Raw genomic sequence first — 230,686 nt, forward strand, 5'->3', positions numbered from 1 at the left:
AGGTTTACACTGAGCGTGAGCTGCTTGTCGGGCGACTGAAGCTGTTCGGCGGCGCGGGCAACGGAAGTAGTCCAGAGAAGCGTGAGCAGCAGCAGCAGGCCGCGGCCGGAGGATTGCCACGCAACGGAGGGATAAAGCATAGAGGCAGAGTGAAATGGCAGGAAGCAGCAAAGTAGCCCTTTGCCACCGCAAGTTCGGGCCCGGCCGCCGCCCCGGCTACCAGTGCGTTGCCCGGTCCTCGCGCCCTGTTGACTATTTGAGGGGTTTAGGAACGGGGTGAGGAGGTCGTCATTCTGGGCATGCTGCGCTTAGAGCAGGGACGAAGAAGCTCGCGTGCCACAGTAATTCCTGATAATAGGGTTTACTATGGCACGCGAGATTCTTCGACTGCGGCTCCGGCTTCGCTCAGAATGACAACCTTTTTACCCCATCAGCTCCCCTATTCCTGCTGATGGGCTTTGCGCTGCACATGGTGCTCGGCGGCGGCGCGGTGTTCTTCCTTCATTTCGCGGGAAAGGAAGTAGTTGAGGGCCGTGCGGATGACGGCAATGGCGCCGAGCTTGCCAATCTGCTCCCAGCTGGGCGCGATGGTGGTGGACAGGATATCGGCGCCGAGCTGGAATTCGAGGGCCAGCGCCAGGTAGCGGGCCAGCGTGAGGCGGATGGCGTTGAAATCGGCCGTGCGGCGGGCCAGCAGGGCCTTGGCGAACAGGTAGCCGCCCAGCAGAATACCCAGCACAATAATGCTCGCCCCCACGGCCTCGGCCCCCAGCTTCAGCCACAGCACCGCATGCACCACGGCCTCCTCCACCTGAGTGTAGGCATGGGAGACGTTCGGAAGTATGGTATCAGGCATCGGTGACGGGCAAAGTGCAGAAAAGTAGTTGTACGGCGGCCATAGCACCAAGGTCAAACCAGCGGGCGCCGCCCTACTACCCGCTCTTCTTTGCCTTGTAGCCCTTCTCCAGCAACAAGGCCAGCACTTTGTCGCGGAAGTCGCCCTGGATGAGGATTTCGCCCTCCTTGGCGCTGCCGCCCACGCCACAACGGCTTTTGAGCAGCTTGCCCAGCTCCTGCAAATCGGTTTCCTGACCCACGAAGCCGGTTATGAGCGTTACCTGCTTGCCGCCGCGGGCTTTCTTATCGAGTTGCACGCGCAACTGCTGCTGCTGGGGCGGCAGCGTGGCGGCGGTTTCGTTGGCGGGTTCGTTGTAGCTGAAATCGGGATTTGTGGAGTACACCACCCCCTGGCGGTTGATTTTCATGGGTAAGAAGTTAGGGATTAGGGATTAGGGATTAGGGATTAGGGATTAGGGATTAGGGATTAGGGATTAGGGATTAGGGATTAGGGAAAATACGACAGTCATACTGAGCGCAGCGGAGCGGAGTCGAAGTATCTCTACTGCCATGCTAATTCTGTTGAATGTAATGAAGCGGCAGAGATGCTTCGGCTGCGCTCAGCATGACCGTTACTTGTAACCGTTTTTCTCCCTACTCACCGCCACCGCTACACCGCCACTTCCAGCGCCAGCGGCTCCAGCAGCACTTCGAAATCGGTGGCGTCGGCCACGTAGTCGCCATCGACGTGGAAGCCCAGGGGAGCGGCGGCCTGCACCCGGATGCGGCGGCCGCGGTGAAACTGAGCCCCGCCCGAGGTAGGCAGCGTGCCCAGCCCCAGCCCCACTCCTACCCGGATGGCCCGCCAGAACGGCAGCCGGTCAATCAGGCATAAATCCAGCAGGCCGTCCTGGATGTTGGCGTGGGGCGCGATGTAGGCGTTATTGCCGTACTGGGCGGCGTTGGCGAAGGCCAGCACGTAGCAGCTGGTGTCGCGGATGGCTTCGTTTTCCAGCTGCAACTGCACGGCCGTGGGGCGGTAGTGGCGGTACTCGCGCAGGGCGACTTTCACGTAGGTAGCCAGCCCGCGGGTGCCAGCCTGGGCAAACAGGCGGCTCACGTGCGCATCAAACCCCAGCCCGGCCGTGCAGAAAAACCAGTGCCCATTGATGCGGCCCGCGTCGATGCGCTGGAAACCGGGCTGGCAAACCCGGCGCACGGCTCCGGGCAAATCCAGCGGCACGTGCAGGTGGCGGGCCAGGCCGTTGCCCGAGCCGCGGGGCACAATGCCCAGCGCCGCGCCAGTGCCCAGCAGGCCCCGCGCTACCTCATTCACGGTTCCGTCGCCGCCCACCGCCACCACCACCCGGCAGCCGGCCGCGGCGGCCTCGCGGGCCAGTAGCTCGGCGTGGCCGGCGTACTCGGTGGGCTTTATCCCGAACTCGGCCCCGGCCGCCGTGGCGTGCTCGGTTAGCAGCGCCGCCACGTTCTGGCTCCGGTTGGTGCCCGAGGTCGGATTGAGGATGAAGCAGAGACGCATTTTGAGGAGCCAGGAGTTAGAAGCCAGGAGTTAGAATCGGGCATAATGGGATAAGTACGCAACAAAGAACGTCATCCCGAACGAATTGAGACGCTTCTCACGACAGCACACAGTAGCTGTGCGCTGGTGGTAAGGTCCTTCCTTCGTCAGGATGACGTTCTGTTATTCCAGCTAGTGGCTTCTAACGCCTGGCTTCCCGGAAATTAGCCGTTCATCTTGTCGCCCAGCTTCTTGATGAGGTCGGCGGTGCGGGCGCTATAGCCGGCTTCGTTGTCGTACCAGCCTACTACTTTCACCAGCGTACCGTTGGCCGAAGTCAGCTCCGAGTCGAAGATGCAGCTGTGGGGGTTGCCCACAATGTCGGCGCTTACCAACGGGTCGGTGCTGTACTCCAGGATGCCCTTCATGTCGCCTTCGGCGGCCTTCTTGATGGCGGCGTTGATTTCCTCGGCCGTGGCCTCGCGCTTCAACAGCACGGTCAGGTCGGTGGTCGAGCCATCCGGAACGGGCACGCGCATGGCGATGCCGTCGAGCTTACCCTTCAGTTCGGGCAGCACCAGGCCCACGGCCTTGGCAGCACCGGTGCTGGTCGGGATGATGCTCAGGGCGGCGGCGCGGGCGCGGCGCAGGTCCGAGTGGGGCGAATCCTGCAGGCTCTGGTCGGAGGTGTAGGCGTGTACCGTGGTGATGAAGCCCTTCTCGATGCCGAACGTGTCGTTGAGCACCTTGGCCATCGGAGCCAGGCAGTTGGTGGTGCAGCTGGCGTTCGAAATAATGGTTTCGTCGCCCGTCAGGATGTCCTCGTTCACGCCGAGCACTACCGTGGGGATGTTGCCCTTGGCGGGAGCCGAAATAACGACCTTCTTGGCACCAGCCGTGATGTGCTGGCCGGCACCGGCTTCATCAACGAAGCGGCCCGTCGATTCGAGCACCACATCAACCCCCATCTTGCCCCAGGGCAGCAGCTTGGGGTCGCGCTCCGACAGAGCGGCAATGTGCTGGCCATTTACGGTCAGGCTGTCGTTGTCGAACTCAACCGTACCCGGGAAACGGCCGTGTACGGAGTCGTACTTGAGCAGGTGGGCCAGGGTTTTGTTGTCGGTCAGGTCGTTGATTGCCACGACTTCCACGTTGTCGCGCTGGAGCAGCGCCTTGAACGTGAGGCGGCCGATGCGCCCGAAGCCGTTGATGGCAACTTTAATTTTAGCCATAGTAGTAGGGGGAAGTGGGAAGTTTGTCGACCGCGAAGGTCGGGGTGAAAACGCGCAACGAAGGTAATGGGCTGGGCGCGGATACCCAAATCGGGGGGCAATTGCGCTGGGGTTGCCGGGCTCCGGGCTCCGGCCATGCGGCCCGGCAGGCACCCGCCCACAAAATTTTTCAGGTTGAAAATCAACCTATTTAAGTCATTGAGCCGCTTTTTTCCGGCCCGTCGCTTGCCCGACCCGGGCGGCTACCTATCTTTGCAGCACCAAAACGCAACCGGGTCGCCTTTATATGGTCCGTTCGTCTAGGGGTTAGGACAGTAGATTTTCATTCTACCAACAGGGGTTCGATTCCCCTACGGACTACTCCCGGCCCCGCGCTTTGGCTCTCACCGAAAACCCCGTTCCGAACTATTCGGAGCGGGGTTTTTCGCTTTCCGGCCCGGCCCGATGCGGATTTTTGCCGTAAGCCTAAGCAGTCGTTCACTTTCTTGTCCCGTATGTCCCGCACCATTATCGTTTCCAACCGCCTGCCCACCAAAGTTCTCCGCACCGCCGACGACGAGTTGTCGTTTCAGGCCAGTGAGGGCGGGCTGGCGACGGGTCTGGGCTCGATTTACCGGCAGGAAGGCAACGTGTGGGTGGGCTGGCCGGGCCTGTTTGTGGCCGACGCTGCCGAAGAGGATTACGTGCGCGAGCAGCTGCGCCACGACAGCATGGAGCCCGTGTTTCTGACCGAGGACGAAATCAGCGACTATTATGAGGGCTTCAGCAACTCCACGCTCTGGCCCACTTTCCACTACTTCCCGCAGTACGCCACCTACGAGCCCGCCCATTGGGCCGCCTACGTAGCCGTGAACGAGAAATTCTGCCAGGCCGTGCTGGCCCTGGCCGGCCCCGACGACACCATCTGGGTGCACGACTACCAGCTACTGCTGCTGCCGGCCATGCTGCGGGCGGCCCGGCCCCGGGCCACCATCGGCTTCTTTCTGCACATCCCGTTTCCGTCGTACGAGCTGGTGCGGGTGCTGCCCTGGGCCCGCGAACTGGTGGCCGGCATGCTCGGTGCCGACCTGATTGGCTTCCACACGTTCGGGTTTATGCGCCATTTTTTAAGCTCGGTGTCGCACCTGCTGGGCTTTGCGGCCCACAACGGCCGCCTCGAAGCCGGGCCGCGCACGGTGCTGGTCGATACCTTTCCGATGGGCATCGACTACGAACGGTACGCACAGGCGGCCGTGTCGGAGGCGGCCCGGCAGCACGAGGCCAGCTACCGCCAGGCGCTGGGCGACATCCGGGTGGTGCTGTCCATCGACCGGCTCGACTACTCGAAGGGTATTGCCGAGCGGCTGCGGGCCTTCGAGCAGCTGCTGCTGCGCCACCCCGAGTGGCGTGGGCAGGTGAGCCTGATTATGGTGGTGGTGCCCTCGCGCGACCAGGTGGCCCAGTACGCGGCCCTTAAGGAGGAAATCGACGAGCTGGTGGGCCGCATCAACGCGGCTTACCGCACCATGAGCTGGACGCCCATCCACTACTTCTACCGCTCGTTTCCGCCCGACGAGCTGGCCTCGCTCTACCGCCTGGCCGAAGTGGGCCTCGTAACGCCCATGCGCGACGGCATGAACCTGGTAGCCAAGGAATTCGTGGCCAGCAAAACCGACGAAAACGGCGTACTGATCCTGAGCGAGCGGGCCGGTGCCGCCCGCGAGCTGTCTGATGCCCTCATCATCAACCCCACCGATATAGACCAGCTGACCGCCGCCCTGCACGAGGCCCTGGTGATGCCCCAGGCCGAGCAGGCGCGCCGCATGCGGGCCATGCGCAGCCTGGTGCAGCAGTACGACGTGTTTGCCTGGACCGACCTGTTTATGGACCGGCTGGCCTTCGCCAAACAGCAACAACTCTCTCTCCACACCGATATGCTTACGCCCGACCTTACGGCCCAACTGCTGCGCGATTACCACGCTGCCCCTCGCCGCCTGCTGCTGCTCGACTACGACGGCACGCTCAGCCACTTCCACAACGACCCCCAGCAGGCCGGGCCCGACCAGGAGCTGCGCCTGCTGCTGCGCGCCCTCACCGAAGTGCCACAGAACCGCGTGGTCATCATCAGCGGCCGCGACCGGGCCACGCTGGAGGACTGGCTGGGGCATCTGCCGGTCGATTTTATCTGCGAGCATGGCGTGTGGCTGCGGCCGGCGGGCGAGGAGTGGCAGCTGTTTCAGGCCCTCAACAACGACTGGAAAGACGAAATCCGCACCATCCTCGACCTGTACGTGGCGCGCACGGCCGGCTCGTTTATCGAGGAAAAGGATTTTTCGCTGGTCTGGCACTTCCGCCGGGCCGATGCCGAGCTGGGCGACATGCGGGCCCGCGAGCTGATGAACCACCTCACCTTCATCACGGCCAACGCCGATTTGCAGGTGATGGAAGGCAACAAGGTGATTGAAATCAAGACGGCCGGCATCAACAAAGGCACGGCCGCTGCCCGCTGGATGGCCACCTACCCCGCCGATTTCGTGCTGGCCATCGGCGACGACCGCACCGACGAGGACACGTTCCGCGTGATGCCGCCCGAGGCCTACACCATCAAAGTAGGCCCTGCCCCCCGCTCCCTGGCCCGCTACCACGTCGACTCCCCCACCGACGTGCGCCAGCTGCTGCGGGAAATGCTGATGTAGCATAACTGAACTTATCTGTCATCCTGACGAAGGAAGGACCTTACCACATAAGAGCGGCCGTAACAACGACTCGTTCCAGCGTGATAAGGTCCTTCCTTCGTCAGGATCACAGACGGTTCATTCACTCGCCCAAGTGCCTACAAAAAACTCGGGCTGTCGAGCTTTTTGGCAATGCGGAAGGCAGCGTTGACGAGGCCCACGTGGCTGTAGGCCTGGGGGAAATTGCCCCACTGCGAGCCGGTTTTAGCATCCACGTCTTCCGAAAGCAGGCCCAGGTGGTTGGTGTAGCCCAGCAGGTGCTCGAACTCGGTAATGGCCTCCTGCACCCGGCCCACGCAGGCCAGCGCCTCCACGTACCAGAAGGAGCAGATAAGGAAGGTGGTTTCGGGCGTGCCGAAATCGTCGGGGTGGCGGTAGCGGTAGAACAGGCCTTCGGGGGTTTTCAGGGCCCGCTCCAGGGCTTCGAGGTGGCGGGCGGCGCGCTCGGAGGCCGGGTCGAGGTAGCCCATCATAATCAGCTGGATGGTGCTGGCATCGAGGTGGGGCGAGCCGATGGCGTTGGTGTAAGCCTGCTGCTCCTGGCTGTAGCACTGTTCGATGCGGTCGGCGGCGGCCTGCATGAGGCGGGAAGCCAGCGCCTCCATATCGGCGTCGCCCAGGGCGCGGGCTACGTGGCAGGCGGCGTGGCTGCCGGCCCAGTGGAACAGGTAGGTGTAGCAGTGGCGCTGGGCCAGGTTGCGGAACTCCCAGAGGCCGGCGTCGGGCTGATCCATGGTGGCTTCAATCTGCCGCAGGGCCTCGTACACCAGCTTTTCGGGGTTGCGCTGCTCGGGGTTCACGAAGCGCGCATCCACGTAGAGCGGCAGCAGCGCCACCAGCACCTGCCCGTACACGTCGTTCTGGATGTGGGTGTAGGCATCGTTGCCGATGCGCACGGGCTGGTTGCCCAGGTAGCCGGCCAGCGGCAGCTCCTGCTCGGTGAGCTGCGAGGCCCCGCTGATGCCGTACAGCGGCTGGTAGCGGCCGGTAATGCTGCTCGAAATGTTGGCGATGTAGTGGAAATAACGCTCCAGCTCCTCGAAGTGGCCGATGTTGTTGAAGGCCGTGAGCGTGTAGAACGTGTCGCGCATCCAGCAGTAGCGGTAGTCCCAGTTGCGGGTGCTGCCGGGCGCCTCGGGCAGGCTGGTGGTGCTGGCCGCAATAATGGCTCCGGTGTCTTCGTACTGGTGCATTTTGAGGGCCAGCGCCGAGCGGATAACGGCCGGCTGGTGGAAGTTGCTGATGCTGGTGCTCTTCACCCACTGCCGCCAGTAGCCGAGCGTACTTTGCAGAAACCGCTCACAGGTGCTTTCCAGCGGCGCTTCGAGCGGCGCGCCGTAGGTGAGCACCAGATATTTGGTTTCGTTGAGGCCGAAAGCTTCCTCGTCGAGCACGTAGGTCAGGGGCAGATTGGTGGTGAGGCGGATTTCCTCTTCCATGCCCAGAAACGCAATGTGGTTGGAGCTGCGGCGGCGGCTGAGCTGCTGCTCGCCGTACTCGGCCACCGGCCGGCAGGCCACCCGCACCCGGGGCATGCCCTCCAGCGGCTCTACTTTCCGGATAAACATGAGCGGCTTGTAGTAACGCTCGTACTGCGAAAAGCGCGGCGCAAAGTCGGTGACGCGGTAGCGGCCCTCGGCGGTGCTGATTTCGGTGACCAGCACGTTGGTGTTGGCCGCGTAGTACTGCCGGCTCTCGAAGCCGCCCTCGGTTACGGGCCGGATGCTGAACTCGCCGCCCTTTTGCTCGTCGAGCAGTGAGCCGAACACGAAGCTGCTGTCGAAGCGGGGCCAGCAGAGCCAGCGCACGGCCGTGTCGGTGCCAATCAGGCCCAGAAAGGCGCAGTTGCCAATCAGGCCCATATCATAGGTGTGTTTCATCATAAGTCGGGGCAAAAAAGGTTGGGGTGAAGGGGCGTTGCCCCGCCGGCCGGGTGGCCAGCCCCCCTACGTGTACCGCTTCGGGCCGGTGCGAGTTACCGCCGGCCCGGCCCAGCGGCCCCTGCCAGGGCCGGTTCGGGCAAAATAATCCAACTGATTCTGTATCACTTATCGGCTTTTGCCGGTTTTTTTACGGCTGGCTCTTGCCCCGCATTATTTGGTCTGTATCTTTGCACCACCAAAACGGAAAAATACTTTCGTTTTCTAACCGGTCCGTTCGTCTAGGGGTTAGGACAGTAGATTTTCATTCTACCAACAGGGGTTCGATTCCCCTACGGACTACACAAAAGGCTTTCCGCACTGCGCGGGAAGCCTTTTTGCTTTTCCGGGCTATCCGGCCGGAATTTGCGGCAAAAACGGCCGCCGTGGTGCAACCCCTTGCCGCGGACGCCTACCTTTGCGGGGGCTGCCGGTGGGTCGGGAGCCGCTTTTTAGATGTTGCCGTGTTTTATTTGTCCGGATTCCGGGCGGGACGACTGCTGCCCGCCCTGCTGTTGCTGCTGAGCCTGGCCCTGAGCGCCCGTGCCCAGCAGCCCCCTGCCGCCACCGCCCCGCTGCTGCGCGAGCTGAGTTTGCGCCTCGACACCACCACGTTTTACCTGAGCCGCCACACGGCGCAGGTGCAGGACGAGCCCCACCTCTACTTCAGCTACCGCCCCGGCGATGAGGCGGCCGAGCTGCGGGTGGCGCCCCTCGACCCCGCCGCCGGCCCGCTGCACCTGCAACGCTCCGCCGATTTCACGCTGCTCGACTCGCTTACGCCCATGGACGGCGGGCAGTACTACCGGGCCAAGCTGCGCTTCCGCAACCTCGCCGACGCTCGCTTTCTGAGTCTCACGTTTCAGCAGGCGGCCGTGGCGGGCGGGTTTGCGCCCCGCACCCAGGTGGTGAAGCTGCTGCCCGTTACGCGCACCACGCTGGAGCTGCGGCCCGCCGATACCGAGCTGTTTGTGGGCGAGGAAAAGGTGTTCGAGCTGAGCAGCAACAACCCCAAAAACATCCGCCTGAGCCCCGAATGGACCCGCGGCCAGGACATCGACTACCGCCTCGACCGCGAAAAGGGCACCCTGCGCCTGCACGTGCTGCCCAACGCGCCCGGCAGCCGGATGCTCACGCTGCAACCCCAAACCGAGCAGCCCTTCCTCACCGACCGCAACCGCCGTGTAACCTACGCCCTGCCCCCGTTGCGCCAGGAGTTCACCGTGAAGGCCTCGCGGCTGCGGTTTCTGAGCGTCGATAAAAAGGAAATAACGCTCGATGAGGAGTCGCGCCGCAAGGGGGTGGAGCTGATTCTCGACAACGGCCGCACCTTCAACCTCAAGCGCACCTACCGCATCGAGGAGCAGGAGGAAGCCGGCGGGGCACTGGTGGCCGAGCTGTTTACGCGCCAGTACCTGACCAACGACCGGGTGCTGTGCTGGCTGCGCGTGTACAATACCCACCGCCAGGCCGACAGCTACCTCTACATCAAGGAAAACGACCAGGCCAAGTACATCACCAACTTCAACATCTCGCCGCCTACGGCCCTTACCGGCATCAGCGTGCGCCACCGCGGCGGCGACTGGACCAGCAGCAACGCCGTGAACCCCGGCGAAACCGTGGACGTGCGGCTCGAAGGCGTGGCCCTGCTGCGCGGCCGCTTCCATTTCGAAGACGTGCGCGTGGTGCCCTCCGATTCGAGCGTGCGCTCCGATGCGGCCGTGGTGTACCGGGTACAGGTGCCCATCGGCATCGATAAAAAGCGCATTGCCATTGACAACGCCGGCCAGAGCACCGGCTTCGCGCTGGCCGTGCGCGAGTTCCAGAAGCCCCACCCGCTCGATTTCGTGGGCGTGACGTTTGGCGAGGCCGTGCGGCCCATCACCCGCCTCAACGGCCCCATCCTCTACGACCGCACCATCCGCGACGTGGTGTTCAGCTTCAACACCGGCGCCATCGACTCGCCCGAGGAGCTGTACGGCAAGCAGTACCTGACCTTCGAAATACGGACCCAGAACGCCAAGGGCGACCTGATTGAGATGCGCACCATCGACAATGTAGTCATCTGCCCCGACGGCAAATCGGTGCGCGCGCCCTTCTACCAGGACAAGCAGTGCCAGGTGGGCAACATCAGCCTCAATAACCTGCTTTCGGCCCGCAAAAGCTACGACCTCGACGACTGGAGCAAGATTATCATCACCGTGAAGCACACCCAGGCCCAGTACCAGGAGCCCGGCTTCACCCAGCGGCTGGAACTGGTGCTGCAACGCCGCGTGAAGTTCGATATCGACATCAGCTTCCCGGCCGGCTTGCTCACCAAGCAGCTTTCGGGCACCGTGAGCAAGAACAACTACGGCGCTTTCAGCGGTATCAGTCTGGCCACGCTGGCTCAGCTCAGTTTTTATAATCCCAACAAAATCAACAAGCTGCGGCCTTATAAGGTGGGCGCGGGGTTCGTAGCCCTCAATGCTTTCAACCTGAACAACGAAAACCAGAACCGAGACCTGGGCCTCGTAATTCTGGGCTCGGTTTACCCCACCCGCTCCGACGCCAAACTTACCTTCCCGCTGTACCTGGGCGGCGGCTACCTGATGAACAACGGCAACTTCTTTTTCCTGTTCGGGCCGGGAATTGGGGTGCGGCTGTAAGGCGAAGTGGTGAAATAGCCTTCAGCGGGCGCAAAGGGGCCGGTTATGGCAGGGGCAAAAGCCGCTGTGATGACCGGCTGTTTCGTAAAAAGATGGGCGGGCAGCTTGTTCGAAAGCGGCTGGCCATCGTATGTTGATGAGGTTTGGGTGCAGCCGGGCCGGCTGCGCAGACTACCGGCCGGCCGGCGGCACCCGAACGCAAACGCACTCTTTCACTACCTCACCAGCTTACCGCTTGGCTCCCGCTTCCTCGTCGCCATTCACCCCGCTGAAGATTCCGATTTTTCGGATGCTGTGGATTGCTTCGTTCGTCTCGAACGTGGGCACCTGGATGCAGAACGTGGGGGCCGTGGGGCTGATGACCGAGCTGACGGCCTCGCCCGTGCTGGTAGCCCTGCTCCAGACGGCCTCGGCGCTGCCCGTGTTTCTGCTGAGTTTGCCCGCCGGCGCCCTGGCCGATTTGCTCGACCGGCGCAAGCTGCTCATCCTCACCCAAACCTGGATGGCCGCCGTGGCCCTGCTGCTGGCGGGCATGGCCTTCGGGGGCTTTTCGTCGCCGTGGCTGCTGCTGGGCCTCACGTTTCTGCTGGGGCTGGGCGGGGCACTCAACAACCCGGTGTGGCAGTCGGTGACGCCCGAGGTGGTGCCGCCGGCCGAGTTGCCCCAGGCCATTGCCCTCAACAGCGTCAGCTTCAACCTGGCCCGGGCGCTGGGGCCGGCGCTGGGCGGGCTGGTTATCGGCTACTTCTCGGCCGGAGCGGCATTTTTGCTCAATGGCGTGTCGTTTTTGGGCACCATTTATATGGTGTACCGCTGGCAGCGCGAGCCCCAGCCCACCAGCACGCTGGCCACTGAGCGCGTTGTAATGGCCATTCGGGGCGGGGTGCGCTACGCCCGTTTCGCGCCCCCGGTCCAGCGGATTTTGCTGCGTGGGGCCGCTTTCACGTTTGGGGGCAGCGCCTTGTTTGCCCTGATGCCGGCTGTGGTGGCCCAACGCCTGCTGCGGCCTACCTCGTTCTACTCGCTGCTACTCACCTGCATGGGGCTGGGCGCCGTGCTGGCGGCCGTGCTGCTGCCGCGCCTTAACCGCCGACTGAGCATTGATAACCGGGTGGCGCTGGCCACCACCGGGTTTGCCGTTGGCCTGCTGGGGCTCGGTTACGTGGATGCGCCCTGGCTGCTGTACGGGCTGCTGGTGCTGGTGGGCATGGCCTGGATGCTGGTGCTCAACTCGTTTAGTGTGGGCGTGCAGACGGTGGTGCCGCGCTGGGTGCAGGCGCGCACCATCAGCCTGTACCTGCTCACCATTCAGGGCGGCATGGCGCTGGGCAGCGTGGTGTGGGGCGCGGTGGCCGAGCGGGCGGGCCTGCCGCTGGCTCTGGCCGGGGCGGCCGGCTGGCTGCTGCTGAGTTTGCTGCTGGCCCGCCGCTACTCGCTCCTGACCACTCCCGAATCTCTCGACCACACCCCCACCCGCCAGCGCCCCGAGCCCGTACTGGCCGAGCAGCCCGCCCCCGCCGAGGGCCCGGTTATCACCACCACTACCTACCGCGTAGCCCCCGAAAACCGCGAAGCCTTCACCTACTACATGGAGCAACTGGGCCGCATCCGCCGCCGCGAGGGCGCCATCGGCTGGGGCCTGTACGCCGATTTGGCCGACCCCAACCGGCTGATGGAATACTTTCTTTCGGAGTCGTGGGAGGAGTATTTACGCCAGCACAAACGTGGGGTAGGCCGCGAGGAGGCCGAGCTGAAGGTGAGTCTGCGCCAGCTGCACGAGGGGCCCGGCATGCCGCACGTTACGCACCTGCTGGCCCAGCACTACCATCCGGCCGCCGGCCACCCGCCCATGCCGCCCGGCAGCACCCGCCTGGTAGCCAGCACCGCCGGCGAGGCGACGTGATGAGGTGATGGGGGGTATGAGGTGAGGGGGTGAGAGGAGGCAAGGAACTGTCATGCTGACAAAGGAAGCATCTCGCGTGCTGACGTTGCCACACTAACCCTATGTCGGCCAGCGTCAGCACGCGAGATGCTTCCTTCGTCAGCATGACAGGGGCGGTTTGCCCTCTTCTGCTCCCCCAAACGCCAGCATACGATTCGGGGCGGAACGGGCGTTATCCGGCCGGCGGCCCGGCTGGCATTTCTGGCTTTGGGCGGAATAAATTCGGACTCGGCAGCGTTACCAGGCTACCTCACCCGTGCTGCTTCGGCAAGGTAGTTGCCTGCTTCCTGACGCACTTCACGCTACTTATCCATGACTATCCATCTCCGCTTTTTCCGCCGGGTTGCCGGCCTTTTGGCCGGGGGCCTGCTGCTGGCCGGCACCGTTTCGGCCCAGAGTACCAACAGTGGCCAGCGCGACGTACTGCGCGAAATCACCGACGTAGTGGGCCTCAAGCCCCGCTTCCAGCTGCGGGCTACCAGCGAGGTGCAGAACGCGGCCGCCGTGGTGTACGGTGGGCAGCGCTACCTGCTCTACAACCCCCAGTTCGTGGCCGCCGTGAACCGGGCGGGCCGCACCGACTGGGCCGGCATCAGCATTCTGGCCCACGAAATGGGCCACCACCTCAACGGCCACACCCTGCGCGCCGGCGGCTCGAACCCCACCGACGAGCTGGAAGCCGACGAGTTTTCGGGCTTCGTGCTGCGCAAAATGGGCGCCAGCCTCGCGCAGGCCCAGGCCGGCATGGCCGTGGTGTCGGATGAGCAGGCCTCTCCCACTCACCCCGGCCGCCAGACCCGCCTGACGGCCATTGGCCAGGGCTGGCAGCGCGCCAGCCAGCAGATTACGGCCAGCACCCGCACGGCGGCCCCTTCGGCCGAGCCCGCCCTCATGGCCAGCCAGCCAGCGCCCGTGCGGCAGGTGGCGGCCCGCACCGTTGCACCAACAAGCGTGGTGGGTAAAATCACGTTCCGCGCTAAGCCCGAGGTCGATTTCTACGTAACCAGCCGCCTGAGCGTGGTGCGCCTCGACCGCGACGGTCAGTCGGCCGAAGTAGTGGGCCGCCTCGCCCGCTCCGAAAGCCTCTCCTACCCCTACGTGCTCATCGATGGCCAGCAGCGCCGCCTCTACATCAGCCGGATGGGCGAAATCTACGACCCCAACGGCCGCCAGGTAGCAGTCCTGACGGACCCTGTTTAGAAGTGAGTAGTGAATGAACGCTACGGGGGCCGCTGAAGAATGTGGCACGGACTTCAGTCCGTAGCCCGACCGTTAAACAGTTCACTTCAGCGGGCTACGGACTGAAGTCCGTGCCACATTTTCTACCCAAAGATAAACGGCCGGTTTTCCGCTTGGGAAGCCGGCCGTTTATCTTTGGGGCTCACTCAACGCTCTATTTGATGCCGGTTCACCCGTTTTTGCTGGTTGATGCTTTTACCGATAGGGCCCTGGGGGGCAACCCCTGTGCCGTGGTGCTCGATGCCGACGACCTGACCGACGAGCAGATGCAGCGGCTGGCGCGCGAGTTCAACCAGTCGGAAACGGCGTTTGTGCGCCACTCGGCGGTGGCCGAGTTCGGGGTGCGCTACTTCACGCCGGGCGAGGAAATTCCGCTGGCTGGCCACCCGACTATTGCCACCCTCACGGCCCTGCTGCACACCGGCCGCCTGCCCCGCCCCACCGGCAGCCAGCCCCACGATTTGCGGCTGGAGCTGCTGCACGGCCCCATCGCCATCCGCGTTTCGCCCGCCGAGGCCGGCCAGCCCCACCTCATCCGCATGACCCAGCGCCGCCCCGAGTTCGGGCCGCTGCACGAGCCGGCCGAGGTGCTGCCCCTGTTCGGCCTCACGCCCGCCGACCTGCGGCCCGGTTCCGTAGTGCAGACCGTAAGCTCCGGCACGCCCCAGCTGATGGTGCTGCTGCGCGACGCGGCCGCCCTGCGCCGGGCCCACCTGCCCGACCCGGCGGCGCTGGAGGCCTACCGCCGGGCCCACGGCTTTTTCAGCTCCCACCTGTTTTGCCTCGAAGGCGCCACGCCCGCCGGCACCACCTTCGCCCGCCACTTTTGCACGCCCCCCGACTTGCCCGAGGACCCCGTAACCGGCTCAGCCACCGGCGGCATGGCCGCCTACCTCTGGCACTACGGCCTGCTTGCCAACCCCGAATTCATAGCCGAGCAAGGCCACTGGATGGGCCGCCCCGGCACGGTGCAGGTGGCGGTGCAGGGCCCGCCCGAAGCCATCGAAGCCGTCCATATCAGCGGCCAGGGCGTGGTAGTTGTGCAGGGCGAGTTGCGGCTGTGAGTTGGGAAGTTAAGGGCTCTGGCCGGTTGTAAAGACGCAAGATTGTGCGTCTTGTCGTTGAACGATGTTGGTGTATCGCTATCCAACCTCAACAACGACGAGACGCAAAATCTTGCGTCTCTACAACTAATACTTGATGTCTTCGGCTCAGAAGGAAAGGCCACACAATTGGCCCGGTTTCCTGTTCAAGCGTAAGCAAGTGGTTAGAGTACACTTTCTAACTCCCAAACTTCCCCGCTTTTTAACGCAACAGATGCCCGAATTACCCGAGGTTGAAACCTACCGCCGTTTCCTGGACGAGCTGGTAGTGGGCCAGACAATAACTGCTTTCGAAGTGCTCGACGCCCACGTGCTGGGCATGCCCGAAGACGTGCTACGGCCGGCCCTGGTGGGCCGCACCATTACGGGCACCAGCCGGCTAGGCAAAAACTGCTTTCTGCAACTCGACGACGGCCGGGTGCTGGTGCTGCACTTCGGCATGAGTGGCGACGTGGGTGCCTACCGCGACGCGCCCGACGCGCCCCGCTTCACCCGCGTGGCCCTGCACCTGGAGTCGGGCCTGCGCGCCGCCTTCATCGACCCCCGTAAATTTGGCCGCATCCGGCTGGCCGAAAGCGTGGCCGCCTACCAGCAGGCCAAGAAGCTGGGCCCCGATGCGCTGGAGCTGACCGTAGCCGAGTTGACCGAAAAGCTGGCGAAGCGTAAAACGTTGCTCAAGCCCCTGCTGCTCGACCAGCGTCTGACGGCCGGCCTCGGCAACTGGATTGTCGATGAAGTGCTGTTTCAGGCCAAAATTCACCCCGAGCGGATAGCCAGTAGTGTTACGGCCGCCGAGGTCAGGCACCTGCACGGGGCCATTCAGCTGGTGCTCACGACGGCCATTGCCGCCGAGGCCAACTACCGGAACTTCCCGGCCAGTTTCCTCATCCACGCCCGCGAGTGGGACGAGTCGGCCACGCCCGGCACCGATGCCCACGAGTGCTGCCCCCGCCACCCGCGCACCCGCATCGAAAAGAAATACGTGGGCGGCCGGGCTACTTACTACTGCCCCAAGTGCCAGCCGGAGCCAGAGTTGTAATCCTCACCGCTGAGCATTGAGTTAAAAAAGAGAAAGTTGCGACGGACCAATCGGCAAGTCTTTCGAATTTCTCTTAACGCGGCCCATAGCTGAGCGGGCCGAATTACGCTCTTTACGGACTACACGTAAAGTAGCTTTACCACGATGGTATAACACAAATTTTTGCATTAGCTCTAAATCTTTAAATATAATTAGATTGCTTTTAGTTGTCTGATATTCTATAGCCTCTAAATTAATGTTGTTAACTTCTTTGAAACGGTCTATGATAACAGAAAGTGTATTAGGCTGCCTATGGTCAACAGCAAGTTCTTCCCACGTAGAAGGAACTCCTGTTTCCTGGCATTTAACACTCCCATTCACAAAGTTATCCTTAAAATACTGTTGCTTGACAGCTACCAAGTCGCTTTGGATACAATTTCTACAGGCAGTAGCGAAGATAGAATCTGGGCTGTAGCCCTTTCTATTAACCAACATTATATATGATGTATAATAACTAGACTTATCGCTTAGGAATATTTCGAAGCACTTTGTTCTAAATTGCACCTTAGAAACTTTAATATTCTCTACAAATAAAGATTCTCGCTTCTCTTCATTCTCAACAACATCACCTGCAATAGATTCTACCTGCAATTCCTCCTTAAAACTCATCTGATAGTCATAGTTCAATAATGCCAACAAATCGTTGAAGTCACTATCATTTAGAGATTGACCAAACTCATAAGAGTTAAGCATCATCTTGTAATATGCAAGTGCTTCCTTTTGTGAGGAGAAAATTCGCTCACCTATCTGAATCTGTTTTTTCATAATTTAGACTACCATAAGAGCAATTTAATATACAATAACTTATCCATTCTCAAGTCCTGCCCCTCTACTCAAACTCCTCGTTGTTCTTCTTCTCGGCCCGGCGGTTCAAAGTAGTAAGCCAGGAGCGGGTGATGGGCGATTCGCTTTCGTAGCCGAAGCGGCGGGCGTCGCCGCGGTTGCTTTCGGGGGCGGGCAGGGCCTGGTTGACCCAGGCGAGCAGGTCGGCGGTGGTGCCGGGCAGCAGGCCGTGCAGGCCCGAGAGCAGCTTGGCGGGCAGGCTAAGGATGATTTCGGCGTCGCCGCGGCGACAGGCGTTCCAGATGCGGCGGGCGGCGTTGTCGGCGTCCATGGAAAGAGCGGGCAGCGAATCGGCCACCGTAAACCAGGCGTATTCCTTGCGGTGCTGGCCCTTCACCACGGCGTGGCGGGCGCTGCCGGTGCGCAGCAGGCCGGGGCACACGGTGGTTACGCGCACGCCGTACTGGAGCAGCTCGGCCCGGAAACTTTCGGAGAGGCCGACCAGCGCGAATTTGCTGGCGCAGTAGGGCGCCAGGTGCGGCACGGCCACTTTGCCGCCCACCGAGGCAATGTTGATAATGCGCCCTTCGCCCCGGTCGCGCATACTAGGCAGCACCGCCTGCATGGCGTGCAGCGGGGCCCAGAAGTGGGTGTCCATCGATTCCTCGAACTCGCGCACGTCCATGTTGTCGAGCGGGCCGGCCGTGATGATGCCGGCGTTGTTCACCAGCACCTCAATGGGCCCCAGCTGCTGCTCGACATCGGCCACCAGCTGGCGCACTTCGTCGGGCTGGGTGAGGTCGCAGACGAAGGCGCGCACCGGCTCGGAGCCGCTGGCGGCCAGCTCGCGGCGGGCATTTTCCAACTCGTCGGCGTCGCGGGCGCAGATGGCCACGCGGGCGCCTTCGGCTACGGCCTGCCGGGCCAGAATGAGGCCCAGGCCGCGCGAGCCGCCGGTAATGAGCACGGTGCGGCCGGCCAGCTCGAAGTTGCCGCGGCGGTTGGCGTAGAGCGTGGCGGCCAGCAGGCCGGCGGCCCCCACGGCGGCCGCGAGTAGCGAGTTACGGGTATCGGATTTCATAGAAGCGCCTGATTGGAAAGGAGACTATGTACCTGTAAGGATTCGGAACCGAAAGGTTACGCGCCGGCCGTCCGGACCGGTATTTTTGACCGCCGCCGGGAATATAACGGCGCCGCCGCGCGTTGCAGGCGGGGGCTCACCAAAACTGGCACCATCTTTACTGCCCCCGCCTGGCCCGACCCCGGTGGCGGGCCGCAACCCGGTGGTACATTGCCGGCTTTGCTTTTTCTGTCCGACTTCTTCGATTTGATTTTTACGCCTATGAAAGCGCCCCTGCTCATCGCCCTGCTCACCCTAACGGCCACTCCCACCCTGCTGGCCCAGTCGGCCGCCCGCCCCAAACCGGCGTCGGCCAAGCCCGCCCCGGCGGCCCCGGCGCCCGCTCCCAAGCTCGATGAAGCCAAGATTGCCGAGCGCGCCACCGCCCTCACGGCCAACATGCAAAAGGCCCTGGGCCTCAACCCGCAGCAGATGGCCAAGGTGGGCCAGATTAACCTTATTAGCGTGCGCGGCGTGGAAACTGCCCGCCAAACCTACCGCCAGGATATCCGCAAGATGGGCGGCGTTATCGAGGATATCGGTCAGGCGCGGCTGGCGCAACTTAAAGAAGTGCTCAGCCCCGGCCAGTTCGACAAGTACCAGCGCAAGCGCGAAGAGAAGATGGGCGTCCCCAGCTCCCAGGGCATCCAGGGCAACCCCGCACCCGGCCTGCCGGGGCAGGAGTAGGTTGTGGGTTAGCGTATTAGTAGTTAGCGGATAAAAGAACAGTCATTCTGAGCGAAGCCGGAGGCGAAGTCGAAGAATGACAAACGGTTTCAACTGCTAACCGCCAAAGAACACCTGCCAGCTCAGTTTCAGAATGAACGCGCTGACCATCAGCAGGAACAGCACCCGCACGAAGCCGGTACCGTGGCGCAGGGCCAGGTGGGCGCCCAGCGTCGAGCCCACGATGTTGCTGGCGGCCATGGGCAGGGCGGCGGCCCACAGAATCTGGCCTGAGGCGGCGAAATAAATGAGGGCCGTTAGGTTGGTGACGGCGTTGACGAGCTTGGCCGAGGCGGAGGCCGTGACGAAATCGTAGCCGAATAATCCCACAAAAGCGAAGAGCAGAAACGAACCCATGCCGGGGCCGAAAAACCCGTCGTAGAAGCCCAGCACCAGGCCCAGCGCGGCCCCGTAGTACGGCTCGCGGCTGGCGGGCAGCCGGGGCGCGTGGATGCTGCCGAAATCCTTGCGCCAGAAGGTGTAGGCCGCAATAAGCACCAGCAAACCCAGCACCAGCGGCGGCAGCAGCTCCTGGGGCAGCCGGCTCACAACCCGCGCCCCCAGAAACGAGAATACGCCTGCCACGGCCGCCGCCGTACCCACCGCCCGCCACCGCAACGGCACCTGCCCCGCGTAGCGCCGCAAGGCCGCCACCGTGCCCAAGAGCGACGATACCTTGCCCGTGCCCAACAGCGTGGGCACGGGCACGCCCGGCAGCAGCACCAGCAGCGCCGGCAGCTGAATCAGCCCGCCCCCGCCCACCACGGCATCAATCAAACCCGCCAAAAAGGCAAACAAACACAGCAGGGCAAGCGTCGTGGCAGTCAGCATAGGGCCGCGAAGGTACTTATGAGTTGCCAGTGTTCAGTTGCCAGTTGCCAGGGGTGAGTTGCCAATTGAAAGAACGGTCATTCTGAGCGCAGCGCAGCCGCAGTCGAAGAATCTCGCGTGCTGACGTTGCCACAGTAATCCTGACGACAGGGTTAGCATGGCACGCGAGATTCTTCGACTCCGCTCCGCTGCGCTCAGAATGACCGTTCTTTCAACTCACCCCTGACAACTGGCAACTGGCAACTGAACACTGGCAACTCACCCCTGACAACTGGCAACTGATAAGCCCGTACAGGTGGGCTTATGACCGAACAACTTACCCAACGGCAGAAAATGCTCACGTTTGGCGCCGTGCTGCTGGCCATGTTTCTGGGCGCCCTCGACCAAACCATCGTCAGCACGGCCCTGCCGCGCATTGTAGAAGACTTGCACGGCCTCGACCGGTTTACCTGGGTCGCCACCTCGTACCTGGTGGCCAGCACGGCGCTGGTGCCTATTTATGGCAAGCTGGCCGATACCTACTCGCGACGCACCATCGAAATCGTGGCCGTGAGCGTGTTTTTGCTGGGTTCGGCGCTGTGCGGACTGGCCGGCGAGTTCGGGACGCTGCCGCTGCTCGGCGACGGGATGACCCAGCTTATCATTTTCCGGGCCATTCAGGGTCTGGGCGGGGCGGGGCTGTTTGCTATGGCCTTCATTGTTATTGCCGACCTGTTTCCGCCGGCCGAGCGCGGGCGTTACCAGGGCTTTGTGGGGGCGGTATTCGGCACCTCGTCAGTGCTGGGGCCGTTTCTGGGCGGCTTCCTGACCGATAACGGCACCGGCTGGATTCCGGGCGTGGCGGGCTGGCGGCTGGTGTTCTACGTGAACCTGCCGCTGGGGGCCCTGGCCCTGTGGTTCATCCTTACCCAAATGCCGCCCTTGCGCCCCCGGGCCCAACCCAAGCCGCTCGACTACTTCTCCATGCTGCTGCTGATCATCGGCCTGGGCTCGTTGGTGATTGGCTTGCAGCTCAACAAGAACGAATACGGCTGGACCGCCCCCCTGACGCTGGGCCTGCTGGCCACCGCCGCCCTGATGCTGCTGCTGTTCGTGCGCCGCAGCCTGCGCCACCCCAACCCCATCCTGGCCTTCAGCCTGTTCAAAAACCCGGTGTTCCGGACCGCCAACGCGGCGCTGTTCCTGCTGGGCGGGGCCTTTCTGGGCCTCATTATTTTCGAGCCCCTGTTCATGGTAAACGTGCTGGGCGAAACCGCCACCAGCGCCGGCGTCAGCCTGATTCCGCTGTCGATGGGCGTGGTGACGGGCTCGTTGCTGGCCGGGCAGATGGTGTCGCGCTACGGCCACTACAAGCGCTGGATGCTGGCCGGCCTGGTGGTGCTCATGGGCGGGCTGGCGCTGCTGGCCACCATGCCGCCCACCGTCGAGTACAGGCAGGTGCTGGTGTACCTGCTGATTTGCGGCGTGGGTCTGGGGCCCAGCATGCCGCTCTATACGCTGGCCATCCAGAACGCCGTGGAGCCCCAGTTCATCGGGCAGGCCACCTCGGCGAGTCAGTTTTTCCGGCAGATTGGCGGGGCCATTGCCGCCTCGGTGCTGGGCGTCATCCTGTCGCTGGGCCTGAGCAGCGTGCTGCCGGCCGCTGGTCCGGCCGGGGGCGTGGCCCCCTCGGCGGCGGCGGCCCAGGCGGCCCCGGTGGGCGAAGGCCCAGTGGTGGTGCCGGCCGGCACACCCGCCTCCCCGGAGCTGAAAGCCGCCTTCTCGAAAGCCATTTCGCAGGTGTATCTGGTGACGCTGCTGCTGGTGGCCGCCGGCTTCGTGATGACGCTGTTCGTGCCCGAGCTGCCGCTGCGCAAAACCAACGAAGCCGGGCCGCCGCCAGTGGAATGAGAGAGTCCAACAAATAGAGCTAACCATCTGTCATCCTGAGCCGGCTCAGGATGACAGGCGTTACTGTATACCAGCATAGCAAACTACTTCCCTCCCGTTGCTGTTCTAGCTGCTTCACCCTGGTTTTACCACCGGGGCTCACCTCTTGATTTAGACCAGATGACTACTGCTAATAAACTCCAGCTCAGCGTGCTCGACCAGTCGCCGGTGCCGGCCGGGCGCACGCCCCGCGAGGCCCTGCTGCACACCGTGGAACTGGCCAAGCTGACTGACCGGCTGGGCTTTACCCGTTTCTGGGTGAGCGAGCACCATAACTCCCGCTCGCTGGCCGGCTCCGCGCCCGAAGTGCTGCTGGGCCGGCTGGGGGCCGAAACCAGTCGCATCCGGCTCGGCTCGGGCGGCGTGATGCTACCCCACTACTCGTCCCTGAAGGTGGCCGAGAACTTCCGCCTGCTCGAAACCCTGTACCCCGGCCGCATCGACCTGGGCATCGGGCGCGCCCCCGGCACCGACCGCATCACGGCCCACGCCCTCAACCCCCATAACACCTTCTCCGATCAGGATTTTGCCGAGCAGCTCATGGACCTGCGCGCCTACCTGCGCGACGACGTGGTGGCCGATACCATCCATGCCAAAGTGAAGGCTGCGCCCTTTACCGATACGGTGCCCGAAATGTGGCTGCTCAGCTCCAGCGGCCAGAGCGGACTGTTTGCAGCCCACGTGGGCGCAGCCTTCAGCTTCGCCCACTTCATCAACCCCAACGGCGGCCCCAAAATGGTGGAGATGTACCGGGAGCGGTTCCGGCCCTCGCCCGAGCTGGCCGCGCCCCAGGCCAACGTAGCCATCTTCGTGGTGTGCGCCGATACGGCCGGCCGCGCCCAGCTGCTGGCCGACAATCTGGCGTTGCAGATGCTCAAGCTGGAAACAGGTCAGTTTACCCCTATTGAGGCCGCCGAAACGGTGAACGTGGCCGCCCTTTCGCCCGACCTCCAGGCCCGTTTGGCCTACCACCACCAGCGCATCATCAGCGGCACGCCCGACAAGGTAAAGGCCGAACTGGAGGCGCTGGCGGCCAGCTACGGCGTGAATGAAGTGGTGGCCGTCACCATCACCCACGACTACGACGACCGGCTCCGCTCCTACGAGCTACTCGCCGACGCCTTCGCGCTGCCCGCTGCGGCGGCCTCACTGAAACCGGAGCTGGCCACGGCGTAAGCGGCTGGTCGCACTCTGGAGGGAAAGCCCGGCTTGGCCGGGCTTTTCTGTTTTTGGGCCCGGCCAGCTGCGGGGCAAGCGCCAGAACTAAGTTGATAGGGGCGGTTGATAGCCACTGGAAAAGCAATTAAAAACGCTTTCTATCAGGCAGCTAAGCCACAAACTGGATCTTTTCTAAACATCTGTTTTGAATTCATCTAAATAGACCGGAGCTTTGCGTTGTTTTTAATCAGTCCAAACAAGCGAACTGCTTTATATGCCCCGCCCTCTACCCCTGTTGCTCCTGCTCAGCCTGCCGGCTTTCGTTCCGGCAGCCAAAGCGACTCCCGTTGCTACTACGTCCCTGTCGGCCCACCACGGCCCCGACGATGATACGGCGCAGAAGGGCCGGGTGAGCGGACTGGTGCGCGACGACAAGGGCCGGCCGGTGGAGGGCGTGTCGGTGGCGCTGAAGGGCACCTACCACGGCACGAGCACCGATGCCAGCGGCGGGTTCCGGCTGACGGCGCCGGAGGGCGACTACCAGCTCGTCGTTAGCAGCCTGGGCTACACGTCGCAGGAGCTGGCCGTACGCCTGGTAGCCGGCCAGACCATCGAGCTGCCCACCCTGACGCTGGCCACCAGCAGCCAGGCTTTGCAGGAAGTAACCATTGAGGGCAGCCGCAGCCTGAACGAGCGGCCGGTAGCCGTGGGCAAGATGCCCATTGCCCCGCTCGATTTGCCCCAGAGCGCCGCTACTGTGGAGCGCCGGGTGCTGGAGCAGCAGCAGGTAGTGCGCCTGAGCGACGCGCTGGCCAACGTGAACGGCGTGTACGTGTCGGGCAATACGGGCGGCTACCAACAAGAAATTTCGGGCCGTGGCTTTGCTTACGGCAACAGCAACACCTTTAAGAACGGAGTGCGCTACAACAACAGCATCCTGCCCGAAACCAGCTCGCTGGAGCGGCTGGAGGTGCTCAAGGGCAGCGCGGCCATCCTCTACGGCAACGTGGCGGCTGGCGGCGTGCTCAACCTGGTTACCAAAAAGCCCCGCTTCGAGCCGGGCGGCTCGGTGGCCCTGCGCGCCGGCAGCTACGATTTCTACAAGCCCATGCTCGATGTGTACGGAGCCGTGAACGGCAGCGAGCACGTGGCTTTCCGGGTGAATACGACCTACGAAAACAGCCGCAGTTTCCGCAACGGCGTGAAGGGCGAGCGGTTTTATGTGAACCCCTCGCTGCTGTTCAAGGTGGGCGCCAAAACCGATTTCCTGCTCGAAGGCGACTACCTCAACGATAACCGCACGCCCGATTTCGGCCTCGGCGCCATCAACTACCGCATTGCCGACGTGGCCCGGAGCCGCACGCTGAACACCGACTGGGCCAACATTGCCACCCAGCAGAAATCGGCCACGGCCACCCTCACGCACCGCCTCAGCGAGAACTGGCAGCTGCGCGGCGTGGCCGCCTACCAGGGCTTCAGCAGCAACCTGCGCTCGGCCGCCCGGCCCACCACCATCCGCGACACCGCGGATATTTTTGCCGGGGTAGATAAGGAGGGCAACCCCAAGAAAATCCTGACCGGCAGCCCCGCCCTCTACGGCAACCTGGTACGCAGCCTGCAAGCCACCGACATCAGCGAGGACTACTTTATGGGCCAGCTGGATCTGACGGGCCAGTTCCGCACCGGCTTTCTGCGCCACACGCTGCTGGTAGGCGTAGATGCCGACAAGTACAACACGGTGAACGTGGCCTACAACCGCGTGGAGAAGTACGATTCCATCAACGTGTTTGAGCCCGGCCGCTTCAATACCCGCACCAGCCAGCCCGAGTTCAGCCGCAATACCCGCACCTTCTCGCCCATCCGCCGGGTAGGCGTGTACGTGCAGGATCTGATTGGCATCACCGACCACCTGAAGCTGCTGGCCGGCGTGCGTTACAGCTACCAGGAAACCGGCAGCCAGCAGCTGAGCTACGAGAAGGGTCAGCCCAAGCAGCTCGGCAACCTCAGCAAGAGCTACGACGACGCCTTCTCGCCCCGCGTGGGCCTGGTGTACCAGCCGCTGAAAACCATGGCCCTGTTCGCTTCCTACTCCAACTCGTTCAACCTGAACAGCGGCACCGACAATACCAACCGGCCGTTGCCGCCCACGCTGGTCGACCAGTACGAGCTGGGCGTGAAGAAGGAGCTGCTCGACGGCCGCCTGTCGGCTAACGTAACGGCCTACCGAATCGTGAACGGCAACCTGGCCCAGACCATTCTGAGCGACGCTGCCAACTACAACAAAGCTTACCCTAATGCCAAGGAGCTGGCCGGCGAGGTAACCAGCCGCGGCGTGGAGCTGGACGTGCAAAGCAAGCCCCTGCACGGCTGGACGGTGCTGGCCGGCTACAGCTACAACCGCACCACCTACACCAAGAGCAACATTTACACCGTGGGCAGCCTGCTGCGCTACAACCCCGCCCACACGGCCAACGCCACCGCCTTCTACACCTTCGGGCAGGGTCCGTTGAAAGGCCTGACCGGGGGCCTGACTGCCCTTTACATCGGCGAGCGGCAGGCCGGCCGCAGCGCCCGCGGCAACGTAATCAACGAGCAGTACCGGCTGATTAAGCTGCCTTCCTACGCCCAGCTCGACGCCTCGGTGGGCTACACCCTCGACCGCCTCTCGCTACAGGTTAAGCTCTCGAACCTGCTGGGCCAGCTCAGCTACAACGTGCACGACGACAACAGCGTGAACCCCATCGCCCCCCGCCAGTTCATGACCACGCTGGGTTACCGGCTGTAGGCGAACGAGTGAGTGAATGAGTGAATGAGTGCGGATTACGAAACCCGAAAGGCGCTGGCTGCAACCGGTGGCCTTTCGGGTTTTCGGGTCCGTTGCCGCAACTGCTTTGGTACCGAATACTTTTCTTTTCTGATTCTGATGAAGGTTTTTTTTCGCAACATTCACCTGTACCTCAGTCTGGTTTCGGGGCTGATTATTGCCGTGGTGTGCTTTACGGGTGGCGTGCTGGTGTTTGAGAAAGAGCTGGAGCAGGCCTGGCATTCTGAGCGCTACTTCGTGGCGCCGCCGGCCTCCAGCGCTCCGGCCCGCCTGCCGCTAAGCCAGCTGACGGCCGCCGTGCAGGCGGCCCGGCCCGGCGCCCGCATCACGGGCCTGAAAGTGTACGCCGACCCCACGCGCACCGTGGAATTCAGCCTGGCCGGCGAGCCGGAAGGCGGCCAGAAAGCGCAGGGTGGCCGCCGCCAAACGGCCGCCGCCGCCGCTCCGGCCAAACCAAACGAAGCCGGCCCCGGCAAAGGTAAAACCGGCAGGGAAGGGGGCAAGAAGGGTGAGAAAGGCGGCAAAGGGGGCGGCCGCGGCCCCACGGTGTTCGTGAACCCCTACACGGCGGCCGTAACCGGCGAGCTGAACTACCGCGACACGTTCTTTTACACCATGATGGCGATTCACCGCGGCATGGTAGGCGGCGAGGTGGGCAAGCTGGTGGTGGGCGTGAGCACCGTGCTGTTCCTGTTCATCATCGGCACCGGGCTGGTGCTGTGGTGGCCGGCTTCGCGCAAAGCCGTTAAGCAGCGCCTGAATGTGAAGTGGGACGGCAGCTTCAAGCGCCTCAACCACGATTTGCACGTGGTGCTGGGCTTCTACGCCGCGCTGCTGCTGTTCGTGTTTGCCTTCACGGGGCTGGCCTGGTCGTTTGAGTGGTTCAACAAGGGCATTTACGCCGTCACCAACTCCAGCCTGGAGCGCCCCGAGCCGCCCGTGTCGGCCTTGCCCACAGCGCCGGCCGGCTTCTCGCCCGATGAGGCCCTGGCCCGCGCCCGCACCCTGGCCCCCACCGCCGTGTACTACGCCCTGCAACTACCCAAAGACTCAACGGCCAGCTTCAAGCTAGCCACCCTCCGGCCCAACGCCGCCACCGACAACATGACCGACGAGGTGTACCTCGACCAGTACAGCGGCCGAACGGTAGGCGCCCAGACCTACGAGCAGCGCAACCTGGGCCAGCGCGTGCGGGGCCTGTTCAAGCCGGTGCACACGGGCGCCATCTGGGGCTGGCCGGGCAAAATCGTGAGCCTCGTGGCCTGCCTGCTGGGTTTTACTTTCCCCATCACCGGCACCATCATGTGGCTCAACCGCCTGAAAAAAGCCCGCAAGAAGCAGGCGAAGCAGCTGATAGCGTAAGTTACAGTTGCTACTACAGGTGTTCTTTCGCACTACCGGGCAATCCTGTTTGCCTATAAAAGCATCGGTCCGCCAGGGTCGGTGCTTTTGGTTTGTGGGTGGCAAAGCCTGAATTTATTCGGCAAGTGTGCGCTGATTCAACCGCCAGGCCGCATATTGCCCGCTAATTATTGTTGCGCGTATCTATGTTCTCTTTTCTCAGACAGACGGCGGTTGCTCTGGTAGCCTTATTGGCGGCCGGGCCGTTGGTGGCTCAAACTACTAGCCTACCTCAACTTGCCGCCGAAAAACTGTGCGCCTGCGTCGGAGAAGCCCCCCAACCCGATTCAGCCACAGCCCGCCTGCAACGGTGCTTGCCCCAGGCCCTGACCGATGCTGCCATCCAGCAGGGAAGCCTACAGGCTATTGGTACCGTTGAGGGCATGCAGAGTGCTTTGCTCAAAACCCGGGAACTGGCAACAGCATCCTGCCCGCCCCTGCGCAATGCTTATGTGGCGCAACGCACCGGGCAGTTTTATGCGCCTTCAAACGTTGCGGCAGCCCAACAGGCCTACGACACCGGAACCGGGCTACTGGAGCAGCAGAAATACAAAGAGGCACTACCCCTTTTCCTACAGGCCATCAAGCTCGACCGCCAGTTTGTGAAAGCCCACGACCACGCCGCCATCTGCTACCGCAAGCTCCAGGATTTCAAGAAGGCTGCTACTTATTACGAGAAGTCGCTGGTTATTTTCCCCGAAGGTGACCTGGCCTTGTTGAACATGGCCGTTGTGCAGAACCTGCTGGAAAAGCCGAATGCCGCGCGCACCTACTTTGAGAAGCTGCGCTTTTTTCATCCTTACAACCCCGAGGGGTATTTTGGGATTGGGAAAATGGCCTTGGTCGCCGGTGAGTTTCCGGCAGCCCTCGACAATCTATTTCGGGCTCATCGCCTGTACACGGAGCAGGAGTCGCCTTACGTGGCCGACAGCAATAAACTCATTGGCCTGCTCTATAATAGCATGAAGGAGAAGGACCAGCTCGCGCTGTTCCGCAGCAAAGCCCAGGAATACCATTTCGACATTCAGGAATAGCCTTTGCTCATGCCGCAACCCGTTGTTCCAACTACCTCTCCCGCCCTGCCCGAAAACCGCCTGATAGCCCTGCTGCGCCGCGCCGGGCTGCTCGATTGGTTTCTGCCCGCGCTGGCGGCCGTTGTGGGGCTCGCCTACCTGGCGCCCGGCCTGGGCGGCCCGGCCAGCCCCCTGCCCTGGGACGCGCTCAATACGGTGGGGGTGGCGCTGGTTTTCTTTCTCTACGGCCTGAAGCTGAGCATCGGCAGCCTGCGCGACGGCAACCGCAACTGGCGGTTGCACCTGGTAGTGCAGGCCACCACGTTTTTGCTGTTTCCGCTGCTGGCGCTGGTGGCCCGGCCGCTGTTTGGCGCCGGGCAGGGGCCGCTGCTGTGGCAGAGCATCTTCTTTCTGTGCGTGCTGCCGAGCACGGTTTCCACGTCGGTGGTAATGGTGAGCATGGGCCGCGGCAACGTGCCGGCCGCTATTTTCAACGCCAGCCTGAGTGCGCTGCTGGGCATTGCGCTTACGCCGCTGTGGGTGCGGGCCGTGCTGCAACCCACCGGCAGCGGCACCGAGGGGCTGGGCGCGCTGGCCCTAAGCCTGGCCTGGCAGGTGGTGCTGCCCGTGGGCGCCGGCCTGCTGCTCAACCCGCGCTTCGGGGAGTGGGCGGGGCGCCAAAAAGCCCGGCTGCGGGTACTCGACCAAGTGGTTATTTTGAGCATCGTGTATACCTCCTTCTGCGAGTCGTTTGCCGGGGGCGTGTTCCGCAGCTACGCGCCGGCCACGGTGGCGCTGCTGGGCCTGGGTATGGTGGGGCTGTATTTCGCGGTGTTTGGGCTGGTGGCCGGGGCCAGCCGGCTGCTGGGTTTCCCGGCTGCCGACCGCACCACGGCCATTTTCTGCGGCTCCAAGAAAAGCCTGGTGCACGGCAGCGTGTTTGCCAGCCTGCTGTTCCCCGATTCGGGCGCCACCGGGGCGCTGCTGCTGCCCCTGATGCTCTACCACGCCCTGCAAATCGTGCTGGCCAGCATCATGGCCCAGCAGTTCGGCCAGGCCGCCCTTCGGGCCGAGGCACTGGCCGAAACGCGGGCCGGGTCCCCGGCCGCTCTTTAGCGGTAGTTGGCTTTTAGACGGATGGCTGCCGGGCCCGGAGCCGGCCCGCACGTTTTCGGAAAACTGATTTTTCCGCCAAAATCGTATCTTCCGGCTGGTTTTCTTCTCCCTCACTCCTTTTTGCCGGAATGAAAAAACTTCTTCTTGTTTTTGCGCTATTGCTGACCGGCGCTACCCTGGCCGGGGCCCAGACGACGCCCACGCAGAAAGTATACGCGGCCGTAGCAAAAAACCAGCCCGCCGAAGTGCAGGCCCTGCTGGTGGCCGGCGCCGATGCCAACGCCCCGGTGGAAATGATGCCCGGCTTCCCCACCACCTTCCTGGTAATTGCCGCCGGCAACGGCCACCTCGACGTGGTGAAGGCCCTAGTTAAAAACAAGGCCCAGGTCGATAAAACCGATTCTTTCCAGATGACCCCACTAATGGCCGCCGCCGCCAACGGCAGCCTCGACGTGGTAGAGTTCCTGCTCGCCAACGGCGCCAACCCTAAGGCTAAGGACAAGGACGGCAAGGACGTGTTGGCCGCCGCCAAGGAAGGCGAAAACGCCGATGTCATTAAGCTGATTAAAAGTAAGCAGTAAGGTCAAAGTCAAAGGGAAAAAGTCAAAAGGAAAAGCCGTTGAACCTTGGCGCTTGGCCCGTTCAACGGCTTTTCCTTTTGGCTTTTTCTCTCTGACTTCAACCTTACTCGTAGCCCTGGTAGCGTAGCAGGCGCACTACCAGGCCGGTCCAGCCGGTTTGGTGGCTGGCGCCCAGGCCCCGGCCGGTGTCGCCGTGGAAGTACTCGTGGAAGAGCAGGTGGTCTTGGAAGTGCGGGTCGGTCTGCATCAGCTCGTCGCCGTTGAAAGCGGGGCGCAGGCCGTGGGCGTCTTTCAGAAACAGCTTGGTCAGGCGTTCTGCAAGGGCCTCGGCAATCTGCTTGAGCGTGTGCATGTTGCCCGAGTTGGTGGGATACTCGACCTGGAAGGCGTCGCCGTAGTAGGCGTAGAAGCGCTGCAACGACTCGATGATGAGGTAGTTGATGGGAAACCAGATGGGGCCGCGCCAGTTGCTGTTGCCCCCGAACATGCTGCTCTCGGCCTCGCCCGGCACGTACTGCACCGTGAAGTCGGTTTCCTTGGTGTGGTACACGTAGGGGTTGGCCAAGTGGTCGCGCGACAGGGAGCGGATGCCGTAATCGGACAGAAACTCGGTTTCGTCGAGCATGCGGTGCAGCAGGGCCCGCAGGCGCGAGCGGCGCAGCAAGCTCAGCAGGTGGCGGGCGCCTTTGCCGTCGCCGGGGCCCTTTTCGCGCCAGCGCGACACGAGCTGGGCCAGGTGAGGACGGTTTTCGAGCAGCCAGCGGGCCCGCTCCGTGAAATCGGGCAGGTTGTTGAGCAGCTGCTCGTCAATCACCTCCACGGCAAACAGCGGAATCAACCCCACGATGGAGCGCACTTTGAGCATGGTGCGGGCGCCATCGGGCGTGTGCAGCACGTCGTAGTAGAACTGGTCTTCCTCGTCCCAGAGGTTGAATTGCCCGTCGCCGCCGCGGGTCATGGCGTCGGCGATGTAGAGGAAGTGCTCGAAGAACTTGCCGGCCATTTCCTGGTACACCGAGTTGGTGCGGGCCAGCTCCATGGCGATGCGCATGAGGTTGAGCGCGAACATGGCCATCCAGCTCGTGCCATCCGACTGCTCGATGTGGCCGCCGGTGGGCAGCGGGGCGCTTCTATCAAACACGCCGATGTTGTCGAGGCCCAGGAAACCGCCCTCAAACACATTCCGCTCGCTTTTGTCCTTGCGGTTCACCCACCACGTAAAGTTGAGCACCAGCTTATGGAACACGGCTTCGAGAAAGGCCGGGTCGCCGTAGCCGTTGCGCTTCTTGTCCATCTGGTACACCCGCCAGGTGGCCCAGGCGTGCACGGGCGGGTTCACGTCGGACAGGTGCCACTCGTAAGCCGGCAGCTGGCCGTTGGGGTGCATGTACCAGTCGCGGCACAGCAGCCGGAGCTGGTTTTTGGCGAATTCGGCGTCCACCATCGCCAGCGGGATGCAGTGGAACGCCAGGTCCCAGGCCGCGTACCAGGGGTATTCCCAGGTATCGGGCATCGAAATGATGTCGTGGTTGCGCAGGTGGCGCCAGTTGTGGTTGCGGCCCTTGTTGCGGCGGGTGGCCGGCGGCCGCGGCAGGGCCGGGTCGCCGTCGAGCCACTGGGCCACGTCGTAGTAGTAGAACTGCTTGCTCCAGAGCATGCCCGCGAAGGCCTGGCGCTGCACGTTGCGGGCATCGGCGTTGTCGGGCAAATCCGCCTGGATTTCGGCGTAAAACGCGTCGGCCTCCTGCTGGCGGGCCGCGAAAATGGCGCTGAATTCCGCAAACGGGGCCTCCAGGGCCGCCGGGGTCAGGCGCACCTGCACCGTAACCGACTCGCCGGCCGGCACTTCGAATTGGTAATGGGCGGCCATTTTGGTACCCCGGCGGGCCGGGTTCACGGCCGTGGGGTCGCCCTCGACTACGTAGTCGTTGATGCCGTCCTTGAAGTAGCGGCTGGGGTTCTGGTAATCGGCCTGGCTACCGGTGCGGTAGGCGTTGGTTTCGTTGTCGCAGAACAGCAGCTCGGCCTCGGGCTGGTCGCAGTAGCAGTAGTACTGGCCCAGCGTGGGGTGGGCGGCCAGGGCCGTGCCAGGGGCGTGCGCGGCTATTACGGGCCGGGCCTCCTGGTCGGCGTAGCCCCAGCTCCAGGTGTTGCGAAACCACAGCTGGGGCAGCACGTGCAGCGGCGCGGCCGCGGGGCCGCGGTTGTGGGCCGTAATGCGCAGCAGCACGTCGTCGGGCCCGGCTTTGGCGTACTCAATGAACACGTCGAAGTAGCGCTGCTGGTCGAACACGCCGGTATCGAGCAGCTCGAATTCGGGTTCCAGGCGGGTGCGGGCGGCACTTTCGCGCCGCAGCTGCTCATAGGGGAATTCGGCCTGCGGATACTTGTAGAGCATCCGCATATAGGAGTGCGTGGGGGTGCTGTCGAGGTAGTAGTACAGCTCCTTCACGTCTTCGCCGTGGTTGCCCTCGGGATTGGTCAGGCCAAACAGGCGCTCCTTGAGGCACTCATCCTGCCCGTTCCAGAGGCCCACGGCCAGGCACAGGCGCTGCTCATCGTCGGAGAGGCCGCCCAGGCCGTCCTCGCCCCAGCGGTAGGCGGTGCTCCGGGCCTCATCGTGGGGCAAAAAGCTCCAGGCCTGCCCGTCGGGGCTGTAGTCCTCGCGGACCGTTCCCCACTGCCGCTCAGTCAGGTAAGGGCCAAATTTCTTCCAGGGGGCAGTAAGGGCGTTGGCATCAGCCAGCCGCAGTTGTTCGTGCGTCATTGTACAGAATCGGGCCGGCCAGAAGCCGCCGGTTCAGGAAACCAAAAATCGGGCCCCGTTAAGCGGGCAAAGGTACCGGGTTGCTCGTTATTCGTTGATTGTTTTTCGGCGAACGTCATTCAGAGCGAAGCGAAGAATCTCGCATGGTATCGTCAAACGATAATCAGGTCAACGATTAGCACGCGAGATTCTTCGCTTCGCTCTGAATGACGTTCGCCGAAAAACAATCAACGAATAACGAATCTACTCCGCCAGCGCCGTAACGGGCCCGGCGTAGGCGGGGTGCCCGGGCACCGAGCCGTCGGGGCGGGCCCAGGCATCGAGGGGTTCCAGGGGCAGGGTCAGCAGGCGGGCTACCGTCTGGCCGGCCGGGTCGGGGAAGGCGGGCACGCCGATGGTGAGGTCCTGCTGGGGCACGTTGAGGCGCAGCGTGCGGTGCAGCCGGTCCCAGAGCGTGAGCACGACGCCAAAGTTGCTCTGCGTTTCGCGGTCGACTATGGAGTGGTGGATGCCGTGGGCGCGGGGCGTGACCATCAGCGGGGCCAGGCGGCGCTCGACTTCGTAGGGTAGCTGCCAGTTGCTGTGGTGAAAGGCGGTGCAGGCCTCAAACACCACCTCGAAGCCCAGAGCCGTGGAGCCGCGCACGCCCAGCAGGGCCGCCAGGCCGGCGCGGTACGGGATGCTGGCCAGCATCTCACCGAAATGGAAGCGCCAGCCCGTGGTCAGGTCCATGTCCAGGTCGGAGTGGTGGACGCGGTGCAGGCGCCAGAGCAGCGGCGAGTGCAGCAGCCGGTGCCAGGAGTAGCCCAGGTAGTCGAGCAGCAGCACTTCGGCCAGTAGCCGGGCCGGCTCCGGCAGGCGCGAAAGGGGCGTGCGGTAGGGCGCCATCAGCTGGCCCAGGCCCACCATAGCGGGCAGCAGCGTCAGGCGCATGGCTGGCATGGAAGGAGCCGCCAGCACCACGTTGCGTACCCACCGCTCGGTACGGGGCCTTGTGCGCTTGCGCAGCGGCTTGCGGGTTTCGAGCAGCAGCAACCCCAGGCCCAGCACGGCCAGTACGGGCGTGGCGTATTTATCGAAACGCTTGAGCAGCGGATGGGAAGCGGGCAGCAAAGACATTGTTGGGGATAATGAGGTGATGGGGTGATGAGGTAAAGATACTGTCGTCCTTCATCTGGCGTCCGCAGAGCGAAGGATGACAGGTCTTCAACCATTGAATAGGTACCTTTGTCCCGGCGGGCTTTCCGCTGAACTCTCTACTCCGCCGGGCTACTCCTTTTCCGCGCCGCACGACCTTATTTGGGCGAGCGGCTTTTTTGGCCCCGCTCCGCTCCTGCTTTCTGCCGCTTATGCAACAGGTTCTGCACTACTTCACGCAGTACAAAGTCAACTACAAAAACGAAATCCTCTCGGGCCTGACGGTGGCCCTGGCCCTGATTCCGGAGGCCGTGGCCTTTTCCATTATTGCCGGGGTGCCGCCGCTGGTGGGTTTGTACGCGGCCTTCGTGATGGGCCTGGTAACGGCGGTGCTGGGTGGCCGGCCGGGCATGATTTCGGGTGCGACCGGCGCTGTAGCCGTGGTGCTGGTGGCGCTGGCCAAAACCCACGGCGTCGAATACATCTTCGCTACCGTTATGCTGGCGGGCGCTATGCAGATTCTGGCAGGCGTGCTGCGGCTGGGCAAGTTCATCCGGCTGGTGCCCCAATCGGTCATGTTCGGCTTCGTCAACGGACTGGCCATCATCATCTTCCTCTCGCAGCTGGTGCAGTTCCAGGCCATCGGGGCCGATGGCGTACTGCATTGGCTGACGGGGCCGGCACTTTATACGATGGTGGGGCTGGTGAGCCTCACCATTGCCATCATCGTGGGGTTGCCGCGCCTTACCAAGGTGGTGCCGGCCTCGCTCACGGCCATTCTGGTGGTATCGGCGCTGGTTATCGGGCTGGGCATTAACACCAAAACCGTGGGCGACATTGCCTCCATTCAGGGCGGCTTCCCGCCGTTCCATATCCCGGCCGTGCCCTTCACCTTCGCCACGCTGGGCCTCATCTTCCCCTACGCCGCCATCGTGGCCGGCGTGGGCCTGATTGAGAGTTTGCTGACGCTGAACCTCATTGACGAAATCACCGAAACCCGGGGCCGCGGCAATAAGGAGTGCGTAGCCCAGGGCGCGGCCAACATGCTCTCGGGCCTGTTTTCGGGTATGGGCGGTTGCGCCATGATCGGGCAAAGCCTCATCAACATCTCGTCGGGGGCCCGGGCGCGCCTCTCGGGCGTGGTGGCGGCGCTTATGCTGCTGGTGTTCATCATGTTCGGCGCGTCGCTGATTGAGCGCATGCCGATGGCCGCCCTCACCGGCCTGATGATTATGGTATCGGTGGGCACTTTCGAATGGGCCTCGCTTAAGACCTTCGGTAAAATGCCCGTGTCCGACCTCGTGGTGATGCTGACCGTGACGATTGTAACGGTGGTGCTGCACAACCTGGCCCTGGCCGTGCTCATCGGTGTCATTATTGCGGCGCTGGTATTTGCCTGGGAAAATGCCCGCCGCATTCGTGCCCGCAAGCACCTCGACGAGGCCGGCGTGAAGCACTACGAAATCTTCGGCCCGCTGTTCTTCGGCTCGGTGCAGGCGTTCGGCGAGAAGTTCGATGTGGCCGACGACCCGACCGAAGTTATCATCGATTTTGCCGAAAGCCGGGTGGCCGATATGTCGGCCATCGAAGCCCTCAACAAGCTCACCGAACGTTACCACCGCCTGGGCAAAACCGTGCACCTCCGCCACCTCAGCCCCGACTGCCGCCACCTGCTCCGGCGCGCCGACTCGCTCATCGACGTGAATATTTTAGAAGACCCCATCTACCACGTTTCGGGGGCCGATTTGCGTTATTAGGCCGTAGCGCGAAGCTTCGCGCTATTCGCGCTATGGCCTACGCCAGTACCTTCGGCTCCTCCGAGGCTATCAGCGGGCCGTCGAAGTGCTGCTCAAAGAACTCGTCGCACCAGCGGCACACGTTCTGCAGGTCCTCGGTGCGGGCCAGGGCGTGGGCTTCTGGAACGCCGATGGACTCGCCCATTTTCCAGGGCTCGCCGGCGTTGAGGCGCTGCATGATTTCCGATTTAGAGGCGCGCAGCAGTACGTCGGCCACCTTTTCGCGGCGGGCGTCGCCGAGCGGGAACCTGGTACCGGGGCAGCAGGGGTTGATTTTCCAGAGCTGGATGCTGATTTCCTGGGGCAGTTCGGTGCCACCCAGAAAGCCTTTGGCGCCCGACAGGATGGCGCAGAAGTTATGGCTGGGGTCCTTGAGCCAGATGTCTTTTTCGAGGGCGCGGCCGCGGGCCCAGTTGCCGCCCAGCCACATATCCTCGCTGGCGCCCCAGTAGCCCCAGCTTAAGGGGTGTTCCGTCACCAGCAGGTTTTCCTTCTCGATGAGCGGGTCGTGGTCGTCGCCGTTTACGCCGCGGCTCTCGAACAGGTCGGCCAGCGTCATCAGCCGGGCCCCGGCGGCCTTGTGGTAACGGTCGATGCTGGCAATATCGAAGCGCGTAACGCCTTTGGCAATGAGCAAATCGAGGATTTTCTCGGTCAGCAGGTCGCCATTGGTTTGCAGCATAATCTGGGTGCGGCCCTGGTACTTGCGCTGCAGGGCTTCCAGAATCGAGTAGAGCTTTACCTTATCGGCCAGCGGCTCGCCCCCCGACAGAATCAGCCGGTCGACCTTTTCCGGCAGGTTGTCGATGATGCGGAAACAATCCTGCACGCTGATGCGCGTGCCCTGGGGCCCGGAGCTGTTGTAGCAATGGTCGCACTTGTCGTTGCAGAGCTGGGTGAACACCCAATAAACGGATTCGCAGTGGTTGAAATCGGTCTTCATGCGGGGGTTGAAGTGGGATTGGCCGTCTGCCGGATATTCTCCCAGAAAGACAGTTCGGCGGCAATATTGGTGCGCGGGTCGGCCACGAAATCGGCCACCGAAGCGAAGCTGGTGAGGCTGCCGCGCTCCAGGTAGCCCAGGCGCGAGCCCACCGTAAGGGCCTCCCGGCTGTCGTGGGTGACGAAAATGGACGTGATGTGGTGCTGCCGGCTGACGCGGCCAAACAGCTCCTGCATGGCAGCGCGGGTCTGGGCGTCGAGGTTGCCGAAGGGCTCGTCGAGCAGCAGCAGGCGCGGCCGGATGATGAGCGCCCGCCCGAACGACACCCGCTGCCGCTGCCCGCCCGACAGCTGGTGCGGGCTTTTGCGGGCGTGCTCGCTCAGCTCCAGCTCGGCCAGCAGTTCGGTTACCTGCTGCTTGATCTCCGCTTCTTTCACCTTCCGAATGCGCAGCCCAAAGGCCACGTTCTCGAAAACCGACAGGTGCGGAAACAGCAGCGGCTCCTGGTAGAGGTACACCATCTGCCGCTCGTTGGGCGGCGCGGGCAGCAAGTCCTGGCCATGCAACTCCAGGGTGCCGGCATCAGCCGTTTCGATGCCCGCCAGGATTTTGAGCAGCGTGGTTTTGCCGCAGCCCGAGCGGCCCAGCACCGCCAGCACCTCGCCCTGGGCCAGCGTCAGCGAAATATCGCGCAGCACGGGCTGGCCATTGAATTGCTTGGAAAGGTGCGAAACGGTGAGCATTCGGGGTTTTGATGAATCAGAAATTTATATGAGGCACTAACAACTAACAACTAACAACTAACAACTAACAACTAACAACTAACAACTGAATTACGGCTTTCGTAGCAGGGCAGATTTGTTGGCCAGCAGCAACAGCAACGGCGGCAGCACCAGCAGCAGCGAGGCCACGGCCGCCAGCGGGGCGTTGGCCTCGCCCACGTAAGTGAACACCTGCACCGTGAGCGTGCGCACCTTGCCCACGCTCAGCACGTTGGTCAGACCGAAATCGAACCAGGCCAGCAGGAAGGTTTGCACCAGCGTGGTGCGCAGCAGTGGGGCAGCCAGCGGCAGCAGCACCCGGCGCAGCGCCTGCCCGGGCGTGCACCCCAACGTGCGGGCCAGCTGCTCGTACTCGGTGGCCTGCTGACTCCAGAACGAGCCCAGCAGCAGCGTGGCAAACGGCAGCGCCAGCAGCAGCAGCCCCAGCAGCACCCCGCCCACCGAACCCGAGAGGTGCATCCGGATGATAAACGGCTGAATGAGCACGGCCAGCAGCACCGGCGGCAGCGCGTAGGGCAGGTAGCTCAGGGCCGTCCAGCGGCCCGGCCTGCGCGCCCCGACCACCGCCCGCGCCACCACAAAGCCGCCCACTGTAGCCAGCACCGCCACCGCACTGGCCAGCAGCAGGCTTTTGCCCAGGCCGGCCAGCAGGCCGTTGCCCCCGGCCACCAGCCCGCGCAGGGGCTCCAGCGAGTAGGCCGGCGGCAATGCCGCCGGAAAGCGCCACCCCTCGCCCACCGCCAGCAGCCCCAGCAGCGCAAACGGCAGCGCGAAAAGCAGGATCAGGAAGGCAGTTAGAAGCTTGGAACGCATTGGGAGGTGAGTAGTGGTACGGGAGTTAGTGAAAGAGCATGACACGCTCTTTCACCTCAGCATTTCACCCAGTCTCTACCCTACTCCGGTTTACCAGCCGCAGCAGCACCAGAATCAGCACCAGCAGCCCCGAGGCCACCAGAAAACCGGCCAGGTAGGCGGCAGGCAACTCGCGCAGGTCGAAGCGCTGGAGTTTGGTGGCAATGAACACGCTCAGCATTTGCGGGTACGGGCGGCCCAGCAGCAGCGGGATATCGTAGGCGCCGAGCGTGGCAATGAAGCTGAGCAGCACCGTGGGCGCGGCCCGGCGCAGCAGCAACGGCGCCGCCACCCGCCGCCGGAATTGCCCCGCGCTGGCCCCGAGGGTGCTCGTGAGCTGGTCCAGCTCCGCCAGCCGGCTTTCCTGGTAAATGGCCTGGAACAGCAGCGTCAGGAACGGAAAGATGAGCAGCACGTGGGCCAGAATAATACCCAGCCCGGCGCCGTCCTGCACCAACTCCGGAAAAGCCTCCAGGCTGCTCGTCAGGCCCAGCTGAAAGCTGATGCGCGACAGCCAGCCGGTACGGCTCAGCAGCTGAAACAGGTAGAAAGCCACCACCAGCGCGGGCAGAACCAGCGGCACGTAGAGCAGCCCCGGCAACGGCGCCCGCCGCAGCGTGGGTTGCGCCCGCAGCACCAGCCCCAGCGCCAGCACTACCGACAAGCCTACCGAGGCTACCGCAATCCAGAGGCTATAAAGCGCCGCGTACCCGAGGCCCGGTTCGTGGCCCAGCGCCCGCCAGTAGCGGCCCGTAAAGCCTTCGGCCAGCGGCCCCACCACCACCACGCTACCCAGCAGCGCGTAGCCCAGCCCTGCCAGCGGCAGACCCAGAACGAGCAATGCATAAAGCGGCAGAATGGGTTTGAGTGGTTTCATAGCTTCATAGTATTTACTTGCCTATGGCTTGTCCTTCAATCACGTAAGTGCGAAAGTCCTTGAACAGCCGGGTCATGTACTCGGGGTCGGGCTCCTGCAGGGCCAGGCCGGTCAGGTTTTCACGGCGCGGGGCGTAGCGGCGCGACGGGAGTTGCCGGAACTGCCGGCGCTGGGCGGGCGTGAGGGCGGCCAGGTCGAGCACCGTGTGGTCGCCCCACACGTTGGGGTCCATCTTTTTCAGCTGGGCCTCGGGCGAAAGCAGGAAGTTGATGACCAGCATAGCGGCCTCGGGGTGCCGGGCGCCGCGCACGATGCCCAGGTAGTGCGAGTTGCGGATGGTGCCGGGGGCCGGCACGTAGGCGCGGGCCGTGGCCGGAAACACCTTCTGGTTCACCTTATTGTCTACTTCGGCGTCGTTGTTGGAGAAAGTGAAGGCCACTTCGCCGTTGGCAAACAGCTGGTGCAGCGGCGCCAGTTGCTCGGGAAACGTGCGGCCTTCCTTCCAGAAGTAGCGCCTGTTTTGGTTGATGACCTGCCACAGCTCGCCCGACCACTGATCGTACACCGCCTCATCGAACTTGCCCTGAAACAGCTTCGGCTGGCCCGACAGGGCAATCATCCACGATTTGAGCAGCGTCATGCCCGTAAATTCGTTCGGGATGGTGAACTGGCCGGGGTGGGCCCGCACGAAGGCCGGCAGCTCGGCAAACGAATTCGGCGGGTTGGCCACCCGCGCCGAATCGTAGATGAAGTTTAACTGCACGTTGCCCCAGGGGGCTTCCATGCCGGCAATGGGCTGCTGAAAATCGGTGCTGATAAAGGGGTTGTCGAGGTCGAGCAGCGCGGCGTTGGGCAGTTTTTTGACGAAGGGCCCGAGCAGCGCGTCTACCTGCCGGAGCTGGTAAAATGTCTCGCCGTTTATCCAGACCAGATCGGCCTCGCTGGGCTGGCCGGCCTGCAGCTCGGCGGCCAGCGTCTGCACTATTTGACTTCCCTGCCCGGCCGCAATCTGCAGGTCGATGCCGTAGCGGCGCTGCACCTCGGGCTTCACGTAAGCGCTCATGTACTTATTGATGAGCGGGTCGCCCATCCACATTAGCATGCTTACCGGCTGGCCCTTGCCCGCCGCCTCAATTTGCGGCCAGCTCTGGGCCAGCGTCTGGTCGGGCGACTTGGCCTGGTCGCCGGAGTTGCAGGCCGCCAGCAGCGTCAGGAGCGGGAGTAGTAAAGTTGTTTTTTTCATGCTAGTCAAGCTCAGATTAGATACTAAAAACCAGCTCCCCTCCTCAGCCGAGGAGGGGTTGGGGGTGGTTGACAACCGTTGAGCGGATGCTAAAAATCAGTCCTGGCCATCGTTCTGCCAGCGTCAACCACCCCCAACCCCTCCTTATCCAAGGAGGGGAGCTAGGTTCTAAAACGCGTACCGCGCTCCGAACTGGAACTGGCAGGGGGCGCTGGCGTTCTTGCGCACGATGCCCGAGCCGGCGGGGCCCACCTGAATCTGGTTGCTCTGGGTGGCGTTGTTGGCGTAGCCGCTCAGGTTCTGGGTGTTGAAGACGTTAAACACATCGGCCCGGATTTCGAGGCGGCTGAGCTTCTCGCCCAGGAACAGGTTGTACTGCAGGCCCGCGTCGATGGTCTTCGACCAGGGCAGGCGGTCGGAGTTGCGGCTTTCGCCGGGCTGGCGGTCGGCGTTGCCCACGTAGGCCGTGCTGAACGAGCTGCCGTCGCCGTTGAGGTCGTTGGTGAGGACGGGCGTGCCATCGGGATTGAAGGCGCCCGGCACCCGGTAGGCGCCGGCCACCCGGTTGATGGGCTGGCCGCTCTGCACCAGCGCCGCCACGTTGAAATTCAGGTTGCGCACGGGCTGGTAGAAGCCCAGCACGTTGAACACGTGGGTCCGGTCGTTGATGGAGTTGCCCCACTCCTGGCCGTACTGGTTGGCGTTCTGGGCCCGGAAGTTGATGTCCTCGGTGTTGTTTTTGAGGTTGGACAGCGTGTAGGTGAAGCGGTAGCCGTACTTGTCGTCGGCCAGCAAATCGCGCTTCAGGTTCACGTTCAGGGCCAGGTAGCGCGAGCGGCCGGCGGTTTCACTCACGATAACGTCGCGGGCCACGCCGCGCACCTTCTGGCCGTTGATGTTGGCGTAAGGGCCATTCGCGTCGGCCAGAATCGGTACCGGGCGGCTGGCATCGGCCTGGGCCACGGTGCGCACCACCACATTGTCAGGGTCGACGGCGTAGTTGGCGGCCCCGTTCAGGCTGGCCAGCCGCAGCAGGTTAAACGAGCGGTTGAAAACGGCATCGGCGTAGAACAGCGTGCGGCCGCCGAGTTGGTACTGGTAGCCTAGGGTGCTCTGTTGGGTGTAGGGGTTCTGGTAGCCGTTAGGGTTGAGAATGCGCCGCTCGTTGCTGAACGCCGCCTCCCGCTGCCCCTGCAAGCTGGCCGCCGAAGGGCCGTTGAGGTAGGTGGCATTGTTGAACGAGGCCCCGGCATTGCCGGCAAACGTCACCCGGTCGAGGTCGGTGCCAGCGGGCAGCGCGCCCACCCGTACCAGCTCCGCCAGCTGGGCCCGGTAATCGGCCGAAGTCGTGTTCTGCTGGAGCGCGTCGCTGTAGATGGAGTACTGGATTTTATCGTAGAACAGCCCGAAACCGCCGCGTACGCTGCTCCGCTCGGTCAGCTGGTAGTTGAAGCTGGCGCGGGGCGCGATGTTGTTGAAGTCGCCTTTGGTGCCACCGCCCTTCGAGAGGTTGTCGTAGTCGTAGCGCAGGCCCAGCGTCAGGTTCAGGCGGTCGGTTACGGCCACCAGATCTTCGAGGTAGATATTGTACAGGTTCTGGGTGGTCCCGAACGAGGCGGGGCGCAGCTCCACGCCGTAGTTAACTACCTGCACGTCGGCCGGAATATCACCCGGGGCCAGACCGCCGCCCAGGTTGCGGGCCCGAAGCGCGGCCAGTTGGGCCGGGCTTAGCTGCACGGTGTAGCTGCCGTTGGGGTTGCCGCCGCCGAACAACGAGTGCCGGGAGCTAATCAGCCCAAAACCCGCCTTAAAGGTGTTGCGGCCGGCCAGGTAGGTGAACTTCTGCTGGCCCTGCCAGGTGTTTTCGAGCGCATCGAACAGGTAGCCCGGGTGGCCGAGCACGGCAATGGTCTGGCCATTGGGGTCGCGCACGGCCACGTCGGGGCTGTTGGGGTTGTTGGCCTTGGCGTAGTTCCAGCGGAAGCGGGCGTACTGCAGGCTGGTTTCCGAGGTGATTCGCTCGCCCACGTACACGTTCTGCGAGGCGATGCTCACCGAGTTGCGGTCCTGGCGGTTGCCGGCCGAGTTGAAGGTTACGCCCCCGTCGAGGCCACCACCCTGCCGCTCGATGTTCACGAGGCCCACGTTGGCCCGCAGCGACGAAGTGAACCGGTCGTTCCAGCGCTGGTCGAGCTTGCCGCTCAGGTAAGTGAAGCGGTTCTGGCCGCGCACGGTTTCGTTCACGCCCAACGCGGGCGAATTCAGCAGGTTATCCTTGAAATCGTAGGTCTGCTCGGCGTTCAGGAAGAAGAACGTTTTGTCCTTCACCAGCGCGCCGCCCACGCCAAAGCCGAACTGCTGGCGCTGAAAGCCGCTTTTCACCTGGTTGCCGGAAAGGTCGCGCTGGGCAAAGTCCGATTTGCCATCGATGCCCGGACCCGGCCGGGTCAGGTAAAAGGCCTCGCCGCTCAGCTCGTTCGAGCCCGATTTGGTGGTGATGTTGACGATGCCGTTGGCCGAGTTGCCGTACTCCGTCGAGAAGTTGTTGGTCAGCACGTTCAGGTTCTGCACGAAGCCCGTCGGAATGGCGAAGCGCTGCCCGCCCAGAAAGTTCTCGTTATTGTCGAGCCCGTCGATGAGGTAGTTGGTGTACAGGCCGTTGGCGCCGTTGATGCTCACGTTGGGCGCCTCGGTGAAGAAGCCGGTGGCCTGCGTGACGTTGGGCAGGCGGTAGAGGGCGCGGGTGATGTCGCGGGCCTCAATGGGCACCTGCCGCAGCTCGCGGGCCGACAGCTGGGAGGCCACCTCGGCGTTCTGGGTGTTGATGGTGGTGGCATTGGGAGCCCGCACCGTTACCTCGCCCAGGCTCTGGGAAGTGGCGCGGGGCAGCACCAGCGTCACGCTCGGGCTGGAGTTGGCCCGCAGCAGGATGTTGGCCTCGCGCACCGGCTGAAACTTGTCCGACACCTCCGTGCTCACGGCGTAGGAGCCGGCCGTACTCAGGCCCCGGAAGCGGGTTTTGCCCTGGGCATCGGTGGTGAGCTGGGTGCTGTAGCCGATGGCGGCATTATCGAGGTGCACCACCTGGCCCACCACGGGCTGGCGGGTGCTCACATCCACCACCGATACCACTAAATCGACGGATTGCGCCAGCGCCGCCGACACAGGCAGCGCCAGCAGGCCCAGCGTAAACGCCGCGCGGGAGGAAAATCTATTCATCTGAAAAAAGCCAAAAACCTGAAAACTAAAACCCAACGGCCCCGCCAGCCGGCCCGGCTGCCACGCGGCAACCCAACCGCCCGCCAATGGGCCATGCACGAAGGTTTTCAGGAAACCGGCGGCCCGCGCAGGGGCAGCGGCGCGGCCACGGCCGCCACCCGCGGACGAAGCCGCAATGCCCTGCCAGCCACCCGGACGGGCCGCCGCAGCTGTTCCAGTCGGCGGCGCAGGGCCGTGGCCGGCAGCTGGCGCAGCACCCGCGCCAGGTGGCGGGCATTGTTGATGCCGGCCAGGGGCCGCAGCCGCCGCACGCTGGCTCCGGCGCGGTGCAGGCAGCGGGCCAGGGCCGCGCCCAGCCGGGCCGTCTGCCAGGGCAGCGCGGCCCACACGTCGGCCGCAAAAAAAGCCCGGCTCACGCCCAGCAGGTACACGCCCCCGTCGAGGTCGGGCCCCAGCACAGCATCGGTGGTTTCGAGGGCGGCCACGGCCTGGCGCAGCCGGGCGGGCGTTAGCTGGGGGCAGTCGTTGCCGATAACCACCAGCCGCTCGTAGCCCCGCCCGAAGCCGTAGGCCAGGGCCGAACTTAGCCGCTGGCCAAAGGTGCCGCCGGCTTGCTGGTCGGAGCCGAAGTACAGAAAATCGACGCCCGCCTGCCGGGCCGTGGCCGTGGCCTGGGCAATGAGCTGGGCCGCCACCGCCGCATCGGCCCCGCGTCCGCCCGCCCCAAACGACTTGTGCGCGGCTTCCTCGCCCGCCGAGCGGGTGAAGAGCAGAACGGCAGTGCGGGTAAGGCTGGGACTCAAAATGGAAGTAAGGCTGTGGCACGGATTTAAGTCCGTAGCGCGATGTGACGATAGATAATCCGGCAGTTAATCCAACAGCGGACTAAAAGTTTTGCCCGTAGAATGCGGCGGATTAGCAAGAGGTTTGGCTACGCACTGCCGTTCATGCCACATGCAATCAGCGGCCATTTTGAAAGGCGGCAAACATACGGTGCAAACGGCCTGCAAGGTTTGCGCCGCCGCTCACTCGTAAAATCTGCGCAGCCGCCGCATACTCGTCAGCACCACCCAGTCGCCGAGGCGGGGCAGGTTGGTGTGCACGATGGCAATGAGCCAGCCCAGGGCCGAAATAACGGTGCGCTGCCGCCGCCGCCGGATGTGGCGCACGATGATGGCGGCCACTTCGGCCTGGGTTTTCTGCCAGCGGGGCTTGCGGTAGGCAATGGGCACGGGCTGGCCGGCCGCGTCGAGCACGCGCTTGTCGTCGTCGTTTTCGGTGAAGCCGATGTGCACCACCCCGAAATGCACCCCGGTGCCATCCAGCTCCAGGCGCAGGGTGTGGGCCAGGTTGGTGAGGGCCGCCTTGCCGGCGCAGTAGGCCGAGCCGCTGGGCATGCCATTGAGGGCCGAAATGGAGGAGATGAACGTGATGCTGCCCCGGCTGGCGAGCAGGTGCGGCAGCGCGGCCTTGAGCGGAAACACGGCCCCGTATACGTTGCTGTCGAGCACCTGCCGGAACACTTCGGGGGCCATGTCGAGGAAGTAGGCCCGTTGCGAGATGCTGGCGTTGGCCACCAGGATATCGAGGCGGCCAAACTGCGCCAGCGCCGTGGCTACCAGCGTTTCACAGGCGGCGTAGTCGGTTACGTCGGCCAGGCAGGTGGCCACGGTGGCGCCGGCGGCTTCGAGCTGCTGGCGGGTGGCCTCCAGGCGCTCGGGGCGGCGGCCATTAAGCACCACGGCGGCGCCGGCCGCACTCAGGGCCCGCGCCGTTTCGCGCCCAATCCCCGATTCGGAACCCGTAACGATGGCCACCTTACCGGCCAGCGGCCCGGCCGTAGGCAGGGCCCGGCAACCCGCCGCCGCAACCGTCGCCCCGGCTGCTGCCGGGACCGACGAGACGGGTTGCGGCGCAGCATTGGCGGGCTCGAAAACGGCCGGGGCCGGACTGTCTTTCAACATAGCTCAAATATACTGTTCGGCTTTAAACCAGGCGAAAGCCTCGGTTATGGCCTCAGCGACGGGTGTTTGGGGAAGCTGTAGCTCACGGCGGGCCTTATCTACCCGGAAGTAGTGCCCGTCGTTGGCTACGGCCGTCATGGCGGCGTTCAGGCGGCCCGGCCGGCCCGTCAGGCGGGTTTGCAGACTGCACAGCTGGCCGTAGAACTGGGCCAGCCCGGCCGGCAGGGGCCAGCGCGGGGGCGGTACGCGCATTAAGTCGGCCATCAACGTAAAGGCTTCGTGGTAGCTTAGGTTTTCGTTGCCCAGGATGTACGACTCTCCTACCCTACCCAGATTCAGCGCATTTACGGTAGCCTGGGCCACGTCGCGCACGTGCACGTAGTTTTTGCCGCCGGGCGGGTAGCCAGGCACTTTACCGCGGTAAATTTCCAGCAGCAGCGCGCCCGACGTGGGTTTGGCATCCTCCGCCCCGAGCATGAAGGTGGGATGCACCAGCACGGCCGGCAGCTGCTGCTCGTCCACGGCCCGTAGCACTAGGTCGGTGGCAGCGCGCTTGCTGTCCATGTAGTCGAGGCCGTAGCGGGCGCCGGCGTAGGGGCGGGTTTCGTCGCCGGGATCAGCCGGGGTTCCGAAGCCGAAGACGTTGGCCGTGCCCACGTACACGAGCCGCGCCACCCCGGCTCGCCCGGTTTCGGCCAGCACGGCGCGGGTGCCCTCCACGTTCACCGTCCACAGGGCGGGGTCGCGGGCCGGATTCACGCTGGCCAGCGCGGCGGCGTGGATGATGGCCCCGCAGCCCTCAGCCGCCCCGACCAGCGTAGCCGGCCGCAGCAAGTCGGCCTCCCGGTACTCCACGTTCCAATCAAGCGGGAAAGGCGGCGCGGTGCCGGGCCGCACCAACGCCCGCACTGGCTGGCCCCTGCCGTGCAGCTCGGCCACCAGGTGGCGCCCCAGGAAGCCATTGGCCCCGGTAACGAGCACGGGCTTTGAGGTAGATGGATTTGGAATAAAGGGCGTCATGCTGAGCGTGGTCGAAGCATCTCTACCGCTTCATTGTAATAGGGTTGATTAGCCAGAGGTAGAGATGCTTCGACTACGCGTTACTTCGCTCAGCATGACGCTTTTTTTTCACCTTCCAAAAGCCCCTGCTTACCGGTGGTTGATGAGCGTTTTGTAGGTGCGGGCAATGCGGGCGGGCTCTACTTTCAGAAAGTAGAGCGCGAAGGCCGTAAGGTTGGCCAGCTGCACCCGCAGCCAGCTGTTCTGCTCGTACTTGCGGGCCGATACCAGCACGCTTTGGGGTACGATGTAGAACGAGGCCACCCGGCGGATGCGCTGGATAATCTCGAAGTCCTCCATCACCACAAACCGCTCGTTGAAGCCGCCCAGCTGCCCAAACAATTCGCGGGTGATGAACAGGGTCTGGTCGCCGCCGCGGCTCATGAGGCCCTTAAAGCGGGTGCCGTAGCTGTTGATGCGCAGCAGTGGGTGGGGCGAATTGAAGCGGAAGCGGTAGCAGCCCGCCGCGTGGCCCGCCGCAACGGCCCGCGCGATGGTGCCCGCGTACTCGGGATGAATACCGACATCGGCGTGCACGAAATAAAGCAGCTCGTGGCGGGCGTGGGCCGCGCCATAATTCATTTGGGCGGCCCGGCCGGGGCTTGGGGCCTGCAGTACGGTGGCCCCGGCGGCCTCGGCCAGCGCGGCGGTGCCATCGGTGCTCAGGGCATCTACCACCAGAATTTCTACCTGCCCGGGAGCGGCGTAGCGGCGCAGCTCCTGCACCAGCCGGCCGATGTTGGCGGCCTCGTTGTAGGTAGGAATGATGACGCTTAGAAGCATAGGACAGCTGAACAGGAGCACAAGGTGCGTAATTTCCGGCGGCCGCGGGAGCGCCCCCGGCCCGCCATATACGTGGCGCCCGGCCCGGCCAGTTTGCGCGGCCAGGCAATCCGGCGGGCCGGGCGGCGCGTTTATTGCAACGGGCCGCACCACGGCCGGGCATTTGCCCGTATGGCTTAACCACTTGGCAACGCCGCTGCCCCCGCTGGGCCGGTCCTCTTTTTTACTTTCCGACGCATGATTTTCTACCGCACCCTCCTGCTGACCGCCCTTAGCGTCTCTACGTTTTCGGCAACGGCCTGCAACGGCCCCGCCGAAACCGCGGCCACCCCGGCGGCCCTCACGGCCGCGCCAACCGCGGCGGCCTCCGCTTTCGACCACAGCGCCTTCGACCGGCTGCTGAAAAAGTACGTGAACGGCCAGGGCCGCGTGAACTACAAGGGCTTCAAGAGCGAGGAAAAAGCGTTCAACGCCTACCTCGCCCAGCTCAGCCAGAACCCGCCCAGAGCCACCGACCCGCAGGCCGAGCAGATGGCCTTCTGGATCAATGCTTACAACGCCTACACCATCCGCCTGATTCTGGATAACTACCCGCTCAAGAGCATCAAGGATATCGGGGAGCCCTGGAAGAAACTGTTCATTCCCATCGGAGGCACCAAAATGAGCCTCGACGACATCGAGCACGGCATTCTGCGCAAGAAATTCGACGATCCGCGCATTCACTTCGCGCTGGTGTGCGCTTCCATCTCGTGCCCGGCGCTGCGCCCCGAAGCGTACACGGCCGCCCGCCTCAACGCCCAGCTCGACGCCCAGGGCCGCGCCTTTCTCAACGACCCCGGCAAAAACAAGCTCTCCGCCCAAAGCGCCCAGCTTTCCAACTATTTCAACTGGTACAAAGACGACTGGAACAAGAACGGCCAGTCGGTGGTGAAGTGGGTGAACAAGTACGCCAAAACCAAAATCAGCGACAACACTAAAATTGGGTACCTGGACTACAACTGGAACCTGAACGAGCAGTAAGCCTGAATGGGGTTTTCTCGCAGAGGAGCGCAGAGGTTAAAAGGAGGGTCATCTCCTTACCTCTGCGCATGCCTCTGCGCTCCTCTGCGAGAAAACCGATTCCACCCCATGAAAGTCCTGCTGTTTCTCTTCTTCCTGCTCCCCGCCCTCACCCAGGCCCAAACGCCGGCGCCCGAAACGCGACGTTATGCCATTGAGGTAGCCGGCCTGCGGGTGGGCACCATGACGGCCACCCGCCAGCTGCCCACGCCCGCCAACCCCGAAACCATCAGCACCCTCACCAGCGACGTGCAGGTGGATATTCTCTTCTACCACCTCGTCATCTACTACAAGGTAACCAACTACGTGCGCGCCGACGGCCAGCTGCGGCTTTCCACCGTAAATGCGCGCACCAACCAGGGCAATTTCAGCTCGCGCACCGAATGGAAAGAGGACCACTACGACATCGTGGCCGACCAGTACAAACACCGCTACCGGGCCACCGAAACCCGGCCCATCCGCTACACCGTTACCGACATGTTTTTCGGGGAGCCAGCGAACCAGCCGCGCGCCTTCGCCGAGTATTTCGGGGATTTTTTCGTGGTGAAGCCCGGCAAAGCCGGCCGCTACCAGGCCACCCGTGCCGGCCGCGAGGATGAGTACCAATATAAGGACGGCCAATTGATGACCTTAATCAAGAAAAACCCACTGAAGAACTTCATCATCAGGGTTTTGTAAAACGGGACTACCGCACGACGTAGGGTGGGGTTTGCCCCCGCCCCTACGTCATTCTTACTGCAGCTTGTAGGCCACATCGAGGCCCAGCTGCATGAGCGGCGTTATTTCCTGGTGGTCGACGATGAGCTTTTGGTTGATGCGGGCGCCCACCGGGTAAGGGTACACCTTGTTGAAGATTTCGCTGATGCCCAGCCCGCTGCTGTTGGCCAGAATCAGCTCCTGCACCAGCTCGCCCGCGCCCGGGGCCACCATGGCGCCGCCCAATATGCGGCGGGTCTGGCCGGGGATGGGTAGGCGGTTCTTTTCGATGAACAGCAGCAGCCGGCCGTACTGGTAGTCGTCCACCACGGCCCGGTCGTCGTCGGCGAAGTCGGTTTCCCACCGTTCGTAACGGAGGCCGCGCTTTTGCAGCTCCGGCTCATCGAGGCCGAAATGGGCCACTTCGGGGTCGGTGAAGGTGACCCAGGAAAAGTGGTCGTAGTTGAGTTTCTTTTTGATAGGCGAGAAGAAATTGAACACCAGCAGGCGCATGTGCAGCTCGGCCCCGTGGCTGAACTTGAGCGAGTTGGCCGCATCGCCGGCTACGAAGATATCGGGGTTGCTGGTGCCCAGGTGCTCGTCGAGCCGGATGTGGCCGTCGTCGTCCACTTCCACGCCGGCCCGCTCCAGCTCCAGGCCCTCGAAGCTCACCTGCCGCCCGATGGCCACGTAGCCGATATCAAAATCAAGCCCGAACTCCGCGCCCTGGGTAGGCTTGATGCGGGCGTGGGTGGGGCTGCTGAAACTGGTTACTTCGGCATTCAGGTGCAGCGTCAGGCCCTCGGCGAGCAGCCGCTCCTCCAGCACCCGGCTGATGCTGGCGTCTTCGTGGGGCAGCAGGCGCGGGCCGTGCTGCACGATGGTTACCTGCGAGCCCAGCCGCTGCATGGCCTGGCCCAGCTCCGCGCCGTTGGGGCCGCCGCCCACCACCAGCAGCCGGGCGGGCAGCTCGCGTAGGTCCCAGACGTGCTGGTTGTCATAAAGCCGCACCTGCTCTGCGCCCGGCACCGCCAGCTGCCGGGGGCGCGAGCCGGTGGCCACCACCAGCTTGCGCCCCTGGTAGGTTTGCCCATTGATTTCGACCTCGTGCCGACCCACGAATTTGGGCTGCCCGATTTCGACCGTAACACCCTGCCGGCGCAGGTAGTCGGGGTTTTCGTGGGGTCGGATGATGGCCTGGCGGCTGGCCACGTAGTCCATCACCTTGGCCATATCGGCCTTGCCACTCACTTCCAGACCGAACTGCGCCGCCTGCCGGGCCTGGTGCACCTGCCGCGAGGCGTGGATAAGCGCCTTGCTGGGCACGCAGCCGTGGTTGAGGCAGTCGCCGCCCACATCCTCAGCGGTGCGGTCAATCAGCAGCACCCGCATATCGGCCCTGGTCATAAACAGGGCCAGCCCCAGTCCGGCCGAGCCGGCTCCAAGCACAATCAGGTCAAATTCAGGGATTGAGTCAGCCATAGAAACAGCGGTAGAAGCAAGCATAAAGTTGTCGTCGGGCATTCACCCGGTTTAGCAGCATACGGGCTCCGGCGGGGTTTCGGTATAGCGCGGCAATGGTCTTATCTGACCTAAGCCGGTTGCTGCCCCAGTTGTAAGCTGCCCCATATTGCGCCGCCCGGTTCAGTTGGCGCTGCTTACTTTGGATTGCCAATGAACGTTTGCTGCAGCCATGCCTCTCTCCTATACCAACCGCCGCCAGGAAACCTACTACATCCGGGCAGCCCGCACCAATAAGGGCGGCGTGCGCTAGTACGTTATCAAGGATTTCACCAAGTACCCGGCAGAAGAAATCCGGGACCAACTGCCCGACGGGTTCGAGTGGTACGAGTACCCGGAAGACGGCAGAACGACGCTTCGCAAAGTCGTGCCCACCCGCGTACCCGCCGCCATGCTGGCCACGGTGCGCGAGCTGACCACCCGCTACTCGCCCTGCGAAGTGCTGCACTTCGATGTGGAGCCCGAGGCCGTAACGGTGTACGAGTATCCCTACGGCCCCGACGAGTTGGGCATGCCGCTGGCCGATATTCTCAAATTCGTGTACTTCTCGCCCGTTCTGCGGTTCGTGCTGCTGCCCGGGGGCGGCAGCTATCAGGTGCAGCGCATCTGCCAGTACCCCGGCCTCGAAGGCTGGATACCTCTCGAAACCAGCCCCGACTTAGTGGCCCTCGTCACCAGGTTTGCCCCGCACATCGGCCAGGAAAGTCTGGTTGACTTCTGGATTGAAGGCGAAGCAGATTTCTAGGGGCCGGAGCGCGTGGCGTAGAGACGCCTATTTGCGTCTGGTGGTTGAACGACCCCGTTCGCGTCGTTGGCTATCGGCTGCCAGTTGGCGCGAACAGCATCGTTGCATCGTCATCGTTCAACGACGAGATGCAAATAGGCGTCTCTACACCGTTCATTGGCCCCGCTACCGGCCCGAAACAACTACTTTGCGGGCTCCTACCCTATCTGCTTCCCGGCCCCAATGTCCCGAATTCTTCCCACCATCGTGCTGGCGCAGTTCTGCTGCACCTCGCTGTGGTTTGCCGGCAACGCCGTAGCGCCCGAGCTGGCGGCCCGCGTGGGCCAGCCGGCCAGCTTTGGGGCCGCCCTTACCAGCGCCGTGCAGCTGGGCTTCATTGGCGGCACGCTGGTATTTGCGCTGCTGGCCGTGGCCGACCGGTTTTCGCCTTCGCGGGTATTTTTTGTGAGTGCGCTGCTGGCGGCGGGCTGCAACCTGGCCCTTAACCTGCCGGGCCTGGGGGCCCCGGGGCTGCTGGCGGCCCGGGTGCTCACCGGATTTTTCCTGGCCGGCATCTACCCGGTGGGCATGAAGCTGGCCGCCGACTACTACGAGGCCGGGCTGGGCCGCTCGCTGGGGTTTCTAGTGGGGGCGCTGGTGCTGGGCACGGCCTTCCCACACCTGCTGCGCGGCCTGGGCGAGCTGGGCGGCTCCGGCGGCGGCGCGGGCGGCCCGCTGCCCTGGCAGCTGGTAACTGTTGGCACCTCGGCGCTGGCGGCGCTGGGCGGCACGGTCCTGGTGCTGCTGGTGCCCGATGGGCCCTTCCGCCGGGCGGGGCAACGCCTGAAGCCCGGCGCGTTGTTGGCGGGGTTCCGGGAGCCGGAGTTTCGGGCGGCGGCGCTGGGCTACTTCGGGCACATGTGGGAGCTGTACACGTTCTGGGCCTTCGTGCCGGTGGTGCTGGCGGCCTGGCAGGCGGCCCACCCGGCGGCGGCCAGCTTCAGTGGGCCACTGGCGGCGTTTGGCATTATCGGGGTGGGCAGCCTGGGGTGCGTGGGCGCGGGGCTGCTGGCCCAGCGGCGCGGAGCCCGGCCGGTGGCGGCCGGGGCCCTGGCGCTGTCGGGCTTGTGCTGCCTAGCCTCGCCGCTGGTGCTGGGCGGCGGCTCGGCGGGGGGGCTGCTGGCGTTTCTGGGGTTCTGGGGACTGGTAGTGGTGGCCGACTCGCCCCTGCTCTCGACGCTGGTAGCCAGCAGCGCCCCGGCCCCCACCCGCGCCACGGCCCTCACGCTGGTTACTTGCCTGGGTTTCGCCCTCACCATCGCCAGCCTCCAACTCACCAGCCGGCTAGTTCCGCTACTCGACCCGCGCTACCTGCTGGCCCCGCTGGCCCTGGGGCCGCTGCTGGGGCTGTGGGGATTGTTGGGGCGGGTAGTGGTGGGCAACACAACTATTTATAAGACACCAGTAGCGTAGTCCCGGTACCATTGGAAAGCATGCTGTTGGTGAATTGCTTTAACTAGCTATCTTGCAGGAGTGACATCAATATGTATATTAGTTGATGTTCTTTCAAAACCACAGTTAAAACAATCAAAATACCCAATGAAATTCAACATAGATTTACAAAAGCTACTTCCTTTCGGATACCTTTTTCTGGTTGTTATTGGAGTGCTTAAAGAAAGCATATTCTATTATCATATTGGAATAAATATTTTAAAATATTCGAACATAATGGATATTTTAATAAGCCCTATTGCTGATATCACTTCAACTCCTATGATTCTTGTTTCACTTATTGTTATTACATTCATATTTTATCTTATCATTTTATATCTATCTAAGAATTATCACAACCTAAAGGTTAATAAATTTATTGGGTCTAAAACAAATTCAGAGGAATTGACTGAATTATAAATTAAAAATAAATTTGGACAAACATTTATTGCTATGCTTGCCATCGGAATGATATCCTTTTTTCTTGGAGTAGGCCAAGGAAAGGGGAAAGCAGTGGCTACTAAAAATGAAAATGGAACTCTCGAATATAATAGTATTTTAACATTTAACTCAAATGGCCCATCAGAAAAAATATATTTAATTGGCACAAATAGTGCTAATGCATTTTATTTTGTGAGAGGAAATAAAAATGTTAAAATATCGCCAATGCTCTCTATAAAGACAATAGAATTGGAGAACAAAAACTCTAAATAGAGTAACAGGAGTTGAGGAACCAGAATCACCGTTTCTCTCATCTATGGCGGTCTTCGCGCTGGTTACCTGCCTGAGTTTCGCCCTCACCATCGCCAGCCTCCAACTCACGAGCCGGCTGGTTCCGCTGCTCGACCCGCGCCACTTGTTGGCCGCGCTGGCCCTGGGGCCGCTGCTGGGGCTGTGGGGGTTGTTGGGGCGGGGGGTGGAATATTATTCTTGGGACCGAAGAACAATAGTAGAGTTTAGGCCAATGGCAATATTTAAGCGATTTACTGTTGGCGGGTTAGTCCTACTATCTATATTGCGACAGGACCAACAATACAAAGCCTAAACGAAATATGAAACGACTCTTATTTTTATTTTTTACAATGCTTCTCTCTGCACCTGCCTATTCTCAGGCACTTGTTGACTTTAGCAAGTTTCCGAACACTACCGACGACACGACCGCTCTATCCACATCGGTGCTACTTGACAAACTTGATTGGGAGTCTGTTAAGAGGCATAGTATCTATACTGATACTCACCGTGCTTCTGAAACTAGTGATAATTTATTTATAATATATGAATATTCAGACCGAACAAAAGGCGCCTCATTTAGAATCACAAGCTATAAAGGAGTAATACTAAAATACTACGTTGATTCCAGCAGTGTATATCCTATGAATAAAATTTTATATTTTAATAAAAAGATATGGCTTAATTACATAAATAATATTTTACCATCTCTGCCAGATGAATTTAAACTTAGCATAAATGAACCCAACAATATTTTAAGAGCTTATTACAAGCTTGTAGGTGTGGACTCAGGCGACGAATATGGATTCATTTGTGAGTATTCAGCAGTAGGCATGCCACCAATTAGAAGAGGGGCTGTCATTACACTTTTACAACACCAACGTATAGACTTAATTAGAAATCTTATGAAGTATCCAAATATCCAAACAAGAATGTATGCAATCGATGCGATGATATACAATAGCAATAAATCAAATCATATAATTAGTCAATTAAATAAAAAGATACGCAAAAGTAAAAATACATTATTCAGTCATAAAAACAAAGACCCACAATTAATTAATCATATTAAGACACTCTCGGATTCTATATCTATTCTGAATTACAATATTTTATCAAAAGATGAATGGATTGGTATTCACAATTTACGCGACAGCAAATTAAAAGTCAAAACCTGTGGCAATGCTGGGTCTTATAAGGTCTATGAAACTCCTATTTCTGAACTACTTTCAAATAAGGGCATCAATGAGATGCTTAAATGGTATAAAAACTTTGAGAGAATGGATTACTTCTTAATGTATGCAAATTAGGACAGCGAAGTGTTAGCATGACACTCTTTTACGTCATTCAAACCCCACGAAAACGCCCCGCAAATTTCCAGCTGCGGGGCGTTTTGCGTTACTCCAGCGGCTAGAGTTACAGCAGCTTGTCAAGCATGATGGGCAGGTCGCGGACGCGCTTGCCGGTGGCGTGGAAGATGGCGTTGGCAATGGCGGCCGTCACGCCGAGCATGCCCACTTCGCCGATGCCCTTCACGCCCAACGGGTTCACGATGTCGTCGTCTTCGTGGACGAAGAGCACGTCGATGTGGGGCATGTCGGCGTTCACGGGGATGTGGTACTCGGCGTAGTTGTGGTTGACGTAGCGGCCGAACTTGTGGTCCATGATGGTTTCCTCCATCAGGGCCATGCTCAGGCCCCACACCACCCCGCCCAGCACTTGCGAGCGGGCCGTTTTGCGGTTGAGGATGCGGCCGGCGGCCACGGCATTCACCACCCGCGTGACGCGCACCGTGCCCAGGTCCTCATCGACCTGCACCTCGGCAAACACGGCGTTGTGCGAGTGCAGCGAGTAGCCGTTCTGCTTGAGCATGTTGGGCAACGCCGTGCTTTCAGCCTCCACTTGGGTTACGCCACTGGCTTGCAGCAGGTCGCGCAGTACCACGGCCCGGTCGGGGTCGCGGCGCAGGCGCAGCTGGCCGTTTACGAATTCCACCTCGTCGTAGTCGGCGTCTTTGAGGGGCGAATCCTTCTGCTTTTGGGCCAGCTTGAGCAGCTTTTCGCCCAGCGCGTCGCAGGCGTTTTTCACGGCCGTGCCCACTGAGGCGGCGGTCCAGGAGCCGCCTTGCAGCGGGGCCTGGGGCTGGTCGGTGTCGCCCAGCTCGAAGGTCACGGCTTCCAGAGGCAGGCCCAGGGTTTCGGCCGCAATCTGGGTCATGATGGTGTAGGTGCCGGCCCCGTTTTCGCCCGCGCCGCTGAGCACCAGCAGGCGGCCGTCGGCCGTGATGCGGGCACTGGCGCGCGAGGGCATCTGCATGGCATCCCAGACGCCGCCGGCCATGCCCCAGCCCGTGAGCAGGTGCCCCTCGCGCATGGAACGGGGCTCCAGCGGGCGCTTGTCCCAGCCAAATTTGGCAGCGCCCTCGCGGTAGCATTCGCGCAGCTTCTTGCTGGAGAAGGGCTTATCCACGTTCTGGTCGCGCTCGGCGTAGTTGCGGAATCGGAATTCGAGCGGGTCGAGGCCGGCGGCATAGGCCATTTCGTCCATGGCTATTTCGATGCCGGGGTTGCCGGTGGCCGCACCAGGCGCGCGCATGTCCTGGGGCGAGTACACGTCGAGCTGGGCCAATTGGTAGCCCAGCTTCACGTTGTCGCACTGGTACTGCATGCCCGACCAGTTCACCACATTTTCGGTGTAGTCTTCGAACAGCGAAGTTTCGTGCAGGGCGTGGTGCTGCAATGAAGCCAGCGAGCCGTCGGGGTTGGTGGCGAGCTTGACGAATTGCAGGGTGTTGGGCCGGTGGCCGATGCTGAACATCTGCTGGCGCGTGAGCGTGACGCGCACCGAGCGCTTAAGCTCCAATGCGGCCAGCGTGGCCATAAATACCGAATACTGGGGCCGCAGTCCCGAGCCAAAGCCGCCGCCCATAAACTGGCTCACCACCCGGCAGTTGTCCTTGCTGAGCCCGAACACCCCCGTGAGGTAGCGCTGCACGTTGAAAACGCCCTGGGTTTTGTCGTAGACCGTGATTTTATCCTTGCCAAGCCACTCCACGGTGCTGGTAAACAGCTCCATGGGGTTGTGGTGCTGAGCGCCATGGGTGTACTCGGCCTCGATTTTCTGGTCGGCATTTTTCCAGGCTTTTTCGGGGTTGCCGCGGGGGGGCGGGGGTGGCGCGTAGCCCAGCTTGCCGCCGCCAGGCAGGTAGCCCTCGGTGCGCTTGGTTTCGAGGTTGGTTTCGTGCTTTTCTTGCTCGTAATCGACCCGCAGCAGAGCCGCGGCGTAGCGGGCCAGCTCGAAAGTTTCGGCCATTACCAGGGCCACCGGCTGCTGGTTGAAGGTGATGTCGGGCGAGTGCAGGGGCCGGAAGGGCGAGCCGCCGGGGGCGAGCAGGTCCTTGTAGCTTCGGTCGAACCAGGCCAGGTGGGGCACGTTTTCGTGCGAGTACACGGCCAGCACGCCCGGCAGGGCCAGCACTTCATCGGCGTGCACCTGTACTACCTTGCCCTTGGCGATGGGGCTGTTCACCACGTAGCCGTAGGCCAGGTTGGGCACATTGAATTCGCCCGCGTAGTGCGCCGTGCCCGATACTTTCAGCGGCCCATCCACGCGGTTGGGGCCTTTGCCGATATGGTCTGTCTGGCTCATGGGTATGTTTTTAAGCTGTGAGCTTTTAGCTGATGGCTGTTAGCTTTTCGGCTGATTGATAGTATAATAACACGGCGGCGAGAGGGGCCGTGTGCATGTAGCGCGAAGCTTGCGCTTCGCGTATCGTTGAACGTCATCGTTTGAAATTCAGCAACGACACGCGAAGCGGAAGCTTCGCGCTACAGTCGTTCAGTTAGCCCCTCCCCTACGGGTTGGAATTCAGAAACGCATCCGTAGCCCGCTGCCTGCCTTCGGTGGCCTGCTGCAGGGCCCGCACGATGGCGCGACGGGCCAGCTCAATTTTGAAGTCGTTGGAGCCCTGGCCCACGGCGTTGGCTACCACGTGGGCGGCCACGCGGCCGAAGGTTTCGGCGGTGGCGGGCTGGCCCTTCAGCAGTTGCTCGGCCGATTTGTCGCGCCAGGGCTTGTGGGCCACGCCGCCCAGGGCCAGGCGGGCATCCGTGATGGTGTTGCCTTCCAGCTCCAGACCTACCGCCACGCTCACCAGAGCGAAGGCGTAGGAGTGCCGGTCGCGGAGCTTGAGGTAGGTGAAGTTCTTGGCGAAGCCTTTCTCGGGCAAATCCAGCGAGGTAATCAGCTCGCCTTCGGCCAGGATGTTATCGTACTGGGGCTGGTCGCCGGGCAGGCGGTGGAAGTCTTCGAAGGCAATGCTTCGCTCGCCATTAGGGCCGCTCACGCGCACGGTGGGCGCGAGGGCCGCCAGGGCCACGCACATATCCGAGGGGTGGGTGGCAATGCAGGCCTCGCTGGCCCCCAGAATGGCGTGGATGCGGTTGTAACCCCCGATGGCCGAGCAGCCCGAGCCCGGCTCGCGCTTGTTGCAGGGCGTCTCGATGTCGTAGAAATAGTAGCAGCGGGTGCGCTGCATCAGGTTGCCGGCGTTGGTGGCCGCGTTGCGCAGCTGGGGCGAGGCCCCCGCCAGAATCGCCTGGTTCAGCATCGGATAGCGCGCTTTTACCTGCTCGTTCCAGGCCGTATCGGCGTTGGTGGCCGTGGCCCCGAGGCGCAGGCCACCGTCGGGCAGGTCTTCAATCTTGTCAAGCGGCAGCTTAGCCACATTAACCAGGTGGGCGGGCTGCTCGACGTTGTACTTCATCAAGTCGATGAGGTTGGTGCCGCCGCCCAGGTAGGCCGAGGCCCCGTGGCCGGCCTTGTCGCGCACCGCATCGGCCACATCGGTAGCGCGGGAGTAAGTGAAAGGATACATAAAGTGAGGTGGTGAGATGGTGAAATAGTGAGTTTGATGGGCAGGTGGTTTGGAAGTTGACGTTGGCGTAGCCGCGCGAATCGCGCCGCCGGAACGTCATCTCACCAGCTCACTATTTCACCATCTCACCTTGCGCAGCCACAACCTCCTGCACCGCGTTCAGAATGCCCGTGTAGGCGCCGCAGCGGCAGAGGTTGCCGCTCATCAGCTCCTTGATTTCGGCTTCGGAGTGGGCGCGGCCTTCGTTGAGCAGGCCCTGAGCCGAGCAGATTTGGCCGGGAGTGCAGTAGCCGCACTGAAAGGCGTCGTGGTCGACGAAGGCCTGTTGCAGGGGGCTGAGGTTGTCGGGGGTGCCCAGGCCTTCGATAGTCGTGATGTCGTCGTCTTCGTGCATCACGGCCAGCGTGAGGCAACTGTTGATGCGGCGGCCGTTCACGAGCACCGTGCAGGCGCCGCACTGGCCATGGTCGCAGCCTTTTTTGGTGCCCGTGAGGTGGGCGTACTCGCGCAACGCGTCGAGCAGGCTGGTCCAGGGCGCGAGTTGCAGGGTGCGGGTTTCGCCGTTGATGTGCAGGCGCACCGGGCCGGTGGGCACCGGGGCCGGCAGACCGCCCCGGTGCGGGGCGCTGGTAAGTAGTTGCGACATAAAGAAGAGCAGAAGTGGTGAAGGAAGCGGCGGCGCAAGGCCGGCACGTGATTTTGCTGTACGCCCACAACGGCCCGTGCGTTATACTCGGGGCCGCATTTTACCGCTTTTACCAAGGCCGGCGCCCTGGCTGGTCCTCTGAACCACCATCAGCCCCCGCAGCTCCCCGGTACCGCACCAAAAAAGCCGCCTTCCGGGCCGCCCGCCCCTGAGGGCAGCAGCACCGGAAGGCGGCGGCAGGTTCGGCCGTTGCAGGGGCGTTTAGGCGCCTTTCGAAGCCAGGATATCAAGCATTTCCACGGCTGGCGCGGAGGCGAACAGCTCGGGGGCCTGGGCGAACAGGGCTTCGGCAACCTTGCCACCCAAATGCGCTTTACGGCCGGCTTCATCGGCAAACGTGTCGAAAATCCCGAACGTCGTGGGGCCCATCTGCACCCCGTACCAGGTAGCAGTTTCCGGCTCCTGCTCCACCAGGGCCAGGCCCCCACGCAGGAAATCAGCTACTTCCTGCTCCTTGCCGGGCTTGGCTTCCAGACGTACAAACAATCCTACTTTTATCATGAGAATGGGAGTTAAATGGGTAGGCCCGTAAAACCGGCTCGACGAAAAAATGTTTGGCGTATGCATCTTTACCCCTGCTTATAATTCTCGGCTAATCCATACTAACTGCTCCGCCCCATTCCGTGAAACGCCTCCTGCTATTCCTGCTACTAACGACTCTTTCGGCCTCCTCCCCTGCCCTGGCCACGCCCAGCGTGCGGGTTACCCTCCAGGTTGAGCCGGAAGCGCACACCTTCACCTGCCGCTACCGCTTCACTTTGCCGGCTTCCGACACGACCTCCGTAGTGCTGCTGAACCTGAACCGCCGGTATAAGCTGCAACAGGTGCAGGCTCCACGGGCGGTGCAGCAAAGCGTTACGCGGGTGGCATATTCAATCGACACGCTCCAGCAGATTCAGGTGCGCTACGGCCCGAACCCGCGCCGCAGCCGCTATATCGAACTGGTGTACACGGGCAACATTGACGAGGGCAACTACACCGACCACGTAAACTTCCTCAGCGCCCACAGCTTATGGCTGCCCTTCCGGCCCTATCAGGAGTACGAAATAGTGCCCTACCAGCTAACGGTGCGGGTGCCGCCCGGCTATCAGGTCCGCAGCACCCGCCCACCCAGCCGGCAGCAGGCCGGCCGCTACACGTTTGCGGGCACTACCAGCGCCATCGAACTCACGGCCCTGGTTGCCCGACAGTTCTATCAGGCCGCATCCACCACTGGCCCGCCTATCACGTTCATTAAAACCGGTGCCCCGCTGACCGCTACCGATTCGGTCATGTTGCGGCGGGCGGCGGCTATTGTGGCGTACTACAACCGCACCATTGGGCGGCAGGATACGATTAGCCACTTCACCGCTTTCCTGCCCGGCACCAACAGCGGCGGGGCCTACGGGCTGCTGGATAACGCCACTATTATTCCTTACTCCAATTTCAACGTAGCGGAAACAGAGGACCTGCTGATTCTGGCCCACGAAATCAGCCATAAATGGTGGGGCTACGGCTCGTTTCACGACGAAACCGACTGGCTCAACGAAGCCTTCGCCACCTACTCCAGCCTGCTCTACCTGCAAGCCAGCGGCGACGAAGCCGGCTACCAGCAGGAGCTGGCCCGCCTGGCGCAAAGCACCGCCGGCACGCCGCCGCTCTGGGGCTTCGACCGCTACAAATACGAATACCCCATGCACCGCCGCGTGATGTACAACAAGGGCACCGGCATCCTGCACGCGCTGCGCACCCGCATCGGCACCGAGCAATTCCTGAACATCCTGGCCACGTCTGCCGCCCAAAAAACCAGTACCAACCCAGGGTTTGTGCGGCTCGTGGAGCAAGTAGCCGGACCGGAAACCGGCGCCTGGCTGCTGGCCGAGTTGAAGCGGTAATAACCTCGCTTCGCTTTGGCCGCGGCAAATACCTGCGCTACCGGATAGTTACCAGGTGGCAAAGAGCAACAGGGCGCCTGGCGGGCCGGTACTCAGCCCTACGGCCGGCCGTAGGTGCTCAGGCCGTCACGCTTTCCTCAATGGCGGCCGAAATATCCACTTCCTCCAGCGGCGGCACCAGAGAGAAGCGCGACTCGTGGAAGTTGGCCTCCGGAAAACCGGGCGCCACGGCGGCATTGTTGATCTGGTGCAGTGTAATGCCGAAGCCGTTGTGCGTGTCGTACACGTCGCGCACGGTGTAGATGGGGCCGCGTTTGGGCGTCTGGATGTTGGGGTTCTGCACCAGCAGCATGGTAAAGTCGTCGTTGGTGCAGATAACTTCCTGGCCGGGATGGAAAAGGGGCGCTTTCATGGGCGCAAAGGTACGGTGCTTCGGGCAGGACCACAGGGCCTGGCGCTCCGGCAAGCCCTGCACGGCAAAATCCGCCCACAAAAAAGCCGCTCAGCCTACAGGCTAAACGGCTCATTTTATTATCAGCGTGGCCCCGATGTGATTCGAACACATGACCGGCTGCTTAGAAGGCAGCTGCTCTATCCAGCTGAGCTACGGGGTCAGAAAAACAAATAGCCGCCTGCCCCCAAAGGCGGGCTGACGGCTACATGCTGGTCGGGGTGGCAGGATTCGAACCTGCGGCCTCCTGCTCCCAAAGCAGGCGCGATACCGGGCTACGCTACACCCCGAAAAGAATAATTAAAAATTGAGAGTTAAAAATCAAAAATTACGGCTGCTTGCGCATGCGGCAGTTCTCAATTCTTAATTCTCAATTTCTAATCCAAAGAAACGCGGAGAGAGGGGGATTCGAACCCCCGGTAGCCTTTAGAGCTACGGCAGTTTAGCAAACTACTGGTTTCAGCCACTCACCCATCTCTCCTGAAGGGTTGTCCTTTCCGGTTGAAAGGTGTTGCAAATATACGAGCCGGATGGAGATTCAAACCCTGTTCCGAAAAATATCTTCCATCTTGCTGATGCATTTGGGGCTTGCAGGCCGCAAATTGGCGCTTTTTGCCTGCGGGGCAACCCCTGCTTTTTGGCTGGTTGTATTGTGAACATGAACCCGTTACCGTGGCGTTGAACTGGGCCTATCTGCCAGGCTGGCCGGAGGCGGCAGCGGCACTTATTTTTTTTATTTTTTACCTCGGCTACGCCCTCCGCACCCGGCGGCTGGCTGCCCCGCTGGGCCAGCACGGCGGCCGGCTGGGCTGGAAACTGGCCCTGCGCCTGCTCTATGGCGGCCTGCTGGGCGCCGCTTTGCTGGGCCCGGCCTACGGCCTCACCCAGCACCCGGTGCGCACGGCCGGCAAAGACGTGTGGCTGCTCGTGGATTTGTCGCGCTCGATGAACGCGCCCGATGTGGCCCCGTCGCGCCTGCAGAAGCTGAAGGCCGAGCTGGCCAACCTGGTGCGCCGCTTTCCGGCCGACCGGCTGGGGCTGATTGTGTTTGCCGGCGAAGCCTACGTGCAGTGCCCGCTGACCTACGACCAGGACGCGCTGCAGCTCTTTCTGAGCACCTTGCAAACCAGCCTGGTGCCGGCCGGCACCACCGACCTGGTACCGCCGCTCAAGCTGGTGCTGGCGCGCCTCACCCCGGCCGCCGCGCCGGCCGGACCCGCGCCGGCCGGCGTGCCGCCCCGCGCCACGGCCGTAGTGCTGGCCACCGATGGCGAGGATTTCGGCGAGAACCTGGAGCCCACCGTACGCATACTGGCCCGCTCCGGTGCCCGCGTGTTTACCATGGGCGTGGGCACCACCGAAGGCAGCCGCATTCCGCTGGCCGACGGCCGGCCGGGCTACGTGCGCGACGCCCGGGGCCGCGACGCCGTGACGCGGCTGGTGCCGGCCCCGCTGCGCCGCCTGGCCGAGCAAACCGGTGGCCAGTACTTCGAGCTGACCGACCAGCGCAATGAGTTTCCGCTGCTGCTCACGGCCCTCAATCAGGTCGAGGGCCAGGCCCAGCAGGTACGCACCGTAGCCGTAGCCGACAACCGCTACCGCTACCCGCTGGCCCTTGCGCTGCTGCTCATCGGGCTCGATATTCTGCTGACCGTAAAAGTTATCCGGCCATGAAAACGCTGCTGATAACGCTGTTGCTGCTGCTGTTTGGCTGGTGGGGCAGTCTGACGCGCATTCATGACCGCAACGTGGCCGTGCAGCGCGGGGCCGCCGCTTATACCAGCCGGCAGTATGCCGAGGCCGCCCTGGCCTACCGCGAGGCCGCTCTGGAACTGGGCGGCACCGACGATGCGCTATGGCTGAACCTGGCCCACGCCACCCTGCAGGCCGGCCGGCCCAACGAAGCCCGCACTTATTACAGCCATCTGCTGACCAGCTCCAACGGGCCAATGCGGAGCGTGGCGCTGCAGCAGCTGGCCACGCTGGCCGTCGGCCGGGGCGAGTACGCGCCGGCGGTGGCCCTGCTGCGCCAGTCGTTGCTGGCCGATGCCGGCAACGCAGGGGCCCGCTACAACTACGAGGTGCTGCGCCGCTTCATGACCGGCCGCACCAACGCCCCCTCCCCGCCCCCACCCAGTCCCGATGGCAGCCCCAAGCAGCAGCCTGAAGGGCCGCGCGAGCAACAGCCGCGCCCCAAAGCCGGCCCCGATACCCCCGGCCAGCGCCCCGACCCCAGCCAGCCCAACGACCCCAACAGCGCCCCGCAAACCCGCCCGGATGCCAGCGGCCAGCCCAATCCGGCTCAACCATCGGCCACGCCCGGCGGTGCGGCCAGCGGCGGTTTCCGGCCCGGCGCCGGGCCGGAGCGCAACGTGGCCCGCGGCAACGAGCCGGGCACGGTGCGCGGCCTTAGCAACGACGAAAACGGCCCGGCAGCGCCAGCGGGCACCAGCGGCCGCGGGGGCACCGAGGCGGCCGCGCCCGACGAAGCCAACCTGCAAACCCAGCGCGCCCGCCTGCAGCAAATGAACCTCAGCTCCGGCCAGGCCCGCCAGCTCCTCGAAGCCCTCCGCACCGCCGAGCAGCAGTACCTGCAGCAACTCCCGCGCAAAGCCACCGCACCCAGGGATAAAACCAAGCCGGCGTGGTAGTGATGGGGCGGTGAGGTGAGGTGGTAATGGGGTGATGGGGTGAGGAAATTGTCATTCTGAGTATGTGGCGCATAGAGCCAGTTACTCAGAATGACAAAAAGCCTCCTCACCCCCTCACCCCCTCACCCCCTCACCCCATCACCCCCTCACCCCATCACCCCATCACCCCATCACCCCATCACCCCATCACCCAAATTCGTACCTTTAGGCTCTAATCTCACCCCACCTAATTCAACATATGCAAATCAAGGAAGTAGTAATCGTAGCCGCTGTGCGGACCCCTATCGGCTCGTTTGGCGGTAGCCTGGCCTCGTTGACGGCCGTGGAGCTGGGCGCTATTGCCATTAAGGGCGCGCTGGAAAAGGCCGGCGTTGACGGCAAAGAGGTGCAGCAGGTAATTATGGGCAACGTGATTTCGGCCAACCTAGGCCAGGCCCCGGCCCGGCAGGCGGCCAAGAAGGCCGGTTTGCCCGACACCGTGGAGTGCACGACCGTAAACAAAGTGTGCGCCTCGGGCTCGAAGGCTATTATGTACGGCGCCCAGGCTATTATGCTGGGCCAGGCCGATGTGGTGATGGCCGGCGGCATGGAGAGCATGAGCAACGTGCCCTACTACCTCGACAAAGCCCGTTTCGGCGCCAAATACGGCAACGGCCAGATGATTGACGGCCTGATGAAGGACGGCCTCTGGGACCCCTACCACGACTACGCCATGGGCAACGCCGCCGATGCCACGGCCGCCCACTATGGCATCACCCGCGAAGACCAGGACGCCTTCGCCCAGCAAAGCTACGAGCGTAGTGCCGCCGCCGCCAAGGCCGGCAAGAAGAAGGACGAAATCGTGCCCGTGACCATTACGGTGCGCGGCAAGGAAACCGTTATTTCTGATGACGAGGAGTACCTGAAGGCCGATTTCAGCAAGTTTGCCGGGCTGCGGGCCGCCTTCACCAAGGAGGGCACCGTAACGGCCGCCAACGCCTCTACGCTCAACGACGGCGCCGCCGCCGTGCTGCTGATGAGCCGCGAGAAGGCCGACGAGCTGGGCATCAAGCCCCTGGCCATCATCCGCGGCTTTGCCGATGCCGAGCAGGCGCCCGAGTGGTTTACCACCACGCCCGCCCTGGCCATTCCGAAGGCGCTGAAAAATGCCGGAGTAGCTGCTTCGGAGGTCGATTTCTACGAAATCAACGAGGCTTTCTCGGTGGTTTCGCTGGCCAACAACCAGCTGCTGAACCTGGAAGGCACCAAGGTGAACGTGTACGGCGGCGCCGTTTCGTTGGGCCACCCGCTGGGCGCTTCCGGGGCCCGCATCGTAACCACGCTGCTGAGCGTGCTGGAGAACGAGGGCGGCAAAATCGGCGTCACCGGCATCTGCAACGGCGGTGGCGGCGCGAGCAGCATCGTGCTGGAGCGCGTTTAGGGAGCTGTTAGCTTTTAGCTGCTAGTTGTCAGCTTCGTTCTGATTTTAAAAGCCCTGCCGCATGTTTTGCGGCAGGGCTTTTGTTTGCCGGGCTGCACGCGAGGCACTACTTCGCCGTTTCCCCCGTTCTTGCACCTATGAGAATTCTGCCTGTTGCCCTTTTCCTGCTCACTGCCAGCACCGCCGCCCAGGCCCAGAAGCTGCGGCGGCTCACAACCTACTTCGACTCGACGCGGGTGCACCCGCGGGAGAAGTTTGCGGCGCTGGTGGGGGCCGATACCGTGATGCAGGGGCCGTATAAGCGGTTTTACTACACCGGTAAGCTGGAAGCGCAAACGCGCTACACGGCCGGCAAGCGCGACTCGGCCTACGTGGAGTTTCATCCCAACGGCGGGCGGCGGCTGGAGGTCACTTACCAAAACGGTGTGCGCCAGGGCCCCTTCAAAACGTATTACGACACCGGCAAGCTGGCCCAGGAGGGCGCCTTCGCCGACGATGAGCCCAGCGGCGAGTTGCGCTATTTCTTCCCCGACGGCCGCATCAAGCTCGAAACCACCCTCGACAAGGGCCAGCCCAGCGGCCTGGTGCGCGAGTTGTACGCGTCGGGTAAGCCCCGGGCCGAAATCACGTTCACCGAGGGCCAGGCCAACGGTCCGGTGCGCACCTACTACGAAAACGGCCAGCTCCAGAGCGAGGGCAGCTACCGCCGCGGGCTGCTGGCCGGCCCCTACAAAACGTACTTCGACAACGGCCAGCTCGAAACCGAAGTGCTGGCCGACCAGACCGGCCGCGGCCGCTACCGCAGCTACTACCGCTCGGGCCAGCTCCAGACCGAGGGCACCTACGTGGCCGTGCCGCTGGTGGGCCGGGCCGTGAAAAACCCGCTCGGCGACGACCTCACCAAGCAGGCCCGCGCCCTGGCCGGCGGCACCAACAACCTCGACGGCCCCGCCAAATCGTACTACGAAAACGGCGCCGTCAAGAGCACCATGACCTACCGCCAGGGCACGCTGGTGGGCACCCAGCAGGATTTTTACGACTCGGGCAAGCCCCGGCAGAAAACCGAGTACAGCAGCCAGGCCCGCGACCGGAAGATTACCGGCTACTTCGAAGACGGCACCCTGCAGCGCGAGCAGCAGTACAAGAACAACCTGCCCGTGGGCCAGTGGCGCAGCTACTTTCCTGGCGGCAAGCAGCTTGAGAAGGTGGAAACCTACCAGAACGGCCGCCTCGGCGGCGAGCAGCTGACGTACTACCCCAACGGTACCATCAAAAGCAAGCTGCTGAACGAGAACGGCAAGCCCGCCGGCCTGGGCCAGGAGTTCTACCCCTCGGGCAAGCTACAGGCCGAAGCCACTTACGTGCGGGGCCTCAAAACCGGCCCCTACCGCCTGCTTCGCGAAGACGGCACGCCCGAAATGACCGGCGCCTTCCGCAACGGCAAGGAAACCGGCGTGTGGCTCTACTACGGGCCGGATGGCACGACGGTAAAGGAGCGCAAGACCTTTAGGAACGGCCAGGTGGTGCCCCCGGGCAGCAGCGCGCCGGTGAAGAAGAAATAAGATTAGGCCGCCCCCACGTTGCGCCTTACGGGTGCGCCTCACCCCAATCCCCCTCTCCGAAAAGGAGAGGGGGATTGGGGTGAGGCTTCTAAAGCTAAAGCAGTTGGCGTGAGCTAAAGTTAGCGCTAGCGCTAGCGCTAGCTCCCCTCCTTGGAAAGGAGGGGCTGGGGGTGGTTGACGCTACCTGAACATTTACTAAACCTAACCTCTAGCTTCTGTTCAACGGCTTCAACCACCCCCAACCCCTCCTTTCCAAGGAGGGGAGCTAGCGCTAGCCTTGGTTAAACTAGAAAGCTAGAAGCCAGTCTCCCCTCTCCTTTTTCGGAGAGGGGGATTAGGGTGAGGCGCACCATGAGGGCGCCACGTAACAGCGGCTACTTCTTCTCCTTCGCCAGCATCATCTCCCGAATATACTTCACCGGGGCGCTGCCGTAGCTGAGGAACTGCTCGTGGAAGGCTTTCAGGTTGAACTCCTTGCCTTGCTTCTGCTTGAGCTCCTCGCGGAGGTCATAGATTTCGGTGTAGCCGGTGAAGTAGGAGCTGAGTTGCACCTGGCTGAGCGTGGCGCGCAGCCACTTGTTGCGGGCCTCGGCATCTTCCTGAAATCCGTCGCGGCGCAGCATTTCCACGGCCTGGGTTTCGGTGAGGCTGCCGGCCTGCACCTCGTGGTCGAGGATGGCGTTCAGGGTCACGCGCATATTCCACTTGTCCCACATCAGCCAGAACTCATCGGTGTTGCCGCCGTAGCCGCTTTCCAGCATCATGCGCTCGGCGTACACAGCCCAGCCCTCAATCATGGCCCCGTTGCCCAATATCGACTTGATAAGCGAGGGGCTGCGGTTGGCGTACACCAGCTGGGTGTAGTGGCCCGGAATGGCCTCGTGGATGTTAAGAATCTGGAGCGTGTAGGTGTTGTACTCGCGCAGGTAGCTCTCGGCCTGGGGTGCCGGCAAGCCCACAATAGGATCGACGTTGTAGTAGGTATCGGCGCCCTTATCATAAGGGCCGGGGGCCGAGACGCTGGCGCCGGCGCCGCTGCCGCGCATGTAGAGCGGGGTTTCGCGCACAACCAGCGGCTGGGTGGGGTCCTGGGTCAGCAGATCGTGCTCGTTCACCCAGCGCACCAGCTCGGGCATCTGCTCGCGCACGGCATCCACGAAGCGCTGGGGCGTGGCGTGCTCGCGCGAGAGGGCCGCCACTACGTCGCGCACAATGGCCAGCGTGTCCTGGGGCACGGCCTGGTACTGCACGTATTTGGGGTAGATGCGCAGGGCCCGGGCCTTCATGTCGGTGAGCAGCTCCTGGCGGTGCGTGAGGGCCTTCTGGTACACCTCGTCGGCCGAGTAGCGGCTCTGGATATCGAGGGCAAACTTGCGGGCAAACAACTCGGGGCCGATGCGGAAGGGCCGGAAGTTGCCCGCCGGCAACACCTGGGTTTGCAGGAAGCGGATGTAGCCTTCCATGGCCAGCCGGGTAGTAGCCACCCGCTCGCGCAGGGTCTTCTTCTCGGCGTCGCTCAGGCCCGATTTGGCCACCGAGTCGAGCAGGGCGGGACCGAACACGCTTAAGCCTCCCTGGTTCTGGCGAATGGCCAGGTTGGTATGCTCGCGGGTGGGCCGCTTCACGCTCTGCTCGGCAGCCTCGTAGTAGTCGGCGCTCTGGATGAGTTTGGAGCTGATGGCGCGCAGGCGGCGGTCGAGGGGGGCGTAGCGGCCATTGAGCACCTCGGCCACCGCCCCGCCCACGTTGTAGTTGGAGGGGTTCCACTCCCAGCTGCGCAACGTGTCGGCATAAAAGCGGGCCGAAGCCAGGTAGTTCTGCATCAGCCGGTAATCGGTCTGGTTGTTCACCGACAGCTTGCCCACCTCGAAGGCCTGCAGCTCTTTGCCGCGGCGCGCTATGGCCGCCGCCTCCACCTGCCGGCGGCCGGCCGAGGGCACCACCAGCAGCGAGTCGTAGCGATGGTAGCCGGCGCTGCTGGCCCACTCGGGGTTGTAGTACCAGAGCGAGTCGATAAAGCGGGCCTTGTAGTCGTCGAAGGTGGCATCGGCGGTTTCGGCCGTGCCGGTGGCGGGCTTGGTGCCCGGGTCGCAGGCGGCCAGCAGGCCGGCGCCGGCCAGCAGCACGGCGGCCGAGAGAGAGTAGCGGTGTTTCATGGGCAGGGCGTGAGCGGGCAAGGTACAGGGCAAGGACGAGAACCGCGGGCCCGGCGTTGCGCGGCGCCCCTCCCCTGCCTGCCCGGCCCCACTATCAGCGCGCCGCCGAATTGTAGTAGCCCGGTGTGCCACCCAGTTCGCGGGCCGCAGCTTCCAACTCGGCCCACCTGCTACCGGAGCCGCTCAGAAACCCGCCCATGCTTATGGCATACCCGTTGCCCGTCACGTCATCGTCTGACAGCCAACGCCCACGCAGCAGCAGCCGGTTGCCTTCCACCCGCACAAATAACCCAATAGTGTCGTACGATTCCAGGCGGACATAGTCGGTACTAATGGTGAGCAGGTCGGCGTCGGAATAGCGGAAGGTGTAGCCCCGAGCGGCCAGCACCCCGGCCGCCCGCTGCCAAACGGCGCGGCCCTCATCGGGCAGCGTGAGCACAATGGTATCGTCGTTTTTCTCGGGCCGGGCGTGCAGGGCAGGCAATTGGGCAAAGGCCGGAGCACCGGCCAGCAGCAGTGGCAGCAACAGTTTTTTCATCAGCCTAGCCGTTACAAAACGAGAAGCCTGGCCCCGCAGCAGGGCCGGGGGCTAGTGGGTGGGGGTGCGGGCGTAGCGCACGGTACCGCCCAGCAGCCGGGCTATTTCCTCCAGTTCCTGCCAGCGGCGGCCACTCAGGCCCCTGCCCGTGCTGTATTCGATTATCTGCAGCCAGTTGATAACATTATCCCCGGCCGGAATATAGCCCTGCAAATGCAGCTCGGGGCCTTCCACTACCAGATACACTCCCATCAGGCGCGCCGTAAAATTGCTGACGGGCTCGGTGCTCAGGGTAAGCAGCTCGGGGCTGGCGAAGCGTATGAGGTAGCCACGTTGGGCGAGCAGGCGGCCGGCCCGTTGCCAGGCCGCCTGGCCCTCGTCGGGTAGGGTTACAACCAGGGTATTGTCGAAATCGATGGGCTGGGTACGCAGGCCGGCCGTTTGGGAGAAGGCCGGGGCACTGCTCAGCAGCAGCCCGGCAGCTAATAAGTAGATAAAGCGAAGCATAAACAGGTAATAAGGTGGGAGGATGATCGACTGCGGTGGCGCAGCGCAAAAAACCCGCCAAATTCCCTTGTTTGTCCCCTTCCCACTGGACTGGCCGCCGGCCGCGCTACTCGGCCAGCATTACCTCAAACAGCATCGGGAAGTGGTCGGAGCCGATGGCCGGCAGCCGCGTCAGGCCCAGCACCCGAAACCCGCGGGTGGCAAACAGGTGGTCGAGGGGCCAGCGCAGCACGCCGCTGTTGGCATCAAAGGTGCTGTACATGCCCCGGCCCCGGCGCACGTTGTGCAGCTCGCCGCTGGCCTCGAACAGGCGCGTCGCCCTCGACCACGACACGTCGTTGAAGTCGCCCAGCACCAGGGCCGGGCCGCGGTGCTGCTGCACGCGCCGGCCCACCTGCAGCAAGGCACGGTTGGGCTGGCTGAGGCTGGTGGGGTGGCGGCTGGGCACCGGCGGCGTGGGGTGCACGGCGTACAGGCGCACCAGCCGGCCGTTGGGCAGCCGCACATCGGTGATGAGGGTGGGCACGTCGGGCTCCTGGAAGTTGTACACCCGCGCCTCCAGCAGCGGCAGGCGCGAGTACAGCACCATGCCGTAGGTGTTGGTCTGGGGCAGCTCGATAACGTACGGATACTGCCGGCGCAGCGGGCGCAGGGCGTTTACCCAGCGCTGGTCGGTTTCGAGAGCCAGTACCAGGTCGGGACTCTGCTCGCGTACGCGGGCCAGCAGCAGATCAGGGCGCTGGTTTTTTTGCAGCACGTTGGCCTCCAGTATCCGCAGGCGGGCAGTGGTATCGGTGGCCTGGGCCGCAGTGGCGTCGGGCAGGGGCCGGGGCATGAAGGGGGCGTAGGGCAGCAGGAAATAAAGCTGCCCGGCGGCCCCAAACAGGCTCAGGCCCAGCACCCAGCGCCGGGCGGGCTGCCGCTGCCGCCGCCCCAGCACCAGCAGCCCGGCAAGCCCCAGCAGCACCCCCAGATGCAGCACCAGCAGCTGGAAGCGGGGGAAATCGAGCAGCTTCAGCCACCATACCTGGGCCGTAAGCAGCGAGAGCAGCGTAACCAGCGCCGCCGGAACCGTGAGCACCAGCAGCAAAGTGAGCAGGAAGCGTTGAAGTCGGGGCATGGGGGCGAAGGTAGCTACAAGCGGCAAGCTACAAGCCTCAAGCTTTGGGCCACAAGCGGCAAGCCACAAGCCCTCGCTTCATCGCCCTTGTATGCGTCTTACCCCCGCCTGCCCTCTTCGAAAAAGGCGAGAGGAAGCCACGGCAGCACGGGCAGGCGGGGCGGCAGGTTTCGTTGAACCCACCCTCTCATTTTTCAAAGAGAGGGTTGAGGCACAACGTGAAGGCTTGCCGCTTGAGGCTTGAGGCTTGTAGCTTGAGGCTTGTAGCTTGAGGCTTGTAGCTACCTTCGCCCCCATGATTCGCCTTGCCCCCGCCCTGCTTTCGCTGCTGCTGAGCGCCTGCTCGCCGCAGCCCGCCGAAACCCTGCGGCAGCCCGCCCCGGCTGGTCCGCCCGCCATTGCCGTGCAAAGCGCCCCGGCCCAGGCCGCCGGCCGCTTCCCCGAAACCTTCGAAGCCGGCAGCAAAGGCGGCTACGCCTCCGCCGACGAACCGCTGGGCACGGGCACCTGGCGGTTCACCGAAGCCCTTATCGGCGCTTCCGAGCAGGACCACAAGCAGGGTGCCCGCGCCGCCCGCCTGCGCACCGGCGGCCGCCTCACCATGAACTTCGACGCCCCGGCCGGCGTGCACCTGATTCGCATCAGCTCGGCCGCCTACGGCCAGGACGCGCCCAGCACCTGGGAGCTGTGGGGCAGCCAGGACGGCGGCCGCAGCTACCGCCGCATAGGCTCACCCGTGCGTACCCAGGGCCCGCGCCTGCTAACAACGACCTTCGAAGGCGGCAGTGCCCAGGCTTTCCGCCTCGAAATCCGCAAGACGGATACCGGCTCCGGCCGGCTCAACATTGATGACATTACGCTGGAAACCGGCAGCGGCGCGGCCGTAACCGGCGGTCCGGCCAGCCAGCCGGGCGCAGCGCCGCGCCAGCCTACTCCAACGCCCGCGCCCACCCCCCCCACCCCCGGCACGCCGGCCCCGGCAGCCACCGAAACCACTTCGGCCGACAACCTGGCCCTGGGCAACCCCAGCGGCGCCACGGCCTCGCTCAGCACGCCCAACAACTACCTGCTTACGCGCCCGCAGTACGCGGTGGGCTACAGCGCCCGCCGGGGCACACCCACCTGGGTGAGCTGGCACCTGGGCGCCGCCGACCTGGGCCGGGCCCCGCGCCAGGACGATTTCCGGCCCGACCCGGCTCTGCCCCGGCAGTTCTACGCCGTGAGTCCGCGCTCCTACAGCGGCTCGGGCTTCGACCGGGGCCACAACTGCCCCAGCGCCGACCGCAGCCGCACGCTCGACGACAACTCGGCTACCTTTTTGATGACCAACATGATTCCGCAGGCCGCCAACAACAACCAGCGCACCTGGGGCAACCTGGAGGAATGGACCCGCGCCCAGGTGCAGCGCGGGCAGGAGGTGTACATCATCATGGGCAGCTACGGGCAGGGCGGCACTGGTGTGCAAGGCTTTAAAACGACGATCGATGAGGGTCGCGTAACTGTGCCGGCCCGCGTCTGGAAGGTGCTGGTGCTGCTACCCGAAGGCGCCAACGACCTGCAGCGCATCGCGGCCGGCCAGGCCCGCATCCTGGCCATCGACACGCCTAACGACCAGCAGGTAAGCCCCGACTGGAGCCGCTACCGCACCAGCATCGACGCCCTGGAAGCCGCCACCGGCCTCGACCTGCTCTCGGCCCTGCCCGTAGCCGCGCAGGAGCGGCTGGAGGCGCAGGTAGACAGCGGCCCGGTACGGTAGGGGGAGTTGTTGGCTGGCAGTTACGAAAAGACCGTCATGCTGAGCGCAGCGTAGCGGAGTCGAAGCATAGCTACCGCGGTGGCAATTTCAATATCCGGATTATTACTGCGGTAGAGATGCTTCGGCAAGCTCAGCATGACGGTCTTTTGTACTCCCTGTTCAGCTCAACCAGCCCCGCCTAACTCCCTCCCATGACCCCTACTCCGCAACAACACCGCTGGGCTGTGGCGGCGGCCTTTGCCGTGCAGGGGCTGTGCTTTGCCACCTGGGCCTCCCGGATTCCGGCCGTGCAGCACCAGTTGGGCCTGAGTGCGGCGGCGCTGGGCGGGGTGCTGCTGGCGCTGCCGGTAGGCTCGGTGGGCACGCTGCCGCTGGCGGGCTGGCTCGTGAGCCGCTTCGGAAGTCGGCGGGTGGTGGTGCTGGGCATGGGGCTGTACGCGCTGGTACTGCCGCTGCTGGGCCTGGCCGCCACCGTGCCCCAGCTGCTGGCGGCGCTGGTGCTGTTTGGCATGGCCGGCGAGCTGAGCAACATTGGCATAAACACCCAGGCCGTGGGCGTGGAGGCCCTGTACGGCCGCTCCATCATGGCCACCTTCCACGGCCTCTGGAGCCTGGCCGGCTTCGCGGGGGCCGGGCTGGGTGTGCTCCTGGTCGGGCAGCACGTAGGGCCCCTTTACCACTTTCTGGGGGTGGGCGCGCTGCTTCTGCCGGCACTGCTGCTGCTGGCCCCGCGCCTGCTGCCCACCGATGCGCCCCGCCCCGCCGGCACGCCCCTGCTGGCCCTGCCCGACCGCTCGCTGCTGCTGCTGGGGGTGCTGGCCTTCTGCTCGCTGCTCTGCGAGGGCACCATGTTCGACTGGAGCGGGGTGTACTTCCGGCAGGTAGTGCGGGCCCCCGAGGCCTGGGTGGGCCTGGGCTTCGCTGCCTTCATGGCCCTGATGGCCACCGGCCGCTTCGTGGCCGACTGGTTTACCGACCGCTACGGCCGCCGCCGCACGCTGGTGCTGAGCGGGCTGCTGGAGGCGGGCGGGCTGCTGCTGGCCGTGGCCTTCCCAACGCTGTGGGCGGCTACGCTGGGCTTTATGCTGGTGGGCCTGGGCACGGCGGCAGTGGTACCGCTGGTGTATGGGGCGGCCGGCCGCTCCACTACCATGCCGGCGGGCATGGCCCTGGCGGCCGTTACCACCGTGGGCTTCGTGGGGTTTCTGCTGGGCCCGCCGCTCATCGGCTTCGTGGCCGCCGTCAGCAGCCTGCGCGTGTCCTTCGCCCTGATTGCCGCCATGGGCCTGGCTGTGGCTGCGCTGGGCCGCCGGGTAGTTTAGTGGGAAGTCAAAACTGGGAAGTCAGGGCACAGGGCCTTGGCACCTCGCATTTCGGTAAGTTCGGCAGTGGCTGCGGCGAAATGAATGGCAGCCTTTTACTTTTGACTCTCCATTTCTGATTTCAGCTCCTATGCCTTCCGAAACCATCTATACGCCCCGCCAGCAGTACGTGCTGCTGATTGTGTGCCTTGTGGGCCTGGCGGGGCTGATTCTGCTGGGGCTGGGCTCCTACATTACGGCCTTTCTGGGGGCGGCGGTTCTGTACGTGGTGTTGCGACCCTGGTTTGCGGCCCTGGTGCACCACCGCGCCTGGAACCGGCAGCTGGTAACGGCCGGGCTGCTGCTGTTTTCCGTGGTAGTCATCATTATGCCCTTCACCGGCCTGGTGCTGATGCTCGTCAACCGCATCCGCCTTTATGCCCAGGACACGCGGCCCATTATGCGCGTGCTGCACCTAGTGGAGCAGAAAACCGGCTACCAGTTCACTACTGAAAACAACGTGCGCGACCTGGCCCAGCAGGTGGTGGCCTGGCTGAGCACCCGCATTCCGTCGCTGGCCAGCGGGCTGCTGCACTTCACGGTCATTATCGGCCTGATGCTGTTTACGCTCTACTTCATGTTTTTGCAGGAAGAAGCCTTCCTGCGGGGCCTGCGCCGCTATCTGCCCTTCCGCGACAGCACGCTGCAGGAGCTGAGCGACTCGCTGCGCAACACAGTAAACGCCAACGTGCTCGGCCAAGCCATCATCGCCCTGGTGCAGGCCCTGCTGACTACCCTCACCCTGCAGCTGTTCGGGGTCGAGGACGCGCTGTTCTGGGGGACGCTGGCCTTTTTCACGGCCTTTATTCCGGTGCTGGGCACGCCGCTGGTGTGGGGCCCGGCGGCCATCTTTAAGCTGGCCCAGGGCCATGTGGGCCAGGGCGTGGGCATTCTGCTGGTAGGCGTTATCGTCATCATCAACATCGATAACCTGCTGCGCATCGTGCTGGCCAAGCGCATGGGCGACATTCACCCGCTCATCACGCTGGCCGGGGTAGTGCTGGGCGTCGAGCTGTTCGGCATTCTGGGCCTGGTGATGGGGCCGCTGCTGCTCTCCTACCTGATTGTGCTGGTGGGCGTGTTCGAGCGCGAAAACCGCATCCGCAAGCGCATCCGGCCCCAGGCGGCCCGCCCGCTACCGGAGCCGCCGCCCAGGCAGCCCGAGTAGCGGCGGGCCGCCTGGGGCAGTTGCCCGAAGCCCCCATGCCGGTGGCGTATCAGGTTTCGGTGAGCACCGTTTTGAAGCCCAGCAGCCGGCCGCCTTCGCCCTCCCCGAGCACCAGCACGGGCACCTGCGGGCCCTGGCCGAAACGGTACACCTGGCTGCCGCTCAACTCCTGCTTCATATACATCTGCAATTGCTTGAAGCGGTTGGCCGTTTCGGCGCTGCCGGTCACGCCGTCGTCGGCGGTGTGGTTGCGCAGGAAGTATGTTAGCTCCTGCCGCTCCACGGGCGTACCGGCCGCAACGCCCGCCAGCTTGGCCAGGGCTTCATCGGTGAGGCCGCCAGCTGGAGCCGCGAAGCTCACCGGCTCCAGCGGCGCATCGGCTTCGCTCACGTAGCTGAGGCCTTTGGTCAGCTCGCGCAGGGGCGCCAGGGCCGCGTCGTTTTCGGGGCCGGGAGCGGCTTTGTCGGTGTGGGCGGCGTGCACTTCGGGCTCGGAGGCTTCAACGGTTTCGCGGCCGCCCTTGGTGTCGCGCGGGTCGGTGGGCATTGCAGGGGTGCCGGCCACCACGGTGGGCACCTGGGCCCCGATGGCGGCAGCCAGCTCATTCATGCGCCGCTCGTCTACCTTTATTTTGGGGTTGGCGAAGTTCATGTCGGCTACCTTATTCATCGGAATCAGGTGGATGTGGGCGTGGGGCACTTCGAGCCCGATAACGGCCACGCCCACGCGCTTGCAGGGCACGGCCGCCCGCACCCCGGCCGCCACGCGCTGGGCAAACAGGTGCAGCGCCGCCAGCTCGGCCGGGGGCAAGTCGAAAATATAATCGACCTCCCGCTTCGGAATAACCAGCGTGTGCCCCTCCACCAGCGGCGTGATGTCGAGAAAGGCTAAATGGTGCTCGTCTTCGGCTACCTTGTAAGCGGGCAGCTCGCCCGCCACGATGCGCGAGAAAATAGAAGGCATAAGGTGAGATGGTGAGGTGGTGAGGTGGTGAGTTTGACGTTCAATCGGCCTTAGTGGCGCGGCCGATCAGCAGTAATGATGCGCTGCTTTTGTTGGCCGGTGGCCCAAAATACGGGGTTGAACGCAAAAAGGGCGAAGCCGTGGCTTCGCCCTTTCCGAAAAAGTCGGGGTGCGGGAACGGCTAACTCACCATTTCACCTTTACCGGCTGATTTCAAGTACCTGGAATTGCAGCTTGCCGGCCGGCACGGTGATTTCGGCCGTTTCGCCCACCGATTTGCCCAGCAGGCCGCGGCCGATGGGCGACTTGACGGAGATTTTACCGGCGGCCAGGTTGGCTTCTTCCTCGGCGACGAGCGTGTAGTCGAGCACCATGTTGTTCTTGAGGTTTTTGAGCTTCACCTTGCTCATGATGAGCACTTTGCTCAGGTCGAGGTTGGTTTCGTCGAGCAGGCGGGCGTTGCCGAGCACCTCCTCCAGCTTCGCGATTTTCAGCTCCAGCAGGCCCTGGGCATCCTTGGCGGCGTCGTACTCGGCGTTTTCGCTCAGGTCGCCCTTGTCGCGGGCCTCGCGCAGGTCGTCGGCGGCCTTGGCCCGGCCCCGGATTTTAAGGTCCTGAAGTTCTGCTTTGAGCTTCTGGAGGCCTTCGGGCGTATAGTAGTTGATGGTTGACATGACATGGGTGGGATTAGCTCAAAAAAATAAGGAGAACGGCCAGCGTGGCTGGCCGTTCTCCCCTTGGTAGGTTTAGGCAAATATACGAAATTTAGGGAATGAGCGGTGATGGAGTAAGGAAGTGATGGGGCAGGTAAAGGAACTGTCATTCTGAGCAGCGCGAAGAATCTCGCGTGCCAGAGTAATCCTGTCGTCAGGAATTACCATTGCACGCGAGATTCTTCGCGCTGCTCAGAATGACAGTTCCCTCTTACCCTACTCCCTGCTCTCCTGCCTCACCTACTCCCAGAAACGCCGCCAGCTTGCGGGCCAGCACGGCGTTGATGCGCTCATAGCTCTGGAACGTCCAGCCGCCGATGTGGGGTGACAGGACGACGTTGGCAGCCGTGCGCAGGTAATCGAACCGGGCTTGCTGCTCGGGCGTAAGCCCGGTCAGCTTCTCGTTTTCGAGCACGTCGAGGGCCGCGCCGCGGATTTGGCCGGTACGCAGCCCGCTCACCAGCGCGGCGTGGTCGAGCACTTCGCCGCGGGCCGTGTTCAGCAGCCAGATGGCATTGGGGAAGCCGGCCAGGAAGTCCTCGTTTACGAAGTGGTGGTTGGCCTTCGCGTACGGGATGTGCAGGCTCAGCACCTCGGCGCGGGCCCGGAGTTCGGCCAGCGGCACCAGCGTGGCGTAGTCGTCGGGCGGGCAGGCGGGGTCGTGGTCGTGGGCCAGCACGGTGCAGCCGAAGGCGCTCAGGCGGCGGGCAAACGCCCGGCCCATGTGCCCGTAGCCGAGCAGCCCGATGGTTTTGCCCCCGATTTCCTCGCCCCGGTTGGCTTCGCGCCGCCAATGTCCGGCCCGCACCTCGGCGTCGGCCCGCGGCAGGTGCCGAAACAGCGCCAGCAGCAGACCTACCGCGTACTCGCCCACCGCGTCGCGGTTGCCCTCGGGGGCATTGAGCAGCGTTACGCCCGCCTCGGCCAGGGCGGCTTCGTCAATATTATCGACCCCGGCGCCGGCCCGGCACACATAGCGCAGGTGCGGCCCGTATGCCAGCAGCTCGCGCGTGATGCGCAGCTTCGAGCGCACCACTAAGCCCTCGTAGGGGTGGGCCGCCAGGGCCGCGGGCACTTCGGCGGCCGTCAGGTCGGGGCGGTAGTGCAGCGTCAGGCCCAGCGGCTCCAGGTACTCGGGCAGGCTGGGGTGCATTTCGTCGATGACGAGGCAGAGAGACATTGTTTACGTATGAATTAGCAAGTATGAACTAATGATTGGGGCATCGTCCGGGCATCCTTGTGCGGGAGGTACCGCGAAGGTATTGGTATCCGGCCCAACTACCGGCCACTGCTTCGTTGCCAAGCCGGGGCGGGAGAAGCGCATTCTTGTTCAGCCTATTGCCTTTTAATACCTTTAGGCCGCCACTATTGGCCCGCCACGTATCCCCTGCTCCGCATGAAACACCCTGCTACCCTGCTGCTGCTGCTGGTTCTCTCGGCTTGGCGCCCCCTGGGCGCAGCGGCGCAAACTGAACCGGTTACGGCTACTGCGACTACCGTTGCCGCCGTAGTGCCCGATTCGCTCTGGAAAAAGAGCTTTACTACCGCGCTTAACTTTCAGGAAACCACGCTATCGTCGAACTGGCGCGGCGGGGGCGTCAATTCGCTGGGCCTGAACGCCTCACTCAATGCCAAGGCTGATTACCAGCAGGGCATTCACAGCTGGGACAACCAGGCCGATTTGCTCTACGCCTTCGTTTCGAACAAGGGCCAGGGGTACCGCAAAAGCCTCGACCGCATCTACCTGGACACCAAGTACGGCCGCGCCCTCAACCCCAAGTGGGACATGTTCGTGTCGCTGAACCTGCTCACCCAGTTCGCCCCCGGCTACAAGTATTCCGACGATGGCAACGGCCAGCAACGGGCCCAACTGGTGTCGTCCACCTTCGCGCCGGCCTTCCTCACGGCCGCCTACGGCTTCGAGTACCACCCCACCAGCTACTTCAAGCTGCGCCTCTCGCCCTTCGCCCCGCGCCTGACGGTCGTCAACCGCCCCGAGCGGTTTGTGGCCGCGCTGGGCGCCACGCCCTACGGCGTCAGGCCAGGCCACTCCACCCGCTTCGAGGTGCTGGCCGCGCAGGCGCTGGCCGAGTTCGACAAGGACATTGCCACCAACATGAACCTCAAGGCGCGCTACCTGCTGTTCGCCAACTACGGCTCCGATTTCGCCCTACGCCGCATCGACCACCGCCTCGACGCCGGCCTCACGGCTAAAGTCAATCGTTACATCAACGTGGCCCTCACCGGCATCCTGCTCTACGATTACGACCAGGACAAGGCCGTACAGTACAGCCAGGGCCTCACGCTGGGCCTCGTGTACTCGGTGCAGAATTTCAAGGAGAGAAAGTAAGCACGGATGTAGAGACGCCTCCTTGCGTCTCGGCGTTGCCGATGTTGCGGTCGTTGCCCGCCTGAGTGGCACAGATGCTGTCGTTCAACGCGGAGACGCAAGGAGGCGTCTCTGCATGGTTATGGCCTCCCGCTACTCGCTCTTATTCTCCGCCACCCGGTTGGTCAAATCCACGAAATCGGCCACAGTGAGCTGCTCGGCGCGCAGGTCGAAGACGGGGTCGGTGGTGGTTTCGGGGGGCATGCCGAAGGGCTTGAGGGCGTTGCGCAGGGTTTTGCGACGGGTCTGGAAGGCCTGTTTCACGACGCGGAAAAACAGCTTTTCGTCGCAGGCCAGTTGCTCGGTGGCGTTGCGGGTGAGGCGGATGACGGCCGACTGGACCTTGGGCGGCGGGCTGAACACGTGCGGGGGCACCGTGAACAGGTACTCGATGTCGTAGAAGGCCTGGAGCAGCACGCTCAGGATGCCGTAGGTTTTGGAACCCGGGCCGGTGGCCAGGCGGTCGGCTACTTCCTTTTGCAGCATGCCCACGCTCTCGCGCACCTGCTGGCGGTGGGCCAGAATCTGGAAATAAATCTGGGTGCTGATGTTGTACGGGAAGTTGCCGATAATGCTCAGCGGCTGCTGACCGTAAAGCGCCGTCAGATCCATTTTCAGGAAGTCCTGGGAGTAAATCCGGTCTTCGAGCTCGGGGTAGTGCTTCTGCAGGTAGGCCACCGAGTCGCGGTCGATTTCCACTACGGCCGTTTCGTACTCCGGGTGCCGCAGCAGCGTCTGGGTCAGCACGCCCATGCCGGGCCCGATTTCGAGCACGTGCTGCACCCCATCGGGCAGGCGCAGGGCCTCCACAATGTTGCGGGCGATGTTGGGGTCGTTGAGAAAGTGCTGACCGAGGTGCTTTTTGGCTTTAACGGAATCCATTTGGCAGAAGTGAGATATTAGAGGCGAGAAGTGAGATGGAAATAAAAGAGCAAGCCGCGGTAACAGAACGAGTAACGAATGTCATTCAGAGCGCAGCGAAGAATGACGTTCTTTTTGCTGTTGCGTCTCACCGCTCACTTCTTGGTACTCACTTCTACTAACTACCTTCACGGCCAAAGATACGCCGCGGCCGGTCGTTTCGGCCGGCGCTTCATTCCTGTTCCTGCCCGCCCATGTCCCTGACCCTCGCCTACGCCGCCGATTTTCCCGCCATTGCCAGCACGGCCTTCATCCTGCCCGCCGGCACCACCGAGCTGCCCGTAACGGCCGCCGCCGATTTGCCCGAGGCCGCCCGCAACTACGTGGCCGCCCAGCTGGCCGCCGACGAGAAGCTGGTCGTTGTCAACCAGTACTCGCACCACCACTACTACGTGGTGGCCGAGGACAAGAAAACGCCCGCCCTGGGCCTGGAGGCCCTGCGCCAGGCGGGCCACAAGCTGCACGCCCAGCTCAAGGCCGATAAGGTCGAAGAGCTGTTCATCTGCAACCTTACGCCCGCCGGCGCCTCGCTGGCCCTGGCCGAAGGCCTGGCCCTGACGGCCTACCAGTTCGCCGGCTACAAAACCGACGAGAAGTCCCAAAAAGCCTCCACCCTGCAACGCCTCACGCTGGTCGGCCCCGATTTATCGGCCGAGAAAGTGGCTGATTTGCAAGGTATTTTGCAGGGCGTATACCTGGCGCGCGACCTGGTGAACATGCCCTACAGCCACCTCAACGCCACCCAGCTGGCCCGGCAGTTCGAGCAGGCCGGCGAGCAGGCCGGTTTCGCGGTCGAAGTGCTGGATTTGGTGCGCATTGAGGCCCTGCGCATGGGTGGTTTGCTGGCCGTGAACCAGGGCAGCCCCGAGCCGCCCACCTTCACCATCATGGAGTACAAGCCCGACGGCGCCACCAACCAGCAGCCCATCGTGCTCGTGGGCAAAGGTGTAGTGTTCGATACCGGCGGCCTCAGCCTCAAGCCCACGCCCAACAGCATGGATATGATGAAGTGCGACATGGGCGGCGCGGCCGTAGTCGTGGGCGTGCTTACGGCCCTGGCCACCAATAAGGTGCCGCTGCACGTTATTGGGCTGGTGCCGGCCACCGACAACCGCCCCGGCGGCCCCGCCCTGGCCCCCGGCGACGTAATTACGATGTACAGCGGCCTGACCGTGGAAGTGCTCAACACCGACGCCGAGGGCCGCCTGATTCTGGCCGACGCGCTGGCCTTCGCCAAAAAGTACGACCCCGCCCTGGTCATGGATTACGCCACGCTCACCGGCTCGGCGGCCCGCGCCATCGGTATCGAGGGCATCGTGTACATGGGCACCGCCGACGAGGACGTGATGCACGACCTGAAGAAGGCTGGCAACGCCACCCACGAGCGGCTGGTGGAATTCCCGCTCTGGGATGAGTACGCCGACCACATCAAGAGCCCCATTGCCGACATGACCAACCTGGGCAAGGCCGAGGCCGGCGCCATTTCGGCCGGCAAGTTCCTGGAGCGCTACACCGAGGGTTACGATTGGGTCCACTTCGACATTGCCGGCCCCGCCTTCCTCACCGCCCCCGACTCCTACCGCGGCAAAGGCGGCACCGGCACGGCCGTACGCCTCACGTATGAATTTCTGAAGAACAAGGCGTAAGAACGGATTGCTCAAACCGGCCTAAGCCCTAACTGAATTGACAAGGTAAATTGGTATGCGGAACGTCATTCAGAGCGCAGCGAAGAATCTCGCCTGAATTCGTCCAACGTCTGTTCGAGCGAGATTCTTCGCTCCGCTCTGAATGACGTTCTGTACACCAAATTAGCCTGTCAGTTCACCTAACACCTAAGACCTAAAAAAAGAATGCTCCCACGAATTGGTATTTCCGTCGGTGATCTGGCCGGCATCGGGCCCGAGGTCATTTATAAAACCTTCCTCGACCCGCGCCTGCTCAAGTTCTGCACGCCGGTAGTGTACGGCACGGCCGCCGTACTTTTCGACGATTTTCCCGCCGACCCCAACCACGAGCCGCTACGGTTCCGGCAGGTGCGCGAGGCGGCCGATATTGCCCCCGGCAAGCACAACGCCGTGAGCTGCTGGGACGATGACGACGTGCAGCTCACGCCCGGCCAGCCCAGCGCGGCCAGCGGTGCGGCGGCCCGCCAGAGCCTGCTCGCCGCCGCCCGCGACCTGAAAGCCGGCCTGCTCGACGGCCTCGTCACGGCCCCCATCAGCAAGGAAAACACCCAGGCCGACGACTTCCGCTTCCCCGGCCACACCGAGTTCCTGACCAGCTTTTTCGGGGCCAAGGAGAGCCTGATGCTGCTCGTGGCCGACGACTTGCGCGTGGCCACCGTTACGGGCCACATTCCGCTCAAAGACGTGGCCAGCCGCCTCACCAAGGAGCTGCTGACGGCCAAGCTGCGCATCCTGCTGGCCTCGCTGAAGAACGATTTTGGCATCGAGAAGCCCCGGGTGGCCGTGTTGGGCCTCAACCCCCACGCCGGCGAAAACGGCCTGCTCGGCACCGAAGAGGCCGCCGTGGTGACGCCCGTCATCCAGCAGTTGCTCCAGAGCGGCCACCTGGTGTTCGGCCCCTACCCTGCCGACGGCTACTTCGGCACCGGCCAGTACAAGCAGTTCGACGCTACCCTCTCGCTCTACCACGACCAGGGCCTGATTCCGTTTAAAACCCTGGCCTTCGAGCGCGGCGTCAACTACACGGCCGGCCTGCCGGTGGTGCGCACTTCCCCCGACCACGGCACCGCCTACGGCCTGGCCGGCCAGTTCAAGGCCGACGAAACCTCCTTCCGCGAGGCCCTGTACCTGGCCTGCGAGCTGGTAAAATACCGCAAAGCCGAGGCTGAAATCGTGCCCCTGGTGCCCGGCCCCGCCCCGCGCGGCGGCCGCCGGGAGTAGGGTTGGTTTGGGTGAGGGAGTGAGGAGGTAAAAGAACGGTCATTCTGAGCATGCTGCGCTTAGAGCAGGGACGAATAATCTCGCGTGCAATGGTAACCCTGACGTAAGGAGCTACTTTGGCACGCGAGATTCTTCGTCCCTGCTCTAAGCGCAGCATGCTCAGAATGACCGTTCTTTTTCACTCCATCTGCTCCTCACCCCATCGCCCCATTACCATATCACCCCGCTCCTCGAACCAAACCGAAACTTTCTTTTCAAAAATGAAAGATTGTTTGCGGTTTCGGAATTGCGTTTTACCTTTGCAGCAGAAACGCCGGAACCACCAGGCTCCGGCGTTTTGCTTGCCCCTCGCTCTATGCTGCTTCAAACGCCCATCGACTACCGTACCGCCCTGCGCCGCCTCGATGCGCTGGCCGCGGCCGGCGTGGAGGGCAACGAGGCGCTGGAAACCGAGTTCCGAACGCTGATTGCGGCGCTCGACCTGTACGAAGGCAAGCTGGGGCTGCTACCCATTCCGAACCTGCCCACTTCGCTGGCCGAGATGATTGAGCTCAAGCGCCAGCAAATGCGCCTCAAGCAGAAGGAGCTGGCGGAGTTGCTCGAAGTACCGGCCGGCCGCCTTTCGCAGATATTAAGCGGCAAGCGGCGGGTAACGCTCGATTTGGCTAAGCGCTTGTACGAGCGGCTGGGCATTCCCTCAGACTTCATTCTGAAAAACGCCTGACCCTACTCCCAGCCCCATTATCCGCTAACATACCGGGCAAAAGTCCCTACTTTTGCCCCCTTGCTACTACCTCCCGTGAAGAAGGACTCTCCTTATAACATCAACCTGGCCCGGCTGGCCGACAAAACGCACCACTTTGCGTTCGACCTCGACCAGGCCTTTTTTGAGCAGTTCGACCAGGACCTGATTCCGGATGGCAACGTGCACGTCGACGTCACGCTGCACAAAACTGAGCGCCTCATCACGGTGGATTTCGACCTGAAGGGCACCGTGCGCCAGGTGTGCGACCGGAGCCTCGACGACTACGACCAGGACGTGGCGGCCCACGAGCAGTTGCTGGTGCGCTTCGGCGACGAGGAAAAGGAGCTCGACGACAACGTGCTGCAAATCACGCCCGAAACCCAGACCCTGCCGCTGGCCCAGCACCTATTCGACTTCGTGGGACTGGCCCTGCCCATGAAAAAGCTGCACCCGCGCTTCCAGAACGAGCCCGACGACGAGCCCGACGCCAAAACCAAGCTCATCTTCACGACCCGCGGCGAGGATGCCGACGACGACGAGGATGAGTCGGACCCGCGCTGGAACGCGCTCCGGAACCTGAACTAGCCGTTACTGATCGGCCCCCTGAATTTTACTTTTTTCTCTTTTTCTTTTTTTGCAAAATGGCTCATCCTAAACGCCGGACCTCCTCCGCCACCCGCGACAAGCGTCGCAGCCACTACAAGCTCACCCCTAAGGCCGTAACCCTGTGCCAGAACACGGGCGAGCTGCACCTGCGCCACAAGGCCTATGTAGTCGACGGCGACCTGTACCTGAACGGCAAAGTAGCCATCAAGGACTACGCCCCCGTTTCGGCCGCCGCGCCGCTCGATACCGACGACGAATAGCCTTCTTTTGTAGCTGATAGCCGTTTTTAAGCTATTAGCCAATAGCTGTTAGCTGTTAGCCACCTTCGGGCCGATGCTTATTTATAGGCATCGGCCATGGAAAGGCTATCAGCTAACAGCTATTGGCTGCTAGCTCAAAAAATAACCCTCTTGACTTTTCTTTCATGAAGATAGCTCTGGACGCAATGGGGGGCGATTTTGCTCCCCAGGCCGCCGTCGATGGGGCCGTGCTGGCCGCTCAGCAGCTGGCGGGCAAGGCCCAGATTGTGCTTATTGGTCAGGAGGAAGCCGTGCGGCCGTTGCTGGCCGCGTACGGTGCCGCCGCCGACGGCCTTACGCTGGTGCCCGCCTCGCAAATCATTGAGATGGGTGAGCATCCGGCCAAAGCCTACCAGCACAAGCAGGATTCGAGTATCGCCGTGGGCTACCGCATGCTGGCCGCCCGCGAGGTGGAAGCGTTCTGCTCGGCCGGCAACACCGGGGCCATGCTCGTGGGAGCTATGTTCAGCGTGAAGGCCGTGCCCGGCGTGCTACGGCCGGCTATTGCCAACTTCGTTCCCAAGCTGCACGGCGGCACCGGCATCATGCTCGATGTGGGCGCCAATGCCGACTGCAAGCCCGAAATGCTGGAGCAGTTCGGCGAGCTGGGCTCGTTGTATGCCCGCTACGTGCTGGGTATTGCGGAACCCAAAGTAGGGCTGATGAACCTGGGCGAGGAAGAGGGCAAGGGTACGGTTGTTACCCAGGCCGCGCACCAACTGCTCAAAGTCAACCCGCACCTCAAGTTTATTGGCAATATCGAGGGCCGCGACCTGTTCAACGAGAAAGCCGACGTGATTATCTGCGACGGTTTCACGGGCAACGTGCTGCTAAAAATGGCCGAATCGGTGTACGACGCGGTGGCCGACCGGCACATCCAGGACCCATTCTTCGACCAGTTCAACTACGAGGCCGTGGGCGGCTCGCCCATCCTCGGCGTCAATGGCAATGCCATCATCGGCCACGGTGTAAGCACACCCAAAGCCATCTGCAATATGCTGCTACAGGGCTACCAAATGGCTACTGCCGGCATTGCCGACCAAATTAAAGCTACTTTCAAGTCCTGATTTCGGCTTTCGTCCGGTTTCCTTGTTGGGGGCCGGACTTTTTGCGGCCGCTTTTATTGCTGCTTTACCTGCCTCATGAAGATTACCGCCGCCATTTCCGGGGTGGGCGCCTACGTGCCCGACTACGTGCTCACCAACCAGGAACTCGAAGGCCTGGTCGACACGACCGACGAATGGATTTTGAGCCGCACCGGCATCAAAGAGCGGCACATCCTGAAGGGAGAAGGCCAGGGCACGTCGGTTATGGGAGTGAAGGCCGTGGAAAACCTGCTGGCCAAAACCGGCGTGGCCGCCGCCGACATCGACCTGCTGATCTGCGCCACTACCACGCCCGATCTGGTGTTTCCGGCTACGGCCAACATCATTTCGGCGGCCGTGGGTGCCACCAAAGCGTTTAGCTTCGATATGCAGGCCGCCTGCTCGGGCTTCATGTACGCGCTGGCCACCGGGGCTCAGTTTATTGCCACCGGCACCTACAAAAAGGTGGTGGTGGTGGGGGCCGATAAAATGTCGAGCATCATCGACTACACCGACCGCTCGACCTGCATCATCTTCGGCGACGGCGCCGGCGCGGTGCTGCTCGAACCCAACCACGAGGGCCTGGGCCTGCTCGACCAGGAGCTGCACTCCGACGGTAACGGCGAGCAGTACCTGCACCAGAAAGCCGGCGGCTCGCGCCGTCCGCCCTCGGCCGAAACCGTTGCCAACCGGGAGCATTACGTGCACCAGGAAGGCGCGGCCGTATTCAAGTTTGCCGTAAAAAACATGGCCGACGTGGCCGCGCAGGTGTCGGAGCGCAACGGCCTCACGCCCGAAAGCATCGACTGGCTGGTGCCCCACCAGGCCAACAAGCGCATCATCGACGCCACGGCCCACCGCGTGGGCATCGGCCCCGAAAAGGTGATGCTCAACATCCACCGCTACGGCAACACCACCAACGGCACCATCCCGCTCTGCCTCGCCGACTACGAGCAGCAGCTCCGCAAAGGTGACAACCTCATCATTGCCGCCTTCGGGGGCGGTTTTACCTGGGGCGCGCTTTACCTCAAATGGGCGTACGATGGCGCTTCGCGCAATTAAGAATTTTGAATTACGAATGATAAATCAACTGTTCAAAGCCGCATCCTCTACCAGCAACAGTTGATTTTTATATTTCTGATTCCACAGTTCTTAATTCAAAATTCCTAATTCAAAATTCATACTTAAAAAAGGAATGGCCACCACCGCAGATTTCCGCAACGGGCTCGTAATCAACTACAACAACGAGCTGCACGTCATCACCGAATTTCAGCACGTGAAGCCTGGTAAGGGCCCGGCGTTTGTGCGTACCAAGATGCGCAACATCAAAACCGGCCGCACCCTCGACAACACCTTTAATGCGGGCGTGAAAATAGAAACGGCCCGCGTGGAGCAGCGTCCCCACCAGTACCTGTTTAAGGACGATTACGGCTTCACGTTCATGGACAACGCCACCTTCGAGCAGGTAGTGCTGCCCGAAGCCATGGTGCCCTTCGCCGATTTGATGAAGGAAGGCCAGGAGGTCGGCATCCTGTTCCACGCCGAAACCGAGCAGCCCCTTACGGCCGAGCTGCCGACTACCGTGGAGCTGGTAGTGACCTACACCGAGCCCGGCCTGAAGGGCGACACGGCCACCAACACGCTCAAGCCCGCCACCGTCGAGACGGGCGCGCGCATTCAGGTGCCACTCTTCGTGGATACCGACACCAAGATTCGGATTAAAACCGCCGACTACAGCTACGTCGAGCGAGTTAAGTAACGCACGTCAACCATCCACCGGCCACGCCTTTTCTTCTGCCATGAAAGCCCAAGAACTCCAGGACCTGATTGATTTCATCGCCAAATCGGGCCTCAACAAGGTCAACATCGAAACCGAAGAGTTTAAGATATCGGTGCAGCGCGACCCGAGCACCAAAACCGTGACCATGGCCGCTCCGGCTGCGGCGCATGCCCCGGCTCCGGCGCCGGCCGCTCCTCAGGCCGCTCCGGCTTCGGCCCCCGCCCCGGTGGCCGCCGAAGCCCCCGCTGCCCCGGCTGCCAGCAACGCCACGCCGCTTAAGTCGCCGATGATTGGCACGTTCTACCGCAGCAGCAGCCCCGAAACGCCGGCTTTCGTGCAGGTGGGCGACATGGTGGAGAAAGGCCAGGTTATCTGCATCATCGAGGCCATGAAGCTCTTCAACGAAATCGAAGCCGAGCAATCGGGCCGCATCGTGAAGGCGCTGGTGGAAAACGCCTCCCCCGTCGAGTACGATCAGCCGCTGTTTTTGATTGAGGCCGTTTAGAATTATGAATTTTAAATTATGAATTATGAATTGGCCGTTTTTAGTAACTGGACCGACTCGTAATTCCTAATTCCTAATTCCTAATTCCTAATTCCAAAGAAGCTGTGTTCAAGAAAATACTGATTGCTAACCGGGGCGAAATTGCGCTGCGCGTGATTCGGACCTGCAAGGAAATGGGCATCAAGACGGTGGCCGTGTACTCGACGGCCGACAAGGAGAGCCTGCACGTGCGCTTCGCCGACGAGGCCGTGTGCATCGGTCCGCCCCCCTCGGCCCAGAGCTACCTGAGCATCCCGACTATCATCGCGGCCGCCGAAATCACCAACGCCGACGCCATTCATCCGGGCTACGGGTTTCTGAGCGAAAACGCCGAATTCTCGCGCGTGTGCCACGAAAACGGCATCAAGTTCATCGGTGCCTCGCCCGACATGATCAACCGCATGGGCGACAAGGCCTCGGCCAAAGCCACCATGATTGCCGCCGGCGTACCGGTGGTACCCGGTTCGGTGGGCTTGCTCGAATCGGTGGAGCAGGGCAAGCAGATTGCCGCCGAAATCAAGTACCCGGTCATCATCAAGGCCACGGCCGGTGGTGGCGGCCGCGGTATGCGCATTATCAACTCCGAAGACGAGTTCGAGAAGGCCTGGAACGACGCCCGCACCGAGTCGAAGGCTGCCTTTGGCAACGACGGCATGTACCTGGAGAAGTTCGTGGTGGAGCCCCGCCACATCGAAATCCAGATTTGCGGCGACCAGTTCGGCCACGTCTGCCACCTTTCGGAGCGCGACTGCTCGATTCAGCGCCGCCACCAGAAGCTGGTGGAGGAGGCCCCTTCGCCCTTCATGACCGATGATTTGCGCGAGCGGATGGGTGCGGCGGCCATTGCCGGCGCCTCGGCCATCGGCTACGAGGGTGTGGGCACCATCGAATTCCTGGTGGACAAAAACCGTGACTTCTACTTCATGGAGATGAACACCCGCATTCAGGTGGAGCATCCCGTGACGGAGGAAGTGGTGAACTATGACCTCATCAAGGAGCAGATCAAGGTGGCGGCCGGCATCCCGATTTCGGGTGCCAACTACTTCCCCCAGCTGCACGCCATGGAGTGCCGCATCAACGCCGAAGACCCGGCCAATGGCTTCCGCCCCTCGCCGGGCAAAATCACGACCCTGCACATCCCCGGCGGCCACGGCGTGCGGGTGGATACGCACGTGTACGCGGGCTACCAGATTCCACCCAACTACGACTCGATGATTGCCAAGCTCATCACCGTGGCCCAGACCCGCGAGGAGGCCATCGTGAAGATGAAGCGTGCCTTGAGCGAGTTTGTGGTGGAAGGCGTGAAAACGACCATCCCCTTCCACCTCGCGCTCATGGACAACGAGCAGTTCCTGGCCGGCGACTTCACGACCAAGTTCCTGGAAGACTCGTTCGACTTCTCGCAGCTGCAGTAGCCAGCATTCCGCCACCTGCTAAACGGGCGCCTTCCAGTGGAGGGCGCCCGTTTTTATGCCGGCCTGTTGCAGGAGCCAGCTCCTGTAAAGAAGCCAGAGGCGGGTTGACCAAGGGCTGCTGTAGTGGGCTAGCCGACCGTAGTGGTGGGCAGCGGCTGGTACACGCCGAACAGCAGGTTGCTGGGCTCCTGATCCAGCAGCGCATCTTCCAGGGAAAACAACTCTGCCAGCAGCGCTTGGTTTGCGGCGTTTTCGGCCAGGAAATGGTGCGCAATATCCTTGAGCACCAGCGTAAGCAGGTTACCACCCAGCGCGGCTTCTTCCAGGGCCCGAAAGTGCTGCCGCAACGCCGGTACAATCCGGTCCGACTCGGCCGCTTCGGAAGGATCGGCCAGGTACATGCGCAGGCGGCCGGGGCCACTGATGCGGTGTTTGAGCTGCCGCGACAGAAAACGTTGGCGGTGGCTGGCGGGCACTACGTCGCGTAGCACACGGTTGGCTTCGCGCAACTGCGTAGCGGTCCATTGCAGGCGGGCGGGCCCCACGTAGTCGTTGAGAATGAGCAAGCCCCCGGGGGCCAGCGCGGCCCGCACCCGGGCCACGATGCCCTCCACGTCGCGAAAGTGGTGCAGGGCCGAGTGGAACAGGATAACATCGTAGGAACCCGGCGCCAGCACCCGTTGATTTACGTCGGCTACCTCGGTTTGGAAATTGGTCAGCCCCTCCGCGCGGGCCGTTTCGGCGGCCTGTTGCAGCAGGCGGCCGGCAATATCCACGCACCGAACCTCGGCGAAATGGGGCTGCCGGGCGAAAGTCAGCTCGTGGGAGCAGGCCCCGCTCCCGAGGGAGAGCAGCCGCAAACCCGTGCGGCCGGCCAGGTAGCGGCTGGCCACGTGCGCTTCGTAGGGAACGGCCGGACTACCGCTGATTTTCTCGCTCCAGCGCCGGCGCACGGCCGGCACCTGCCACCAGTTGGCCGCCTGCAGCTGCGGATCGTCGAAGGCGCTGCGGGTGCGGGCCAGGTTGCTCGGCACCAGCTTGGATAGCAAAAAAGGCAGTCCGCGCTGCCGGAGCTTGGCCAGGGTTTCCAGAAAATCGTCGGAGGTGAGCCAGGGCATAAGGCGTCAGATTGGCGAGGCGAAGGGCACAACAAGAGTGGTGAACGGCCTACGGCTCAGTCTGCCGCTGGGCCGCCGCCCCCCTGCTCAATCTCCGCCACCAGCTCGCCGTACCATCCCTCGCCATACTTACGAATCAGGGGTTCCCTGAGGAACTGGTAGATGCGCACGCCCAGGTTGGCGCCGAATGAGCAGGCGGGCGAGCAGATGGTCCACCGGTCGTAGTTGAGGGCCTCAAAGCCGTCGTACTTGGTGATGCGGATGGGGTACAGGTGGCAGCTGATGGGTTTTTTGAAGCTGGTGGCCCCAGCCAGGTAGGCCTGCTCGATGCCGCACTTGAGGATGCCCCGCTCGTCGTAGAGGGCGTAGGCGCACTCCCGGTCGTTGATGGTAGTGGTGCTGAAGTCGCCCTCCCAGTCTTTGATGTAGCGGCCCTGCTGCTCGATGGCGGCCCGGCCGGCATCGGTGAGGAAGGGTTTGATATTCTCGTATTCCTGGTTGAGGATGTCGAGCTCCTCGGGCTCCAGGGGCGCGCCCAAGTCGCCCTCGACGCAGCACGCGCCCTTGCAGGCTTCGAGGTTGCAGACGAAGAAGTTGTCCCGAACGTCGTCGGAAATAAGCGTGTGCTGGATTTGAATCATCGGGTCGTTTTCTCGCCGCAAAGATACCCCCAATTACGCCACCGCCCAGAGAATCTGTTCCGTCAGCTCGCATTGCCGGTGGTGCGAATATGTAGTGAAGGCTTCCTGCTGGCCTGCCCGGCCCAGGCGCTCCATCAGGCCCGGCTCCTGCAGCAGCCGGGCCACAACCGCCGCGAAGGACGCCTGGTTGTGGAGTTCAAACAGCAGGCCGGTGCGGCTGTCATCGAGCAACTCGCGGGTGCCGCCGGCCGCCGCGCCCAGCACGGGCTTGCCGGCCGCCAGCGCCTCAATGGTGACCATGCCGTAGGTTTCACTTACGGAGGCCGTGATGGAAATATCGAGGGCGCGGTAAGCTACTTCGGGCTGAGGCGTGAAGCCGCGCAGGTGCACCACTTCACTCAGGCCCAACTCCTGAATGCGGGTTCGCAGCGCGTCGGCGTAGGCATTGCCTTCGTTGCGGGTGGGCTCGCCAACCAGCAACAAATGCAGCTGCGGAAACTGTTGGCGCAGCCCGGCCATGGTCTCCACCACAAAATCCTGGCCCTTGCCGTCGTCGAGGCGGCCGACGAGGCCCAGCAGCACGGTACCGGGGGGTAACTCCAGCTGCAGGCGGCGGCGGGCTTCGGCGGTGGTCAGCTGGGCATCGGCGAATTTCTCCAGCTCCACGCCCAGCGGTACTACGTGCAGCTTTTCGGGGCTGAGGCGCGTTTTTTCGAGCACCTGCCGGGCCAGGCCGGGCAGCGGGGCCAGCCAGGCCGCCAGCGCCCGGTAGCGCAGCGTGTGCACAAGGCCACGCTTGGCCAGTCCCAGCTGCATGTGCTGCTGGTACACCAGCGGCAGCTCGGGCAGGTACAGCCGCTGGCAGAGCACGGCCAGGCCCAGGTCGCCGTTGCGGCTGATGAGCAGCGCCCGGCTTTCAAACGTGCGCAGCGCCGAGGCCAGGCGGCCGGCCGCCGGCAGGTCGAGGGCTTTCCAGGGGTTTTCGAGCGTTACTACGGTGGCGCCCAGCTCGGCGGCGCGGGCGGCCAGCGGCGAGCCAGCCCGGGTGATGACTTGCACGGGCCAGCCCCGCTCCCGCATCCAGCCCGCAAACCGGGCCGTGTTCAGTTCCAGCCCGCCCCAGCTGTCGGAGAGGCACAGGATGGAGAGGGGAAACGGCGCGCGTGAATTCATTCCGCGAAGATACGCGGGCAGGTTTTCTCGCGGAGGTCCGCGGAGGGATGCGCAGAGGTTAAAGGAGGCCCTGTCTTTAACCTCTGCGCATCCCTCCGCGGACCTCCGCGAGAAAACCCGATACTGACATTACGCATTTCCATCCCCCGCCCGAAAGCCCTACCTTTGCTAACCAGCCAACCGGCTTAGTTTTCCGCTGCTGACTACCGTTTATGGGACTCGATTATAACGCGCTACTCAACCCCTCGCAGGCCGCTGCCGTGATGCAGATTGAAGGCCCCTGCATGATTATTGCCGGCGCCGGCTCGGGCAAAACCCGGGTGCTCACCTACCGCATCGCCAACCTGCTGGAGCAGGGCATCAACCCGTTCAATATCCTGGCCCTCACCTTTACCAATAAGGCCGCCAAGGAGATGCGCGCCCGCATCGAGAAAGTGGTGGGCCCCGAGGCCAAGAACCTGTGGATGGGCACCTTCCACAGCGTGTTTGCCCGCATTCTGCGCTCCGAGGCCGATAAAATCGGCTATCCCCGCTCGTTCACCATCTACGACACCCAGGATTCCAAAACCCTGATTGGCCAGATTCTGAAAGAGCTGGAGCTGGACGACAAGATGTACAAGCCCAACATGGTGCTGAGCCGGATTTCGGGGGCCAAAAACAAGCTGATTTCGGTGCAGCAGTACCTGCACGACCCGGTAATCAAGCAGGACGACGAGGCGGCTATGCGGCCCAAGCTGGGCGTCATTTACCAGCAGTACGCCAACCGCTGCTTCAAGGCCGGGGCCATGGACTTCGACGACCTGCTGTACCAGACCAACGTGCTGTTCAAGGACCACCCCGACGTGCTGAACAAGTACCAGAATATGTTTCGGTACGTGATGGTGGACGAGTACCAGGACACCAACTACTCGCAGTACCTGATTGCCCGCAAGCTGGCCGCCAAGGAGCGCAACATTTGCGTAGTGGGCGACGATGCCCAGAGCATCTACGCCTTCCGGGGCGCTGATATTCAGAACATTCTCAACTTCGAAAAGGACTACCCGGAGTTGCAGGTGTTCAAGTTGGAGCAGAACTACCGCTCGACCCAGAACATCGTGAAGGCGGCCAACTCGGTTATCAAAAACAACCAAGCTCAGCTGCGCAAAGACGTGTTTTCCGACAACGAGGAAGGCCCGCTGATTGAGGTGTTCAAGGCCTCGTCGGACAACGAGGAGGGCAAGCTCGTAGCCCAAAGCATCTACGAGGACAAGATGAACCAGCATCTTTCCTACGACAACTTCGCCATCCTCTACCGCACCAACGCCCAGAGCCGGGCCATGGAGGAGTCGTTGCGCAAGCTGGGCATCAAGTACAAAATAGTGGGCGGGTTGAGCTTCTACCAGCGCAAGGAAATCAAGGATTTGGTGGCCTACCTGCGCCTGACGGTGAACCCCAACGACGAGCAGGCCCTGCGCCGGGTTATCAATTACCCCAAGCGCGGCATCGGCGACACGACGCTGGCCAAGCTCATCAACGCGGCCGAGGAGGCCAACCATACCATCTGGGAGGTCGTCAGCAATGCCGATAAGTTTCTGCCCACCCGCACGGCCAACCCGATTGTCGATTTCGCGGAGAAAATAAAGGCCTACACTGCCGTGGCGGCCAAGGAGGATGCGTTTGAGGCCGCCAAGTTCATTGCCAAGAACTCGGGCATGATTGAGGAGCTGTACGCCGATAAGAGCATCGAGGGCCTGTCGCGCTACGAGAACATCCAGGAATTGCTCAACGGCATCAAGGCCTTCGTGGAAGACCCCGAGCGCGAGGATAAAACCCTCGGCTCTTTCCTGCAGGACATTGCGCTGGTGACGGATTCGGACCTCAAGGACGCCCAGGCCGAGGGCGAGCAGGTGACGATGATGACCATCCACTCGGCCAAGGGCCTGGAGTTTCGCAACGTATACATCGTGGGCCTGGAGGAGAACCTGTTTCCGAGCCAGATGATGATTACCTCGCGGGCCGATTTGGAGGAGGAGCGCCGCCTGTTTTACGTGGCCATCACGCGGGCCGAAAAGAAGCTGACGCTCAGCTACGCCACCTCGCGCTACCAGTGGGGCAACCTGCGCAGCTGCGAGAAAAGCCGCTTCCTGGACGAAATCGACCCCAAATACGTCGACTTCAAGTTCTCGGCCGGCCCCGGTCCTGACCGCGCCGGACCGGGCGAGTCGCCCTTCGGCCACGTGTTTGAGCGCCGCTCCAACCTGGTGCCGCCCCCGCCCCGCAAGAACGCCGCCACCAAGTACGTGGCCCCCGCCGACTTCGCGCCCTCCGACACCAGCAACCTGCAAGCCGGCCAGCGCGTGGAGCACCCCAAGTTCGGCTTCGGCAAAGTCACCAGCCTCGAAACCGTGCAGGGTTCTACTAAGGCCATTATCCAGTTTGAGGAAGTAGGCGAGAAAACGCTGCTGCTGAGCTTCGCCAAGCTGCGGGTGCATTAGGGCCCGGTTCAGCTGGTTTCGGCTGCTATGCGTTACTTTTAGAAGAACGTAGCGTGGCCGCTTTGGCCAGCCCAGCCTTTACCTAACTCCGCCCCGCTGGATTTTGTGCAACAGGCACTGCCAGTCAGGCGGGCGTTGGCGTATATTTGACCTTTCGAATACCATTTTCATGACCCTCCCCCCCTCTCTTCATAAACACGAGCTGCTCCAGCGCGAATACGGCCAGAGCACTTTCCAGCTCGTGCAGCAGCTGGCCGGCATCGAAGACCGCGCCGAGCGGACCCGCCGGGCCCAGCAGATTGTGCAGCTCATCTTCCGCCTCCAGCCCGCGTTGCGCGACCAGCCCGACAGCCAGGCCACCGTTTGGAATCACATTTTTGAAATGGCCGACGGCGAGCTGGACGTGGACGCGCCCTTCCCGCTGGCCGCCCAGGTGAATCTGGGGCCGCCCAAGCGCCTGGCCTACCCCGCCAAAGGCCCTAAGTTCCGGGCCTACGGGCAGGCCGTGGAGCAGCTCGTGACCCAGGCCCTGACGCTGGAAGACGCCACCGAGCGCGAGCAGGCTGCCATCATCATCGGCCGCACCATGAAGTTCCTGTACCGCTCGCACAACAAGGAAAACGCCAAGGACCTGACCATCATCAAGCACCTGCGCGAGCTGTCGAACAACCAGCTCAGCCTCGACCCCGACCGGGTGCAATCTGAGAACCTGTTCGAGTTCGTGAGCACCGGCGGCCGGCCCACGCCCTTCATCGTGCCCCAGCCCCGGCAGGAGCGCGACGGCGGCAACAACCGCCGCGGCAACAGTGGCGGCGGCAACCGCCGCGACAAACAGCGCCGCGGCGGCCGCAAAAATCGCAACGAGCCCCAGCAGCCCCCGCAGTAGGTCTTGCTTCAAGCTATTAGCTGACAGCTGTTAGCTGATAGCTTCGTGCCAGTCTACAGCCACGCTTTTAACTATCGAACATAGAGCTAACAGCTAATAGCTGTCAGCTAACAGCTCAACCGAATGGCCTCCTTTGAAGTAATTGGCGGTAAGCCGCTGCATGGCGAAATAGTGCCTCAGGGCGCCAAAAACGAAGCCCTCCAGATTCTGTGCGCCGTGCTGCTGACCAGCGAGCCGGTGACCATCAGCAATATTCCCGATATCCGCGACGTAAATAAGCTCATTGAGCTGCTGCGCGATTTGGGCGTGAAAGTGGGCAAGCTCTCCTCCGATACCTACCGCTTCCAGGCCGACAGCGTGAACCTGGCCTACCTCGATACAACCGAGTTCATCGCTCAGGCCGGGGCTTTGCGCGGGTCGGTGATGATTTTAGGCCCCATGCTGACGCGCTTCGGCCGCTGCCAGCTACCAAAGCCGGGCGGCGACAAAATCGGCCGCCGGCCGATGGACACCCACTTTCTGGGCTTGGAGAAGCTGGGCGGCAAGCTCACACTCGAAGGCAAGGACTTCTACCGCATCAAGGCCGAAAATGGCCTGACCGGTGCTTATATGATGCTGGACGAAGCTTCGGTAACGGGCACGGCCAACATTGTGATGGCCGCCGTGCTGGCCTCGGGCACTACCACCATCTACAACGCCGCCTGCGAGCCCTACCTGCAGCAGCTCTGCAAAATGCTGGTGCGCATGGGCGCAAAAATCAACGGCATCGGCTCCAACCTGCTCACCATCGAGGGCGTGGAGCAGCTCGGCGGCACCGAGCACCGCATGCTGCCCGACATGATTGAAATCGGCTCCTTCATTGGCCTGGCAGCCATGACGGGCTCCGAAATCACCATCAAGGATTGCCAGATTGCCGAACTGGGCCTTATTCCCGACACGTTCCGCAAGCTGGGCATCCAGCTGGAATTCCGGGGTGACGACATTCACATTCCGGCCCAGACGCACTACGAGATTGATACCTACCTCGACGGCTCCATCCTCACGATTTCCGACCACACCTGGCCCGGCTTCACGCCCGACTTGCTGAGCGTGGTGCTGGTGGTGGCCACCCAGGCCAAGGGCACGGTGCTCATTCATCAGAAGATGTTCGAGTCGCGGCTGTTTTTTGTCGATAAGCTGATTGACATGGGCGCGCAGGTGATTTTGTGCGACCCGCACCGCGCCACCGTCATCGGCCTCAACCACCAGAAGCGCCTGCACGGCATCACCATGACCTCGCCCGACATCCGGGCGGGCGTGGCCCTGCTCATCGCCGCCCTCTCGGCCGAGGGCCGCAGCGTGATTGAAAACGTGGAGCAGATTGACCGCGGCTATCAGCACATCGACCAGCGCCTTATCGCCTTAGGCGCCCAGATCCGGCGCCTGTAACCTGGTAGGAAGGCGCTAGAATAGTTCGCACAACCCAGCCGCCCGGCTCCCACTTGTGGGGGCCGGGCGGTTGTGTTTAAAAGCCCGGCAGCAGGTTACCTTCCGGCCGGGCCTGTATGAACGGCACGTGCTAACCGCGTTGTCCTGTTGTAAACCGTAAAAATCCTGCCGTATGCGTATCCCGATTTTGTTGTGGCTGAGTTTGACGCTGAGCCTGCTGAGCTGCGGCAACAACCAGGCGTCGATGGGCGAGCCGGCCGCCGAAGTTGCGGCCGATACCGACGGCAGTGCGGATATGGAAATGGCCCCGGCGTCGGAGGAGGCCTCGGTTGATAAGTCGATAGTATCCGCAGCGGTAGCGGCGCCCGGCCAGAACAACGAACCCATTTCCGCCACGCCGGCTGCCAACCGCAAGCTGATATACCACGCCACCGTGCGCATGAAAGTGGCCGACCTGGCCCGCGCCAACCAGCGCATGGATAGCCTGACCCGCGCCGTCGGGGCCTTTGTGGAAGGAGCGTCGGAGGAGCGCGAGGATGGCGAGTGGCGGCACGAGATGAAAATCCGGGTTGCGCCGGCCCGCTTCCAGACGCTGCTGGCCGGGCTGGGCCGGCTGGGCACTGTCGAGTCCAAGCAGCTGACGACGGCCGACGTAACGGCCCAGCACGCCGACATTACGGCCCGGCTGGTGGCCAAGCGGGCCCTGGAGCAACGGTACCGGGCGCTGCTGGCCAAGGCCAATAAGGTGGCCGACATGCTCGAAATAGAGCAGAAAATGGGCGAGATACGCGAAGATATTGAGGCCACAGAAAGTCGCCTGCGCACGCTCAACGATGAGGTAAGCTACTCCACCATCACGCTCACTTACTACCAGGAGCTCAGCCAGCGCCGGCCCGACGCACCCGTGCTTTCCTTCGGGAGCCGGCTGCTCCAATCGTTTTATAACGGCTGGGAACTGCTCACCGACCTAGTATTGGGCCTCATGGAAGCTTGGCCCCTGGTGCTGCTGGTGGCCGCAGTCGTGGCAGCCGTGCGTGCCTGGCGCCGGCGCCGGGCCAGTCGCGCCAAGTAGTTAATCTCTCTTTTTTCATCCTTCAATCCCTTCTCGATGAAAAATTGCGCGCTTTTATTGCTGCTGCCCGCACTGCTGCTAACGTCCTGCTCACAAAGTCCCGACCGCTCTGCCTCGGCTGCCGAAGAAGCTATGGTGGCTCCTACGCCGCCCATCTCCCCCACCAGCGGCGAAGCTACTGCCGGGTCCGATGTGCCACTAGCCCGGCTGTGGCGGGCTACGGGACACCCGGTTATCTATCAGGGGAGCATGGAGCTGGAGGTGGATAACTTCGACGCGGCCTCCGCCCGGCTCGACACGCTGCTGAGCCAATACGGGGCCTACCTGACCAACGCCAACGAAACCACCGACAACGGCCGCCATCAGCAGGTGCTCACTATTCGGGTGCCCTCCGCGCGGTTTCTGGCCCTCACTGCCCGTTTGGGCAAACTGGGCCACGTGCAAAGCAAGCAGATAAGCTCGCGCGACGTAGCCGTTGAATTGGCGGCCCAGCAGAAACGGGCTGCCACGGCCACCGATACGGCCATTGCCAACCATGCGGCCGCCGTGAGCAAGCTGCTGGCCGAGCAGGCCGCTATGGGTACGCTCCAGCTGACGTATTTCCAGTTCCGCTCCGCCACCGACACCACGCCCGCCGCTGCCATCGGGCCCCGGCTCGTGGCCGGTCTGTTATTCGGGTGGCGGCTGGTTGGCATGCTGTTCGTGGGGTTGTCCTACGGCTGGCCGCTGCTGCTGATTCTGGCCGGTTGGGGCTACTGGCGCTGGCGGCAGGGGGCCTTCAGCAGCCAGTAGCCCCGGCGTCCACCCGTCATTCCTACGCAAAATGCCCCGCCAACCAATGTTGACGGGGCATTTTAAATAAATTGGCCTGGGTGCACCAGTTAGTCGACCACCAGATCTACCACCGACGTGGCCAGGGAAAGCACGATGCTGAACAACAGCGCCGAGAAGAAACCGTCAATCTGGAAACCGGCCATCAGGTAGCTGGCCAGCATGATAATCAGCGCGTTAATCACGAACAGAAACAGGCCCAGCGTGAGAATCGTGATGGGCAGGCCAATGATTTGCAGGATGGGCTTTACAATGGCGTTGAGAATGGCCAGCACCACCACCAGAATCATGGCGTCGGTGAAGCCGCGAATGTAGGCGCCGGGCAGGAAAGTGGCCAGCAGGTACGTAACGACGGCCGAGAGGATGAATTTGAGAATGAAGCTCATAAGGCAGAAAAGGATGTTTGGGTGAGAGAAGTACAGTATTCGGGGAGTTGAATACCATACGAGCCCCATCCTTTTCAGTTGCCAGTTGCCGGTTGCCAGTGAGCATACATCATTCTGCTTACTGACCACTGGCAACTGACTTACTCCGTGGCGCGGGCTTTGAGGCGGCCCTGCGAAACGGCCATCCAGTTGGCCATGTGGTAGAGCAGCCGGGCGCCGACAATGGCGTTCCACTCGGTGTCGCCGGGCGCTACCTCGTTCAGGTCGCAGCCGATAATGGTGCGGCCCGAGCGCACTACCATGCGCAGCAGGTACACGGCCTGCTCGAATTCGAGGCCGCCGGGCACGGGCGTGCCGGTGCCGGGGCACAGCTTGGGGTCGAGGCCATCAATATCAAAGCTCAGATACACTTTCTGGGGTAGCTGGGCGATGATTTTCTTGCACTCCTTCTTCCACGACTTGCCGCCCAGCATCTCCGACTGCAGGAAACGGTCGGCGAACAGGGCCACGCGGCCGTTGCTTTGGTCGATATAATCGGCCTCCTGCTGGCAGTAGTCACGAATGCCGACCTGCACCAGCTTCTTCACCTGGGGCAGCTTCAGCGCATTGTACATAATGGAGGCGTGCGAGAACTCGAAGCTCTCGTAGGCGGGGCGCAGGTCGCAATGGGCATCAATCTGCAGAATGCCGAACTCCTCGTGGCGCTCGGCCAGCGCGTGCAGGTAACCCAGGGGCGTGCTGTGGTCGCCGCCCAGTACCACTACGCCCTTGCCGGCATCGAGCAGGGCGCCGGTTTTGGCCTTGAGCCACTCCCGCAACGCTATGCCGCGCTCGTTGATGCGCGCGGCGTTGGCCATGTGCTCGGCGTGACCGGACTTGGGCTGCCCGTCTTCGAGCCAGCCGATGTAGCCTTCGGCCAATGGGCGCAATTCGTCGCTTTCGGCCGCAATAGCGGCGTCGGGCTCCTCCATGGCCAGGCCCAGGCGCCAGACCTCGGGCAGGTCAGGGTCGTACAGGTCCACCTGCAACGAGGCGGTGTACATGGCCTCGGGCCCCTGGGCGGTACCGGCGCGGTACGATACGGTTACTTCCCAGGGCACGGGCACCACCACCACCTGGGCTTCTTCGGGCGTGAAGGGCAGTCCGAACAGGCCCCCGGCGGCGTCGCCGAGTGCGTTGGGGTCGAAACTGGCCAGCTTTTGTTCGAGTGCGGAGTTGGAATCAGCCATGCGGATTTACTGGTTGAAGCTTGAAAGTAAAAGGTAGTGAGCCGGAGCTAAAAGGCTGTACCGCAAAAATCCGTTTCGCGGCGGACGAAGCGAGTGTTCCGCGGAGGAACTCGCCCGGCCCGTCGCGAAACGGATTTTCGCGGTGCGGTAGTACGGTACGGCAAAGGTACGCCTTACGAGCCGAGCTGCTGGCCGCCCATAAAGTCGTAGGCGCGGATGATGGCAATAATTTTCTCGAACGTTTCGCGGTCGAAGAAAATCATCAGCGGCAGCTCCACCGAATTTTCCTTGTCCGAAAACTGGGTTATCACCGAGAAAATAAGCGGCTGCACCATCGGGTGGTCGTGCAGCAGGCTGCGCAGGGCGGCATCCATATCTCCCTGGGGGTGCGCGGGCGGCGCGCCGTAAATGCGGGCCTTGAGGATGTTGGCCAGCTGCGTGACCAGCGCACCGGTGATGATGTTGCTGATTTCCAGCAGCAGCGACTCCTGCATGGAGTCGATATCGATGGAGTCGGGGGTTTGCATGCGCAGGCACACCCGGGAGAGGCGCTGCACGTGCTGGCCCGAGAAAAACATGAGCGTGGTGCCGTTGAAGTCGCCCCGGATATCGGACTGAATTACCACGTGGCCCGCCTGCAGGTCGCTTACTTTTTCCAGAATGCTGCGCCCCGACACAATGTCGAGGTTGGGCACTTCGAGCAGCACCTTCTCCTGGGCTACCACCGCGAACGAGTCGGCGGCACGGGCCAAACCGATGTTCAGGATTTCGCGGATGATATCGCGCTCCAGTTCCGTCATGTGCAATTCCATAGGGTTCAGGTGAAAGGGCCGGCCACCAGGGCAACCGGCCAGACTGCAATACGAGAGTTACGGCCGTTTGGCTAAAAAGAGTCGGGTTAAGGCGGGCACGTCGAGTACCAGGCATACCTGCCCGCTACCGAGCAGCGTCACGCCGCCAAACAGGTCGATGGTGTCCAGCGGCTTGCTCATGGCTTTCACCACGATGTCCTGCTGGCGTAAAAACCGGTCGACGATAAGGCCGAGCCGGCGGTTGTTGTAGTTGACGATGATGATATCCTGGCGGCCCTGCAGCGTTGATTTGCGGGCCGGCGCCAGCGGCTGGTCGCCGTCGAGGTGCAGCAGCTCGCGCAACGACACCACGGGTACGTTTTCGTCCTGCAGGCGCGTGAGCAGCACCCCGCCCACTACGCTGAAGCTGCCGGGCATCAGCGACACCACTGAGTCGGTGTGCATCAGGGGCAGGGCGTAGCTACGCTCATCGAGCTCGAACAGCAACGCGCCCTTTACGGCAATGGAAGTAGGCAGCACCAGCGTGAAGGTGGTGCCCTCGCCCATAACCGAATCGACGCGCAGCTGGCCGCCGAGCGAGTCGATTGCCAGCTTTACCACGTCGAGACCCACCCCGCGGCCCGAAATTTCGGTTACCTCCTTGGCCATCGAGAAGCCGGGCTCAAACAGGAAAGCCCGCACGGCCGCATCGGACAGCTGGGCGGCGGCGGGCCGCGTTACCAGGCCGCGCTCCACGGCTTTGCGCCGCACGCTTTCGACGTTGATGCCCCGGCCGTCGTCCTTCACCTGCACCAGCACATCGTCGCGCTCGGCCTGGGCCGAGAGGATGAGCTGGCCCTGGGCGGGCTTACCGGCGGCCTCGCGCTCGGCCACCGTTTCGAGGCCGTGGGCAATGGCGTTGCGCACCAGGTGCAGCAGCGCGTCGGTGATAATCTGCAGAATGTTGCGGTCAATCTGGATATCCTCGCCCTGCAGGGTGAGTTCCACGTCCTTACCCTCGGCGGTGGCTACGTCGCGTACTACCCGCGGAAACTTGCTGAACAACGAGCCGACGCCCACCAGACGGGCGTCCATCACGCTGTACTGCAGCTCGTCGGCAATGCGAGAGAAGTGGGCGGCGGCCGTGGTCAGGGCCGGGCTGTCGATTTCGCGGCTCAGCGTCAGAATCCGGTCCCGGTCGATAATCAGCTCGCCCATCAGGTTCATCAGGTGGTCGAGCTTGCGCACCTGAATATAAACGAGGTCGGAAAGCTCCAGCTTGCGGCTGACGTCTTCCTCATCATCGGCCTGCTCGTCGTCGAGGTTGGGCTCCTCGCCGCGCGTCAGCCGGTCGAGGTTGTCGAGCAGGCGCTGCACGTCGGGCAGCTCCTGCCCCTCGCCCACGGCCCGGATCAGCTCGCCCAGCGTATCGATGCCGCCGAACAGCACCGGCACCATACTGCCCGCGAAGGTGGCCTGCCCGTCGCGGAGCTGACCGAACACGGTTTCCATCTGGTGGGCCACCTCGCCGATGCTGGTGTAGCCCATGGCCCGGGCGTTCGACTTGAGGTTGTGCATGAGCCGGAACAGCTCGCGCAGGGCTTCCTCGTCGGCCGGGTTGCGCTCCAGCTCGCTGATGTGGCGGCTCATGGCGTCGTAGTATTCCAACGCCTCGGCCATGAATAGCTCGCGGTATTCCTGCTCCCGGTTACTCATCGCGCCACGAAAGGTTGGAACTCACCCCGCCAACCCACCTGCACCCCACAAACGGGGCAGACGGGCCTTCGGCAAACGCAGGAAGCAGGGTTAAGAAAAACGACACGAACGGTAGTCAGTTGCCAGTCTCCGGTTATTCAGTTGCCAATCAGCAGGCCTTCGAACGGACCTGTCAACTCGCAACTCACACCAATTGATTATTGCAGGGCGGCACCTACGATTTCGAGCACCTTCTCTTCCGAGAAAGGCTTCACGATGTAAGCCGAGGCGCCGCTTTCGAGGGCTTCGTTGACGATGACCTCCTGGCCTACGGCCGAGCACATCACCACCTTCACGTCGGGCTGCTCCTGGCGGATGCCGCGCAGCACGTCGAGGCCGGTGTTGTCGGGCAGAATCACGTCGAGCGTAATCAGGTCGGGCTTGGTTTCGATGGCCATTTCCAAGGCCTGCTGGCCGTTGGCGGCTTCGCCTACCACCTCGTAGCCGGCGTCGGTGAGCATGTTCTTGAGCATCGTCCGCATATAGAACGAGTCGTCGACGATGAGAATGCGGTTTTTCATGGAAAAAAGAAAAGCGAAGTGAGAGTACGAATCCGGCCCGGCGGCCGGGTTGGCCCGTTGTACGGCGCGGAAGTGGCTAAGATGCCGCCGGCGCCGGCAACTGCATAATTTCGGCGGGCGTGAGCAGCTTCAGCATGTCGAGCACCACAATAATCCGGTCGCCGATGCGGGCAATGCCCTCGATGTATTTGTCGTGAATGTTGGCTTCCTGAATGAAATCCGGCGTCTGCTCGATGGCCGACTGGGGCACCGACAGCGGCTGGGGCACCTCGCGCACCACTACGCCAATGGTGTAGTCTTTGGCCTCAATGGCCATCGTATAGGTGTGGGCCGCCAGCTCTTCGGTGGCCTCGCGCAGCTGAAACCGCTCTTCCAGGTCGACCACGGCAATGATGTCGCCCCGCAGGTTGGCAATTCCCTTCACAAACGCCGGCGTTTTGGGCATGCGCGCAATCTCGGGTGTCAGGGTTACCTCCTTTACCTGCTCAATACGGATGGCATACTCCTCCTGCCCCAATCGAAAAACGATGAGCTGAATGATTGGGTCGGGCGCGGCGGCTTTCTCGGAGGTGGGCATTACGGGTACGAAGTGGTTGAAATGGCGTAATCAGACTGGCAGAAGGCACATTGCTACTTTGCCTTGGTCGCCTTGCTTTTAGAAGCCTTCGCAGCCGGTTTGGCCTTGGCTGCCGGAGCCACCGGGTCGGCCGCTTTGCGGCGGGCGGCCGCAGCCGGCTTGGCGGTTGGCGCCTCGGCAGTGGCGGCGGGTTTGGCAGCGGGCCGGCGGATGGGCCGGCGCTCGGGCGCAGGCGCAGGCGCGGGTGCGGGTTCCGGCGGGGCCATGGCCCGGCGGGGCCGGCGCGGCGCGGCGGCCGCCGCTACCGGGGCAGCGGGAGCAGCGGCCGGGGCCGGCCGGCGCAGCAGGCGCCGACGGATGGGTTCGGGTTCCGGCTCGGGCTCGGGTTCGAGGTATTCCATCAGCTGGAAGGCCGAGAGGCCCAGCTGCAGGTCGTCGGCAATGTCGGTCAGGTTCTGGCTGCTGGTGGTGAGCTCCTGCATGCTGGTAGACAGCTGCTTGGCCGTTCCCGCCACCTGCTGGGTGCCCGAGGCGGTCTGCTCGGCAATGGCTACCACTTCCTCCACGTACTTCACCACGTCGCCGATACTCGTTTTCTGAATCTCGGTGGCCGTGAGGATGTCGCGGCTGGTGCGCAGGGTTTCGCCGCTGCTGGTGGCAATGTTTTTAAAGGCCGAGCTGGCCTCGAAGGTGGCGTTTTTGCCCTTGAGTACCCGGCCCTCCATGGTGCTGATGGCGGTAGCGGCCGAAGTCGTGTCCTTACGCACATCCTCTACCAGCGTGGCAATTTCGGAGGCCGATTTGCGCGAGCCCTCCGCCAGCTTGCGGATTTCTTCGGCTACCACGGCAAAGCCGCGGCCGGCCTCGCCAGCCCGGGCAGCCTCGATGGCGGCGTTCAGGGCCAGCAGGTTGGTCTGGGAGGCAATGTCGGTAATCACGCCCAGCGACTTGCTGATTTCGCCCGAGCGGGTGCTGAGGACTTCGATGGTGCGGGAAGTCTGGGCGGCAGCCGAGCTGATTTCCTCCATGTTCTTCACCACTTCGGCCACCGTTTTGAGACCCAGCTGAGAAGTCTGCTCTCCCAGGATGGCCGCCTTGATACCCACATCGGCCTTGCCGGCGGTTTCTTTGGTGGCCTGCATGATTTCCTCGATCAGCTTGAAGGCCTGGTCGGTTTTGAGAGCCTGGTTCTGAGCGCCTTCGGCCATTTGCTGCATGGCGCGGGCCACATCGGCCGTTACCTGGCTCATGGCCTGGCCTTTCTCCACCATCTCCTCCGACGACTCGCCCACGATCTGCGACGACTCGTTGATTTCGCCCAGCAGCTCGTTGAGGTTGTCCACGGCCAGGTTCAGCGCGTCGGCCATGGCCCGAATGTCACCGGTGGTTTCGATTTCGGCCCGCTGCTGCAAATCGCCCTCCGAAATGGCCCGCACCACGCGGCTCACTTCGAGCACCGGCGAGGCAATGGATTCGATGAGGGCGTTGAGCGTATCCACCAGTTCTTTCCAGGAGCCCGACACGTCGGTTACGGTGGCCCGCTCGGTGAGCTTGCCCTCCACGCCGGCCACCTTGGCTACCCGGCTTACTTCCACGGCCAGACGGTTGAGGTCGTCCACCATGCGGTTGATGGTGTCGGCCAGGTCGGCCACTTCGCCCTGCGCGCCGAGCGTCAGCTTCTGGGTCAGGTCACCCTGCGAAACGGCGGTTACTACTTTCACGAGGCCCCGTACCTGGGTGGTGAGGTTGGCGGCCATGGTGTTTACGTTGTCGGTCAGCTGCTTCCACACGCCATCGACGTTGGGCACGTTGGCCTGGCCGCCGAGGCGGCCCTCGGTGCCCACTTCCTGGGCCACGCGGGTTACCTCGCCGGCAAACACGTTCAGCGAGTCCACCATCTGGTTGATGTTGTCCTTGAGGTCGAGCAGCTCGCCCTTCACATCCACCGATACCTTCTGGCTCAGATCACCGCGGGCAACGGCCGAGGTTACGTTGGCAATGTCGCGCACCTGGCTCGTGAGCGAGGCGGCCATGAAGTTTACGTTGTCGGTCAGGTCTTTCCAGGTGCCGCGCACGTTGGGCACGTTGGCCTGGCCGCCGAGGCGGCCTTCGGTGCCCACCTCGCGGGCCACCCGGGTTACTTCGTCGCCGAACGTATTCAGCGAGTCCACCATCTGGTTGAGGTTTTCCTTGAGCTGGAACAGCTCGCCCTTCACGTCCACCGATACTTTCTGGCTGAGGTCGCCGCGGGCTACGGCCGTGGCTACGTTGGCAATGTCGCGCACCTGGCTCGTCAGGTTGCTGGCCATCGTGTTCACGTTGTCGGTCAGGTCTTTCCAGGTACCCGAAACGCTCGGCACGTTGGCCTGGCCGCCCAGAATACCCTCGGTGCCTACCTCGCGGGCCACGCGGGTTACCTCGCCGGCAAATACGTTCAGCGAGTCCACCATCTGGTTGAGGATGTCCTTGAGCTCGAGGATTTCGCCCTTCACGTCCACGGTCATCTTCTGCGTCAGGTCGCCCTTGGCCACGGCCGTAGCCACGTTGGCAATGTCGCGCACCTGGCTCGTCAGGTTGCTGGCCATCGTGTTCACGTTGTCGGTCAGCTCCTTCCAGGTGCCGCCCACGTTGGGCACGCTGGCCTGGCCGCCGAGCTTGCCCTCGGTGCCTACTTCGCGGGCCACGCGGGTTACTTCGTCGCCGAAGATGTTGAGCGAGTCCACCATCTGGTTGAGGATGTCCTTAAGCTCGAGGATTTCGCCCTTCACGTCCACGGTCATCTTCTGCGTCAGGTCGCCCTTGGCCACGGCCGTGGCCACATTGGCAATGTCGCGCACCTGACTGGTCAGGTTGCTGGCCATCGTGTTTACGTTGTCGGTCAGCTCCTTCCAGGTGCCAGCCACATTAGGTACCGAAGCCTGGCCACCCAGCTTACCCTCGGTGCCTACTTCCTGGGCCACGCGGGTTACTTCGCCGGCAAACAGGTTGAGCGAGTCCACCATCTGGTTGAGGTTCTGCTTCAGATCAAGCAGCTCGCCTTTTACATCGACAGTGATTTTCTGGCTCAGGTCGCCGCGCGCTACGGCCGTGGCTACGTTGGCAATGTCGCGCACCTGACTCGTCAGGTTGCTGGCCATCGTGTTCACGTTGTCGGTCAGGTCTTTCCACACGCCGCCCACGTTGGGCACCGAGGCCTGGCCGCCCAATTTGCCTTCGGTGCCTACTTCCTGGGCCACGCGGGTTACCTCGCCGGCAAACAGGTTGAGGTTGTCGATGGTCTTGTTGATGGTTTCGGCCATCACCTTGAAGTCGCCCGACACCGGAATCTGGAACGTCTCGTCGAGGTTGCCGCGGCTGATGTTCTTGAGCACCTTGCCCACTTCGAGCACCGGCACGGCAATGCTGTCCACGAGGCCGTTGATGTTGTTGATCATGTCGCGCCAGAAACCGGCAGCGTTATCAACCGAGGCGCGGGCCTTGAGGTTGCCCTCCACGCCGGCCACCTTAGAAATGCGCGACACCTCGCCGCCCACCCCGGCAATCATGTCCACCATCGAGTTGTAGGCCTCGGCAATTTCGGCGAAAATGTCGTCGTTCTGCTTGGTCAGCCGCACGCTCACGTCGCCCTTTTTAAAGGCATCGAGGGCGTAAAGCACCCGGTTGAGCTGGTCGTTGATATAGTCGGAATCGGAGCTGCGGATTGACTTCTGGCGGGAGTCCTCCTCCCCCTTCTTGCGGGTGTGGTTGCTGCGGCCCGGCTGCGAAGCGGCTGCGGGCGCTGTTGCCGTAGCGGAGTCCGGAGCTGCGGCGGCCGGACGGGTGGATGGGGACGTCTTTGCTGAAGCCATAGGGAGGAAGAGTAACCAAAGCGGCGCAACCTGGGCAGCGCGCAAACAAAACTACCGGGAAGGGAATTCTTAGCCAACAAAGGTAGCAGAACTGCCGATTCGCCCGCACCTTGCGCCACTATCTGCCATAAAAATCCCGGGTTTTTCTGCCGGGGCCGCGCCGGGCCAAGCTTAGCCGTTAGCCACCAACCTGCTAGCCTGGCCCGGGGCCCGGGCGGCGCCACGGCTACTCCTATATATAAGGAGCATTGCCGGCCCGCTGCCTGGCCCGCTTATTTGAGCGGGGTTAGGAAGCGGGCGGATTATTGCCGCATCTTTGCGGCCGATTTTAACTTTTGCGCGGCTTGGGCCGTTCCTACCCTACACACGTCCCACGCGCCCCTCCCCCACCTATGGTCAAAAATCTAGTCATCGTCGAATCGCCCGCCAAAGCTAAAACCATCGAGGGCTACCTCGGCAAAGACTTCGTTGTGCGCTCGTCCTTCGGCCACGTCCGCGACTTGCCCAAGGACAATAACGCCATTGATGTTGCCAACGGCTTCAAGCCCACCTACGTAGTATCTGCCGATAAACGCGAGATTATCAGCCAGTTGAAAAAGCTGTCCAAGGAAGCTGAAATCGTATGGCTGGCCAGTGACGATGACCGCGAGGGCGAGGCCATCAGCTGGCACCTGGCCGAAACGCTGAACCTGAACGCCGACAAAACGCGGCGCATCGTGTTCCGCGAAATTACCAAAACGGCCATCCTCAAGGCCATCGACAACCCGCGCGAAATCGACCTGAACCTAGTGAATGCCCAGCAGGCCCGCCGGGTGCTCGACCGGCTGGTAGGCTTCGAGCTGAGCCCGGTGCTCTGGAAAAAAGTAAAGGCCGGCCTCTCGGCCGGGCGGGTGCAGAGCGTGGCCGTGCGGCTGGTCGTGGAGCGCGAGCGGGAAATCAGCGGCTTCACCGTCACGTCGGCCTACCGGGTGGTGGCCCGCTTCGATGCCGGCCGGGGGGCGGTGCTCGAAGCCGAGCTGCCCACCCGCTTTAAAACCCGCGCCGAAGCCGAGGCCTTTCTGGCCCGCTGCGTGGGTGCCGATTATGCCATTCAGAACCTGGAGCAGAAGCCCGGCAAACGCACGCCCGCGCCGCCCTTTACCACGTCTACGCTCCAGCAGGAGGCCTCGCGCAAGCTCGGCTTCTCGGTGGCCCAGACCATGAGCGTGGCCCAGAAGCTCTACGAAGCCGGCCGCATCAGCTACATGCGAACCGACTCGCTGAACCTGTCGGAGGACGCCATTGCGGCCGCTAAAACGGCCATTACCGACGCTTACGGCGCCGAGTATGCGCATACGCGCCACTTCAAAACCAAGTCGGCCTCGGCCCAGGAAGCGCACGAAGCCATCCGCCCCACCGACTTCACGCTGCTCAAAGCCGGCGCCGACTCGCAGGAGCAGCGCCTCTACGACCTCATCCGCAAGCGGGCCATGGCCTCGCAGATGGCCGATGCCGTGATTGAGCGCACCGTAGCCACCATCGGCATCAGCACCCAGCCGGGCGTTACGCTCACGGCCAGCGGCGAGGTTATCACGTTTGAAGGCTTTTTGAAAGCCTACACCGAGAGCAAGGACGACGACGAGCAGGACAGCGACGAGCCTGCCGAATCGTCGTTTTCGCGGGGGCTGCCGCCCCTGAGCGTGGGCCAGCAGCTGCCCTTGCTGCAGTTTACGGCCACCGAGCGGTTTGCCTCGCCGGCGGCCCGCTTTACGGAAGCCTCGCTGGTGAAAAAGCTGGAGGAAATGGGCATCGGCCGGCCTTCCACCTACGCGCCCACCATCAGCACCATCCAGAAGCGCGGCTACGTGGAAAAGGACTCGCGCGAGGGCAAGGAGCGCAAGTTCCACGTGCTCACGCTGGACGGCGAGCAGGTGAAAACCGAAATCAAGACCGAAACTTACGGCGCCGATAAGGCCAAGCTGTTCCCCACCGATGTGGCGATGGTAGTAACGGACTTTCTGGTGGAGCACTTCCCGGCCATCGTGGATTTCCAGTTCACGGCCAAGGTAGAAGACGAGTTCGACCGCATTGCCGACGGCCTCGACAACTGGACCGACATGCTAAGCGGCTTCTACACACCCTTCCATAAAACTGTGGAGCTGGGCGAGGAGATTGAGCGCAGCACGCTGGGCAGCACCCGCGAAATCGGCCTGCACCCCGAAACGGGCCAGAAACTGACGGCGCGCCTCGGCCGCTACGGCCCCTACGTGCAGATTGAGCCGCTCGAAGGTGCCCCCGAAGACGAGAAGCCGGTGTACGCCAGCCTGCGCAAAGGGCAGTTCATCGAGAGCCTCACGCTGGAGGAAGCCCTCGACCTGTTCAAGCTACCGCGGGTAGTAGGCGAGTTTGAGGACAAGAGCATGACGGCTGCCCTTGGCCGCTTCGGCCCCTACATCCGCCACGACAGCAAGTTTTACTCGCTGCGCAAGGACCAGGACCCGCACACCATCACGGGCGACGAGGGCGTGGAGCTGATTGAGGCCAAGCGCAAGGCCGATGCCGAGCGGCTCATCAAGGCTTTCCCCGAAAACCCCGACATCCAGATACTCAACGGCCGCTTCGGGCCCTACATCGTGGCGGGCAAGAAGAACGTGAAGATTCCGAAGGGCGAAGAACCCACCGAGCTGACCCTGGAGCGCTGCCTGGAGCTGGCCGAGGCCACCCCCGACAAGCCCGCCAAAGGCGGCCGCTTCGCCAAGAAAGCCGCGCCCGCCACAGCAGACAAAACAGATACGCCGGCCAAGAAAACGGCCGCTAAGAAGCCGGCCGCCAAGAAAAAGGCGCCAGCCAAGAAAGCGGCCGGCACTACTGCGGCCAAGAAACCGGCCGCCAAGAAGCCAACGAAGAAGGCGGAATAGGCCGGCGGTTGAACCTGGTTTGCTGACGGTGACATCTGCCACCAAAGTATGCTTTCTGAAAAGCTCCGGCCGCCCTGGCCGGAGCTTTTTTTGTGGGTGCGCCAGCAAATAACTAATCTGCAGCCGCGTTCCTGCACTTTACTCTTAAAGCTCTGCCACGTGCCTAAAGCCCATCTTCTGCTGCTGCCTTTCCTGCTGAACTGCACCGGGCCCAACCCCGAATCGGCGGCCACGGGGCTGCCGGCAACGGCTGACACGGCAATTGCCGCCGCGGCCGAAGCACCGGCTCCACCCCTGCCCGACCCGCCCGCGCCCGAACTGTACGCCTGGCTGCCGGCCGGCCGGTACCGGGCCGCCCAGACGGTGGCCGCCCGGTTCGCGCCCCCCAAGGGCTACCAGCGGGTGGCAGTGGCCGCCGGCTCGTTCGGGCACTGGCTGCGCTACCTGCCGCTGCTGCCGGCCGGCGCACCCGTGAAGCTCTACAACGGCCAGCTCAAGGACCGCCAGGATGTGCACGCGGCCGTGCTCGATATGGATGTGGGCTCGCGCGACCTGCAGCAGTGCGCCGACGCCGTTATCCGGCTGCGTGCCGAATATTTGTTCAGCCAGAACCCCGACCAGGTGCATTTCCACCTCACCAGCGGCGACGACATTGGATTCAGGGACTGGTACTCGGGGCGGGGTTTCCGGGTGAAGGGCAACGACGTGCTGCCCGCCGCCCGGCCTGCCGAAGCGCCCAGCCACCCCAACTTCCGCCGCTACCTCGACCAGATCTTCACCTACGCCGGCACCCTTTCGCTGAGCAAGGAACTGCAACCCACGCCCCTGGCCCAGGTGCAGGCCGGCGACGTGCTCATCCGGGGCGGCTCGCCGGGCCACGCCGTGCTGGTGCTCGATGTGGCCGTGCAGCCCGCCACCGGCCGCCGCGTGGTGCTGCTGGCCCAGAGCTATATGCCCGCCCAGCAGATGCACGTACTCACCAACCTGTACGACGATACCGGCCTGGGGGCCTGGTTCTACCTCGACCCCGCTCAGTCGCGCGTTGGTACGCCCGAATGGACGTTCCGGAGCACCGAACTGGGCCGGTTTGTGCAGCTCCAGGAAGACCTATAAGGCTGTCATTCCGACGTAGGAGGAATGACACTTCTGCTACCTTCAATTTCACCAACCACCACCATGAAAAAGATTGTTGCCTTAACCGGGGCCGGCATTTCGGCGGAAAGCGGGCTGGCCACCTTCCGGGGCTCCGATGGGCTCTGGGAGGGCCACCGCATCGAAGATGTAGCCACACCCGAGGGCTGGGCCAGGAACCCGACGCTGGTGCTGGAGTTTTACAACCAGCGCCGCGCCGCTGCCCGGGCGGCCCAACCCAATGCCGGCCACCTCGCCCTGGCCGGGCTGGAAGACGAGTTTGAGGTCGTCGTCATCACCCAGAACGTCGACGACCTGCACGAGCGGGCGGGCTCCTCGCGGGTGCTGCACCTGCACGGCAAGCTGTTCGAGAGCCGCAGCTCGCGCCACGAGGAGCTGGTGTACCCGATGAGCGGTGACCGGATTGAGCTGGGCGAAAAATGCGCGCAAGGCCACCAGCTGCGGCCCAACATTGTGTGGTTCGGCGAGGCGGTGCCCATGATGGATGTGGCCCTCGAAGAAGTAGCCACTACCGATGTGCTGCTGGTGGTAGGCACTTCGCTGCAGGTCTACCCCGCAGCCGGTCTGGTCGATTACGTGCCCCGCACCGCGCCCATCTATATCATTGACCCCGGCCGGCCCCCGGTGTCGGCCCGCCCGCGCCTGCACTTCATCACCGAGCCCGCCACCACCGGCCTGCCCCGCGTGGCGGCGGAGTTGCGGGAACAGCTGGCGGGAAGGTAAGAGTGGCACGGAGTTCAGGCCGTAGCTCCCGGTTACGCCGGATTTAGCCCTACTTGCGTCCCGCTTACATTCTTTACCTGATCGAATTAGCGGTTACTATTCGGGCTACGGACTGCAGTCTGTGCCCCATTTCCCTGCTCATGGCTTCTATAGTCGGACACTGCGTATTAGGCGCCACGCTGGGTAAGCTGCTGCTGCCCGAGCGGCGCTACTGGCCCTACTGGCTGCTGGCCGCCGCCTGCGCCTTCCTGCCCGATGCCGACGTGGTCGGCTTCAAGTTGCACGTGGCCTACGGCAGTATGTGGGGCCACCGCGGGCTGAGTCATTCGCTGCTGGCGGCCGTGGTGGTCGCTACTGCGGCAGTGTTGCTGGTGGGTGGCCGGACCAGCGCGCCACCGCGTGGGCGGTTGTGGCTGCTGCTGTTTCTGGCTACGGCCTCGCACGGCATACTCGACGCCCTGACAACCGGCGGCCTGGGCGTGGCTTTTTTCAGCCCGTTTGATGCGGAACGGCACTTCTTTGGGTTCCGGCCCATTGCCGTTTCACCGATTGGGGTAAAAAACTTTTTGGGTGAATGGGGCGCGCGGGTACTAAGGAGCGAATTGAAGTGGGTCGTCCTGCCGTGTGCATTGGTACTACTGGGGCAGGCGGCCGTGCGGCGCGGGGTGCGCGCTGCTTGGCCGAGCAGTTAATCAGAAAATTTAAGGCTGGATTAAATCGGAAATCGGGCCGGTCCGTACAAGAAAACCCTACACGTTTTCTTCTATGGTATTTAGCTACGCCCGCACGCTGCTGACGGGGTTGGGCCTCACGGCCTCCTTGTCGGTTTTCGCTCAGAATTCTCCCGGCCCGGCTCACACGGTATACCTGCTCGGCAACACCGCCGGCGCCGAGCTGCCGGCCCGCCATCTGCAAGCCCTGCGCCGCACCCTGGAAGGGCAAACCGGCCCGTTTACGGTGGTGCATTTGGGCGACGTGGTGGCTGCCGAGGGCCTGGGCGGCAAGCAGGATTCCAGCCGCACCGGCCAGACCGAGCGCATTGACGCCCTGATTGCGCTGGTAAAAGGCCTCCCGAACGGTAAGCTGTTCTTCGTGCCCGGCGACAAGGACTGGGACAACTCCGGCCCCGACGGCCTCAAGCGGGTGCGACGGCTCGAAAAGTACATCAGCAAGCACAACGGCGCGCACACCTTCATTCCCGAAAACGGCTGCCCCGGCCCCTACATCATTGATGTGGCGCCCCAGGTGCGGCTGGTGGCCCTCAACTCGCCCTGGTTTACCCACCCCTACAACAAGCCCGAGGCCCCCGATACCGACTGCAAAACCCTGACCCAGGAGGAATTTCGCGAGCAGCTCCAGGACGTACTCGACGACACCAAGGACCGCAACGTGCTGCTGGTGGGCCACCAGCCCGTCGTCAGCAATGGCGAATATGGCGGCAACATGCCGCTGGGCCGCTACCTGTGGCCGCCGGTGGCCGGGGCCATCAGCGCAGCCTACCGTCAGAACGTGGGCACGCCCCGCGACCTGGCCAACCCGCGCTACCAGGAGTTTCAGAAAGAAGTGCTCAATACGCTGCGCGACCACCCGGGCGCGGTGTATGCTTCGGCCCACGATTACAGCTTGCAGCTTACGCCGTTGCAGGGCAGCTACCACCTGGTAGCCGGCTCGTTTACCAGAGCCCGGTACGTAGCCAACAACCGCGACTCGCAATTCAACGAGGCTCAGCAGGGCTTTTCGGCGCTGGAATACTACGCCGACGGCACCGTAAAAACCACTTTTTTCACGTTTAGCAAAACGGGCGACGCCGTGCAGTCGGCCTATGCGGGCACGCTGTTTCAGAGCGCCTGCCAGGAGCCGCGCCTGCCCAATGTGCCGGTGAACAGCTTTATTCCCGAGTGTCCCTCGGCCCCCAAAGGCGTGGCCGAGCCCAAACCCGATGTGCCTTTTGTAGCCGTGCAGACCTTGCCGGCCGGCGCCCAGTACGGCGGTACCAAATCGTCGCGGTTCTGGCTGGGGCCGGCCTACCGCACGTCGTGGACCCAGCCGGTACAGGTGCGCACCCTCGATTTGGGCAACGAGCTGGGCGGGCTGCGGCCCTTCGGGCGCGGCGGCGGACGCCAGACAACCTCGCTTAAACTGATTGCCGCCGACTCGTCGGAGTACGTGTTCCGGTCGGTGGACAAGGACGTGACCAAGATTCTGCCGCCCGAGCTGCGCCGCTCGTTCGCGGCCGACGTGCTGCGCGACATCACGCCCACGGCCCACCCCTACTCGGCGTTGGTTATCAGCTCGCTGCTCGACAAAACCGATATTCTGCACGCCCGGCCCCGGCTGTTCGTGCTGCCCGACAACCAGCAGCTCGGCCCCTACCGCGACGATTACGCCGGCCTGCTCGGTACGCTCGAAGAGCGCCCCAAGGACCCCAAGCCCAACCTGCCGGGCTTTGCGGGCGCCGATAACATCCGCCGCTCGTTCAGCTTTTTCCGCCAGCTCTACAAAGACAACGACAACCGCGTAGACGCCGTGGCCCTGGGTCGCTCCCGGGCCTTCGATATGCTGGTGGCCGACTTCGGCAAGCACGAGGACAACTTCAAGTGGGCCGCCTACGAGGACGGCAAAAAGGCGCTCTACAAGCCCATTCCGCGCGACCGGGACCAGGCCTTTACCCTCTGGAACGGCACACTGACCTACCTGGCCAACCGCGAATGGGCCCTGCCCAGCATCGAGGATTTTCAGGGCGAGTTTGGCGACATGAAGAGCCTGAACTGGCCCGCCCGCCACCTCGACCGGTTCCTGCTGCAAAGCCTCAACCGCCAGCAGTGGCAGGACATTGCCCGGTACCTGCAAGCCAACATCACCCCGGCCGCCATCGACGAGGCCACGGCCACCCTGCCACCCGAGCTTCAGCACCTGTCGACCGACGACATCAACCGCAAACTTAAATCGCGCATTCAGGCGCTGCCCGCGGCCCTGGACCGCTACTACCTGCTGCTGGCCCAGCGCGTGGATGTGGTGGGTTCCAACAAGGGCGAGGTGTTCTTGGTAAACCGGCTGGCCGATGGTACGGTGCGGGTGCAGCTATTCGACCGGGCCAGTGAAGGCAACGAGCCCAACGGCCCGGCCCTGTTCGACCGCACCTTTCAGCCCAAGGAAACCGAGGAAATCAGCCTCTATGGCCTGGCGGGCCGCGACATCTTTACGGTAACCGGCGAGGCCAGCAACAGCATTCTGGTGCGCATCATCGGGGGCGACGGCAAAGACCAGATCATCGATAACTCGCGGGTGCGGGGGCTGCGCACGCTCACTAAAGTGTACGACGTGCCCGACACCGAAATGCAACTCGGTTCCGAGGCCGACAACCGTACTTCGACCAAGCCCGGCGTGAATGCCTACGACCGCGAGCAGTTCGAATTCAACTCCTACCGGCCCACTATTGGGCTGGGCTACAACCGCAACGACGGCTTCGCGGCCAGCGCGGGCGTGTCGTTCCTGCGCCAGGGTTTCCGCAAGCCGGGCTATAAGAACCGCTACGATTTCCTGCTGGAGGGCAGTACCGGCGGCCAGCGCCAGTTCACGGCCAGCACCCGCCACCGTTACGCCATCGGCAAGGTCGATGCGGGCGCAACCTTCAGTTATGGCAGCTACTTCCCGTTCTACAACTTCTTCGGCCTGGGCAACAACACCGAAATCAGCCAGGACCGCTACGACGACAAGTTCTACCGGGCCCGCTACAAGGGCATTCAGGTGAGCGGCTTCCTGGAGCGCACGTTCTTCCAGCGCAGCGTGCTGCGCCTGGGCCCCAGCTACGAGTATTACAACAACGATTTTGCGGCCGACAGCTATCTGGGCACGCTGCCCAACACGCCCGGCACGCCCAACGACCAGCAGCCCAACACCAGCTTTCAGCGCCTGGTGGGCCTGAACGCGCTGTTCGACCTCGACCTGCGCGACCGGCCCAGCTTTGCCCAGCGCGGCATCCGCCTGCTGGTCCAGCACGATTCCTACCATCAGCTGAATGGCACCAAGGGCAACTTTGGCCTTACCCAGGGCTTTGCCCAATACTACGGCACGGCCCGGATCCTGATTCCGATGACGCTGGTAGTGAAGGGCGGCGGCGCCAAAAACTACGGCAACAACGACGACATTCCGTTCTACAAGTTCACCAGCCTGGGCCTGCGCGAAGGCCTGCGCGGCTACTACCGCAACCGCTTCAGCGGCGACGCCAGCCTCTACCTTAACACGGAGCTGCGCCTCGCTTTGGGCCGCTCCAAGAACGGCTTCCTGCCCTTCTCCTACGGCGCCTTCGGCTTCTACGACCGGGGCCGGGTGTACCTGAACGGCTCCTCGCCCGGCGGCTGGCACCAGGGCTACGGCGCGGGCCTCTACATCGCGCCCGTCTCCGACCAGTTCGCCCTGTCGGTTTCCTACCAGAAATCCGTGGAAAACAACCTGCTCCAGTTCGGCCTGGGCTTCCGGATTGACAAATAAATGAGTGTTCAGTTGCCAGTGGTGAGTTGCCAGTTGTCAGTTGCCAGTTAGAAGCACGGTCATTCTGAGCGCAGCGGAGCGGAGTCGAAGAATCTCGCGTGCTATGCTAACCCTGTCGTCAGGATTACTTTGGCAAAGTCAGCACGCGAGATTCTTCGACTTCGCTCCGCTTCGCTCAGAATGACCGTGCTTCTAACTGGCAACTGACAACTGGCAACTCACCCCTGGCAACCGGCTATTGAACCCCTATATTTGCTCATGCAGTTTCCTCTCCTCAAGCTTGCCGCCATTGATATTGGGTCGAACGCGGTGCGCTGCCAGATTTCGGCCGTATTGCACCACGAAGACCGGTACCGGCTCAAGCGGGTCGAGTATATCCGGTACCCGCTGCGGCTGGGCGAAGACGTGTTTGCTACGGGTCGGATTTCGGAGCCCAAGCAGGCCAAGTTTATCAAGTTGCTGCACGCGCTCCGGCTGCTGATGGAGGTGCACGATGTGGCGCCCAACCACTACCTCATCTGTGCTACCTCGGCCATGCGCACCGCCGTAAATGGGCCCGAAGTGGCCGCTCTTATTCAGCACGAGCTGGGTATGCGCGTGAACGTGATTGACGGTCAGGCCGAAGCGCTGTACATCAACCGCGTAATTGAGCACCTGCTTGAAGACAACAAGCACTACCTGCACATCGATGTGGGCGGGGGCAGCACCGAGTTCAATATTTACCACAACCGCCGCAAGGTGGCTTCCCAGTCGTTTGAGGTGGGCAGCATCCGGCGAATGCAGCAGGAAGAGGCCGGCCTGAGCACCGACGCCATGCGGGCCACCTGGCAGCGCATGGAAGACTGGGTGCGCGAGAATGGCCGCCGTTACCAGGTGTCGCGGGCCATTGGCACGGGCGGCAACATCAACAAGCTCTACAGCATGGCCCAGGCCGGCACCGCCCTCGACCGGCCCGTAAGCCGCCAGCGCATTGCCGATGTGCTGAAAAGCATCACCGAAATGAGCATGGATGAGCGCGTGAACGTGGCCCTGCTCAACCCCGACCGCGCCGACGTTATCGTACCCGCCGGCCACATTTACGTCTCGGCCATGGAGTGGGCCGATGTGCAGCACATGTTCGTGCCCGATATCGGCCTCAAGGATGGTATGCTGCAAACCCTGTTTGAGGAGCACTTCGAAGAATTCCGCGCCCGCGACGACCACCGCCCCGGCGGCCCCACCACCACCATCAAAAGCCGCCCTACCGAGATAGAGTAACGGCGAAATAGTGAGATGGTGAAATGGTGAGTTGCTGTTCAAAGGGCCCGATTGCGCTACTTGCGCCAACAGGTCTCCCGAACGGCAATTCACCATTTCACTATCTCACTATTTCACCTCATGCCAAATCGGCTTCTTCCTGGGCGTCGTAATCTAGGCCGGCGCTCATCGGGACTTCCTTCTGGCGGCGGACGGGCTCGGGCTCGACTTCGCCGGGCGCGGGGGGCAGCATTTCCGACGTAATGACGACCACGGCTTCCTTGGGCTGGTCGTTGGCATTCTTGGAAGAAGCCTGAATGTTGGCCACCGACAGCCAATCATCATAGAGTGCCTCCTCGGGCATAACGGTGAAGTTGCGGCTGTAGAACTCCTTGTGCAGGTTGGACACCGGCTCGCCCTCCACCGGCGTGCGGCGCACGTAGGCGCCATCCTCGCGCATCACGTAGGTGTTCTGGTTGTCGAGCAGGTTGTAGTAGAGGATGTTGGTGGCTTCGCGCTTAATCTGGGGGTTGGCCAGCAGAAACAGCGCCTCCAGCCGCCGCTCGAAGGAGCGCACCATCATATCGGCCGAGCCGGCGTACACTTTCGGGGTGCCGGCCTGGTGGAAGTAGAACAGCCGGGCGTGCTCCAGGTAGTCGCCCACGATGCTGCGCACCTCGATGTTCTCGCTCAGGCCTGCCCGGCCCGGCCGCAGGCAGCAGATGCCGCGCACGATAAACCGGATGGGCACGCCGGCCTTGCTGGCCTTGTAGAACTCGTCAATCATCTCCTTGTCTTCCAGCGAGTTCATCTTCATCACGATGCCGCTGGGCAGGCCCTTCTTGGCGTTCTTTATTTCTTCCCGAATCAGGCAGACCAGTTGCTGGCGCATGTCTTTGGGGGCCGTAATCAGGTATTCGTACTCGTCGGGCTGGCTGTGGCCGGTGATTACGTTGAAGAATTCCGACACGTCGTGGCCGTACACTTCGTCGGTGGTCAGCAAACTCACGTCGGTGTAGATGCGCGAGGTCTGCTCGTTGTAGTTGCCGGTGCCCAGGTGCACGTAGCGCGTCACTTTCTCGCCTTCGCGGCGGATAATCATGAGCATTTTGGTGTGGGTCTTGAACTTGCTGACCCCGTAAATCACGAAGCAGCCGGCCTTTTCGAGCCGCGCCCCTTCCCGGATGTTGCGCTCCTCATCAAAGCGCGCCTTCACCTCGAACAGCACCGATACATGCTTGCCGTTTTCGGCCGCCTTCAGCAGCGCGGCCGTTACCCGCGAGTCGTCGGCGAGGCGGTAAATGGTTTGCTTGATGCCCAGCACGTGCGGGTCTTCGGCAGCCTGCTCCAGCAGCCGCACCACCGGGTCGATGCTGTTGTAGGGGTGGTGCAGCAGCACATCCTGGTGCTTGAGGTAATCGAACAGGTTCTCCTCCACCGTGTCGGGCAGCGTGAGGGGCGGCACTGGCGCGGGCTGCTTGAAGCCTTTACTGCGGAAGTTGGGGTGCTTGAGAATCTGGAGCAGGCCCTTCATGTCGAGCAGCGAGTTGATAACGAACACGTTGCCGTTGTCGATATTCCACCGCTCGCGCAGCACCTGCATCAGGAAAGCGGCCGCGTTAGGCTCCACTTCCAGGCGCACCACCCGGCCCTTCTTGCGGGTTTTCAGGCCCGATTGAATCTCCTTGATGAAATTGGCGTCGATGTCGTCCGATTCTTCCAGCGTGAAGTCGCCGTTGCGGGTAATGCGAAACAAATCGGCCGACAGGATTTCGACGTTACGGAACAGCTTGGGCAGGTTGGCCCGCACAATTTCCTCGATGGGCACGAACAGCACCTTGTCGCGCCGCGTGAGCTCGAAAAAGCGCGACAGGTTCTGCGGAATCTGCACGAACGTGAGCCGCTCCTGCCCTTTTTCCATCTCGATGTCGCCCGAGCCCGTGCGCGTCACTACCCCGAAGATGAGCATCTGGTTCATCATCATTGGGAAGCCGTGGTACGAGTCGTAGACCATGGGCGTGAGCAGCGGAAACACCGTGTTCTTGAAGTAGCCGTCGGCCTTTTTCAGCTCCACCTCCGTCAGCTCGCTCAGGGCCAGCACATTGAAGCCGTTCTTCTCGAACTGCGGCTTCAAATCGTTCAAATACGTCATCGACTGGTCGTTGACGAAGCGGTGGGCAAAGTCGAGCAGCTTGCGCCGGAAGGGCATTTCGCGTAGCCCCGAGTAATCGACGCGCTCCTTGCCGTAGTCGATATAGTTATAGAGCGAGCCCACCCGAATCATAAAAAACTCGTCGAGGTTGGAGCTGGTAATGGCCATAAAGCGCAGCCTATCGAACAGCGAGCGGCTGGTGTCGCGGGCCTGGTCGAGTACCCGGTAGTTGAAGCGCAGCCAGCTCAGGTCGCGGCTGATGTACTTGCTTTTACGAATCAGGTCGGCGGATTTGAAGACTTTCATAGGATCACGGATGGGCACGGATTTTAACGGATTACACGGATTTCGTGGGCGTTTTTTCCCGAAACTCTCGCCGTTTGGCAAGTTACAGGCTTCGGCTGGTTTAGCATCCCTTAGTCGACAAAAGAAAATCTAGCCTGAATCCGAAACCGACACAGTTTGGCGGCTTCAGTTGTTACGTTTGGGCTTTCGTTCACCACTTGCTCCTGCAAATTGATGACTGCCCCGCCCGAAATGCCGGCCGAAACCCTGCTCGCCGAGTGGGAAGCCCACGCCCAGCCTGCCCAAACGCCCGACTACCCCGCCAACCGGGCGCGGGTGGCCGCCCAATTCGCCACGCTGTGCGCGGTGCTCATCGATAACGACGCGGATATCAACGTCGATGTGGACGATGCGCGCGCCGTGCTGCGCCACGCCACCAGCCTGCGGGTGGGCAGCGCCGGCAGCAGCGGCCCCGGCCGGGCCCTGCGGGCGGCCCGGCAGGCGGCGGCCGAGGCCCAGGCCTACCACCTCGGCCCCGCCCCTGAGGCCCCCACCGCCACGGCTTTGCTCAGCATCCTCTCCCACCCTACCGCCGAGTTGGAAATGGACGAGCTAACCACCATCACGGAGTATTTGCAGCAAACGCTGGGCAACCACCAAACAGAAGTCATCTTCGGCCACGGCCTACAAGCCGGTTTGCCCACCGAACTATGGGTGGGTGTACTGTTCGGCTACGGCCCGCCCCTGCCGCCGCAACCGCCGCGCCTGCTCCAGCCCGCGCCGCCGCCCACCAACGCCCGCACCGGCCGCGACTTTTACTTCGAGGCTGCCGCTTACCTTTTCATGCAACGCCGCCGGGCCAGCAGCTCCCTGCTGCAACGGCAGTTTTTAATCGGCTACAACTACGCCACCCGCCTGCTAAACGAGCTGGCCGCCGCCCACATCATCGCCCCCGACCCCGAAGGCCGCGGCTGGCGGCTGTTGGTAGCGGATGAAGCGGCGCTGAACGAGTTGTTGGCGGGGTTGGACGAAAAATTAGGAGATTGAGATTTTAGTGGCTTTATTAGCGAACCTATTGCCCGACTTTGAACATCCATTACAAACTATTTGAAGAGATATTTTAACACCATCTTTCCATGTTACTACTGAAATCCGAGATGCAAATGCTCAAATTAACATATAGTTTATTTTCATAATATATGAATTATTTTTTAATTTTTTTGATTTATTTCAAACCAAATTGTTTTTTTAATATGGAAAGTTTCAACAAATATTTAGAATCTTTATACGCTTCTAAGTGGCAAGATTTATTCGACTCAATCTATCCTCTTTTAACAGATGATAATGTTGAAGATACTCCTGCTTGCCCGTTACTACTCAAAGTTGAAGATGAAGAATTTTATAGTAATGCCGATATAAGGATAATGATTTTTGGCCAAGAAACGAATAGCTGGTATGAGCCTTTTCATAAGGACATGAATTCAATTATCGGTTACTACGATAAATTTTTCAATTCTGGTGAATGCTGGCACTATTCTGGTCAATTTTGGAATGGAGTGAGCAGATTCGTAAAGCTTATAAAGGAGCGTCATCCTGATAAATCCATTGCTTTGCTTTGGAATAATATAACTAAAATAGGCAGACATGAAGGAATTGGATTTCCATCAGCTCCTATTCATCAAGTGGAAAGAGAACATTTTTCAATTATTCCTCAAGAAATTGAAATTCTAAAACCTAATATTATATTATTCTTAACAGGACCTAACTATGATTCTGTTATCAGTGAAGTATTCGGCGACTTAAACATGAATGCTGTTTCAGATGATTTCACGACACGTCAGTTAGCTCGCCTTGAACTACCAAATGTGGGATTTGCGGTCCGTACTTATCATCCCGGATATTTATGGCGCAATGATATTGACAAATATTTTGATGTTATTCTAAACGAGTTCGATAGAAGTATAGGAGTTAATTAAAGCGTCCAAATGTCCCCCTACACCACCCTGCGGCAGCTGCACCTGATAACCCGGCTGCAACGGTTTCCGGGGCAGCCGGTGCCGTTTGCGGAGCTGCGGCGCTACCTGCTGGAGCAAACCAGCGTCGGTGACCGGCAGGGCAGCTACGGGGAGCGCACCTTCGGGCGCGACCGGGACCAGATTGCCGAGCTGTTCGGCGTCAGCATCCGCAGCCGCCGCCACCAGGGCTACTACATCGCCGAAACCGAGCTGCTGCCGCCCGGCCACGCGGCCCTGCTGGAGGCCCTGGAGTTGCGCGAGTTTTTGCGTCTACCGGCTGCGCTGGCCCCCTTCGTGCAAGCCGAGGCCCGGCGGCCGCTGGGGCTGGAGTATCTGCGGCCGCTGCTGCGGGCGGCCCAGGCGGGGCACATCGTGGAGCTGCGCTACCAGAAGCACTGGGAGCCGGCCGCCGCGCCCCGGAGCCTGGGGCCGTTGCTGCTGCGCGAGTCGCGGGGGCGCTGGTACGTGCTGGGCATGATGGAAGGCAGCGGCCACCTCGCCTGCTTCGGCCTCGACCGCATCCGGCAGCTCACGCCCACCACCCGTCCCTTCCGGCCACCCGCCGGCTTCGAGGCGGCCAGCTACTTTGCCCACTGCTTCGGCATCACCCGCCCCACCGATGGCCAGGAGCCCGCGCGTATCCGCCTGCGCTTCGCGCCCGTGCAGGGCCGCTACGCCCTCAGCTACCCGCTGCACGCCTCCCAACAGCTCGAATCAGAAACCGAAGACGCTATTTGCCTTAGCCTGAATGTATACGACACCCACGAGCTGCGAATGGAGCTGCTCAGCTACGGGGGGGAGGTGGAAGTGCTGGAACCGCCTGACCTGCGTACATGGCTGCGGGAGGCGCACGGGGCGGCAGCATAGCAAGGTGTACAGGCGGTTTCCGCTTCTTAATGCAAAAGGGTCCGGGCGTCGATGCCCGGACCCTTTTGCATTAAGAAGTTTTGCACGCTCCCACCAGTTCCTCGTCCGGCTCATCGGCGGGCTTGGGCGGCGGGGGTGGCGTGGGGCGGCGGCGGCGCTGGTCGGTGGTTACCAGCAGGGCCAGAGCCGTGAGCGAGAGGCGCAGGAGCCATTTGTGGCTAAGCATAATCAGCGGGCGAAGAAGGCATCAGCGGGCGAAGAAGGCGTTGTTGTTTTCCACCGTCAGGTCGCAGCGGCTGCCACCGGTATTTTCCTCGCACGAGGTGCCCACGATTTCGTTGCGCTCGAAGTTGAAGTAGCAGAACGTGCAGCCCACGCTGTTGAGGATGTAGCGCGGGGCGTTGGAACTCAGGTACAGGCTGTTATCGGACGAGCTTTGCAGCGGAATGGCCATGGCCCGGAAGCGGCCGTCGAGCAGGCCCATGCCCACGAGGTAGTACACCGCCTTATCCTTGGGCGTTTCCTGCACCTTGCGGATGATGGTTTTATTGACCGACGTACCGTCGCCAAACTGCCGGGTGAACCGAGTGGCCAGCTCCTGCTTGTTGGTCAGGTATTCCACTTTGCTGTTCACTACCTGGGCAATCTGCTTGCTGGTGGCTTCCAGCTGCCGCCGTCCCAGCTCGTCGGGGTTGTTGTTGGGGGAGCTGACTTCCGGGAAGCCCCGCTTGGTGGTTTCGCAGGCACTCAGCCCGCCCAGCAGCAGGGCGGCGCTCAGGCAGGCAGCGGCGCTGTTACGCAGAAAACGATTCATCATTAAAGTTACAGATTATTGCGGTGTTACCCGCCAAGCAACGGGGGCAGGCTGCGGGTGTGTACAGCCTGCCCCCGTGGTCCAGGTTTCGATGGTGGCCGGGTTTAGCGGGCCTTGTAGTATTTGCGGGCTTCGGGCAGTTCCTGCTGAATGCTGGCGATGCGCGTGCCGTTGGAGGGGTGAGTGGAGAGGAATTCGGGTGGGGAAGCCTGGTTTTCGCGCGAATCCATGCGCTGCCAGAACTGCACGGCTCCATCGGGGTTGTAGCCGGCCATAGCCATGAAAATCAGGCCCAACCGGTCGGCTTCCGACTCCTGGTTGCGGCCGTAGCGTAGCAGGCCCAGTTGCGAACCCACGCCCACGGCCTGCAGAAACACGTTTTGAGTAGCCGTTGGGTTCTGGCCCACGGCCGCCGAAACCACCCCACCCAGGCCCTGGGCGGCCATTTGCTGGCTCATACGCTCGGAGCTGTGCTTGGCCACGGCGTGGGCAATTTCGTGGCCCATTACCACGGCCAGGCCGTTTTCGTCCTGCGTGATGGGCAGAATGCCGGTGTACACGGCCACCTTACCACCGGGCATGCACCAGGCATTTTCCTGTTTGTCCTGGATCAGGTTGAACTGCCAGGCGTAGCCTTCGAGCTGCTGCGACTGGTTTTGCTGGCTGAAGTACTGTTGCACGGCCTGCTCGATGCGCTGGCCCACGCGCTTTACCATGGCCGCCTGCGCCCCGCTGCTTACTACCTGGCTGCTGGCCAGCACCTTCTGGTATTCCTGGGCGGCCATCTGGTTCATTTCGGCATCCGAAACCAGGCTGAGCTGGCGGCGGCCGGTGATGGGAACGGTGGAACAGGCGGCGGCCATAAACAGGCAGCTGGCCAGAGCGAATTTCTTTAACATGGGAAGAGCGGATTTTGAAAGCGGGAAAAGCGGCCCCTGAGCCCGGCCCCAAGGCCCGGCGCAAACGCAACCGTTACTGAGGGCCTATACGTCAGCAACCCGCCAAAATGTTTGCATTTGGCCTAGCCCAACCAAAAACCTCCCCGTTTTGGTATCCGAGCCCCACGAATAACCCTTACTTTTGGGGTTGGTGGGGGCTGCGCGGCGCAACATATTCCGCACGGCGGTGCCTCTTCCTCTTTCAGCCTCCCAAGACAGCCTCCAACCCATGAAAATCCTGTGCATCGGCCGCAACTACGCGGAGCATATTGCCGAACTCCAGAACGAGACGCCCGCCGCGCCCGTCATTTTTGCCAAGCCCGATACGGCCCTGCTCCAGCGCAACCAGCCGTTTTTCATGCCCGACTTCTCCCAGGATATTCATCACGAGATTGAGCTGGTGCTGCGCGTGTGCAAAAACGGCAAGAACATCGAGGAGCAATTCGCGCCTACCTACTTCGATGCCATCGGGCTGGGCATCGACTTCACGGCCCGCGACCTGCAAAGCCAGCTCAAAAGCAAGGGCCTGCCCTGGGAGCTGGCCAAGGGCTTCGACGGCTCGGCCCCCATCTCCCAAACCTTTAAGCCGGTAGCCGATTTCGCCGACCTGGCCAACATCGACTTCCGGCTCGAAGTGAACGGCGAAACCCGCCAGCAGGGCAACTCGGGCCTCATGCTGCACGATTTCAACAAAATAATCAGCTACATCTCGCGTTTCATCACCCTGAAAATGGGCGACCTGATTTTCACCGGCACCCCCAGCGGCGTGGGCCCCGTGCACATCGGCGACCAGCTCACGGGTTTCATCGGCGACGAGAAAATGCTTGATCTGGCCGTTAAATAGGCTGCTTTTTCGAGCGGTTTGCTGACAGCCATTCGCTTTTAGCGTGCGTTCCGTCAGGCTTCGTGCTGCTCTCTCCCCTTCCTTTGCCAAGTTTTCGCTCTGTCTTGAAAAAGCTATCCGCTAAAAGCTATCAACTAAAAGCTCATTTTAGTCTCGCCCTGCCTTTCTTACTGTTAATGGGTGTGCAGCCCTCGGCCTGCCAGAGTCAGCAGTCGGCGCCTGCGCTGGAGCAGCCGGCGGCCGACGCTGCTGGCGGCAGCGCCACCGAAACGCCCGCCGCGCCGGGTCGGCGGGCGGGTATTCCGGCGGTGGCTCAGGGCTACTTTCTGTTTCCCATTAAGCCGGGCCAGGAGAACTTTTTGGCCGGCAGCATGGGCGAGCTGCGGCCCAACCACTTCCACGGCGGCCTCGACATCAAGACTGATGGCCGGGTGGATTTGCCGGTCTATGCCTCGGCCGACGGCTACGTGTCGCGGCTCAAGCAGAGCAGTTTCGGCTACGGCAACGTGCTCTACATCACCCACCCAAATGGCCTGACGACGGTGTACGGCCACCTCAACAGCTTTAAAGGCCCCGCGGCCGAGGAGCTGCGCCGCCAGCAGTACACCAAGCAGACCTACGAGTTGGAGCTGTTCTTCGAGCCCGGCCAGTTTGCCGTGAAGCGCGGCGAGGTGGTGGCGCTGAGCGGCAATACCGGCGGCTCGGTAGGGCCGCACGTGCATTGGGAAGTGCGCACGGCCACCGGCCACCAGCTCAACCCGTTGCAGTGGGGTGGCTTCGCCGAAATCCAGGACCACGTAGCCCCGGTGGTGCAGGCGTTTGCGGTGGAGGCGCTGGGCATTGCGGCGCGGGTGGAAGGCCGGTTTGGCAAGCGCGTGTTCGTGCCCAAGGCCCCCCTGGCCGACGGCAGCTACGCCTGGCCCGATACCATTGCCGCCAGCGGCTCGGTGGGCCTGCTGGTGCAGGGCTTCGACAGGTTTGACAAGGTGTGGAACAAGAATGGTATTCAGCAGGCCACCGTGCTCGTGAACGGGCAGCAGGTGTACCAGCACACCATTGACGACGTGCCGTTTCCCGACGGCTCGCGCCAGATAAACCGGCACGTTGACTACGAGTGGCGGGCCACCCAGGGCCGGCAGTTCGAGAAGCTGTTCGTAGACGACGGCAACGACCTGAGCATGTACACCACCGGCCCCGGCAAGGGCCGCCTGACCGTGGAGCCGGGCCAGGTGTACAACGTAGAAATCCGCCTGGCCGACTCGTACGGCAACACCACGCCGCTGCGGCTGGTGCTGCGGGGTGAGGAGCCAGCGTACTTCCACACCCGCTCGGCGGCCGTGAAAACGCCCGCCCTGAGCTACGACATCAGCCGCAACCTGCTGGTGGTAAAAACCTCGGACCCCGACACGGCCGCCGTGGCCGGGCCCGTGACGCTGCTGCGCGGCGGCCGGCGCCTCACGCTGCGCCCCAGCTACACCGACCAGAGCCAGAGCACCTACCTCTACGACCTGCGCGCCGGCCGCCCCGATTCCATCCGGTTCGGCAACCTCACCCGGCGCTTCACCCGCGAGGCCCTGATTCCGGCCGGCCGCGAGTTCGGCTTTGCCACCGCCAACCTAAGCCTGGGCTTCGGACCAAAAACGCTGTTCGACACGCTGTACTTGCAAACCAGCTACCAGCAGGGCCTCTGGACGGTGCATTTGCCCCGCACGCCGCTCTACGAGAACCTGGCCCTCACCCTGCGGCCCGACACGCCCCCCGCCGACCTGCGCCGCTCGGCCATTTACAGCGTTACGGCCAAGGGCGGCAAGGGCTACGTGGGCGGCAAGTGGAGCCCCGACGGCAGCAGCATCACGGCCTCCGTCCGGGGGTTCGGGCAATTCCGCATCCTTACTGACACCACGCCGCCCTCGGGCCGGCTGCTGAGCAAGGGCGCGAATGGAGTGGTGTTCAAGGTGGGCGACGACCTCTCGGGCCTGGCCAGCTACCAGCTGGAAGTGAACGGGCAGTTCCGGCTGCTGCGCTACGAGCACAAGAACGCCACCCTGTTCACCGAGCGCTCCGACACGCTGGGCCCGGCCCTGCGCGGCCCCGCCACCCTGCGCCTCACCGACCAGGCCGGCAACGAGAAGGTTATCAACGTAGTGCTGTAGGTCTTCTTAGCCCATAGCCAATAGCTATTAGCTGTTAGCTTTTTCCGTTGAACGAAGCCAATGGCTAACAGCTATCAGCTAATAGCTCCCACCAAGGCTCCCCCTCTTCGTTGAGGAGAGGGGGTCAGGGGGGGGTGAGGCGCACGCGGAGAACGGCCTAAACCGCGACGCTCGCGTACAACCGGATTCACCCAACCACTGAATCCCGATGTCTAAAAAGAACCTGCTCAAACGCCGCCAGCCGGTACTGCTCGGAGCCGCCGCGGCCGTGGTAACCGCCGGCGTGGCCGCCTACGCCTACTCGCGCCGCAAAAACCACCTCGACCTGCCCACCGTGGCCCACGTCGACCTGCACCGCTACGCCGGGCTGTGGTACGAAATTGCCCGCCTGCCCGTGCGCTTCGAGAAGGGCTGCCAGCACGTAACGGCCGAGTACAAAGTGCGCGCTGATGGCAAAGTGGGCGTGCGCAACACCTGCCACCAGGGCAGCATCGGCGGCCCCGCCACCACGGCTACCGCCACCGCCTGGGCCACCGACGGCACCAACGCCAAGCTCAAAGTCCAGTTCTTCTGGCCATTCACCGGCGACTACTGGATTCTGGCCCTCGACGAAGCCGACTACCAATACGCCCTGGTTGGCTCGCCCGACCGCGAAACCCTCTGGATTCTCAGCCGCATGCCGCACCTGGAGCTTTCCATCCGCGGGCGGTTGCTGGGCCGGGGCCGGGAGCTGGGCTTTCCGGTCGATGACATGCTGTTCACCCCTCAGCCGGTGGCCAGCAAGCCGTAGCGCGGGGCACTCTTCGGCCGCTACTGATTTCCCTATCTCCCGTCAACCCTCTATCTTCGCGGCATGGCAGTACCTCAAGCAGGCGAACCGGCTCCGGCCTTCGAAGCGCCCGACCAGCACGGCACCATGCATCGGCTGGCCGATTACCGGGGCCGTAAAGTGGCCCTCTACTTCTACCCCAAAGACGACACCAGCGGCTGCACTACCCAGGCCTGCAACCTGCGCGACAACTACCAGCAGCTGCTGGCGGCCGGCGTGCAGGTGCTCGGCGTGAGCATCGATTCGGCCAAGTCGCACCAGAAATTCAGTGCCAAGCACGAGCTGCCTTTTCCGCTGCTCGTGGATGAGGACAAAAAGCTGGTGGAGGCCTACGGCGTGTGGCAGGAGAAATCGATGTACGGCCGCAAGTACATGGGCACCATGCGCTACACTTTTCTGATTGATGCGGAAGGCACTATCGAGAAGGTGATAACCAAAGTCGACACCAAGAACCACGCGGCTCAGCTGCTATAAAGGCTCCGGAAGCCCCGCCACCTCGGCGGGGCTTTTTTTTAAGCAGCAGGTTTCTTCGCCAAGTGTAGGCTCCGCCCCTACATCGCTCTTGCATTTCATAATGGACAAAAAAGCCAACAGCTCCACCTAAGGGTGCTTACCTTTGCTTACCTCCTACTCCTCATAACACCTATGGCCCAGCCCACCACTTCCGAAACCCACGCCCCCGAAGCCACCAAATCGGTAGCCGAGCTGAAGCAGATTGCCGCCCAGGTGCGGCGCGACATCGTGCGCATGGTGCACGCCGTGAATTCGGGCCACCCCGGCGGCTCGCTGGGCTGCACCGAGCTGCTGGTGTCGCTCTACTTCAAAGTGATGAAGCACACGCCCGAGCCATTTGACATGGACGGCATCAACCAGGACTTGTTCTTCCTCTCGAACGGCCACATTTCGCCGGTGTTTTACTCGGTGCTGGCCCGCTCGGGCTATTTCCCGGTGAGCGAGTTGGCTACGTTCCGCAAGCTGAACTCGCGCTTGCAGGGCCACCCTGCCACCCACGAGCACCTGCCCGGCATCCGCATTGCCTCCGGCTCGCTGGGCCAGGGCCTGAGCGTGGCTACCGGCGCGGCCCAGGCTAAAAAGCTCAACGGCGACGACCGCACGGTGTTCGTGCTCATGGGCGACGGCGAGCTGGAAGAAGGCCAGATTTGGGAAGCTGCCCTCTACGCCCCCCACCACAAAGTGGATAACCTGATTGCCTTCGTTGACCGCAACGGCCAGCAGATCGACGGTCCCACGGCCGAAATTGGCGGCCTCGGCGACCTGCGACCCAAGTTCGAGTCCTTCGGCTGGCGCGTGCTCGAAACCGACGGCAACCAGTTCGAAACCCTGCTGCCTACCATCGAAGAAGCCCAAAGCCTGCTCGGCCAGGGCCAGCCGATTATGGTGATTATGGACACCCAGATGGGCTTCGGCGTCGACTTCATGATGGGCTCGCACAAGTGGCACGGCGTAGCTCCCAACGACGAGCAGCTAGCCACAGCGCTGAAGCAGCTGGAAGTGGAAAAGGCGTCGGACTATTAATCGCTGATTTTCGCTGATTAATCGTGATTTCACTGATTAGGCAGGGCTTCCTGGCCGCTGATTACGCCTCTTTCCTGCCCGAATAGCACTCTATAAAAGCCGTCTGGCTCCCCCTCTCCTTTTTCGGAGAGGGGGCCGGGGGGGTGAGGCGCGACGTTGAACGATACCTATTCCAACCCAACATGAAGCAGTGGCTGGCGTTTCTGGGGTTGTTGCTGGTGGTGGCGCTGCTGCCCGGCGCCGGCCGGGCCCAGAACGCCGCCCCGGCCCCGCCGCCGCGTACCACCCGCATCCTGTTCCTGCTCGATGCCTCGGGCTCGATGCGGGCACCCTGGGAGGGCGAGCAGCGCTGGGACGTGGCCAAGCGGCTGCTCTCCAAGATGGTGGACTCGCTCAACACCTACCCCCACCTGGAGCTGGCCCTGCGCGCCTACGGCCACCAGCATGACAACAAGGAAAACAACTGCGAGGACTCGCGGCTCGAAGTGCCGTTCGCGCCCAAAAACGCCGCCGCCATCAAAGCCCGCCTCACGTCCATTCAGCCCCGCGGCAACACGCCCATCACCTACTCGCTCTTGCAGTCGGCCCAGGATTTTCCGGCCGATAAGCAGAGCCGCAACGTGCTGATTCTGATAACCGACGGCCTCGAATCGTGCAAGGGCGACCCCTGCGCGACTTCGCTGGCCTTGCAGCGCAAGCGGGTATTTCTGAAGCCCTTCGTGATTGGCATCGGGGCCGAGCGCGAGTTTGGCCAGCAGCTGGCGTGCCTGGGCACCTACTACAACGCGGCCGACGTGAGCACCTTCCGCACCATCCTCAACGACGTGGTGGCCCAGACGCTGGCCAAAACCACCGTGGCCGTAAACCTGACCGACGAGCGGGGCCGCCCGGTGGAATCGGACGTGAACCTGACGTTTATCAACAACGTCACGGGCCAGCCCGAGTACAACTACGTGCACTACCGCAACGCCCAGGGCCAGCCCGATGCCCTCGACATCGACGCCCTTCAGAGCTACGATTTGACCATCAACACGGTGCCGCCGGTGCGGGTGGCTAACCTGGCCATCAAGCCGGGCCGGGCCAACGTGCTCACCTACAAAACGCCCCAGGGCACGCTGCGGCTCCAAAACCCCGGCCTCTCGCCCAACCCCTACGGCCGGGTGCAGGCCGTAGTACGCGCCCGCGGCAACCCCGAAACCGTGCTGGCCCTGCCCTTCGGCAGCCGCCAAAAGCTGCTGGCCGGCGACTACGAAGTGGAGCTGCTGACTTTGCCGCGGCAGCTGCGCCGCCTCTCGGTAAAGCAGGGCCAGGAAACAACTGTTACTTACGAGGCCCCCGGCATCCTCAACAGCATCTCCGACTATCAGGGCTACGGCAGCATCTACCAGCTCGGCCCCGATGGCGAGCAGACCTGGGTGTACGACCTGCCCCCCGGCGGCAGCTCCAAACTCAACCTACCCATGCAGCCGGGCGCTTACCGCCTCGTTTTCCGCACCGCCACCGCCATCGGCAGCCGCTTCACCGACGTGCGCAATTTCACCATCCGCTCGGGCCAGACCAGCTCGGTTAGCCTGTTCGGAAGGTAACCTGGCAATCCACCACTCCATGTACAACGCGTTTCGACTGCTTGAAAAGGGCTTTTTCGTACTGGCGCTGCTGGGGCTGGTTTTGCGGTCGGCTTTTGTTGGCGGGGGCCTGCCGGTTATGCTGGTTGGGATTTTGGCTTTAGCTCTGCTGTACTTCGCCGGTGGCTACTTTCAGGCCCGCCCGCCAGAGCCAGCCGGACCAGCCGGGTTGGCCCCCCTAAAACTGCCCGGCCTTCGCGTAGTCAGCGGTATTGCCTTATCATTCCTTCTGATTGGGGTGCTATTCCGGCTGCTGGCCTGGCAAGGCAGCACCGTGGAAATCGTGGCGGGCCTGGTGCTCGGGGCCGGGGTGCAGCTTTGGGCCTTTGTGGCGGGCCGCGGCTCCGGGCAGCCCGTGGCAACCAGCGTGTTCCGCCGCACGGCTTTGCTGATGGCCATCGGCGGCATCGTGCTGCTTACCCCCGTCTCGTCCATCATCCGTTGGTTTCACCGGGATGATACGGCCCTGGCGGAGAAAATGGTTTATCAGCACGAGCACCCCGACGACCCGGCCGCCGCCCAGGCAGTCCGGCAGCATTTGCAAGCCAAACCTGAGCAGCTATGAGCAACCGCGTTGCCAATCGTCCGGCGAAGTTTCCGGCGGCGACCACCCAGTTAGCCGCCGAGGGCTACGCCGTGCTGCCCGACATTTTCAACCCCGAAGAACTAGCGGCCCTGCTCCGCACCATAGCCACGGCCCCGGCCGATTCGCCCAATTTTCGCCGCAGCCGCGACGTATTCGCCATTCGCAACCTGCTGGGCGAGCTGCCGCAGCTATGGCCGCAACTCCTGGCGCCCCGCCTGCGAACTTTACTGGCGGAGCTGTTTCCGGGCCAGCCGCCGCACCTGGTAAAGGCTGTTTTCTTCGATAAGCCGGCCGGCTCCAACTGGCTGGTAGCCTGGCACCAGGATGTGATGGTGGCTGTGGACCAGCGGCGGGAGCTGCCTGGCTACGGTCCCTGGAGCAGCAAGGGCGGCGAAACCACCGTGTTGCCCCCACCCGAAATTCTGGAGAGCATCGTCACCCTACGCCTGCACCTCGACGCCTGCGACGCCACTAACGGGGCCCTGCGCGTGGTACCCGGCTCCCACCGCCGCGGCGTAATTGCCAACGATGAGTACCCGGCCCTCACGCCCCCGGCCGTAACGTGCGCCGTATCGGCCGGCGGCCTGCTGCTCATGCAGCCCCTTACCCTGCACGCCTCCCAGCGCAGCACCAGCCCCCGGCCCCGCCGCGTCATCCATCTGGAGTTCAGTGCCGCCGAGCTGCCGCCCGGTTTGCAGTGGCGCGAGCGGCTGGATTTGCTTCCCGAAGTTAAAAAGCCGGAACTTGCCCCCTGAACAGCAGGAACGTCATGCTGCGCGGAGTCGAAGCATCTCTACCGCAATGCTAATCCTGACGTTGGGTTTACCACTGCGGTAGACATGCTTCGACTACGCCTCCGGCTTCGCTCAGCATGACCGTTCTTTGTTACAACAACAACTCAAGACCTAATTCCTAAGTCCCTAAGCCCTAAAACATGAAAGACTTTCCTTACACCGAATCGAAGGACACGCGTAGCGGCTTTGGTGCCGGCCTGCACGAGCTGGGCAAAACCAACCCCAACGTGGTAGCCCTGTGCGCCGATTTGATTGGCTCACTTAAAATGGATGCCTTCGTGAAGGATTTCCCCGAGCGGTTTTTCCAGGTGGGCATTGCCGAGGCCAACATGATGGGCCTGGCCGCCGGCCTCACCATTGGCGGCAAAATTCCCTTTACCGGCACGTTCGCCAACTTCAGCACCGGCCGCGTTTACGACCAGATTCGGCAGAGCATTGCCTACTCGGGCAAAAACGTGAAAATCTGCGCCTCCCACGCCGGCCTCACGCTGGGCGAAGACGGGGCCACCCACCAGATTCTCGAAGACATCGGGCTGATGAAAATGCTGCCCCACATGACCGTCATCAACCCCTGCGACTACAACCAGACCAAGGCTGCCACGCTGGCCATTGCCGACTACGAGGGCCCCGTGTACCTGCGCTTCGGCCGCCCCGTAGTGCCCAACTTCACCCCCGCCGACCAGCCCTTTGAAATCGGCAAAGGCATCACGCTCAACGAGGGCACCGATGTGAGCATCTTCGCCACCGGCCACCTGGTTTGGAAGGCCATCCTGGCCGGCAAGCTGCTGGCCGACAAGGGCATCAACGCCGAAATTATTAACATCCACACTATCAAGCCCCTCGATGCCCGCCTGATTCTGGAATCGGCCCGCAAAACGCGTTGCGTGGTAACGGCCGAGGAGCACCAGATGAACGGTGGCCTCGGCGACTCCATTGCCCAGCTGCTGGCCCGCGAGGAGCCGTTGCCGCTGGAAATGGTAGCCGTCAACGACTCGTTCGGCGAGTCGGGCACGCCCGACCAGCTGATGGAAAAGTACGGCCTCAACGAAGCCGCCATCGTGGCCGCCGTGGAGAAGGTGATGGCCCGCAAGGCCAAGTAGTTTTTACCTGAACCTGATTACGGAACTGCCCCGGTCGCACTTGTTGCGGCCGGGGCAGTTAGGCATGTAAGGTTGTCTATTTAGTCGATTTCCAGCCTGATAACTTCTACTTTCCGCAACAGTAAGTTCTCTCCCGCTTGGCGCGGGCCGGCACTCCTAAACTAGATGGTTGGGAAAACTAAACTCGTAAACCAATTCTCCCCATCATCCGACGACTCTTGCACTTTGGGTGTTGTATTGTCCTTGTTATCAAAGTCAATTGGTCCGTAACGCGCTAGTACGTCGGCAAATGTGTGCTGGCCGGGCTGGATGCCTTTGGCTGACCGAATAGCGGAATTATTATCAAAGTCTATTCCTTCCACTACATCGTTCCTTTCGGAACGTCGCTCATTTTTAGCAACGTACACCGTAATACCTTTCTTGGCATATTTCATAGCCACCGCCGCCACATAGTTGCTACTGACACAACCACCATCCCTGAGTTTTGCGGTTCTAGTACCCATTATTTCCTTAACCCGATAATTGCTACTCAATCGGGCTCGAACCTTCCGTTCACTGGACTTTCCGGGCTGCATACCTAAGAATATACTATCTCCTTGAATCACGGACTGCCCTGCTGCGGCACTCCAGCAACCCATGATGGCTAGAACAATTAGTAAAGTCCTCATAGTGGCGTGCTTTAAGTTGACTGATTGCTGGACGTTTCACCTTCTTCCTGCTTTTCCCGCACTGGCGGCCGCTGGGCTTCGGTGCGATGGATTTCGAGAATGTACAGGCTCTTGAGCTGGTCGTAGAAGCCGTGGCGGTTGACGAGGTTGGATATCAGGTTGGCCAGCAGCGCCGTCATCATCAAATAGAAGATGATGTTGTGGCTGTTGGTCATCTCAATCACCAGGATGGACGAGGTGAAGGGGCTGCGCGTAATGCCCGTGAGGAAGCCCACCATGCCGCAGAGCACCAGCAGGTTGGTAGCCGTGTCGGAGAGGTACATCCAGCCGGCCACCACGGCCCCGATGCTGGCGCCGGCGCTGAGCGCGGGCGCGAAAATGCCGCCCGCCACGCCCGTCGAAAACGTGAGAATGGAGCCCAGCACCCGCAGCACCGGCACGTACCAAGAAAGGCGCTTGTTTTCGGTGAACAGCGTGTCGAGCATGATTTCCCGGCCCGAGCCCAGGATACGCTCATCTACCAGAATGGCCAGCAGGGCAATCAGCAGCCCGCAAACCAGCGGGAACACCATTTTCTCGACGTTGGAGGTGAGCCGCTCCTTGCGCCGCATAATGAACAGAATAGCCTCGCCCATGCCGCTGGCCGCCAGCCCACCGATAATGGCCACCAGCATCACCACGAACACCATCCAGATGGGGATGTTGTCGAGGCGCGGGTAGCCCAGGTACAGGTAGGGCCCGAGCAGGTTGAGGGCCGTGAGGCCGGCAATGATAACGCCCGTGAGCAGCGCCGACTTGAAGAAGTTGAGGTGGGTGCGCGTCAGCTCCTCAATGGCAAACACGATACCGCCCAGGGGCGTGTTGAAGGCCGAGGCCAGCCCGGCAGCGGCGCCGGTAATAATCATGTTGCGCTTGGATATTTTGGGGTACCAGCCCGGCAGCCAGCGGTTTATCTGCCGGAAAATGGCCGCCGAAATCTGGATGGTGGGCCCCTCGCGGCCAATAATGCCGCCGCCCAGAATCACGAACAGCGAGCTGAGAATTTTGATGCCCAGCACCCGCATGCTCAGCAGGCGGTTGACTTTGTAGTTGTGGCGGGGGTTGGAGAGGTCGATGGCGGCCGTAACCTGCGGGATGCCGCTGCCCCGCGCAAACGGCGCGTAGCGGTTTACCAGCCACCAGCCAATGAAAAAGCACAGCGGCGTGAGCAGCACAAACCACCATTTCGATTCGGGCGAGTGGTGGTACACGTAGCGGGTGCCCGCCTCGGCCCAGGCAAACAGCTTGGCATAGAGCACGGCCACCAGGCCCGTAATAAAGGCACCCACCCAAAACGGCAGGGCGTTGAGCAGGTCGCGTTTGAGGTGGATATTATCAATGGCGTCGAAGCGGTGCTTGAGCTGCTTCCTGATTCTATCCAGCGTATTGTTCATGCAAAATCGGGTTCAGCCGCAAAGGTGCACGATTTTGGGTGAAGGGGTCGTGAACATGTAGGGGCGCAGCTAAGCCCCGCTCCTACGGTGTGCTACTTGTCCTCCGAATTCTCCACCCGAAACTTCGGCGCCTCGTAGTCTTTGGGCAGGTAGCTGGCGGGAATGGTGGTCTGGCTGCCGTCGCGCACGGCGCGGTAGTGGGGCGACATAATTTCGACGCCGGCCTCGTTGAAGCGGTCCTGGATATTTTGGTGGATGCGCGAGTAGATGCCGGCCTGCTTGCCAGCGGCGCGGGTGTAAAAGTTGAGCTCGTAGGCCACGTACCAGTCGTCGAGGCTGGTTTGGAGCACGAACGGGGCGGGGTCAGTCAGCACGTCGTCCGTTACGGCGGCGGCCAGCAGCAGCTGGTGCACCTGGGGCCAGGGCACATCGTAGCCAATGGTGACGCCGGTGTGCATAATCAGGCCCAGGGTGGGACAGGCCGTGGAGTAATTGGTGGTGTAGGAGCTCATCACCAAGGAATTGGGAATCGTGATTTCCTCGTTTTTAGGCGTGCGGATGCGGGTCACGAGCAGGGTTTTCTCCACGATGTCACCCGTCACGTCGCCGATTTTCACCCGGTCGCCAATCTTGTAGGCCCGCATGTAGGTGAGCACCAGCCCGGCCACGATGTTGGAGAGCGAGCCACCCGAGCCGAACGTGAACAGAAAGCCCAGAAACACCGATACGCCCTGGAATACCGGCGAATCGGAGCCCGGCAGGTAGGGGAAAATCACGACCAGCGCGAAGGCCCACACCAGCACCCGCACAATCTGATAGGTGGGGTTGGCCCAGTCGGGGTAGAAACCCTCGATGGTGAGGTTGCCCTCGCGGATTTCCTCCTTGATCGAATAAATGGCCTTGAGCACGTAACGGAACACGGCCACAATCACGATGATGGTGAACAGGTTGGGCAGGTAGTTCCAGAAGGCCAGCGCAATGCGCCGCAGCGGGTTGAAGATGTAGCCCAGCAGCGTGTCGGCAATGTCCTGGGTGCCGGGGAAGATGCTGAACACGATGGGCAGCACCAGGTAGATGGCCAGCAGCACCACCACCCATTTCAGCACCGTCAGCAGCAGCAGCACGGAGCTTAGCTGGCGCTGCTCGTTGAAGAACTCGTAGTTGCCCAGCTTGATGCCCTTAAACCAGGTGCCTTCCTTGGCGGCCAGTTTGGTGCCAATCCAGCGGAAAAGCACGAAAATGTACTTCACCGTAAAATACAGCACAACGAGCACAAGCAGCGTCAGGCCGATTTCCCTGGCCTTATTCAGCAGGCTGTTGTGCTCCTTGTACTGCGCCACGGCCTCCACAATGCGGGCCCGGTGCCGGCGGGCCAGCGAGTCGCGGCTCACGTTGTGCCAGAGCGCGTCGTTTTCGCTGATGCTTTGCAGCACCTGCTCGCCGTACATCAGGTCGGTGCTCTGCTCCGAGGGGTAGATGCGCAGCGAATCGGGGCTGAAAAAGGCCGATTTTTCGAGGCGCTTGATTTTTTCTTCCGTGAGCTGGGCGCGCTCCTGGGGCGAAAAGGGCCCGAGCCTGGTGTACACGTAAAAGAGCGTATCGTCGTAGGGGGCCACCGGGAAGCCCTGGGCGTTCACCTTCAGCGAGTCGATGTAGCGGCGCGAGCGGGCCTTGCGCAACGAGTCGACCCGGCGCAGGGCCCCGAGCTCGGTGACCAGCTCCCGCTCCCGGCGCTTGTCGGCCGTACCGCTTTTGAGCGTCAGCAGCTCGGCCTGGATTTGTTCGAGCCGGCTGGTGTTGGCCCGCCTGAGCGAGTCGATGCGGCGCAGCACCTTGGTATCGGACACCAGGTTTTCGGAGCGGGCCGAGTCCTGGGCCTTGGTGGGGGCGGGCGGGGCCACGGCGGCCTTTGGGGCGGCCGGCGCCTGTTTCATGGGGGGCGGAATCACCTGGGCACTAGCCGCCGGCAGCAGCCCATTCATCCACAGCAGCAGCGCACAAAGCGCGAAACGAAAATTCATACAGGACAGCTTGCAAACGCGGCGGGCAGGAGCCGCCGCGCGTTTCGGTTTAGCGGTAATGATAAGGAAAAGCCGCCTGCTTTGGCGCGCCGCCCAGCCCGATTTAGACCTGCGGCCCGTTTTCATCGACCAACGGCCGCGCCGGGCCCGCTTACCTTTGCGCTGGGAAGGCGCTTAACCAAGCCTCACTCCCGCTTCTGCGCCCGGCCGCCGGCGCTGCCAGCCGGCCACCGGCCCTACTGCTCACCCCTGCTGCATGCCCAAGCTTTACCTGCTCGTTGCCCTGTTATTAGTACTGCTGACTGCTTCCGCCCGCGCCCAAAGCAAGCCCCCGGCCGACACCACGCTCATCGTGTACGCGGGCCAGCTGACGGGCGCCTACAGCAGCGGCGGCGTCAACCGCACGCTGCTCTCCACCACCCAGGATATCACCATCAGCCGCGGCCCGCACTTTGGTCTGCCGCTGAACGGGCGCTTCGCCTACGGCAAGCAGAACGGGCTGCTACAGGAGCGCGAATTGCTGCTCAACACCACGCCCTACTACTGGCGCGGGCGGTTCCGGGCCTACGCGCTGGGTGGGTTCGAGCGCAGCAACCTGCGCGGCATCACGCGGCGGGTGCAGCTGGGCGCCGGGCCGGGCTGGGCCCTCTACTCCGATTCGCTGGGCCGCGAGGTGGCCGTTAGCAACCTCCTCATCCGCGAGCAAACCAACTTTTTCGACGGCCGCACGGTGGTCACGGCCCGCAACTCGACCCGCCTGAAAATCGTGTACTCCTACAAAACGCTCACCTTCAATTCCAGTACGCTCTTTCAACCTTCGCTGGAAAAGCTCAGCAACTACCGCTTCAGCAGCGTGGCGGCGGCCAGCCTCAAACTCATCAACAACCTGGCCGTCACGCTGGCCTACAATTACACCTTCGACTCGCAGTACAGCGAAGGCAAAGTGCCCGAAAACACCAACATTACCATAGGTTTTTCTTACTCGACGAAGCGCTAGAGACCTTTACAAAGCCGGCGGCGGCTATTTCCACCACGCGGCCAGCTCCTGCTGCCGGGCCTCTTTATCGTTGTTGAAACAGGCCCGCTGGTAAACGGCCCAGCCATTGGCCAGGTACTTTTCGGCCGGCGAAAACTCCCCGGCACCGATGTCGAGGTCGCCGCTGTTGGCAATGCGGTAGTCGCCCCAGTTGCAGCGCTTCACAGCGCCGGTTTTGTACGATTGCCAGGTGCCCACAAACTGGTTGTTGGCAAAGCCGTCGGCGTAGCTGGTCAGGTCGTCGTAGCGCAGCCGGCCGGCCTGGTCCTGGTACCAGCGCGAGTGCAGCACCCCGCGGAATACGCCCGCGCCGGGCTGGCCGGCCGGTTCTCGCAGCTCATACTCGGCCAGCACGAGCCCGGCTTTTACGGCCGGGCTGGGCGCGTCGTCGAGCAGGCGCGGCAGCTGCTGGCTTTCGCGCACGTGCAGCACCCGGAAAGTGCCAGTGAAAGCCATAATAGTAGTGCGCACCTTCGATTTACCCGTGACGAGGTAGCGGCCGGGCTGCTGCGGGTCGGGGCGCACCGTCAGCAGCTTCAGGTGCAGGCGCTGGTAGTTGTCGCCGATAAACCCCACCACCGGCACCGGCTCGGTGGCCACCCACAGCGGCCCGAACGAGCGGGCCGCGTACTGCGCGCGCAGCTCGGTGGTCTTCAGCGCTTCGTCGGCCAGCAGCTGTTGCCGGTACCGCTCGCTCTCGGCGGGCAGCGCGGCGGCCCCCAGCAGCCCGATGGCCAGGGCAGTTTTTACAGGACAAAGCAATACAGTTGGCATACAGACTATTACAAAATTCAAGCAGCCGAATCAGCCTAAACATAGGTAATTTCGACCGGCCGCGTTAAACCTGGTTGCCGCCGCGGCCTCTAATGCCCGAACCCGCCCCTACCCCACCCGCCCCGCCTGCGCCCTTTGGAAGACCAGGAAATCCTTGCCAAGTTCCGCGACCCGACCACCCGTAACGTGGCCTTCAACCAGCTCGTGCGCAAATACCAGCGCCCGGTGTACTGGCACGTGCGCAAAATGGTGGTGAGCCACGATGATGCCGACGACCTGACCCAGGACGTGTTCGTGAAGGTCTGGAACCACCTCGACGGCTTCCGGCAGGACGCCTCGCTCTACACCTGGATTTACCGCATTGCCACCAACGAGTGCCTGAGCTGGCTGAAAAGCAAGCGCCGCAAGTTCCTGCTGCCCCTCACCGACGTCACGGCCGAGCTCAGCGCCCAGCTCGAAGCCGACGAAAGCCTGGCCGGCGACGAAATCGAGCTGAAGCTGCAAAAAGCCATCCTCACGCTGCCCGACAAGCAGCGGCTGGTCTTCAACCTGCGCTACTACGACGAGATGCCCTACGAGCAGATGGCCGAAGTAACCGGCACCAGCGTGGGGGCCCTTAAAGCTTCCTACCACCACGCCGTGAAGAAAGTCGAGGCATTTGTCACTGCCAGCTAGCTTCCCGTTAAACCTCTGCTCCGTATTTTCTTCCAACTGCCATGAATACGCCTTTCAACCTGGATGAGCACCGCCGCAACCGGCCCCGGCCCACGCTGGCCCCGCCGCCCGAGCGCTACTTCGAGCAGCTGCCGATGCGCGTGATGCAGCGGGTGCAGCCCACGCCTGCCGCCGCTTCTGGCTGGGGCTGGCTGGCCGCCCTTACGGCCCCGATGCGCACGGCCCTGGCTTCGGCCGTGGTGCTGGGCAGCTTCGCGGCCGCATTCTGGCTGACTCCGGCCACTCCGCTGACTGCGCTGGGCTCCGATGCCCTGGCCCGGGTGCCGCAGGAGCAGCTGCTCAGCTACCTGCTTACCACCGACCAGCGCATCACGCTCACCGATTTGGCCGAGGTGCCCGGCACGGCCCACGCCACGCCCGCCAGCACCTACTGGCAGGCCTCGCCTGATGAGCTGCGCGACCTGCTCGACGAGCAGCCCACCGACGAAGGCTATCTGTAAATTTTGCATCCCCTTTTCGCTTTCTTTTTATTCCGATGAACTACCTGTTTCGTACCCTGCTACTGTTGAGCTTGCTAACGGCCGGCCTGCTGCCCGAGGCCGTTGCCCAGCGCGGCGGCGGCAACCGTCAGGAGCGGCTGAGCCAGCTCGAAAATGCCCGCGTGGCCTACATCACCCAGCGCGTTGCGCTTACCCCCGAGCAGGCCCAGAAGTTCTGGCCCCTCTACAACGAGTTCACGGCCAAGCGCCGCGACCTGAACCAGCGCCTGCGCCAGCTGCGCCCCAGCCAGACCGATGCCCTGAGCGAGCAGCAGCTGCGCGACAATTTCAGTCAGTCGTTCAAGCTCCGCCAGCAGGACATCGAACTCGAAAAAGACTACTTCGACAAGTTCCAGCGCGTCATCAGTGTGCGGCAGGTGGCGGCCCTGTTCCTGGCCGAGCGCCAGTTCACCCGCGAAGTGCTCAAGCGCGTGGCCGACCGTCAGGGCCGCGGCCCGGCTGGCGGCACCGACGACTAGCGGGCCCGGATATACCACGCAAAAGCCAGCCGTTGCGCACGAACATGCGTAGCGGCTGGCTTTTGCGTGGGTAACCGGGCGTACCTTTGCGGCATGCTTACTCCCCGCCAGCTTTTCCTGCGCCACCAGGCCCAGACCTCCGATTTTCCGTTGCTGCTGGAAATTGAGCGGGCCGAGGGCGTGTATATGTACGCCTCCGACGGCACCCGCTACCTCGACCTGATTTCCGGCATCGGCGTCAGCAACGTGGGCCACCGCCACCCGCGGGTGCTGGCCGCCATTCACGAGCAGCTCGATAAGTATCTGCACCTGATGGTGTACGGCGAAGTGGTGCAGGCGCCGCCGGCCCGGCTGGCCCAGGCCCTCACCGCCACCCTGCCCGCGCGCCTCGACAACGTGTACTTCACCAACTCGGGCACCGAGGCCGTGGAAGGGGCCCTGAAGCTGGCCAAGCGCCACACCGATCGCACCGGGCTCATCAGCTGCCACAACGCCTACCACGGCTCCACCCACGGCGCCCTCAGCATCACGGGTTCCGAAGGTTTCAAGAACGCCTTCCGGCCCCTGCTGCCCGATGTGCGCCACATCCGCCACAATAGGTTCGAGGACTTACTGCTTATTGATGAGCACACGGCGGCCGTGGTCATCGAAACGGTGCAGGGCGAGGCGGGCGTGCGCGTGCCGGCTCCCGGCTACCTGCCGGCCCTGCGCCAGCGCTGCACCGAGGTGGGCGCGCTGCTCATTCTGGACGAGATTCAGTGCGGCTTTGGGCGCACGGGCACGCTCTGGGCTTTCGAGCAGTTCGGCATCGAGCCCGACATCCTGCTCACGGCCAAGGGCATGGGCGGCGGCATGCCCATCGGCGCCTTCATTGCCCCCCAGCACATCATGGCCGGCTTCAAAACCGATCCTATTCTGGGCCATTGCACTACGTTTGGCGGCCACCCGGTGTCGTGCGCCGCTTCGCTGGCCACACTACGGGTTATTCAGGAAGAAAACCTGCTGGCCGGCGTAGCGGCCAAAGCGGCGCGCTTCCGCGAAAAGCTCGTGCACCCCGGCATCCGAGAGGTACGCAACTGCGGGCTGCTAATGGCCGTCGAGTTCGACTCGTTCGACGTACTTAAGCCGCTCATCGACCGCGCCCTCTGGGAGCAGCATCTGCTCACCGACTGGTTCCTGTTCTGCGACAACTCGCTACGCATTGCCCCACCCCTTACCATCACGATGGAGCAGATTGACGAAGCCTGCGCAGGGCTACTTTCAGCAATTAGAAATTAAAGGTGAAAAATTAAAAATGCCGCTGAAAAAGCTCGACATGGGATTTTCAGCGGCATTTTTAATTTTTCACCTTTAATTTCTAACTCATTTCAACAGCGCCATGGCTTCCGACTTGACCCGTTCGCGGGGCAGACCGTCGCGCACGCCCTGCGAAATGCTGCGTACCAGGCCGGCGACGATGTTGGGGGCGAAACCCAGCCGCTGGGCCATATCGATGCAGAAGCGCATTTCGGTGTCGTCGACTACGCCGTCGGCCAGCATCATGTCCACGAGGTCGAAAATCTGGTCGAAGCGTTCCGAATCGTTGTCGGGCAGCAGCATGTCGTGGGCACTGGCGTTGCCCACCAGGGCGCGCACTTCGCCGGCGCGCATGCCGCTTTTACGGCCCACGGCTACAATGAAATTCATTTCCCGCTCGTCGATGTGCCCGTCGGCCTTGGCCAGTGCGGCCAGGTTAACGAGGTGGCTTTTAACCTTTCTGGTCTGCTCACTTTCAAAAAAACCGAACATGGGGCGGGTATTTGGCAGGGAAGAACGAGGATAAACGAGGGCCTCCGGATGGCTCCGGAGTGGAGCCGCCCGGCTGCAACGAAAGTTAAGTTAGAGCTTTAACAGCCAATACGCAACAGGCCCGATATGCCGCCCCTCCAAAAGCTGTACGTTCAACTAGTGTTGGGTTTGCATTTATAGGCGCAGGTAGCGTAGATTCGGCGCAAATTGCGCACCTTTGGCAGCTGCGGCTCAGCTGGCCGCTTTGCTTACGGAAGAAACAGTAAATATGATGAAACGCATTGCAGTTTTCACTAGCGGAGGCGATGCGCCCGGCATGAACGCCTGCATCCGGGCCGTGGTCCGCACCGCCGTTTACCACGGCATCGAAGTGTACGGCATCATGCGCGGCTACAGCGGCATGGTGAAGGGCGAGTTTGTAAAGCTCGACTCGGCCTCCGTTTCCAACACCATTCAAAAGGGCGGCACCATCCTCAAATCGGCCCGCAGCCAGTCGTTCCAGACCCGCGAGGGCCGGCAGCTGGCCTTCGACCAGCTCGTCAACCACGGCATCGACGGGCTGGTGGCCATCGGCGGCAATGGCACCTTTACCGGCGCTACGCTTTTCGAGCAGGAGTTCGGTATTCCGATTGTGGGCGCGCCCGGCACCATCGACAACGACCTATACGGTACCGATTACACCATTGGCTACGACACGGCCGTGAACACGGCCCTGGAGGCCATTGACAAGATCCGCGACACGGCCGACTCGCACGACCGGTGCTTTTTTGTGGAGGTAATGGGCCGCGACTCGGGCTACATTGCCATTCCATGCGCCATCGGGGGCGGGGCCGAAATCGTGCTGATTCCCGAAACCCAGCTCTCGACCGAGGCAGTAATCGAAACCCTTAAAAACGGGCATAACCGCTCCAAGACTTCGTTTCTGGTCGTTATTGCCGAGGGCGATGAGGAGGGCTATGCCCACGAAGTGGCCCGGCAGGTGAAGGCTGCCATTCCGCAGCTCGACACCCGCGTAACGGTTATCGGCCACATTCAGCGCGGCGGCGCCCCCTCGGCCGCCGACCGGATGCTGGCCTCGCAAATCGGCATTGCCGCCGTGGAAGGCCTCATGAACGGCATGCACAACGTTATGGCCGGTATCGTCGACCGCAAGCTGGTGTACACGCCCTTCGCCGACACCATTCACAAGCGCAAGCTCATCAACCAGAGCTTTATGCGGATGGTGGAAATCCTGAACGCGTAAAAGCTGCCTGGCTGATTGCGAACAGCTTACCGACGAACAAACCCATTATTTCCCTGCCCGAGCACTATGCTTTGGCAGGGATTTTGTTTTTAATTGAAAAGTTCCCCTTCCAACCTTTTTATCTTTTGTGTATGAAATTCGTTTACCTGACTCTGGCTTTAGCCGGCGTATTTGGCCTTGCCACCCAGGCGCAGGCCCAGCAAACCGCGTCCACCGTAAACCCGCTTTGGCGAGTAGCTATCGGCAGCTCCCTAAACGGCTCCGGCGACTATCAGGTGCTGAAAACCCACGTGGAGTATGCGCCGCTATTAGGCGCGCATTTGCGGTCGGTGTCACGGCTGGCTTATGTCGGCAGTTCGCACCCCATCACGATTGGGGGCGTATACCACATCCCGCAGTCGTACCACGCGGCCAACCTGGAGCAGGAGCTGCACTGGCTGCCATTCGGGGCCAACCGAACGGTAGAATTCGGCGTGGGTGGCGGGGGTTTTGTGGGGTACAGCAAAAGCAGGAGCTATACATCCTATGGTTACAGCGAGTATGCCGGCTACTTTTCTGTTCCCGATAATTACAAGGGCCTGCATGTTGGCTATATCGCCTCGCTTTACCTTGATTTTGCCCTTAACCAGGAGCGCACCTGGCGGCTTGGGGGCCGGCTGGCTTTCCAGAATGATAACCACGGCACCACTTTGCCGGGCTCGCAGGTACAGCTCAGCCGGGCCTGGTAAACGCCCTCGGCTCACGCGAGGCAGCAAAATGCAGCGGCCATGGATTTCCGCTGTTTTCTGCACCGCTAGCCAGTCTATTGCCGGTAAGCTGCTGGTTCTCGCGCCTCAGATGGTGCTTTTTGTCTGAAGCCACATTGAAGCGCAGCTTTCCGACGACCGGATTTCCGGCTACCGCTAGTCTGAAGCAACTGGCACCTGCTTTGGCTAGACACTTTACCAAGTGCTCCCTGCTGGTGCCCGCGGGCATCAGCAGGGCTTTTTTATTGCGCTCATGTCTTCGGGAGGGTGGCATATAGCGGTTTCGTGAACGGTTTACCCTGTTGTAGAGACGCTGTTCGCGGAACTGCTATAGCATGAGCCTTTATCAATCAGAATATACCTGCGTCACTCCTATCCATGCGTTAGACAGTTGACAGGAATGGAGGCGCAATCAGTTAATAAAATTTGATAATTAATCTTATATATTTTATAAATATATTCTTATAAAGATGTATATTTACTGAGAAAGCCTGCCACTTCGGGGAGGCGCTGATTTCTCAGTAATATGCTGAAACACTACTTTACGCTGCTGCTGCGGCCGCTAACCTATGTGGCCTTACCGCTGTTATTGCTAAGCGGCTGCCAGTCGGAGCCGGAAGTTGCTCCCACAGTTCCCCCGGCCAGCAGCTACGACGCGGCAGTGGCCACCAAGTGGAGCGCCCTTGCCCTGCAGCTTGTGCGCCAGAGCCCCGGCTTCACGCCGCCGGTGGCGGCCCGGGCGCTGGGCTACGCCGGCCTTACGCTCTACGAGTCGGTGGTGGCGGGCATGCCGGGGCACCGCTCGTTGGGCGGGCAGCTGCAGCAGCTCGGCAGCCTGCCCCAGCCCGAGGCCGGCCCGGCCTACCGCTGGCCCCTGAGCGCCAACGCAGCCCAGGCCTTCATTCTCAAAAACCTGTTTGCCAACGCCCCGGCCGCCAGCCAGGCCCGCATCGACTCGCTGGAGACGGCGCTGGCCCGCGAGTATGCCGGCCCCGATGCGGCCACGGCTGAACGCTCGGCTGCCTACGGCCGGGCCGTAGCCGAGGCCATTTTTACGTGGTCGAAAACCGACGGTGGCCACGAGGGCTACCTGCGCAACTTCCCCAGCAGCTACGTGCCCGCTACCGGCCCCGGCGACTGGCAGCCCACCGAGAACGGGCTCCGGCCAATGCAGCCTTATTGGGGCAGCAACCGCACTTTTCTGGCGCTCGATGCGGCTATGCCCATGCCCTCGCCCCTGCCTTACTCCACCCAGCCTACCTCGCAGTACTATGCGCAGTACCTGGAGGTGTACGCCAAAAACATCAGCCTGACGCAGGAGGAAAAGGAAATATCGGTGTGGTGGGCCGACGACCCGAGCGACACGTTTACCCCGCCCGGCCATTCCTACAACCTGGCCCGCATTATAGTCAATACCACGCAGGCCGATTTAGGGAAGGCCGCCGAAACCTTCGCCCGTACGGGCATTGCCGTGGCCGATGCCTTTGTTATCTGCTGGAAGTGCAAGTACACCTTCAACAACGAGCGGCCCTACACCTTTGTGCGCCGCTTTATCGACCCTCGCTGGGTACCGTTCTGGCCGGCGCCGCCGTTCCCGGGCTACTCTTCGGGCCACGCGACGCAGTCGGCAGCCACGGCGGTGGTGCTGGAGGGCCTTTATGGCAACCTTACGTTCACCGACGATTCGCACGTAGGCCGCGGCCGCGACGTGGCGCGGGCCACCGACTTCCGGGCCCGCACCTTCCACTCGTTCTGGGAAACGGCCGAAGAATCGGCCCTCTCCCGCTTCCTGGGCGGCATCCACTCCCGCCAGGACAATGAAGTGGGCCTGCGCGAAGGCCGCAAAATCGGCCAGCACATCAACAGCCTGCAATGGAAGTGAACTGGTGAACTGGTGAGGTGCTGTTCGAAAGCCCTGCCGGCACCACTTGCGCCGATAGCCTCCCTGAGCAACAACTCACCATCTCACCAGTTCACCTCGTCGGGGTGCAGCCAGTGGTACTGTGGGTCGCGGCGGAGCCAGCTGAGCTGGCGCTTGGCATAGCGGCGCGAGTTGCGCTTGAGCAGGCGCACGGCTTCGGCGTAGTTGTAGTGGCCCTCGAAGTAACCGAACAGCTCCTGGTAGCCCACCGTCTGGAGGGCGTTGTGGTGACGGTGCGGGTAGAGGGCACGAGCCTCGGCCTCCAGTCCGGCGGCCAGCATCTGGTCCATGCGCTGGTCAATGCGCCGGTACAGCTCGTCCCGTTCGCGGGTGAGGGCTATTTTGATGATACGGAAGGGCCGCTCGGCCGCTTTATGGCCGTGGAAGGAGCTGAACGGCTGCCCGGTGGCCCGGCAGATTTCCAGCGCCCGCAGCACCCGCTGGTGGTTTTGCAGGTCGATGCGGCTGTGAGCCAGCGGGTCGAGGCGGGCCAGCTCGGCCACCAGTGGCTCCAGGCCCTGGGCGGCCAGCTCCAGGTGCAGCCCGGCCCGGATTTCGGGTGGCGCGGCCGGCAAATCGTCGAGGCCCTCGGTAACGGCCTGCAGGTACAGCCCCGAGCCGCCGGTCAGGATAACGATTTGGTGGCGCTGGAACAGTTCGTCGAGCGTGGCCAGTGCCTGCTGCTCGAAACGGCCGGCGTTGTAGTCGTCGGCAATACTGTGCGAGTCGATGAAGTGGTGCCGGACGCCGCCCATTTCGGCCCGGGTGGGCTTGGCCGTACCGATGCTTAGCTCCCGGAAAAACTGCCGCGAGTCGGCCGACACAATATCGGTGGCCAGCTGCTGGGCCAGCGCCACGCACAGCGCTGTTTTGCCCACGGCCGTAGGGCCGGTAATGACGAGCAGGGTCGGTTCAGCAGTGGTAGTCAGGTTAGCCAGCGGGTTCATAGCAGCGCGTAAGGAGCCGCAAATCTACGGCCGATTCGGGCTTACGCCCCGGCTACCCGGCTCAGGTCTGCGCCGGGTAGCAGCCCGGCGTACAGTTGCAGCAGCTCCTGCTCCTCGTGCTGCCAGCTGAGCAGTGGCCGGGCACGGCGGGCATTTTCGGCCAGCTGCTGGTAACGGGCCGCGTCGCCGCCGGGCAGCAGCCGGTTAAGGGCCGCGGCCAGCGTGGCCGGCTCCAGGTCGGGCACGAGGTCGGCCACGTCGTACTGCTCGTTGAGGGCGCGGTACTCCGGAAAGTCGACCACCACCTGCGGCACGCCGGCGTGCAGGTAGTCGAAGAACTTGTTGGCCAGCGAATAATAGTAGCTCAGGCCCACGTTGCGCAGTAGGTTCACGCCCACCGTGGCATGGCGGGTCAGCTCGCGCAAGTCATCGGGCCGCACGAAGCCCCGGAACTCCACCTGCTCGCTGGCCAGCAGCCCCAGCGCCTCCGCCTGCCGGCGCAGACTCGCTGACAGGTCGCCCTCGCCGCAGAGCACCAGCCGGCCGTTTATATGGGGCATGGCGGTCAGCAGCTCCTCCAGGCCCCGGCCCTCATTCAGCGCGCCCTGATAAAGGATAAACCCATCCGGCGGGGCGGCCGTGGGGGCCGGTGGCAGCACTTCGGCACTGAGGCGGCTGATGTTGCGCACCACGGCGAAGGGCCGGCCGTGGCGCTGCCCGAACAGCCGGGCCAGCGCCGGCCCCACGGTGTAGGCCAGGGCTGCGCGGGGCACGATAAAGTCCTCGACCCGGCGCCACAGCCGTTGCACCCGAGGGCGGGCCACCACTTCGGGCACTTCGGTAAACAGCTCGTGGGCATCGTACACGAAGGGCTGGCCGCCCAGCCGGGCCCGCAGCCACACGGGCAAAGCCGTGTCGAGGTCGATGGCGCACCAGGCTGCTGCGCGCTGGCCCGCCAGAAACAGCAGCAGGCGCAGGTTGTATTCGGCGTAGAATAATTTTCCGTGCTGAAAAAAACAGCGCAGCCGGTGCTGGGCGTAGGGCTGCGGCCCCAGCGGCTGCGAGGCCGGCCCCTGCCGGCCCACCAGCAGCACGCGGTAGCCGGCGTGGGCCAGTGAGGCGCAGATTCGCTGCATCCGCTGGTCGTAGTTGAGGTCGGTGGTGACGGTGAAAACCAGGCGGGGTGGCAAAGCGGGCGGAGCGGTTGGCGGCGCGAAAAGATGGATTATTCGGGAATTGTTGCCAATTTAAGAACTTCGTTCGGGGACCCGCTTGTTGGGGAAGCCATTTTGCCATTCTCTGCCTGCTGCATGCCTTCTTCTCCGAGCAACTCGGCCACTCCTACATCCGCCGCGCTTACGCCCGACCTTTACCGGGCACTTTTCGAGCAATCGGCCGACGGGTTGCTGCTCTACAACGCCGGCGGCATGCTACTCGACTGCAACCAGCGCGCCGTTGAGTACCTAGGCACCACCCGCGCCAGGCTCCTGGGCAGCGGCCTGATGGCTTTTACTGCGTCGGCCGGCCCCGTTCCCAAGGGCTCGCCGGCAACGGAGGCCGAGCTGCGCAAAGCGCTGGCCGCCGTCGCTCACTCGGGCGAGGCCCGCTCGTGGCGCTGGCTCGGGCCGCCGGCCGGCGGCGGCGCCCCGCTGGAAGCCTGGGTGCTCGTCAGCCGGCTGGCCGGAGCGGCGGCCGACGGCGACTCGCTGCTGCTGCTGACCCTGCGCGACCTGCAGCAGCACGCCCCGGCGGCACCGTTTGCGGCGGCGGTAGCGGAAACGGATGCAGAACCTTCCGAAAGCTTTTCGCGCGGCCAGCTGCGCGACGTGCTCAGCCGGGCCGGCATGTGCTACCTGCTGCTCGACCGCCAAGGCGTAATTCAGGACGTGAACACGTACTTCTGCGAGGTAACCGGCCACACGACCGAGGCGCTGCTTGGGCGCGAGTACTTCGGCCTGTTTGCGCCCGCCGATGAGCAGGAGCCGCGCCGCTACGCCTTTCAGCGGGCCCTGGAAACGCAGGAGGTGCAGGATTTCTTCGAGCATTCGCTGCTCACCATTTACGGCCGGGGCCGCACCTTTTTCTGGCACTCCGAGTTCGAGCGCGACGCCGCCGGCGCCATCACCGGCGTGCTGTTCGTGGGCCGCGACATCACCGACAAGCAGGTGGCCGTGCGGGCCCTCACCGACAACCGCAACCGGTTGCAGGACTTCCTCGACAACGCCCACGACCTGATTCAGAACCTGAGCATCGACAACCGCTTTCTGTTCGTGAACAAGGCCTGGAAGGAGAAGCTGGGCTACGACGACGACGAGCTGCCTTCGCTCACGCTGGCCAGCGTGGTGCACCCCTACTACAAGGCCAAGCTGCTCTACCAGCTGCGCAACCTTTATAAAGGAGAGAAAGTCAACAAGCTCGAAACCGTTTTCCTGACCAAATCGGGCAAGCCGGTACACCTGATCGGCTCGATTTCGTGCTCCTGGCAGGACAGCGAGCCGGTGAGCACCCGCGCCATTCTGCACGATATCACCGACCGCATCAAGGCCGAGCGGCTGCAGAAGGTGTACTACAGCATCGCTAATCTGGCCATCAGCTCCAAGGATCTGCTTTCCCTCTACGGGGCCATCCACCGCGAGCTGAGCAAGATTATCGAAACCAACAACTTCTACATTGCCCTCTGCGACGAGGCCCGCACCCAGCTGCAGTTCGCCTATTTCGTCGACCAGAACGCGCCCGGCGAGCAAGCCATGATGACGCGGCCCTTCTCGACGGGCATCTCGGAATACATCATCCGCACGGGCCGGCCGCTGTACCTGCTGCGCGAAGATTTACAGAAGCTGGTATCCGGCGGCATGGTAACGGCCTACGGGCTGATGCCGGAGGTGATGCTGTGCTCGCCGCTGAGCATTGGCGAGCGGATTATTGGGGTAATAGCGGTGCAGGACTACCAGAAGGCCGATGCCTACGCCCCGTCCGACATCGAAATTCTGCACTTTATCTCCAACCAAGTGGCGCTGGCCATTGAGCGCAAGCGCAACGAGGTGCAGATTCAGAAGCAGAACGCCCGGCTGAACGCCATTTTTGAGAGCGGCTCGCACCTGATGTGGTCGTTGGATACGCGGGCCCGGCTGGCCTCGTTCAACCGCAACTACGCCGCCTATTTCCTGCGCCGCAACGGCGTGTACCCGGCCCTGGGCATGAACATGTGGCAGGCCGATGTGGCCCTGATGGACCCCGAGTCGCGCGAGGCCTTTATCAGCAACTACCGCCGCGCTTTCCAGGGCCATCCGCAGCGCTTCGAGGTACGCCTGCGCGACGCCAAGGGCCAGGACTCGTGGCGCGAAATCTACCTCAACCCCATTTACCTCGACGACGGCTCGTTCGAGGAAATTTCGGGCATTGCCCACGATATCACCGACAAAAAACGCTCGCAGCTGGAGCTGGCGGCGCAGGAGGAGAAGTTCCGCGCCATTTTCGAGTCGTTCCAGGACGTGTACTACCGCACCGATGCGCAGGGCCTTATTACCCTGCTCAGCCCCTCGGTGTACGACATGCTGGGCTACCAGCCCGAAGAAGTTATCGGGCGGTTTATCGGCGACTTTTATACGAACCCCCACGAGCGCGACAACCTGCTGCAGCAGGTGCGCGAGCTGGGCGAGGCGCGCAACTTCGAGGTGGCCATGCGCCACAAGGAAGGCCACGCTGTGAGCGTGCTGGTGAATGCGCGCCGGCTGCTCGGCGACGCAGAAAACGGCCAGCTGAACGGCACCGAAGGCATCGGGCGCGACATTACCGGCCTCAAGCAGATGCAGGACGATTTGCGCCTGGCCAAGGAGGAAGCCGAACAGGCCCTGGAGGCTAAAACGCTGTTTCTGGCCAACATGAGCCACGAGCTGCGCACGCCCATGAACGGCATCATCGGCATGATTGACTTGCTGCACCAGACTGTGGCCAGCGAGGAACAGGAGGAGTACGTGGACACGCTGCGCAAATCGTCGGACGCGCTGCTGGCCATTCTGAACGATATTCTGGACCTGTCGAAAATCCAGGCCGGCAAGCTGCAGCTCAACGATGCGGGCGTCGACCTGCACTACACGCTCGAGAAGATTTACTCGCTGTTCTCGAACCGCGCCAACCAGAAGCGGCTCAAGTTCACCTACCACTTCACCCCCACCACGCCGCGCTTCATCATCACCGACGAAACGCGCCTGCTCCAGATTCTGAGCAACCTGACGTCCAACGCCATCAAATTCACCTCGCAGGGCACCGTCAGCATCATCGTGTCGGCCGTGGCGGCGGCCGATGTGGAGGATGGTGCGGCGGCTGATGTGGTGGCCGATGCGGCGGCTGGCGGGGCTGTGGAGGCGGGCAAAGATGATTACCTGGTGCGCTTTGCGGTGCAGGACTCGGGCATCGGCATTTCGCCCGACGACGAGAAGCTGCTCTTTACCAACTTCACCCAGCTCGACACCACGCCCACCAAGGCCTTTGGCGGCACCGGCCTGGGCCTGGCCATCAGCAAGCAGCTGGCCGACATGCTGGGCGGCGAAATCGGGGTGTACTCCAATGTGGGCGAGGGCTCCACGTTCTGGTTTACCATCCGCTGCCAGGTAGCCCTGAATGAGGAGGAAATCGTGCAGGAGCGCCGGCTGGCCCGCGAACGGCCGCAGGAAGTGGTGCGCTTCGAAACCAACCCGCGCATTCTGCTCGTCGATGACAACCCCATCAACCAGAAAGTGGCCTCGCGCCTGCTCGACAAGCTGGGCTGCACGGTAACGGTGGCCGCCGACGGTTTCGAGGCCATCAGCCGGGCCATTGCGCCCGATACCAGCTACGACCTGATTTTCATGGACATCCAGATGCCGGAAATGGATGGCGTGACGGCGATGCGCGAAATCCGCCGCCGCCTGGGCCCCAGCTGCCCGCCGGTAGTGGCCATGACGGCCTACTCGATGCGCGAGGATGCCAAACGCTTTGTGGAGGAAGGCATGGACGACTACATTGCCAAGCCCGTTAAAAGCCAGGACCTGCACGCCATGCTGCGCCGCTGGAGCACCCCGATGGCCCGGGCCGTGCTCAGCCAGGTAGCCCCCGCTGCGCCCGCGGCATCAGCCCCCGAAACCCCGGCGCCGGCGCCGGAAACTTCGCCCGCCGCGCCGCCAGTCGAGGCCGTTGAGGCCGCCGCAGGCATTGTGGTGGTGGATATGGCCATCGTCGAGCAGCTACGCCAGCTGGGCGGCGGCGAATTCGCGGCCCAGCTCTACGTCGATTTCGAGCAGGAAGCCGAGCAGGTCCTAAGCGAAGCGGCCGCGCTGGTAGCCGCTGGGCAATACACCGCCATTCTGCCCCATCTGCACCAGCTGAAAGGCACCGGCTTCACGCTGGGCATTATGGCCCTGGCCGAAGGGGTAAAACAGCTGGAGCAGAAGCTGCGCGACCAGGATACCGCAAGCACAGCAGTGGATTTCCAACTTTTACTTGTTTTATTTGCAGAATTCAGAGCCATTTACCCTGCCCTGACGCAGGCACCCTGACTGGCCGGGGCAACGCTGCCCCTCCCTTGCCTTTACCCACCCAACTCCCTCTCTGCCTAATACCTATGGAAAACTCAAACCCAAAAACCATCCTCATTGCCGAAGACAGCTCCGTCATTCTTAACCTGACCAAGAAAATTCTGGAGCTGCAGCAGTACCGCATTGTGTCGGCTAAAAACGGGGGCGAGGTTATCCGGCAAATCGAAAGCCAGCCCATCGACTGCGTGCTGATGGACATCAACATTCCGGTAAAGGACGGCATGGAGTGCACCCGCGAAATCCGCCGCAACCCCGACCCGCGCATTGCTAAAATCCCGGTAATTGCCATTACCGGCAACGCCAACAACTACTCGATGGAGCAGTTCCGCGAAGCCGGCGTAACCGATTACCTGCCCAAACCCCTCGATTTCGACGCCCTGGTGCGCGTAGTGAAGCAGCACGTGGGGTAATTGAAGAAGCCAGGAGTTAGAAGCTAGAAGATAGAATGCTTACTTGCCTGTTCCTTCTAACTCCTGGCTCCTAACTTCTAGCTTCTCCATAATGCAAATAACCTTTCTGGGTACGGGTACGTCGCAGGGAGTGCCCGTCATTGGGTGCTCCTGTGCCGTATGCCGCTCGGTAGATTACCGCGACAAACGCCTGCGCGTGTCGGTACACCTGCAGGTGGCGGGCAAGAGCATCGTTATCGACTCGGGCCCCGATTTCCGGCAGCAGGCCCTGCGTCAGCGAATCGACCACCTCGACGCTGTCGTGTTCACCCACGAGCACAAAGACCACACCGGCGGCCTCGACGACATCCGGGCCTACAACTTCCGGCAGCAGCAGGATATGCCCCTGCACGCCGAGCCGCGGGTGCTCACGCAGCTGCAGCAGGAGTACGCCTACATTTTTGCCGACCACAAGTACCCGGGCGTGCCCCGGGTGGAGCTGCACCCGATTGAAAGCGACACGGAGGTGTTTGAGGTGGCCGGCGTGCCGTTTCAGCCCATCCGGGCGCTGCACTACAAGCTGCCGGTGCTGGGCTACCGGGTGGGCGGGTTCACCTACATCACCGACGCCAACTACCTCAGCCCCGACTCGCTGGACCTGATGCGCGGCTCGGAAATCATCGTGCTCAATGCCCTGCGCCACGAGCAGCACATTTCCCACTTCTCGCTGCAGGAGGCCGTCGATATCCTCGAAGACTTAGCCCCCGCCCGCGGCTACCTCACCCACATCAGCCACCAGCTGGGCCGCCACCACGACGTAGAAGCCAACCTGCCCCCCAACATCCGCCTGGCCTACGACGGTTTAGTAGTGAGTAGTGAGTGGTGAGTGGTGAGTAGTGAGTAGTGAGTAGTGAGTAGTGAGTAGTGAGTAGTGAGTAGTGAGTAGTGAGTAGTGAGTAGTGAGTGAGCTACGACCCGGGGCGAACCGGGTTGTGGCCTGGCCCCTTAGCTTTTCCCCTTAAATCAGATGAACGTTATCCGGCTCGAAGACAAGTTTGCACAGTTCACCGACCACTGGAATCCGCGGGTGATTGGGGAGCTGAACGACCAGCACATTAAAATTGCGCGGGTGCAGGGCGAGTTCATCTGGCACAACCATGCTCAGGAAGACGAGCTGTTTATGGTAGTGCGGGGCCAGCTGCTGATTGACTTCCGCGACGGTACCACGGCCGAGCTGAACCCCGGCGAGCTGTTGGTAGTGCCCCGCGGCACCGACCACCGCCCCCACTGCGCCGCCGAAACCTGGATTATGATGATCGAGCCCAAATCGACTGTGAACACCGGCGACCAGACGGCCAGCGAGCGGACCCGCACCCAGCTGGAGCAGATTTAGCCTTTGGCGGCTTGCGTTGGGCAGGTTAGGGTTTCTCCAGCCGGAATGTCAGCCGGAAGTCCTTCTTCGCTAGCTTATCCCGGTCGTAGTCGCCACCCCAATCTTTGTAATACACTACGTAGCGCCGGCCGTTGGCCCGGATACTAGTTGTGTCGGGGGGCAGGCTGCTGCTTATTTGCTGCTGGTCGGACGAAGGCAGCAGGACCCGCTGGGTTTGCCCATCGGCCGCAGTAATGGCCAGCGTGGGCGAAACCAGATCGGGCAGGAAGCACCGGGCATTTTTCGGGCAAATCCGGTAATCAAGCTCTTCCAGCAGCACCGTCAGCTCGGGCTTCGTTTCTGGGGGCAGAGTTGCCGCCTGCCGGTACTGCAGGGTGAAATCCTGACCGAAGCCGGTAGCTACTGACTTCGGCTCGGCATCGGAGCCGGACTTGTTGCAGGCGGCGAGTAGCAGCAATGCGGCCGGTAGGTAGTAGCGCGTTTTCATACGGGTGAATAAACGGTAAATGGTCGGGGCAACGAGGATAGGCGCGTCTTGCCTATGGCAGGATAGCGCGCCAGGCAAAATGGTTGCACCGGTGAGGCTTGCTGAATCCTGTGTTATTTGCGCCTCAGGCTGTCGATGCCAGTACGAGCAGCGGCCACTTTAACTTGGTATTCGCTTCTCTATGCCCACCAACTACTACTTCCTGCGTCAGCTCGCCCCCGCCCTCACCCACCAGCTGGCTGGCTACCGGGTGGCAACTTGCTTTTCGCAGGAGCGCGACGAACTGGTTATTGGCCTGACGAATAGCGGCGCTGAGTTCTGGCTCCGGCTCACGCTGGCAGCCGCCGGCCCGCTGCTGGCCCTGCCCGAAACCTTTCAGCGCACCCGCCAGAACTCGGTGGATTTGCTGCCCGGCCTGCTGGGCCAGCCGGTGGCCGCCGTATCAGCCTGGCCCCACGACCGGGTGCTGCAGTTCGATTTTGTCGGCGGAGCCCGGCTCGTGCTCAAGCTCTACGGCACCCGGCCCAATGCCATCTTTCACCCCGCCGACCCGGCTGTGCCAGCCGAGCTGTTCCACCCGCGCTACCTGGCCGATGCCGACCTGCGCCCCGCTGATGTTACGGCGCCAGCCGCCGCCGTTCCGGAAGCCGACCCCACCAAAGCCTACCCCGCCCTCGGCGACCTGGGCCGGGCCTACCTGCGCACTCTGGGCTACGACCCGGCGCCGCTGGAAACCCGGCGGGCACTGGCGCAGCAGGTGGTGACCGAGCTGGAGCAGCCCGCGGCCTACTACATCGCCCGGCTCGACAACCGCACCCGCCTGAGTTTGCTGCCGGTGGGCGAAGTGGAAGCCGAGCTGCCCGCCAACGACCCGATTGGGGCCCTGCGCCGCTTCGTGCCGCGGCTGCTGGGCCGCCAGGCCTACGAAACCGAGCTGCGCCAAGTGCGGCAGCTGCTAGAAAAGCGCGCCGACACCGCCGGTACGGCCGCCCAGCACGCCCGCCACCGCCTGCACGCCCTCGAAAACACCAGCGGCTACCGCCAGACCGCCGACCTGATCATGGCCCACCTAAGCCAGATTCCGGCCGGTGCTTCCGAGGTGGAAGTGGAGGATTTTTACCAGCCCGGCCAGCGGCGCGTCATCAAGCTCAAGCCCACCGAAACGCCTCAGCGCACCGCCCAAAACCTGTACCGCAAGGCCAAAAACCAGCAGCGCGAAACCCGCGAGTTGGCCGAGCGCGCCGACCGCCGCGAAGCCGAAGCCTTCGGGGCCCTGGAGTTGCTGGAGGAGCTGGCCGCCCTGCCTACCGGCGAGCTACGGGCACTGCGGCAGTGGCGCAAGCAACACGGCCTCGATGCGGCTGCTGTTACTAAAGCCGCTGCCGCAGAGCTACCCTTTAAGGTGTTCGAAGACTCGGGCTTCACGATCCTGGTGGGCCGCAATGCCGCCAACAACGACCTACTGACCCAGCGCTACGCCCACAAAGACGACCTCTGGCTGCACGCCAAGGACGTGACCGGCTCGCACGTCGTCATCCGGCAGCGGGCGGGTCAGCCGGTACCCGCGCCGGTGCTGGAGCGGGCCGCCCAGCTGGCCGCCTGGTACTCCAAGCGCCAGCACGATTCGCTGTGCCCGGTTACTTACACGCCCAAAAAGTACGTGCGCAAGCCCCGCGGCGCCAAGCCAGGCCAGGTCGCCATCGAGCGCGAAAAGGTGCTGCTGGTGGTGCCGGCTAATCCGTTCGAGCGGGAGTAGCGGCCAGAAAACAGCTGCCTGTTCTGCCGCTGAAAGCAAGCAAATGAGGCCCGACCAGTAAGCGGCGGTCCGGACCCCGGCCCGCTGGAGCGGGTCAGCTATTAGCTAGGTTCAAAGACTCTGACGCTACGTTAGAGCGTGTGGCCAGTTGCCTGGTGGTAGTGCGAGCCGGAGTTGAGCGCTACAGTTCATGCCTTTCCCCTAGCTGTCTACACGCTCGAACCGAAAACCCGGCCGCTGTAGGAGTGCAATTTCATTGCAGGCGTAGCAACCCACACTTAGGCAGGTGAGCGGATATTTCGCGTCCGCTCTTGAAGAACAGAAGTGTCGCCATTTTCCCCAGTTGTGCAACTTACGGCTTACAGCCAACGAATTAGCACCTGGTCGAATTTACTTCACCGGTTGAAAGGCAGGGGTAGTTCGCCTGCTTATACTATTCAAATATAATATTTGACTTATAGTACAAATAAGCGATAAGCACAAAATAACCAATATCATTGCAGCGCTTATCTCGCTCTTTGAGCGTCGATTAGCTTACCGTGCCACACCCTTTCCTCTCTATATGAAATTAAATTTTTACCCCCTGCGGGGGCGGGCCGCCCGTACCCGCCCCCTCTGGCACTTGCTCACTGCCTGGGTTGCCCTGATGCTTTGTTCGACGGCCGCTTGGGCTCAGTTTCCCCGCATCGAATCATTCAAGAACGCCACCACCGAAGGCGTGGGCTTTCGTTTAGGCGGCAACCCCAACCCGGCCGTGCTGACGGCGGCGGCCGGCGGTACAGATGCCAACGGCGCCGGCTACCTGCGCCTGACCAACAATACCACCGATCAGGCTGGCTTTGCCATCGACAGAGCCTCTTTCCGGGCGCCGGAAGGCTTTAGCATCTCGTTTGAATTCTTCTCCTACGGCGGTACCGGGGCCGATGGCTTTTCGGTTTTTCTGGTTGATGCCGACAAGACCTCGGCCGAGGCCTTTACCAGCGGTGCTTCGGGCGGCTCGTTGGGCTACGCGCAAAAAACAGTTAGCCCCATCAGCGACGGCGTGCCCAACGGCTACATCGGCATTGGTATTGACGAGTTTGGCAACTATGCCAACCCGACCGAGGGCCGCGTGGATGGTCCTGGCTCCCGCCCCGACGCCGTATCGTTGCGCGGCCCCGGCAACGGCCGCGGCACCACCGATTACCCGTTTGTAGCCGGCGGCACCACCCTGCCCTTCAGCCTGGATGTGGCTACCGTCCGGGCTCAGCAGGGTTCCGATGATTTCCGGCGGGCCTACATCTACGTGCTGCCGCAGCCCGACGGCACCTACCAGATTACTGTGCGCATCCAGAATGGCAACGCCGTTACCACGGCCATTGAGCGGGTGCGCGTGGCCACGCCGCCGCCAAGGCTGCGCATTGGCTTTGCCGGCTCCACCGGGGGCAGCACCAACTTCCACGAAATCCGCAACCTGGCCATCATTCAGGCCCCGGTGGCCAACGACGACGTGGCGGCCACGGTGTACGGCGTGCCGGTAACGCTCAACATCCTCAGCAACGATGTCGCCCAGGGCAGCAACCTCGCCCCGGCCACCGTCGACCTCGACCCCACAACCACGGCCATCGACAATGCCTTTACTGTGGCCGGCAAGGGCACATTTATGCGCGACGCCAACGGCGTAGTGACGTTTACGCCCGTCGCAACTTTTGCCGGCGTGGTAACCATTCCGTACACCGTGGCGTCGGTGGTCGGCGACCTGTCGAACCCGGCCAACATCACCATCATCGTGAAGGGGGCCGACGTGGCCACGAGCGTGAGCGGCCCGACGGCGGCCAGCCCCGGCTCGGCGGTACTCTACACCATCAATACCAGCAACCTGGGCACCGAAACGAGCAACAACATCGTGCCCAGCATTCAGCTGCCGGCCAACCTGACGGGCGTCGTGGTTTCCGGCGGCAGCTACAACGCGGCTTCCGGCCTCGTTACGTTCGCCACGGTTGCCAGCCTGGCTCCCGGCGCGCCCAGCATCGTGAACACGGTGCGGTTTACGGCCCCGGCCAACGGCTCGGTAACGGGCACGGCGGGCGTTACGCTGAGCACGCCCGACCCGGTGCTGAGCAACAACACGGCCGCCATCACGACGGTGGTGCAGGGCAACGCCAACGCGGCCACCGCCTGCGCCACGCCCGGCAAGGACGGCCCGGGCGCCCTGACCAGCACTTCGGGGGCTCCTAACACCTACTTCCCGGGCAGCGCCACCACGGTCATGAGCGCGACCAGCATCACGGTGGGCGCGGCGGTGGGCGCCACGCCCATCGCGAAGGGCGACCTGGTGATGATTATCCAGATGCAGGGCGCCAACCTGAACACGGCTAATGATGCCAACTACGGCAGCGTTACGGCAGCCACCTTCACGGCGGGCTTCTACGAGTACGCCATTGCCACCAACAGCGTGCCCGCCACCGGCGGCACCCTGACGGTTGACAGGGCCCTGACCCGCATTTACGAGCGGGCTAACTACACCGACGGCACCAACCCCACCGGCCAGCGCCGTTTCCAGGTGGTGCGGGTGCCCCAGTATTCGTCCCTGACGGTAACGGGCACGGTAACCGGCGCGGCCTGGAACGGCGAAACCGGCGGCATTCTGGCCCTCGACGTGGCCGGCCAGACCACCTTCGCCGGCAACGGCCGGCTGGACATGACCGGCAAAGGCTTCCGCGGCGGCGGGGCCCGACAGTACACCGGGGTCAGCTCCGGCTACCGCACTGACGACTACCGCAACATCGCCAGCACGACGACTACGGGCGTACACGGCGCTAAGGGTGAAGGCTGGGCCGGCACCCCCCGGTTCGTGTGGAACGGCACCGGCGTAACCGATACCGGTGTGGAAGGCTACCGCAACGGCAGCGTGGGCCGGGGCGCGCCTGGCAACGCCGGCGGCGGGGGCACCGATAACCAGCTGCCCACTAACACCGGCAACGCGGGCGGCGGCGGCGGCGGCAATGCGGCGGCCGGCGGGCTGGGCGGCTTCAACCGTAACGCCGGCTCGGGTACCCAGGCACTGGGCGGGGCCAGCGTTGCCAGCAGCATCAGCCGCTGGTTTATGGGTGGCGGCGGCGGCGCGGGTTCTACCGAGCAAGCCGGCACCCAGAGCAGCGGCGGCGTAGGCGGCGGCATCGTAGTATTGCGCACCAGCCTGCTCAGTGGCACCGGCCAACTCCGGGCCGATGGCAGCGGCGCTCCTACGGCCGGTTTGGCCACTAACTACACCAACGGCGGCGGCGGCGGCGGCGCGGGCGGCACGGTAGTGCTGCTGGCCAGCAACACCTCGGGCTTCGCCAACATGACACTCAGCGCGGCTGGCGGCGACGGCGGCAATGCCCGTACGGGCAAGAACGACGACGACTACGGCCCCGGCGGAGGTGGCGGCGGCGGCTTCGTGTTCGCCAACAGCTCCAGTGGCACCCGCGACGTTAGCGGCGGCGCCAATGGCCTCACGGAGCGGGGTCGGGCGGCCGACGCCAATTCCGCTACGGCGGGCACCGGCGGCACGGCCGTAGTTAATGCTACCGAGCCGGCCGTCCTCATCAGCGCGGCCAATGGCTGCTTGCCGTCATTGTCGGTGGCGCTGGCTACTTCTACGCCCAACGTGCAGCGCACTGGTGATGCCAGCAGCAGCGTGAACCCGGCCACCTATACGCTCACGGTTTCCAACACCGGCGGCCAGGCCGACAATGTAGCCATCCTGGTGGCCCTGGCCAACAACATCTTCGGCTACGACGCCACGTTCACGCCCGTTATCACGTTGCAAAGAGCCGATGGCAGCACCAGTTCCCTTTCTACTACCCGGCCCGGCGCGGGCGTCAGCCAGGCGCAGTTCGGCGATGCCAGCCTGAGCATTCCGGCCGGGGCCACGCTCTCCATCACGTTTAGGGCAACCATTGCGGCCGCGGCCCAGAACAGCTTCGCTTACCAGGCCAACGCCACGGTTACCTACAACGACCCGTTCCGCACCACTGCCACCGGCACCATAACGCCGGGCGGCAACTACGCCAACACGGCGGCCCTGGGCGCGGCCGGCGGCAGCAACTACTCGGCTTCATCTTCCACCAACGAAGACGTAACCATTACCAAACCCCTGCCGGTTACGCTCACGGCTTTCAATGCTATAGCCAGCGGCCACGACGCGGTGCTGACCTGGGCCACGGCTACCGAGTTAAACAACGACCGGTTCGAGCTGGAGCGCAGCTTCGATGGAGCCACTTTCGAAACCATTGGCTCCCAGCAGGGCCAGGGCACTGCTGCCGTCGCGACCAACTACCGCTACGTAGATGCCGGCGCGGCCCGCCTGACGGCCAAGCTGCTCTACTACCGCCTGCGCCAGGTTGATACGGATGGCACCAGCACCTATTCCAAGGTGCGCACGGTGCAGTTTGAGCGCCGCAAGGCCACGGCCGGCCTCTACCCTAACCCGCAGCAGGGCCGCTTCACGCTCGATTTGCTTGATCTGCCCGCAGGGTCATATCAAGTTGATATCCTGGACCTGACTGGGCGGCAGGTATTGCGCACCCAGCTCAGCGGCGGTCAGGAGCATTCGGTACTTGTGCCCACGCTGCCCCAAGGCTCTTACATCGTAAGAGTAAGTGGCCAGACGGTTAACATTACCCTGCCGATGACGCGCAACTAAGCAACTGCACTACTGGTGCAATACCAACGCCCTCCGCACAATGTGCGGGGGGCGTTTTGCATGGGTTTCACCACATACCATTTAATGCGAAACGGCCCCGGTAGCTATTGCTACCGGGGCCGTTATAATGGGTCCACAAAATCTGTAAGGCGAGGCCTAATCCATTACCATACTTATCTGTGGTCTAGCGCAAGGGGCCTTTCATGCCCATCATTTTGGCCATCTGGGCCATGCCACCCTTGGTGCTGCTCATCTTGTTCATGGTGCGCATTACCTTGCGCATGTCCTCGAACTGCTTCATCAGGGCGTTTACTTGCTGAATATCAGTGCCCGAGCCCAGGGCCAGGCGGCGGCGGCGCGAGCCGTTGAGCAGCTCGGGCTGGGCGCGCTCCTTGGGCGTCATGCTCTTGATAATGGCCTCGATGGGCTTGAAGGCGTTGTCGTCGATTTCCACGTCCTTCATGGCCTTGCCCATGCCCGGAATCATGCCCACCAGGTCTTTGATGTTGCCCATCTTCTTGATCTGCTCCAGCTGGGAAAGGAAGTCGTCGAAGTTGAACTGGTTTTTGCGGATTTTCTGGTTGATGCGCTTGGCTTCTTCCTCGTCGAACTGCTGCTGCGCGCGCTCGACCAGCGAAATCACGTCGCCCATGCCCAGGATGCGCTGGGCCATGCGGTCGGGGTAGAACAGGTCCAGCGCCTCCATCTTCTCGCCCGTCGAGATGAACTTGATGGGCTTCTCGACCACCGCCCGGATGCTGAGGGCCGCGCCGCCGCGCGAGTCGCCGTCGAGCTTGGTGAGCACCACGCCGTCGAAGTTGAGGCGGTCGTTGAAGGTTTTGGCCGTGTTCACCGCGTCCTGGCCCGTCATCGAGTCCACCACGAACAGGGTTTCGCCGGGGTTCACGGCCCGCTTCACCTGCTCGATTTCGGCCATCATCTGCTCATCGACGGCCAAGCGGCCGGCGGTGTCGATGATGACGACCTTCTTGTTGTTTTTTCGCGCAAACTCAATGGCATTGCGCGAAATATCCACCGGATTTTTGTTCTCCGGCTCCGAGTACACATCGACGCCCACCTGCTCGGCCAGCACTTTCAGCTGGTCGATGGCGGCGGGGCGGTACACGTCGCAGGCTACGAGCAGCACCTGGCGGCCCTGCTTTTTGAGGTGGTTGGCCAGCTTGCCGGCGAAGGTGGTTTTGCCCGAGCCCTGCAAACCCGAAAGCAGAATCACGGCCGGGTCGCCCTTCACCTGAATGTCCTGCTTTTCGCCGCCCATGAGCTGGGTGAGCTCATCGTAGACGATTTTGGTCATCAGCTGGCCCGGCGACACCGCTACCAACACGTCGCGGCCCATGGCCTCATCCTTGATTTTGTCGGTGACTTCCTTGGCGACTTTGTAGTTGACGTCGGCGTCGACCAAAGCCCGGCGGATTTCCTTGACCGTGGCGGCGACGTTGATTTCGGTGATGCTGCCCTGGCCTTTAAGCGTCTTAAAGGCCTTATCGAGCTTGGTTGAGAGGTTATCGAACATCGGGTGATGTGGTGGTTACTGATGGAATGACGGGCAAGCTCACTTATTTACTAGCATACTTCCGATAATTTCAAATACTCAGCCCTCTTTACAAAGGTGTAATAGAGAACTTTATAACTCCCTGAATTTATACGACGGGAAATCAAAGGAAATAAAAACACTGCTAATAACATGTAAAACAGATAACTACTATCTCCTACTTCGTGATTGCATATTAAATAAATATTAAAAAATATGTACACGAGAAAAAACAGCATTACGAGCAAGCTCCGTAAAGGGGAATGATTGTATTCTTCCGGACCTGTCACCCTGAATTTTCTTGTATTGCCCTCTTTTACCTCAAATTGCACTTCTGAGCTACTACACCAACTCACCTTCGCAATCATAGAGTGAATACCTGGTTCGACAGTAAATTCTACCAACTTTCCGTCCACTATCTCCCCCGCCTCCATACCGTCAATAACAATTTTATATTTTTTAAATTTATTGAAATATGCTTTTTCGCGTTCAATTTTTACAGTTGCCATAGTGCGAAATATTTTATTTGATGAGAGGAAAGCAATAACGCCATTGTGCGTCTATATCATTTCCTGACTAAATTGGCTTATCATACCTGCTATTAGCGGTTTCGCGAACAGTGTGTCCATTTTGTTGTAGAGACGCAACATGTTGCGTCTCGTCGTTGGACAACGATAGGCGCCGGGCAATGTCAGCAACGACGAGACGCAAAATATTGCGTCTCTACAACAGGGTAAACCGTTCACGAAACTGCTATATAATACGGTCGGTTACTTTCTCAAGCCGCTCGCTGGTTTCCTGGTTGAGCTGGCGCATTTCGGCGCGTAGCGTATCAGTCTGGCGGTCGGTGGCCCGGAGCAAGTTGCTGAGCAGGGCCAGAATATTCAGAGTTGTCGGAAAGCATGGCGTAGCTGGCTTACTGTTACGGGTTCGAACCAAGCCGCCGGTTTACGCTAATTGCGCGTGGTTTTGCTTATGTATGAACGTCAGGCGCCCTTCATCAGCGAAATCACGACTAATCAGCGTAAATCAGCGATTCAAAAGTAACCAGAAAAGCCCGAAAAGCCGCCAGCGTGTACCTTCGCGCCTTACTGTTACCCGCCGCTCCGTGCCCGAATCTGCCCGCCCGCTCCGCCTGCTCGTCATTACCTACTACTGGCCGCCCTCGGGCGGGGCGGGGGTGCAGCGCAGCCTCAAGTTCGTCAAGCACCTGCCCGAGTTCGGCATCGAGCCCACCGTTATCACCGTCGATGCGGCGCGGGCAGCCTACCCGGTGCTTGACGAGAGCTTGGCGGCCGACGTGCCAGCCGGCGTGCGCGTCATCCGCACCAGCACCTTCGAGCCCTTCGACAGCTATAAGCGGCTGACTGGGCGGCGGCAGGTGCCGTTTGGGGGCTTTGTGGGCGAGAACAAGGCCAGCCGCAGCCAGCAGCTGTTCAAATTCGTGCGTGGTAACCTGTTTATTCCGGATGCGCGCCGGGGCTGGAACCGTTTCGTGCTCGACGCCGTGGCCAAACTGGTGGAAGCCGGCGAGCAGTTCGACGCCGTGCTCACCTCCTCGCCCCCGCACTCCACCCAGCTGATCGGCCTGGAGTTGAAGCGCCGCTACGGCCTGCGCTGGCTGGCCGATTTGCGCGACCCCTGGACCGATATCTATTATTATAAAGAGTTGAACCACCTGCCACCGGCCCGCTGGCTCGATGCCCGCTACGAGCGCCAGGTGCTGGAGCAGGCCGACGTAGTGCTGGTGACCAGCCCTCATACCAAGCGGATTTTCGCCGCCAAATCAACCCAAATCGACCCCGATAAGCTGGTGGTGCTGCCCAACGGCTACGACGAGGCCGATTTCCGGGAGCCCAGCCAGCCGCCCCAGAATGCGCTGCTGATAACGCACACCGGTACCATTGCCGACACTTACCGTCTCGACCAGCTACTGGCCGCCGCCGCCGAGTGCGCCCGCCGCCACCCCGATGTGCCGCTGCGCCTGCGCTTCGTGGGCAAGGTATCCGACGGTATCCGGCAGCAGGCCGAGGCGGCCGGATTGACCGGACGCGTCGAGTTTGTGGCCTTCGTGCCGCACCACGAGTCAGTGGGCTATCTGCTGCGTAGCACGGCGCTGCTGCTGGTGATTCCCGACGTGGCCAACAACCGGGGCATTCTGCCGGGCAAGGTGTTCGAGTACCTTGCCGCCAACAAGCCCATTCTGTGCGTGGGCCCGCTGGGCTCGGATGCTGACCTGCTGCTGCGCGAAACCGGTGCCGGCCGTACCCTGCCCCCCGACGCTTATGCCGACCTGCTCGACGCATTCGAGGGCCTGGTAGCCCGCTGGCGCATCAACCCCAACCTCGACCTGCCCGGCCCCCGCCCCACCCGGTACTCCCGCCGCGCCCTAACGGAACAGTTGGCGGGGATGGTGATGGGGTGAGGTGGTGAGAAAAGCACGGTCATTCTGAGCATGTGGCGCATCAAGCCAGGGACGAAGAATCTCGCGTGAAATGGTAACCCTGACGTCAGGAATTACCTTGGCACGCGAGATTCTTCGACTGCGGCTGCGCCTTCGCTCAGAATGACCGTGCTTTTAGCTTAGTTCTTCACCACCCCAGCACGCCGCGCAGCTTGGCTGGAAGCAGGCCCACGGCGCGGGCTTTCCAGTCGGCCCAGGCTGAGTGGCCCAGGCCTTGCCCCTGCCAGGTGCCGATGGCCTGGGCCAGGTTTTGGGCCAGGGTGCGGTAGTGGCGGCGGTGATAATGGCGCAGGTTGTTGCTGACGTCGGCGGGCGTTTGTACGAAGGCGCGCACGTCGAGGATAAAGCAGTTTTCGGCGGAAGCCACGAACTCGGCCAGCGCCTGGTTCATGGTTTCGTGGCGCTGGCGGGCGCCGGTTTCGCCCGCGCCGGGCACGTCGATTTCGGTTCCGTTCAAGAAGAAAATGGGCACCCGGGCCGGCACCTGGGCCCGCAGCCAACGGAGGTTCTGCTGAAATTCGGCGGGCGAAATCGGGCCCTCGTACTCGAACTCGCGGGCGAAGCGGCGCAGAAAATCCTCATCCAGCCCCTGGAAACGGCGCTGAGCGTAGCGGGCGGCCAGCGCGGCAGCGGGCTCGGCGGTGATGTTCTGGTAGGCCCCGAAGGGCACGCGGTGGCCGGTGGCCCGCTCGCGGTACAGCGGCTGGGTGTAGTCCATTAGGGGGCTGTACACCAGCACGTCGTAATTGGCTGCCCACAGGCGCGTATCGAAGGCCTCGTGCCCCAAAAAGGGCAGGGCGGCGGCCAGGCGCTGCCGCTCGGCGGCGGGCCACTCGCGGGTGGCGCGCAGTAGCAGCGTGTGCTCGAGGTGCACCGGAATCTGGTGCTCGTTGTTGAAGTTGAACTCCTCGGTTACGGCCAGGTCGAAGGCCTGCAAAAAGGGCGTGAGCTGGCCCAGATCGCAGCCACCTTTCAGCAGCACCCGCAGCTGCTTTTCGGCCAGCGCGGCCGGGGTTTCGGGCGCGGCCGGCGGCGCTGTTCGCAGGGTAATCCAGTCGGGCTTTTCCGTTTGATTCAGCTCGGTGGCTACCTCACCCTGTACTGCCAGTTCTGGAAAACCCAGGTGGGCGTAGGTAAACTGCTCGATGCCCAGGTGCAGGATGCGGCAGGAAAACACGAACTGCTCCAGGCGGTTTTCGGCTTCGTTCAGGCAGTAGATGCCCACCAGGCCATAGTCGCCGAACCGGTCGCGCACGCGCACGGTGCCCCAGCGGCGGGCCGGGTCGGGCAGGCTGGCTTCCAGCGCGGGCTGGGTAACGCGGTGCTTGGTGAAATTGAGCTGGTTGGAGCGGTTGATGAGCTCTTCGAGGCGGCCCAGGTCGGGTTGCACGGCGGCGGGGCCTTCGCGCAGCTCCACCTGCACCTGGGCGTCGCGCAAAAAGGCCAGGTTGTCGTTGTACTGGGTGCGGGCCTGCTGCTGGCGCTCCAGCAGTTGGTACTGGGCCAGGCGGGCCAGCGTGGGGTCGGGCTGGCCGCTGGCCCGCAGCAGCGGGGCCAGTTGGGGCAGCTCGGCGGGGTCGGCTACCTGGAGTTCGGGGTTGTAGAACTGCGCCTCGGCCCGGTTGGCGGGGTTGTCGTCGAGAAACAGGGCGTTGGCGGCCCGCAGCTGCATCTGGCTCAGCAGCTCGCGGATGATGGGACCTTTGGGCTGCCAGCTGATGCGCGCAAACACGAACAGCTCCCAGATGCCCAGCTCCCGCAGCCGCGCCTCAGCCGGGGCGAAATCATTCTTGCTGACAATGGTATGCACGATGCCGCGGGCGGCCGTGTCGCGCACCAGTCGCAGATTTTCGGCCAGCGGCGCTATGCTGCCTTCCGAGAGCGTGCCCTGCCAGAACGTGTCGTCCAGGTCCCAGATGACGAGCTTGACGGGAGTATCAGTTGCCAGTTGATAGTTGCCAGTTGTCAGTTTCATGGGGGAATCAGTTGCCAGTAGAAAACACCATGTCGCGCGAAGCGCAGCATTTTGCCTGCTGCCGTTGATGAAATCGTTCTACAAAAGTACGCGGGATGCTTCGACACTGGCTAAATGCGCCAGATACACTATACAACCGTCTTTTCTGACAATTGGCAACTATCAACTGGCAACTGATAACTGCCTACTTTTGCCCTCCCCTGCCCCGGCCGCTTTCCGGCCGGCACTTCCTTCGCTCATCATCCCCTACATGGCCCTCGACCTCAACCATAAATCTATTCTGGTAACCGGCGGAACCGGCTCATTCGGCAAGCAATTCGTCGAAACCGTGTTCCGGCTCTACCCGCAGGTCAAGCGGCTGGTGGTGTACTCGCGCGACGAGCTCAAGCAGTACGAGATGTCGCAGATTTTCCCGCACGCCGAGTTTCCGGCCATCCGCTACTTTATTGGCGACGTGCGCGACGCCGACCGGCTCAAGCGGGCCTGCGAGGGCATCGACATCATCGTGCACGCCGCCGCCCTCAAGCAGGTGCCGGCCGCCGAGTACAACCCGATGGAGTGCATCAAAACCAACATTTTCGGGGCCGAAAACGTGATTAACGCCGCCCTCGACTGCGGCGTATCCGACGTGGTGGCCCTGAGCACCGACAAAGCCGCCGCGCCCATCAACCTCTACGGCGCCACCAAGCTCTGCTCCGACAAGCTGTTCGTGGCCGCCAACAACATGAAAGGCTCGCGCGATTTGCGCTTTTCGGTGGTGCGCTACGGCAACGTAATCGGCTCCAGGGGCTCGGTGGTGCCGTTTTTCCTGCAGCGCCGCGAGTCGGGTGTGCTGCCCATCACCCACCCCGAAATGACGCGCTTCCACATCTCACTCGACGAGGGCGTGGATTTGGTGCTCTACGCGCTGGAAAACAGTTGGGGCGGCGAGATTTTCGTGCCCAAAATCCCGAGCTACAAGATTACGGAAGTGGCCGAGGCCATCGGCCCCAACTGCCGGCACGAAATAGTGGGCATCCGCCCCGGCGAGAAGCTGCACGAGGAAATGATAACCGAAACCGACGCGCTAAGCACCGTGGAGTTGGACAAATACTACGTTATCCTGCCCTTCACCCCGCGCTGGGACGTGGACGAGTTCATCGCCCACTTCCACGGCCGCCGCATGGAGCCCGGCTTCCACTACGACTCCAGCAACAACACCGACTGGCTCTCGGCCGAGCAAATCCGGGAGGAAATCCGCCAGCACGTAGACGCTGGGTTTACGGTGTAGGGTTGACAGGGTTTTCTCGCAGAGGTCCGCGGAGGGATGCGCGGAGGTAAAGGGAGGTCCTCCTTTTTTAACCTCTGCGCATGCCTCCGCGGACCTCTGCGAGAAAACCCGTTGTTAGGTTCTGAACAACTCCCCCACCGCTGTACTTTTGGGTATATGAACGCCTTCCAGCCCACCCATCCCATTGCCTACGGCCGCCAGCACATCACCGCCGACGACGAGCAGGCCGTGCTGAGTGCCCTGCGCTCCGACTACCTCACGCAGGGGCCGCTGGTAGCCGAGTTTGAGGAGAAATTCGCGGCCTATGTGGGCGCCGACTACGCCGTGGCCGTGAGCAACGGCACGGCGGCCCTGCACCTGGCCGCGCTGGCGCTGGGCGTGCGGTCCGGCCAGCGCGTCATCACCACGCCCATCACCTTCGCCGCCTCGGCCAACTGCGTGCGCTACTGCGGCGGCGAGGTGCACTTTGCCGACATCGACCCGGCCACCGCGCTGCTTGACCTTATGGCCGTACGCCGGCTGCTCGAAAGCCACCCCAAAGGCCATTTCCACGGATTAATTCCGGTGGATTTCGCCGGTTTGCCGGTGAACCTGGAGCAGGCCCGCCAGCTCTGCGACGAGTTCGGCCTGTGGCTGCTCGAAGACGCGGCCCACGCCCCCGGCGGCTCGTTCGTGGACAGCCAGGGCCAGCCCCAGCACTGCGGCAACGGCCGGTTTGCCGATTTATCTATCTTCAGCTTCCACCCCGTTAAGCACATCGCTACCGGTGAGGGCGGCATGATTACCACCAACCGCCGCGACCTGTACGAGCACCTGCTGCGCCTGCGCACCCACGGCATCACCCGCGACCCTGCCCAGCTCAGCCGCCCCAACGAAGGCGGCTGGTACATGGAAATGCAGGAGCTGGGCTACAACTACCGTCTGCCCGACATGCTCTGCGCCCTGGGCATCAGCCAGCTCCAGCGCGCCGACGAGGGTCTGGCGCGCCGGCGGGAGCTGGCCGCCCGCTACGATGCCGCTTTTGCCGAAATGCCCGCCGTGTGCCCACTGGCCGGCGCGCCGGGCCACGCTTATCATTTGTATGTTATTCAGGTGGCCGACCGGCGCGGGCTGTACGATGCGTTGCGGGAAAAGCAGGTTTTCGCGCAGGTGCACTACATTCCGGTGCATCGCATGCCCTACTACCAGGGCCTGGGCTGGCTGGAAGGCGACTTCCCGAAGGCCGAAGCCTATTACGCCCACTGCCTCAGCATCCCGCTGTTTCCCAGCCTTACGGATGAGGAGCAGGCGTACGTAATCGACTGCATCCGGGAGTTCGTTTCCGAGCCGGAACTGTCGTGAAAAAGGTCGGCATCATCTCCCAGGCCCGCATGACCAGCACCCGGCTGCCGGGCAAAGTGCTGAAGCCGATTGGCGGCCGGCCGCTGCTGGCGTACCATACGGAACGCCTGCAAGCCAGCGGGCTAGACGTTTACCTGGCCATCACCACCAACGCCACCGACGACCCGCTGGCCGATTTCGCGGCGGCCCACGCTTTGCCCGTATCCCGCGGACCCGAAGACGACGTACTGGCCCGCTACCAGCGCTGCGCTGCTGCCCACGAACTGGACGTCATTGTGCGCGTAACCTCCGACTGCCCCCTGCTCGATGGCAGGCTGATTGCGCAGGCGGTGCAGGAGTATCTGGCGGCCGAAAACCCGCGCCTGTACCTGTCCAACGTGCTGGAACGCACCTACCCGCGGGGCTTCGATTTCGAGGTGTTTTCGCGGGAGCTGCTCGATGAGGCGGCCCGCCACGCCACCACCGCTGCCGATCGGGAGCACGTCACGCCCTACCTCCACCAGAACCGCTCGGGACGGGTACAGTTCGCCCACCTAACCCGCCCCACCGACCGCAGCGCCTACCGCCTGACGGTGGACACAGCCGAGGATTTCGAGTTGATTCGCCGGCTGATGGAGGAGTATCAGGCCGATATGTTAGGGGCGGATGAGTTGATTGCGTTGCTTGAGGAGCATCCGGAATTGGTGGCTATTAATGCGCATATTGAGCAGAAGAAATTGTAGACAAATGTATTATTTTTAAATATTGTCAGCCATGATAGCTATCGATAAAGAAGCATTTATCAAACACCTGCGTTTAACGCAGGAGTGTTGCCGATTGCAGATGCAGGGAAGTTCTAAAAGCAACGCAGAACTCTTCAGAAGTTATAATCCTTTCAACAAAGGCCTTAGACAATTCGAGTTTCAAACTAAGAACTTCGAGTTTGATGTAGCACCCGGTATCAATCATTTCATCTCAACAAAATGGGCTATTGACCCAACTGAGGATAAAACTATAATCGATACTTTATTTAAAGGCCAAATTCTATTTAAAGAAAGCCAACTATCGACTTTTAACGATAATTTATATTCAGGAAAAATCTTGATTTGCCAAGTGGATTCCATCATACCTGATGGGGCGTCCGAAGCTGAATCGTTGGGATTTATTGACCAATACGACATCTCGCCAATAGACACTTGGTTTTATATAGCTCATCATAAATACGGCAGGCTATTATTCGCCTGGATACCAGACAAATTTCTTCACGTTGCTAATGAAGCAATTGCAGTAAATATGCTTGACTGTATTGGTTGGTTTGATACAATGCTACCTGAAGAGTACGACTGGTTGAAGCCAGCACTCAGAAAGCTAATCAGCAATAACCTTGAATAGAATGCGCCTCCTCCTTCGCGCCGATGGAAACGCCCGCATTGGCTTGGGCCACGTGATGCGGCTGCTGGCGCTGGCCGAAATCCTGCGGCCCGATTTTCCGGAGCAGCTGTTCCTGATTCGGAAGCCCGATGCAGTTCTTACCGAGCAGCTCACGGCCGCCGGCCTGGCGGTGCAGGCGTTGCCGGCTCGCCCGCTGCCCGAGGAGGCGGCCTACCTCGCCGCCCACGTGCTGCGGCCCGACGATGTGCTGGTGCTCGACGGCTATGATTTCCGCTACGACTACCAGAACACCGTGCGCGGGGCCGTGCACCGCCTGGTGTACCTCGACGATTTGCACGCCTACCCGCTAGCCGCCGACCTGGTGCTCAACCCCGCCGGCGGCCTCACGCCCGCCGATTATGAGCTGCGCCAGCCGGGGGCCCGCCTGCTCAGCGGCCCGGCCTACGCGCCGTTGCGGGCCGCTTTTAAGAGCGAGCCGGCGACAGATGCGGCGGCAGAACCCAACCCGACCACCGTGTTCGTGTGCCTGGGCGGGGCCGACCCCACCCACCAGACCCACCGCGTGGCCACCGAACTGCTGGCGCTGCCGGGCGTGCAGCAGGTGCATGTGGTAGTAGGCGGGGCCTACCAGGGCTGGGAAGCCCTGCACGCCTGGGCCGCCGACCAACTTGGCCTCACGCTGCACCGCCAGCTGGGGGCCGAGCAGCTGGCGGCGCTGATGCGCCAGTGCGGCGCGGCCGTGTGCTCGGCCAGCACCGTGAGCTACGAATACTGCGCGGCCGGCGGCGGGCTGCTGCTGCTGCTGCCCACCGCTGCCAATCAGCAGGATATCAACCGGTTTTTGCTCAGCCAGAACCTGGCCCGGCCCTACACGGCGGCGGCCAACATCCTCACCTCGCCCGAGGCCAGCCGAATCGCGGCCGAAATGCAGGCCGCCCAGTGCCGGGTGTTCGACGGGCAGGCCCCCGTGCGCCTTCGTCAGGAGCTGCGGGCGCTGCTGCTGCCCCCGCCGCCCTTCGCCCTTCGCCCGGTAACGGCCGCCGACTCGGCCCAGCTGCTGACCTGGACCAACGAGCCGGCCGTGCGGCGCTTCTCCTTCAACCCCGAGCCCGTTGCCGAGGCCGACCACGAAGCCTGGCTGGCCGCCCGGCTGGCCGACGAAAACGCGCTGCTGCTGCTGGCCCAGGATGCGGCCACGGGCCGGTCGGCGGGTCTTATCCGGTTCGCGGTGGAGGATGAAACGGCCACGCTTAGCTACCTGCTCGATGCCGATTTCCGGGGCCGGGGGCTGGCGCCGCTGCTGCTGCTGGCCGGCACCCGGCGGCTGCTGGCGCAATTCCCGCAGGTGCGCCGGGTGCTGGGCCACGTGCAGGCCGCCAACGCCGCCTCAGTGCACGCTTTCGAGCGGGCCGGCTTTCAGCCGGAAGCCCCGGCTGAGGCAGCCGATTCGCTGACGTTTGCCTGGCTGGGGGCGAGCTAACGTTTCCACTATCTCTTTCTCCTCTTATTTGGATGACGACTACTATTTCTCCGCGCGATAATTCCCACCGGGCTTACCGGAGCCGCCTTCTGTTCAAGCTGACCATTGTTTTCAATGTGGCTAACCTGATGGCCAACGCCTTGTTTATGAGCCTACCCAATGATTATCCCCTGGAAGAGCCGTATGGTTTTGGGCAGTTGGTTATTCTGTTCCAGGCTGGGGTGGTGTTGCTACTAATTCTCGTGAATATTCTTACCATCGTGTTCTTTCTGCAATGGTTCCGGCGGGCTTATTACAACCTCTGGAAGATTGGCCGCCGTCCCGACCATACCGATGGCTGGGCGGTGGGTAGCTGGTTTATTCCGATTTTAAATTTGTCTCGGCCCTATTCCATCATGAAGGAAATCTGGTACGATACGGGCGCTACTCCTTCGGGGGCCACCGATTCGCGCACGGTGCTACGCTGGTGGTGGGTGGCGTATCTGGTGCATACATTCAGCAACTCGCTGGCCAATACGGTAATGAAAAAGGCCGAAACGATGCCGCAAATCCTGGCGGCCCTACCACTCAGTATGTTTTCCGATCTGGCCGATATTGCCTCGGCGGCGCTTAGTATTCTGGTCATCGGCTACGTGCATCAGGCCGAGCAGCGCTGGCAGCTTCGGGTACAGTTGCAGCGGCTGGGCGAGCCGGCCCAACAGCCGGAGCAGTTGCGGCCGACCGAGGAGGAATACTACGGCTAGCGCCAGGCTGCGTATTTTTGTAGCATGACCATCTCCTTTGGCTCCCGCCTCGTGGGCCCCGACCAGCCGCCGCTTATCATTGCCGAGCTCAGCGGCAACCACAACCAGGATTTGCAGCGCGGCCTGGCCATCGTGGATGCCATGGCCGCGGCCGGGGCCCACGCCATCAAGCTCCAGACCTACACCGCCGATACCATGACCCTGCCCGGGGCCTACCGCATCGACGACCCCGCCTCGCTCTGGTACGGCCGCGAGCTGCACGAGCTGTATCAGCAGGCCCACACGCCCTGGGAGTGGCACCAGCCGCTATTTGAGCGCGCCCGGCAGCACGGCATGCTGGCTTTCAGCTCGCCGTTTGACGAAACGGCCGTCGATTTTCTGGAAACCCTCGACGTGCCGGCCTATAAAATTGCCTCCTTCGAGAACACCGACTGGCCGCTGCTGCGCCGGGTAGCGGCCACCAGCAAACCCGTAATCATGAGTACCGGCGCCAGCACGTTGGCCGAAGTGGCCGAAGCCGTGCAGGTGCTGCGCGAGGCCGGCTGCCGCGAGCTGGTGCTGCTCAAGTGCACCAGCACCTACCCCGCCACGCCCCTCAATACCAACCTGCGCACCCTGCCCCACTTCCAGCAGCTCTTCCCCGACGCGCTGGTGGGCCTCTCCGACCACACCATGGGCGTGGGCGCCTCGGTAGCCGCCGTGGCGCTGGGCGCCTGCGTTATCGAAAAGCACGTAACCCTGCGCCGCGCCGACGGCGGGGTAGATTCGGCCTTTTCGCTGGAGCCCGCGGAAGTGGCCCAACTGGTAACCGAAACCGAGCGGGCCTGGCAGGCGCTGGGCCAGGTGCAGTACGGCGTGCAACGGGCCGAAGAGAAAAGCCGCCTCTACAAACGCTCCCTCTACGTAGCCCAGGATGTGGCCGCCGGCGAACTTTTCACCAAGGAAAACCTGCGCGTGGTGCGCCCCGGCGACGGCCTGCCCCCCCGCTACCTCGACCAGCTGCTCGGCAAGCCCGCCCGCCAGAGTCTGTCGGCCGGTACCCCGCTTACTTGGGAGGCTTTGTAGCCTGTATTCCACCACGGTTTAATGTCTCATTCTACGTCCCCTGAAGAATCGTCAGGCTCCCCCCTCTCCGGAGGAGAGGGGGGCCGGGGGGGTGAGGTAACCCGCCTGCGCGACATCCTCCAGCTGCGCTTCACTGACCTGTTCTCCTCGCTCCCAGCCCATACCCTGGAGCCGATTTCGCCGGCCAGCCCCTGGAAACGGCTGCTGAAGGTGCTGGGCTACGCAGGGCTGCGGCTGGTGGGCAACGTGTTCCAGAAGGTGCGCAACCCCGAGCAACTGGGCGGCAAAGTGTGGCTCTATGTGGTGAGCCAGAACAACTACGATGCGCTGCACTTCCTGCGCGAGGCCCTGCCCGACGCCGTGCTGGTGGCCGGCCAAAGCAAGCAGATTGGCCGCTACAACGGGCAGGTAAACCGCCTCTCGCTGCGGCGCAAGCTGCTGTACTATGGGCAGCTGCCGGGCGTGTACCGGGCCCTGCGGCGCACCGAGGGCAAGCGGGCCTGGCGGTTTTTCGATTTGATTTTCAACGCCATTGGCTACTACGAGGTGTACCGGCGGGACCTGCGCCACTACCGACCCCGGGCCGTGGTATTTGCCAACGACCACAACGACGATGCCCGCGCCCTGCTGCTGGCCTGCCGCGCCGAGGGCGTGCCCACGGCTTACGTGCAGCACGCCAGCGTCAGCACCAGCTTCCCCCCGCTGGGTTTCGATTTGAGTTTGCTCGAAGGCCAGGATGCGCTGGACAAGTACCGGCAGTGCGGCCCCGTGACGGGCCAGGTGCAGCTGGTAGGCATGCCCAAGGCTGACGCCTTTTTAGCCCGCCGCAACACCGCGCCCGCCGTGCGCCGGGTGGCCCTGGCCTGCAACACCCTCGACGACACCGCCGCCATTGCGGCCACCGTAGCCTACCTGCTGACTGAATTCCCCGACCTCACCTTCACCCTCCGCCCCCACCCCGGCGACACCCGCGACTTCTCGTTTTTGGCCACCCGGCACCCGGCGCTGCGCTTCTCCGATGCCCGGCAGGAAAGTGTGTTTGAGTTTCTGCTCGGACACGACGCGCTGATTGCCGCCGACACCAGCACCCACCTGGAAGCCACGCTGCTGAACCTGGCCAGCGTGTACTTCCGCTTCGGGACCCACGGCATTGCCGACGACTACTACGGCTACGTGGCCCAGGGCCTGATTGAGCGGGCCGATTCGTTGCCCGAGCTGGGCGCCTGGTTGCGCCGGATGCAGCTGGCCAAACCCCTTGATCTGTATCAGCGGGCCGCCTACTACAACGCTACCCTGGGCACCCCCGACGAGAGCCACAGCCAGCAACGGGCGGCGCGACTGCTTCAGGAGTGGCTGGCGGAAGTGGCCCCGGCGGCGCGGGGGTAGTTTCCCGCCGAGGTGCGCGGAGGTAATCCGCAGAGGTCCGCTGAGTTGTTCTGCTTTACTTTGCGGCATGTTACCCCCTCCGCTACCCGCTGTTGAACCCATTACCGCCGAGCTGCGGCTGACGTACGTGCTGCGGCATTTTCGGGAGGCTTACTACGAGATGCCGCTCGTCAGTATTGGCTACGCGGCTACGCGACCCCAGGTAGAAGTTACGGCCATTTGCCACGACTTTTTCGCGGGCACCACGCCATACCCCCAGCCGCCGGAGTGGCGCGAATGGGCCGGGCGGCGGCTGCCGTTTTTCTTTGACGATAAGCCGAACCGGCCGCTGCTGGAGTTGCTGCCCGAAGGCCGGGCCCGCCTCAACGCCGATGTGGTTTCGGCGGCTTTCTACCTACTGAGTGGTTGGCAGGAATTCTTCTCGGAGGAGCGCGACCAGCACGGGCGTTTTCCCTACGCGGCCAGCGTACAGGCCCGCTACGGCTTCGTGGCGGTGCCGGTCGTCAACTACTACTTCGATGTGCTGAAAACGGCCGTGGAGCACGTAGCGGGTCATCCATTGCACCCGCCTCGTTGGGCTGGCGGGGCCACCTGGGCCGCCTTCATCACCCACGACATCGACAACCTGTACAGCGCCTGGAAAGAGCCCACCAAAGCGGCTTTGCGGCGCGGCAACCTGCCCGAGTTTGGACGGCAGCTGTGGCGGCACTTCACCCGGCAAGATGCCTGGAACAACCTGGCACTGGTGCGGCAAACCGTGGCCGAATACGGGGCCAAAAGCACGTTCTTCTTCCTGCCCGAACACCGCAAAGCTACCAACGGCACGCCGAATGCGGATTACTCCCTTCAATCCGTTAAAGATTCTGTAGCGGCTCTGGCAGCAGCCGGAGCCGAAATTCAGCTGCACGCCAGCCTGGGCACGGCTACCGATGCCGCTCAGCTAGACCGCGAGGTAATAGCTCTGGCCCGGCTACCTGGAACTGAGCCGGGCATCCGGTTTCACTACCTGCAATGGGAGCCGCGGCTGACGCCTTTCGTAGTGGATGATTTGGCCTTTGAATACGATTCGACGCTGGGCTTTGCCGAGCACTACGGCTTCCGCAACTCCTACTGCCTGCCGTTTCAGCCCTTTGATTTCCGCACCGGCCAGGCCCATGATTTCCTCGAAATTCCGCTCAACGTGATGGACGCCACCCTGCATCACCCCCGCTACCTGCAACTGGCCCCCGACGAAATTCTGCCGGCCCTCACGCCCATGTTCCAGGAAATCGAGCGGTTCGGCGGCGTTTGCACGGTGCTCTGGCACAACGAGAACTTCGACCCAGCCAACCAGCGCAACGGTCCGGAGCAGTTCCGTACCATCCTGGAGTACCTTCGCGGCCGCAACGTGGCCTTCGTCAACGGCCAGGATGTTTGGGAGCAGTTGTACACAGAGCTAGGCTAAGCAGAGTTGAAGTATGGCTCCTGTTCGTCACAATCGGCAGAATTAGCACTGCGGTAGAGATGCTTCGGCTTCGCTCAGCATGACGTTCTGCTTTGCTTCGAACGTCAACTCACCATTTCACCACCTCACTATTTCACCGTTTGGGTATCGTTCAGCGGCAGGGGCTGCGCAACACCGTCATTTCGTATCTGGGGCTGGCGCTGGGCTTCGTGAGCACCACGCTGGTGCTGCCGCGGTTTTTCGAGCCCGGGCAGTTGGGCCTGACTACCACCCTGGCCTCGGTGGCGACGCTGCTGGCGCAGGTGGCCGCGTTTGGTTTTGCCAGCGTGGGCATCCGGTTTTTCCCCTACTTCCGCAACCCCGAAAACGGCCACCACGGCTTTCTGCCCTTCCTGCTGGGCGTACCGCTGCTGGGCTTCGTGGTGGTGGCGGCCCTGTTCTGGCTGGGCAAGCCGGCGGTGCTGGGCTTCTACGAGCAGGACGCCGCCGCCCTAGGGCCGTACTATGGCTGGGGAATCGTCTTCGCGCTGTTCACGCTGCTGTATTCACTGCTCGATGCCTACCTGAAGGCGCTCTACCACACGGCTTTTTCCTCGTTTTTGCAGGACATCGTGTTGCGGCTGCTGATTCTGGGCGGGGCGCTGCTGTTTGCGCAGGGGCTGCTCACGTTTCACGGCTACGTGCTCTGGTACGTGGGCGTAAACGGGCTGCTGGTGCTGGTGCTCACGGGGTATCTGCTGCGGATTGGCGAGCTGCACTGGCGGCCGCAACGGGCGGTGCTGACGGTGCGGCCGGTGCGGGAGCTGTTCAACATGGGCGCCTTCACGCTGTTCAGCTCGCTGGCGGGGTCCATTATCATGTACATCGACGCGCTGATGGTAGGCTCGCAGGTGAGCCTGGCGGCGGCCGGCATCTATGGTATTGCTTTCAACATCAGCACGGCGCTGGCTATTCCGGCCCGCTCGCTCAACAAAATCGCCTTCCCGCTGCTGGCTAATTACTGGAAAGAGCAAAACCTGGCCGGCATGGCCGATTTCTACCGCCGCACCACCCGCCTCAACGCGCTTATCGGCTGCCTGCTGGCCCTGGGCATCGGCCTCAACCTGCCGTTCATCTACTCGCTCATGCGGGCCGAATACGCCCAGGGCACGCTAGTGGTGCTGCTGCTGCTGGGCAGCCGGCTCTTCGACGGCATCACCGGCCTCAACGGCCTCATCCTGGTCACCTCGCCGCGCTACCGCTTCGATCTGGTGTTCAACGCCTCGCTTTCGCTGCTGATTGTGGGGCTGAACCTGCTGCTGATTCCACGCCTGGGCATGGTGGGCGCGGCCGTGGCGGCGGTGGCGGCCCAGGTCAGCATCAACCTGGCCCGCACCTGGTTTGTGTGGCGCAGCTTCGGCATGCAGCCCTTCACCTGGCAGATTCCGCTTATCCTGCTCATCACGGCCGCCGCCGGGCTGGCCGGCTGGCTGGTGCCCCCGCTGGCTTCGCCTTTACTCACAATGCTGCTGCGCTCCACCGTCATCACGGCCGTGTACGGCGGCCTCGCCCTGGCCACCGGCGCGGCCCCCGAGGCCGTGGTGCTGCTACGGAAGCTACAGCGGCGCTAGCTTTTAGGGTGTAGGTGGGCTGAAACTAGGCTATCAGGCACACTTGCCCAGGCGGCAGGCAGGGCCTGCCGGCTCACGCGCCACAGCAGCAGCGCCAGTACGGCTGCGGCTAGGGTCACCAAGCCGGCGTAGGCCCAGTTCGAGCCGAGTAGGCCGGGGAGCGTAGTGTGGCCTTTAGCCAATTCAGGCCGCCAAATCAGGACTCCGAAGTATACTACATTGTTGAGCGCGTGGATACCGATGCCCACCAGCAGCGAACCGGTGCGGTAACACAGCCAGCCCAGCAGCGACCCAAGAAAAAAGGCGTTCAGGCTTTGAGCCGGGTTGAAGTGGACGAGGCCAAAAAGCAGCGCCTGCTGCCCGATAGCCACCCAGGGCCGCCGCTGCCGCAGCAACCCCTGGAGCAGCAGGCCCCGAAACAGCACTTCTTCCAGCACCGGAATCACAAGGCCGCCGAGCAGCAACACCGCGGCCGGCTGCCGGGCCATGCGCTCAAACGAGGCCTGGAACCAGTTGGGCAGCTCCAGAAACTCTTGCAGCGAGAGCACCATGATAGCGGCCGCCGTCAGCAGTGGCAGGGCCGCGTACAGCCACCCCGGCGCCTGCCCCCGCACTTGCAACGGCATCATGCGCCGACCGTAGCGCCAGTACAGAAAGCCCAGCAGTACCAGGTTGCCCGCCACAATCAACACCAGGTTAGTGCTGGGCTCGTACCGCTCGTGGGGCAGGATAAAGGCCACCACCGCCAGCAACCCACCCATCACGACCAGCAGCATGAGTAGGTACCAGCCCACGAATCCCCAGCTTTCTTTCAGGGTTGGATAGGGTTGTACTGGCTGCCGCCGGGCCGCTGGCAAAGGAACGGGAACAACTGTTTCCATAACTGAATAAGGAAGGTAAAGTGCGCCTGAAAATTAGCTAGCGCCACTGGTTTATAGCCGGCAGCCAGATTCCCATCGGATATCCGCAGCATCCTGGGCTACAACTTAAAATCCGGCTCCTCCTTGCGGAAGTGCTTGAGCACGAGCTTATCGGCCAGACCGGGGAGCAGGCGGTTGAGCCAGACGGTAAGCTTGCCCTGGCTGGTCAGAACCAGGTCGCGGCGGCGCTGTTGCACGGCGCTCAGCAGGTGGCGGGCCACTTCCTCGCTGCTCATCATGGCCCCCTCGTCGCGGGGCGACTCGCCCTGGGCTTTGCCATCGGCGGCCAGGGCCACGTTGCGGATGTTGGAGGCCGTGAAGCCCGGGCAGGCCAGCAGCACGTGCACGCCCTGGGGCAGCAGCTCGGTACGCAAGGCCTCCAGGAAGCCGTGCATGGCGAATTTGGAAGCCGAATAGCCCGTGCGCCCCGGCAGCCCTCGGTACCCCGCAATGCTGCTGATGCCCACAATCGAGCCCTTAGACGCCGTAACGTAGGGCAGCGCGAACTTGGTGGCGTACAGGGTGCCGAAAAAGTTGGTCTGCATCAGCTGCCGAATTACGTCGAGGTCGGCATCCCGAAACAGGGCCCGCATGCTGATACCGGCGTTGTTAATCAGCACATCGAGCCCCCCAAACGCGGCCACCGTTTCAGCCACGGCGCGCGCCGAGTCGGCCTCCACGCCCACATCGGCCCGGATGGCCAGGTGCGCCACGCCCAGCGCCGCCAGCTCGGCGGCCGTTTCGGCCAGCCGCGCCTCGTTGCGGCCCGTGATGGCCACTTTGGCCCCCGCCCGGCCAAACTCCAGGGCCGTAGCCCGGCCAATACCCGAGGTGCCCCCCGTAATCAGCACTACTTTATCTCTCATGATCACGGATTAGCACGGATTTTAGCGGATTTCACGGATTTTGTAGCTGGCCTCGTTGGACGGCCGACTCAGCCGCAAAATTCACAAATTCCGGACTAATCAGCGCCCGGCTGCAAAATCCACGAAGTCAGCACCGCCAACGCCCGGCTACAAAATCCGTGAGATTAGGGCCGCCAACAGCCGGCTACAAAATCCACGAAATCCGTTAAAATCCGTGCTAATCCGTGATCTATCTTTGCAGGGTGAGAAAATCAGTGAAGAACATTCCGGCGGAGCTGCTCCGCGAAGTCGAGATTACCGACATGGTGGCCGAGGGCAAGTGCCTGGTGCGCCGCGAGAATCTGGTGATATTTGTAACCCAGGTGGCGCCCGGCGACGTGGTGGACCTGCGCGTGACCAAGGCCAAGAAGAACTTCCTGGAGGCCGTACCCACCCGGTTTCATAAGTACTCCGAGCTGCGCGTGACGCCGTTCTGCGAGCATTTCGGCACCTGCGGGGGCTGCAAGTGGCAGCATCTGGGCTACGACACCCAGCTGAAGTTCAAGCACCAGCAGGTGGCCGACACCTTGCAGCGCATCGGCAAGGTGGCGCTGCCCGACATCCTGCCCATCGCGCCCTCGCCCGACCAGACCTACTACCGCAACAAGCTCGAATTTACCTTCAGCCACAACGGCTGGCTGACCAACGAGCAGATTGCCAGCGGCCACGACTACGAGCGGCGCGTGCTGGGCTTCCACACGCCCGGCCGCTTCGATAAGATTCTGGACGTGCACCATTGCTGGCTCCAGCCCGACCCCAGCAACCAGATCCGGCTGGCCGTGCGCGACTACGCCCTGGAGCACGAACTGCCTTTCAATAACCTGGTAACCCAGGAGGGCTTCCTGCGCAACCTCATCATCCGCACGGCCAACACCGGCGATTTGATGGTGATTTTGCAGTGCTACTACGCCCACGAGGCGCTGGTGCCGCTACTCGATTTCCTGGCCGAGCGGTTCCCGCAAATCACCTCGCTCAACTACGTGCTCAACGACAAGGGCAACGAAACCTTCAACGACCTGGAGGTGGTGTGCTACAAGGGCGAGCCGCACATCCACGAGGAAATGGAGGGCCTGCGCTTCCGGGTGGGGCCGAAATCGTTCTACCAGACCAACTCGGAGGGCGCCTACAACCTCTACAAAATCACCCGCGACTTCGCCCGGCTCACCGGCTCGGAGTTGGTCTACGACCTCTACACCGGGGCCGGCACCATCGCCAACTTCGTGGCCCGCCAGGCCCGCCACGTGGTGGGCGTCGAGTACGTCGAGTCGGCGGTGCAGGACGCCTATATAAATTCCGAAATCAACGGCACGACCAACACCGAGTTCTACGCCGGCGACATGAAGGATGTGCTCAACGCCGAGTTCATCCAGCAGCACGGCCGCCCCGACGTCGTCATCACCGACCCGCCCCGCGCCGGCATGCACCCCGATGTAGTGGCCCGCCTGCTCGAAATGCGCGCCCCCCGCATCGTCTACGTCAGCTGCAACCCCGCCACCCAGGCCCGGGATTTGGAGCTACTGGACGCCGCGTATCAGGTGGTGCGCGTGCAGCCGGTAGATATGTTCCCGCACACCCACCACGTGGAAAATGTGGTATTGCTGGAGTTGCGGCAGGAATTGTAGTGGCTGACTGCCTGGCCAGGCAGTCAGTTCTGCGCTTTTTTTACAGCTTGCCAAAATTCTACACTTCTTCCCTTCATGCGCAGAATTACCTACCTGGATAGTGTGCGCGGCTTGGCCGCATTTGCCGTGCTGGTGTACCATTTTATCGGCTGGCGCTGGGCCGAAACGCTGGAGTATAAGTTAGGGGCCATGCTGTTTAATGGCAGCGATGCAGTATCGCTGTTTTTTGTGTTGAGCGGGCTGGTTTTATCCTGGAAATATTTTCATCCCGATGAGTCGGCACCCATTACCGGCGAAACCTACCGGGCTTATATCGTAAACCGGATCGTGCGGCTGTACGTGCCGTTTCTGGCGGCGCTAAGCATTTACTACCTGTATAATCACCGCCACGAGCCACTGGGCCTAATTGCATCCGACCTGTTCACCAATACGCACCACTGGGTGGAAGAGGCGCTACTGATTCGGGGTAAGCACGATAACTACATCCCGGCCTGGACGCTGGAAGCCGAAATGGCAGGGTCGGTTTTCGTGCCCTTCCTGGTTTTGTTGCTGCGCTACAGTCGCCAGCTGTTTGTTGCCCTCATGCTAGGTATCCTGGTATTGGGGTCGGCATTCGTATTCGGGATTATCCAGCACTTTTGCCTGGGCATGCTGCTGGCGTACTTTTTCAAAAAAATTGAAGCGTACGACACGCGCCAAACATGGTGGTACCGCTACCGGTTTGGGCTGTATGCGCTGGTGCTGGTGCTGTTCTCTATTCGGCACATAACCCGCATTTTCCCCATCGGCGAAATTGGTAATTACTGGTTAGGGCTGCTCCGCCTCGACTTGTTTCATATTACCGGGGTGGCCTCATTCCTGATGCTCGCCTATCTTATTAACAGTCCCCGCCTCCAGCATTTTTTCACCAGCCGGGTATTTCTGTTTCTTGGGCGTATTTCGTACAGTCTGTACCTGGTGCACTGGTTTTTCGTGGTGTACGTTATGGAACACTGGGATAAGCTGGCTGAAAAATTAGGGACCAATCCCACGCAAACCTTCTGGATTTTGCTGGCTGGTACCGTAACCGCTACGCTGGCAGGCGCTACCGCGTTCAATATCCTCATCGAGCGCCCCGCCATCCGCTGGGGCCGCCGGGTTTCCGATAGATTCACCCCCGTTTCTGTTTCAGTGCCTCACGCCTCGTTGCAGCAATAAGCCAACTTCGGTCCGCAACGTGGAGCAGCTGGCCAGGGCGTACCAGGTAGTGTGGGTGCAGCCGGTGGATATGTTCCTGCACGCCCAACACGTGGAAAACGTAGTGCTGCTGGAGTTGCGGTAGTATCAGAACTCAACACTATGATTTACAGAGCAATACTCCCCTTGGTGATAATAAATTACTATGTGTATAGCTTTTACCAGAGGTGGTACAGTGACCCAGTTGCCCATGCGGTTCAGGTAACAGCACTTCTTTTCTTTATAAATATCGTTATGGTACTCTCTATCGTGGGCAGTACGCCTTTACTAGTCCCTAATGGCAACTATTATACTTACACTTTTCCATTGTTATTCATGTTAATTATTCTTAATTATTTTCTAATCTATAGAAAGGATAAACATCACCATTATTTCTCCACTATTTCTCACGGTACAGCAAAACAAATAGCACAACGAATCGTATTTTTCGCTTGCTATTTTTCCATTACTATCATTCCTGTAGCTCTACTACTATTTGATAAACTCACCGAGAATTGATTTCATGGACTACACCAACGACCCCGAACTGAATGGCAAATACCTCGGCACCATCACCCAGATTATTACATAGGTTCAGTTGGTGGGTATGTTCCTGCACACTTACCACATGGAGAATGTGCTATTGAAGTTACATTACCTCTTATGGCTATGAGAAACTATACATTAGCAGCCATTTATGCTTCGACGGCGGGCTGGCTTGTTGCTACAGCTGTATACGCCGCTGGCCACTTTTTTCTACGCGAAAGCCAAACTTTAGAAGCTATACAAATACTTACACCAATTACCTTGGTGATTTCCGCCTTGGCCAATATCTTTCTAGTTCAACTGCCTCGGTATTTTGTCAAGAAAGCCTTCTTCAAATTTGGTAGACTTGGCTTTGCTCTAATCTATTCTTTATGCGCATATGTTGTTTTTAGTCTACTCTTCGGCAGGAGTTTTGGACTAAATCCAATTGAGCAATTAACTTATCTTAATGCTGCTACTAATGGCTTTGTGCTTGGCTGGGTTTTCTACACTCTCTGGAAACCTGAACTGATTTAACCACCCATGGATTACACCAACGACCCCGAACTGAACGGCAAATACCTCGGCACCATCACCAAGGATTTCGCCACCGTTTCCGATACGCTCAGCGAAGCCTCCTCGCAAATCCGCAAGCGCGACATTTCCAAGTACCCCATCTTCGTGTTTGCCCGCCAGGAAGTGCCGCTGGGCGGCCTGCTCGTGAATGCCGACGAGCTGAACCTGGAGTGGCACGTTTTCGCCAGCTACCTGGAGCTGTTCGTGCAGCAGGGCATCATCAGCGAGGCCGGCATCGAGGCCTTCCAGCAAACCTACCGCGAGCCGAACGAGTACTGCTGCCTGTTCGTGCTCGACGAAGAGTTCACCAACTTCGTGTACATCCCTTATCCGGAAGACTAGATCACAGATGTTGCAGATAAAAAGGATAACGCAGATTCGTTCTAACTGAAAATTAACAGCTTTCACTAGAACGAATCTGCGGCATCCCTTTTATCTGCACCATCTGTGATTAAAAGTGGCTGAACCCTTGGGCCCGCAACGGCACGGGCTGGCCGGCTTTGGTGATGAGGTTGGCGCCTTCGTTCTTCTCGACCATGTGGCCGATGATGGTGATGTCGGGGTGGTTTTTGAGCTTGGCGTGGTCGGCGAGCGGGACGGTGAACAGCAGCTCGTAGTCTTCGCCGCCGTTGAGCATGCACATGATGGGGTCGAGGTTGAACTCGTTGGCCACTTCGAGGGTGGGGTTGGCGATGGGCAGGTTTTCGGTGAAGATGCGGGCGCCGGTGCCGCTGGCCTGGCACAGGTGCAGCACTTCGGAGGCCAGCCCGTCCGATACGTCAATCATGCTGGTGGGCACCACGCCCAATTCGCGCAGCTCGTGGATGACGTCCATGCGGGCCTCGGGGCGCAGCTGGCGCTGGAGCACGTAGGGATATTTGCTTAGCTCGGGCTGGGATTCGGGGTCGGCCTGCCAGACCTGCTTTTCGCGCTCCAGCACCTGCAGGCCCAGGTAAGCGCCGCCCAGGTCGCCGGTGACGCACAGCAAATCGTTGGGGCCGGCCCCGCTGCGGCGCACGGCCTGGCCGGCGGTTACCTGGCCCAGGGCCGTAACGCTGATGGTGAGGCCGGCACGGCTGCCGGTGGTGTCGCCGCCCACCAAATCAACGTTGTAGGCCTCGCAGGCCAGCTTTACGCCCTCGAACAGCTCCTCCACGGCTTCTACTGTAAAGCGTGGCGGAATGCTCACTGCCACTACAATCTGGGTGGGCAGCGCGTTCATGGCGGCAATATCCGACACGTTGACGGCCACGGCCTTGTAGCCCAGGTGCTTGAGCGGGCAGAAGGTAAGGTCGAAGTGGATGCCTTCGACCAACAAGTCGGTGCTGATGACCAGCTCCTGCCCGGCGGGCGGGGCCAGAATGGCGGCATCGTCGCCGATGCCCAGGATGGTGCTGGGCTGGGTGAGTTCTACGGTTTGCTGGATGCGGCCAATCAGGCCGAACTCGCCGAGTTTGTCGAGGGATGTCATAAATCGCTGATTTTCGCTGATTAATCGTGATTTCGCTGATTCGGGCGGCGCGGGGTGGCCCTTCGGCGCTAAGGCAAAGGTACGCGGTGAGGGCAAGTGCGCTGGGTACCGTTGGGAGCGGGAGTTCAAAACCCTGACTGCTTGGCGGATAGTTCGGGGGTGGCGGCAAACTTTTCCTTGCTAACGAACGTTAGGCTTAGTACATTTGACGCCCACTCCCGCCCGTTCCCTCTCCTGCTCGCCCGCTTCTATGGAAACCGCTCTGCTTTCGCGCAAAGACCAGATTGACCAGACGGCCACGGCCCTGTTCCGGACCCGCGGCTTCGCGGCCACCAGCATGCGGGAGCTGGCTTCGGCCCTGGGCATGGAAGCGGGTAGCATCTACTCGCACATCCGCAGCAAAGAGGAGCTGCTGCACCGCATCTGCTTCCGGCTGGCCGACGAGTTTTTCGCTGGTTTCGACGAGGCCACCGCCGACGACGCACTGCCGGCCGCCCCACGCCTGCGCCGGGCCGTGGAAAGCCACGTGCGGGTGCTCACCACCGATTCGGCCGCTTCGGCCGTGTTTCTGCACGAGTGGCGCCACCTCTCCGAGCCGGCCCGCACCGAGTTTCTGGCTTTGCGCGAGCAGTACGAAGCCGGTTTCCGCAAACTGATTGCCCAGGGTGCGGCCGCAGGCGAGCTGTACGCCCCCGACCCGGCCTTTGCCGCCCTCACGCTGCTGGCCTCGCTTAACTGGCTGCCCAACTGGTACCGCCCCGGCGGTTCGCTCAGCACCGCCGACATTGCCCACCGCCTCGCCAACCAACTGCTGTTCGGGCTGGAAGTGCGGGGAAACTAGAAGTAAAAGAACGTCATTCAGAGCGTAGCGAAGAATCTCGCTCGCATACGTTGAATGCTAGCCGTTCCAATTACTTCATGCAAGATTCTTCGCTACGCTCTGAATGACGTTCTTTTACTACCAAATACTCACCTCTAACTTCCCTAGATATGTACGGTTCCGCTTCCACCCACGATATCCCGACCCAGGCTGCTACTGGCCTCGAAAACGAAGACCCTATTTTGCTGGCTGAGTTTGAGGCCCGCATTGCGCGGGGCGAGAAAATCGAGCCCACCGACTGGATGCCCCAGCTCTACCGCAAGCAGCTCACGCGCATGATTGAGCAGCACGCGCACTCCGAAATCATCGGCTCGCTGCCTGAGGGCACCTGGATTACCCGCGCCCCCGGCTTCCGCCGTAAAATGGCCCAGATGGCCAAGGTGCAGGACGAGGTGGGCCACGCCCAGCTGCTGTATTCGGCCGCCGAAACGCTGGGCAAAACCCGCGAGCAGATGCTCTCGGACCTGGTGAACGGCAAAAGCAAGTACAGCAACGTCTTCAACTACCCCACCCCCACCTGGGCCGATTCGAACGTGATTTCGTGGCTGATTGACGCCGGTGCCATTGTCAACCAGATGGCCAACGCCAAGGGCAGCTACGGCCCCTACTGCCGCGCCCTCGACCGGATTTGCGCCGAGGAAGCCTTCCACCTCAAATACGGCCACGACGCCGTGGTGCACATGGCCACTGGTACGCCCATCCAGCGGAAAATGATGCAGGAGGCCCTCAACCGCTGGTGGCCCGCCATCATGACCTTCTTCGGCCCGTCGGATAAGATGAGCACGCACACCGAAATCCTGATGCGCTGGAAGGTGAAAATGGCCACCAACGACGCCTGCCGCCAGCAGTTCCTGGACATGTACGTGCCCAAAATCTGGGAAATCGGCCTGACCCTGCCCGACCCCAACCTGCGCAAAAACGAGGACGGCGTGTGGGAGTTCTCGGAGCCCGACTGGGAAGACTTCAAGCGCGTAATCAACGGCGACGGCCCCTGCAACGCCGAGCGCATCGCCGTGCGCCGTGCCGCCGAGGAGAACGGCGCCTGGGTGCGCCGCGCCATGCAGCAGCCCCAGGCCAAGTACGTCCGCCCGCTGGCGTAGTGTTAAGTGACCTGTCATGCTGAGCGAAGGCGGAGCCGTAGTCGAAGCATCTCTACCGCTTCGTTGCAATGGCAACCAGACGCCAGGGTTAGCATTGCGGTAGGGATGCTTCGACTACGGCTCCGCCTTCGCTCAGCATGACAGGCTTACGTTCCTTTTACTCTTTAATTCCCCCTCTCCTTGCTTTCATCTTTCGACCCGCGCATCAGCCGGTTGGGGCTGCCCGAGTCGGCCCCGCCCCCACCCGATAAGGCCGCGCTGGACCAGTTTCCGACCTACGAAGTGTTTCATCAGCGCAAGGAAAACACGGCCTACGTGTACGTGGGGCCGGTACATGCGCCCGAGGCCGATGTGGCCTTTCTGTTCGGGAAGGAGCAGTTCAGCCGGCGCTTTCCGTGCACCGGCATGTGGGTGGTGCCCACCGAGGCCATCCGGGTAACCGAGTACGGCGACGACCAGCAGTCGGTATACGACCGGCTGCCGCTGCTGCCCGCCGACGCGCTGGCCGCCGCTGATACTGCTGCAATGGAGGCTTACGACATCTTCCACCTCAAGAAGCGCGGCAAGGCCCACGCCCACGTGGGGCAGGTGCAGGCCGTCTCGCCCGAAGCGGCGCTGCAAGCCGCCAAAGCCGCTTTCGGCGACCAGCGCCCGGTGGTGAACGTGTGGGTAATCCGCAGCGCCGACCTGTCGCGCTCCGAGGAAGCCGACCGCGACATGTGGACGACTACGCCTGACAAGAAGTACCGCGAAGCCATTGCCTACAAAGTGCAGGACCGCATCGACCGGTTCAAGCAGGAAGGATAATCAGCATACCGACATTATGGACCCGAAGCTCGACCTACTTTACCGCCTCGCCGACGACCAGCTGATTCTGGGCCACCGCAACTCCGAATGGAACGGCCTGGGCCCAATTCTGGAGGAGGACATTGCCTTTTCGAGCATGGCCCAGGACAAGCTGGGGCACTCGCTCCAGCTGTATACGCTGCTGCACGAGTTGGGCGAAGCCGAGCCCGACACGGTGGCTTTCACCCGCAACGCGCCCCAGTTTCACTGCTGCCAGCTTACGGAGCTGCCCATCGGCGAGTACGATTTCAGCCTGCTGCGCCACTTCCTGTTCGACCACGCCGAGCTGCTGCGTTTCGAGGCGCTGGCCGATAGCTCGTACGAGCCGCTGGCCCTGGTGGCCCGCAAAATCAAGGGCGAGCTGAAGTACCACGTGCTGCACGCCAACACCTGGGTAAAGCGCTTGGGCAATGCCACTGAGGAGGCCATTACGCGCATGCAGGCGGCCCTGGAATTCACGCTACCCTACGCGCTGGGTATCTTCGAAACCACCGCCGCCGAGCCCGAAATCATCAGCAGCGGCCTGTTCGTTGGCGAAGCCGAGCTACAGCGCCGCTGGGAGGAAAGCATAACCAAAGTGCTGGCCCAAACCGCCCTCACGCTGCCCGACCTGCGCCTGCTGACGCCTGTAACCGGCGGCCGCCACGGCCAGCACACCGCGCACCTCCAGCCGCTCCTGGATGAAATGGCCGAGGTGTTCCGCCTCGACCCTACAGCTGATTGGTAGGCCAGTAAGCCGCCCGGTGCCGTTGTGCTCAGCGAACCTCTGCGCATCCCTCTGCGTGCCTCTGCGGGAAATCAAACAGAACTGCTACTAACTGCCCCACCATGCCCACCGAAGCCCAAATTCTCGACTGGCTGCAAGCCGTCACCGACCCCGAAATTCCGACGATTTCGCTCGTGGACCTGGGCGTGATTCGGGAGGTGCGGGTGAAGGACGACGGGGGCGTGCACGTGCGCCTGACGCCCACCTTCGCCGGCTGCCCGGCCATGGACTACATGCGCCGCGACGTGGAAACGACCCTCAAGGCCCACGGCATCCCGCGCGTGACCACCGAAATCAGCCTGCGCGACCCCTGGACCTCGGACATGGTAACCGACCGGGGCCGCGAGGGCCTGCGCCGCCACGGGCTGGCCACGCCGCCCAAGCTCAACGGCGGCCTGCTCGACCTCGACATTCTGGAGTACGCCGAGTGCCCACGCTGCCACACCACCAACACCGAGCTGCGCACGCCCTTCGGCGCCACCCTCTGCCGGGCCGTGCACTACTGCAACAACTGCCGCCAAATCTTCGAGCAGTTCAAGCCAATTTAGTGAGTAGTGAAAAGTACGGGTGCTGGCGGGTTGTAATGGCTCTTTTTTTCTGAGGTGGGAAAGATTTTGCCGGTATTTTCGTTGGGGGCTTATCTGTTTTTTATTCTTCGCTTTTTATGATGCGTTTTGTCGCGCTGCTGCTGGCGCTGGGCCTGCTAATGACCAGCTGCAACCGGCCCCCGGCCCCCATCGACCCCGCCTCGGCCCAGGCCGTGAAGGTGCAACTCAATATTTTGCGCGATACCGTGGCCGCCCGCTGGAGCGAGATGCAGGAGTCGGACGACGGCAAGCAGCGCGACACGCAGCAACTGCTGCGGGAGCTGAGCGGCCAGGCCGGTGCCGACCGCACCGTGCTGGCCCGCCTGCAGTACGCCAACGACCGGCTGCCCGCCCGGCGCTACAACCAGCAAAACATGGCTGATTCGGGGCTGATTGACGCCTACGATGCAGCGCAGGACTCGCTGTTGCGGGCCGTGTACGGCCTTGTACCGGTGCCCACCTCGCCCACGGTGGAAGCAACGCCCGTCTTGGAACTGACCGGCCGGATTCAGGAAACCGACGCGGAGCTGGTGGGCTACCGCTCGCGCTACGACCAGGCCGCCATACGCTTCAATAAGTACCTGCAGCTGCATCAGGCCGAGTTGCAGCAGTTGGGCAGCAGCTACGCCAAGCTGCAGCCCCTGCCGCTGTTCACGCTGCAGAACTGAGCCGCCCGATTCAGCCACGGCCGGGCAGCGGCCGATAGCCCCTACCGGTTTGGGCGAGCCGATAGTACCTGCGCAGGTACCATCGACTCGCCCAAACCGGTAGGGGCCGGCACCGGGTATTCGGCTAGAAAGTAGGGCCGAAGCGGTAGCGCAGACCCAGGCTGCCGCCAGAGTTGATCGGGCGCTGGCCATTGCTGGTGGATTGCAGGCTCTGAATCAGGACGTATTCGGCTGTCAGTTGCAGCTTGCGCCGCCGGCCGATGCCGTAGCTGGCGTTCAGGCCGCCGGTGAGGTGGCCGCCAGTGCTATGGCGCCCAAAAGCATATTGCTCCATCACCTCATCGTTGCGGGTGCGGGTTTCCTGGTTGCGCACCCGGGCGTATACCAGCGCCGCGCCGCCCACCACATCAAATTGCACGCGTTGCTGGTACTGGCGCGTGAGGCTGTAGCGCGCCAGCAGTGGGAAGGCCAGCGTCTGCTCGTAGGTTTCACTTTTGCTACCTACCACAAAGTCGTTGCCGTAATAGGAACTACTAGAAATAAGGGTGCCGGCTTGGCCTTGGTAGCCCAGTTGCAGCGCCAACTGCGGCCGCAGCTGGTAGCCCATGTAATAATAAGGGTACTTCACTTCCACGCTATAAGTGCCCACTCCCGCTTGTCCTGGAAAACCAGAGGGCAGGCTATTGGGCCGGGTGGCGTAGGGGTTATTGTCGGAGAAGCGCAATTTATAGCCATAGCTTCCCAGCTGGGTACCAACATAAAGGCGTGGCCGCAGTTGGGCGTTGTCGTCGGGTGTGAGCTGGGTGGCTGGCGGAGGCGGGGCAGCGGGGGTACCCAGCAACAGGCCCACCCGCAGACTGCTACTCAGCCCCAATTTTGATTTAAACGGCTCGATGAGCTTGGTTAAGCCGAAGTTGGCGTCGATGAAGCCGCGGCGGCCCAACCGGCGTTGCAGGCCGTAGAGCAAAGCCACATCAACGGCGGCGCCCCTGTTGGCGTCGAGCGGTAGAAAATAAAACGGTGTTTCGTAGGTGTGGCGTCCCAGCTTCGAACCAACGGCCAGGGCCACGTAATTGCCCACAAAGCTGCCCCGGCTTTTGCCCTTGCGGATGCGGCGCTCCAGGTTGTAGTAGTAGCGGCCCATCAATTGTACCCGGGCACCGAGTGCCCGGGCGGGCGTCCCGTTATCCGGGCGGTAGCGCGCCACGGCTGGGCTTAGTTCGGCTTGCACGGCCAGCGCCGTGGTCAGCTTCCGCTCGTAGGCAACGTGTACGCCAACACGATTGTAAGACCGATAGGCCCAAATTGAGCCTAACAGAAAGTTATTGAGACCCAGCTTCCACTGCTGCTGCTGCACCTCGGACTGTACGAGCAGCGGGGCAGCAGCCTCGGCGGGCAGCGCTGCCGGCTGCACTTCTTCTTCGTAGCTGATGCGGGTAGTATCGGCGGGCGTGGTTTGGGCGGTGGCCCGGGAGGCGGTCAGCAGGCCCAGCAGCAAGCCGGGCAACAGGTAGTGAAAACGCATAACGCTGGAGCTAAGAGAGTAAGGAAGAGGAAGAAGGAAAGCTTAGGGTTGAGCCAGCAGGGGCTGGGTTTGCAGGCGCAACGGCCCGTAGGTGGTGGCCACGCGCAGCAGCGGGCGGTTTTTGGCCGGCATAGCCAGCGTGGCCCGGCCCAGCGCCTGGCGTTGACTGCTTTGGTAGGCGGCGGGCACGGCCAGCGGGCCCTGGGCCACGCTCAAATCATAGGCAAACTGCTCGGGCTGCAGCACGCTCAGCGTAACTTCGGTGCGCTGCCCCTCCACCGTGAGTCGGCGCAGGCCGGCGGCCGGCTGCACCCGCACGCTGCCAAACTGGTTGTACACTTTGGCCGTGCCGCCCAGCTCCAGCAGCTGCACCGCCGATTTGCTGGCCTCACAAATAAAATCGGCGCTTAGGCCCGTGGCGGTCAGGTCGGCGTAGCGGGCCGTTACGCTCAGGGTGCCCGCCAAATCGCGCAGCGTAATGCGGCCGAAATCCTGGGTTAGCTGCTGCTTGCCCCGCAGGTCCGTCAGAAACGTCTGGCCGTAAGTGTTGGCCACCGTCAACGGATTAGCAGCCGGCATCATCACCGTGTACTCGGCCCGCAGGTCGCTCTGGATGGCCGCCGCCCCGGCGGGCAGGGCGAAAAAGTTAACGAGGCTGATGGTACTGCCCCCTTCGAGGCGGTAGCGGGCGGCGGCCAGGTCGCGCTCGGCCACGGCGCGGTCGGGGTGGCGGGCGCTCAGGCGCAGCGTTACCTGCACCTGGGGCTTATCCCAGCCCTGTACCCGCAGCGTGGCTTTTTCGGCCTGAATGCGCACTGCTGTACCGGGCGGACAGTTCCACTGCTGCTCCAGCGTGCGGGTAACCACCTGCACCCGTTGCTGGGCCTGGGCTCCTAAAGTGGCCAGCAGCCACAGCAGCAGCCCGCTCCAGGCAATATATAAGTGTTGCGTTTTCATGAGATGAGAAGTTGCACCAGCTCGCGGGTGAGCGTGGCGTGTAGTACAGTTAGTTGCCCCTGCTCGCGCACCAGCGCCGGCGACGAGCCGAAGCGCTGCGCATCCTGGGCCAGGCGCTGCTGCTGGGCTGCCACATCGGCCAGCTGCGCCCGCAAGTCCTGGAACTCGCCCGATTCGCACACGGTGGGCAGCGAAGTGCAGTGGGCATCAATAAAGGCCTCGCCCTCCTGCGCCAGCGGGTCGGCCGGCAACGCCAGACCGGCGGGGGCCGGCGGCAGCACCGCTACCTCCTCGCCGTAGCTCATGGTTTCGCGGGGCGCGGCAGCCAGCGTAGGCGCCGTAGCCGACGGAGCGGGCCATAGCCCCCACACGCCCAGCACCAGCAGCACCGCGGCGGCCAGCCCTGCCGCCCAGCGCATTTGCGCCGGCCATAGGGTGCGGGTTATCGGGGCCGGCGGGGCAATGGCGGCGGCTGGTTCGGCCGCCGCCATTGGCTCCGCGGCAACTCCGGTGGCGGCGTCGAGGCGGGCGGCAATGGCCTGCCAGGCGCTGGCATCGGGCTCGTGGGTGGGCAGCTGGGGCAAGGCGGCTTGGATGGCCTGTTCGGCGGCCAGCTGGCCCGCAATGCGCGCCCAGGCATCCCCGTCGGGCTCGTGGGCAGACAGGGCGGCCAGGGCCCGCCGCAGGTTTTCGCGGCCCGGCTCGGGGCCCGTTTCGTCGGGCAGTTCGGGTTCTGTTTTCATCGGTACAGATGCTGAAGTTTGCGTTGCAGCAGGCGCTTGGCGTGGTGCAGCTGCGATTTACTGGTGCCCTCCGAACTGCCGAGCAGCTCGGCGGCCTCGCGGTGCGAGTAGCCTTCCACCTCAATCAAACAGAAGGTGGCCCGGTAGCCGGCCGGCAGCTCGCCGATGGCTTTGTCGAGGGCTTCGCCGGTGAGGCTGTCGTGCCAGGCTACCAGGGGCTCGGGGTGGCGGTCGGCGTCGTACACTTCCATGCGCTGCTCCTGGCGCAGCGTCAGCAGTGCCCGCCGCACCACAATGGTTTTAATCCAGGCGCCCAGCGTGGCCTGCTGCCGGAAGCTGGCCAGCTGCTGAAACACCTGCACGAAGGCGTCCTGCAAAGCGTCCTGGGCCAGGTCGCGGCTACCCAGAATGCGCAGGGCCGAGGAAAACATAGCCGTTTTGTACCGCTCGTAGAGCCGGTATTGCGCCTGCCGGTCGTGGGCAAGGCAGGCAGTGAGGAGTAGTTGTTCGTCGGCGGAAACCACGGCGGGCAGTAGAAGTATTCGCCCTAAAGTGCGGGCCCGCGGCGGGATGGTTGGTCGGGCACGAAAAAATGTTCCCGGCCGTCGCGCAGCCGCTGCTCCTCTCGATTCGCAAGCATTTGAGGCCCATTGACTGTGGCCACAGCCTGCGCCCTATCAGGCTCTGAAAATTGTTGCCAAATTTGGTGGCAGAAACAAAAAACCCGCTCTACGTTGCCGTAAAGCGGGTTTTTCGTGGGCCCAACTGGAATCGAACCAGTGACCTGCTGATTCACTTTCCTCCGGTTTCCCGGAGTAGTTGGACTATCTCATCACCATATCCACTGATGGGGACGTAGGTGGGGGGCGTTGGTGGAGGCGTATTGCATGGTCTGCTCACCTCCTAGTCTCTGCACCTTCCGGGTACTTTCATGACCGTTCCCCGGCTTGGCTCAGGATTGCCATCTCGGCCCGTAGGCCTCGAACAGGTTTCCCTGAGTTAACCCCCTGCTCATCCCGTAGTTTCCTGCCGGGAGGCACCGCTAAGCAAACAGGAGGGTTGTCTCCTGAAACTTACTTGATGAGTCAGCTGCTCTAACCGATTGAGCTATAGGCCCGTTGCCGATTCCGCTTGCCGAGGCAGTTGGTTTCGACCCCACAAACTTCGAGGTTTGCAGGCAGATTTGCAACTCCACCCCCTTATTAGAGCATGTGGACAACATTCAAGCCCCAGCGGGTTGCGAAATGATAAATGACAAATGAATAAACTTCCTCACCTGCTGTTCGATTTCGGCGGCGTCATCATCAACATCGACTACAACCGCACCCTGGAGGCCATGCGGCAGCTGGGCAGCGGCATCGAGTTTACGCAGGCCGCTCAGGCCGAGCTGTTCGACCAGTTGGAAACCGGCCAAATTTCGGCCGCGCAGTTCCGCGACGGGCTGCGGGCGCACTACGGCCTGCAAGCCACCGACGCGCAGCTCGATGAAGCCTGGCACGCCATGCTGCTCGACGTGCCGGCCGAGCGGCTGGCCCTTATTGCCGGGTTGCGGGCCCAGGGCTACCAGACGGCTTTGCTCTCCAATACCAACCACCTGCACATCAGCGAAATCAACCGGCGGCTGAAGGCGCAGTACGGCCTCGAAAACGGTATTGCCGATTGCCTCGACCGGGTATTTTACTCCCAGGAAGTGGGCTTACGCAAGCCGGGCGAGGAAATATTCCGGCACGCGCTGCGCGAGATGAACTGGAAGGCCGAAGAAACGTTGTTTATCGAAGACAGCCCCCAGCACATTGCCACGGCCCGCCGGCTGGGGCTGCACACGCTTTTCCTGACTCCGCCCCTTACCTTGCAGGACGCCCTGCCCGCCGCCATCCGTGCCTTTTCCGCCTGAGCCCATCCTGCCCGACCAAACCCCGCCGCCCGAACCCCTGCTGCCCCTGCCGTTTCCCGACGCGGCCGGGCCGCCCGCCTTCACGGCCGCCGAGGCCGAGGCGGATGCCCGGCACGTATTCCGGCGCTACGAGCGGGCGCCCTGGCCCCGGCCCGTGCGCTACGGCCTGCACCTGCTGCTGTTTCTGATAACGCTGCTGACGACTACGCTGGCTGGCGTTACGTTGGTTGATAATACGTTTTTGCAGACGCTGCTGCCGTTTGAGCTGCTGGCCCAGCCCCTGGCGCAGGTTTGGGCGGCCCTCAGGCCGGGACTGTGGTACGCGGGGCCGTTTCTGGCGGTGCTCACGGTACACGAGTTCGGGCACTACTTCACGGCCCGCCACAACCGCATCAGCTCCTCGCTGCCCTACTTTATTCCGCTGCCGCTGGGCTTTGGCACCTTTGGGGCGGTTATCCGCATCAGGGAGCTGATTCATTCGCGGCGCGAGTTTTTCGATGTGGGGCTGGCCGGGCCGCTGGCGGGCTTCGTGGTGGCGGTGGGCGTGCTCTGGTACGGCCTCACGCACCTGCCGCCGCTGGAGTACCTGTTCCAGATTCATCCGGAGCTGCGCCAGTACGGGGCCGATTACGCCCGCTATGCCTACCAGAACCTCGCGCCGGGCAGCATCGTCACGCTGGGGCAGCCGCTGCTGTTCCAGGGCATGGCGGCGCTGCTGGCCGACCCGGCGCTGCTGCCCCACCCCTACGAGTTGCTGCATTATCCAGTGCTGGTAGCAGGCGTGTTCTCGTTGTTTTTCACGGCTCTCAACCTGCTGCCCATCGGCCAGCTCGACGGCGGCCATATTGTGTACGGCCTGCTGGGGCCGCGGCGGGCGGCACGGGTATCGGTGCTGCTGTTTCTGGCCTTCATCTTCTATGCCGGGCTGGGCCTGTTCACCATCCATACCAGCGCCGAAGACTGGCTGACCTGGAGCCTGCCCTACGCGCTGTACCTATGGCTGGTGCTACGCCGGGTGGTACCTACGGCCCGGCGGGCGGTGCTGCTGGCGGGGGGCGTGTGGCTGGGTCAGGTGGCGCTGGCTTCGGCCTTTGCGGGGCTGCAGGGCAACCCCGGCTGGCTGCTGTTTGGGCTGCTGCTGGCCCGCGCCACCGGCATTTTTCACCCGCCCGCCCCCGACGAGCGGCCGCTTTCCACGGGCCGCAAGGTGCTGGGCTGGCTGATGCTGCTTATTTTTGTACTCTGCTTCGCCCCTTCGCCCATTATTATCCAGTAAAATCCGGGTGCGGAACTGGCAAATAAGCTGTCATCCAGACACCAACCCGTTGTTCTATAGGCTCAACGACGGGCCCTTGCAAGAGGAAAGGCAATATACAATTAGCTGAATGACTACCCCGCAATTCTCTCAAAAGCATATTTTCCGGGGTTCCTCGCTGCTGCTGCTACGCCAGCACGGCCTGTACATCAGCCAGCGCCGCCGCAACGGCTCGCCCTGGCTCGAAACGGAAATTCCGTACGAGGAGCTGTTGCCCGTGGAGCTGGAGTTTGAAACCCCGGCCCCGGTGCGGCTGCCGCCCTCGTGGCTGTGGCTGCTCATCTGGTTTGCGGTGCAGGGCCTGAGCCGGCTGGCAACCGACAAAGCCGGCGCGCCCATCCCGCCCGAAATGTGGGCGGCCGGCGCGGGCTTTGCCCTGGGCCTGGGTGGACTGTGGCTGGCCCGCCGCTACCTCGGCCGCCGCGCTACGCTGGCCACCAACCGCATCCGCCTCACCCTGCACGACCGCCCCGGCCAGCGCGCCGCCCTCGAAACCTTCACCGACGCGCTGCGTCTGCGGGCCCATGCCTACCTGCGCGAGGAGTACGCCCAGGTGAACCCGCTCGGCCCCATCGAGCTGCAACTGCACCGCCTGCACTGGCTGCACAACCTCAACGTGCTGAGCGAGCCTGAGCTGCGCATCCTCAGCACCCGCCTCACCGGCCGCCCCTCCCTGGAGCCCCTCAAGCTCATGGGCATGGACCTGGAAACGCCGTATCTGAATTAGTGCCCTCCTTGCTCCGCGTATGCACTCCAACGACCTGACCATCCGGCAGCAGTACCCGCCCATGGGCCACACGCAGCTCACCTTGCGCGCGGCGGGGCTGGAAGTAGATGAAAAGCGTTTTTTCAACCGTACCGAAATCGAAATTCCGTACGAAGAGTTGCTACCCATTAGCGTAGGCCGCCTTCATACGTTCCCGTTTCGCCTCACGCTGGCCGCCGTATTTGTGGCCTTTGGCTGTTTTAAAGCAGGATATACCGCCGTCATGCAACCCGATCAGCGCGAGTCGGCCCTATGGCTGCTGCTTATTTTAGGTGGGCTGCTGCTGGCCGTTATAGCCTTCGCCTTGCGTTTATGGCGCCACGACTTTATTCTGAGTACTGGCCGGGGCAACATTTTTTTGTTCGACAGCCGGCGTAACCGGGCCGCTCTGCACACCTTTGCCGACACACTACGCAACCATACGACGCAGTATTTACGCCAGCAGTATGCCGACGTGAATCCGCTGTTGCCCGCCGAGCCCCAGTTGGCCAGGCTGGAGTGGCTGCACGGCATGGGCGCCCTCAGCGACGCGCAGTTTCAGCAGTTAAAGACCCGCCTGCTGGGTCGTTTTTATGGCTCCGATGACGTACCAGGCAATGGGCAGGGCCTGGCGCCCTCCGTCAATTAGCTGCTTTTGAAGCTAGCCAGCAGACGTGTGCTATAACAGTGAGCGGTAATGCCTTCGTGCTGACAACCCAACTAAATGTGGTCGTCAGCACAAGGGCATCACCGCTCACTGCTTGGTACTCGCTTCCAGAAACCTACCCTTCCAGCGCCGCTACGCCGGGTAGTTCCTTGCCCTCCATGTACTCCAGCAAGGCGCCGCCGCCGGTGCTGATGTAGCTTACCTGGTCGGCGAAACCGAGCTGGTTGACGGCCGCGGCCGAGTCGCCGCCGCCGATGAGGCTGAAGGCGCCCGACTCGCGGGTGGCGTCGGCAATGGCCTGGGCCACGGCCGTGGTGCCTTTGGCGAAAGTGGGCATTTCGAATACGCCCATCGGACCGTTCCAGAGGATGGTTTTCGAGTTGCGCACTACCTCGGTGAATGCCTTAATGGACTCGGGGCCCAGGTCGAGGCCGAGCCAGCCGTCGGGAATCTGGTCGTTGGCGGCCACTTTAGTGTCGGCGTCGTTGGCGAACTTGTTGGCAATGAGGCTGTCGGTGGGCAGCAGCAGGTTCACGCCTTTGGCCTTGGCCTTCTCGATGAGTTCTAAGGCCAGGGGCATCTTGTCTTCTTCGAGCAGCGAGCTGCCGATGTGGCCGCCCTGGGCCTTGGCAAACGTGTAGGCCATACCGCCGCCGATGAGCAGGTTATCCACTTTGTCGAGCAGCTTCTCGATGATGAGGATTTTGTCGGAGATTTTGGCCCCGCCCATGATGGCCGTGAAGGGCCGCTCGGCCTCTTCCAGCACCTTTTTGGCGTTGTCGAGCTCGCCCCGGAGCAGGTAGCCGCCCACCCGGTCGGTGGAGGCGAAGCTCTCGGCCATGACGGCCGTGGAGGCGTGGCGGCGGTGGGCCGTGCCGAAGGCATCGTTCACGTACACGTCGCCCAGGCGGGCCAGCTTGGCGGCGAAATCGGCGTCGCCCTGCTCTTCTTCCTTGTAGAAGCGCACGTTTTCCACCAGCAGAATCTGGCCGGGCTGTAGCGCCTGGGCTTGCTCCTCGGCCTTCAGCGCGTCATCGGCAAACTGCACCGGCTGGCCATATTCCTGGCTCAAGCGGTCCACGATGTGGCGCAGCGAGTACTTGTCTTCGGGGCCGCCTTTGGGCCGGCCCAGGTGCGAGAGCAGCACCACCGAGCCGCCATCGGCCAGAATCTTTTTGATGGTGGGCGTGACCGCCCGGATACGGGTGTCGTCGGTGATGGAGAAGTCCTTGGCGAGCGGCACGTTGAAATCAACGCGCACCACGGCGCGCTTGCCGGCGAAGTTGTACTGATCGAGGGTTTGCATGGAATGGGAATGGGTTTGGCTTGGGACGAAGGTAAGGGTTTGGGAGGATGAGGGGAAAAAGAGCCTTCTTTCCGGGCCTGCAATGCCCGTCGGCAGGGCCACCCGACAGCCACTTCCCTTCGTTATACAGTACACCTAGAGCAATTTTCAGGTTGCTGTACAGGGTGCAGACAGGCAATAGTTGGCGTCTCGTCGTTGAACGGCTCAGTAGCACAACGTCAGCAACGACGAGACGCCAACTATTGCGTCTCTGCACTCTGTAGCTGAACTTGGAATTTGCGCCGGCTAACGCACTTTGCGGAGCCCGGCCTGGCTGCCCAGGCTCTTTGGATATGGCTGTGCGTACTGCTACTCCCCTACACGCATACTCCCCTACACGCACGAGCCCCAAGCCACCGTTGGAGAATGGCTGCCCACGGTGGCGTAAGCGTGGGGCAGCTGCGCTATAGGGCAGCCCTATTCGCAGCTATTCGGCAGTGCAGCGGGCGCGGAAGCCACTGGCGGCCGCACTTTTGGACCACCGGATAGCTGGTCATTATCTTATCAGGAATTTCGCCCCGATTCCGCCATTATCCCGCCCCAATCGTTAACCTAACCTCAACCTTGCCTCTTAACCCCCTTTCCTGATGAGTGTAACTCCCGCTTCCAAGCCCTCTTTTGGCATGATTGGCCTCGGCACGATGGGCCGCAACCTGCTGCTGAATATGGCCGACCACGGCTTTTCCGTGGCCGGCTACGATAAGGACGCCGCTAAAATTGCGCTGCTGGCCAAGGAAGGAGCAGGCAAGCCCGTGGCAGGTTTCACCGATCTGGCCACCTTCGTGAGCGGGCTGCAAACGCCGCGCGCCGTGATGATGCTGGTTCCCGCCGGCCCCATCGTAGACAGCGTGATTGCCGAGCTGCAACCCCTGCTGGCCCCCGGCGACATCATCATCGACGGCGGCAACTCCCACTTCACCGATACCGAGCGGCGCGCCAAGGCCGTGGAAGCGGCCGGTTTCCACTTCTTTGGCATGGGCGTAAGCGGCGGCGAGGAAGGCGCCCGCTTCGGCCCGAGCATGATGCCCGGCGGCGACAAAGAGGCCTACCGCGTGATGCAGCCCCTGTTTGAGGCCATTGCCGCGCAGGTCGAGGGCCAGCCGTGCGTGACCTACATCGGCCCCGGCGCGGCCGGTCATTTCGTGAAAATGGTGCACAATGGCATCGAGTATGGCCTGATGCAGCTTATCGCCGAAACCTACGCCGTGCTGAAAACCGGCCTGGGCATGGATAACGCGGCCATCGGGCAGGTGTTTACGCAGTGGAACGAGGGCCGGCTGCAATCCTTCCTGCTGGATATTACGAAGGATATTTTCGGCTTCATGGCCCCAGGTACCAACCACCTGCTGCTCGACGATATCAAAGACGAAGCCCGTTCCAAGGGCACCGGCAAATGGACCTCCCAGGTAGCGATGGACCTGGAGCTGCCCGTCCCGACCATCGACACGGCCGTGGCCCTGCGCGATTTGTCGAAGTACAAGGCCCTGCGGGAGCAGCTAGCGGGGCTATACGGCCCGGCCGCCGGCAAGCTGCCGGTGGAGCGCGGGGCTTTTCTGGGGCAGCTGGAGCAGGCATTCTACTTCAGCATGGTCATCACCTACGCCCAGGGCATGCAGCTGCTTTCGAAGGCCTCGACGGATTTTTCCTACGAGCTGAACCTGGCCGACATTGCTAAAATCTGGCGCGGCGGCTGCATTATCCGCTCCGGTTTTCTCGGCGAGATATTCAACGCCTACCAGCACACGCCGGGCCTGGCCCACCTGCTGCTCGATGAGCAGGTGCAGCAACTGGTGAACGAAGCTGTGCCCGGCAGCCGCGCCGTGGTGGCGGCGGCGGCCACCGCCGGGCTGGCCCTGCCGGGCTACATGGCTTCGCTGAGCTACTTCGACACCTTCCGCACGGCGCGTATGCCGTCCAACCTCATCCAGGCCCAGCGCGATTACTTCGGGGCGCACACGTATGAGCTGATTGGCAAGGAAGGCGTTTTTCATACCCAGTGGACGCCCGAGCACGAGGACGCGGCTAACAAGCAGCAGGTGCAGGTGCAAGAGCACGGTGCGGATAAGGAGCCGGTGAAGCCAAACAGCTAAGTCCCCGCCCGTCAGCCCTCGTTTTCGATGGGCACCCCCTTTTCTCTTGCTCAACCACGCTGCCCTTTCCATGCCTAAGAACCCCAACATCAAGCCCACGGTCTTCATCATCTTCGGCGGTACCGGCGATTTAAACGCCCGCAAGCTGTCGCCCGCGCTTTATAACCTGTTTCTCGACGGCTGGCTGCCCGACCAGTTTGCCATCATCGGCACGGGCCGCACCAGGCTCACCGACGAGGAGTTCCGCACCAAACTGCTGGCCGACCTCAACCAGTTTTCACGCAATGGCAAGGCCAGGAAAGAGGATTGGGAAAAGTTTGCGCCGCACATTTTCTATCAGGTGGCCGACGTGAAGACGCCGGCCGCCTACGAGCAGTTTAGCCAGCGCATTGCGGCTTTTGAGGAGGACTGGAAAGTGCCGGCTAATGTAATTTACTACCTGGCGGTGGCCCCGGAGTTCTTCCCCATTATTGCCACGGGCATTGCCCAGCGTCATCCGGAGGATGACCCGACCCGGGTCCGCATCGTGATTGAAAAGCCGTTTGGGCACGACCTGGAGTCGGCCCGGGCATTGAATAAGCTGCTGGCCCAGCACTTTCAGGAGTGCCAGATTTACCGCATCGACCACTACCTGGGCAAGGAAACGGTGCAGAACATCATGGCCTTTCGCTTCGCCAATGCCATCATGGAGCCGCTCTGGAACCGCAACAGCATCGAGCACGTCCAGATTTCGGTGACCGAGCAGTTGGGCGTGGGCGAGCGCACCGGCTACTACGACAACTCGGGCGCGCTGCGCGACATGATTCAGAACCACCTGCTACAGCTGCTGTGCCTGGTGGCCATGGATCCGCCCGTGAATTTCACGGCCGACGAGGTGCGCAACCGCAAGGTGGACGTGCTGCGCGCCATGCGCCGCTTCAAACCCGAAGATGTGCGCGAAGCGGCGGTACGCGGGCAGTACGCCGCGGGCTGGCTGGAGGGCAAGAAAGTGCCGGGCTACCGCGAGGAAAAGGGCGCCAACCCCGCCTCCAACACCGAAACCTTCGCTGCGGTGAAGTTTTTTGTGGACAACTGGCGCTGGCAGGGAGTGCCGTTTTACGTGCGCACGGGCAAGCGCCTGCACCGCTCGGCATCCATTATCAGCATTCAGTTCAAGGACGTACCGCACATTATTTTTCCGGCCGAAACGGGCGAAAGCTGGCAACAAAACCGCCTCATTATCAGCATTCAACCCGAAATGAGCATCCGCCTGCAAGTGCAGGCCAAGCGCCCCGGCCTCGACATGATGCTCAACACCGTCGATATGGTGTTCGACTACCAAGGCACCTACGCCGCCGAAGCCCCCGAAGCCTACGAAACACTGCTGCTCGATGCCATGCTGGGCGACCAGACCCTGTTCATGCGCGGCGACCAGGTGGAGGAAGCCTGGGATTTGATCATGCCCATCCTCAATGCCTGGCAGGGCCGCCCCAGCCTGAGCTTCCCCAACTACTCGGCCGATTCGTGGGGCCCGGAGCTGGCGGAGGCCCTCATTGCCCGCGACGGGTTTCACTGGTTCACGCTGCCGCTCGACGGCAAAAAGAAATAGCCATGGCCCAGCACGTTTTTGCTTCTGTGGAGGAGGTTTTGCACGGTTTGGCCGACTTCTTCGTGGCCCAGGCAACCCGGGCGGTAGCCGCGCGGGGCCGGTTCTCGGTGGCGCTTTCGGGCGGCAGCTCGCCCAAAAAACTCTACGAGCTGCTGGCCTCCCCCGCCTACCGCCAACGGGTGCCGTGGGCACAAACGTATTTCTTCTTCGGCGATGAGCGCAACGTGCCGGCCACCGATGCGCAGAGCAATTACCTGCTGGCCAAAACGGCGCTACTGGCTCCGCTAAATATTGCCACCGACCACGTTTTTGCCGTTAACACGCTGCTGCCGCCCAGTGCGGCGGCAGCAGCGTACACGCAAAGCATCAGGGCCTTTTTCGAAGGGGAAGAAGCGCAGTTTGATTTGGTGCTGCTGGGCCTGGGCGACAACGCGCACACGGCTTCGCTGTTTCCGCGTACGGCCGTGCTGTCCGCCATCACGGCCGACATGCAGGCCGTGTTTGTACCCGAAGTCGATGGGTACCGCCTCACCTTCACCGCTCCGCTCATCAACCAGGCCCGCGCCGTGGCCTTTCTGGTTTTCGGCGCTGATAAGGCCGCAGCCGTGCGGCGGGTTTTAGCGGGCGAACGAAACCCCGAAGAGTACCCGGCGCAACTCATCGCGCCGGCGGCTGGCGAGGCAGCCTGGTTTCTGGACGAAGCAGCGGCGGCAGAATTGCCGCGTTGACAGCCGGCCGCAAGAACAATGGCAGCTCATTCTGTACGCTAATCACTCCGCACACTAAATGGCCGTTTTCTAACCTTATGGTAATGTATATCAGTAAGGGTTTCGGCTAACACTTGCCTTAAGTGCTGTATACTCTGTAGCCAACGGACTGCTATAGTGGTTTCTCGAACGGTGTATCCAGCCGGGTGTAGGGGGTGTAGAGACGCATATTTGCGTCTCCTCGTTGGACGGTAACGGGCCAACGATGCGGACGACAAGACGCAGATATGCGTCTCTACAGCCTGGGTCTACCGTTCACGAAACCGCATAAAGCCGGCTCGTTTAAATAACTTGCCTTCTACCGCTTGTAAACCTTCTTCAGGAAAGCATCAATGAAGCCGACAGTGGGCTCAAACCAGGGGGCGAACAGGGGAAAAGTATGAGGCGCCTCCGAAAAAGTATGCACCTCGGAGTAAATGCCATGCCGGGATAACACTTTTCTGAAGTCGTTGCGGCCGGCGTGCATCCGGTCTACCGAGCTGTTGAGGAAGAGAAAAGGTGGCGTGTTTCGGTCCACGTGAGTTAGTGGCGACGCCTCCTGCCAAAGGGCAGGGTTCTCGCTTTTAGAATACCCAAACCAGTAGGTAGCCGCCGAGGTGGCGCGGGAGTCATCTCCCTCGCCCGATTCCGGGTGGACGAATGACAGGATGCCATCAATATCCACTACGGCCTGGACTTTGCCGGATACGGCGAAACGGCCGTGCTGCCCCGCGTAGGCAGAGTCGTGGTTGGTAGAGCCCAAAAAAGCTGCTAGCTCCCCGCCGGATGAAAACCCCAGCGCGGTGATTTGAGCCGTATCCAGATTGAACCGCTTCGCATTTTCCCTGATCCAGCGCACGGCCGCTCGCAGGTCATGGACCGGGGCCGGATAGAGGGCCTCCGTGGAGAGCCGGTAGTCGGCAGTAAAGCACACGTAGCCTAACTCTGCCAGCCGTTGCGCCAGCGGGATGTGCTGTTGCCGGCTGCCACTCCGCCATCCGCCCCCATGAATGAGCAGGATAGCAGATGCCTTGGCCTTATGTTTTTTTCTTGGAAAAAAGGCGTCCAACCGTAACTCCCGGTTGCCCGCCGAGCTATACACCACGTTGCGTTTCTCCCGCACAGCAAGCCGCGAAAACTCCTGTACCAGTTTAATATCCGGGTGCTTTTTCCGGGCCTTGACGTAGGCGCTTGCGTTGGAAAAGGACGTGTCGCGTACTCCCGTCAGCCCGGAGGTGTTTTGAGCCTGGGCGGAGGCTGTGACAAACAGGATAAGAAGGCCTACGAAGTAGATTCTCAACATAAGGGAAGGGTTATGGAAGAACTAGTCGCCTGACCTTGCCTGATACCGGTTAAGCGAATCTTCCTCACAGATCGTCATAGAGGCTTGAAGCTCCTGAATTTCGACAGGGCGTCCCGGCCCGTAGCATCTGCCGCCCACGACAACCCTGCTAAATGTTCTCGGGCAGGCGGATGGCGTCGTCGAAGTTACCCAGGATGGGCTTTTCGCCCTCGGTGACGGCCTCAACCAGCAGCGCGCCGCCCACGAAGGCCCCTTTCCACGATTCGCCCAACCCGCCGAACACTTCGGCCCGGTCGCCGCGGGAGCGCAGCTGGTTGAGGCCCACTTTGAAGGCGCGCACCTCCTTGGCCGTGCGGGCGGCCCACTTTTCGTCGTCGGAGGCCAGGGCGGCCACCAGCGCCCCGTTGCTGATGTTCATCTCGCCCACCAGCTCCTCTACCCTGTCCACCAGCACGATGCTGTCGATGGGGCCGAAGGGCTCCTTGAAGTACAGCTCGCTCTGGCGCGGCAGGTTCACCAGCGCCCGCGGGGCGCGGTAGGCGCTCATGTCCTGGCCGGGCAGAAACAGGCTCTCATCGAGCCGACCCTCGTAAATGGGCGTGGCTCCGGTTTTCAGGGCATCCTGGTAGAGGCGGTCCAGGTCCTGGGCCTGGCGGGCGTTGATGACGGGGCCGAAGGCCAGCTCGGGCAGCGCGTCGCCGGGCGCATCGACCAGCGTGGGGTTGCCCACTTGCAGGGCCCGCACCGTGTTCCAGTAGGTTTCCAGGAATTGCGGGAACAGCCGGCGCTCCACTACGAAGCGCACGTAGGCCGTGCAGCGCTGCTTGCCGTAGTCGTAGCCCTTGCGCAGCTGCTGGGCCAGCGCGTCCCAGTCGGAGTAGTCCCAGATACCGTAGGTGTTGACGCCTTCCATTTCCAGCATGTAGCGCTTGTCCTGCTGGGCCAGCGCGTCGGCGATGTTGCGCCCGTTGTAGCGCCCGCCCACGAAGCTGAGGCAGTCCACGGCGTCGTTGCGCACCAGCACGTCGCTCAGCTCGCCGCCCGAGCCGCTGACCAGCGTTACGGGCAGCCCGCAGCGGCGGGCCACGGCAAAGGTCAAACTCAGGGAAATAAAGCCGCCGTCAGTCGGCGTTTTGGCAATCACGGCGTTGCCGCACAGCACCTGCACCAGCACCGCGTGCAGCAGCACCGACATGGGGTAGTTCCAGGAGGCAATGTTGCTGACCAGCCCCAGCGGCCGGCGCTTGCCCAGCATGCCCTCAATATTATCCACGTACCACTGCACGCCATCGATGGCGCGGTCGATGTCGGTGAAGCCCAGCTTGTAGGTCTTGCCGATTTCCCACATCAGCAGCTTGCCTATCAGCTCCACATGGGGCTGCAATTGGGTCAGGCAGTCCTCCACCCGGCGGCGGCGCTCGTCCAGGTCGGTGGCGGCCCAGGCGGCGGCTTCGGCCTTGGCCGCCCGCACGGCCCGCCCGGCAGTAGCCTCATCGAGCATGGGCAGCTGGCCAATTACGCTCCCATCGATAGGCGAGACGAAGTCGCGGGGCTGGCCCGGCTCCTGCCAGCGGCCTTCCATCAGGTTGAGAAAGCCGCTGCCGTCGGGCGTGAAGATTTCGGGCGCGGCGGCTTTGGTCTGGGCCAGCAGGTGAACAAATTCTACTTCGGGAGAAACGATTTTGGGCATAACGGGGAAAGGCTTCTTGGGCAATAGAATGGTGTAGAGACGCAATAGTTGGAGTCTTATCGGTGAACAAAATCACAGAAAAGCTAACGTCAGCAACGACGAGACTCCAACTATTGCGTCTCTACATCCTGTACATGAACTCGAAATTTGCGGTAGTTTAAACAGCGTCTTAAACCGAGGCCGCTGATTCGGCCAGCAGGCTGGTCATCAGCTCCGGGGAGCCGACAAACAGGGGGCTCCGCTGGTGGAAATCGGTGGGTTCCAGGTCGAGCATGGGGCCCTGTCCGGTTTCGGCCCGGCCGCCGGCCTGCTCGATAAGCAGGGCCAGCGGGAAGTTCTCGTAGAGCACGCGCAGCTTGCCCGCGGGGTTTTTGGCCGTGGGCGGATACAGATAGATGCCGCCCGTGAACAGGTTGCGGTGGTAGTCGGCCACCAGCGAGCCCACGTAGCGGCCGCTCATGCGCTGTTGCTTGCAGCGGGTGAGGAAGGCGCGTACGTACTCGGGGTAGTCGAACCAGTTGCCCTCGTTGCAGCTGAATACCGGGCCGGTGGCCGGAATGGTGATGTTAGGGTGGGAAAGGAAGAATTCGCCCAGCGAGTTTTCGTAGGTGAAGCCCACCACGCCGTGGCCGGTGGTGTACACGAGCATGGTGCTGGTGCCGTACAGGATGTAGCCCGCCGCTATCTGGGCCCGTCCGCCCTGCAAAAAATCGGCCCGCGTGGCCGGCCCGCCCACGGCCGACACGCGGCGGTAGATGCTGAAGATGGTGCCAATGCTCACGTTCACATCGATGTTGCTCGAACCGTCGAGCGGGTCGATGGCCACCACGTACCGGCCCTTCATGTTGCCGGTCTGGATGATGTCGTCCTCTTCCTCGCTGAGGATGGCGCAGGCCTCGCCCCCGTTGCGCAGGGCCCGGATGAAACGGATGTTGGCCTCCACATCGAGGCGCTGCTGCTGCTCGCCCTGCACGTTCTGCTGACCCATGCTACCGATGATGCCCGTCAGGCCCGCCCGGTTCACGTCGCGGTGCACGATTTTGCCAGCCAGCGCCAGGTCGCGCAGCAGCTGGCTTAGTTCGCCGGTGGCGTAGGCAAACTCGGCCTGAGCGCGCATGATGTAGCGGTCCAGCGTCGTGCCCACGGGTTGGGCCAGCGTGTTTTCGGAGGTCAGATTCATGCGCGGAACGAGTTCAGAATGCCTGTCAGCCTTAGTGGGGCAGCATCCATAGAGTTGGCTGATGCCCTGGTTTTCTCTTCAAGCTTGGTAGAGCGGGCAATGAGCCTAGCCCTTGCTGTCGGGTTGTTTCTGGCTCTGCCAGAGCACCACCTGCCAGCCTTTTTTCGGGTCCTTGATTTGGACTACCACGTACTTGAGGTGGGCCAGGTTGGCCGAGCCGTCGGGCTTGTTGGGCAGCGTGATGGTGATGGTGCCGTTGACTACGGCCGCTTTGCCGGCGTTGTAGGCGCGCACGTTTAGGGCTTCCACCGCAATGTTATCGTACTGGCTTTTACCGTCGCGGATGCTTTGCAGATAGTCGGGTTTGCCGTTTTGCTTGCCGTTGGAGTGGGTGTAGATAAGGTCGTCGGCGAAGGCCTGTTCGAGGTAGGCGAAGTCTTTGCTCACCTGAGCGGCAAAGCGGCGGCGCTCCAGGGCCTCCACCTCTTTGGCCGCAGCCTGGTCTTTTTTCGATTGGGCAAAGGCCAGGGCGGGCAGCACCAGCAGCAGGGCCAGCAGACAACGAATCAGTTTCATAACGCAGAAAGAACAAGTGGTTAACTGGCCGCCGGAGCCGCATCGAGGTTCACTTTCTCCAGGCGCGGGGCGAAAGCCTGCATGAGCACCCAGGCCAGCAGGTAGGCGCCGCCGCAAATCCAGAACATGATGTAATAAGCGTGGTCGAGCTGGCCGATGCTTTCGTAGTAGACAAACATGCGCTTCTGCACCAGCGCCGAGAGCAGGATGCCGCCCAGCCCGCCGGCCATGCCCCCGATGCCCGTGACCGAGCCCACGGCCCGCTTCGGAAACATGTCGGACACGGTGGTGAAGATGTTAGCGCTCCAGGCCTGGTGGGCGGCCGCGGCCAGCCCAATCACCAGCACGGCCAGCCACATGTTCACCTGGCCCAGGCGCTGGGCAAACACAATCGGCAGCACGCAGAAGGCAATCAGCAGCATGCTCAGCTGCCGGGCCCGGAAGGGGGCCATGCCGCTCTTAATGAGCCGCAGCGGAATCCAGCCGCCGCCCACGCTGCCCACGCTCGAAAGCATGTACACCAGCGCCACCGGCAGGGCAATGTCGGTGCCCGTCAGGCCGTACTGCTTGCTCAGAAAATCGGGCAGCCAGAACAGGTAAAACCACCAGATGGGGTCGGTCAGGAACTTGCCGAACACGAAGGCGTAGGTCTGCCGGTAAGTCAGCAGCTTGAACCACGACACCTTGGGCTGCTGCTCGGTACCGGCCAGGGCAGCCGGCTCGTCCTCGTCGTAGGTGATGTAGTCGAACTCGGCCTGGCTCAGGCGGGCCTGGCGGGCGGGCACTTCGTAGTAGATAAACCACAAAATCAGCCACACAAAGCCCAGCGCGCCGGTGATGATAAACGCCCACTGCCAGCCCAGCTTTTCGGCAATAAACGGCACGGTGAGCGGGGCCAGAATGGCGCCCACGTTGGAGCCTGAGTTGAAAATGCCCGTGGCCAGGGCCCGCTCCTTTTGCGGAAACCACTCGGCCGTGGCCTTGATGGCGGCCGGGAAGTTGCCCGCCTCGGTGACACCCAGCGCGGCCCGCGCCACCGAAAAACCCAGCGTACTGCTCACCAGCGCGTGCCCGATGGCGGCCAGGCTCCACAGAAAAGTGGCCAGCGCGTAGCCAATCTTGGTACCCAGCTTATCGATGATGCGGCCGGCCCCGAGCATGCCCACCGAGTAAGCTACTTTGAAAGCAATTTCGATGTTGGCATAGTCGCCCGCATTCCAGCCGAATATCTTTTCCAGGTAAGGCTTAAGCAGCGAAATAACGGCCCGGTCGAGGTAGTTGACGGTGGTGGCAAAGAAGATGAGCGCGCAAATCGTCCAGCGGTAGCGTCCCATCCCGGCAGCCGGAGCCCCGGGGAAAGTAGGTTTGACAGAAGCAGTCGGGAGCATGAGCAGCGGGAATTCGGGGTGGGAAATGCGGAGGGGAGCGGAAGGGAGGCTAGGCGGGCCGGCGAGCGGACCGGTCAGGCGGGGCGGGGCGGCACGAATGTCAGCAGTTGGGCCGCGAGTTGGCGTAGGTGGGCAGGGTCGTCGTTTTTGAACAGCTGGGAGCCCAGGCCCACCACGTTCACGCCGGCCCCGAACCACTCCGTCAGGCTGGCCTGGGTGGGCTCTACGCCGCCGGTTACCATCAGCGGCACGGCGGGCATGGGCCCGCGCAGACTTTTGATAAAGCCCGGCCCGAGCACGTTGCCGGGGTAAATCTTCACCACCGCCGCGCCCAGCTGAGTGGCCTCGTACACCTCGCGCACCGTCATGGCACCGGGCAGCCAGGGCGTCTGGTGGCGGGCGCAGGCCTCGCCTACCTCAGCCGTCAGGCAGGGCTGCACCACGAAATCGGCCCCGGCGGCAATAAACCGCCCGGCCTCGGCGGCGGTGTAAATGGTGCCGATGCCCAGCAGCATCTCCGGGCAGCTTTCGCGCACAAAGGCCATCAGCTCCCCGAACACGCCGAAGGCCTGGGGCCCGCGGTTGGTGAACTCGAACACGCGCAAGCCGCCCGCGTAGCAGGCCTGCACCACGCGCCGGGCATAGGCCACGTCGGCGTGGTAGAACACCGGCACCACCGGGTAGCGCAGCAGGGTTTCGAGAATCTGGTCGGCGGAGAAACGAGGCATTTATTTGAGCTGTTAGCTAGTAGCTGATGGCTGTTAGCTTTTTTGTGAGAAAGAAGACGGTGGGTAAGAACAGTGGCTCCTGGGGAAGTTGGAACAGAAAAGCTGTTAGCTAATAGCTATTAGCTAACAGCTTAAAAATCAGCGTAGCAGCCGGCCGCTGGTGTTGCCGGCCACGATGTGCTCGACTTCGGCGGCCGTGACCAGGTTGATGTCGCCGACAATGGTGTGTTTGAGAGCCGAGGCGGCCGTGGCGAAGGCCAGCGCCGCGGGCAGCGCCAGACCCGTCAGCTGCCCGTAGATAAAGCCTGAGATAAAGGAGTCGCCCCCGCCGATGCGGTCCACGACGGGGTTGATGTCGAAGAAGTCGGTTTCATGGTAAGCCCCTGCCGAATACGCGATGCCCTTGATGCGCTCATGCGAGGCGCTCTGGGTGTCGCGGCGGGTGGCAATGACCTGCTTAATGGTGGGAAAGCGCGCCTGCAACTGTTCGCTCATCGACACAAAGCTGTTCTCGGTCCCGGGCTCGGGCCGGATGCCGAACAAATCCTCGGCGTCGCCCTCGGTGCAAACGACCAGGTCGCAGCCGGCTACCAGCGCCGGCATCACGTCCTGAGCGCGCTGGCCGTACTGCCACAGGTTGCGGCGGTAGTTCACGTCGGCCGACACGGTGAGGCCCCGGTGGCGGGCGGCGGCAATGGCCTCGCCGGTTGCCTGGGCCGCGGCGGCCGAAATGGCGGGCGTAATGCCCGTCCAGTGCAGCCAGCCGGCATCTTGTAGAATCTTGTCCCAGGCAAACCAGTTGGGCTGCAGGTTGGCGAAAGCCGAGTCGGCGCGGTCGTAGACGATGCGGCTGGCGCGCAGCGAGGCACCCACTTCCAGAAAGTACAGGCCCAGCCGCTCGCCCCGGAACACGCAGTGCTGCATATCCACGCCGTGGCCCCGGAAGTGCTGGGCGGCGGCCTGGCCCACGGCGTTATCGGGAAAGCAGCCGACGTGCGCGGCCGGCACGCCCAGGTGGGCCAGGCCGGCGGCCACGTTGGCGTCGCCCCCGCCGTAGGTTACGTCCAGCGAGCTGGCCTGGCCCAGCCGCTGGTTAAGCGGCGGCGAGAGGCGCATCATAATTTCACCAAACGTAATGACTTGTTTCATGGCGGGTTAGGTGGAAGCCTGGTGGTTATTTAAGAGTAGAAGGGCTAAGACTAGAACCTAGCTCCCCTCCTTTCCAAGGAGGGGTTGGGGGTGGTTGATGCGGCCAGAACTGCTTCTAAAGCTGATTTTCAATGATTGTTCAACGCTAGTCAACCACCCCCAACCCCTCCTTTCCAAGGAGGGGAGCTAAGTTCTTCTCTACACCTCCGCCGCCTCTTTTACCACTACTTTTTCGAAGCCAAAATAGGCTTCGGCGTTGTAGTAGCAGATGTTCTGGATGATGCTGCCGAGCAGCTCCAGGTCTTCGGGCAGCTCGCCGTTTTCCACGTCGGTGCCCAGCAGGTTGCAGAGCACGCGGCGGAAATACTCGTGGCGTGGGAACGAGAGGAAGCTCCGCGAATCGGTGAGCATACCCACGAACCGGCTCAGCAGGCCCATGTTGCTCAGGGCGTTGAGCTGCTTTTCCATGCCGTCCTTCTGGTCGAGAAACCACCAGCCGGAACCGAACTGCACCTTGCCCGCCACCGAGCCGTCGTTGAAGTTGCCCACCATCGTGGCTACCAGCTCGTTGTCGGCGGGGTTAAGATTGTAGAGGATGGTTTTGGCCAGCTTGTCCTGCTCGTCGAGGCGGTTGAGGAAGCGCGACAGGGCCCGGCCCTGGCTGAAGTCGCCGATGGAGTCCCAGCCGGTGTCGGGGCCGAGCTGGCGCAGCATGCGGGCGTTGTTGTTGCGCAGCGCCCCGAGGTGATACTGCTGGGTCCAGCCTTTCTCCCAGTCGAGCTCGGCCAGCAGCACCAGCAAACCCGATTTCAGCGTGACAACCTCCTCGCTCGTCAGCTCCTGGCCGCCGCGCACCTTATCGAATAGCTCGCGCAGCTGGGCCGGGGTGTAGTCGGCGGCGTAAATCTGCTCCAGGCCGTGGTCGGAGAGGCGGCAGCCGAGGGCGGCGAAGTAGTCATGGCGGTTGCGCAGGGCCGTTGCCAGGTCGGCGTAGGTGCGGATATCCACGGCCGCCGCGGTGCCCAGCTTATCGAGGTAGGCGTTGTAGGTGGCGGCGTCCTCCACGGCCATGGCCTTGTCGGGCCGGAACGTGGGCAGCACCTGCACCTCGAAGCCGCTGGCGGCCAGGGCGCGGTGGCACTCCAGCGAATCGGTGGGGTCGTCGGTGGTGCAGAGCACCCGCACGTTCATCTTGCGCAGCAGGCTCTGCACCGAATACTCGGGCGTGCGCAGCAGCGCGTTGCACTGGTCGTAGATGCGGCGGGCGCTGGCGGCGTTGAGCAGCTCCGTGATGCCGAAGTAGCGCTGCAGCTCCAGGTGCGTCCAGTGGTAAAGCGGGTTGCGCACGGTCTGGGGCACGGTTTCGGCCCACTTTTCGAACTTCTCCCAGTCAGAAGCGTCGCCGGTGATAAAGCGCTCGGGCACGCCGTTGGTGCGCATGGCCCGCCACTTGTAATGGTCGCCGTAGAGCCAGACCTGGGTGATGTTGTCGAACTGCCGGTCCTCGGCAATCTGCTCGGGCAGCAGGTGGTTGTGGTAGTCGATGATGGGCATGGGCGCCGCGTACTCGTGGTAGAGCGTGCGGGCTGTGTCCGTCCGGAGCAGGAAATCCTCGTTGAGAAAGGGCTTCATAGGTAAGTAGGAATTAAGAATTAGCAAGTAAGAATTGATTGACGCAAGCACTGTTGCTGCCCTTTGGCGGCTGGCGCCCAGGCTCTTTCGCTTCTTAGTTACAACGACACACCCCGTTTCCAGGGAATGAAATCGGTTTGGTCGTGGCGCACGGCGGCTACGGTTTGCTCGCCGCTGGCCACTCGCACCACGTAGTCGAGCAGGCGGGCCCCGGCCTGTTCAATGGTTTCCTCGCCGTCGATGACCGAGCCGGTGTTCACGTCGATGATGTCGGGCATGCGGCGGGCCAGGGCCGTGTTGGAGCTGATTTTGATGACCGGCGCGATGGGGTTGCCGGTGGGCGTGCCCAGGCCGGTGGTAAACAGCACGACCGTGGCCCCGGAGCCTACCTCGGCCGTCGTCGATTCCACGTCGTTGCCGGGCGTGCAGAGCAGGTTCAGGCCGGGCCGGGTGACGGGTTCGGGGTAATCGAGCACGGCCACCACCGGCGACGAACCGCCTTTGCGGGCCGCCCCGGCCGATTTCATAGCGTCGGTAATCAGCCCGTCGCGGATGTTGCCCGGCGAGGGGTTCATGTCGAAGCCCGAGCCCACGGCCACGGCCGAGTCGCCGTAGGCTTTCATCAGGGCGCTGAACCGCTCGGCCGTGGCCGGGTCCACCGAGCGGTCCACGAGCTCCTGCTCCACCCCGCACAGCTCTGGGAATTCGGCCAGAATTACGCGCCCGCCCAGGCCCACCAGCAGGTCGGAAACGTGGCCCACGGCGGGGTTGGCCGAGATGCCCGAAAAGCCATCCGAGCCGCCGCATTCCAGCCCCAGGCAGAGCTGGCTGAGGGGTGCCGGCCGGCGGGTTTGCTCGTTGGCCAGCATCAGGCCGGCAAACGTCTGGCGCAGGGCCGTGCTGATGAGGGCCTGCTCGGTGCCCAGCTGTTGCTGCTCCAGCAGATAGAGCGGCTTGCCCAGGCCGTTGGGGGCGCGCAACTCAATTTCGGCCTGCAACATGCTCACCTGGGCATTCTGGCAGCCCAGACTCAGCACCGTAGCGCCGGCCACGTTGGGGTGGGTGATGTAGCCGGCCAGCAGCCCGCACAGCGTCTGGGCATCCTGGCGGATGCCGCCGCAGCCGCCCTCGTGCTGCAAAAACCGGATGCCGTCCACGTTCGGGAACAGCCGGGGCGGCTGGTGCGCCTCCCCGGCCGGGTCCAGGTCGACGGCCAGAATTTCCTCCACCGACTTGCCGGCCCGCAGCAGCGCAATCAGCTCCCGGGTCTGGGGCTGGTAGCTTTGGCGGCGGCCGTAGCCCAGCTCGCTCATCAGGGCTTCTTCCAGCACGGCAATGTTGCGGTTCTCGCAGAACACCAGCGGAATAACGAGCCAGTAGTTGGCCGTGCCCACGCGCCCGTCGGGGCGGTGGTAGCCCTGGAACGTGCGGCCCTGCCAGGCACTGACGTCGGGCGCGGTCCAGGCGGGGCGCTGCTCCTGCTGCTCGTCGTAGCTGTCGGTGGCGTGGTGGATGTTGGCCGTCGTGAGCAGCCCGCCCGCGCCAATGGCCGAGTTGGCCCGGCCCACCAGCACGCCGTACATGTGCACCGCGTCGCCGGGGGCCAGGGCGTGCAGGGCCAGCTTGTGCTTGGCCGGAATCCGCTCGGTGGTGGTGACGGTGGTGCCGTTGGAGCTGACGGGCGTGCCGATAGGCAGCTCCTGCAGCGCAACCAGCACGTTATCGTCGGGGTGAATTCGGGCTACCAGATGTTTCATGTTATGTTGAGCTCTTTACTTTCAGAAGAAACCGGTGTCATGCTTCATCTGGCGTCCGCGAAGCGGAGCGGAGTCGAAGCATCTCGCGGGCAATGCTAATTCTGTCGTTTGGTTAGTATGGCAGAGTCAGCACGCGAGATGCTTCGACTCCGCTCCGCTTCGCTCAGCATGACGTTCTCTATCCATTACCAACAGCCAGGGACTCCCGATTCAGCAGCCGGGCAATGGTGGCGCGGGGGCCCTGCTCCAGCAGCTGTTCGAGGTAGTGGGCTACGCAATCGGCAAAGCCGGGCAGGGTTAGCAGGTCGTGGCCCCACAGGGCCTGGTTGTGCAGCACGGTGCGCACCAGCTCGGCCGGTGCCAGGCGCTGCCAGAGGTCGGCGAAGTAGGCCGCTTTCTCGTCCTGAATCGGGTAGGATTCGCCGTTGGCCTCGCCAAACCACTGGCCTCCCTCCTGCCGCGTGCCCCGCATAAAGAGCAGGTAGGCGGCAAAGCCCAGGGCCAGGTAGTGGGGCACGGCATGCAGCTGGCGGTAGTAGTGCAGCAGCGTGGGCACATTGCGCATCTGCATTTTGGCCGTGTAGTTGAGCGTGATGGCCAGCCAGCGGTGCTCGATGGCGGGGTTGCGGAACCGGTCGAGCACCTGCATGCCGAAGCGCTGGCCCACCTTCTCGCTCACGGCGTACGGGATACCGGGCAGCAGGTCGGCCAGCATCAGGTTGTGAATGAAGCCGGCCAGGTTGGCATCATCCATGCCCTCGCGCACTGTAGGAAAGCCGGCCAGAAACGCCAGGCCGCAGCTGAGCGTGTGGGTGCCGTTGAGCAGGCGCAGCTTCAGCTCCCGAAACAGGTTGATGTCGGGCTGCACGATTACGCCCGCGTCGGCCGCCTCGAAGCCCAGCACCTGCTTCACCCGCTCGTCGCCCTCAATGGCCCAGAGCGTGTACACTTCCGAGCTGGTCAGCAACTCGTCGTGGTAGCCCAGGGTGGCCTCCAGGGCCGTTTGGGCGGCCTGGTCGGGGCGGCCGGGCACGATGCGGTCGACCAGCGAGTTGCATACCTGGTTGGCCGTTTCGAGCCAGTCGATGAACTCGGCGTCGAGGCCGTTGCGGTGGGCCTGCTCCAGCAGAATGCCTTCGAGCTTGGTGCCGTTGTCGGGTATTAATTCGGTGGGCACAATCACCAGCCCCTTGCTTTTGTCGCCCCCGAAGGCCTGGTAGCGGGCCAGCAGAAACGCCAGCAGCTTGCCCGGAAACGAGGTCGGCGGGCTCTGGCTGATGTCGTCGGGCACCAGCTGAATGCCTACTTCGGTGGTGTTGGAAACCACCACGGTCAGCGCCGGGTTGGCAGCGCAGGCCAGCACTTCGGCCCACTGGCTTTTGGCCGACAGCACCCGGCTGATGGCGGCGCACACCACGTCATCGGCCACCGGGCGGCCGTCCTCCACGCCCCGGATGCTGAGCGTGTACAGCCCATCCTGCCGGCGAAAAGCGTCGATGTCGCCGCCGTCGGTGCTCTTGACCACCACCACGCGGCCATTGAACAGGCCCTGGCGGTTGGCTTTATCGATGAGGTAGTCGGGCAGGCCGCGCAGCAGCACGCCGGTACCGAATTGCAGCACTTTTTCGGGCAGTTCGAGCAGAGCCGGCGGCACGAGCGGGGCCGGGCCGGCGGTGGCCATTGGGGCGGATAAAGCAAGCATAACAGAAAGGCCGGTTAGTTGGGGCGGCCCCCAACGGCGGGGGCGGTTTTGTTCCACTGCTGCTGCCAGCGCGGATACTCTTTGGCGAGCAGCTTTTCGGGCCAGGTGCCCAGGTAGGCGTAGCCCGTGCGCCGCTCGTACTCGATGTCGGCCAGGGCGGTGTGGACTTGCGAATCGCGGCCCACGTAGATGGGCTGGTTGGTTTGCAGGTCGTAGAAGCGGGCCCAGACCACGGCGCCGGGCTTAGGCACGAGCACCCGGTCGTAACCCTTGGGCAGCTTGGCGTCGGGCTGGTCCTGCACGGTGTAGCCGGTCAGCTTCACCTTCTCAAACCAGGCCACGGCGGCCTCCACGGCCTGCCTGATGGCCGGCGAGGGGTTGTCGGTGTCCATCAGAAAGCGCACGATGTTCACCGACTCCATGCCGCTGAGCGAGGCCAGTTCGAAAGCGCGGGCCTTGGCCGGCAGCAGCGTGTTCTCGTCGTACTGGGCGCACCACGCCGTGCGGGTGCCGCGCTGCACGTACTGGGTTTTGAGGATGCAGTCGAGGCCGCGGGCTACGGCGGCGGTGGCGGGCGCTACCAGGCCGGCATCTACCAGGGCCAGCTCCTTGTTTTTACGGCTCACGTCGCGCAGCACCTGCAGCGCCTCTATCATGGCGTCGTCGTTGTAGGTAATCTGGTGGCGGTAGTTGCTCCGGTCGGGGTAGTATTGGGGGAAGCCGCCGTTGGGGTACTGCATCAGCAGCAGGTAACGGATGCCCTTTTCGGCGGCGGCACGGTAGGCCGGGTTCCGGGTGCGGCCGTAGGCCTGCAGCAAGTAGCGGATTTCGCGGGTGGTGGCGTGGTTGTCGATGGTGGCATCGTTGCGACCGGCATCGTCGCGGGTGGCGGCAATTTCCACCACGCTCAGCGGGTGGTCATACGTCACCTTCACGTTGCCCACCATCTTGGGCCAGCCGCCCACCTCGCGCTGGTATACCAGCATACGCTCGGCCACCGAATCGAGGGCTGGCGCGGTTGCCACCGAAGGCGCGGTGCCGGTGCGGGGGCTGGTTTCGGCGGCAACCAGCTTTTGCGGGGGCAGACCGGCGTACGGGTCGGCGCCGCGGTTGGAGACGGGCAGCGCCACGGTGGCCGGCTTGTTGGTGCCGGGGTACCAGCGGCCCCCGAAGGTCCAGGCGGCATTTATCTGCCGGGCTTTGGGGGCGCCTTTGGCCGTGCGCAGGTTGTCGGCCAGCCAGGCGTAGTCGCCGCCTTCGCGGTGGCAGTTGGAGTAGTACACGCGGCGGCCCCACTTCTGGGCACCGGGCCCCGAGTTGGCCCAGTAAATGTCGGCGTCGGCCATGTTGCGGTCGAAGCGGCAGTTAATCAGGTAGAACTGGGCTTCGCGGTGAAAGCGGCCGAGCCTGAAGCCGGGGTCGCCCACGAAGCGGCAGTTTTTGAGCACCGTTTTCTGGTCCTCCTCACCCGAGCCGTCGTGCCAGATGGCGGCGTTGGGATTGTGGCAGATGAAGCGGCAGTTTGCGGCGTAGGCCCAGCCGCGGGGGCAGTACAAATCCACCCCGCCCTCCATCGTGCAGTCCTGGAAGTAGTACAGGCCCGCGTCCACGTCCCAGGGGCTCACCGTGTCGCCGCCCAGGGCCCGGAAGGTGCAGCTTTTCACGGTGAGGCGGGTGGTGCCGGGCATGGTGCGCAGGGCCATCTGGTGGCCGGTTTTGCCTACCCGGCGCTGGCCCGTGGGCTCCGAGGGGCAGGGCAGCAGCACATCGCCGGTGGCCTCGAAGCCGTAGGTGTTGGCCACCGTCAGGTTTTCCAGCGTCACGTCGGGCGAGTTGCGGATGTTGAGTGTGGCGGCCCCGAAGTCGTCGGGCCCGCCGGCGGGGTCGCAGCGCCAGGCGTCGCGGGCCTGGCTGTAGGTGAGCACCACGCCCTTTTCGCTCTGCCCCTTCAGGCGCACCAGGCGCTTGCCATCGAGCCGCACCTTCTCGCGGTAGGTGCCGTTTTTGATGTACACCGTGCGCAGGGCCGCGGCCTCATCGGGCAGGCTGTTAACAGCGGCCTGGATGGTCCGGAAATCTCCCGAACCATCCGCCGCTACTGTTACCTGCTGAGCCCGGGCTGAATCGATTCCCATCATCCCAACTCCCGACAGCAGGCACAGAAAGAGCAGTACGTGTTTCATAAGCAAGACTGGCGCTGAAGCGCTACAAAAAATCGGCCCGCAACGGACTGAACGAATCGAGCAGCGTACCCGCCTGCTCGCACACCACGCCGTGCACTACGTTGGCGGCGGCCTGAAACCCCTCGCCGGGGCCCAGCCGCAGCTCCTGCCCGCCCACCTGGCAGCGGAATACACCGCTTTCCACGTAGGTTATCTGCACGTGCGGGTGCTGGTGGGGGGGGCCCACGGCGCCCGCGGCAAAGCACACGCGCACCAGCATCAGCTCGGGCCCGTAGGCCAGAATTTCGCGGCTGACACCCTCCCCCACCGGCTCGGGCGCCGGCAGCGAATCGGAGGAAAAGAACGGATTCATGGCTGGGGAATGAGAGGATGCTTGCATGAGGAAAAGCGGGGCCCAAATGCCCGCCATTCCCTCACGCACGGCTAGTAACCAAAGTTCTGAACCAGCGCCGGATCGGAGCTGATGGTGCTCTGCGGGATGGGCAACAGCTCTTTGCCGCGGCCGGGCACATACTCGGCGGCCAGGCCCGAGGCGGCGCTGGTGGCGGTGGTGGTGCCCAGGGTGTAGGCAGTACCGGCCGGCTTGGTATCGGCCACGTACTGCGCCGTGATGGCCTGGCGCCAGTTCACGCGCACGGTGCCCGCGGGGGCTGTGTTGGGCGTGGGCGACGGGCGGTAGAACGAGCGGGTCCACTGCACGTTGCCGGCGGCCGGCGTGCGGTAGTACATGTACAGCGGCACGTTCTGGTAGGGCGCCTCGCCCTTGGCCATCTTCTCGATGTTGGCCTTTACCTCGGCAATCTTGGCGGCAAACAGGTTCCAGCGGATCAAATCGTACTTGCGGATGGCCTCGCTGCCGAACTCCAGGTACCGCTCGTTGGTGAGGGCCGTGAAGAAATCGGCCTTGCTGCCCAGGCTGAAGCTGCCCTGCGCGAGCGTGGCCGTGGCCCGGGCGCGGTTGCCGCCGAAGGCGCGGGTGCGCACTTCCAGCAGCGCGTTCTGGGCGGCGGCGGTGGGGCCGCTCAGCTCGTTCTCGGTTTCGGCAAACATCAGCAGCACATCGGCAAAGCGCAGAATGGGCCAGTTGTAGTCGAGGTAGTTGACGGTGCCGGGCACGGGCGGAATGTGCCAGTCGCGGCGGAACTTGCCGTCGGTGACCGAGTTGAGGTTTACGCCGGTCTGGAAGTTGGTCGACGGGATACTGTAAGTCGTGATGGTGATGTCGCGCCGGGTGTCGGTCGAGTCGAAGGCGTAGAAGTAGGGCGGCGCGATGGTCACGGCGCCCTGCGTGGAGCCGTAGATGGGCGAGGCGTTCAGGCGCGGGCCGTTGTAGTAGCCCAGCTTGCTGCCCGATTGGTTGGTGGCCGTGGCCATGCCCACTTCGAACATGATTTCGTGGGCTGCCTCGGGGCGCAGCTCATTTATGCTTTTAAACGTTTCGGTGAAGCTGGAATTGAGCGTGTGCTCGGCGCGGTTGGCCAGCAGGTCGGCGCACTCCTGGCGGGCCAGGCGGTAGAAGTCGAGGTAGTCGGGGGCGCGCTCCATCTGGCCGGTGAGGGAGTTGGGATAGTAGCCGCCCCGAAACAGGGCAATGCGGGCGCGCAGGCCTTTCACGGCGCCTTTCGTAATCCGCTCGTTGGCCACGCCGGCGCGGCTGCGCCAGGGCACCAGCTTTTCGGCCAGCAGCAAATCGGCCAGCAGCCGGGTCAGGGTTTCGTTGCGGTCGACGTTGGGCAGGTTGAAATCCTGGCCCGATACCGAGGGCGTGTACTGCACCGGCACGTTGCCCCAGTTGCGCACCAGCTCGAACAGGTACTGGGCCCGCAGCGTGAGGGCCTCGCCGTGCAGCCGGTGCAGGGCGGCCGTATCGGCGGCCGAGCCACTGGTGTAGAGCGCCATCTGCGGAATCTGCTGAATGCAGATGTTGGTCCGCTCCACGCCCTGGTACAGCTGGTTCCAGGGGTTGGTGATTTCGGTGTTATTGGGCAGGGCCGTGTAGCGGGCAATGCCGCGGCGGGCCCCGTCGTTGGGCCCGGCCGAGCCAATGAGCTCATCCGAGTCGTAGGGGTAGTACATGCTCACGCGGGTGCCATAGACCTGGTCGCCCGAGAGGGGGTCGTAGGCCCCGATAACGGCGGCCGTGGCGCCGGCCACTGTGCTGAAGGTGTACTCCGTGGTGTTGAGGGCCGTGGCCTCCAGGTCAAGAAAATCCTGGCAGGACGACAGGGCCCCGGCCGTACCGGCCAGCACGACGGCCGCCAGGGCAGCGCGACGGAAAGAAGTTGACGATTTCATATCAGGACAGATCGAAGAAGCGGGTGGGAATTAGAGCGACAGGTTCAGACCGAACAGGAATGCCCGGCTGCGCGGGTAGGCCGCGTAATCGACGCCCGGCGTGAGCGGGGAGCTGCGGCGCGTGTTCACCTCGGGGTCGTAGCCCGAGTACTTGGTGAAGGTGTACAGGTTGTTGAGCGTCACGTAGAAGCGCAGGTTGTTCACCTTGGCCCGCTGGGTCAGCAGCTTGGGCAGTGTGTAGCCCAGCGTCAGGTTGTTGATGCGCAGAAACGAGCCGTCTTCCACGGCCCACGAGTGCAGGAAGTAGTTGCGGGTGGGCGTCCAGATGCTGGCGTTCTGGTTTACCTCGCGCAGGCGGTCGAGCGTGGTAATGGCGCTGCCGTCGGCCTCAATCAGGCGGTACCGGTCGCCCATCACGTCGAGCACGTTGTTGAAGGCCGTGTTGGCCGTGTTCGAGGTGAACTCGATCTTGTTGGCGTTGTACACGTCGTTGCCCAGCACGAAGTTGAGGAAGATGCTGGCGTCGAAGTTCTTGTAGGTGAACTGCTGGTTGAGGCCGCCCACAGCCTTGGGGTTGGCGTTGCCGATAACCGTCTGGTCGGCGGCGTCAATCTTGCCGTCGCCGTTCAAATCCTTGAGCTTGATGAGGCCCGGCCGGTAAGCCCCTTCGCCAATAATGCCCAGGTTGTTCACCACGTTGCGGTCGGGGTTGATGGTCCAGGTGCCCAGGCCACCGCCCGCGGCCGGTGCCACGTAGCCCAGAAAGTCGTCGGCCGTCAGGTAGCCATCGGTTACGTAACCGTACATCTGGCCCACCGGCTGGCCCACGCGGGCCACAAAATCCTGGCCCAGCGCCGAGCCGGCCCAGCCCGAGGTAATGTTGAGAATCTCCTGCTGGTCGCCGCCCAGGCTCTCGATGCGGCCCCGGTTGAAGGAGGTGTTGGCCGTGGCCGTCCAGGTGAAGTTTTCGGTCTGCACCACCGTGCCCGTCAGCTGCAGCTCCAGGCCGCGGTTGGAGGTTTCGCCCACGTTCTGCAGCTGCGAGGTGTAGCCCAGAAACGGCGGAATCGGCTTATTGAGCAGCAAATCGTGGGTCGTGTTGTAGTAGGCATCGGCCGTAAACTGCACCCGGTTCTGAAACAAGGCCAGGTCGATGCCCAGGTTGCGCGAGGTGGTCGACTCCCACTTCAAATCGGGGTTGGGCAGCGTAGTAGCGGCCGAGCCCAGCACGATGGTGTTGCTGAGGGCGTAGGGCGCGTTGCCGGCCTGGAAGAACTGGTTGAACAGAAAGTCGCCGATGCGGTTGTTGCCGGCCTCGCCGTAGCTCAGACGCAGCTTCAAATCCGACACGGCTTCTACGCCCTGAAAGAAGCCTTCCTTGGAGATGCGCCAGGCCACCGAGGCGCCGGGGAAGAAGCCCACCCGGTTGCCCTTGGCAAACTTCGACGAGCCATCGGCCCGAAACGTACCCGTAAACAGGTACTTATCGTCGTAGGAGTAAGTAACGCGGCCGAAGCCCGAGAGCAGGCGGTAATTCTGCGGAATGCTGGTCTGGGGCAGCACCGGCTGGGCCGTCTGGCCGGGGGGCAGCACGCCCTGGTTGATGTTGGCCAGCGCCCGCTCGGCCGAAATATCGTCGGGCAAAAAGTTGGTCTGGATGTACTGCTGGCGGTTGATTTGCTGGTACACCTCCTGGCCCACCAGCACGCCCAGCGCGTGCATGCCCTTCTTGTAGTTGTAGTCGAGGACGTTGGAGTTGTTGAGCGTATTCTGGGTAGTGGTAGTAAGGGTGGCAAAGGGCTTGTTGGCGTAGCCGCCCGCCGCCTGCCGGATAGTGGGCGAGTACAGGCCGTTGAAGGTACCCAGCGTGATGTTGGTTACGTCGAAGCCGGCCGTCGAGCGGAACACCAGGTCCTTGGTCAGGTTGAAGCCCAGCGTGGCCCCGATGTTGGCCGTGCGGCGGGCGTCGTTGCGGTACTCGTTATCGATGGTGATGACGGGGTTGACCAGCGTCGAGGTTTCGAAGAACTCCGGGTCGAACGTATTGAGGTCGATAACTGCGCCGCCGGCGCGGGGCACGTTCAGGGGCTGGTACTGCACGGCATTGCGCAGGCGCGAAGTCACGTTCGAGCCGCCCGTCGAGGTGCCGGCGCCGTTGGCTTCCTGGTCGTTGTAGCGCACATTGAAGCCCAGCCGCAGCTTGTCGCTGGCCTTGGTGTCGAAGCGAAAGTTGACGAGGCTGCGCACGTAGTCGGAGCCGCGCTGGATGCCGTCCTCGGTATTGCGCGTCAGACTCAGCGAGTACGTGGTGCCCTTGGCCCCACCCGAAATCGACACGTTGTGCGTCTGCTGGAACGCATCGCGCCCGAACACCTGGTCCTGCCAGTTGATAAATGGCGACTGCCGGGCCCGCAGCAGCGTATCGCTCTGGAAATTGGTGCTGCCAAACAGGGTTTTGAATGTCGGCAGGCCACCCGAGTTGTTGCCCACCACCCGCGCGCGTTCGTACTGGTAGTTCAGGTAGTCGTCGGGCTTGAGCACGCCCAGCGTGTTGGCAATGCGCCGGAAGCCGGCAAAGCCGTTGTAGCTGACCACCGTGCGGCCTTCGATGCCTTTTTTGGTGGTAATAATGATAACGCCGTTGGCCCCGCGGGCCCCGTAAATGGCCGTCGACGAAGCGTCCTTAAGCACATCGACCGAGGCAATGTCCTGGGGGGCCACCACGCTCAGCGCGTTTTCAATCTGAATGCCGTCCACGATGTAGAGCGGCGAGTTGTCCTGGGTAACTGAGCCGCCGCCACGCACCCGCACCTGCACGTTGAGGTTGCCGGGCGTGCCCTCGGCCGACGTGAGCTGCACGCCCGCCAGGCGGCCGGTGAGGGCCTCAGCGGCCGAGTTCACCGGCACGTCCTTGATTTGCTGGGCACTCACCGACGACACGGAGCCCGTCACGTCGCGGCGCTGCACGGCCTGGTAGCCGATAACTACCACGTCGTCGAGCGTCTGCGAGTCTTCTTTGAGCGTAACGGCGAGGCTGGTTTTACTACCCACCGGCACTTCCTGGGCCAGAAAGCCAATATAGCTGAAGCGCAGCGTGGCATTGGCCGGCACGTTCAGCTCGAAACGGCCGTCGCCGTCGGTCGTGGCCCCGATGCTGGTGCCTTTTACGACCACCGTAACGCCGGGCAGGGGCTCGCCCTTCTCCGACTTAATAACACCCTGCACACGCTGCTGGGCTTGCTGGGCCCAGGCTGGCAGCGCCACTGCCGCCACCAGCGGAGTCAGCAAGAGTAGATTTCTTTTCATGACGGAAGTGTGGGAATTGGAATGAATAATGGGAAGCGCCGGCTTCGGGAGCTAGCGTAAGTCGGTAATGGCCACGGCGTCCATGTCGGTGTATTCCTGGTTTTCGCCGCCCATGCCCCAGATGAAGGTGTAGCCCGCCGTGCCGCAGCCCGCGTGCACCGACCACGGCGGCGAGAGCACCGCCTGGCCCTCACTCACCCACAGGTGGCGGGTCTGCTGGGGCTGGCCCATCAGGTGCAGCACGCGCTGGCCCGCGGGCAAATCGAAGTAGAGGTAGGCCTCCATGCGGCGGTCGTGGGTGTGGGCGGGCATGGTGTTCCACACGCTGCCCGGGTGCAGCTTGGTCAGGCCCATTACCAGCTGGCAGCTGGCCAGGCCTTCGTTGTAGATGTACTTGTAGATAGTGCGCTGATTGGCCGTTTCGGCAGTGCCCATCGTCACGGGCGTGGCCTCGGCCTGGGTCAGGCGGGTGGTGGGGTGCGCGGCGTGGGCCGGCGTGGAAAGCAGGTAAAAGCGGGCGGGCGAATCGGCGTCGGCGCTGGCAAAGGTTACTTTTTGCGAACCGCGGCCCACGTACAGGCAGTCCTGGTTGCCCAGTTCGTAGGTTTGGCCGTCCACCGTCACGGTGCCGGCCGCACCGATGTTGAGGATGCCCAGCTCCCGGCGCTCCAGGAAGTAGTCGGCCTTCAGGTTATCGGGGCAGGGCAGCTCCAGCGCGCCGGCCGCAGGCACGGCGCCGCCCACCACCATGCGGTCGTAGTGGGTGTACACCAGCTCGATTGCTCCGGCCACAAACAGGTTTTCGAGCAGGAAGTTCTCCCGCAATTCTGCCGTATTCAAAGCAGCCGTTTCGCGTGGTCCGATAGCGTATCGTTGGGTCATGGGTAGCGGTGAATGAGTGAATTGGTGAATTGGTGAGTAATTAAGTCGGTAGGCGAGTAGGCGGAACGAGCATTCACTCATTCACCGAGTCACTCATTCACCGCTAGCGCCCCATCCAGCCGCCATCGACGGTGAGGATGGTGCCGTGCACGTAGTCGGCGGCGGCGGAAGCGAGGAAGACGGTGGGGCCCTTGAAATCATCGGGGGTGCCCCAGCGGCCGGCCGGAATGCGGGCCAGAATGCTCTGGCTGCGCTCCGGGTCCTGGCGCAGGGCCTCGGTGTTGTCGGTGGCGATGTAGCCGGGGGCCAGGGCATTCACGTTCACGCCGCGGCCGGCCCACTCGTTGGCCAGCGCCTTCACCAGCGAGCCGATAGCGCCCTTGCTGGCCGCGTAGCCCGGCACGTTGATGCCGCCCTGAAACGTGAGCAGCGAGGCCGTGAAGATGATTTTGCCCGAGCCCTGCTCCAGCATCCGCCCCCCGATGGCGCGGGCAATGCGGAAGGGCGCGTCGAGGTTAATGGCCAGCACGTTGTCCCAGTCGGCATCGGAGTGCTCGGCGGCCGGGGCGCGCCGGATGGTGCCGGCGTTGTTGATGAGAATATCAATGCGTGGGAAATCCTGCTGCACCTGGGTCAGAAAGGCATCCACCTGGTCGCGCTGGCTGAAATCGGCCTGGTAGGGGTAAAAGCGGCGGCCCAGGGCCTCCACCTGCTGCTGGGTTGCGGAGCCCGCGGCTGCCAGCGAGGCCGACACCCCAATGATGTCGGCCCCGGCTTCGGCCAGCCCCAGGGCCATGCCCTGCCCGATACCCCGGTTGCAGCCGGTTACCAGTGCCGTTTTGCCCGATAAGTCAAACCAGGAAGCTGAAGCCATGCGGAAAGCATTGTAAATTTTTCAATGAAGCCGTTCCTTTATTAAGGAGACGGTGGCTGTTTGCCATGATTAAGGTTACAGGAACCCTTTTTGGCATGAAAGCAGTTGGCCCGATAAATCTGTGCAAACGATGTCGGGAACGTTGCCAAACCGGCCCCAGGTGGCCGCGCCGGGCCGGGCGGAGCGCGTTATCCGGCCGGAATCTTTACCTTCCGACCTCAACCGTAGCCGGCGAAGCCGCGCGCGTTTTTGTATTTTAGTAAGTAAGCACTTACCCCGCCCCTCTCTCCCCTGTCAGCCCGTGGAAACTTACACCATCAAAGACATTGCCCGCGAACTGGGCGTTTCCACTTCCACCGTCTCGCGGGCGCTGCGGGGTAGCTACGAAATCAGCCCCGAAACCAAGCGGCTGGTGATGGAGTGCGCCGAGCGGCTCAACTACCGCCCCAACCCCATTGCCCTGAGCCTGAAG

The 230,686-nt window shown here is 62.6% G+C and carries 190 protein-coding genes and 5 tRNA genes (2 of these 195 cut by a window edge); 108 read left to right on the forward strand and 87 right to left on the reverse strand.

Going from position 1 to position 230,686, the window contains the following annotated elements:
* The 5 genes from BMY67_RS09490 to gap form a co-directional block, all read right to left on the reverse strand.
* Positions 1-140, reverse strand: the start of a protein-coding gene (locus tag BMY67_RS09490) for a glycoside hydrolase family 97 protein (RefSeq protein ID WP_092770813.1). It extends 1,999 nt beyond the left edge of the window; only the first 140 of its 2,139 coding nucleotides appear in the window; the start codon lies at positions 138-140; its stop codon lies off the left edge, out of view.
* Positions 141-439: 299 nt separating this feature from the next.
* Positions 440-856, reverse strand: coding sequence for a DUF1622 domain-containing protein (locus BMY67_RS09495; RefSeq protein WP_092770815.1), 417 nt, complete (start codon positions 854-856; stop codon positions 440-442).
* A gap of 76 nt (positions 857-932) precedes the next feature.
* Complete coding sequence (locus BMY67_RS09500; RefSeq protein WP_092770817.1) at positions 933-1,265, reverse strand: translation initiation factor; 333 nt, start codon at positions 1,263-1,265, stop codon at positions 933-935.
* A gap of 242 nt (positions 1,266-1,507) precedes the next feature.
* Positions 1,508-2,377, reverse strand: coding sequence for a diacylglycerol/lipid kinase family protein (locus tag BMY67_RS09505; protein ID WP_092770819.1), 870 nt, complete (start codon positions 2,375-2,377; stop codon positions 1,508-1,510).
* 203 nt (positions 2,378-2,580) lie between these two features.
* The gene (gene gap, locus BMY67_RS09510; protein ID WP_092770821.1) at positions 2,581-3,588 is read right to left on the reverse strand and encodes a type I glyceraldehyde-3-phosphate dehydrogenase; all 1,008 of its coding nucleotides are present in this window, start codon (positions 3,586-3,588) and stop codon (positions 2,581-2,583) included.
* A gap of 288 nt (positions 3,589-3,876) precedes the next feature.
* On the opposite strand from gap, the gene BMY67_RS09515 reads away from it, so the two are divergent.
* Positions 3,877-3,948: transfer RNA gene (locus BMY67_RS09515), tRNA-Glu, on the forward strand.
* A 134-nt stretch (positions 3,949-4,082) separates the two neighbouring features.
* Complete coding sequence (locus BMY67_RS09520; protein ID WP_092770823.1) at positions 4,083-6,263, forward strand: bifunctional alpha,alpha-trehalose-phosphate synthase (UDP-forming)/trehalose-phosphatase; 2,181 nt, start codon at positions 4,083-4,085, stop codon at positions 6,261-6,263.
* A gap of 137 nt (positions 6,264-6,400) precedes the next feature.
* On the opposite strand, the gene BMY67_RS09525 is transcribed toward BMY67_RS09520, so the two are convergent.
* The gene (locus tag BMY67_RS09525; protein ID WP_092770825.1) at positions 6,401-8,185 is read right to left on the reverse strand and encodes a glycoside hydrolase family 15 protein; all 1,785 of its coding nucleotides are present in this window, start codon (positions 8,183-8,185) and stop codon (positions 6,401-6,403) included.
* 267 nt (positions 8,186-8,452) lie between these two features.
* Between BMY67_RS09525 and BMY67_RS09530 the strand changes: the two genes are divergently transcribed.
* The 6 genes from BMY67_RS09530 to mutM all read left to right on the forward strand — a co-directional run bounded on the left by BMY67_RS09530 (position 8,453) and on the right by mutM (position 16,192).
* Positions 8,453-8,524 (forward strand) — tRNA-Glu (locus tag BMY67_RS09530).
* Between the two features lie 170 nt (positions 8,525-8,694).
* The gene (locus tag BMY67_RS09535) at positions 8,695-10,869 is read left to right on the forward strand and encodes a hypothetical protein (protein ID WP_143069762.1); all 2,175 of its coding nucleotides are present in this window, start codon (positions 8,695-8,697) and stop codon (positions 10,867-10,869) included.
* A 235-nt stretch (positions 10,870-11,104) separates the two neighbouring features.
* On the forward strand, positions 11,105-12,772 hold the full coding sequence (locus BMY67_RS09540; RefSeq protein ID WP_177189768.1) for an MFS transporter: 1,668 nt from the start codon (positions 11,105-11,107) through the stop codon (positions 12,770-12,772).
* 351 nt (positions 12,773-13,123) lie between these two features.
* Positions 13,124-14,011: a M48 family metalloprotease gene (locus BMY67_RS09545; RefSeq protein WP_092770831.1), complete on the forward strand. Its 888-nt coding sequence runs from the start codon at positions 13,124-13,126 to the stop codon at positions 14,009-14,011.
* Positions 14,012-14,211: 200 nt separating this feature from the next.
* Positions 14,212-15,114, forward strand: a complete 903-nt coding sequence (locus tag BMY67_RS09550) for a PhzF family phenazine biosynthesis protein (RefSeq protein ID WP_092770833.1) — start codon at positions 14,212-14,214, stop codon at positions 15,112-15,114.
* A 253-nt stretch (positions 15,115-15,367) separates the two neighbouring features.
* Entirely contained in the window at positions 15,368-16,192 is an 825-nt protein-coding gene (mutM, locus tag BMY67_RS09555) for a DNA-formamidopyrimidine glycosylase (RefSeq protein ID WP_092770835.1), read from the forward strand.
* Positions 16,193-16,213: 21 nt separating this feature from the next.
* Here the strand turns inward: mutM and BMY67_RS09560 are convergent, their stop codons facing one another.
* Together BMY67_RS09560 and BMY67_RS09565 are read right to left on the reverse strand one after the other, a co-directional pair.
* Entirely contained in the window at positions 16,214-16,996 is a 783-nt protein-coding gene (locus BMY67_RS09560) for a DUF3223 domain-containing protein (protein WP_092770837.1), read from the reverse strand.
* Between the two features lie 64 nt (positions 16,997-17,060).
* Positions 17,061-18,095 carry an SDR family NAD(P)-dependent oxidoreductase gene (locus BMY67_RS09565; protein ID WP_092770839.1) on the reverse strand — a complete coding sequence of 345 codons (1,035 nt, stop codon included), beginning with the start codon at positions 18,093-18,095 and terminating at the stop codon, positions 17,061-17,063.
* A gap of 261 nt (positions 18,096-18,356) precedes the next feature.
* On the opposite strand from BMY67_RS09565, the gene BMY67_RS09570 reads away from it, so the two are divergent.
* The gene (locus BMY67_RS09570; RefSeq protein WP_143069763.1) at positions 18,357-18,821 is read left to right on the forward strand and encodes a hypothetical protein; all 465 of its coding nucleotides are present in this window, start codon (positions 18,357-18,359) and stop codon (positions 18,819-18,821) included.
* Between the two features lie 96 nt (positions 18,822-18,917).
* On the opposite strand, the gene BMY67_RS09575 is transcribed toward BMY67_RS09570, so the two are convergent.
* Positions 18,918-19,691, reverse strand: coding sequence for a sulfite exporter TauE/SafE family protein (locus tag BMY67_RS09575; RefSeq protein ID WP_092770843.1), 774 nt, complete (start codon positions 19,689-19,691; stop codon positions 18,918-18,920).
* A 303-nt stretch (positions 19,692-19,994) separates the two neighbouring features.
* Between BMY67_RS09575 and BMY67_RS09580 the strand changes: the two genes are divergently transcribed.
* The 7 genes from BMY67_RS09580 (at position 19,995) to BMY67_RS09610 (ending at position 29,713) form a co-directional block, all read left to right on the forward strand.
* Positions 19,995-21,581, forward strand: a complete 1,587-nt coding sequence (locus BMY67_RS09580) for an MDR family MFS transporter (RefSeq protein ID WP_245744977.1) — start codon at positions 19,995-19,997, stop codon at positions 21,579-21,581.
* Between the two features lie 159 nt (positions 21,582-21,740).
* Positions 21,741-22,796, forward strand: coding sequence for an LLM class flavin-dependent oxidoreductase (locus BMY67_RS09585; RefSeq protein ID WP_092770845.1), 1,056 nt, complete (start codon positions 21,741-21,743; stop codon positions 22,794-22,796).
* 256 nt (positions 22,797-23,052) lie between these two features.
* A complete protein-coding gene (locus BMY67_RS09590) occupies positions 23,053-25,563 on the forward strand; it encodes a TonB-dependent receptor (protein ID WP_092770847.1) in 2,511 nt (836 codons plus the stop codon).
* Positions 25,564-25,701: 138 nt separating this feature from the next.
* Entirely contained in the window at positions 25,702-26,964 is a 1,263-nt protein-coding gene (locus tag BMY67_RS09595) for a PepSY-associated TM helix domain-containing protein (RefSeq protein WP_177189769.1), read from the forward strand.
* A 170-nt stretch (positions 26,965-27,134) separates the two neighbouring features.
* Positions 27,135-28,037: a tetratricopeptide repeat protein gene (locus BMY67_RS09600; protein ID WP_143069764.1), complete on the forward strand. Its 903-nt coding sequence runs from the start codon at positions 27,135-27,137 to the stop codon at positions 28,035-28,037.
* Between the two features lie 9 nt (positions 28,038-28,046).
* The gene (locus BMY67_RS09605; RefSeq protein ID WP_092770853.1) at positions 28,047-29,132 is read left to right on the forward strand and encodes a bile acid:sodium symporter family protein; all 1,086 of its coding nucleotides are present in this window, start codon (positions 28,047-28,049) and stop codon (positions 29,130-29,132) included.
* 128 nt (positions 29,133-29,260) lie between these two features.
* Positions 29,261-29,713, forward strand: coding sequence for an ankyrin repeat domain-containing protein (locus BMY67_RS09610; protein WP_092770855.1), 453 nt, complete (start codon positions 29,261-29,263; stop codon positions 29,711-29,713).
* Positions 29,714-29,816: 103 nt separating this feature from the next.
* Here BMY67_RS09610 and BMY67_RS09615 read toward each other — a convergent pair whose 3' ends face one another.
* Both BMY67_RS09615 and BMY67_RS09620 read right to left on the reverse strand, forming a co-directional pair.
* Positions 29,817-32,480: an MGH1-like glycoside hydrolase domain-containing protein gene (locus BMY67_RS09615; RefSeq protein WP_092770857.1), complete on the reverse strand. Its 2,664-nt coding sequence runs from the start codon at positions 32,478-32,480 to the stop codon at positions 29,817-29,819.
* 243 nt (positions 32,481-32,723) lie between these two features.
* Positions 32,724-33,599: a sterol desaturase family protein gene (locus BMY67_RS09620; RefSeq protein WP_092770859.1), complete on the reverse strand. Its 876-nt coding sequence runs from the start codon at positions 33,597-33,599 to the stop codon at positions 32,724-32,726.
* Positions 33,600-33,829: 230 nt separating this feature from the next.
* Between BMY67_RS09620 and BMY67_RS09625 the strand changes: the two genes are divergently transcribed.
* Positions 33,830-35,374 (forward strand): SulP family inorganic anion transporter, encoded by a 1,545-nt coding sequence (locus BMY67_RS09625; RefSeq protein WP_092770861.1) that lies wholly within the window; start codon positions 33,830-33,832, stop codon positions 35,372-35,374.
* Positions 35,375-35,411: 37 nt separating this feature from the next.
* Here the strand turns inward: BMY67_RS09625 and BMY67_RS09630 are convergent, their stop codons facing one another.
* The 10 genes from BMY67_RS09630 to BMY67_RS09675 form a co-directional block, all read right to left on the reverse strand.
* On the reverse strand, positions 35,412-36,356 hold the full coding sequence (locus BMY67_RS09630; RefSeq protein WP_092770864.1) for a radical SAM protein: 945 nt from the start codon (positions 36,354-36,356) through the stop codon (positions 35,412-35,414).
* Complete coding sequence (locus tag BMY67_RS09635) at positions 36,353-37,099, reverse strand: ABC transporter ATP-binding protein (protein ID WP_092770866.1); 747 nt, start codon at positions 37,097-37,099, stop codon at positions 36,353-36,355. The genes BMY67_RS09630 and BMY67_RS09635 overlap by 4 nt, the downstream gene beginning before the upstream one ends.
* 90 nt (positions 37,100-37,189) lie before the next feature.
* On the reverse strand, positions 37,190-37,951 hold the full coding sequence (locus tag BMY67_RS09640; RefSeq protein WP_092770868.1) for an ABC transporter permease subunit: 762 nt from the start codon (positions 37,949-37,951) through the stop codon (positions 37,190-37,192).
* A gap of 64 nt (positions 37,952-38,015) precedes the next feature.
* On the reverse strand, positions 38,016-38,867 hold the full coding sequence (locus BMY67_RS09645) for an ABC transporter permease subunit (RefSeq protein WP_092770870.1): 852 nt from the start codon (positions 38,865-38,867) through the stop codon (positions 38,016-38,018).
* A gap of 13 nt (positions 38,868-38,880) precedes the next feature.
* Positions 38,881-40,110, reverse strand: a complete 1,230-nt coding sequence (locus tag BMY67_RS09650; protein WP_092770872.1) for an ABC transporter substrate-binding protein — start codon at positions 40,108-40,110, stop codon at positions 38,881-38,883.
* A gap of 168 nt (positions 40,111-40,278) precedes the next feature.
* Positions 40,279-43,329, reverse strand: coding sequence for a TonB-dependent receptor (locus BMY67_RS09655; protein ID WP_092771663.1), 3,051 nt, complete (start codon positions 43,327-43,329; stop codon positions 40,279-40,281).
* A gap of 107 nt (positions 43,330-43,436) precedes the next feature.
* Entirely contained in the window at positions 43,437-44,132 is a 696-nt protein-coding gene (locus BMY67_RS09660) for a TIGR04282 family arsenosugar biosynthesis glycosyltransferase (protein WP_177189770.1), read from the reverse strand.
* Positions 44,133-44,354: 222 nt separating this feature from the next.
* Positions 44,355-45,293 carry an SDR family oxidoreductase gene (locus tag BMY67_RS09665; RefSeq protein ID WP_092770876.1) on the reverse strand — a complete coding sequence of 313 codons (939 nt, stop codon included), beginning with the start codon at positions 45,291-45,293 and terminating at the stop codon, positions 44,355-44,357.
* Positions 45,294-45,296: 3 nt separating this feature from the next.
* On the reverse strand, positions 45,297-46,274 hold the full coding sequence (locus tag BMY67_RS09670) for an NAD-dependent epimerase/dehydratase family protein (RefSeq protein WP_317040332.1): 978 nt from the start codon (positions 46,272-46,274) through the stop codon (positions 45,297-45,299).
* Between the two features lie 168 nt (positions 46,275-46,442).
* Entirely contained in the window at positions 46,443-47,135 is a 693-nt protein-coding gene (locus tag BMY67_RS09675; RefSeq protein WP_092770880.1) for a TIGR04283 family arsenosugar biosynthesis glycosyltransferase, read from the reverse strand.
* A gap of 237 nt (positions 47,136-47,372) precedes the next feature.
* Between BMY67_RS09675 and BMY67_RS09680 the strand changes: the two genes are divergently transcribed.
* Positions 47,373-48,155 carry a DUF547 domain-containing protein gene (locus BMY67_RS09680; protein WP_092770882.1) on the forward strand — a complete coding sequence of 261 codons (783 nt, stop codon included), beginning with the start codon at positions 47,373-47,375 and terminating at the stop codon, positions 48,153-48,155.
* Between the two features lie 108 nt (positions 48,156-48,263).
* Positions 48,264-48,872 carry a DUF6134 family protein gene (locus BMY67_RS09685; RefSeq protein ID WP_092770884.1) on the forward strand — a complete coding sequence of 203 codons (609 nt, stop codon included), beginning with the start codon at positions 48,264-48,266 and terminating at the stop codon, positions 48,870-48,872.
* A gap of 54 nt (positions 48,873-48,926) precedes the next feature.
* On the opposite strand, the gene BMY67_RS09690 is transcribed toward BMY67_RS09685, so the two are convergent.
* Positions 48,927-50,372 carry a dihydrolipoyl dehydrogenase family protein gene (locus BMY67_RS09690; protein ID WP_092771665.1) on the reverse strand — a complete coding sequence of 482 codons (1,446 nt, stop codon included), beginning with the start codon at positions 50,370-50,372 and terminating at the stop codon, positions 48,927-48,929.
* Between the two features lie 406 nt (positions 50,373-50,778).
* Here BMY67_RS09690 and BMY67_RS09695 point away from each other — a divergent pair, with 406 nt between their 5' ends.
* The 4 genes from BMY67_RS09695 (at position 50,779) to BMY67_RS18925 (ending at position 54,665) form a co-directional block, all read left to right on the forward strand.
* Positions 50,779-51,156 (forward strand): hypothetical protein, encoded by a 378-nt coding sequence (locus tag BMY67_RS09695; protein WP_092770886.1) that lies wholly within the window; start codon positions 50,779-50,781, stop codon positions 51,154-51,156.
* 222 nt (positions 51,157-51,378) lie between these two features.
* The gene (locus tag BMY67_RS09700; RefSeq protein WP_092770888.1) at positions 51,379-52,608 is read left to right on the forward strand and encodes an MFS transporter; all 1,230 of its coding nucleotides are present in this window, start codon (positions 51,379-51,381) and stop codon (positions 52,606-52,608) included.
* Positions 52,609-53,079: 471 nt separating this feature from the next.
* The gene (locus tag BMY67_RS18920; protein WP_143069765.1) at positions 53,080-53,340 is read left to right on the forward strand and encodes a hypothetical protein; all 261 of its coding nucleotides are present in this window, start codon (positions 53,080-53,082) and stop codon (positions 53,338-53,340) included.
* A 338-nt stretch (positions 53,341-53,678) separates the two neighbouring features.
* Entirely contained in the window at positions 53,679-54,665 is a 987-nt protein-coding gene (locus BMY67_RS18925) for a hypothetical protein (protein ID WP_143069766.1), read from the forward strand.
* A gap of 106 nt (positions 54,666-54,771) precedes the next feature.
* Here BMY67_RS18925 and BMY67_RS09710 read toward each other — a convergent pair whose 3' ends face one another.
* The 4 genes from BMY67_RS09710 to BMY67_RS09725 all read right to left on the reverse strand — a co-directional run bounded on the left by BMY67_RS09710 (position 54,772) and on the right by BMY67_RS09725 (position 59,438).
* Positions 54,772-57,003 carry a xanthine dehydrogenase family protein molybdopterin-binding subunit gene (locus BMY67_RS09710; protein WP_092770892.1) on the reverse strand — a complete coding sequence of 744 codons (2,232 nt, stop codon included), beginning with the start codon at positions 57,001-57,003 and terminating at the stop codon, positions 54,772-54,774.
* Positions 57,004-57,208: 205 nt separating this feature from the next.
* Complete coding sequence (locus BMY67_RS09715; RefSeq protein WP_092770894.1) at positions 57,209-58,231, reverse strand: FAD binding domain-containing protein; 1,023 nt, start codon at positions 58,229-58,231, stop codon at positions 57,209-57,211.
* Positions 58,232-58,343: 112 nt separating this feature from the next.
* Positions 58,344-58,877, reverse strand: coding sequence for a (2Fe-2S)-binding protein (locus BMY67_RS09720; RefSeq protein ID WP_218144610.1), 534 nt, complete (start codon positions 58,875-58,877; stop codon positions 58,344-58,346).
* Positions 58,878-59,138: 261 nt separating this feature from the next.
* Complete coding sequence (locus BMY67_RS09725) at positions 59,139-59,438, reverse strand: putative quinol monooxygenase (protein WP_092770897.1); 300 nt, start codon at positions 59,436-59,438, stop codon at positions 59,139-59,141.
* 122 nt (positions 59,439-59,560) lie between these two features.
* Between BMY67_RS09725 and BMY67_RS09730 the strand changes: the two genes are divergently transcribed.
* Complete coding sequence (locus BMY67_RS09730) at positions 59,561-60,811, forward strand: M1 family aminopeptidase (RefSeq protein WP_143069767.1); 1,251 nt, start codon at positions 59,561-59,563, stop codon at positions 60,809-60,811.
* Between the two features lie 118 nt (positions 60,812-60,929).
* On the opposite strand, the gene BMY67_RS09735 is transcribed toward BMY67_RS09730, so the two are convergent.
* From BMY67_RS09735 to BMY67_RS09750, 4 genes are all read right to left on the reverse strand, one after another.
* The gene (locus tag BMY67_RS09735; protein ID WP_143069768.1) at positions 60,930-61,223 is read right to left on the reverse strand and encodes a hypothetical protein; all 294 of its coding nucleotides are present in this window, start codon (positions 61,221-61,223) and stop codon (positions 60,930-60,932) included.
* Between the two features lie 128 nt (positions 61,224-61,351).
* Positions 61,352-61,425 (reverse strand) — tRNA-Arg (locus tag BMY67_RS09740).
* 50 nt (positions 61,426-61,475) lie between these two features.
* A tRNA-Pro gene (locus BMY67_RS09745) sits at positions 61,476-61,552 on the reverse strand.
* Between the two features lie 103 nt (positions 61,553-61,655).
* Positions 61,656-61,743: transfer RNA gene (locus BMY67_RS09750), tRNA-Ser, on the reverse strand.
* Between the two features lie 191 nt (positions 61,744-61,934).
* On the opposite strand from BMY67_RS09750, the gene BMY67_RS09755 reads away from it, so the two are divergent.
* The 4 genes from BMY67_RS09755 (at position 61,935) to BMY67_RS09770 (ending at position 66,895) form a co-directional block, all read left to right on the forward strand.
* On the forward strand, positions 61,935-62,936 hold the full coding sequence (locus BMY67_RS09755) for a VWA domain-containing protein (RefSeq protein ID WP_177189771.1): 1,002 nt from the start codon (positions 61,935-61,937) through the stop codon (positions 62,934-62,936).
* Entirely contained in the window at positions 62,933-63,913 is a 981-nt protein-coding gene (locus tag BMY67_RS09760; RefSeq protein WP_092770905.1) for a tetratricopeptide repeat protein, read from the forward strand. The genes BMY67_RS09755 and BMY67_RS09760 overlap by 4 nt, the downstream gene beginning before the upstream one ends.
* A 238-nt stretch (positions 63,914-64,151) precedes the next feature.
* A complete protein-coding gene (locus BMY67_RS09765; protein ID WP_177189772.1) occupies positions 64,152-65,333 on the forward strand; it encodes an acetyl-CoA C-acyltransferase in 1,182 nt (393 codons plus the stop codon).
* Positions 65,334-65,470: 137 nt separating this feature from the next.
* Complete coding sequence (locus BMY67_RS09770; RefSeq protein WP_092770907.1) at positions 65,471-66,895, forward strand: toxin-antitoxin system YwqK family antitoxin; 1,425 nt, start codon at positions 65,471-65,473, stop codon at positions 66,893-66,895.
* Positions 66,896-67,269: 374 nt separating this feature from the next.
* Here BMY67_RS09770 and BMY67_RS09775 read toward each other — a convergent pair whose 3' ends face one another.
* The 4 genes from BMY67_RS09775 to BMY67_RS09790 form a co-directional block, all read right to left on the reverse strand.
* The gene (locus tag BMY67_RS09775) at positions 67,270-69,051 is read right to left on the reverse strand and encodes a DUF885 domain-containing protein (protein ID WP_092770909.1); all 1,782 of its coding nucleotides are present in this window, start codon (positions 69,049-69,051) and stop codon (positions 67,270-67,272) included.
* 94 nt (positions 69,052-69,145) lie between these two features.
* On the reverse strand, positions 69,146-69,589 hold the full coding sequence (locus BMY67_RS09780; protein ID WP_092770911.1) for a hypothetical protein: 444 nt from the start codon (positions 69,587-69,589) through the stop codon (positions 69,146-69,148).
* 51 nt (positions 69,590-69,640) lie between these two features.
* Complete coding sequence (locus tag BMY67_RS09785; RefSeq protein WP_092770913.1) at positions 69,641-70,096, reverse strand: hypothetical protein; 456 nt, start codon at positions 70,094-70,096, stop codon at positions 69,641-69,643.
* A 106-nt stretch (positions 70,097-70,202) separates the two neighbouring features.
* A complete protein-coding gene (locus tag BMY67_RS09790) occupies positions 70,203-71,216 on the reverse strand; it encodes an endonuclease/exonuclease/phosphatase family protein (protein WP_143069769.1) in 1,014 nt (337 codons plus the stop codon).
* 295 nt (positions 71,217-71,511) lie between these two features.
* Between BMY67_RS09790 and BMY67_RS19735 the strand changes: the two genes are divergently transcribed.
* From BMY67_RS19735 to BMY67_RS09805, 3 genes are all read left to right on the forward strand, one after another.
* Entirely contained in the window at positions 71,512-72,972 is a 1,461-nt protein-coding gene (locus tag BMY67_RS19735; RefSeq protein ID WP_092770917.1) for a DNA/RNA non-specific endonuclease, read from the forward strand.
* A gap of 191 nt (positions 72,973-73,163) precedes the next feature.
* On the forward strand, positions 73,164-74,294 hold the full coding sequence (locus BMY67_RS09800) for an MFS transporter (RefSeq protein ID WP_092770919.1): 1,131 nt from the start codon (positions 73,164-73,166) through the stop codon (positions 74,292-74,294).
* Between the two features lie 130 nt (positions 74,295-74,424).
* Positions 74,425-75,501, forward strand: a complete 1,077-nt coding sequence (locus BMY67_RS09805; RefSeq protein ID WP_092770921.1) for an AI-2E family transporter — start codon at positions 74,425-74,427, stop codon at positions 75,499-75,501.
* Positions 75,502-75,550: 49 nt separating this feature from the next.
* On the opposite strand, the gene BMY67_RS19780 is transcribed toward BMY67_RS09805, so the two are convergent.
* From BMY67_RS19780 to BMY67_RS09820, 3 genes are all read right to left on the reverse strand, one after another.
* Entirely contained in the window at positions 75,551-76,465 is a 915-nt protein-coding gene (locus BMY67_RS19780) for a nuclease A inhibitor family protein (RefSeq protein WP_092770923.1), read from the reverse strand.
* Positions 76,466-76,665: 200 nt separating this feature from the next.
* On the reverse strand, positions 76,666-77,139 hold the full coding sequence (gene greA / locus BMY67_RS09815; RefSeq protein WP_092770925.1) for a transcription elongation factor GreA: 474 nt from the start codon (positions 77,137-77,139) through the stop codon (positions 76,666-76,668).
* A 250-nt stretch (positions 77,140-77,389) separates the two neighbouring features.
* Positions 77,390-78,358, reverse strand: coding sequence for an NAD(P)-dependent oxidoreductase (locus BMY67_RS09820; protein ID WP_092770927.1), 969 nt, complete (start codon positions 78,356-78,358; stop codon positions 77,390-77,392).
* A 216-nt stretch (positions 78,359-78,574) separates the two neighbouring features.
* On the opposite strand from BMY67_RS09820, the gene BMY67_RS09825 reads away from it, so the two are divergent.
* Positions 78,575-79,528 (forward strand): DUF3078 domain-containing protein, encoded by a 954-nt coding sequence (locus BMY67_RS09825; RefSeq protein WP_092770929.1) that lies wholly within the window; start codon positions 78,575-78,577, stop codon positions 79,526-79,528.
* A gap of 132 nt (positions 79,529-79,660) precedes the next feature.
* On the opposite strand, the gene rsmA is transcribed toward BMY67_RS09825, so the two are convergent.
* Complete coding sequence (rsmA, locus tag BMY67_RS09830; RefSeq protein ID WP_092770931.1) at positions 79,661-80,449, reverse strand: 16S rRNA (adenine(1518)-N(6)/adenine(1519)-N(6))-dimethyltransferase RsmA; 789 nt, start codon at positions 80,447-80,449, stop codon at positions 79,661-79,663.
* Between the two features lie 233 nt (positions 80,450-80,682).
* Between rsmA and BMY67_RS09835 the strand changes: the two genes are divergently transcribed.
* From BMY67_RS09835 to accC, 10 genes are all read left to right on the forward strand, one after another.
* The gene (locus BMY67_RS09835; RefSeq protein WP_092770933.1) at positions 80,683-82,134 is read left to right on the forward strand and encodes a leucyl aminopeptidase family protein; all 1,452 of its coding nucleotides are present in this window, start codon (positions 80,683-80,685) and stop codon (positions 82,132-82,134) included.
* A 204-nt stretch (positions 82,135-82,338) separates the two neighbouring features.
* A complete protein-coding gene (gene pdxA, locus BMY67_RS09840; protein WP_092770935.1) occupies positions 82,339-83,394 on the forward strand; it encodes a 4-hydroxythreonine-4-phosphate dehydrogenase PdxA in 1,056 nt (351 codons plus the stop codon).
* 355 nt (positions 83,395-83,749) lie between these two features.
* Positions 83,750-84,118, forward strand: a complete 369-nt coding sequence (locus BMY67_RS09845; RefSeq protein ID WP_092770937.1) for a helix-turn-helix domain-containing protein — start codon at positions 83,750-83,752, stop codon at positions 84,116-84,118.
* 60 nt (positions 84,119-84,178) lie between these two features.
* Positions 84,179-84,724, forward strand: a complete 546-nt coding sequence (locus BMY67_RS09850; protein ID WP_245744979.1) for a YceD family protein — start codon at positions 84,179-84,181, stop codon at positions 84,722-84,724.
* A gap of 56 nt (positions 84,725-84,780) precedes the next feature.
* A complete protein-coding gene (rpmF, locus tag BMY67_RS09855) occupies positions 84,781-85,005 on the forward strand; it encodes a 50S ribosomal protein L32 (protein ID WP_092770942.1) in 225 nt (74 codons plus the stop codon).
* A 164-nt stretch (positions 85,006-85,169) separates the two neighbouring features.
* On the forward strand, positions 85,170-86,111 hold the full coding sequence (gene plsX, locus BMY67_RS09860) for a phosphate acyltransferase PlsX (RefSeq protein WP_092770944.1): 942 nt from the start codon (positions 85,170-85,172) through the stop codon (positions 86,109-86,111).
* Positions 86,112-86,186: 75 nt separating this feature from the next.
* Complete coding sequence (locus BMY67_RS09865) at positions 86,187-87,191, forward strand: beta-ketoacyl-ACP synthase III (RefSeq protein ID WP_092770946.1); 1,005 nt, start codon at positions 86,187-86,189, stop codon at positions 87,189-87,191.
* A gap of 133 nt (positions 87,192-87,324) precedes the next feature.
* The gene (gene efp / locus BMY67_RS09870; protein ID WP_092770948.1) at positions 87,325-87,888 is read left to right on the forward strand and encodes an elongation factor P; all 564 of its coding nucleotides are present in this window, start codon (positions 87,325-87,327) and stop codon (positions 87,886-87,888) included.
* Positions 87,889-87,928: 40 nt separating this feature from the next.
* Positions 87,929-88,414: an acetyl-CoA carboxylase biotin carboxyl carrier protein gene (gene accB / locus BMY67_RS09875; RefSeq protein WP_092770950.1), complete on the forward strand. Its 486-nt coding sequence runs from the start codon at positions 87,929-87,931 to the stop codon at positions 88,412-88,414.
* 104 nt (positions 88,415-88,518) lie between these two features.
* Positions 88,519-89,868 (forward strand): acetyl-CoA carboxylase biotin carboxylase subunit, encoded by a 1,350-nt coding sequence (accC, locus tag BMY67_RS09880; RefSeq protein WP_092770952.1) that lies wholly within the window; start codon positions 88,519-88,521, stop codon positions 89,866-89,868.
* Between the two features lie 128 nt (positions 89,869-89,996).
* On the opposite strand, the gene BMY67_RS09885 is transcribed toward accC, so the two are convergent.
* From BMY67_RS09885 to BMY67_RS09895, 3 genes are read right to left on the reverse strand one after another with little or no spacing between them, the layout of a single operon-like run.
* Positions 89,997-90,986, reverse strand: coding sequence for a class I SAM-dependent methyltransferase (locus BMY67_RS09885; protein ID WP_092770955.1), 990 nt, complete (start codon positions 90,984-90,986; stop codon positions 89,997-89,999).
* A 56-nt stretch (positions 90,987-91,042) separates the two neighbouring features.
* Entirely contained in the window at positions 91,043-91,627 is a 585-nt protein-coding gene (locus BMY67_RS09890) for a DUF3109 family protein (protein ID WP_092770957.1), read from the reverse strand.
* Between the two features lie 33 nt (positions 91,628-91,660).
* Positions 91,661-92,800, reverse strand: a complete 1,140-nt coding sequence (locus tag BMY67_RS09895; RefSeq protein ID WP_092770959.1) for a glycosyltransferase family 4 protein — start codon at positions 92,798-92,800, stop codon at positions 91,661-91,663.
* A gap of 212 nt (positions 92,801-93,012) precedes the next feature.
* Here BMY67_RS09895 and BMY67_RS09900 point away from each other — a divergent pair, with 212 nt between their 5' ends.
* From BMY67_RS09900 to BMY67_RS09920, 5 genes are all read left to right on the forward strand, one after another.
* Complete coding sequence (locus BMY67_RS09900) at positions 93,013-95,274, forward strand: ATP-dependent helicase (protein WP_092770961.1); 2,262 nt, start codon at positions 93,013-93,015, stop codon at positions 95,272-95,274.
* A 169-nt stretch (positions 95,275-95,443) separates the two neighbouring features.
* Positions 95,444-96,160: a DUF4290 domain-containing protein gene (locus BMY67_RS09905; RefSeq protein WP_092770963.1), complete on the forward strand. Its 717-nt coding sequence runs from the start codon at positions 95,444-95,446 to the stop codon at positions 96,158-96,160.
* 123 nt (positions 96,161-96,283) lie between these two features.
* Complete coding sequence (gene murA / locus BMY67_RS09910; RefSeq protein ID WP_092770965.1) at positions 96,284-97,588, forward strand: UDP-N-acetylglucosamine 1-carboxyvinyltransferase; 1,305 nt, start codon at positions 96,284-96,286, stop codon at positions 97,586-97,588.
* A gap of 172 nt (positions 97,589-97,760) precedes the next feature.
* Complete coding sequence (locus BMY67_RS09915) at positions 97,761-98,660, forward strand: DUF4349 domain-containing protein (RefSeq protein WP_092770967.1); 900 nt, start codon at positions 97,761-97,763, stop codon at positions 98,658-98,660.
* A gap of 36 nt (positions 98,661-98,696) precedes the next feature.
* On the forward strand, positions 98,697-99,452 hold the full coding sequence (locus BMY67_RS09920) for a DUF4349 domain-containing protein (RefSeq protein WP_092770969.1): 756 nt from the start codon (positions 98,697-98,699) through the stop codon (positions 99,450-99,452).
* An 89-nt stretch (positions 99,453-99,541) separates the two neighbouring features.
* Here the strand turns inward: BMY67_RS09920 and BMY67_RS09925 are convergent, their stop codons facing one another.
* From BMY67_RS09925 to BMY67_RS09955, 7 genes are all read right to left on the reverse strand, one after another.
* On the reverse strand, positions 99,542-99,877 hold the full coding sequence (locus BMY67_RS09925) for a phage holin family protein (RefSeq protein WP_092770971.1): 336 nt from the start codon (positions 99,875-99,877) through the stop codon (positions 99,542-99,544).
* A 140-nt stretch (positions 99,878-100,017) separates the two neighbouring features.
* On the reverse strand, positions 100,018-101,106 hold the full coding sequence (locus BMY67_RS09930; protein ID WP_092770973.1) for an agmatinase family protein: 1,089 nt from the start codon (positions 101,104-101,106) through the stop codon (positions 100,018-100,020).
* A gap of 173 nt (positions 101,107-101,279) precedes the next feature.
* Positions 101,280-101,918 (reverse strand): chemotaxis protein CheC, encoded by a 639-nt coding sequence (locus BMY67_RS09935; protein WP_245744981.1) that lies wholly within the window; start codon positions 101,916-101,918, stop codon positions 101,280-101,282.
* A 57-nt stretch (positions 101,919-101,975) separates the two neighbouring features.
* The gene (locus tag BMY67_RS09940; RefSeq protein WP_092770975.1) at positions 101,976-103,613 is read right to left on the reverse strand and encodes a chemotaxis protein CheA; all 1,638 of its coding nucleotides are present in this window, start codon (positions 103,611-103,613) and stop codon (positions 101,976-101,978) included.
* A gap of 197 nt (positions 103,614-103,810) precedes the next feature.
* Positions 103,811-104,173: a response regulator gene (locus tag BMY67_RS09945; protein ID WP_092770978.1), complete on the reverse strand. Its 363-nt coding sequence runs from the start codon at positions 104,171-104,173 to the stop codon at positions 103,811-103,813.
* Between the two features lie 76 nt (positions 104,174-104,249).
* Positions 104,250-104,750 (reverse strand): chemotaxis protein CheW, encoded by a 501-nt coding sequence (locus BMY67_RS09950; protein ID WP_092770980.1) that lies wholly within the window; start codon positions 104,748-104,750, stop codon positions 104,250-104,252.
* A 53-nt stretch (positions 104,751-104,803) separates the two neighbouring features.
* On the reverse strand, positions 104,804-108,598 hold the full coding sequence (locus BMY67_RS09955; protein WP_092770982.1) for a HAMP domain-containing protein: 3,795 nt from the start codon (positions 108,596-108,598) through the stop codon (positions 104,804-104,806).
* A 392-nt stretch (positions 108,599-108,990) separates the two neighbouring features.
* Between BMY67_RS09955 and topA the strand changes: the two genes are divergently transcribed.
* The 6 genes from topA to BMY67_RS09985 all read left to right on the forward strand — a co-directional run bounded on the left by topA (position 108,991) and on the right by BMY67_RS09985 (position 119,118).
* The gene (gene topA, locus BMY67_RS09960) at positions 108,991-111,495 is read left to right on the forward strand and encodes a type I DNA topoisomerase (RefSeq protein WP_092770984.1); all 2,505 of its coding nucleotides are present in this window, start codon (positions 108,991-108,993) and stop codon (positions 111,493-111,495) included.
* 159 nt (positions 111,496-111,654) lie between these two features.
* Positions 111,655-112,608 (forward strand): DUF4846 domain-containing protein, encoded by a 954-nt coding sequence (locus BMY67_RS09965; protein ID WP_218144611.1) that lies wholly within the window; start codon positions 111,655-111,657, stop codon positions 112,606-112,608.
* 63 nt (positions 112,609-112,671) lie between these two features.
* Complete coding sequence (locus BMY67_RS09970; protein WP_092770988.1) at positions 112,672-113,370, forward strand: SIR2 family NAD-dependent protein deacylase; 699 nt, start codon at positions 112,672-112,674, stop codon at positions 113,368-113,370.
* Positions 113,371-113,510: 140 nt separating this feature from the next.
* Positions 113,511-114,062, forward strand: coding sequence for a metal-dependent hydrolase (locus BMY67_RS09975; protein WP_092770990.1), 552 nt, complete (start codon positions 113,511-113,513; stop codon positions 114,060-114,062).
* Positions 114,063-114,135: 73 nt separating this feature from the next.
* Positions 114,136-117,861, forward strand: a complete 3,726-nt coding sequence (locus tag BMY67_RS09980) for a BamA/TamA family outer membrane protein (protein WP_092770992.1) — start codon at positions 114,136-114,138, stop codon at positions 117,859-117,861.
* Between the two features lie 258 nt (positions 117,862-118,119).
* Entirely contained in the window at positions 118,120-119,118 is a 999-nt protein-coding gene (locus BMY67_RS09985; RefSeq protein ID WP_092770994.1) for a Ppx/GppA phosphatase family protein, read from the forward strand.
* A gap of 118 nt (positions 119,119-119,236) precedes the next feature.
* Here BMY67_RS09985 and ppk1 read toward each other — a convergent pair whose 3' ends face one another.
* On the reverse strand, positions 119,237-121,555 hold the full coding sequence (gene ppk1 / locus BMY67_RS09990) for a polyphosphate kinase 1 (RefSeq protein ID WP_092770996.1): 2,319 nt from the start codon (positions 121,553-121,555) through the stop codon (positions 119,237-119,239).
* A 213-nt stretch (positions 121,556-121,768) separates the two neighbouring features.
* Between ppk1 and BMY67_RS09995 the strand changes: the two genes are divergently transcribed.
* From BMY67_RS09995 to BMY67_RS10000, 3 genes are all read left to right on the forward strand, one after another.
* On the forward strand, positions 121,769-122,581 hold the full coding sequence (locus BMY67_RS09995; RefSeq protein ID WP_092770998.1) for a DNA translocase FtsK: 813 nt from the start codon (positions 121,769-121,771) through the stop codon (positions 122,579-122,581).
* Positions 122,582-122,787: 206 nt separating this feature from the next.
* Positions 122,788-123,510, forward strand: a complete 723-nt coding sequence (locus BMY67_RS18930; protein ID WP_177189773.1) for a hypothetical protein — start codon at positions 122,788-122,790, stop codon at positions 123,508-123,510.
* Positions 123,511-123,519: 9 nt separating this feature from the next.
* Positions 123,520-124,416 carry a helix-turn-helix transcriptional regulator gene (locus tag BMY67_RS10000; protein ID WP_092771000.1) on the forward strand — a complete coding sequence of 299 codons (897 nt, stop codon included), beginning with the start codon at positions 123,520-123,522 and terminating at the stop codon, positions 124,414-124,416.
* Between the two features lie 70 nt (positions 124,417-124,486).
* On the opposite strand, the gene BMY67_RS19330 is transcribed toward BMY67_RS10000, so the two are convergent.
* From BMY67_RS19330 to BMY67_RS10010, 3 genes are all read right to left on the reverse strand, one after another.
* A complete protein-coding gene (locus BMY67_RS19330; RefSeq protein ID WP_177189774.1) occupies positions 124,487-124,642 on the reverse strand; it encodes a hypothetical protein in 156 nt (51 codons plus the stop codon).
* 21 nt (positions 124,643-124,663) lie between these two features.
* Positions 124,664-125,230 (reverse strand): hypothetical protein, encoded by a 567-nt coding sequence (locus BMY67_RS10005; protein WP_092771002.1) that lies wholly within the window; start codon positions 125,228-125,230, stop codon positions 124,664-124,666.
* Positions 125,231-125,334: 104 nt separating this feature from the next.
* Complete coding sequence (locus BMY67_RS10010) at positions 125,335-126,129, reverse strand: M48 family metallopeptidase (RefSeq protein WP_092771004.1); 795 nt, start codon at positions 126,127-126,129, stop codon at positions 125,335-125,337.
* Positions 126,130-126,397: 268 nt separating this feature from the next.
* On the opposite strand from BMY67_RS10010, the gene BMY67_RS10015 reads away from it, so the two are divergent.
* From BMY67_RS10015 to BMY67_RS10055, 9 genes are all read left to right on the forward strand, one after another.
* Positions 126,398-127,012, forward strand: coding sequence for a fumarylacetoacetate hydrolase family protein (locus tag BMY67_RS10015; protein ID WP_092771006.1), 615 nt, complete (start codon positions 126,398-126,400; stop codon positions 127,010-127,012).
* 176 nt (positions 127,013-127,188) lie between these two features.
* Entirely contained in the window at positions 127,189-129,165 is a 1,977-nt protein-coding gene (locus BMY67_RS10020) for a M23 family metallopeptidase (protein ID WP_092771008.1), read from the forward strand.
* Positions 129,166-129,373: 208 nt separating this feature from the next.
* The gene (locus BMY67_RS10025) at positions 129,374-129,955 is read left to right on the forward strand and encodes a lipocalin family protein (RefSeq protein ID WP_092771010.1); all 582 of its coding nucleotides are present in this window, start codon (positions 129,374-129,376) and stop codon (positions 129,953-129,955) included.
* Positions 129,956-130,018: 63 nt separating this feature from the next.
* Positions 130,019-130,468: a thioredoxin-dependent thiol peroxidase gene (gene bcp, locus BMY67_RS10030; protein ID WP_092771012.1), complete on the forward strand. Its 450-nt coding sequence runs from the start codon at positions 130,019-130,021 to the stop codon at positions 130,466-130,468.
* A gap of 171 nt (positions 130,469-130,639) precedes the next feature.
* Entirely contained in the window at positions 130,640-131,530 is an 891-nt protein-coding gene (locus BMY67_RS10035; protein ID WP_092771014.1) for a transketolase, read from the forward strand.
* Positions 131,531-131,712: 182 nt separating this feature from the next.
* On the forward strand, positions 131,713-133,116 hold the full coding sequence (locus BMY67_RS10040; RefSeq protein ID WP_092771016.1) for a vWA domain-containing protein: 1,404 nt from the start codon (positions 131,713-131,715) through the stop codon (positions 133,114-133,116).
* A 277-nt stretch (positions 133,117-133,393) separates the two neighbouring features.
* Positions 133,394-133,720, forward strand: coding sequence for a hypothetical protein (locus BMY67_RS18935; RefSeq protein ID WP_143069772.1), 327 nt, complete (start codon positions 133,394-133,396; stop codon positions 133,718-133,720).
* Entirely contained in the window at positions 133,717-134,496 is a 780-nt protein-coding gene (locus tag BMY67_RS10050) for a phytanoyl-CoA dioxygenase family protein (RefSeq protein ID WP_092771021.1), read from the forward strand. Before BMY67_RS18935 ends, BMY67_RS10050 begins: the two co-directional genes overlap by 4 nt.
* A gap of 179 nt (positions 134,497-134,675) precedes the next feature.
* Positions 134,676-135,635: a transketolase family protein gene (locus tag BMY67_RS10055; RefSeq protein WP_092771023.1), complete on the forward strand. Its 960-nt coding sequence runs from the start codon at positions 134,676-134,678 to the stop codon at positions 135,633-135,635.
* Between the two features lie 161 nt (positions 135,636-135,796).
* Here BMY67_RS10055 and BMY67_RS18940 read toward each other — a convergent pair whose 3' ends face one another.
* The 3 genes from BMY67_RS18940 to BMY67_RS10065 all read right to left on the reverse strand — a co-directional run bounded on the left by BMY67_RS18940 (position 135,797) and on the right by BMY67_RS10065 (position 139,757).
* Positions 135,797-136,303: a hypothetical protein gene (locus tag BMY67_RS18940; RefSeq protein WP_143069773.1), complete on the reverse strand. Its 507-nt coding sequence runs from the start codon at positions 136,301-136,303 to the stop codon at positions 135,797-135,799.
* An 11-nt stretch (positions 136,304-136,314) separates the two neighbouring features.
* The gene (locus BMY67_RS10060) at positions 136,315-137,736 is read right to left on the reverse strand and encodes a chloride channel protein (RefSeq protein ID WP_092771025.1); all 1,422 of its coding nucleotides are present in this window, start codon (positions 137,734-137,736) and stop codon (positions 136,315-136,317) included.
* Between the two features lie 92 nt (positions 137,737-137,828).
* Positions 137,829-139,757, reverse strand: a complete 1,929-nt coding sequence (locus BMY67_RS10065; RefSeq protein ID WP_245744983.1) for a mechanosensitive ion channel family protein — start codon at positions 139,755-139,757, stop codon at positions 137,829-137,831.
* A gap of 256 nt (positions 139,758-140,013) precedes the next feature.
* On the opposite strand from BMY67_RS10065, the gene BMY67_RS10070 reads away from it, so the two are divergent.
* Positions 140,014-140,754 carry a DUF481 domain-containing protein gene (locus BMY67_RS10070; protein ID WP_092771027.1) on the forward strand — a complete coding sequence of 247 codons (741 nt, stop codon included), beginning with the start codon at positions 140,014-140,016 and terminating at the stop codon, positions 140,752-140,754.
* Between the two features lie 24 nt (positions 140,755-140,778).
* On the opposite strand, the gene BMY67_RS10075 is transcribed toward BMY67_RS10070, so the two are convergent.
* Complete coding sequence (locus tag BMY67_RS10075) at positions 140,779-141,567, reverse strand: hypothetical protein (protein ID WP_177189775.1); 789 nt, start codon at positions 141,565-141,567, stop codon at positions 140,779-140,781.
* 135 nt (positions 141,568-141,702) lie between these two features.
* Between BMY67_RS10075 and BMY67_RS10080 the strand changes: the two genes are divergently transcribed.
* The 4 genes from BMY67_RS10080 to BMY67_RS10095 all read left to right on the forward strand — a co-directional run bounded on the left by BMY67_RS10080 (position 141,703) and on the right by BMY67_RS10095 (position 144,538).
* The gene (locus tag BMY67_RS10080) at positions 141,703-142,242 is read left to right on the forward strand and encodes an RNA polymerase sigma factor (protein WP_092771031.1); all 540 of its coding nucleotides are present in this window, start codon (positions 141,703-141,705) and stop codon (positions 142,240-142,242) included.
* Between the two features lie 41 nt (positions 142,243-142,283).
* On the forward strand, positions 142,284-142,742 hold the full coding sequence (locus BMY67_RS10085; RefSeq protein ID WP_092771033.1) for a hypothetical protein: 459 nt from the start codon (positions 142,284-142,286) through the stop codon (positions 142,740-142,742).
* 35 nt (positions 142,743-142,777) lie between these two features.
* The gene (locus BMY67_RS10090) at positions 142,778-143,260 is read left to right on the forward strand and encodes a hypothetical protein (protein ID WP_092771035.1); all 483 of its coding nucleotides are present in this window, start codon (positions 142,778-142,780) and stop codon (positions 143,258-143,260) included.
* 93 nt (positions 143,261-143,353) lie between these two features.
* Positions 143,354-144,538 carry an aspartate aminotransferase family protein gene (locus BMY67_RS10095; protein ID WP_092771037.1) on the forward strand — a complete coding sequence of 395 codons (1,185 nt, stop codon included), beginning with the start codon at positions 143,354-143,356 and terminating at the stop codon, positions 144,536-144,538.
* An 84-nt stretch (positions 144,539-144,622) separates the two neighbouring features.
* Here the strand turns inward: BMY67_RS10095 and BMY67_RS10100 are convergent, their stop codons facing one another.
* Positions 144,623-145,048, reverse strand: coding sequence for a tellurite resistance TerB family protein (locus BMY67_RS10100; protein WP_092771039.1), 426 nt, complete (start codon positions 145,046-145,048; stop codon positions 144,623-144,625).
* A gap of 271 nt (positions 145,049-145,319) precedes the next feature.
* Here BMY67_RS10100 and pfkA point away from each other — a divergent pair, with 271 nt between their 5' ends.
* From pfkA to BMY67_RS10115, 3 genes are all read left to right on the forward strand, one after another.
* Positions 145,320-146,291, forward strand: coding sequence for a 6-phosphofructokinase (gene pfkA, locus BMY67_RS10105; protein ID WP_092771675.1), 972 nt, complete (start codon positions 145,320-145,322; stop codon positions 146,289-146,291).
* A 131-nt stretch (positions 146,292-146,422) separates the two neighbouring features.
* Entirely contained in the window at positions 146,423-147,019 is a 597-nt protein-coding gene (locus tag BMY67_RS10110; protein ID WP_092771041.1) for a hypothetical protein, read from the forward strand.
* 544 nt (positions 147,020-147,563) lie between these two features.
* Entirely contained in the window at positions 147,564-148,919 is a 1,356-nt protein-coding gene (locus BMY67_RS10115) for a vanadium-dependent haloperoxidase (protein ID WP_092771043.1), read from the forward strand.
* A gap of 83 nt (positions 148,920-149,002) precedes the next feature.
* Here the strand turns inward: BMY67_RS10115 and miaA are convergent, their stop codons facing one another.
* Entirely contained in the window at positions 149,003-149,905 is a 903-nt protein-coding gene (gene miaA, locus BMY67_RS10120; protein WP_092771045.1) for a tRNA (adenosine(37)-N6)-dimethylallyltransferase MiaA, read from the reverse strand.
* 41 nt (positions 149,906-149,946) lie between these two features.
* Positions 149,947-151,095: a glycosyltransferase gene (locus BMY67_RS10125; RefSeq protein ID WP_092771047.1), complete on the reverse strand. Its 1,149-nt coding sequence runs from the start codon at positions 151,093-151,095 to the stop codon at positions 149,947-149,949.
* 120 nt (positions 151,096-151,215) lie between these two features.
* Here BMY67_RS10125 and BMY67_RS10130 point away from each other — a divergent pair, with 120 nt between their 5' ends.
* The 4 genes from BMY67_RS10130 to BMY67_RS10145 all read left to right on the forward strand — a co-directional run bounded on the left by BMY67_RS10130 (position 151,216) and on the right by BMY67_RS10145 (position 157,260).
* Positions 151,216-155,439, forward strand: a complete 4,224-nt coding sequence (locus tag BMY67_RS10130; RefSeq protein ID WP_092771049.1) for a PAS domain S-box protein — start codon at positions 151,216-151,218, stop codon at positions 155,437-155,439.
* Positions 155,440-155,504: 65 nt separating this feature from the next.
* Complete coding sequence (locus tag BMY67_RS10135) at positions 155,505-155,888, forward strand: response regulator (protein ID WP_092771051.1); 384 nt, start codon at positions 155,505-155,507, stop codon at positions 155,886-155,888.
* A gap of 91 nt (positions 155,889-155,979) precedes the next feature.
* On the forward strand, positions 155,980-156,753 hold the full coding sequence (locus BMY67_RS10140; RefSeq protein WP_092771053.1) for an MBL fold metallo-hydrolase: 774 nt from the start codon (positions 155,980-155,982) through the stop codon (positions 156,751-156,753).
* 141 nt (positions 156,754-156,894) lie between these two features.
* A complete protein-coding gene (locus tag BMY67_RS10145) occupies positions 156,895-157,260 on the forward strand; it encodes a cupin domain-containing protein (protein WP_092771055.1) in 366 nt (121 codons plus the stop codon).
* A gap of 25 nt (positions 157,261-157,285) precedes the next feature.
* Here BMY67_RS10145 and BMY67_RS10150 read toward each other — a convergent pair whose 3' ends face one another.
* Positions 157,286-157,747 carry a hypothetical protein gene (locus BMY67_RS10150; protein ID WP_092771057.1) on the reverse strand — a complete coding sequence of 154 codons (462 nt, stop codon included), beginning with the start codon at positions 157,745-157,747 and terminating at the stop codon, positions 157,286-157,288.
* Between the two features lie 181 nt (positions 157,748-157,928).
* Between BMY67_RS10150 and BMY67_RS10155 the strand changes: the two genes are divergently transcribed.
* On the forward strand, positions 157,929-159,503 hold the full coding sequence (locus BMY67_RS10155; RefSeq protein WP_092771059.1) for an NFACT RNA binding domain-containing protein: 1,575 nt from the start codon (positions 157,929-157,931) through the stop codon (positions 159,501-159,503).
* 562 nt (positions 159,504-160,065) lie between these two features.
* The gene (locus tag BMY67_RS10160; RefSeq protein ID WP_092771061.1) at positions 160,066-164,172 is read left to right on the forward strand and encodes a T9SS type A sorting domain-containing protein; all 4,107 of its coding nucleotides are present in this window, start codon (positions 160,066-160,068) and stop codon (positions 164,170-164,172) included.
* Positions 164,173-164,356: 184 nt separating this feature from the next.
* Here BMY67_RS10160 and ffh read toward each other — a convergent pair whose 3' ends face one another.
* Together ffh and BMY67_RS18945 are read right to left on the reverse strand one after the other, a co-directional pair.
* Positions 164,357-165,706, reverse strand: a complete 1,350-nt coding sequence (ffh, locus tag BMY67_RS10165) for a signal recognition particle protein (protein WP_092771063.1) — start codon at positions 165,704-165,706, stop codon at positions 164,357-164,359.
* Positions 165,707-165,756: 50 nt separating this feature from the next.
* A complete protein-coding gene (locus BMY67_RS18945) occupies positions 165,757-166,233 on the reverse strand; it encodes a hypothetical protein (RefSeq protein WP_143069774.1) in 477 nt (158 codons plus the stop codon).
* Positions 166,234-166,832: 599 nt separating this feature from the next.
* On the opposite strand from BMY67_RS18945, the gene BMY67_RS10170 reads away from it, so the two are divergent.
* The gene (locus BMY67_RS10170) at positions 166,833-168,149 is read left to right on the forward strand and encodes a glycosyltransferase family 4 protein (RefSeq protein ID WP_245744984.1); all 1,317 of its coding nucleotides are present in this window, start codon (positions 166,833-166,835) and stop codon (positions 168,147-168,149) included.
* Positions 168,150-168,315: 166 nt separating this feature from the next.
* Here the strand turns inward: BMY67_RS10170 and BMY67_RS10175 are convergent, their stop codons facing one another.
* Positions 168,316-170,163 carry a hypothetical protein gene (locus BMY67_RS10175; RefSeq protein ID WP_092771065.1) on the reverse strand — a complete coding sequence of 616 codons (1,848 nt, stop codon included), beginning with the start codon at positions 170,161-170,163 and terminating at the stop codon, positions 168,316-168,318.
* A 250-nt stretch (positions 170,164-170,413) separates the two neighbouring features.
* Here BMY67_RS10175 and pseB point away from each other — a divergent pair, with 250 nt between their 5' ends.
* From pseB to BMY67_RS10225, 10 genes are all read left to right on the forward strand, one after another.
* The gene (gene pseB, locus BMY67_RS10180; RefSeq protein ID WP_092771067.1) at positions 170,414-171,433 is read left to right on the forward strand and encodes a UDP-N-acetylglucosamine 4,6-dehydratase (inverting); all 1,020 of its coding nucleotides are present in this window, start codon (positions 170,414-170,416) and stop codon (positions 171,431-171,433) included.
* 156 nt (positions 171,434-171,589) lie between these two features.
* A complete protein-coding gene (gene pseC / locus BMY67_RS10185; RefSeq protein WP_092771069.1) occupies positions 171,590-172,774 on the forward strand; it encodes a UDP-4-amino-4,6-dideoxy-N-acetyl-beta-L-altrosamine transaminase in 1,185 nt (394 codons plus the stop codon).
* Positions 172,771-173,496, forward strand: coding sequence for a cytidylyltransferase domain-containing protein (locus tag BMY67_RS10190; protein WP_092771071.1), 726 nt, complete (start codon positions 172,771-172,773; stop codon positions 173,494-173,496). The genes pseC and BMY67_RS10190 overlap by 4 nt, the downstream gene beginning before the upstream one ends.
* 31 nt (positions 173,497-173,527) lie before the next feature.
* The gene (locus tag BMY67_RS10195) at positions 173,528-174,145 is read left to right on the forward strand and encodes a hypothetical protein (RefSeq protein WP_092771073.1); all 618 of its coding nucleotides are present in this window, start codon (positions 173,528-173,530) and stop codon (positions 174,143-174,145) included.
* Position 174,146: 1 nt separating this feature from the next.
* Positions 174,147-175,625, forward strand: coding sequence for a UDP-2,4-diacetamido-2,4,6-trideoxy-beta-L-altropyranose hydrolase (gene pseG / locus BMY67_RS10200; RefSeq protein ID WP_092771075.1), 1,479 nt, complete (start codon positions 174,147-174,149; stop codon positions 175,623-175,625).
* A 146-nt stretch (positions 175,626-175,771) separates the two neighbouring features.
* Entirely contained in the window at positions 175,772-176,368 is a 597-nt protein-coding gene (locus BMY67_RS10205) for a DUF4328 domain-containing protein (protein ID WP_177189776.1), read from the forward strand.
* A gap of 24 nt (positions 176,369-176,392) precedes the next feature.
* On the forward strand, positions 176,393-177,433 hold the full coding sequence (gene pseI, locus BMY67_RS10210; RefSeq protein WP_092771079.1) for a pseudaminic acid synthase: 1,041 nt from the start codon (positions 176,393-176,395) through the stop codon (positions 177,431-177,433).
* Between the two features lie 21 nt (positions 177,434-177,454).
* A complete protein-coding gene (locus BMY67_RS10215; RefSeq protein ID WP_245744985.1) occupies positions 177,455-178,819 on the forward strand; it encodes a glycosyltransferase family protein in 1,365 nt (454 codons plus the stop codon).
* Positions 178,820-178,886: 67 nt separating this feature from the next.
* Entirely contained in the window at positions 178,887-180,263 is a 1,377-nt protein-coding gene (locus BMY67_RS10220) for a DUF7033 domain-containing protein (RefSeq protein ID WP_092771081.1), read from the forward strand.
* 140 nt (positions 180,264-180,403) lie between these two features.
* Entirely contained in the window at positions 180,404-181,873 is a 1,470-nt protein-coding gene (locus tag BMY67_RS10225; RefSeq protein WP_177189777.1) for a lipopolysaccharide biosynthesis protein, read from the forward strand.
* Here the strand turns inward: BMY67_RS10225 and BMY67_RS10230 are convergent.
* The gene (locus BMY67_RS10230; protein WP_092771086.1) at positions 181,870-182,754 is read right to left on the reverse strand and encodes a CPBP family intramembrane glutamic endopeptidase; all 885 of its coding nucleotides are present in this window, start codon (positions 182,752-182,754) and stop codon (positions 181,870-181,872) included. The two genes, BMY67_RS10225 and BMY67_RS10230, sit on opposite strands and share 4 nt — an antisense overlap.
* Positions 182,755-182,852: 98 nt before the next feature.
* Positions 182,853-183,659 carry an SDR family oxidoreductase gene (locus BMY67_RS10235; RefSeq protein WP_177189778.1) on the reverse strand — a complete coding sequence of 269 codons (807 nt, stop codon included), beginning with the start codon at positions 183,657-183,659 and terminating at the stop codon, positions 182,853-182,855.
* A gap of 242 nt (positions 183,660-183,901) precedes the next feature.
* Between BMY67_RS10235 and rlmD the strand changes: the two genes are divergently transcribed.
* From rlmD to BMY67_RS10250, 4 genes are all read left to right on the forward strand, one after another.
* Positions 183,902-185,320, forward strand: coding sequence for a 23S rRNA (uracil(1939)-C(5))-methyltransferase RlmD (gene rlmD / locus BMY67_RS10240; protein ID WP_177189779.1), 1,419 nt, complete (start codon positions 183,902-183,904; stop codon positions 185,318-185,320).
* 75 nt (positions 185,321-185,395) lie between these two features.
* The gene (locus BMY67_RS10245; RefSeq protein ID WP_092771090.1) at positions 185,396-186,517 is read left to right on the forward strand and encodes an acyltransferase family protein; all 1,122 of its coding nucleotides are present in this window, start codon (positions 185,396-185,398) and stop codon (positions 186,515-186,517) included.
* A 687-nt stretch (positions 186,518-187,204) separates the two neighbouring features.
* Complete coding sequence (locus tag BMY67_RS18950; protein WP_143069775.1) at positions 187,205-187,597, forward strand: hypothetical protein; 393 nt, start codon at positions 187,205-187,207, stop codon at positions 187,595-187,597.
* A 6-nt stretch (positions 187,598-187,603) separates the two neighbouring features.
* Positions 187,604-187,978, forward strand: a complete 375-nt coding sequence (locus BMY67_RS10250) for a hypothetical protein (protein ID WP_092771092.1) — start codon at positions 187,604-187,606, stop codon at positions 187,976-187,978.
* Between the two features lie 109 nt (positions 187,979-188,087).
* Here the strand turns inward: BMY67_RS10250 and thiL are convergent, their stop codons facing one another.
* Positions 188,088-189,107 carry a thiamine-phosphate kinase gene (gene thiL, locus BMY67_RS10255; protein WP_092771094.1) on the reverse strand — a complete coding sequence of 340 codons (1,020 nt, stop codon included), beginning with the start codon at positions 189,105-189,107 and terminating at the stop codon, positions 188,088-188,090.
* 250 nt (positions 189,108-189,357) lie between these two features.
* Here thiL and BMY67_RS10260 point away from each other — a divergent pair, with 250 nt between their 5' ends.
* The 6 genes from BMY67_RS10260 (at position 189,358) to BMY67_RS10285 (ending at position 193,954) form a co-directional block, all read left to right on the forward strand.
* The gene (locus tag BMY67_RS10260) at positions 189,358-189,948 is read left to right on the forward strand and encodes a TetR/AcrR family transcriptional regulator (RefSeq protein ID WP_092771096.1); all 591 of its coding nucleotides are present in this window, start codon (positions 189,358-189,360) and stop codon (positions 189,946-189,948) included.
* 149 nt (positions 189,949-190,097) lie between these two features.
* On the forward strand, positions 190,098-191,087 hold the full coding sequence (gene paaA, locus BMY67_RS10265; protein ID WP_177189780.1) for a 1,2-phenylacetyl-CoA epoxidase subunit PaaA: 990 nt from the start codon (positions 190,098-190,100) through the stop codon (positions 191,085-191,087).
* A gap of 180 nt (positions 191,088-191,267) precedes the next feature.
* On the forward strand, positions 191,268-191,894 hold the full coding sequence (locus BMY67_RS10270; RefSeq protein ID WP_092771098.1) for a phenylacetic acid degradation b: 627 nt from the start codon (positions 191,268-191,270) through the stop codon (positions 191,892-191,894).
* A 16-nt stretch (positions 191,895-191,910) separates the two neighbouring features.
* A complete protein-coding gene (gene paaC, locus BMY67_RS10275) occupies positions 191,911-192,660 on the forward strand; it encodes a 1,2-phenylacetyl-CoA epoxidase subunit PaaC (protein ID WP_245744986.1) in 750 nt (249 codons plus the stop codon).
* A 101-nt stretch (positions 192,661-192,761) separates the two neighbouring features.
* A complete protein-coding gene (gene paaD, locus BMY67_RS10280) occupies positions 192,762-193,247 on the forward strand; it encodes a 1,2-phenylacetyl-CoA epoxidase subunit PaaD (RefSeq protein WP_092771100.1) in 486 nt (161 codons plus the stop codon).
* A 116-nt stretch (positions 193,248-193,363) separates the two neighbouring features.
* On the forward strand, positions 193,364-193,954 hold the full coding sequence (locus BMY67_RS10285) for a hypothetical protein (protein ID WP_092771102.1): 591 nt from the start codon (positions 193,364-193,366) through the stop codon (positions 193,952-193,954).
* 124 nt (positions 193,955-194,078) lie between these two features.
* Here BMY67_RS10285 and BMY67_RS10290 read toward each other — a convergent pair whose 3' ends face one another.
* The 4 genes from BMY67_RS10290 to BMY67_RS10305 are packed head-to-tail and all read right to left on the reverse strand — an operon-like array spanning position 194,079 to position 197,703.
* Complete coding sequence (locus BMY67_RS10290) at positions 194,079-195,479, reverse strand: hypothetical protein (protein WP_092771104.1); 1,401 nt, start codon at positions 195,477-195,479, stop codon at positions 194,079-194,081.
* Between the two features lie 42 nt (positions 195,480-195,521).
* Entirely contained in the window at positions 195,522-196,436 is a 915-nt protein-coding gene (locus BMY67_RS10295) for a hypothetical protein (RefSeq protein WP_092771106.1), read from the reverse strand.
* Positions 196,433-197,179 (reverse strand): hypothetical protein, encoded by a 747-nt coding sequence (locus tag BMY67_RS10300; protein ID WP_092771108.1) that lies wholly within the window; start codon positions 197,177-197,179, stop codon positions 196,433-196,435. The genes BMY67_RS10295 and BMY67_RS10300 overlap by 4 nt, the downstream gene beginning before the upstream one ends.
* Positions 197,176-197,703, reverse strand: coding sequence for an RNA polymerase sigma factor (locus tag BMY67_RS10305; protein WP_092771110.1), 528 nt, complete (start codon positions 197,701-197,703; stop codon positions 197,176-197,178). The genes BMY67_RS10300 and BMY67_RS10305 overlap by 4 nt, the downstream gene beginning before the upstream one ends.
* Before the next feature lie 734 nt (positions 197,704-198,437).
* On the opposite strand from BMY67_RS10305, the gene BMY67_RS10310 reads away from it, so the two are divergent.
* The 4 genes from BMY67_RS10310 to BMY67_RS10325 all read left to right on the forward strand — a co-directional run bounded on the left by BMY67_RS10310 (position 198,438) and on the right by BMY67_RS10325 (position 201,782).
* Positions 198,438-199,073, forward strand: coding sequence for an HAD family hydrolase (locus tag BMY67_RS10310; protein ID WP_092771112.1), 636 nt, complete (start codon positions 198,438-198,440; stop codon positions 199,071-199,073).
* Positions 199,057-200,349 (forward strand): site-2 protease family protein, encoded by a 1,293-nt coding sequence (locus BMY67_RS10315; protein WP_245744988.1) that lies wholly within the window; start codon positions 199,057-199,059, stop codon positions 200,347-200,349. The genes BMY67_RS10310 and BMY67_RS10315 overlap by 17 nt, the downstream gene beginning before the upstream one ends.
* A 109-nt stretch (positions 200,350-200,458) precedes the next feature.
* The gene (locus BMY67_RS10320) at positions 200,459-201,115 is read left to right on the forward strand and encodes a hypothetical protein (RefSeq protein ID WP_092771114.1); all 657 of its coding nucleotides are present in this window, start codon (positions 200,459-200,461) and stop codon (positions 201,113-201,115) included.
* Between the two features lie 19 nt (positions 201,116-201,134).
* Positions 201,135-201,782 carry a hypothetical protein gene (locus BMY67_RS10325; RefSeq protein WP_092771116.1) on the forward strand — a complete coding sequence of 216 codons (648 nt, stop codon included), beginning with the start codon at positions 201,135-201,137 and terminating at the stop codon, positions 201,780-201,782.
* A 133-nt stretch (positions 201,783-201,915) separates the two neighbouring features.
* Here BMY67_RS10325 and BMY67_RS10330 read toward each other — a convergent pair whose 3' ends face one another.
* On the reverse strand, positions 201,916-203,106 hold the full coding sequence (locus BMY67_RS10330) for a phosphoglycerate kinase (protein WP_092771119.1): 1,191 nt from the start codon (positions 203,104-203,106) through the stop codon (positions 201,916-201,918).
* Positions 203,107-203,732: 626 nt separating this feature from the next.
* Here BMY67_RS10330 and gndA point away from each other — a divergent pair.
* The 3 genes from gndA (at position 203,733) to pgl (ending at position 207,551) form a co-directional block, all read left to right on the forward strand.
* Complete coding sequence (gndA, locus tag BMY67_RS10335; protein ID WP_092771121.1) at positions 203,733-205,235, forward strand: NADP-dependent phosphogluconate dehydrogenase; 1,503 nt, start codon at positions 203,733-203,735, stop codon at positions 205,233-205,235.
* A 70-nt stretch (positions 205,236-205,305) separates the two neighbouring features.
* Positions 205,306-206,823 carry a glucose-6-phosphate dehydrogenase gene (gene zwf, locus BMY67_RS10340; protein WP_092771123.1) on the forward strand — a complete coding sequence of 506 codons (1,518 nt, stop codon included), beginning with the start codon at positions 205,306-205,308 and terminating at the stop codon, positions 206,821-206,823.
* Positions 206,824-206,825: 2 nt separating this feature from the next.
* Complete coding sequence (gene pgl / locus BMY67_RS10345) at positions 206,826-207,551, forward strand: 6-phosphogluconolactonase (RefSeq protein WP_092771125.1); 726 nt, start codon at positions 206,826-206,828, stop codon at positions 207,549-207,551.
* A 337-nt stretch (positions 207,552-207,888) separates the two neighbouring features.
* Here pgl and BMY67_RS10350 read toward each other — a convergent pair whose 3' ends face one another.
* From BMY67_RS10350 to kduD, 16 genes are all read right to left on the reverse strand, one after another.
* A complete protein-coding gene (locus tag BMY67_RS10350) occupies positions 207,889-208,872 on the reverse strand; it encodes an alpha/beta hydrolase (protein WP_092771127.1) in 984 nt (327 codons plus the stop codon).
* 148 nt (positions 208,873-209,020) lie between these two features.
* Positions 209,021-210,562: an aldehyde dehydrogenase family protein gene (locus BMY67_RS10355; protein WP_092771129.1), complete on the reverse strand. Its 1,542-nt coding sequence runs from the start codon at positions 210,560-210,562 to the stop codon at positions 209,021-209,023.
* Positions 210,563-210,731: 169 nt separating this feature from the next.
* A complete protein-coding gene (fbp, locus tag BMY67_RS10360) occupies positions 210,732-211,742 on the reverse strand; it encodes a class 1 fructose-bisphosphatase (RefSeq protein ID WP_092771131.1) in 1,011 nt (336 codons plus the stop codon).
* Between the two features lie 105 nt (positions 211,743-211,847).
* Positions 211,848-212,318 (reverse strand): nuclear transport factor 2 family protein, encoded by a 471-nt coding sequence (locus BMY67_RS10365; protein WP_092771133.1) that lies wholly within the window; start codon positions 212,316-212,318, stop codon positions 211,848-211,850.
* A 20-nt stretch (positions 212,319-212,338) separates the two neighbouring features.
* The gene (locus tag BMY67_RS10370; protein WP_177189781.1) at positions 212,339-213,706 is read right to left on the reverse strand and encodes an MFS transporter; all 1,368 of its coding nucleotides are present in this window, start codon (positions 213,704-213,706) and stop codon (positions 212,339-212,341) included.
* 74 nt (positions 213,707-213,780) lie between these two features.
* Complete coding sequence (locus BMY67_RS10375; protein WP_092771137.1) at positions 213,781-214,434, reverse strand: beta/alpha barrel domain-containing protein; 654 nt, start codon at positions 214,432-214,434, stop codon at positions 213,781-213,783.
* A gap of 138 nt (positions 214,435-214,572) precedes the next feature.
* On the reverse strand, positions 214,573-215,583 hold the full coding sequence (locus BMY67_RS10380; RefSeq protein ID WP_092771139.1) for a sugar kinase: 1,011 nt from the start codon (positions 215,581-215,583) through the stop codon (positions 214,573-214,575).
* Positions 215,584-215,781: 198 nt separating this feature from the next.
* Positions 215,782-217,215, reverse strand: coding sequence for a glucuronate isomerase (gene uxaC, locus BMY67_RS10385; RefSeq protein WP_092771141.1), 1,434 nt, complete (start codon positions 217,213-217,215; stop codon positions 215,782-215,784).
* A 98-nt stretch (positions 217,216-217,313) separates the two neighbouring features.
* Positions 217,314-218,972 (reverse strand): UxaA family hydrolase, encoded by a 1,659-nt coding sequence (locus BMY67_RS10390; RefSeq protein WP_092771143.1) that lies wholly within the window; start codon positions 218,970-218,972, stop codon positions 217,314-217,316.
* A gap of 178 nt (positions 218,973-219,150) precedes the next feature.
* Entirely contained in the window at positions 219,151-220,674 is a 1,524-nt protein-coding gene (locus tag BMY67_RS10395) for a tagaturonate reductase (RefSeq protein WP_092771145.1), read from the reverse strand.
* Positions 220,675-220,688: 14 nt separating this feature from the next.
* On the reverse strand, positions 220,689-222,857 hold the full coding sequence (gene pelA / locus BMY67_RS19635) for a pectate lyase (RefSeq protein WP_245744990.1): 2,169 nt from the start codon (positions 222,855-222,857) through the stop codon (positions 220,689-220,691).
* Positions 222,858-222,879: 22 nt separating this feature from the next.
* A complete protein-coding gene (locus tag BMY67_RS10410; RefSeq protein WP_092771147.1) occupies positions 222,880-223,209 on the reverse strand; it encodes a cupin domain-containing protein in 330 nt (109 codons plus the stop codon).
* A gap of 71 nt (positions 223,210-223,280) precedes the next feature.
* Positions 223,281-225,152 (reverse strand): RagB/SusD family nutrient uptake outer membrane protein, encoded by a 1,872-nt coding sequence (locus BMY67_RS10415; protein ID WP_092771149.1) that lies wholly within the window; start codon positions 225,150-225,152, stop codon positions 223,281-223,283.
* Between the two features lie 30 nt (positions 225,153-225,182).
* On the reverse strand, positions 225,183-228,458 hold the full coding sequence (locus BMY67_RS10420) for a SusC/RagA family TonB-linked outer membrane protein (protein ID WP_092771150.1): 3,276 nt from the start codon (positions 228,456-228,458) through the stop codon (positions 225,183-225,185).
* Positions 228,459-228,509: 51 nt separating this feature from the next.
* Positions 228,510-229,340, reverse strand: a complete 831-nt coding sequence (kduI, locus tag BMY67_RS10425; RefSeq protein ID WP_092771151.1) for a 5-dehydro-4-deoxy-D-glucuronate isomerase — start codon at positions 229,338-229,340, stop codon at positions 228,510-228,512.
* 103 nt (positions 229,341-229,443) lie between these two features.
* Positions 229,444-230,214, reverse strand: a complete 771-nt coding sequence (gene kduD / locus BMY67_RS10430) for a 2-dehydro-3-deoxy-D-gluconate 5-dehydrogenase KduD (RefSeq protein WP_092771153.1) — start codon at positions 230,212-230,214, stop codon at positions 229,444-229,446.
* A gap of 301 nt (positions 230,215-230,515) precedes the next feature.
* On the opposite strand from kduD, the gene BMY67_RS10435 reads away from it, so the two are divergent.
* Positions 230,516-230,686, forward strand: partial view of a LacI family DNA-binding transcriptional regulator gene (locus BMY67_RS10435; protein WP_092771156.1) — the beginning only. It continues 867 nt past the right edge of the window; the window shows 171 of its 1,038 coding nt (coding positions 1-171); it begins with the start codon at positions 230,516-230,518; its stop codon lies beyond the right edge, outside the window.

The sequence above is a fragment of the Hymenobacter actinosclerus genome (assembly GCF_900111515.1).
Lineage (GTDB): Bacteria > Bacteroidota > Bacteroidia > Cytophagales > Hymenobacteraceae > Hymenobacter > Hymenobacter actinosclerus.

Excerpts from the sequence above, each read along its gene's own strand:
- BMY67_RS09495 (WP_092770815.1), bottom strand. The coding sequence starts at position 856 with ATGCCTGATACCATACTTCCGAACGTCTCCCATGCCTACACTCAGGTG.
- BMY67_RS09500 (WP_092770817.1), bottom strand. The coding sequence starts at position 1,265 with ATGAAAATCAACCGCCAGGGGGTGGTGTACTCCACAAATCCCGATTTC.
- BMY67_RS09505 (WP_092770819.1), bottom strand. The coding sequence starts at position 2,377 with ATGCGTCTCTGCTTCATCCTCAATCCGACCTCGGGCACCAACCGGAGC.
- gap (WP_092770821.1), bottom strand. The coding sequence starts at position 3,588 with ATGGCTAAAATTAAAGTTGCCATCAACGGCTTCGGGCGCATCGGCCGC.
- BMY67_RS09520 (WP_092770823.1), top strand. The coding sequence starts at position 4,083 with ATGTCCCGCACCATTATCGTTTCCAACCGCCTGCCCACCAAAGTTCTC.
- BMY67_RS09525 (WP_092770825.1), bottom strand. The coding sequence starts at position 8,185 with ATGATGAAACACACCTATGATATGGGCCTGATTGGCAACTGCGCCTTT.
- BMY67_RS09545 (WP_092770831.1), top strand. The coding sequence starts at position 13,124 with ATGACTATCCATCTCCGCTTTTTCCGCCGGGTTGCCGGCCTTTTGGCC.
- BMY67_RS09550 (WP_092770833.1), top strand. The coding sequence starts at position 14,212 with ATGCCGGTTCACCCGTTTTTGCTGGTTGATGCTTTTACCGATAGGGCC.
- mutM (WP_092770835.1), top strand. The coding sequence starts at position 15,368 with ATGCCCGAATTACCCGAGGTTGAAACCTACCGCCGTTTCCTGGACGAG.
- BMY67_RS09560 (WP_092770837.1), bottom strand. The coding sequence starts at position 16,996 with ATGAAAAAACAGATTCAGATAGGTGAGCGAATTTTCTCCTCACAAAAG.
- BMY67_RS09565 (WP_092770839.1), bottom strand. The coding sequence starts at position 18,095 with ATGAAATCCGATACCCGTAACTCGCTACTCGCGGCCGCCGTGGGGGCC.
- BMY67_RS09570 (WP_143069763.1), top strand. The coding sequence starts at position 18,357 with ATGAAAGCGCCCCTGCTCATCGCCCTGCTCACCCTAACGGCCACTCCC.
- BMY67_RS09575 (WP_092770843.1), bottom strand. The coding sequence starts at position 19,691 with ATGCTGACTGCCACGACGCTTGCCCTGCTGTGTTTGTTTGCCTTTTTG.
- BMY67_RS09580 (WP_245744977.1), top strand. The coding sequence starts at position 19,995 with ATGACCGAACAACTTACCCAACGGCAGAAAATGCTCACGTTTGGCGCC.
- BMY67_RS09585 (WP_092770845.1), top strand. The coding sequence starts at position 21,741 with ATGACTACTGCTAATAAACTCCAGCTCAGCGTGCTCGACCAGTCGCCG.
- BMY67_RS09590 (WP_092770847.1), top strand. The coding sequence starts at position 23,053 with ATGCCCCGCCCTCTACCCCTGTTGCTCCTGCTCAGCCTGCCGGCTTTC.
- BMY67_RS09595 (WP_177189769.1), top strand. The coding sequence starts at position 25,702 with ATGAAGGTTTTTTTTCGCAACATTCACCTGTACCTCAGTCTGGTTTCG.
- BMY67_RS09605 (WP_092770853.1), top strand. The coding sequence starts at position 28,047 with ATGCCGCAACCCGTTGTTCCAACTACCTCTCCCGCCCTGCCCGAAAAC.
- BMY67_RS09610 (WP_092770855.1), top strand. The coding sequence starts at position 29,261 with ATGAAAAAACTTCTTCTTGTTTTTGCGCTATTGCTGACCGGCGCTACC.
- BMY67_RS09615 (WP_092770857.1), bottom strand. The coding sequence starts at position 32,480 with ATGACGCACGAACAACTGCGGCTGGCTGATGCCAACGCCCTTACTGCC.
- BMY67_RS09620 (WP_092770859.1), bottom strand. The coding sequence starts at position 33,599 with ATGTCTTTGCTGCCCGCTTCCCATCCGCTGCTCAAGCGTTTCGATAAA.
- BMY67_RS09625 (WP_092770861.1), top strand. The coding sequence starts at position 33,830 with ATGCAACAGGTTCTGCACTACTTCACGCAGTACAAAGTCAACTACAAA.
- BMY67_RS09630 (WP_092770864.1), bottom strand. The coding sequence starts at position 36,356 with ATGAAGACCGATTTCAACCACTGCGAATCCGTTTATTGGGTGTTCACC.
- BMY67_RS09635 (WP_092770866.1), bottom strand. The coding sequence starts at position 37,099 with ATGCTCACCGTTTCGCACCTTTCCAAGCAATTCAATGGCCAGCCCGTG.
- BMY67_RS09640 (WP_092770868.1), bottom strand. The coding sequence starts at position 37,951 with ATGCGTTCCAAGCTTCTAACTGCCTTCCTGATCCTGCTTTTCGCGCTG.
- BMY67_RS09645 (WP_092770870.1), bottom strand. The coding sequence starts at position 38,867 with ATGAAACCACTCAAACCCATTCTGCCGCTTTATGCATTGCTCGTTCTG.
- BMY67_RS09650 (WP_092770872.1), bottom strand. The coding sequence starts at position 40,110 with ATGAAAAAAACAACTTTACTACTCCCGCTCCTGACGCTGCTGGCGGCC.
- BMY67_RS09655 (WP_092771663.1), bottom strand. The coding sequence starts at position 43,329 with ATGAATAGATTTTCCTCCCGCGCGGCGTTTACGCTGGGCCTGCTGGCG.
- BMY67_RS09665 (WP_092770876.1), bottom strand. The coding sequence starts at position 45,293 with ATGTTGAAAGACAGTCCGGCCCCGGCCGTTTTCGAGCCCGCCAATGCT.
- BMY67_RS09675 (WP_092770880.1), bottom strand. The coding sequence starts at position 47,135 with ATGCTTCTAAGCGTCATCATTCCTACCTACAACGAGGCCGCCAACATC.
- BMY67_RS09680 (WP_092770882.1), top strand. The coding sequence starts at position 47,373 with ATGATTTTCTACCGCACCCTCCTGCTGACCGCCCTTAGCGTCTCTACG.
- BMY67_RS09685 (WP_092770884.1), top strand. The coding sequence starts at position 48,264 with ATGAAAGTCCTGCTGTTTCTCTTCTTCCTGCTCCCCGCCCTCACCCAG.
- BMY67_RS09690 (WP_092771665.1), bottom strand. The coding sequence starts at position 50,372 with ATGGCTGACTCAATCCCTGAATTTGACCTGATTGTGCTTGGAGCCGGC.
- BMY67_RS09700 (WP_092770888.1), top strand. The coding sequence starts at position 51,379 with ATGTCCCGAATTCTTCCCACCATCGTGCTGGCGCAGTTCTGCTGCACC.
- BMY67_RS18920 (WP_143069765.1), top strand. The coding sequence starts at position 53,080 with ATGCTTGCCATCGGAATGATATCCTTTTTTCTTGGAGTAGGCCAAGGA.
- BMY67_RS18925 (WP_143069766.1), top strand. The coding sequence starts at position 53,679 with ATGAAACGACTCTTATTTTTATTTTTTACAATGCTTCTCTCTGCACCT.
- BMY67_RS09710 (WP_092770892.1), bottom strand. The coding sequence starts at position 57,003 with ATGAGCCAGACAGACCATATCGGCAAAGGCCCCAACCGCGTGGATGGG.
- BMY67_RS09715 (WP_092770894.1), bottom strand. The coding sequence starts at position 58,231 with ATGTATCCTTTCACTTACTCCCGCGCTACCGATGTGGCCGATGCGGTG.
- BMY67_RS09720 (WP_218144610.1), bottom strand. The coding sequence starts at position 58,877 with ATGTCGCAACTACTTACCAGCGCCCCGCACCGGGGCGGTCTGCCGGCC.
- BMY67_RS09725 (WP_092770897.1), bottom strand. The coding sequence starts at position 59,438 with ATGATAAAAGTAGGATTGTTTGTACGTCTGGAAGCCAAGCCCGGCAAG.
- BMY67_RS09735 (WP_143069768.1), bottom strand. The coding sequence starts at position 61,223 with ATGAAAGCGCCCCTTTTCCATCCCGGCCAGGAAGTTATCTGCACCAAC.
- BMY67_RS09760 (WP_092770905.1), top strand. The coding sequence starts at position 62,933 with ATGAAAACGCTGCTGATAACGCTGTTGCTGCTGCTGTTTGGCTGGTGG.
- BMY67_RS09765 (WP_177189772.1), top strand. The coding sequence starts at position 64,152 with ATGCAAATCAAGGAAGTAGTAATCGTAGCCGCTGTGCGGACCCCTATC.
- BMY67_RS09770 (WP_092770907.1), top strand. The coding sequence starts at position 65,471 with ATGAGAATTCTGCCTGTTGCCCTTTTCCTGCTCACTGCCAGCACCGCC.
- BMY67_RS09775 (WP_092770909.1), bottom strand. The coding sequence starts at position 69,051 with ATGAAACACCGCTACTCTCTCTCGGCCGCCGTGCTGCTGGCCGGCGCC.
- BMY67_RS09780 (WP_092770911.1), bottom strand. The coding sequence starts at position 69,589 with ATGAAAAAACTGTTGCTGCCACTGCTGCTGGCCGGTGCTCCGGCCTTT.
- BMY67_RS09785 (WP_092770913.1), bottom strand. The coding sequence starts at position 70,096 with ATGCTTCGCTTTATCTACTTATTAGCTGCCGGGCTGCTGCTGAGCAGT.
- BMY67_RS09790 (WP_143069769.1), bottom strand. The coding sequence starts at position 71,216 with ATGCCCCGACTTCAACGCTTCCTGCTCACTTTGCTGCTGGTGCTCACG.
- BMY67_RS19735 (WP_092770917.1), top strand. The coding sequence starts at position 71,512 with ATGATTCGCCTTGCCCCCGCCCTGCTTTCGCTGCTGCTGAGCGCCTGC.
- BMY67_RS09800 (WP_092770919.1), top strand. The coding sequence starts at position 73,164 with ATGACCCCTACTCCGCAACAACACCGCTGGGCTGTGGCGGCGGCCTTT.
- BMY67_RS09805 (WP_092770921.1), top strand. The coding sequence starts at position 74,425 with ATGCCTTCCGAAACCATCTATACGCCCCGCCAGCAGTACGTGCTGCTG.
- BMY67_RS19780 (WP_092770923.1), bottom strand. The coding sequence starts at position 76,465 with ATGCCTTCTATTTTCTCGCGCATCGTGGCGGGCGAGCTGCCCGCTTAC.
- greA (WP_092770925.1), bottom strand. The coding sequence starts at position 77,139 with ATGTCAACCATCAACTACTATACGCCCGAAGGCCTCCAGAAGCTCAAA.
- BMY67_RS09820 (WP_092770927.1), bottom strand. The coding sequence starts at position 78,358 with ATGTCTCTCTGCCTCGTCATCGACGAAATGCACCCCAGCCTGCCCGAG.
- BMY67_RS09825 (WP_092770929.1), top strand. The coding sequence starts at position 78,575 with ATGAAACACCCTGCTACCCTGCTGCTGCTGCTGGTTCTCTCGGCTTGG.
- rsmA (WP_092770931.1), bottom strand. The coding sequence starts at position 80,449 with ATGGATTCCGTTAAAGCCAAAAAGCACCTCGGTCAGCACTTTCTCAAC.
- BMY67_RS09835 (WP_092770933.1), top strand. The coding sequence starts at position 80,683 with ATGTCCCTGACCCTCGCCTACGCCGCCGATTTTCCCGCCATTGCCAGC.
- pdxA (WP_092770935.1), top strand. The coding sequence starts at position 82,339 with ATGCTCCCACGAATTGGTATTTCCGTCGGTGATCTGGCCGGCATCGGG.
- BMY67_RS09845 (WP_092770937.1), top strand. The coding sequence starts at position 83,750 with ATGCTGCTTCAAACGCCCATCGACTACCGTACCGCCCTGCGCCGCCTC.
- rpmF (WP_092770942.1), top strand. The coding sequence starts at position 84,781 with ATGGCTCATCCTAAACGCCGGACCTCCTCCGCCACCCGCGACAAGCGT.
- plsX (WP_092770944.1), top strand. The coding sequence starts at position 85,170 with ATGAAGATAGCTCTGGACGCAATGGGGGGCGATTTTGCTCCCCAGGCC.
- BMY67_RS09865 (WP_092770946.1), top strand. The coding sequence starts at position 86,187 with ATGAAGATTACCGCCGCCATTTCCGGGGTGGGCGCCTACGTGCCCGAC.
- efp (WP_092770948.1), top strand. The coding sequence starts at position 87,325 with ATGGCCACCACCGCAGATTTCCGCAACGGGCTCGTAATCAACTACAAC.
- accB (WP_092770950.1), top strand. The coding sequence starts at position 87,929 with ATGAAAGCCCAAGAACTCCAGGACCTGATTGATTTCATCGCCAAATCG.
- BMY67_RS09885 (WP_092770955.1), bottom strand. The coding sequence starts at position 90,986 with ATGCCCTGGCTCACCTCCGACGATTTTCTGGAAACCCTGGCCAAGCTC.
- BMY67_RS09890 (WP_092770957.1), bottom strand. The coding sequence starts at position 91,627 with ATGATTCAAATCCAGCACACGCTTATTTCCGACGACGTTCGGGACAAC.
- BMY67_RS09895 (WP_092770959.1), bottom strand. The coding sequence starts at position 92,800 with ATGAATTCACGCGCGCCGTTTCCCCTCTCCATCCTGTGCCTCTCCGAC.
- BMY67_RS09900 (WP_092770961.1), top strand. The coding sequence starts at position 93,013 with ATGGGACTCGATTATAACGCGCTACTCAACCCCTCGCAGGCCGCTGCC.
- BMY67_RS09905 (WP_092770963.1), top strand. The coding sequence starts at position 95,444 with ATGACCCTCCCCCCCTCTCTTCATAAACACGAGCTGCTCCAGCGCGAA.
- murA (WP_092770965.1), top strand. The coding sequence starts at position 96,284 with ATGGCCTCCTTTGAAGTAATTGGCGGTAAGCCGCTGCATGGCGAAATA.
- BMY67_RS09915 (WP_092770967.1), top strand. The coding sequence starts at position 97,761 with ATGCGTATCCCGATTTTGTTGTGGCTGAGTTTGACGCTGAGCCTGCTG.
- BMY67_RS09920 (WP_092770969.1), top strand. The coding sequence starts at position 98,697 with ATGAAAAATTGCGCGCTTTTATTGCTGCTGCCCGCACTGCTGCTAACG.
- BMY67_RS09925 (WP_092770971.1), bottom strand. The coding sequence starts at position 99,877 with ATGAGCTTCATTCTCAAATTCATCCTCTCGGCCGTCGTTACGTACCTG.
- BMY67_RS09930 (WP_092770973.1), bottom strand. The coding sequence starts at position 101,106 with ATGGCTGATTCCAACTCCGCACTCGAACAAAAGCTGGCCAGTTTCGAC.
- BMY67_RS09935 (WP_245744981.1), bottom strand. The coding sequence starts at position 101,918 with ATGGAATTGCACATGACGGAACTGGAGCGCGATATCATCCGCGAAATC.
- BMY67_RS09940 (WP_092770975.1), bottom strand. The coding sequence starts at position 103,613 with ATGAGTAACCGGGAGCAGGAATACCGCGAGCTATTCATGGCCGAGGCG.
- BMY67_RS09945 (WP_092770978.1), bottom strand. The coding sequence starts at position 104,173 with ATGAAAAACCGCATTCTCATCGTCGACGACTCGTTCTATATGCGGACG.
- BMY67_RS09950 (WP_092770980.1), bottom strand. The coding sequence starts at position 104,750 with ATGCCCACCTCCGAGAAAGCCGCCGCGCCCGACCCAATCATTCAGCTC.
- BMY67_RS09955 (WP_092770982.1), bottom strand. The coding sequence starts at position 108,598 with ATGGCTTCAGCAAAGACGTCCCCATCCACCCGTCCGGCCGCCGCAGCT.
- topA (WP_092770984.1), top strand. The coding sequence starts at position 108,991 with ATGGTCAAAAATCTAGTCATCGTCGAATCGCCCGCCAAAGCTAAAACC.
- BMY67_RS09970 (WP_092770988.1), top strand. The coding sequence starts at position 112,672 with ATGAAAAAGATTGTTGCCTTAACCGGGGCCGGCATTTCGGCGGAAAGC.
- BMY67_RS09975 (WP_092770990.1), top strand. The coding sequence starts at position 113,511 with ATGGCTTCTATAGTCGGACACTGCGTATTAGGCGCCACGCTGGGTAAG.
- BMY67_RS09980 (WP_092770992.1), top strand. The coding sequence starts at position 114,136 with ATGGTATTTAGCTACGCCCGCACGCTGCTGACGGGGTTGGGCCTCACG.
- BMY67_RS09985 (WP_092770994.1), top strand. The coding sequence starts at position 118,120 with ATGCAGTTTCCTCTCCTCAAGCTTGCCGCCATTGATATTGGGTCGAAC.
- ppk1 (WP_092770996.1), bottom strand. The coding sequence starts at position 121,555 with ATGAAAGTCTTCAAATCCGCCGACCTGATTCGTAAAAGCAAGTACATC.
- BMY67_RS09995 (WP_092770998.1), top strand. The coding sequence starts at position 121,769 with ATGACTGCCCCGCCCGAAATGCCGGCCGAAACCCTGCTCGCCGAGTGG.
- BMY67_RS18930 (WP_177189773.1), top strand. The coding sequence starts at position 122,788 with ATGGAAAGTTTCAACAAATATTTAGAATCTTTATACGCTTCTAAGTGG.
- BMY67_RS10000 (WP_092771000.1), top strand. The coding sequence starts at position 123,520 with ATGTCCCCCTACACCACCCTGCGGCAGCTGCACCTGATAACCCGGCTG.
- BMY67_RS19330 (WP_177189774.1), bottom strand. The coding sequence starts at position 124,642 with ATGCTTAGCCACAAATGGCTCCTGCGCCTCTCGCTCACGGCTCTGGCC.
- BMY67_RS10005 (WP_092771002.1), bottom strand. The coding sequence starts at position 125,230 with ATGAATCGTTTTCTGCGTAACAGCGCCGCTGCCTGCCTGAGCGCCGCC.
- BMY67_RS10010 (WP_092771004.1), bottom strand. The coding sequence starts at position 126,129 with ATGTTAAAGAAATTCGCTCTGGCCAGCTGCCTGTTTATGGCCGCCGCC.
- BMY67_RS10015 (WP_092771006.1), top strand. The coding sequence starts at position 126,398 with ATGAAAATCCTGTGCATCGGCCGCAACTACGCGGAGCATATTGCCGAA.
- BMY67_RS10020 (WP_092771008.1), top strand. The coding sequence starts at position 127,189 with ATGGGTGTGCAGCCCTCGGCCTGCCAGAGTCAGCAGTCGGCGCCTGCG.
- BMY67_RS10025 (WP_092771010.1), top strand. The coding sequence starts at position 129,374 with ATGTCTAAAAAGAACCTGCTCAAACGCCGCCAGCCGGTACTGCTCGGA.
- bcp (WP_092771012.1), top strand. The coding sequence starts at position 130,019 with ATGGCAGTACCTCAAGCAGGCGAACCGGCTCCGGCCTTCGAAGCGCCC.
- BMY67_RS10035 (WP_092771014.1), top strand. The coding sequence starts at position 130,640 with ATGGCCCAGCCCACCACTTCCGAAACCCACGCCCCCGAAGCCACCAAA.
- BMY67_RS10040 (WP_092771016.1), top strand. The coding sequence starts at position 131,713 with ATGAAGCAGTGGCTGGCGTTTCTGGGGTTGTTGCTGGTGGTGGCGCTG.
- BMY67_RS10050 (WP_092771021.1), top strand. The coding sequence starts at position 133,717 with ATGAGCAACCGCGTTGCCAATCGTCCGGCGAAGTTTCCGGCGGCGACC.
- BMY67_RS10055 (WP_092771023.1), top strand. The coding sequence starts at position 134,676 with ATGAAAGACTTTCCTTACACCGAATCGAAGGACACGCGTAGCGGCTTT.
- BMY67_RS18940 (WP_143069773.1), bottom strand. The coding sequence starts at position 136,303 with ATGAGGACTTTACTAATTGTTCTAGCCATCATGGGTTGCTGGAGTGCC.
- BMY67_RS10060 (WP_092771025.1), bottom strand. The coding sequence starts at position 137,736 with ATGAACAATACGCTGGATAGAATCAGGAAGCAGCTCAAGCACCGCTTC.
- BMY67_RS10065 (WP_245744983.1), bottom strand. The coding sequence starts at position 139,757 with ATGAATTTTCGTTTCGCGCTTTGTGCGCTGCTGCTGTGGATGAATGGG.
- BMY67_RS10070 (WP_092771027.1), top strand. The coding sequence starts at position 140,014 with ATGCCCAAGCTTTACCTGCTCGTTGCCCTGTTATTAGTACTGCTGACT.
- BMY67_RS10075 (WP_177189775.1), bottom strand. The coding sequence starts at position 141,567 with ATGCCAACTGTATTGCTTTGTCCTGTAAAAACTGCCCTGGCCATCGGG.
- BMY67_RS10085 (WP_092771033.1), top strand. The coding sequence starts at position 142,284 with ATGAATACGCCTTTCAACCTGGATGAGCACCGCCGCAACCGGCCCCGG.
- BMY67_RS10090 (WP_092771035.1), top strand. The coding sequence starts at position 142,778 with ATGAACTACCTGTTTCGTACCCTGCTACTGTTGAGCTTGCTAACGGCC.
- BMY67_RS10095 (WP_092771037.1), top strand. The coding sequence starts at position 143,354 with ATGCTTACTCCCCGCCAGCTTTTCCTGCGCCACCAGGCCCAGACCTCC.
- BMY67_RS10100 (WP_092771039.1), bottom strand. The coding sequence starts at position 145,048 with ATGTTCGGTTTTTTTGAAAGTGAGCAGACCAGAAAGGTTAAAAGCCAC.
- pfkA (WP_092771675.1), top strand. The coding sequence starts at position 145,320 with ATGAAACGCATTGCAGTTTTCACTAGCGGAGGCGATGCGCCCGGCATG.
- BMY67_RS10110 (WP_092771041.1), top strand. The coding sequence starts at position 146,423 with ATGAAATTCGTTTACCTGACTCTGGCTTTAGCCGGCGTATTTGGCCTT.
- BMY67_RS10115 (WP_092771043.1), top strand. The coding sequence starts at position 147,564 with ATGCTGAAACACTACTTTACGCTGCTGCTGCGGCCGCTAACCTATGTG.
- miaA (WP_092771045.1), bottom strand. The coding sequence starts at position 149,905 with ATGAACCCGCTGGCTAACCTGACTACCACTGCTGAACCGACCCTGCTC.
- BMY67_RS10130 (WP_092771049.1), top strand. The coding sequence starts at position 151,216 with ATGCCTTCTTCTCCGAGCAACTCGGCCACTCCTACATCCGCCGCGCTT.
- BMY67_RS10135 (WP_092771051.1), top strand. The coding sequence starts at position 155,505 with ATGGAAAACTCAAACCCAAAAACCATCCTCATTGCCGAAGACAGCTCC.
- BMY67_RS10140 (WP_092771053.1), top strand. The coding sequence starts at position 155,980 with ATGCAAATAACCTTTCTGGGTACGGGTACGTCGCAGGGAGTGCCCGTC.
- BMY67_RS10145 (WP_092771055.1), top strand. The coding sequence starts at position 156,895 with ATGAACGTTATCCGGCTCGAAGACAAGTTTGCACAGTTCACCGACCAC.
- BMY67_RS10150 (WP_092771057.1), bottom strand. The coding sequence starts at position 157,747 with ATGAAAACGCGCTACTACCTACCGGCCGCATTGCTGCTACTCGCCGCC.
- BMY67_RS10155 (WP_092771059.1), top strand. The coding sequence starts at position 157,929 with ATGCCCACCAACTACTACTTCCTGCGTCAGCTCGCCCCCGCCCTCACC.
- BMY67_RS10160 (WP_092771061.1), top strand. The coding sequence starts at position 160,066 with ATGAAATTAAATTTTTACCCCCTGCGGGGGCGGGCCGCCCGTACCCGC.
- ffh (WP_092771063.1), bottom strand. The coding sequence starts at position 165,706 with ATGTTCGATAACCTCTCAACCAAGCTCGATAAGGCCTTTAAGACGCTT.
- BMY67_RS18945 (WP_143069774.1), bottom strand. The coding sequence starts at position 166,233 with ATGGCAACTGTAAAAATTGAACGCGAAAAAGCATATTTCAATAAATTT.
- BMY67_RS10175 (WP_092771065.1), bottom strand. The coding sequence starts at position 170,163 with ATGAAACTGACAACTGGCAACTATCAACTGGCAACTGATACTCCCGTC.
- pseB (WP_092771067.1), top strand. The coding sequence starts at position 170,414 with ATGGCCCTCGACCTCAACCATAAATCTATTCTGGTAACCGGCGGAACC.
- pseC (WP_092771069.1), top strand. The coding sequence starts at position 171,590 with ATGAACGCCTTCCAGCCCACCCATCCCATTGCCTACGGCCGCCAGCAC.
- BMY67_RS10195 (WP_092771073.1), top strand. The coding sequence starts at position 173,528 with ATGATAGCTATCGATAAAGAAGCATTTATCAAACACCTGCGTTTAACG.
- pseG (WP_092771075.1), top strand. The coding sequence starts at position 174,147 with ATGCGCCTCCTCCTTCGCGCCGATGGAAACGCCCGCATTGGCTTGGGC.
- BMY67_RS10205 (WP_177189776.1), top strand. The coding sequence starts at position 175,772 with ATGAGCCTACCCAATGATTATCCCCTGGAAGAGCCGTATGGTTTTGGG.
- pseI (WP_092771079.1), top strand. The coding sequence starts at position 176,393 with ATGACCATCTCCTTTGGCTCCCGCCTCGTGGGCCCCGACCAGCCGCCG.
- BMY67_RS10215 (WP_245744985.1), top strand. The coding sequence starts at position 177,455 with ATGTCTCATTCTACGTCCCCTGAAGAATCGTCAGGCTCCCCCCTCTCC.
- BMY67_RS10220 (WP_092771081.1), top strand. The coding sequence starts at position 178,887 with ATGTTACCCCCTCCGCTACCCGCTGTTGAACCCATTACCGCCGAGCTG.
- BMY67_RS10230 (WP_092771086.1), bottom strand. The coding sequence starts at position 182,754 with ATGGAAACAGTTGTTCCCGTTCCTTTGCCAGCGGCCCGGCGGCAGCCA.
- BMY67_RS10235 (WP_177189778.1), bottom strand. The coding sequence starts at position 183,659 with ATGAGAGATAAAGTAGTGCTGATTACGGGGGGCACCTCGGGTATTGGC.
- BMY67_RS10245 (WP_092771090.1), top strand. The coding sequence starts at position 185,396 with ATGCGCAGAATTACCTACCTGGATAGTGTGCGCGGCTTGGCCGCATTT.
- BMY67_RS18950 (WP_143069775.1), top strand. The coding sequence starts at position 187,205 with ATGAGAAACTATACATTAGCAGCCATTTATGCTTCGACGGCGGGCTGG.
- BMY67_RS10250 (WP_092771092.1), top strand. The coding sequence starts at position 187,604 with ATGGATTACACCAACGACCCCGAACTGAACGGCAAATACCTCGGCACC.
- thiL (WP_092771094.1), bottom strand. The coding sequence starts at position 189,107 with ATGACATCCCTCGACAAACTCGGCGAGTTCGGCCTGATTGGCCGCATC.
- BMY67_RS10260 (WP_092771096.1), top strand. The coding sequence starts at position 189,358 with ATGGAAACCGCTCTGCTTTCGCGCAAAGACCAGATTGACCAGACGGCC.
- paaA (WP_177189780.1), top strand. The coding sequence starts at position 190,098 with ATGTACGGTTCCGCTTCCACCCACGATATCCCGACCCAGGCTGCTACT.
- paaC (WP_245744986.1), top strand. The coding sequence starts at position 191,911 with ATGGACCCGAAGCTCGACCTACTTTACCGCCTCGCCGACGACCAGCTG.
- paaD (WP_092771100.1), top strand. The coding sequence starts at position 192,762 with ATGCCCACCGAAGCCCAAATTCTCGACTGGCTGCAAGCCGTCACCGAC.
- BMY67_RS10285 (WP_092771102.1), top strand. The coding sequence starts at position 193,364 with ATGATGCGTTTTGTCGCGCTGCTGCTGGCGCTGGGCCTGCTAATGACC.
- BMY67_RS10290 (WP_092771104.1), bottom strand. The coding sequence starts at position 195,479 with ATGCGTTTTCACTACCTGTTGCCCGGCTTGCTGCTGGGCCTGCTGACC.
- BMY67_RS10295 (WP_092771106.1), bottom strand. The coding sequence starts at position 196,436 with ATGAAAACGCAACACTTATATATTGCCTGGAGCGGGCTGCTGCTGTGG.
- BMY67_RS10300 (WP_092771108.1), bottom strand. The coding sequence starts at position 197,179 with ATGAAAACAGAACCCGAACTGCCCGACGAAACGGGCCCCGAGCCGGGC.
- BMY67_RS10310 (WP_092771112.1), top strand. The coding sequence starts at position 198,438 with ATGAATAAACTTCCTCACCTGCTGTTCGATTTCGGCGGCGTCATCATC.
- BMY67_RS10320 (WP_092771114.1), top strand. The coding sequence starts at position 200,459 with ATGACTACCCCGCAATTCTCTCAAAAGCATATTTTCCGGGGTTCCTCG.
- BMY67_RS10325 (WP_092771116.1), top strand. The coding sequence starts at position 201,135 with ATGCACTCCAACGACCTGACCATCCGGCAGCAGTACCCGCCCATGGGC.
- BMY67_RS10330 (WP_092771119.1), bottom strand. The coding sequence starts at position 203,106 with ATGCAAACCCTCGATCAGTACAACTTCGCCGGCAAGCGCGCCGTGGTG.
- gndA (WP_092771121.1), top strand. The coding sequence starts at position 203,733 with ATGAGTGTAACTCCCGCTTCCAAGCCCTCTTTTGGCATGATTGGCCTC.
- zwf (WP_092771123.1), top strand. The coding sequence starts at position 205,306 with ATGCCTAAGAACCCCAACATCAAGCCCACGGTCTTCATCATCTTCGGC.
- pgl (WP_092771125.1), top strand. The coding sequence starts at position 206,826 with ATGGCCCAGCACGTTTTTGCTTCTGTGGAGGAGGTTTTGCACGGTTTG.
- BMY67_RS10350 (WP_092771127.1), bottom strand. The coding sequence starts at position 208,872 with ATGTTGAGAATCTACTTCGTAGGCCTTCTTATCCTGTTTGTCACAGCC.
- BMY67_RS10355 (WP_092771129.1), bottom strand. The coding sequence starts at position 210,562 with ATGCCCAAAATCGTTTCTCCCGAAGTAGAATTTGTTCACCTGCTGGCC.
- fbp (WP_092771131.1), bottom strand. The coding sequence starts at position 211,742 with ATGAATCTGACCTCCGAAAACACGCTGGCCCAACCCGTGGGCACGACG.
- BMY67_RS10365 (WP_092771133.1), bottom strand. The coding sequence starts at position 212,318 with ATGAAACTGATTCGTTGTCTGCTGGCCCTGCTGCTGGTGCTGCCCGCC.
- BMY67_RS10370 (WP_177189781.1), bottom strand. The coding sequence starts at position 213,706 with ATGCTCCCGACTGCTTCTGTCAAACCTACTTTCCCCGGGGCTCCGGCT.
- BMY67_RS10375 (WP_092771137.1), bottom strand. The coding sequence starts at position 214,434 with ATGCCTCGTTTCTCCGCCGACCAGATTCTCGAAACCCTGCTGCGCTAC.
- BMY67_RS10380 (WP_092771139.1), bottom strand. The coding sequence starts at position 215,583 with ATGAAACAAGTCATTACGTTTGGTGAAATTATGATGCGCCTCTCGCCG.
- uxaC (WP_092771141.1), bottom strand. The coding sequence starts at position 217,215 with ATGAAGCCCTTTCTCAACGAGGATTTCCTGCTCCGGACGGACACAGCC.
- BMY67_RS10390 (WP_092771143.1), bottom strand. The coding sequence starts at position 218,972 with ATGAAACATCTGGTAGCCCGAATTCACCCCGACGATAACGTGCTGGTT.
- BMY67_RS10395 (WP_092771145.1), bottom strand. The coding sequence starts at position 220,674 with ATGCTTGCTTTATCCGCCCCAATGGCCACCGCCGGCCCGGCCCCGCTC.
- pelA (WP_245744990.1), bottom strand. The coding sequence starts at position 222,857 with ATGAAACACGTACTGCTCTTTCTGTGCCTGCTGTCGGGAGTTGGGATG.
- BMY67_RS10410 (WP_092771147.1), bottom strand. The coding sequence starts at position 223,209 with ATGAATCCGTTCTTTTCCTCCGATTCGCTGCCGGCGCCCGAGCCGGTG.
- BMY67_RS10415 (WP_092771149.1), bottom strand. The coding sequence starts at position 225,152 with ATGAAATCGTCAACTTCTTTCCGTCGCGCTGCCCTGGCGGCCGTCGTG.
- BMY67_RS10420 (WP_092771150.1), bottom strand. The coding sequence starts at position 228,458 with ATGAAAAGAAATCTACTCTTGCTGACTCCGCTGGTGGCGGCAGTGGCG.
- kduI (WP_092771151.1), bottom strand. The coding sequence starts at position 229,340 with ATGACCCAACGATACGCTATCGGACCACGCGAAACGGCTGCTTTGAAT.
- kduD (WP_092771153.1), bottom strand. The coding sequence starts at position 230,214 with ATGGCTTCAGCTTCCTGGTTTGACTTATCGGGCAAAACGGCACTGGTA.